At 71.2% G+C, this 228,181-nt stretch carries 195 protein-coding genes, 2 tRNA genes, 5 pseudogenes and 1 riboswitch (1 of these 203 only partly in view); of the genes and pseudogenes, 80 read left to right on the forward strand and 122 right to left on the reverse strand.

All coding sequences use genetic code 11. The features are described 5' to 3' along the window. From ACZ4SF_RS05530 to ACZ4SF_RS05545, 4 genes and pseudogenes are all read right to left on the reverse strand, one after another. Window positions 1-1,446: pseudogene (locus ACZ4SF_RS05530) on the reverse strand (hypothetical protein); the annotation flags it as partial. 361 nt (window positions 1,447-1,807) lie between these two features. Then, window positions 1,808-2,842, reverse strand: a complete 1,035-nt coding sequence (locus tag ACZ4SF_RS05535) for a serine/threonine-protein kinase (protein ID WP_468378630.1) — start codon at window positions 2,840-2,842, stop codon at window positions 1,808-1,810. A 286-nt stretch (window positions 2,843-3,128) separates the two neighbouring features. Next, window positions 3,129-5,558: an endopeptidase La gene (lon, locus tag ACZ4SF_RS05540; protein WP_468378632.1), complete on the reverse strand. Its 2,430-nt coding sequence runs from the start codon at window positions 5,556-5,558 to the stop codon at window positions 3,129-3,131. Window positions 5,559-5,731: 173 nt separating this feature from the next. Continuing rightward, window positions 5,732-6,574 (reverse strand): rhomboid-like protein, encoded by an 843-nt coding sequence (locus ACZ4SF_RS05545; RefSeq protein WP_468378634.1) that lies wholly within the window; start codon window positions 6,572-6,574, stop codon window positions 5,732-5,734. Window positions 6,575-6,769: 195 nt separating this feature from the next. On the opposite strand from ACZ4SF_RS05545, the gene ACZ4SF_RS05550 reads away from it, so the two are divergent. The 4 genes from ACZ4SF_RS05550 (at window position 6,770) to ACZ4SF_RS05565 (ending at window position 13,516) form a co-directional block, all read left to right on the forward strand. Continuing rightward, complete coding sequence (locus tag ACZ4SF_RS05550) at window positions 6,770-7,447, forward strand: spermidine synthase family protein (RefSeq protein ID WP_468378636.1); 678 nt, start codon at window positions 6,770-6,772, stop codon at window positions 7,445-7,447. Window positions 7,448-7,559: 112 nt separating this feature from the next. Next, window positions 7,560-8,300, forward strand: a complete 741-nt coding sequence (locus tag ACZ4SF_RS05555) for a response regulator transcription factor (RefSeq protein ID WP_201840467.1) — start codon at window positions 7,560-7,562, stop codon at window positions 8,298-8,300. Then, on the forward strand, window positions 8,297-9,421 hold the full coding sequence (locus ACZ4SF_RS05560) for a HAMP domain-containing sensor histidine kinase (RefSeq protein WP_468378639.1): 1,125 nt from the start codon (window positions 8,297-8,299) through the stop codon (window positions 9,419-9,421). The genes ACZ4SF_RS05555 and ACZ4SF_RS05560 overlap by 4 nt, the downstream gene beginning before the upstream one ends. 303 nt (window positions 9,422-9,724) lie before the next feature. Further along, the gene (locus tag ACZ4SF_RS05565; protein ID WP_468378642.1) at window positions 9,725-13,516 is read left to right on the forward strand and encodes a multifunctional oxoglutarate decarboxylase/oxoglutarate dehydrogenase thiamine pyrophosphate-binding subunit/dihydrolipoyllysine-residue succinyltransferase subunit; all 3,792 of its coding nucleotides are present in this window, start codon (window positions 9,725-9,727) and stop codon (window positions 13,514-13,516) included. Between the two features lie 417 nt (window positions 13,517-13,933). Here ACZ4SF_RS05565 and fxsT read toward each other — a convergent pair whose 3' ends face one another. The 8 genes from fxsT to ACZ4SF_RS05605 all read right to left on the reverse strand — a co-directional run bounded on the left by fxsT (window position 13,934) and on the right by ACZ4SF_RS05605 (window position 26,670). Beyond that, a complete protein-coding gene (fxsT, locus tag ACZ4SF_RS05570) occupies window positions 13,934-16,936 on the reverse strand; it encodes an FxSxx-COOH system tetratricopeptide repeat protein (protein WP_468378645.1) in 3,003 nt (1,000 codons plus the stop codon). A gap of 80 nt (window positions 16,937-17,016) precedes the next feature. Beyond that, window positions 17,017-18,288, reverse strand: coding sequence for an aKG-HExxH-type peptide beta-hydroxylase (locus ACZ4SF_RS05575; RefSeq protein WP_468378648.1), 1,272 nt, complete (start codon window positions 18,286-18,288; stop codon window positions 17,017-17,019). Beyond that, window positions 18,285-18,542, reverse strand: coding sequence for a hypothetical protein (locus ACZ4SF_RS05580; RefSeq protein ID WP_468378651.1), 258 nt, complete (start codon window positions 18,540-18,542; stop codon window positions 18,285-18,287). The genes ACZ4SF_RS05575 and ACZ4SF_RS05580 overlap by 4 nt, the downstream gene beginning before the upstream one ends. A 91-nt stretch (window positions 18,543-18,633) precedes the next feature. Then, window positions 18,634-22,113, reverse strand: coding sequence for an SAV_2336 N-terminal domain-related protein (locus tag ACZ4SF_RS05585; RefSeq protein ID WP_468380365.1), 3,480 nt, complete (start codon window positions 22,111-22,113; stop codon window positions 18,634-18,636). 16 nt (window positions 22,114-22,129) lie between these two features. After that, window positions 22,130-23,146, reverse strand: coding sequence for an AAA family ATPase (locus ACZ4SF_RS05590; protein ID WP_468378653.1), 1,017 nt, complete (start codon window positions 23,144-23,146; stop codon window positions 22,130-22,132). 183 nt (window positions 23,147-23,329) lie between these two features. Continuing rightward, window positions 23,330-25,741: a VMAP-C domain-containing protein gene (locus ACZ4SF_RS05595; RefSeq protein ID WP_468378656.1), complete on the reverse strand. Its 2,412-nt coding sequence runs from the start codon at window positions 25,739-25,741 to the stop codon at window positions 23,330-23,332. Next, the gene (locus tag ACZ4SF_RS05600) at window positions 25,738-26,127 is read right to left on the reverse strand and encodes a CU044_2847 family protein (RefSeq protein WP_468378659.1); all 390 of its coding nucleotides are present in this window, start codon (window positions 26,125-26,127) and stop codon (window positions 25,738-25,740) included. The genes ACZ4SF_RS05595 and ACZ4SF_RS05600 overlap by 4 nt, the downstream gene beginning before the upstream one ends. Before the next feature lie 363 nt (window positions 26,128-26,490). After that, complete coding sequence (locus tag ACZ4SF_RS05605) at window positions 26,491-26,670, reverse strand: DUF6104 family protein (RefSeq protein WP_003992906.1); 180 nt, start codon at window positions 26,668-26,670, stop codon at window positions 26,491-26,493. Between the two features lie 316 nt (window positions 26,671-26,986). Here ACZ4SF_RS05605 and ACZ4SF_RS05610 point away from each other — a divergent pair, with 316 nt between their 5' ends. Both ACZ4SF_RS05610 and ACZ4SF_RS05615 read left to right on the forward strand, forming a co-directional pair. Next, window positions 26,987-28,003 (forward strand): DUF4097 family beta strand repeat-containing protein, encoded by a 1,017-nt coding sequence (locus tag ACZ4SF_RS05610; RefSeq protein ID WP_468378661.1) that lies wholly within the window; start codon window positions 26,987-26,989, stop codon window positions 28,001-28,003. Window position 28,004: 1 nt separating this feature from the next. Continuing rightward, complete coding sequence (locus tag ACZ4SF_RS05615) at window positions 28,005-29,045, forward strand: PadR family transcriptional regulator (protein ID WP_468378664.1); 1,041 nt, start codon at window positions 28,005-28,007, stop codon at window positions 29,043-29,045. 210 nt (window positions 29,046-29,255) lie between these two features. On the opposite strand, the gene ACZ4SF_RS05620 is transcribed toward ACZ4SF_RS05615, so the two are convergent. From ACZ4SF_RS05620 to ACZ4SF_RS05635, 4 genes are all read right to left on the reverse strand, one after another. After that, complete coding sequence (locus ACZ4SF_RS05620) at window positions 29,256-29,819, reverse strand: Clp protease N-terminal domain-containing protein (RefSeq protein WP_468378666.1); 564 nt, start codon at window positions 29,817-29,819, stop codon at window positions 29,256-29,258. Next, window positions 29,819-30,028 (reverse strand): helix-turn-helix domain-containing protein, encoded by a 210-nt coding sequence (locus ACZ4SF_RS05625; protein WP_201840494.1) that lies wholly within the window; start codon window positions 30,026-30,028, stop codon window positions 29,819-29,821. The genes ACZ4SF_RS05620 and ACZ4SF_RS05625 overlap by 1 nt, the downstream gene beginning before the upstream one ends. Before the next feature lie 113 nt (window positions 30,029-30,141). Next, window positions 30,142-31,107 (reverse strand): zinc-binding dehydrogenase, encoded by a 966-nt coding sequence (locus ACZ4SF_RS05630; RefSeq protein ID WP_468378669.1) that lies wholly within the window; start codon window positions 31,105-31,107, stop codon window positions 30,142-30,144. 295 nt (window positions 31,108-31,402) lie between these two features. After that, a complete protein-coding gene (locus tag ACZ4SF_RS05635) occupies window positions 31,403-32,626 on the reverse strand; it encodes an NAD(P)-dependent malic enzyme (RefSeq protein ID WP_468378671.1) in 1,224 nt (407 codons plus the stop codon). Window positions 32,627-33,171: 545 nt separating this feature from the next. Between ACZ4SF_RS05635 and ACZ4SF_RS05640 the strand changes: the two genes are divergently transcribed. From ACZ4SF_RS05640 to ACZ4SF_RS05650, 3 genes are read left to right on the forward strand one after another with little or no spacing between them, the layout of a single operon-like run. Next, complete coding sequence (locus ACZ4SF_RS05640) at window positions 33,172-34,131, forward strand: ABC transporter substrate-binding protein (RefSeq protein ID WP_468378673.1); 960 nt, start codon at window positions 33,172-33,174, stop codon at window positions 34,129-34,131. A gap of 37 nt (window positions 34,132-34,168) precedes the next feature. Then, the gene (locus tag ACZ4SF_RS05645) at window positions 34,169-35,107 is read left to right on the forward strand and encodes an amino acid ABC transporter permease (protein WP_468378675.1); all 939 of its coding nucleotides are present in this window, start codon (window positions 34,169-34,171) and stop codon (window positions 35,105-35,107) included. Beyond that, on the forward strand, window positions 35,104-35,910 hold the full coding sequence (locus ACZ4SF_RS05650; RefSeq protein WP_468378677.1) for an amino acid ABC transporter ATP-binding protein: 807 nt from the start codon (window positions 35,104-35,106) through the stop codon (window positions 35,908-35,910). The genes ACZ4SF_RS05645 and ACZ4SF_RS05650 overlap by 4 nt, the downstream gene beginning before the upstream one ends. A 345-nt stretch (window positions 35,911-36,255) precedes the next feature. Here the strand turns inward: ACZ4SF_RS05650 and ACZ4SF_RS05655 are convergent. Further along, a pseudogene (locus ACZ4SF_RS05655) lies at window positions 36,256-36,615 on the reverse strand (class I SAM-dependent methyltransferase); the annotation flags it as partial. Window positions 36,616-36,715: 100 nt separating this feature from the next. Between ACZ4SF_RS05655 and ACZ4SF_RS05660 the strand changes: the two are divergent. Further along, a complete protein-coding gene (locus ACZ4SF_RS05660) occupies window positions 36,716-37,345 on the forward strand; it encodes a CGNR zinc finger domain-containing protein (RefSeq protein WP_468378679.1) in 630 nt (209 codons plus the stop codon). On the opposite strand, the gene sodX is transcribed toward ACZ4SF_RS05660, so the two are convergent. Continuing rightward, entirely contained in the window at window positions 37,249-37,683 is a 435-nt protein-coding gene (sodX, locus tag ACZ4SF_RS05665) for a nickel-type superoxide dismutase maturation protease (RefSeq protein WP_468378682.1), read from the reverse strand. The genes ACZ4SF_RS05660 and sodX overlap by 97 nt on opposite strands. A gap of 144 nt (window positions 37,684-37,827) precedes the next feature. On the opposite strand from sodX, the gene sodN reads away from it, so the two are divergent. Continuing rightward, window positions 37,828-38,223: a superoxide dismutase, Ni gene (sodN, locus tag ACZ4SF_RS05670; protein ID WP_004983535.1), complete on the forward strand. Its 396-nt coding sequence runs from the start codon at window positions 37,828-37,830 to the stop codon at window positions 38,221-38,223. A gap of 97 nt (window positions 38,224-38,320) precedes the next feature. Here sodN and ACZ4SF_RS05675 read toward each other — a convergent pair whose 3' ends face one another. Then, on the reverse strand, window positions 38,321-38,581 hold the full coding sequence (locus ACZ4SF_RS05675) for a hypothetical protein (protein ID WP_468378685.1): 261 nt from the start codon (window positions 38,579-38,581) through the stop codon (window positions 38,321-38,323). Window positions 38,582-38,685: 104 nt separating this feature from the next. Between ACZ4SF_RS05675 and ACZ4SF_RS05680 the strand changes: the two genes are divergently transcribed. The 3 genes from ACZ4SF_RS05680 to ACZ4SF_RS05690 all read left to right on the forward strand — a co-directional run bounded on the left by ACZ4SF_RS05680 (window position 38,686) and on the right by ACZ4SF_RS05690 (window position 40,520). Beyond that, a complete protein-coding gene (locus tag ACZ4SF_RS05680; RefSeq protein ID WP_468380368.1) occupies window positions 38,686-39,087 on the forward strand; it encodes a helix-turn-helix transcriptional regulator in 402 nt (133 codons plus the stop codon). A 34-nt stretch (window positions 39,088-39,121) separates the two neighbouring features. Next, complete coding sequence (locus ACZ4SF_RS05685) at window positions 39,122-39,538, forward strand: VOC family protein (RefSeq protein WP_468378687.1); 417 nt, start codon at window positions 39,122-39,124, stop codon at window positions 39,536-39,538. 220 nt (window positions 39,539-39,758) lie between these two features. Further along, window positions 39,759-40,520, forward strand: a complete 762-nt coding sequence (locus ACZ4SF_RS05690; protein WP_468378689.1) for a VOC family protein — start codon at window positions 39,759-39,761, stop codon at window positions 40,518-40,520. A gap of 125 nt (window positions 40,521-40,645) precedes the next feature. On the opposite strand, the gene ACZ4SF_RS05695 is transcribed toward ACZ4SF_RS05690, so the two are convergent. From ACZ4SF_RS05695 to ACZ4SF_RS05715, 5 genes are all read right to left on the reverse strand, one after another. Continuing rightward, entirely contained in the window at window positions 40,646-40,978 is a 333-nt protein-coding gene (locus tag ACZ4SF_RS05695; RefSeq protein WP_468378691.1) for a DUF952 domain-containing protein, read from the reverse strand. 38 nt (window positions 40,979-41,016) lie between these two features. Next, complete coding sequence (locus ACZ4SF_RS05700; protein WP_468378694.1) at window positions 41,017-41,334, reverse strand: hypothetical protein; 318 nt, start codon at window positions 41,332-41,334, stop codon at window positions 41,017-41,019. Between the two features lie 26 nt (window positions 41,335-41,360). Next, the gene (locus ACZ4SF_RS05705; RefSeq protein WP_468378696.1) at window positions 41,361-41,945 is read right to left on the reverse strand and encodes a dihydrofolate reductase family protein; all 585 of its coding nucleotides are present in this window, start codon (window positions 41,943-41,945) and stop codon (window positions 41,361-41,363) included. 261 nt (window positions 41,946-42,206) lie between these two features. Next, a complete protein-coding gene (locus ACZ4SF_RS05710) occupies window positions 42,207-43,346 on the reverse strand; it encodes a family 2 encapsulin nanocompartment cargo protein polyprenyl transferase (RefSeq protein ID WP_468378699.1) in 1,140 nt (379 codons plus the stop codon). Between the two features lie 112 nt (window positions 43,347-43,458). Then, window positions 43,459-44,865, reverse strand: coding sequence for a family 2B encapsulin nanocompartment shell protein (locus ACZ4SF_RS05715; RefSeq protein WP_468378702.1), 1,407 nt, complete (start codon window positions 44,863-44,865; stop codon window positions 43,459-43,461). A gap of 295 nt (window positions 44,866-45,160) precedes the next feature. Here ACZ4SF_RS05715 and ACZ4SF_RS05720 point away from each other — a divergent pair, with 295 nt between their 5' ends. Next, entirely contained in the window at window positions 45,161-45,754 is a 594-nt protein-coding gene (locus tag ACZ4SF_RS05720; RefSeq protein ID WP_468378705.1) for an N-acetylmuramoyl-L-alanine amidase, read from the forward strand. A gap of 296 nt (window positions 45,755-46,050) precedes the next feature. Next, window positions 46,051-46,971 (forward strand): 1-aminocyclopropane-1-carboxylate deaminase/D-cysteine desulfhydrase, encoded by a 921-nt coding sequence (locus ACZ4SF_RS05725; protein ID WP_468378707.1) that lies wholly within the window; start codon window positions 46,051-46,053, stop codon window positions 46,969-46,971. On the opposite strand, the gene ACZ4SF_RS05730 is transcribed toward ACZ4SF_RS05725, so the two are convergent. Further along, window positions 46,968-48,551, reverse strand: coding sequence for a Na+/H+ antiporter (locus ACZ4SF_RS05730; RefSeq protein ID WP_468378709.1), 1,584 nt, complete (start codon window positions 48,549-48,551; stop codon window positions 46,968-46,970). The two genes, ACZ4SF_RS05725 and ACZ4SF_RS05730, sit on opposite strands and share 4 nt — an antisense overlap. A 60-nt stretch (window positions 48,552-48,611) precedes the next feature. Between ACZ4SF_RS05730 and ACZ4SF_RS05735 the strand changes: the two genes are divergently transcribed. The 3 genes from ACZ4SF_RS05735 (at window position 48,612) to ACZ4SF_RS05745 (ending at window position 50,792) form a co-directional block, all read left to right on the forward strand. Beyond that, window positions 48,612-48,872, forward strand: coding sequence for a UBP-type zinc finger domain-containing protein (locus tag ACZ4SF_RS05735; RefSeq protein ID WP_468378711.1), 261 nt, complete (start codon window positions 48,612-48,614; stop codon window positions 48,870-48,872). Between the two features lie 376 nt (window positions 48,873-49,248). After that, window positions 49,249-49,665, forward strand: coding sequence for an ATP-binding protein (locus tag ACZ4SF_RS05740; protein ID WP_100828178.1), 417 nt, complete (start codon window positions 49,249-49,251; stop codon window positions 49,663-49,665). Window positions 49,666-49,682: 17 nt separating this feature from the next. Beyond that, window positions 49,683-50,792 carry an RNA polymerase sigma factor SigF gene (locus ACZ4SF_RS05745; protein ID WP_468378715.1) on the forward strand — a complete coding sequence of 370 codons (1,110 nt, stop codon included), beginning with the start codon at window positions 49,683-49,685 and terminating at the stop codon, window positions 50,790-50,792. 4 nt (window positions 50,793-50,796) lie between these two features. Here the strand turns inward: ACZ4SF_RS05745 and ACZ4SF_RS05750 are convergent, their stop codons facing one another. Then, complete coding sequence (locus tag ACZ4SF_RS05750) at window positions 50,797-51,246, reverse strand: hypothetical protein (protein ID WP_468378717.1); 450 nt, start codon at window positions 51,244-51,246, stop codon at window positions 50,797-50,799. Window positions 51,247-51,458: 212 nt separating this feature from the next. Between ACZ4SF_RS05750 and ACZ4SF_RS05755 the strand changes: the two genes are divergently transcribed. After that, on the forward strand, window positions 51,459-52,427 hold the full coding sequence (locus tag ACZ4SF_RS05755; protein ID WP_468378720.1) for a diacylglycerol/lipid kinase family protein: 969 nt from the start codon (window positions 51,459-51,461) through the stop codon (window positions 52,425-52,427). 321 nt (window positions 52,428-52,748) lie between these two features. Then, window positions 52,749-53,006 carry a WhiB family transcriptional regulator gene (locus ACZ4SF_RS05760; protein WP_003992873.1) on the forward strand — a complete coding sequence of 86 codons (258 nt, stop codon included), beginning with the start codon at window positions 52,749-52,751 and terminating at the stop codon, window positions 53,004-53,006. Between the two features lie 254 nt (window positions 53,007-53,260). On the opposite strand, the gene ACZ4SF_RS05765 is transcribed toward ACZ4SF_RS05760, so the two are convergent. Continuing rightward, window positions 53,261-54,736 carry a sensor histidine kinase gene (locus tag ACZ4SF_RS05765; protein WP_468378723.1) on the reverse strand — a complete coding sequence of 492 codons (1,476 nt, stop codon included), beginning with the start codon at window positions 54,734-54,736 and terminating at the stop codon, window positions 53,261-53,263. A 611-nt stretch (window positions 54,737-55,347) separates the two neighbouring features. Between ACZ4SF_RS05765 and nagB the strand changes: the two genes are divergently transcribed. From nagB to ACZ4SF_RS05805, 8 genes are all read left to right on the forward strand, one after another. After that, the gene (nagB, locus tag ACZ4SF_RS05770; protein ID WP_468378726.1) at window positions 55,348-56,133 is read left to right on the forward strand and encodes a glucosamine-6-phosphate deaminase; all 786 of its coding nucleotides are present in this window, start codon (window positions 55,348-55,350) and stop codon (window positions 56,131-56,133) included. A 233-nt stretch (window positions 56,134-56,366) separates the two neighbouring features. Further along, complete coding sequence (locus ACZ4SF_RS05775) at window positions 56,367-57,131, forward strand: GntR family transcriptional regulator (RefSeq protein WP_468378729.1); 765 nt, start codon at window positions 56,367-56,369, stop codon at window positions 57,129-57,131. Between the two features lie 138 nt (window positions 57,132-57,269). Then, a complete protein-coding gene (locus tag ACZ4SF_RS05780) occupies window positions 57,270-57,539 on the forward strand; it encodes a DUF3311 domain-containing protein (RefSeq protein WP_468378732.1) in 270 nt (89 codons plus the stop codon). Next, complete coding sequence (gene mctP, locus ACZ4SF_RS05785; protein ID WP_468378735.1) at window positions 57,536-59,161, forward strand: monocarboxylate uptake permease MctP; 1,626 nt, start codon at window positions 57,536-57,538, stop codon at window positions 59,159-59,161. The genes ACZ4SF_RS05780 and mctP overlap by 4 nt, the downstream gene beginning before the upstream one ends. Before the next feature lie 75 nt (window positions 59,162-59,236). Then, a complete protein-coding gene (locus ACZ4SF_RS05790; protein ID WP_468378738.1) occupies window positions 59,237-59,743 on the forward strand; it encodes a GNAT family N-acetyltransferase in 507 nt (168 codons plus the stop codon). Between the two features lie 52 nt (window positions 59,744-59,795). Further along, window positions 59,796-59,919, forward strand: a riboswitch (cobalamin riboswitch). A 127-nt stretch (window positions 59,920-60,046) separates the two neighbouring features. Next, window positions 60,047-62,410: a ribonucleoside-diphosphate reductase subunit alpha gene (locus ACZ4SF_RS05795; RefSeq protein WP_468378741.1), complete on the forward strand. Its 2,364-nt coding sequence runs from the start codon at window positions 60,047-60,049 to the stop codon at window positions 62,408-62,410. Then, window positions 62,410-63,423, forward strand: coding sequence for a ribonucleotide-diphosphate reductase subunit beta (locus ACZ4SF_RS05800; RefSeq protein ID WP_468378743.1), 1,014 nt, complete (start codon window positions 62,410-62,412; stop codon window positions 63,421-63,423). Before ACZ4SF_RS05795 ends, ACZ4SF_RS05800 begins: the two co-directional genes overlap by 1 nt. 248 nt (window positions 63,424-63,671) lie before the next feature. Further along, window positions 63,672-64,634, forward strand: coding sequence for a GlxA family transcriptional regulator (locus ACZ4SF_RS05805; RefSeq protein WP_468378747.1), 963 nt, complete (start codon window positions 63,672-63,674; stop codon window positions 64,632-64,634). A gap of 24 nt (window positions 64,635-64,658) precedes the next feature. Here the strand turns inward: ACZ4SF_RS05805 and ACZ4SF_RS05810 are convergent, their stop codons facing one another. The 10 genes from ACZ4SF_RS05810 to ACZ4SF_RS05855 all read right to left on the reverse strand — a co-directional run bounded on the left by ACZ4SF_RS05810 (window position 64,659) and on the right by ACZ4SF_RS05855 (window position 74,749). Continuing rightward, complete coding sequence (locus ACZ4SF_RS05810; RefSeq protein ID WP_468378749.1) at window positions 64,659-66,029, reverse strand: bifunctional albaflavenone monooxygenase/terpene synthase; 1,371 nt, start codon at window positions 66,027-66,029, stop codon at window positions 64,659-64,661. Beyond that, window positions 66,026-67,111, reverse strand: coding sequence for an epi-isozizaene synthase (cyc1, locus tag ACZ4SF_RS05815; RefSeq protein ID WP_468378751.1), 1,086 nt, complete (start codon window positions 67,109-67,111; stop codon window positions 66,026-66,028). Before cyc1 ends, ACZ4SF_RS05810 begins: the two co-directional genes overlap by 4 nt. 290 nt (window positions 67,112-67,401) lie before the next feature. Then, entirely contained in the window at window positions 67,402-68,052 is a 651-nt protein-coding gene (def, locus tag ACZ4SF_RS05820) for a peptide deformylase (RefSeq protein ID WP_468378753.1), read from the reverse strand. Between the two features lie 146 nt (window positions 68,053-68,198). Next, a complete protein-coding gene (locus ACZ4SF_RS05825) occupies window positions 68,199-69,179 on the reverse strand; it encodes a hypothetical protein (RefSeq protein WP_468378755.1) in 981 nt (326 codons plus the stop codon). Window positions 69,180-69,279: 100 nt separating this feature from the next. Beyond that, complete coding sequence (locus ACZ4SF_RS05830; protein ID WP_468378758.1) at window positions 69,280-70,560, reverse strand: HD-GYP domain-containing protein; 1,281 nt, start codon at window positions 70,558-70,560, stop codon at window positions 69,280-69,282. Next, entirely contained in the window at window positions 70,557-71,861 is a 1,305-nt protein-coding gene (locus ACZ4SF_RS05835) for an HD-GYP domain-containing protein (RefSeq protein ID WP_468378760.1), read from the reverse strand. Before ACZ4SF_RS05835 ends, ACZ4SF_RS05830 begins: the two co-directional genes overlap by 4 nt. A gap of 121 nt (window positions 71,862-71,982) precedes the next feature. Next, a complete protein-coding gene (gene rsrA / locus ACZ4SF_RS05840) occupies window positions 71,983-72,285 on the reverse strand; it encodes a mycothiol system anti-sigma-R factor (RefSeq protein ID WP_468378763.1) in 303 nt (100 codons plus the stop codon). Further along, on the reverse strand, window positions 72,282-72,977 hold the full coding sequence (sigR, locus tag ACZ4SF_RS05845; protein ID WP_468378765.1) for an RNA polymerase sigma factor SigR: 696 nt from the start codon (window positions 72,975-72,977) through the stop codon (window positions 72,282-72,284). The genes rsrA and sigR overlap by 4 nt, the downstream gene beginning before the upstream one ends. 256 nt (window positions 72,978-73,233) lie before the next feature. Beyond that, window positions 73,234-73,896, reverse strand: a complete 663-nt coding sequence (locus ACZ4SF_RS05850; protein ID WP_468380371.1) for an alpha/beta hydrolase family protein — start codon at window positions 73,894-73,896, stop codon at window positions 73,234-73,236. 37 nt (window positions 73,897-73,933) lie between these two features. Then, complete coding sequence (locus ACZ4SF_RS05855) at window positions 73,934-74,749, reverse strand: SOS response-associated peptidase (protein WP_468378768.1); 816 nt, start codon at window positions 74,747-74,749, stop codon at window positions 73,934-73,936. Window positions 74,750-74,799: 50 nt separating this feature from the next. Between ACZ4SF_RS05855 and ACZ4SF_RS05860 the strand changes: the two genes are divergently transcribed. From ACZ4SF_RS05860 to ACZ4SF_RS05880, 5 genes are all read left to right on the forward strand, one after another. Then, a complete protein-coding gene (locus ACZ4SF_RS05860) occupies window positions 74,800-75,522 on the forward strand; it encodes a M50 family metallopeptidase (RefSeq protein WP_468378770.1) in 723 nt (240 codons plus the stop codon). Between the two features lie 97 nt (window positions 75,523-75,619). Next, window positions 75,620-76,936, forward strand: a complete 1,317-nt coding sequence (gene aroA, locus ACZ4SF_RS05865) for a 3-phosphoshikimate 1-carboxyvinyltransferase (protein WP_468378771.1) — start codon at window positions 75,620-75,622, stop codon at window positions 76,934-76,936. An 11-nt stretch (window positions 76,937-76,947) separates the two neighbouring features. Next, window positions 76,948-77,958 (forward strand): ribosome small subunit-dependent GTPase A, encoded by a 1,011-nt coding sequence (gene rsgA / locus ACZ4SF_RS05870; protein ID WP_468378774.1) that lies wholly within the window; start codon window positions 76,948-76,950, stop codon window positions 77,956-77,958. Window positions 77,959-78,042: 84 nt separating this feature from the next. Further along, a complete protein-coding gene (locus tag ACZ4SF_RS05875; RefSeq protein ID WP_468378776.1) occupies window positions 78,043-78,366 on the forward strand; it encodes a DMT family transporter in 324 nt (107 codons plus the stop codon). A 150-nt stretch (window positions 78,367-78,516) separates the two neighbouring features. Further along, window positions 78,517-79,134, forward strand: coding sequence for a hypothetical protein (locus tag ACZ4SF_RS05880; RefSeq protein WP_468378778.1), 618 nt, complete (start codon window positions 78,517-78,519; stop codon window positions 79,132-79,134). Between the two features lie 30 nt (window positions 79,135-79,164). Here the strand turns inward: ACZ4SF_RS05880 and ACZ4SF_RS05885 are convergent, their stop codons facing one another. Further along, the gene (locus ACZ4SF_RS05885) at window positions 79,165-80,001 is read right to left on the reverse strand and encodes a TetR/AcrR family transcriptional regulator (RefSeq protein WP_468378780.1); all 837 of its coding nucleotides are present in this window, start codon (window positions 79,999-80,001) and stop codon (window positions 79,165-79,167) included. A gap of 167 nt (window positions 80,002-80,168) precedes the next feature. On the opposite strand from ACZ4SF_RS05885, the gene hisN reads away from it, so the two are divergent. Together hisN and ACZ4SF_RS05895 are read left to right on the forward strand one after the other, a co-directional pair. After that, window positions 80,169-81,005: a histidinol-phosphatase gene (hisN, locus tag ACZ4SF_RS05890; RefSeq protein ID WP_468378783.1), complete on the forward strand. Its 837-nt coding sequence runs from the start codon at window positions 80,169-80,171 to the stop codon at window positions 81,003-81,005. Window positions 81,006-81,151: 146 nt separating this feature from the next. Further along, window positions 81,152-81,547, forward strand: a complete 396-nt coding sequence (locus tag ACZ4SF_RS05895) for a CBS domain-containing protein (protein ID WP_468378786.1) — start codon at window positions 81,152-81,154, stop codon at window positions 81,545-81,547. A gap of 67 nt (window positions 81,548-81,614) precedes the next feature. Here the strand turns inward: ACZ4SF_RS05895 and ACZ4SF_RS05900 are convergent, their stop codons facing one another. After that, window positions 81,615-83,069: a catalase gene (locus ACZ4SF_RS05900; RefSeq protein WP_468378788.1), complete on the reverse strand. Its 1,455-nt coding sequence runs from the start codon at window positions 83,067-83,069 to the stop codon at window positions 81,615-81,617. Between the two features lie 166 nt (window positions 83,070-83,235). Between ACZ4SF_RS05900 and ACZ4SF_RS05905 the strand changes: the two genes are divergently transcribed. Beyond that, complete coding sequence (locus ACZ4SF_RS05905) at window positions 83,236-83,652, forward strand: Fur family transcriptional regulator (protein WP_468378790.1); 417 nt, start codon at window positions 83,236-83,238, stop codon at window positions 83,650-83,652. A 124-nt stretch (window positions 83,653-83,776) separates the two neighbouring features. Here ACZ4SF_RS05905 and ACZ4SF_RS05910 read toward each other — a convergent pair. The 4 genes from ACZ4SF_RS05910 to ACZ4SF_RS05925 all read right to left on the reverse strand — a co-directional run bounded on the left by ACZ4SF_RS05910 (window position 83,777) and on the right by ACZ4SF_RS05925 (window position 89,105). Beyond that, window positions 83,777-83,850, reverse strand: a tRNA-Met gene (locus tag ACZ4SF_RS05910). A gap of 156 nt (window positions 83,851-84,006) precedes the next feature. Further along, window positions 84,007-85,818, reverse strand: coding sequence for a tetratricopeptide repeat protein (locus tag ACZ4SF_RS05915; protein ID WP_468378792.1), 1,812 nt, complete (start codon window positions 85,816-85,818; stop codon window positions 84,007-84,009). Window positions 85,819-86,023: 205 nt separating this feature from the next. Beyond that, a tRNA-Met gene (locus ACZ4SF_RS05920) sits at window positions 86,024-86,097 on the reverse strand. 41 nt (window positions 86,098-86,138) lie between these two features. Next, window positions 86,139-89,105, reverse strand: a complete 2,967-nt coding sequence (locus tag ACZ4SF_RS05925; protein WP_468380374.1) for a UPF0182 family membrane protein — start codon at window positions 89,103-89,105, stop codon at window positions 86,139-86,141. A 164-nt stretch (window positions 89,106-89,269) separates the two neighbouring features. Here ACZ4SF_RS05925 and ACZ4SF_RS05930 point away from each other — a divergent pair, with 164 nt between their 5' ends. Continuing rightward, window positions 89,270-89,812: a PPA1309 family protein gene (locus ACZ4SF_RS05930; protein WP_468378795.1), complete on the forward strand. Its 543-nt coding sequence runs from the start codon at window positions 89,270-89,272 to the stop codon at window positions 89,810-89,812. 101 nt (window positions 89,813-89,913) lie between these two features. Here ACZ4SF_RS05930 and ACZ4SF_RS05935 read toward each other — a convergent pair whose 3' ends face one another. From ACZ4SF_RS05935 to ACZ4SF_RS05950, 4 genes are all read right to left on the reverse strand, one after another. Then, entirely contained in the window at window positions 89,914-91,011 is a 1,098-nt protein-coding gene (locus tag ACZ4SF_RS05935) for a YlbL family protein (protein WP_468378797.1), read from the reverse strand. 48 nt (window positions 91,012-91,059) lie between these two features. Further along, window positions 91,060-91,233, reverse strand: a complete 174-nt coding sequence (locus ACZ4SF_RS05940; RefSeq protein WP_468378800.1) for a hypothetical protein — start codon at window positions 91,231-91,233, stop codon at window positions 91,060-91,062. Window positions 91,234-91,408: 175 nt separating this feature from the next. After that, a complete protein-coding gene (locus ACZ4SF_RS05945) occupies window positions 91,409-91,870 on the reverse strand; it encodes a molybdenum cofactor biosynthesis protein MoaE (protein WP_468378802.1) in 462 nt (153 codons plus the stop codon). Window positions 91,871-92,000: 130 nt separating this feature from the next. Then, a complete protein-coding gene (locus ACZ4SF_RS05950; RefSeq protein WP_468378804.1) occupies window positions 92,001-93,113 on the reverse strand; it encodes an SDR family oxidoreductase in 1,113 nt (370 codons plus the stop codon). Window positions 93,114-93,303: 190 nt separating this feature from the next. On the opposite strand from ACZ4SF_RS05950, the gene ACZ4SF_RS05955 reads away from it, so the two are divergent. Beyond that, complete coding sequence (locus tag ACZ4SF_RS05955; protein ID WP_468378807.1) at window positions 93,304-94,749, forward strand: zinc-dependent metalloprotease; 1,446 nt, start codon at window positions 93,304-93,306, stop codon at window positions 94,747-94,749. Continuing rightward, window positions 94,746-95,267 (forward strand): NUDIX hydrolase, encoded by a 522-nt coding sequence (locus ACZ4SF_RS05960; protein ID WP_468378810.1) that lies wholly within the window; start codon window positions 94,746-94,748, stop codon window positions 95,265-95,267. Before ACZ4SF_RS05955 ends, ACZ4SF_RS05960 begins: the two co-directional genes overlap by 4 nt. A 55-nt stretch (window positions 95,268-95,322) precedes the next feature. Here ACZ4SF_RS05960 and ACZ4SF_RS05965 read toward each other — a convergent pair whose 3' ends face one another. From ACZ4SF_RS05965 to ACZ4SF_RS05980, 4 genes are all read right to left on the reverse strand, one after another. Next, window positions 95,323-96,078: an AIM24 family protein gene (locus ACZ4SF_RS05965; RefSeq protein WP_468378812.1), complete on the reverse strand. Its 756-nt coding sequence runs from the start codon at window positions 96,076-96,078 to the stop codon at window positions 95,323-95,325. Between the two features lie 17 nt (window positions 96,079-96,095). Beyond that, the gene (locus ACZ4SF_RS05970) at window positions 96,096-96,776 is read right to left on the reverse strand and encodes an AIM24 family protein (RefSeq protein WP_468378814.1); all 681 of its coding nucleotides are present in this window, start codon (window positions 96,774-96,776) and stop codon (window positions 96,096-96,098) included. Window positions 96,777-96,787: 11 nt separating this feature from the next. Beyond that, window positions 96,788-98,488, reverse strand: coding sequence for a TerD family protein (locus ACZ4SF_RS05975; protein ID WP_468378816.1), 1,701 nt, complete (start codon window positions 98,486-98,488; stop codon window positions 96,788-96,790). A gap of 134 nt (window positions 98,489-98,622) precedes the next feature. Then, window positions 98,623-99,228 carry a M48 metallopeptidase family protein gene (locus ACZ4SF_RS05980; RefSeq protein ID WP_468378819.1) on the reverse strand — a complete coding sequence of 202 codons (606 nt, stop codon included), beginning with the start codon at window positions 99,226-99,228 and terminating at the stop codon, window positions 98,623-98,625. Window positions 99,229-99,534: 306 nt separating this feature from the next. Here ACZ4SF_RS05980 and ACZ4SF_RS05985 point away from each other — a divergent pair, with 306 nt between their 5' ends. Together ACZ4SF_RS05985 and ACZ4SF_RS05990 are read left to right on the forward strand one after the other, a co-directional pair. Beyond that, the gene (locus tag ACZ4SF_RS05985; protein ID WP_468378821.1) at window positions 99,535-100,761 is read left to right on the forward strand and encodes a TOMM precursor leader peptide-binding protein; all 1,227 of its coding nucleotides are present in this window, start codon (window positions 99,535-99,537) and stop codon (window positions 100,759-100,761) included. After that, window positions 100,754-102,118: an ABC1 kinase family protein gene (locus ACZ4SF_RS05990; protein WP_468378823.1), complete on the forward strand. Its 1,365-nt coding sequence runs from the start codon at window positions 100,754-100,756 to the stop codon at window positions 102,116-102,118. The genes ACZ4SF_RS05985 and ACZ4SF_RS05990 overlap by 8 nt, the downstream gene beginning before the upstream one ends. A gap of 20 nt (window positions 102,119-102,138) precedes the next feature. On the opposite strand, the gene ACZ4SF_RS05995 is transcribed toward ACZ4SF_RS05990, so the two are convergent. The 5 genes from ACZ4SF_RS05995 to ACZ4SF_RS06015 all read right to left on the reverse strand — a co-directional run bounded on the left by ACZ4SF_RS05995 (window position 102,139) and on the right by ACZ4SF_RS06015 (window position 106,127). Beyond that, window positions 102,139-102,351 carry a hypothetical protein gene (locus tag ACZ4SF_RS05995; RefSeq protein WP_468378825.1) on the reverse strand — a complete coding sequence of 71 codons (213 nt, stop codon included), beginning with the start codon at window positions 102,349-102,351 and terminating at the stop codon, window positions 102,139-102,141. Window positions 102,352-102,488: 137 nt separating this feature from the next. Further along, window positions 102,489-102,812, reverse strand: a complete 324-nt coding sequence (locus tag ACZ4SF_RS06000; protein WP_468378826.1) for a hypothetical protein — start codon at window positions 102,810-102,812, stop codon at window positions 102,489-102,491. Continuing rightward, entirely contained in the window at window positions 102,809-103,177 is a 369-nt protein-coding gene (locus ACZ4SF_RS06005) for a WhiB family transcriptional regulator (RefSeq protein WP_103817702.1), read from the reverse strand. The genes ACZ4SF_RS06000 and ACZ4SF_RS06005 overlap by 4 nt, the downstream gene beginning before the upstream one ends. Before the next feature lie 170 nt (window positions 103,178-103,347). Next, window positions 103,348-103,656: a hypothetical protein gene (locus ACZ4SF_RS06010; protein WP_468380376.1), complete on the reverse strand. Its 309-nt coding sequence runs from the start codon at window positions 103,654-103,656 to the stop codon at window positions 103,348-103,350. Between the two features lie 173 nt (window positions 103,657-103,829). Then, complete coding sequence (locus ACZ4SF_RS06015) at window positions 103,830-106,127, reverse strand: ATP-dependent DNA helicase UvrD2 (RefSeq protein WP_468380379.1); 2,298 nt, start codon at window positions 106,125-106,127, stop codon at window positions 103,830-103,832. 79 nt (window positions 106,128-106,206) lie between these two features. Here ACZ4SF_RS06015 and ACZ4SF_RS06020 point away from each other — a divergent pair, with 79 nt between their 5' ends. Continuing rightward, entirely contained in the window at window positions 106,207-106,449 is a 243-nt protein-coding gene (locus tag ACZ4SF_RS06020; RefSeq protein ID WP_061924256.1) for a mycoredoxin, read from the forward strand. Between the two features lie 136 nt (window positions 106,450-106,585). On the opposite strand, the gene nudC is transcribed toward ACZ4SF_RS06020, so the two are convergent. The 5 genes from nudC to ACZ4SF_RS06045 all read right to left on the reverse strand — a co-directional run bounded on the left by nudC (window position 106,586) and on the right by ACZ4SF_RS06045 (window position 116,931). Further along, window positions 106,586-107,530: an NAD(+) diphosphatase gene (gene nudC / locus ACZ4SF_RS06025; RefSeq protein ID WP_468378830.1), complete on the reverse strand. Its 945-nt coding sequence runs from the start codon at window positions 107,528-107,530 to the stop codon at window positions 106,586-106,588. Window positions 107,531-107,679: 149 nt separating this feature from the next. Continuing rightward, window positions 107,680-109,083: a dipeptidase gene (locus ACZ4SF_RS06030; RefSeq protein WP_468378833.1), complete on the reverse strand. Its 1,404-nt coding sequence runs from the start codon at window positions 109,081-109,083 to the stop codon at window positions 107,680-107,682. A gap of 53 nt (window positions 109,084-109,136) precedes the next feature. After that, window positions 109,137-112,790, reverse strand: coding sequence for an ATP-dependent helicase (locus ACZ4SF_RS06035; RefSeq protein ID WP_468378835.1), 3,654 nt, complete (start codon window positions 112,788-112,790; stop codon window positions 109,137-109,139). Between the two features lie 194 nt (window positions 112,791-112,984). Further along, a complete protein-coding gene (locus ACZ4SF_RS06040) occupies window positions 112,985-116,287 on the reverse strand; it encodes an ATP-dependent helicase (RefSeq protein WP_468378837.1) in 3,303 nt (1,100 codons plus the stop codon). A 257-nt stretch (window positions 116,288-116,544) separates the two neighbouring features. After that, window positions 116,545-116,931, reverse strand: a complete 387-nt coding sequence (locus ACZ4SF_RS06045; RefSeq protein WP_468378838.1) for an MGMT family protein — start codon at window positions 116,929-116,931, stop codon at window positions 116,545-116,547. A 186-nt stretch (window positions 116,932-117,117) separates the two neighbouring features. Here ACZ4SF_RS06045 and ACZ4SF_RS06050 point away from each other — a divergent pair, with 186 nt between their 5' ends. The 4 genes from ACZ4SF_RS06050 to ACZ4SF_RS06065 all read left to right on the forward strand — a co-directional run bounded on the left by ACZ4SF_RS06050 (window position 117,118) and on the right by ACZ4SF_RS06065 (window position 124,230). After that, window positions 117,118-120,117: a lysylphosphatidylglycerol synthase domain-containing protein gene (locus tag ACZ4SF_RS06050; RefSeq protein ID WP_468378841.1), complete on the forward strand. Its 3,000-nt coding sequence runs from the start codon at window positions 117,118-117,120 to the stop codon at window positions 120,115-120,117. A gap of 297 nt (window positions 120,118-120,414) precedes the next feature. After that, on the forward strand, window positions 120,415-121,956 hold the full coding sequence (locus tag ACZ4SF_RS06055; RefSeq protein WP_468378843.1) for an alpha/beta hydrolase: 1,542 nt from the start codon (window positions 120,415-120,417) through the stop codon (window positions 121,954-121,956). 134 nt (window positions 121,957-122,090) lie between these two features. Further along, complete coding sequence (locus tag ACZ4SF_RS06060; protein WP_468378846.1) at window positions 122,091-123,650, forward strand: alpha/beta hydrolase; 1,560 nt, start codon at window positions 122,091-122,093, stop codon at window positions 123,648-123,650. A 259-nt stretch (window positions 123,651-123,909) separates the two neighbouring features. After that, window positions 123,910-124,230: a GYD domain-containing protein gene (locus ACZ4SF_RS06065; RefSeq protein ID WP_468378849.1), complete on the forward strand. Its 321-nt coding sequence runs from the start codon at window positions 123,910-123,912 to the stop codon at window positions 124,228-124,230. Window positions 124,231-124,423: 193 nt separating this feature from the next. Here the strand turns inward: ACZ4SF_RS06065 and ACZ4SF_RS06070 are convergent. From ACZ4SF_RS06070 to ACZ4SF_RS06090, 5 genes and pseudogenes are all read right to left on the reverse strand, one after another. After that, a pseudogene (locus ACZ4SF_RS06070) lies at window positions 124,424-125,592 on the reverse strand (site-specific integrase). Next, window positions 125,592-125,774 (reverse strand): helix-turn-helix domain-containing protein, encoded by a 183-nt coding sequence (locus tag ACZ4SF_RS06075; protein ID WP_468378851.1) that lies wholly within the window; start codon window positions 125,772-125,774, stop codon window positions 125,592-125,594. The pseudogene ACZ4SF_RS06070 and the gene ACZ4SF_RS06075 overlap by 1 nt, the downstream one beginning before the upstream one ends. Next, window positions 125,767-126,876: pseudogene (locus ACZ4SF_RS06080) on the reverse strand (replication initiator); the annotation flags it as partial. The gene ACZ4SF_RS06075 and the pseudogene ACZ4SF_RS06080, both read right to left, overlap by 8 nt. 39 nt (window positions 126,877-126,915) lie before the next feature. Then, a pseudogene (locus ACZ4SF_RS06085) lies at window positions 126,916-127,298 on the reverse strand (IS481 family transposase); the annotation flags it as partial. Between the two features lie 386 nt (window positions 127,299-127,684). Further along, a complete protein-coding gene (locus ACZ4SF_RS06090) occupies window positions 127,685-128,659 on the reverse strand; it encodes a hypothetical protein (protein ID WP_468378854.1) in 975 nt (324 codons plus the stop codon). 671 nt (window positions 128,660-129,330) lie between these two features. Here ACZ4SF_RS06090 and ACZ4SF_RS06095 point away from each other — a divergent pair. Beyond that, window positions 129,331-129,648 carry a hypothetical protein gene (locus tag ACZ4SF_RS06095; RefSeq protein ID WP_468378857.1) on the forward strand — a complete coding sequence of 106 codons (318 nt, stop codon included), beginning with the start codon at window positions 129,331-129,333 and terminating at the stop codon, window positions 129,646-129,648. Window positions 129,649-129,835: 187 nt separating this feature from the next. Here the strand turns inward: ACZ4SF_RS06095 and ACZ4SF_RS06100 are convergent, their stop codons facing one another. From ACZ4SF_RS06100 to ACZ4SF_RS06140, 9 genes are all read right to left on the reverse strand, one after another. Beyond that, entirely contained in the window at window positions 129,836-130,201 is a 366-nt protein-coding gene (locus ACZ4SF_RS06100) for a hypothetical protein (protein WP_468378860.1), read from the reverse strand. A 294-nt stretch (window positions 130,202-130,495) separates the two neighbouring features. Further along, window positions 130,496-131,674, reverse strand: a complete 1,179-nt coding sequence (moeZ, locus tag ACZ4SF_RS06105; RefSeq protein ID WP_468378863.1) for an adenylyltransferase/sulfurtransferase MoeZ — start codon at window positions 131,672-131,674, stop codon at window positions 130,496-130,498. 63 nt (window positions 131,675-131,737) lie between these two features. Continuing rightward, window positions 131,738-132,487, reverse strand: coding sequence for a spherulation-specific family 4 protein (locus ACZ4SF_RS06110; protein WP_468378866.1), 750 nt, complete (start codon window positions 132,485-132,487; stop codon window positions 131,738-131,740). Continuing rightward, a complete protein-coding gene (locus ACZ4SF_RS06115; RefSeq protein ID WP_468378869.1) occupies window positions 132,475-133,434 on the reverse strand; it encodes an NAD-dependent epimerase/dehydratase family protein in 960 nt (319 codons plus the stop codon). The genes ACZ4SF_RS06110 and ACZ4SF_RS06115 overlap by 13 nt, the downstream gene beginning before the upstream one ends. Further along, on the reverse strand, window positions 133,431-133,580 hold the full coding sequence (locus ACZ4SF_RS06120; RefSeq protein WP_468378872.1) for a hypothetical protein: 150 nt from the start codon (window positions 133,578-133,580) through the stop codon (window positions 133,431-133,433). Before ACZ4SF_RS06120 ends, ACZ4SF_RS06115 begins: the two co-directional genes overlap by 4 nt. A gap of 67 nt (window positions 133,581-133,647) precedes the next feature. After that, window positions 133,648-135,246 (reverse strand): hypothetical protein, encoded by a 1,599-nt coding sequence (locus ACZ4SF_RS06125; RefSeq protein ID WP_468378874.1) that lies wholly within the window; start codon window positions 135,244-135,246, stop codon window positions 133,648-133,650. Beyond that, window positions 135,243-137,141, reverse strand: coding sequence for a DUF3492 domain-containing protein (locus ACZ4SF_RS06130; RefSeq protein ID WP_468378877.1), 1,899 nt, complete (start codon window positions 137,139-137,141; stop codon window positions 135,243-135,245). Before ACZ4SF_RS06130 ends, ACZ4SF_RS06125 begins: the two co-directional genes overlap by 4 nt. A gap of 526 nt (window positions 137,142-137,667) precedes the next feature. Beyond that, complete coding sequence (locus tag ACZ4SF_RS06135; protein WP_468378879.1) at window positions 137,668-139,146, reverse strand: DUF3152 domain-containing protein; 1,479 nt, start codon at window positions 139,144-139,146, stop codon at window positions 137,668-137,670. A gap of 8 nt (window positions 139,147-139,154) precedes the next feature. After that, the gene (locus tag ACZ4SF_RS06140; protein WP_468378882.1) at window positions 139,155-140,165 is read right to left on the reverse strand and encodes an alpha/beta fold hydrolase; all 1,011 of its coding nucleotides are present in this window, start codon (window positions 140,163-140,165) and stop codon (window positions 139,155-139,157) included. A gap of 197 nt (window positions 140,166-140,362) precedes the next feature. On the opposite strand from ACZ4SF_RS06140, the gene ACZ4SF_RS06145 reads away from it, so the two are divergent. The 4 genes from ACZ4SF_RS06145 (at window position 140,363) to ACZ4SF_RS06160 (ending at window position 142,240) form a co-directional block, all read left to right on the forward strand. Next, window positions 140,363-140,623 carry a hypothetical protein gene (locus tag ACZ4SF_RS06145; protein WP_468378885.1) on the forward strand — a complete coding sequence of 87 codons (261 nt, stop codon included), beginning with the start codon at window positions 140,363-140,365 and terminating at the stop codon, window positions 140,621-140,623. A 174-nt stretch (window positions 140,624-140,797) separates the two neighbouring features. Then, complete coding sequence (locus ACZ4SF_RS06150) at window positions 140,798-141,439, forward strand: TetR/AcrR family transcriptional regulator (RefSeq protein WP_468378887.1); 642 nt, start codon at window positions 140,798-140,800, stop codon at window positions 141,437-141,439. A 133-nt stretch (window positions 141,440-141,572) separates the two neighbouring features. Beyond that, entirely contained in the window at window positions 141,573-141,800 is a 228-nt protein-coding gene (locus ACZ4SF_RS06155; protein WP_468378890.1) for a DUF3107 domain-containing protein, read from the forward strand. Window positions 141,801-141,970: 170 nt separating this feature from the next. Then, on the forward strand, window positions 141,971-142,240 hold the full coding sequence (locus tag ACZ4SF_RS06160) for a hypothetical protein (protein WP_468378894.1): 270 nt from the start codon (window positions 141,971-141,973) through the stop codon (window positions 142,238-142,240). Between the two features lie 207 nt (window positions 142,241-142,447). Here ACZ4SF_RS06160 and ACZ4SF_RS06165 read toward each other — a convergent pair whose 3' ends face one another. Then, the gene (locus tag ACZ4SF_RS06165) at window positions 142,448-143,194 is read right to left on the reverse strand and encodes a ferritin-like fold-containing protein (RefSeq protein WP_468378897.1); all 747 of its coding nucleotides are present in this window, start codon (window positions 143,192-143,194) and stop codon (window positions 142,448-142,450) included. A gap of 502 nt (window positions 143,195-143,696) precedes the next feature. Here ACZ4SF_RS06165 and ACZ4SF_RS06170 point away from each other — a divergent pair. Both ACZ4SF_RS06170 and ACZ4SF_RS06175 read left to right on the forward strand, forming a co-directional pair. After that, the gene (locus ACZ4SF_RS06170; protein WP_468380382.1) at window positions 143,697-146,390 is read left to right on the forward strand and encodes a DEAD/DEAH box helicase; all 2,694 of its coding nucleotides are present in this window, start codon (window positions 143,697-143,699) and stop codon (window positions 146,388-146,390) included. 296 nt (window positions 146,391-146,686) lie between these two features. Next, entirely contained in the window at window positions 146,687-147,568 is an 882-nt protein-coding gene (locus ACZ4SF_RS06175; protein WP_468378899.1) for an alpha/beta fold hydrolase, read from the forward strand. 11 nt (window positions 147,569-147,579) lie between these two features. Here the strand turns inward: ACZ4SF_RS06175 and ACZ4SF_RS06180 are convergent, their stop codons facing one another. Beyond that, entirely contained in the window at window positions 147,580-148,485 is a 906-nt protein-coding gene (locus ACZ4SF_RS06180) for an NYN domain-containing protein (RefSeq protein WP_468380384.1), read from the reverse strand. 209 nt (window positions 148,486-148,694) lie between these two features. Here ACZ4SF_RS06180 and ACZ4SF_RS06185 point away from each other — a divergent pair, with 209 nt between their 5' ends. Beyond that, window positions 148,695-148,847: a hypothetical protein gene (locus ACZ4SF_RS06185; protein WP_363294064.1), complete on the forward strand. Its 153-nt coding sequence runs from the start codon at window positions 148,695-148,697 to the stop codon at window positions 148,845-148,847. A gap of 56 nt (window positions 148,848-148,903) precedes the next feature. Here the strand turns inward: ACZ4SF_RS06185 and ACZ4SF_RS06190 are convergent, their stop codons facing one another. The 4 genes from ACZ4SF_RS06190 to ACZ4SF_RS06205 all read right to left on the reverse strand — a co-directional run bounded on the left by ACZ4SF_RS06190 (window position 148,904) and on the right by ACZ4SF_RS06205 (window position 152,190). After that, window positions 148,904-149,509, reverse strand: a complete 606-nt coding sequence (locus tag ACZ4SF_RS06190) for a MarC family protein (protein ID WP_468378902.1) — start codon at window positions 149,507-149,509, stop codon at window positions 148,904-148,906. An 84-nt stretch (window positions 149,510-149,593) separates the two neighbouring features. Continuing rightward, the gene (locus ACZ4SF_RS06195; RefSeq protein WP_468378905.1) at window positions 149,594-150,451 is read right to left on the reverse strand and encodes a PHP domain-containing protein; all 858 of its coding nucleotides are present in this window, start codon (window positions 150,449-150,451) and stop codon (window positions 149,594-149,596) included. A gap of 186 nt (window positions 150,452-150,637) precedes the next feature. Then, entirely contained in the window at window positions 150,638-151,279 is a 642-nt protein-coding gene (locus ACZ4SF_RS06200; RefSeq protein ID WP_468378907.1) for a DUF6758 family protein, read from the reverse strand. Window positions 151,280-151,605: 326 nt separating this feature from the next. After that, entirely contained in the window at window positions 151,606-152,190 is a 585-nt protein-coding gene (locus tag ACZ4SF_RS06205) for a suppressor of fused domain protein (protein WP_468378910.1), read from the reverse strand. A 475-nt stretch (window positions 152,191-152,665) separates the two neighbouring features. Here ACZ4SF_RS06205 and ACZ4SF_RS06210 point away from each other — a divergent pair, with 475 nt between their 5' ends. Beyond that, window positions 152,666-153,790, forward strand: coding sequence for a magnesium and cobalt transport protein CorA (locus ACZ4SF_RS06210; RefSeq protein ID WP_468378913.1), 1,125 nt, complete (start codon window positions 152,666-152,668; stop codon window positions 153,788-153,790). A 33-nt stretch (window positions 153,791-153,823) separates the two neighbouring features. Next, on the forward strand, window positions 153,824-154,339 hold the full coding sequence (locus ACZ4SF_RS06215) for a hypothetical protein (protein WP_468378916.1): 516 nt from the start codon (window positions 153,824-153,826) through the stop codon (window positions 154,337-154,339). A gap of 52 nt (window positions 154,340-154,391) precedes the next feature. Here the strand turns inward: ACZ4SF_RS06215 and ACZ4SF_RS06220 are convergent, their stop codons facing one another. Then, window positions 154,392-155,138 carry a hypothetical protein gene (locus tag ACZ4SF_RS06220; RefSeq protein WP_468378918.1) on the reverse strand — a complete coding sequence of 249 codons (747 nt, stop codon included), beginning with the start codon at window positions 155,136-155,138 and terminating at the stop codon, window positions 154,392-154,394. A 207-nt stretch (window positions 155,139-155,345) separates the two neighbouring features. Here ACZ4SF_RS06220 and ACZ4SF_RS06225 point away from each other — a divergent pair, with 207 nt between their 5' ends. Genes ACZ4SF_RS06225 through ACZ4SF_RS06235 form a run of 3 tightly spaced genes read left to right on the forward strand, consistent with a single transcriptional unit; the run spans window position 155,346 to window position 158,419 of the window. Further along, window positions 155,346-156,638: a magnesium transporter MgtE N-terminal domain-containing protein gene (locus tag ACZ4SF_RS06225; protein ID WP_468378921.1), complete on the forward strand. Its 1,293-nt coding sequence runs from the start codon at window positions 155,346-155,348 to the stop codon at window positions 156,636-156,638. Beyond that, window positions 156,628-157,242, forward strand: coding sequence for a DUF1003 domain-containing protein (locus ACZ4SF_RS06230; RefSeq protein WP_468378924.1), 615 nt, complete (start codon window positions 156,628-156,630; stop codon window positions 157,240-157,242). Before ACZ4SF_RS06225 ends, ACZ4SF_RS06230 begins: the two co-directional genes overlap by 11 nt. A gap of 43 nt (window positions 157,243-157,285) precedes the next feature. Further along, window positions 157,286-158,419, forward strand: coding sequence for an Mrp/NBP35 family ATP-binding protein (locus ACZ4SF_RS06235; RefSeq protein WP_201826746.1), 1,134 nt, complete (start codon window positions 157,286-157,288; stop codon window positions 158,417-158,419). A 127-nt stretch (window positions 158,420-158,546) separates the two neighbouring features. Here the strand turns inward: ACZ4SF_RS06235 and ACZ4SF_RS06240 are convergent, their stop codons facing one another. The 6 genes from ACZ4SF_RS06240 to sigE all read right to left on the reverse strand — a co-directional run bounded on the left by ACZ4SF_RS06240 (window position 158,547) and on the right by sigE (window position 165,212). Then, window positions 158,547-159,290, reverse strand: coding sequence for a hypothetical protein (locus tag ACZ4SF_RS06240; protein ID WP_468378927.1), 744 nt, complete (start codon window positions 159,288-159,290; stop codon window positions 158,547-158,549). Between the two features lie 238 nt (window positions 159,291-159,528). Further along, window positions 159,529-160,194 (reverse strand): hypothetical protein, encoded by a 666-nt coding sequence (locus ACZ4SF_RS06245; RefSeq protein ID WP_468378930.1) that lies wholly within the window; start codon window positions 160,192-160,194, stop codon window positions 159,529-159,531. Window positions 160,195-160,570: 376 nt separating this feature from the next. Continuing rightward, window positions 160,571-160,999, reverse strand: coding sequence for a sec-independent translocase (locus tag ACZ4SF_RS06250; RefSeq protein ID WP_468378933.1), 429 nt, complete (start codon window positions 160,997-160,999; stop codon window positions 160,571-160,573). An 84-nt stretch (window positions 161,000-161,083) separates the two neighbouring features. Further along, window positions 161,084-162,955 (reverse strand): S1C family serine protease, encoded by a 1,872-nt coding sequence (locus ACZ4SF_RS06255; protein WP_468380387.1) that lies wholly within the window; start codon window positions 162,953-162,955, stop codon window positions 161,084-161,086. Between the two features lie 476 nt (window positions 162,956-163,431). Then, complete coding sequence (locus ACZ4SF_RS06260; protein WP_468378936.1) at window positions 163,432-164,430, reverse strand: zf-HC2 domain-containing protein; 999 nt, start codon at window positions 164,428-164,430, stop codon at window positions 163,432-163,434. Next, window positions 164,427-165,212: an RNA polymerase sigma factor SigE gene (sigE, locus tag ACZ4SF_RS06265; protein ID WP_468378939.1), complete on the reverse strand. Its 786-nt coding sequence runs from the start codon at window positions 165,210-165,212 to the stop codon at window positions 164,427-164,429. Before sigE ends, ACZ4SF_RS06260 begins: the two co-directional genes overlap by 4 nt. Before the next feature lie 162 nt (window positions 165,213-165,374). On the opposite strand from sigE, the gene ACZ4SF_RS06270 reads away from it, so the two are divergent. Further along, entirely contained in the window at window positions 165,375-166,073 is a 699-nt protein-coding gene (locus tag ACZ4SF_RS06270; protein ID WP_468380390.1) for an O-methyltransferase, read from the forward strand. A 118-nt stretch (window positions 166,074-166,191) separates the two neighbouring features. On the opposite strand, the gene ACZ4SF_RS06275 is transcribed toward ACZ4SF_RS06270, so the two are convergent. Beyond that, the gene (locus tag ACZ4SF_RS06275; RefSeq protein WP_018544333.1) at window positions 166,192-166,359 is read right to left on the reverse strand and encodes a DUF3117 domain-containing protein; all 168 of its coding nucleotides are present in this window, start codon (window positions 166,357-166,359) and stop codon (window positions 166,192-166,194) included. Window positions 166,360-166,731: 372 nt separating this feature from the next. On the opposite strand from ACZ4SF_RS06275, the gene chcB reads away from it, so the two are divergent. Beyond that, entirely contained in the window at window positions 166,732-167,535 is an 804-nt protein-coding gene (gene chcB, locus ACZ4SF_RS06280) for a 2-cyclohexenylcarbonyl CoA isomerase (protein ID WP_468378942.1), read from the forward strand. Between the two features lie 109 nt (window positions 167,536-167,644). Here the strand turns inward: chcB and ACZ4SF_RS06285 are convergent, their stop codons facing one another. Together ACZ4SF_RS06285 and ACZ4SF_RS06290 are read right to left on the reverse strand one after the other, a co-directional pair. Further along, entirely contained in the window at window positions 167,645-168,232 is a 588-nt protein-coding gene (locus ACZ4SF_RS06285; protein ID WP_468378944.1) for a DNA-3-methyladenine glycosylase I, read from the reverse strand. Then, entirely contained in the window at window positions 168,229-168,582 is a 354-nt protein-coding gene (locus ACZ4SF_RS06290) for a DivIVA domain-containing protein (RefSeq protein WP_468378947.1), read from the reverse strand. The genes ACZ4SF_RS06285 and ACZ4SF_RS06290 overlap by 4 nt, the downstream gene beginning before the upstream one ends. A 137-nt stretch (window positions 168,583-168,719) precedes the next feature. On the opposite strand from ACZ4SF_RS06290, the gene folP reads away from it, so the two are divergent. Continuing rightward, entirely contained in the window at window positions 168,720-169,580 is an 861-nt protein-coding gene (gene folP / locus ACZ4SF_RS06295) for a dihydropteroate synthase (RefSeq protein ID WP_468378950.1), read from the forward strand. Window positions 169,581-169,870: 290 nt separating this feature from the next. On the opposite strand, the gene ACZ4SF_RS06300 is transcribed toward folP, so the two are convergent. Next, a complete protein-coding gene (locus ACZ4SF_RS06300; protein WP_468378952.1) occupies window positions 169,871-170,629 on the reverse strand; it encodes an LOG family protein in 759 nt (252 codons plus the stop codon). Window positions 170,630-170,736: 107 nt separating this feature from the next. Further along, window positions 170,737-171,816: a succinyl-diaminopimelate desuccinylase gene (gene dapE / locus ACZ4SF_RS06305; RefSeq protein ID WP_468378955.1), complete on the reverse strand. Its 1,080-nt coding sequence runs from the start codon at window positions 171,814-171,816 to the stop codon at window positions 170,737-170,739. Window positions 171,817-171,914: 98 nt separating this feature from the next. Between dapE and ACZ4SF_RS06310 the strand changes: the two genes are divergently transcribed. Together ACZ4SF_RS06310 and ACZ4SF_RS06315 are read left to right on the forward strand one after the other, a co-directional pair. Further along, complete coding sequence (locus ACZ4SF_RS06310; protein WP_468378958.1) at window positions 171,915-172,913, forward strand: VldE C-terminal domain-containing protein; 999 nt, start codon at window positions 171,915-171,917, stop codon at window positions 172,911-172,913. Between the two features lie 308 nt (window positions 172,914-173,221). Next, entirely contained in the window at window positions 173,222-173,716 is a 495-nt protein-coding gene (locus ACZ4SF_RS06315) for an ATP-binding protein (protein WP_468378961.1), read from the forward strand. A gap of 70 nt (window positions 173,717-173,786) precedes the next feature. On the opposite strand, the gene ACZ4SF_RS06320 is transcribed toward ACZ4SF_RS06315, so the two are convergent. Both ACZ4SF_RS06320 and fdxA read right to left on the reverse strand, forming a co-directional pair. After that, complete coding sequence (locus tag ACZ4SF_RS06320; protein ID WP_468380393.1) at window positions 173,787-174,911, reverse strand: bifunctional succinyldiaminopimelate transaminase/glutamate-prephenate aminotransferase; 1,125 nt, start codon at window positions 174,909-174,911, stop codon at window positions 173,787-173,789. Window positions 174,912-175,088: 177 nt separating this feature from the next. Continuing rightward, window positions 175,089-175,409 carry a ferredoxin gene (fdxA, locus tag ACZ4SF_RS06325; protein ID WP_014674796.1) on the reverse strand — a complete coding sequence of 107 codons (321 nt, stop codon included), beginning with the start codon at window positions 175,407-175,409 and terminating at the stop codon, window positions 175,089-175,091. Window positions 175,410-175,549: 140 nt separating this feature from the next. On the opposite strand from fdxA, the gene ACZ4SF_RS06330 reads away from it, so the two are divergent. Further along, window positions 175,550-176,665, forward strand: coding sequence for a GNAT family N-acetyltransferase (locus ACZ4SF_RS06330; protein WP_468378964.1), 1,116 nt, complete (start codon window positions 175,550-175,552; stop codon window positions 176,663-176,665). 28 nt (window positions 176,666-176,693) lie between these two features. Further along, complete coding sequence (locus ACZ4SF_RS06335) at window positions 176,694-177,560, forward strand: transglutaminase family protein (protein ID WP_468378967.1); 867 nt, start codon at window positions 176,694-176,696, stop codon at window positions 177,558-177,560. A 310-nt stretch (window positions 177,561-177,870) separates the two neighbouring features. Here the strand turns inward: ACZ4SF_RS06335 and ACZ4SF_RS06340 are convergent, their stop codons facing one another. The 8 genes from ACZ4SF_RS06340 to ACZ4SF_RS06375 form a co-directional block, all read right to left on the reverse strand. Next, window positions 177,871-178,485, reverse strand: coding sequence for a response regulator (locus tag ACZ4SF_RS06340; protein ID WP_468378970.1), 615 nt, complete (start codon window positions 178,483-178,485; stop codon window positions 177,871-177,873). After that, entirely contained in the window at window positions 178,482-179,672 is a 1,191-nt protein-coding gene (locus tag ACZ4SF_RS06345) for a sensor histidine kinase (protein ID WP_468378973.1), read from the reverse strand. The genes ACZ4SF_RS06340 and ACZ4SF_RS06345 overlap by 4 nt, the downstream gene beginning before the upstream one ends. After that, window positions 179,669-180,409, reverse strand: a complete 741-nt coding sequence (locus ACZ4SF_RS06350; protein ID WP_468378976.1) for an ABC transporter permease — start codon at window positions 180,407-180,409, stop codon at window positions 179,669-179,671. Before ACZ4SF_RS06350 ends, ACZ4SF_RS06345 begins: the two co-directional genes overlap by 4 nt. Continuing rightward, window positions 180,406-181,347, reverse strand: coding sequence for an ABC transporter ATP-binding protein (locus ACZ4SF_RS06355; protein WP_468378979.1), 942 nt, complete (start codon window positions 181,345-181,347; stop codon window positions 180,406-180,408). Before ACZ4SF_RS06355 ends, ACZ4SF_RS06350 begins: the two co-directional genes overlap by 4 nt. A 249-nt stretch (window positions 181,348-181,596) precedes the next feature. Continuing rightward, window positions 181,597-183,978 carry a hypothetical protein gene (locus ACZ4SF_RS06360; RefSeq protein ID WP_468378981.1) on the reverse strand — a complete coding sequence of 794 codons (2,382 nt, stop codon included), beginning with the start codon at window positions 183,976-183,978 and terminating at the stop codon, window positions 181,597-181,599. Window positions 183,979-184,175: 197 nt separating this feature from the next. After that, window positions 184,176-184,592 (reverse strand): DUF6113 family protein, encoded by a 417-nt coding sequence (locus tag ACZ4SF_RS06365; protein WP_468378984.1) that lies wholly within the window; start codon window positions 184,590-184,592, stop codon window positions 184,176-184,178. Continuing rightward, entirely contained in the window at window positions 184,589-185,443 is an 855-nt protein-coding gene (gene mshB, locus ACZ4SF_RS06370) for an N-acetyl-1-D-myo-inositol-2-amino-2-deoxy-alpha-D-glucopyranoside deacetylase (protein WP_468378987.1), read from the reverse strand. Before mshB ends, ACZ4SF_RS06365 begins: the two co-directional genes overlap by 4 nt. Before the next feature lie 46 nt (window positions 185,444-185,489). Next, window positions 185,490-185,684, reverse strand: a complete 195-nt coding sequence (locus tag ACZ4SF_RS06375) for a hypothetical protein (RefSeq protein WP_132853188.1) — start codon at window positions 185,682-185,684, stop codon at window positions 185,490-185,492. A 166-nt stretch (window positions 185,685-185,850) separates the two neighbouring features. On the opposite strand from ACZ4SF_RS06375, the gene ACZ4SF_RS06380 reads away from it, so the two are divergent. Next, the gene (locus tag ACZ4SF_RS06380; protein WP_468378991.1) at window positions 185,851-187,983 is read left to right on the forward strand and encodes a S9 family peptidase; all 2,133 of its coding nucleotides are present in this window, start codon (window positions 185,851-185,853) and stop codon (window positions 187,981-187,983) included. Between the two features lie 110 nt (window positions 187,984-188,093). On the opposite strand, the gene ACZ4SF_RS06385 is transcribed toward ACZ4SF_RS06380, so the two are convergent. Genes ACZ4SF_RS06385 through ACZ4SF_RS06405 form a run of 5 tightly spaced genes read right to left on the reverse strand, consistent with a single transcriptional unit; the run spans window position 188,094 to window position 193,718 of the window. Further along, the gene (locus ACZ4SF_RS06385; RefSeq protein ID WP_468380395.1) at window positions 188,094-189,209 is read right to left on the reverse strand and encodes an ABC transporter ATP-binding protein; all 1,116 of its coding nucleotides are present in this window, start codon (window positions 189,207-189,209) and stop codon (window positions 188,094-188,096) included. Next, window positions 189,202-190,185 carry an ABC transporter ATP-binding protein gene (locus ACZ4SF_RS06390; protein WP_468378994.1) on the reverse strand — a complete coding sequence of 328 codons (984 nt, stop codon included), beginning with the start codon at window positions 190,183-190,185 and terminating at the stop codon, window positions 189,202-189,204. Before ACZ4SF_RS06390 ends, ACZ4SF_RS06385 begins: the two co-directional genes overlap by 8 nt. Before the next feature lie 7 nt (window positions 190,186-190,192). Beyond that, complete coding sequence (locus ACZ4SF_RS06395; protein ID WP_468378997.1) at window positions 190,193-191,173, reverse strand: ABC transporter permease; 981 nt, start codon at window positions 191,171-191,173, stop codon at window positions 190,193-190,195. After that, complete coding sequence (locus ACZ4SF_RS06400; protein ID WP_468378999.1) at window positions 191,166-192,089, reverse strand: ABC transporter permease; 924 nt, start codon at window positions 192,087-192,089, stop codon at window positions 191,166-191,168. The genes ACZ4SF_RS06395 and ACZ4SF_RS06400 overlap by 8 nt, the downstream gene beginning before the upstream one ends. Before the next feature lie 6 nt (window positions 192,090-192,095). Further along, a complete protein-coding gene (locus ACZ4SF_RS06405) occupies window positions 192,096-193,718 on the reverse strand; it encodes a peptide ABC transporter substrate-binding protein (RefSeq protein WP_468379002.1) in 1,623 nt (540 codons plus the stop codon). Between the two features lie 511 nt (window positions 193,719-194,229). Between ACZ4SF_RS06405 and ACZ4SF_RS06410 the strand changes: the two genes are divergently transcribed. The 7 genes from ACZ4SF_RS06410 to ACZ4SF_RS06440 all read left to right on the forward strand — a co-directional run bounded on the left by ACZ4SF_RS06410 (window position 194,230) and on the right by ACZ4SF_RS06440 (window position 203,004). Next, on the forward strand, window positions 194,230-195,219 hold the full coding sequence (locus tag ACZ4SF_RS06410; RefSeq protein ID WP_468379005.1) for an ABC transporter permease: 990 nt from the start codon (window positions 194,230-194,232) through the stop codon (window positions 195,217-195,219). 78 nt (window positions 195,220-195,297) lie between these two features. Then, window positions 195,298-197,055, forward strand: a complete 1,758-nt coding sequence (locus ACZ4SF_RS06415; protein ID WP_468379008.1) for an ABC transporter substrate-binding protein — start codon at window positions 195,298-195,300, stop codon at window positions 197,053-197,055. Window positions 197,056-197,149: 94 nt separating this feature from the next. Continuing rightward, window positions 197,150-198,130 carry an ABC transporter permease gene (locus ACZ4SF_RS06420; protein WP_468379011.1) on the forward strand — a complete coding sequence of 327 codons (981 nt, stop codon included), beginning with the start codon at window positions 197,150-197,152 and terminating at the stop codon, window positions 198,128-198,130. Between the two features lie 72 nt (window positions 198,131-198,202). Then, complete coding sequence (locus tag ACZ4SF_RS06425; RefSeq protein ID WP_468379014.1) at window positions 198,203-199,240, forward strand: ABC transporter ATP-binding protein; 1,038 nt, start codon at window positions 198,203-198,205, stop codon at window positions 199,238-199,240. 26 nt (window positions 199,241-199,266) lie between these two features. Further along, window positions 199,267-200,310, forward strand: coding sequence for an ABC transporter ATP-binding protein (locus ACZ4SF_RS06430; protein ID WP_468379017.1), 1,044 nt, complete (start codon window positions 199,267-199,269; stop codon window positions 200,308-200,310). A 312-nt stretch (window positions 200,311-200,622) separates the two neighbouring features. Beyond that, entirely contained in the window at window positions 200,623-201,363 is a 741-nt protein-coding gene (locus ACZ4SF_RS06435) for a class I SAM-dependent DNA methyltransferase (RefSeq protein ID WP_468379020.1), read from the forward strand. Window positions 201,364-201,564: 201 nt separating this feature from the next. After that, window positions 201,565-203,004 carry a glycosyltransferase family 39 protein gene (locus tag ACZ4SF_RS06440; RefSeq protein ID WP_468379023.1) on the forward strand — a complete coding sequence of 480 codons (1,440 nt, stop codon included), beginning with the start codon at window positions 201,565-201,567 and terminating at the stop codon, window positions 203,002-203,004. A gap of 173 nt (window positions 203,005-203,177) precedes the next feature. Here the strand turns inward: ACZ4SF_RS06440 and ACZ4SF_RS06445 are convergent, their stop codons facing one another. The 7 genes from ACZ4SF_RS06445 to ACZ4SF_RS06475 form a co-directional block, all read right to left on the reverse strand. Further along, on the reverse strand, window positions 203,178-204,305 hold the full coding sequence (locus ACZ4SF_RS06445) for an ABC transporter ATP-binding protein (protein WP_468379026.1): 1,128 nt from the start codon (window positions 204,303-204,305) through the stop codon (window positions 203,178-203,180). Between the two features lie 19 nt (window positions 204,306-204,324). Continuing rightward, window positions 204,325-205,389, reverse strand: coding sequence for an ABC transporter ATP-binding protein (locus ACZ4SF_RS06450; protein WP_468379028.1), 1,065 nt, complete (start codon window positions 205,387-205,389; stop codon window positions 204,325-204,327). A 10-nt stretch (window positions 205,390-205,399) separates the two neighbouring features. Beyond that, window positions 205,400-206,380: an ABC transporter permease gene (locus ACZ4SF_RS06455; protein ID WP_468379031.1), complete on the reverse strand. Its 981-nt coding sequence runs from the start codon at window positions 206,378-206,380 to the stop codon at window positions 205,400-205,402. An 87-nt stretch (window positions 206,381-206,467) separates the two neighbouring features. Next, window positions 206,468-208,276, reverse strand: coding sequence for an ABC transporter substrate-binding protein (locus tag ACZ4SF_RS06460; RefSeq protein ID WP_468379034.1), 1,809 nt, complete (start codon window positions 208,274-208,276; stop codon window positions 206,468-206,470). A gap of 124 nt (window positions 208,277-208,400) precedes the next feature. Then, the gene (locus tag ACZ4SF_RS06465) at window positions 208,401-209,435 is read right to left on the reverse strand and encodes an ABC transporter permease (protein WP_468379037.1); all 1,035 of its coding nucleotides are present in this window, start codon (window positions 209,433-209,435) and stop codon (window positions 208,401-208,403) included. Window positions 209,436-210,000: 565 nt separating this feature from the next. Then, the gene (typA, locus tag ACZ4SF_RS06470; RefSeq protein ID WP_468379039.1) at window positions 210,001-211,908 is read right to left on the reverse strand and encodes a translational GTPase TypA; all 1,908 of its coding nucleotides are present in this window, start codon (window positions 211,906-211,908) and stop codon (window positions 210,001-210,003) included. A gap of 141 nt (window positions 211,909-212,049) precedes the next feature. Beyond that, a complete protein-coding gene (locus ACZ4SF_RS06475) occupies window positions 212,050-214,446 on the reverse strand; it encodes an ABC transporter family substrate-binding protein (RefSeq protein ID WP_468379042.1) in 2,397 nt (798 codons plus the stop codon). A 313-nt stretch (window positions 214,447-214,759) separates the two neighbouring features. Between ACZ4SF_RS06475 and ACZ4SF_RS06480 the strand changes: the two genes are divergently transcribed. From ACZ4SF_RS06480 to ACZ4SF_RS06495, 4 genes are read left to right on the forward strand one after another with little or no spacing between them, the layout of a single operon-like run. Continuing rightward, window positions 214,760-215,050: a hypothetical protein gene (locus ACZ4SF_RS06480; protein WP_468379045.1), complete on the forward strand. Its 291-nt coding sequence runs from the start codon at window positions 214,760-214,762 to the stop codon at window positions 215,048-215,050. 24 nt (window positions 215,051-215,074) lie between these two features. Further along, a complete protein-coding gene (locus ACZ4SF_RS06485; RefSeq protein WP_468379048.1) occupies window positions 215,075-215,896 on the forward strand; it encodes a hypothetical protein in 822 nt (273 codons plus the stop codon). A gap of 23 nt (window positions 215,897-215,919) precedes the next feature. After that, window positions 215,920-217,851, forward strand: a complete 1,932-nt coding sequence (locus ACZ4SF_RS06490; RefSeq protein ID WP_468379051.1) for a fumarate reductase/succinate dehydrogenase flavoprotein subunit — start codon at window positions 215,920-215,922, stop codon at window positions 217,849-217,851. Beyond that, complete coding sequence (locus ACZ4SF_RS06495; RefSeq protein WP_468379053.1) at window positions 217,848-218,618, forward strand: succinate dehydrogenase/fumarate reductase iron-sulfur subunit; 771 nt, start codon at window positions 217,848-217,850, stop codon at window positions 218,616-218,618. Before ACZ4SF_RS06490 ends, ACZ4SF_RS06495 begins: the two co-directional genes overlap by 4 nt. 164 nt (window positions 218,619-218,782) lie before the next feature. On the opposite strand, the gene ACZ4SF_RS06500 is transcribed toward ACZ4SF_RS06495, so the two are convergent. Continuing rightward, window positions 218,783-220,027: a glycoside hydrolase family 18 protein gene (locus ACZ4SF_RS06500; RefSeq protein ID WP_468380398.1), complete on the reverse strand. Its 1,245-nt coding sequence runs from the start codon at window positions 220,025-220,027 to the stop codon at window positions 218,783-218,785. Window positions 220,028-220,356: 329 nt separating this feature from the next. Between ACZ4SF_RS06500 and ACZ4SF_RS06505 the strand changes: the two genes are divergently transcribed. Further along, window positions 220,357-222,156: a hypothetical protein gene (locus ACZ4SF_RS06505; protein WP_468379056.1), complete on the forward strand. Its 1,800-nt coding sequence runs from the start codon at window positions 220,357-220,359 to the stop codon at window positions 222,154-222,156. 298 nt (window positions 222,157-222,454) lie between these two features. Here the strand turns inward: ACZ4SF_RS06505 and ACZ4SF_RS06510 are convergent, their stop codons facing one another. The 6 genes from ACZ4SF_RS06510 to ACZ4SF_RS06535 all read right to left on the reverse strand — a co-directional run. Continuing rightward, on the reverse strand, window positions 222,455-225,043 hold the full coding sequence (locus ACZ4SF_RS06510; RefSeq protein WP_468379059.1) for a SpoIIE family protein phosphatase: 2,589 nt from the start codon (window positions 225,041-225,043) through the stop codon (window positions 222,455-222,457). A 271-nt stretch (window positions 225,044-225,314) separates the two neighbouring features. Beyond that, window positions 225,315-225,722, reverse strand: coding sequence for an ATP-binding protein (locus tag ACZ4SF_RS06515; RefSeq protein WP_468379062.1), 408 nt, complete (start codon window positions 225,720-225,722; stop codon window positions 225,315-225,317). A 211-nt stretch (window positions 225,723-225,933) separates the two neighbouring features. Then, window positions 225,934-226,362 (reverse strand): (deoxy)nucleoside triphosphate pyrophosphohydrolase, encoded by a 429-nt coding sequence (locus ACZ4SF_RS06520; RefSeq protein ID WP_468379065.1) that lies wholly within the window; start codon window positions 226,360-226,362, stop codon window positions 225,934-225,936. Window positions 226,363-226,392: 30 nt separating this feature from the next. Continuing rightward, window positions 226,393-226,584 (reverse strand): SPOR domain-containing protein, encoded by a 192-nt coding sequence (locus tag ACZ4SF_RS06525; RefSeq protein ID WP_360743433.1) that lies wholly within the window; start codon window positions 226,582-226,584, stop codon window positions 226,393-226,395. 548 nt (window positions 226,585-227,132) lie between these two features. Further along, the gene (locus ACZ4SF_RS06530; RefSeq protein ID WP_468379068.1) at window positions 227,133-227,885 is read right to left on the reverse strand and encodes a GntR family transcriptional regulator; all 753 of its coding nucleotides are present in this window, start codon (window positions 227,883-227,885) and stop codon (window positions 227,133-227,135) included. Between the two features lie 163 nt (window positions 227,886-228,048). Next, a protein-coding gene (locus ACZ4SF_RS06535; protein ID WP_468379071.1) for a DUF4190 domain-containing protein crosses the window boundary here: on the reverse strand, window positions 228,049-228,181 show its 3' end. It continues 1,061 nt past the right edge of the window; only the last 133 of its 1,194 coding nucleotides appear in the window; the start codon falls outside the window, past its right edge; it ends in the stop codon at window positions 228,049-228,051.

A 228,181-nucleotide genomic window follows, 5' to 3' on the forward strand; every position in this document is an offset into this window, starting at 1 on the left:
CTCGTTGGACTGGTCCGTGGAGTTCTCGTTCGACTGGTCGGCACTGTCGTCGACCGCCTCGTTGGACTGGTCCGTGGAGTTCTCGTTCGACTGGTCGGCACTGTCGTCGACCGCCTCGTTGGACTGGTCCGTGGAGTTCTCGTTCGACTGGTCAGCGCTGTCGTCGACCGCCTCGTTGGACTGCTTGGTCTCGTTCTCGTTGGACTGGTCCTCACCGCCCTCGTTGGTCTGCTTGGTCTCGTTCTCGTTGGACTGAGCGCCGCTGCCCTCGTTGGTCTGCGTGGTCTCGTTCTTGTTGGACTGGTCCTCGCCGCCCTCGTTGGTCTGCGTGGTCTTGTTCTCGTTGGACTGGTCGTCACCGCCCTCGTTGGTCTGCGTGGTCTTGTTCTCGTTGGACTGCTTGTCGCCGCCCTCGTTCTTCTGGTCGGTCTCGTTCTTGTTCTTCTGGTCCTCGCCGCCCTCGTTCTTCTGGTCGGTCTCGTTCTTGTTCTTCTGGTCCTCGCCGCCCTTGTTCTCCTGGTCGGTCTTGTTCTTGTTCTCCTGGTCCTTACCGCCCTTGTTCTCCTGGTCGGTCTCGTTCTTGTTCTCCTGGTCCTCGCCGCCCTTGTTCTCCTGGTCGGTCTTGTTGTCGTTCTTCTGGTCCTTACCGCCCTTGTTCTCCTGGTCGGTCTTGTTCTTGTTCTCCTGGTCCTCGCCGCCCTTGTTCTTCTGGTCGGTCTCGTTCTTGTTCTTCTGGTCCTCGCCGCCCTTGTTCTCCTGGTCGGTCTTGTTGTCGTTCTTCTGGTCCTTGCCGCCCTTGTTCTCCTGGTCGGTCTTGTTCTTGTTCTCCTGGTCCTTGCCGCCCTTGTTCTCCTGGTCGGTCTTGTTCTTGTTCTCCTGGTCCTTACCGCCTTCGTTCTTCTGCTTCGTCTCGTTCTCGTTGTCCTGCTTGCCCACAGGCGGGTTGCCCTTGCCGTCGGGACCCTTACCGTCAGGACCCTTGCCGTCGGGGCCCTTACCGTCGGGACCCTTGCCGTCAGGACCCTTGCCGTCGGGACCCTTACCGTCAGGACCCTTACCGTCGGGACCCTTACCGTCAGGACCCTTACCGTCAGGACCGGGCTTGCCGTCAGGGCCCGGCTTGCCGTCGGGACCCGGCTTGCCGTCGGGACCCGGCTTGCCGTCAGTGCCCGGCTTCGGAGCACCGTTGTTGGTCTGGGTGACCACCACGTTGGTGTTCTGGATCACGGTGGTGTGGCTGCCACCACCGCCGCCCCCGCCGCCGCCATGGCCGCCGCTGCCATGGCCGCCGCCGCCACCGTGGCCGCCGCTGCCGCCACCGCCGCCGTGGTGGCCGGAGCCGCCGTGATGCCCGTGGCGGTGCTTCTTGCACCACTTCTTGTTCTTGTTCTTGGACTTCTTGCACTTGTGGTGGTGACTGTGGCCGCCATGCTCAGCGACACTCACGGCCGTCTGCTCGTGCTGCGGAGCCGCTACGGCCGAGGTGGCCGGCAGAACGAGGCCACCTGCAATCACGGTCGAGGCGAACAGCGTGGTCAGGCGGATACGCCGACGCTTAGCACGGGTGGCTTCGGTGTTTTCTACAGTGCGGTTCATGGCTTTTCCTAACTGAGAGGAGCGGTTTGCCGGGGATCGGCACTTCCAGGAAAGGGAGAATCCCTGGTGAGGGTTTTCCGCTTGCCTGCGGCCCATTTCGTTGCCGCACCTCAAGTAAGCCAAAACCCCATGGCGAGGACACGTTCCGAGGACTCGGGACTTGTCAGCGCTGGATCGGTCTGGTAAACGGGCCACCGGTGGGCGGTGTCCGCTATCCGGCAGGCCCTCGCAGCACGGGTCCGGCCCAGGCCGGAGGCTCGGGCAGCTCCGCCCGGCCCGCTCCCGCATCCGCCCCGGGATCCGGGCAGGCGGCGCCCACCCGCATGTCGACCAGCGTGGGCGTACGTCCGCGCGGGCCCACCTCGCCCACGGCGGTGCGCAGGGCCGACACGAAGTCCATGCAGGTGTCGTAGCGGTCGTCCGGCACCTTCGCGAGGGCCCGGAACATGACCTCGTCGGCCTCGGCCGGGATGTCCGGCCGCTCCTCGCTCAGGGCGGGCGGCGCATCGCACTGGTGGGCCCACAGCAGCTCGACGTGGTCCTCGCGGTGGAAGGGCGGGTGGCCGACGAGGATCTCGTGGACGACGCAGGCGAGGCTGTACTGGTCGGACCGGCCGTCCACCGGGCGGCCGGTGATCCGCTCGGGCGCCACATAGTCGAATGTGCCGATGAACTCGCCGGCCGAGGTGAATCCGGTGAGCGACAGCGACTTCTTCGCCAGCCCGAAATCGGTGAGGTAGACGTGCTCGGGGTGATCGCTGTCGACGCCCTTGGCGACCAGCACGTTGCCTGGCTTGACGTCCCGGTGGACCAGGTCCCGCGCGTGGGCCGCGTCGAGCGCGGAGGCCAGCTGGGCGGCGATGCGCAGCGCGGCCGGCACCGGCAGCCGGCCCTCGCGGTCGATCAGGGCGCGCAGGTCGAGGCCGGAGACGAAGCACATGGCGATGTAGAGGATGCCGTCCGCCTCACCGGCCTCGAAGACGGGCACGATGTTGGGGTGGTCGATGGCGGCGGCGACCCGGGATTCCTGGGCGAAGCGGCTGCGGAAGGCCTCGTTGCGGGTGTACTCGGGGGCGAGGAGCTTGAGGGCGACCGTGCGGCCGAGGCGCAGGTCCTTGGCGCAGTAGACGACGGCCATGCCGCCGCGTCCGAGTTCGCGCTCGACCCGGTAGCCCGCGATCTCGGCCCCGATCAGGCCGGAGGCGCTGCGGGGCGGCCAACTCGCCTGCCTGGACGCCGTGTTCATCGAGACACCACCCTCACCCCGGTCGGCTGCGGAGGGCTGGCTCCTACCTGAATCCTATCGATTGGTCCCTGTATGCGCCCCATCTTGTGGCACCTGCATGTGCCCCGTCCGGTGGCCCTTGTACGCGCTCCTGTCCGGTGGCCCTCGTACGCGCTCCTGTCCGGTGGCTTGGCTCCGCATGTGCCCCCGTCCGGCGGCTGCTGCATGCGCCCCGTCCGGGGCCGGGCACGGCGAAGGCCCGGGCCTCCCTCACGGGACCCGGGCCTCGCCTTTCCCGCAGCGTCCGTCACGCCGCCACGGGAACCTCCGGCGCCGCGCCGTTCACGGCGGGCGCGAGCGCCAGCTCCAGGACCTGGCGCACGTCGGTCACGGCGTGGACGTCGAGCTTGTCCAGCACCTCGGCCGGGACGTCGTCCAGGTCGGGCTCGTTGCGCTTGGGGATGATCACGGTGGTCACCCCGGCGCGGTGGGCGGCGAGCAGCTTCTGCTTGACGCCGCCGATGGGCAGCACGCGGCCGGTCAGCGAGACCTCGCCGGTCATGGCCACGTCCGTGCGGACGAGCCGGCCGGAAAGCAGCGAGGCGAGGGCCGTGGTCATCGTGATGCCGGCGCTCGGGCCGTCCTTCGGCACCGCTCCCGCCGGGAAGTGGATGTGCACGCCCCGGTCCTTCAGGTCGGCCACCGGCAGCTCCAGCTCGGCGCCGTGGCTGCGCAGGAAGCTCAGCGCGATCTGCGCCGACTCCTTCATCACGTCACCCAGCTGTCCGGTGAGGGTCAGGCCCGCCGCGCCGGTCTCCGGGTCGGCGAGGGACGCCTCCACGAAGAGCACGTCGCCGCCGGCGCCGGTGACCGCGAGACCGGTCGCCACCCCGGGCACGGCCGTACGGCGCTCGGCCGGGTCCTGGGCGGACTCGGGCACGTGGTGCGGGCGGCCGATCAGCCCGCGCAGGTCGCCGTCTGTCACGGTGAACGGCAAGTCCCGCTCGCCCAGTTCGTGCTGGGCTGCGATCTTCCGCAGCAGCCGGGCGACGGACCGCTCCAGGTTCCGGACGCCCGCCTCGCGGGTGTACTCGCCGGCCAGCTTGCGCAGCGCGCCCTCGTCCAGCGTGACCTCGTCCTCGCCCAGTCCGGCCCGTTCCAGCTGGCGCGGGAGCAGGTGGTCGCGGGCGATGACGACCTTCTCGTCCTCGGTGTAACCGTCCAGCCGGACGATCTCCATGCGGTCGGCGAGCGCCTCCGGGATGGCCTCCAGGACGTTGGCCGTGGCCAGGAAGACCACGTCCGACAGGTCCAGCTCGACCTCCAGGTAGTGGTCCCGGAAGGTGTGGTTCTGCGCCGGGTCGAGCACTTCGAGCAGGGCGGCGGCCGGGTCGCCCCGGAAGTCGGACCCCACCTTGTCGATCTCGTCCAGCAGGACCACCGGGTTCATGGATCCGGCCTCCTTGACGGCCCGCACGATCCGGCCGGGCAGCGCACCGACGTACGTACGGCGGTGACCGCGGATCTCGGCCTCGTCGCGGACGCCGCCCAGGGCGACCCGGACGAACTTGCGGCCCATCGCGTGGGCGACGCTCTCGCCCAGGCTGGTCTTTCCGACACCGGGCGGGCCCACCAGGGCGAGTACGGCGCCGCCGCGCCGGCCGCCGATGACCCCGAGCCCGCGGTCGGTGCGCCGCTTGCGCACGGCCAGGTACTCGGTGATGCGTTCCTTCACGTCCTCCAGGCCCGCGTGCTCGGCGTCGAGCACCGCCTTCGCGCCCTGGATGTCGTACGCCTCCTCGGTTCGCTCGTTCCAGGGCATCTCCAGGACGGTGTCCAGCCAGGTGCGGATCCACGAGCCCTCGGGCGACTGCTCGGAGGCGCGCTCCAGCTTGTCGACCTCCTTCAGGGCGGCTTCGCGCACGTTCTCGGGCAGGTCGGCGGCCTCGACGCGGGCGCGGTAGTCGTCGGACTCCTCGGCCGAATCCTTGGAGTTCTCGCCGTTCAGCTCGCGCAACTCCTTGCGGACGGCTTCCAGCTGACGGCGGAGCAGGAACTCGCGCTGCTGCTTGTCGACGCCCTCCTGGACGTCCTTGGCGATGGTCTCGGCCACCTCCTGCTCGGCGAGGTGGTCGCGGAGCGCCTGCGTGGCGAGCTTGAGGCGGGCCACCGGGTCGGCGGTCTCCAGCAGCTCGACCTTCTGCTCGGTGGTGAGGAACGGCGAGTAGCCGGAGTTGTCGGCGAGCGCCGAGACGTCGTCGATGGCCTGGACGCGGTCCACGACCTGCCATGCGCCGCGCTTCTTCAGCCAGGTGGTGGCGAGCGCCTTGTATTCCTTGACCAGTTCGGCGATGTGGCCGGGCAGCGGATCGGGCAGGTTCTCCTCGATGCGGGCGCCCTCGACCCAGAGCGCGGCGCCCGGACCGGTGGTGCCGGCGCCGATGCGCACCCGGCTGCGGCCGCGGATCAGAGCCCCCGGGTCGCCGTCGGCGAGCCGGCCGACCTGCTCGACCGTGCCGAGGACGCCGGTCTTGGCGTACGTGCCGTCGATGCGCGGCACCAGCAGCACCTTGGGCTTCCCCGGCTCCGACCGGGCGGCGGCCTGGGCGGCCTCCACCGCGGCCCGCACCTCGGCGTCGCTCAGGTCCAGCGGAACCACCATGCCGGGCAGCACGACCTCGTCGTCGAGCGGCAGCACGGGCAGCTTCAGCGTGAACGCCGGTGACTCAGCAGCCATGATCTCCCCTTAGGCAGTCAACTTGAGCTATGCCGACTCAACTGCGGGAGATGGGCTGGTGTTCCCCGGGCCTGTTCGCTCTGAGCGATCATGTGCGGCCGAGCGGGATGAGCTGCCGGAACGTGCGGGGGTGCGGGCCGTGGGGTGCGCCTCGCGTAGTCCCCCGTGCCCCTTCAGGCCGGCCGGTGCCGACGCCCGACCATGGGCCAGGCCGCCACGCCGACCCCCAGGGCGATGATGTGGCCCCAGTTGGTCACGGGGTCCGTGCGGGCGGCCAGACCGTCCAGGAGCACGCCGGCCGCAAGGGTCAGCAGCGGCCAGCGCACCCAGGGGCGGAGCAGACCCGCAAGGGCGGCCGTACTGGCGGCCACACCGAAGCTGATGCCGTAGTCGAGGCGGTGCAGCGAGGTCGCGGGCAGGTGACCGAGGAGGACGGCGAAGCCCACCGGGATCTCGGTGGCGAGGGTCGCCAGGACATGCCCGGCCAGGAAGACACAGGCGGCCCGCACCCCGCCCGTCCGCCGCTCCAGCGCGGTGAGCACCAGCACGCACACGGTCGCGTACGGCGAGAGGACCCCGCCCGCGATCCACAGCGCGCTCGCCAGCAGCACCGGTACGGGCGCGCGCACCAGATGGGCGACGTCCGTGCTGGAGGCCTGATGGAGGGCGTGCAGCAGGCTCGGGCCGGAGAGGGCCGCGATCACGGAGGTGAGGGCCAGGACGCAGACGTAGGCGAAGGTGAACGGGGTTCCGGCCGGCGTGGGCACCAGACGCCGCAACCGCGACAGCGACAGCGACAGCGACAGCGGGAGGTACGGCGGAGCGGCCTGGCCCGCCGGGGCCGGGTCGGGTGGTGCATCGGGGGCCGGCAGAGGGGCGGTACCGCGCCGGCGTGGCATGCCGTCCAGCAGGCCGGCGAGCGCCGGGGGCGGGACGACGGCGGCGCCGTCCGGAAGGGACGCGCCCGTCACGGGCGGGGAGGCATCCGTCGCAGGGCCCGTCGTGATCCGTTCCACGCTGAGGCGCTCCTTCCGTCGTGCCCCACACTTCGCGTTCGGCATGCCGCTGTCTATGGCCGGCGCCACGGGAGGGCGAATTCACAGCAACCTCTCAGCCGCCGCTCGCGTCCGGCCTCCTGCCGCGGCAACCCGTCCGTGGCCGTCATGCGCAATTCCCGTGAATGCCAGGCCCCGTTCAAGGAGGATGGGCTCATGACTGCCGCGTACGACTCACCCGTGGTCCTGGACCGGCACGACGGCCCGTACGGCGAGGTGGTACTGCGCAGGCACGGTGTGCTGCTGCAGATCATCGCCAACGGCTGCTTTCTGATGGACACCTCCGACGGCCGCTCGGAGCGGCTGCTGATCGACGCCGCACGCGACGCGCTGGACGGGCGCCCGGCGCCGGATGTGCTGGTCGGCGGGCTGGGAGTGGGGTTCTCGCTCGCACACGCCGCCGCCGACCCCCGGTGGGGGCGGATCACCGTGGTGGAGCGGGAGCCCGCCGTCATCGGCTGGCACCGGGACGGACCGCTGGCCGGGATGACCGCGGACGCGCTCGCCGACCCGCGCACCGCGCTGGTGGAAGCGGATCTCGTGACTTACGTCAATGAGACATCGGACACGTTCGACGCACTGTGCCTCGACATCGACAACGGTCCCGGCTGGACCGTCACGGAGGACAACGGCAGCCTCTACTCCCCCGCCGGAATCGCGGCCTGCGCACGGGTGTTGAGGCCCGGCGGCGTGCTGGCGGTGTGGTCGGCGCAGCCCTCTCCGGAATTTGAAGGAAGCTTGCGGAATGCCGGGTTCCGACTGGTGCGTACCGAAGAGGTGCCCGTTGCCCGGGGCGTTCCCGACGCCGTGCACCTTGCCGTCAGACCTGGATAGCGACAGCGCGGTGAGTCCCCGTAATGTGCTGCCCTGACGCAGATCATTCAAGCGTCAAACGCAGACATGGGATCACCCCACGGATTCCGGAAAGCAACAACAGGGGCGGGCGATGGAGCAGACACACACCTCCCAGAGCGGCGCGGCGACGACCACCCCGGGCGCACAGCGCCGGGTGCTGGTCGTCGAGGACGACCCGACGATCGTCGACGCCATCGCGGCCCGGCTGCGTGCCGAGGGATTTCTGGTGCAAACCGCGGCCGACGGTCCGGCCGCGGTCGACACGGCCGAGGCCTGGCAGCCCGACCTGCTGATCCTCGACATCATGCTGCCCGGCTTCGACGGGCTCGAGGTGTGCCGGCGGGTGCAGGCGCAGCGGCCGGTGCCGGTGCTCATGCTCACCGCGCGGGACGACGAGACGGACATGCTGGTCGGGCTCGGTGTCGGCGCCGACGACTACATGACCAAGCCGTTCTCGATGCGGGAGCTGGCCGCCCGCGTGCACGTGCTGCTGCGCCGGGTGGAGCGGGCCGCGCTGGCCGCCACCACGCCGCGCTCCGGCATCCTGCGGCTCGGCGAGCTGGAGATCGACCACGCCCAGCGCCGGGTGCGGGTGAAGGCCGAGGACGTCCACCTGACGCCGACCGAGTTCGACCTGCTGGTGTGCCTGGCGAACACCCCGCGCGCGGTGCTCTCCCGGGAGCAGCTGCTGGCCGAGGTGTGGGACTGGGCGGACGCCTCCGGCACCCGCACGGTCGACAGCCACATCAAGGCGCTGCGGCGGAAGATCGGCGCCGAGCGGATCCGTACCGTGCACGGTGTGGGCTACGCACTGGAGACACCGAACCCATGACCAGCGACGGGCGCCGGACCGCACGGAGGAGCCCCGGGAACCTCGGCGAGGAACCCTGGGCCGGCGTACGCCCGTTCTCGATCAAGACCAAGCTGGGTGCACTCGTCGTCATCGCGGTGCTGATCACCACCGGACTGTCGATCGTCGCGGTGCACACCAAGACGGAGCTGCGCTTCATCACGGTCTTCTCGATGATCGCCACACTGCTCATCACGCAGTTCGTGGCCCACTCGCTCACGATGCCGCTGGACGAGATGAACGCGGTGGCCCGCTCCATCTCGCACGGCGACTACACCCGCCGGGTGAAGGAGAGCCGCCGGGACGAACTCGGCAATCTGGCCCAGACGATCAACGTCATGGCCGACGAGCTGGAGGCCCAGGACCGCCAGCGCAAGGAGCTGGTCGCGAACGTCTCGCACGAGCTGCGCACCCCGATCGCGGGCCTGCGCGCGGTGCTGGAGAACATCGTCGACGGGGTCACCGAGGCCGACCCGGAGACCATGCGGACGGCCCTGAAACAGACCGAGCGGCTCGGCCGCCTGGTGGAGACCCTGCTGGACCTGTCCCGGCTCGACAACGGCGTCGTCCCGCTGAAGATGCGGCGGTTCGAGCTGTGGCCGTACCTCTCGGGCGTGCTGAAGGAGGCCAACATGGTCGCCTCCGCGCGCGCGGGCATCGCCTCCGGGTCGGGCAGCCACACTCGCACCGACGTCCATCTGCACCTGGACGTCTCGCCGCCGGAGCTGACCGCGCACGCGGACCCCGAGCGCATCCACCAGGTCGTGGCGAACCTGATCGACAACGCGGTCAAGCACAGTCCTCCGCACGGCCGGGTGACCGTGAAGGCGCGGCGCGGGCCGCAGCCGGAGTCGCTGGAGCTGGAGGTCCTGGACGAGGGACCCGGCATCCCGAGGTCGGAGTGGCACCGGGTGTTCGAGCGGTTCAACCGCGGGGCGGTGACCCGGCCGCACGGACCGGGCAGCGACGGCGGTACGGGGCTGGGGCTGGCCATCGCCCGCTGGGCGGTGGATCTGCACGGCGGCCGGATCGGTGTGGCCGAATCCGAGCGGGGCTGCCGGATCATCGTCACTCTCCCGGGACTGACTTCCGTCCCAAGTTGACGTAAAGTCCGAACCGGAGGCACAAGATCCACGAGCCTGCACGCCGTTGCCGTGCAGCTGGACACGTGTGATCAGGGGCCGGCCCGCGCCATCCGCCGTATCCAGGCGCCCCGGGCCCCGGCCGGTGCACCCTCTCACATGCGGAACCACGCTTGTTTCCCGCCATTTCAAGCCCTGAAACAAGATTTCTGATGTGACTTACGCGACGATGAACGGGCCCGACCTGACCTTCACGGTCTTGGAGGCGTAGCCTTTATTCCCGCTGTCCATCACCTTGTGAAGCGGAAGAGGGCGGTTGCCGCCGTGTCGCCACAGTCCCCCAGTAACTCGAGCATCTCCACCGACGACCAAGCCGGGAAGAACCCCGCTGCCGCGTTCGGTCCGAACGAGTGGCTCGTCGACGAGATCTATCAGCAGTACCTCCAGGACCCGAATTCGGTAGACCGCGCCTGGTGGGACTTCTTCGCCGATTACAAGCCGGGTGCTCCTGCCACCCCGGCTCCGGCGGGTACTGCGGCCGCGGGGGCCGCAGAGACCACCGCGGCCCCGCAGGCCCAGCCCGCGGCCCCGGCCCCCCGGGCCGCCGCCCCGGCTCCCGCGAAGCCCGCCGCGGCTCCGGCGCCCGCTCCCGCGGCGAAGGCCGCCCCCGCCCCGGCCAAGCCGGCGCAGCCCGCACAGGCGCCCGCTCAGCCCCAGGCGAAGGCCGCCCCCGCGAAGGAGGCGCCCGAGGGTCCCGAGTACGTGACGCTGCGTGGTCCGTCCGCGGCCGTCGCGAAGAACATGAACGCCTCGCTGGAGCTGCCGACCGCCACCTCGGTCCGCGCGGTCCCGGTGAAGCTGCTGTTCGACAACCGGATCGTCATCAACAACCACCTGAAGCGCGCCCGGGGCGGGAAGATCTCCTTCACGCACCTGATCGGCTTCGCGATGGTGCAGGCCATCAAGGCCATGCCGTCGATGAACCACTCGTTCGGCGAGAAGGACGGCAAGCCGACCCTCGTCAAGCCGCCGCACGTCAACCTCGGCCTGGCCATCGACCTGGTCAAGCCCAACGGTGACCGCCAGCTCGTCGTGGCCGCCATCAAGAAGGCCGAGACGCTGAACTTCTTCGAGTTCTGGCAGGCCTACGAGGACATCGTCCGCCGCGCCCGCGACGGCAAGCTGACGATGGACGACTTCACCGGTGTCACGGTCTCCCTGACCAACCCCGGCGGCCTCGGCACCGTCCACTCCGTGCCGCGTCTGATGCCCGGCCAGTCCGTGATCATGGGCGTCGGCTCCATGGACTACCCGGCGGAGTTCCAGGGCACCAGCCAGGACACCCTGAACAAGCTCGGCATCTCGAAGGTCATGACGCTCACGTCGACCTACGACCACCGGGTCATCCAGGGCGCCGCCTCCGGCGAGTTCCTGCGCCAGGTCGCGAACCTGCTGCTCGGCGAGAACGGCTTCTACGACGACATCTTCGAGGCCCTGCGCATCCCCTACGAGCCGGTCCGCTGGCTCAAGGACATCGACGCCAGCCACGACGACGACGTCACCAAGGCCGCCCGCGTCTTCGAGCTGATCCACTCCTACCGGGTCCGCGGCCACGTCATGGCCGACACCGACCCGCTGGAGTACAAGCAGCGCAAGCACCCCGACCTGGACATCGTCGAGCACGGCCTCACCCTGTGGGACCTGGAGCGCGAGTTCGCCGTCGGCGGCTTCGCCGGCAAGTCGATGATGAAGCTGCGCGACATCCTCGGCGTGCTGCGCGACTCGTACTGCCGCACCACCGGCATCGAGTTCATGCACATCCAGGACCCCAAGCAGCGCAAGTGGATCCAGGACCGCGTGGAGCGCCCGCACTCCAAGATGGAGCGCGAGGAGCAGCTGCGCATCCTGCGCCGGCTGAACGCGGCGGAGGCCTTCGAGACCTTCCTGCAGACCAAGTACGTCGGCCAGAAGCGCTTCTCGCTGGAGGGCGGCGAGTCCGTCATCCCGCTGCTCGACGCGGTGATCGACTCCGCGGCCGAGTCCCGCCTGGACGAGGTCGTCATCGGCATGGCCCACCGTGGCCGCCTGAACGTCCTCGCCAACATCGTCGGCAAGTCGTACGCGCAGATCTTCCGCGAGTTCGAGGGCAACCTCGACCCGAAGTCGATGCACGGCTCCGGCGACGTGAAGTACCACCTGGGCGCCGAGGGCACCTTCACGGGCCTCGACGGCGAGCAGATCAAGGTCTCCCTGGTCGCGAACCCCTCGCACCTGGAGGCGGTGGACCCGGTCCTGGAGGGCGTCTCGCGCGCCAAGCAGGACATCATCAACAAGGGCGGCACGGACTTCACGGTCCTGCCGGTGGCGATCCACGGCGACGCGGCCTTCGCGGGCCAGGGCGTGGTGGCCGAGACCCTGAACATGTCGCAGCTGCGCGGCTACCGCACCGGCGGCACGGTCCACATCGTCATCAACAACCAGGTCGGCTTCACCGCGGCCCCCGAGTCCTCGCGTTCCTCCATGTACGCGACGGACGTGGCCCGCATGATCGAGGCCCCGATCTTCCACGTGAACGGCGACGACCCCGAGGCCGTGGTCCGCGTCGCGCGGCTCGCCTTCGAGTTCCGCCAGGCGTTCAACAAGGACGTGGTGATCGACCTCATCTGCTACCGCCGCCGCGGTCACAACGAGTCGGACAACCCGGCCTTCACCCAGCCGCTGATGTACGACCTGATCGACAAGAAGCGCTCGGTGCGCAAGCTCTACACCGAGTCCCTGATCGGTCGCGGCGACATCACCCTGGAAGAGGCCGAGCAGGCGCTGCAGGACTACCAGGGCCAGCTGGAGAAGGTCTTCACCGAGGTCCGCGAGGCCACCTCGCAGCCGGCGTCCGACGACGTCCAGGCGCCGCAGGACGGCTTCCCGGTCACGGTCCCGACCGCGATCTCCGCCGAGGTCGTCAAGCGGATCGCCGAGTCCCAGGTCAACGTCCCCGACCACATCACCGTCCACCCGCGTCTGCAGCCGCAGCTGCAGCGCCGTGCGGCGATGGTCGAGGACGGCACCATCGACTGGGGCATGGGCGAGACCCTCGCCGTCGGCTCCCTGCTGCTGGAGGGCACCCCGGTCCGCCTGGCGGGCCAGGACTCCCAGCGCGGCACCTTCGGCCAGCGCCACGCGGTGCTGATCGACCGGGAGACCGGCGAGGAGTACACCCCGCTGCAGTACCTCTCCGAGGACCAGGCCCGCCTGAACGTCTACAACTCGCTGCTCTCCGAGTACGCGGCGATGGGCTTCGAGTACGGCTACTCGCTGGCCCGCCCCGACGCGCTCGTGATGTGGGAGGCGCAGTTCGGCGACTTCGTCAACGGCGCGCAGACGGTCGTGGACGAGTTCATCTCCTCGGCCGAGCAGAAGTGGGGCCAGACCTCCGGCGTCACCCTGCTGCTGCCGCACGGCTACGAGGGCCAGGGCCCGGACCACTCGTCCGCGCGCCCCGAGCGGTTCCTCCAGCTTTGCGCCCAGAACAACATGACGGTCGCCATGCCGACCTCGCCGTCGAACTACTTCCACCTCCTGCGGTGGCAGGTGCACAACCCGCACCACAAGCCGCTGGTCGTCTTCACCCCGAAGTCGATGCTGCGCCTGAAGGCCGCCGCGTCGAAGGCGGAGGAGTTCACGACGGGCCAGTTCCGCCCGGTCATCGGCGACAGCACGGTCGACCCGGCCGCGGTCCGCAAGGTCGTCTTCTGCGCCGGCAAGGTCTACTACGACCTGGAGGCCGAGCGGCAGAAGCGCGGTGTCACGGACACGGCGATCATCCGCATCGAGCGCCTGTACCCGCTGCCGGGTGAGGAGCTGCAGGCGGAGGTCAACAAGTACCCGAACGCCGAGAAGTACCTGTGGGCGCAGGAGGAGCCGGCGAACCAGGGTGCCTGGCCGTTCATCGCGCTCAACCTGATCGACCACCTGGACCTGGCGGTCGGCGCGGACATCCCGGCCGGCGAGCGGCTGCGGCGCATCTCGCGCCCGCACGGCTCGTCCCCGGCGGTGGGTTCGGCCAAGCGTCACCAGGCCGAGCAGGAGCAGCTGGTGCGTGAGGTGTTCGACGCGTAGCGCCTCCGGCGGTCAGCCGAATGGTTTAAGGGCCCGGTACCGAGTTGTTCCTCGGTACCGGGCCCTTCGCCTGCCCGGGGGGCAGTCCGGGACCGTGCGCGGCTGCGGGTGCGTAGGGGCTGATCGCGCAGTTCCCCGCGCCCCTTACGGGGCGCTCCTCACCGTCGCAGTCTGCCTGCAGACGAACCGCCTTGGCCGCGGGCAGTCACAGCACGCGCATAGCCGCGGGCAGTCGCAGTACACACGTAGCCGCGGGCAGTCGCTACGCACGTAGCCGCGGGCAGTCGTGCCGCTGGGGCGGTGGGGGTCCCCTGCTCGAGCGAAGCCGAGAGCTTGGGGGTGGGCGCAGCGGCACCCCGCGGGCGCGGGCAAACGATGCCCACCCCGGCCGGCCACAGCTCAGGGCACCCTGTCGGCTCAGCCCAGGTACGGCTCGAAGTCCCAGTACGGTCTCGTGCGCTGGCGGGCGGAGATGGTGTGGGGGTGTTGGGCTCCCAGGCTGCGGGTCAGGGCGAGCAGGCCGTCGTCCTCCAGCTTCCCCGCCTCCTCGTCCTCCCGCGCCGCCCGCAGGTCCGCGGCCAGAGCCACCTGCGCGGACAGCGTCAGCGGATGGTCGTGGCCCAGTGTGTGCCGGGCCCGGCGCAACGTGTCCCGGCTCAGTTCCACGGCCTCGGGGATCCGGCCGTTGAAGTTGCGCCCGCCGGCCGCGTTGAGAGCGCAGCCGAGCACCCACGGATGGTCGCCGCCCAGGGTCGCGGTGAGTCCGGCGAGCGCCGCCTCGAACATCGACAGTGCCTCGGCCCGCTCACCGGCGGCCTGCATGACCAGCCCGGTGTTGGAGAGCATGCCCGTGGCCACCGGATGGGCCGGCCCGAGCAGGCTGCGGTAGCCGGCCTCGGCCTTGTCGATCAGCTCCCGGGCCTGGTCCAGGTCGCCGTGTTCGCGCAGGAAGTTGCCGTAGTTGGTGACGAAGGCCAGGGTCCGGTAGTGGTCCGGCCCGTGCACCTGCTGCAACTGCTCCAGCAGGCTCGCCATGTACGGCCCCACGTCCTGCTGGTGGCTGCCTTCCCGGCGCCGGCACATGGCCAGGTGGGTGCGGGCGCCCAGGGTCTGCGGATGCTGCGGGCCGAGCACCTGCACATGCAGCCGGACCAGCGGTTCCTGCCGGGCGAGCGCGTCACGGTAGCGGCCCAGCAGGCGCAGGTCGTGGGTGACGGCGCTGCCGGAGTTGAGGGTGCTGATGTGCCGGGCGCGCAGCACGTTCTCCCGCCGTGCCAGGGTCTCCAGGTCGAAGTCGTACGCCTCCTGGTACCTGCCGAGGAGCCGCAGGCCGACGGCGACGTTGTGCCGGGACACGAGGGTCGGGACCTCGTCCGGGCCGAGCAGTGCGGTGTAGCCGTCGAGGACCTCCCGCTGCACCGCGTCCGCCTCCGTGTACCGCCCGAGGTGGCGCAGGCTGTTGGCCATGTTGCCCTGGACGGACAGCTCGGCGAGCGGGGCGGACCGCTCCGCGGTCAGCAGGCGCTGGTGGACGCCGTGGTCGAGGTCGTAGGCGTCGCGGAATCTGCCGCTGGCCCGGAGGATGTTGCTCTCCTGGTAGGTCAGGTCGAGCATCAGCTGGGACAGCGGGTCCATGGTGCGCGACCAGCGTTCGCGGATCCGCTGGGCCAGATCGAGGCCGCTCTTGTACTCCCCGCTGCGGAAGCAGTAGCGCAGGCAGTTCAGGACCATCTGCTGGACCCGGGGCTGGGTGCTCTCCAGCGCGCCGGACGGCTCCAGGTGCGGGAGGAGTTCGGCGTACCGGGGCCAGTTCCTGCTGTCCATCGGGTTGCCCGGGTCGGCCTCGGCGAGCAGGCTGCGCACGACCCGCTGGTGGGCGGCCCGGCCGGCCTCTCCGGTCAGCTTGGAGACGATGTCGTGGACGAGCCGGTGCATGTGCACGGACTCCTGGTGCGGGCCCATGTCGGCGCCGACCGGGCCGCGGGTCTCCCGGGTGAGGACCGAGTAGTTGACCAGCGTGTCCAGGGCCCTGGTCCAGGCGGGCAGGTCGGTCGTCATCCACCGCAGTTCCTCGGGGAGGTCGATCTGCGGGTAGGCGCGGATGAGGCCGATCGGGATGCGTCCGGGGGCGAACGAGGTGCACAGGCCGAGGACGTCGATGGCGTGCGGCTGCGACACCCGGAGCCGGTTGAGCAGTATCGACCAGGAAGTCATGGAGGACTGCGGGAAGCCGTCGCCGGTGGCGGGCTCGTCGACCGTGGAGAGCCGGCGCTCGCGCACCATGCGGAGATACTCGGGCACCTCCATCCCGGACTCGCCGAGCCAGGAGGCGGCCTGTACCAGCGGCAGCGGTACGTCCCCGAACTCGGCGGCGACCTCGTCCGCCTCCGCCGCCGTGATGTGCGGGGCGCGGCGCATGAGGTAGCCGGTGGACTCGGGCCGCAGGAAGGCCGGGATCTCCAGGATGTCGGTGTGCTCGCTCCAGCCGCGGTTGCGGGAGGTGATGAGGACGTGGCCCGGGCCCTGGGGCAGCAGGGTGTTCATGCCCGCCGTGTCGTCCCAGCCGTCGAAGACGATCAGCCAGTTGGCGTGCGGTTCGCCGCGTCGCAGGCACTCGCGCACCGCGCGGATGCGTTCGCCCGGCTCGCCGCCGATGCTGAGGCCGAGGTCGACGGCGAGTTCGCCGAAGCGGTCGCGCTGGATGTTGCGGTCGTCGGAGTTGACCCACCACACCAGGTCGTAGTCGGTGCTGAACCGGTGCGCGTACTCGGCGGCGAGCTGGGTCTTGCCGATGCCCGACATGCCGAGCAGGGTGCAGACGGCGTTGCCGCGCTCGGCGTCCGCGAGCCTCTGGTGGAGATCGGTGAGCAGGTCGTCGCGGCCGGTGAAGCGCGGGTTGCGGCGCGGGACCTCGCTCCAGATCTCGCAGCGCGTGTCGGGGTAGCGGACGCGGGCGGGCAGGGTGCGCGGGGTGCGGCGGCGGTCCACGCCGAGCCGGGCCAGCAGCCGTTCCTCGGCGGCCTCCTCGCTGAGCCCCCACAGGCTGGCGGGTTCCAGCACGGCGGTGGCCGGGAGCAGGGAGCGGTTGGTGAGGTTGACGGCGGCGAAGCGGTCGGCGTGGGCGGCGACGAAGCCGCGCAGCACGTCGTTCCACTCACCGGCGGGCCGGGGGCCGAGTTCGAAGAACCAGTCGTTGAGGACCAGCAGGATGCGGCCGGTGGACAGCAGCAGGTCGCCGAGCGAGTCCTCCAGCGGCACCTCGCGGGGCGGGTCCCAGCGTTGCAGGGTGGTGCGGTGGCCGTGGCGCTCCAGGGCCTGTGCGATCCATGCCGCCCACGAGCGGTGGTAGCCGGGGAAGACCACCAGGAAGTGCTCGGGTGCCGTCGCACCGTCCGTGTCCGACCGCCGCTGTCCCACCATCGTCACTCCCTGTTCCCGCGCCTGTCGCATGCCCGGAGAGCCGCCCGCATAACGTAACGCAACCGCACGCTCATGCTGCGTCACTCGCGGGTGTGCGCCATCGAGCCGAGGCCGGCGTGATGTCCGCTCATCGCCCGGACGAACTGCCTTCCCGCACAGGTCAGTTCATCGGATTCACGGAGCACGGACAAGGCGCCGCCGACCTCGTCGCGGTACCGGTCGAACTGCTGGGCCGCCCGGGTCCGCCACGCCGGGGGCAGCGTGCCCGTGGTCCGGGCCCGCCACCACAGGTCGGCCAGCGCCAGATGGGCGTACGCCCCCTGGAGCACGCCGGGCACGGGGCGCGGGTCGGGCCGCCAGCCCACGCGGTGCAGTGTCCCGGCGCCCGGGCGGCACAGCGGGACGAGTCCTTCGAGGACGGCGAGCTTGGTGTGGTGGGTCTCGTGCACCAGGCACTCCGCCAGTTCCTGCGCGTCGCCGGGCAGCTGGGCCAGTACGGCGCCGGGGGCGGCGCGCAGGGTGGCGGTCATCGGCTCGCCGCCGTCCCGGCCGGCCGGCGCCAGCGGGACCACGGCCCGGACCAGGGCGGCGATCTCGGCGAGCCGGCCCGGGTCGGTCGCGGCGAGCAGCTGCCGGGCCTCCTGCCAGCGCCACGCCCACGCTTGCGGAGCGGAGTGCGGCCGCTCGGCGCCCGGTACGCCCTGCGGCCCGATCCCGGCGGGCGGCACCCGGTAGGGGTCCAGGTCGTCGAGGACGGCGTCGCCGCCGGGCAGGGTGCGCAGCGCGGTCCAGTCGTGCGGCTCCCCGGCCACCGACACTCCCGCCCGGGGCTGCCGGCGCAGGGCGACCGCGCTGCCGCCCCCGGCGTCGTCGATCCGCAACAGCCCGGCGCCGCCGCTCAGCCGGACCCGGCCCGAGGGCACGCCGAGCACCCCGAGCCCGGGCAGGACCAGTGCGCCCGAGGGCACGGCCAGCGTGCCGCCGACGTGCGCCCCGGCGCGTACGGCGGCGGCGACGGCGAGCCCGCCGAGCCGGGCGAGGTGCTCCTCGAAGCGCGGCTCGTCGGCCGCGGTGAGCGTCTCGGCCAGCCAGGTGCCGGTCGTCGGGTAGTCGACGGTGTCGCGGACCGCGTCCGCGTCGATCCGCTCCAGCAGTCCCCAGTCGCGCTCGAACCGGCGCCGGGCCGCGGGGGTGGTCCGGGCCCGCCGGCGTTCCACCCGGACGAGGAGGGCCTTGAGATGGAGCATGCGACGCGCGTGGAGTGCGGCGCGCAGTGTGCCGGTGAGCGCGGGCAGGGGGCGGGTGCTGGCCACCTCGGTGAGGGTGCCGGAGGTGACGGCCGGCCCCGTCATCCCCCGCTGTCCTCGTCCGGGACGCGCGTGCCGAGTCCGGCCGGAAATGACCGTCGCAGGCCCTCGCCGGTGCCCGAGTACCACACCTCCTGGAACTCCCCGGTACCGCTCAGCACACGCTCCACGGCGGCGACGAGCACGGGATCGTCCATGGCACGCAAGGACGCCAGATCGACGCCGGTCAGGTCGGGCAGGAACTCGGTCCGTCCGGCGTCCTCACCAGGGCCAGCCGCCCATGTCCTGTGCTCCCCCACCCTCTGCTCCTCCCTGCCTGCGCCCGCCCCGTACGGCCACCGTGGCTGCCCAGTTCTTCCCGACAGACCGGAACCAGAAACCCTGCCCGGATCAACTCCGGTCAACCTCCGGCCAGTTGCTCCAGGTCTGCGACCACGGCCACCAGGGCGGGGCCAGTTCGGCCCACTCGCCCGGCACCGGCGCCCCGGCCTCGGCGGCCACCGGCTCCCGCTCGGCCCGCCGGGTCAGTTCCACGTCCGCCCAGTCCACCTCCCGCAGCGTTCCGACCAGCCGCCGCCACTGCTCCCCGGCCGCCCGGAACGCGCTCCGGGCCGCGCTGGGCCGCCCCAGCAGCGCCAGCACCGCGCCGCTGCCGTGCCGGGCGCGTGCGGACGTCACCGAGCCCGGGTCGCTGCCATGAGCGGACTCGGCCTCCCGTCCGGCGTTCTCGTACGCCTGCAGCGCGTCCATGAGCACCGGCGCGCCCGCCTGGTGCCAGCCCTCCAGCCGGACCCGTGCCAGCTGGAGCCATGCCTCGGCCCGTACGGCCGCGTCCCTGGTCGCGCGCACGGCCTGGCCGAGCAGATGCCGGCTCTCGAACAGGTCGGGCAGGAAGCCGAGATGGCGGAACCGCTGGGCGAGCGCGCTGCCGACCAGGCCCTGGAGCCGGCCCCGCTGCGCGGACCGGGCGGGCAGCGACTTCAGTGCCTCGCGCAGCACGTACTCGGCGCGGTCCACCACTCCCGCGCCGTCCGGTGCCGAGGCCCGCCTGAGCAGGGATTCACCCCAGGCGGTGAGGAGCGGTACGCGCCGGGCGCCGTCCGCCGGGGCGAGCAGCACGGCCCGCTCCCAAGCCGCGTCGGCCTCGCCGTACTCCGCTGCCGCGTCGTGGAAGGCGGCCAGCACGGCCAGGCACGGCAGCAGCAGCGCCGGGTCGTCCCCGGCGGCCTGGCGGGCGGCGCCCAGTGCCTGCCGGGTCTCGGCGTCCTCGGCCCCGGCCCCGCGCAGGGCCCGGGCCAGATCCAGCAGCGCGGGCGCCCGTACGGCATCGCAGGCGCCCTCCCGGCCCAGCAGCGTGCAGGCTTCCCGCAGTTCGGGCACGGCCGCGCCGGGCCGCCGCAGGTCGAGCAGGAGCCGGCCCCGCAGCAGAAGCCGCGAGCGGTGCGCGGCCGTCTCCCAGGGCACGGGCTCGCCGTACGCCCCGCCGGCTCCCCGGCCGGCGAGGCCGCCCCGGAGCGAAGCGTCCCGCGCCGGTACGACGGTCTCCTCGCCGCCCTGGTCCGCGTGTGCTGCGACGGCCTCCTCGCCACCCCGGTCGGCGTGTGCTGCGACGCCCCCCTCGCCGCCGCGGCCGACATGCGGTACGTCAGCCTCCTCGCCATCCCGGTCGGCGTGCGCTGCGACGGTCTCCTCGCCGCCCCTCTCGCCGTGTGGCCCGCCACCCTGCTCCTCCTGTGCCGGGCCGGTGTGCGGGGTGCGGGCTCGCACGCTGACGTGCGGCCAGGGCGGGGTGGCGGGGTCGAGGGTGCGCAGCGCCTCGGTGAGGTGGTCCGTCTCGGCCGTCAGCTGCCACAGCTCGCGTCGGCAGGCGGCCAGTTCCAGGGCGGCGTCGGCCCGCTCCCGGCCGTCGGCGGGGGCCGCCGCGTACGCCGCAGCCAGTTCGGTCGCGGCCTCCCGCAGCAGCCCGGGGCGCCGGCCCTCCGCCCGCGCGCCCGCCGTACCGGCCTCGGCGCGCAGCACGCGGCCGAGGACGAGGCGGGCCCGGACCGCGGGGGCGGGGCCGGGGACGCCGCCCGTGCCGTCCGTGGCGGCGCGGGCCTGTTCACGGGCCCGGCGCAGCATCTCCGGGTCGGCCAGTTGCTGCCACTGGGTGAGCAGCCGCTCGGCCTCGGCGAGCGGGTCCGGGGTGACCAGGTCCGGCAGGTAGAACCGCAGCACACGCGCGGGGATGCGGGCGAACAGCTCGGCCTCCACGCTGCCGCCGCCGTGCTGCGGGCCGGGGTCCTCGGTGAGGTGGCCGCTGCCGGCGGCCGGATCGTGGTCGGCGAGCCGGGCCGCGGCCAGCGCGGCGAAGTTGCGGGTGCCCTTGCCGAAGTGCCGTTCCACGTACGCCGAGCAGTGCTTGAGGACGAGGCCGGCGGTGTCCTGGTCGAGGGAGGCCAGGAGCAGGTCCTGCACCCGGGGCGAGTAGGTGAAGCAGGGCCGGCTCCCGGTGCCGGGCAGCTGCCGCAGCAGTCCGCCGAGGAGCACCTCGGCCAGTTCCATGGGGCCGGTGTCGGGCAGCATGGCGCGCTGCACCAGCTGCATCACGGGCAGGGTGAGGGGCGCGGCGGCGAGGTAGACGGCCAGCCGCAGGGCGCCGGTCGAGGCACCGGCGCGGAAGGCCCGCAGCAGTTCGTCGTCGCTGCGCGCCGGCGGGGCGGCGGCCGCGAACTCCGGTGCCGTGGCGGGGTGGGCGAAGGCGGCCCAGGCGTGCTCGCGGGTCGGTCCGGTGCCGGCGAGCAGCCGGGCGAAGGCCTCGAACGCCTCCGTGGTGGGCTGGAGCACCGGGACGGCCCGGGCACCGGGCGGCGGATCCTCCCAGGGTTCGTCCTCGGGCCGGAACTCCAGGCGCCCGCCGGTCTCGCCGGTACGGACGAGCAGCCCGGGTTCGGCGGGCAGCGCGGTACGGCCCCACAGCCGGGGCGGCAGCGGCTGGACCACGGCCAGCGGGGCGGTGCGCGGCCAGCCGTGCAGCAGGCGCTGGGCGGCGCCGTTCTGCCACAGGGGGCCGACGCAGTCGCTGATGACGAAGGTGAGCCGGCGCCCGCTGGGGTCGTGCAGTTCGTCGGCGGAGCGCAGCCGGGTGTGCCGGCCGGGACCGGCGGTCGTACCGACGAGGGGGCGGCCGGCGTCGTCGGCGTACAGCTGGTGGACGGCGACGGAGGCGAACGCGCCGGACTGCTGGCAGGCCTGGCGCAGTTCCTCGACCATCTGGCCCCAGACGGCCATGGCGGGCCCGGTGTCCATGAGCAGCTGGATGTGGCAGCGCCGGCGGCGGCCGGGCCGGGTGACGGGGAGCAGGATGCCGCTGGCGGCGGCCCGTTCGGCGGTGGCCGTCTCGTCGATCCGCTCGTCCTGGCCACGCGGGGAGGCGATGCGGTAGCGGCCGAGGGTGCGCAGGGCCTTCTGCAGGTCGAGCAGTCCGGGCAGGGCCGTCGCGGCGGGGGCGCGGACCGGGAAGGCCGCGGCCGTGCCGTCGGCGCGGGCGCGCGGGCCGGGGCTCGGGGTGTGCAGCGGGACGGCGGGGGCGGGGGTGTCCGCGCCGGGGGCCGGCGGGGTGGCCGGGTCGTCCGCCGCGGGGTCGCCGGGCGGTTCGGCGTCGGTCCCCGGGCCGGGCGGTGAGGCGGGGCCGGGGGCGGGCCTGCCGGAGTCGGGCGTGCCGGAGTCGGGCGTGCCGGGTCCGGGCGTGCCGGGTCCGGGCGTGCCGGTGCTGTCGTGGTGCGTGGCCGCGCCCAACCGGCGGGCCAGCCAGAGCGCGTCCGCCACGTCCTCGGCGGTCGGCTGGAGGCCGCCCTGGCGCAGTTTGCCGATCAGCTCCTCCAGGTGCATCCCCGGCACCCGCCTCTCACCTCGTGCGGTCGAGCGGTTGCATGAGCATCTCGGTGATCCGCTCCCGGGTGAGGCCCTGCGCATGCGGATCGTGCTGGGTGAGGAACAGGGCGTTGAGGAGCTGGTCGGCGGCGAGCACCTCGCCGGGCTCGCGGTCCAGGAACCGGCGGATCAGGTCGGCGCCCGCGGCGGCGCCGTCCGCGCCGAGGTGCGCCTCGACCATGGCGGTCAGCTGCTCCTCGCCCGGCGGGTCCAGCTCCAGCTGGATGCAGCGCCGCAACAGCGGGGCGGGGAAGTCCCGTTCGCCGTTGGAGGTCAGGACGATCACCGGGAAGGCGGTGCAGGCGATCCGTCCGCCGTGCACGGCCACCCGGTCGCCGTCGTGCGTGAGGACCTCGACCACGGGTTCCCGGTCGGCCAGCCGCTCCAGCTCGGGAATGGAGAACTCGCCCTCTTCCAGCGTGTTCAGCAGGTCGTTGGGCAGGTCGAGGTCGCTCTTGTCCAGCTCGTCGATGAGGAGGACGCGGGGCTTCCCGGCGGGCAGGAGGGCGGTGCCGAGCGGCCCGAGCCGGATGTAGGAGCCGATGCCCGAGGCGGCGCCACCGCCCCCGTCTTCTCCCCGGGCGCGCTCCAGCTGGACGTCCTGCAGCCGGGCTATGGCGTCGTACCGGTACAGGCCGTCCTGGAGCGTGGTGCGGCTGACGATGGGCCAGCGCAGCACCTTGCCCAGGCCGAGTTCGTGGGCGATCGCGTACGCCATGGTCGACTTGCCGGCCCCCGGGTTGCCGGTGACCAGGAGCGGCCGGCGCAGGTAGAGGGCCGCGTTGACGGCGTCCACCTCGTCGGGGCGGGGGGCGTAGTTCTCGACCAGCCGACGGCGCACGCCGAGCCGGCGGGCGCTGCTGGGGTCCTCCGGGCCGCTCTGCGCACCCTCCCGGGAGGCGGCGAAGTCGCGCCAGGGCGGCGGCGCCGGCAGCCGTTGCATGCCGTCGTGCGGCTGACCCACTCCGCGGTAGATCCGCCAGTCGTTCACCTTGGGCTCCTCCCGGCTCTGGTGATCGTGCAGCGGGCCCGGCCGTCCGACGTACGAGCGTACGCCTCCGCCGGCCGTCCCCGCCGAAATTCAAGGCGTCCGGTGACTCCCTTTCTCCCGCAGAACACTCGTGCGACTCAAGGGAGTTGACGGAGTGTCCGCTGCGGTGACGGGACCACCGGATCAGCCGCCGGGGGCGGCCAGCGGCGGCGGCCGCATGGTCTCCGTCCCGTACGGTGGCCGGTCCGGCGGATCGAACAGGACGGCGATCTTGCCGCGCAGGCCGAGCGCCCGTGCGGTGTCCGGGTCGGCCAGGCGGATGCGCAGGTCCCGGACCGGGCCGTGCAGCCCGTCCGCGTGCCCGGCGAGGCCCAGCAGCGCGGCGGCCTGGTCATGGAAGCCGGCGCATTCCGCGTGGTCGTGCCCGTCGCGGCGCCACAGCACCACCGGGTGCCCGGACCGCAGCGCGTCCCGCATCGCCGCGAACCCCTCGCCGCTGCCGACCGGACCGCAGTAGACGGGCACGGTCTCGTCGCTCATCGCCGACAGGGCCCCGTAGTAGGGATACTTCCCGCCGGCCCGGGGACCCGCCGGATGACACTCGCCAGGGGCCCGCCCGTGCAGCGCGCCGGGTGCCAGCGGTCCGTGCTGGACGCCCTTCCAGCGCCGGCGCCACTCCGGTGAGGGCGGCAGGCCGCCTCGCCGGACGTCCCGGACGACAACGGTGCGCCGTATCCCGAGCGGCAGCGCCCGTTCGTCCACGAAGTCGTCGTCCTCGTCGTCCTCGTCGTTCTCGTCGTTCTCGTCGTCCCCATCGGCCGCCTCGTTCCCCGCGTTCCCCGCGTCCTCGCCGTCGTGGTCCAGGGCACCGGGCGGCGGGCCCAGCGCGTCCGCGCCCGGGGCGGGCAGCAACTGCCACTCGTCCACCGGCAGATCGAACAGCTTGCGGGGCAGGAAGACCTCGATCGCGGCGAGGTGCTCCCCGTGGTCCCCCTGGCTGAGCGCCCGGGCCACCGGCTCCCGCAGCACCCGGGCCAGTTCCTCGGGCCGCGCGCCCCGGTCGTCACCGTCGACCGGCGTGACGTCCTGCCCGTCGTAGATCAGCTGCACACTCCAGGGATGCCGGCCGTAGGTGGCCGGGCCGACCTTGACCAGGACGTCGGTGCGGGTGTCGGAGGAATCGGAGGAACCAGAGGAAGGGGCGACGACGTGCGGTGCGACGCGGCCCCACTCGGGCGACTGGCCGAGGCCCCGTCCGAAGGCGGAGTCGCCGGGCGCGGGCGCGGCACCCGTGCAGCCGGCCCCGGCCGGGAGCGTCGTCCCGGCGCGCTCCGTGGCCAACGGCGTACCGACGCGCTCGACGGAAGCCGTCCGCTCCGCGGCCTCGCCCTGCGGGGGCACTTGGGCCGGGCCGCCGTCGACCCCGTCCAGCAGCGCGCGTATGGCGTCGCCGACCGCCCAGTGCCGGTGGCCCGCGGCCTGCCCGGCTATCCACTCGGTGAACGCCCGCAGCCGCCCCTCGTCCGGCTCCCCGGGGCGCGCCCGGCCGGCCCGGCGGGCGACCCGCGCCGCGTACAGCAGGACGGCGTCCAGGTCGACCAGCGTTCCGCCGCCGCCCGCTTCCAGGGTGCGCAGCCCGTACAGCAGACCGGCGCCCTCGCGCCAGGTCCGTACGTTCCGCAGCACCAGCGAGCGCAGGCGTTCGCCGCGCACCTGCTCCTTCACGTCCTCCACGAGGTGGACGACCTCACCCGCGCCGGCCGGCGGCGGCAGCTGGGCGAGATGGCCGTAGAGCCGGGTCCGCAGCTCGGCGGTGATGCCGGCGATCTCGGGCGCATGGCCGGGCAGGGCGGCCTGGAACGCGGTCCAGTGCGGGTACGGCGAGGGCGCGCCGAGGAGACTCGCATGGTGCAGGTCGTGCGCACGCAGCACCTCGCGCACCACCCGCCCGGCCTCCCGCGAGTCCAGCAGTTCGTACAGCGCGGTGACCGGAACGGCGACGCCCTCATCGCGCCGACGGCCCTTGATCACACCGATGACGGAACCGTGCCGCAGGTCGAGCACCGGTCCACCGGACAGCCCGCCGATCGGCAGGCTCCCGGCGAGCAGCAGGGCCCGGGCGTCGGACCCAGCGAGTTCGCCGGTGGCCTCGCGGATGCCCAGCTCGCCTGTCTGCACCGACCAGCCGTAGAGCCCGAGCGGGGTGCGCGGGCCGGCCTCCCGGTCGGCGAGCCACAGGCAGCGCACGTCGTCGGCGCCGCTCACACGGACCAGGGCCAGGTCGGGGAACGGCCAGGGGTCGCGCGCCGGTCCGGCTCCGTCGGGCCGCGGCACCACGACGACGGCCGTCCCGGTGCCGCTGCGCGGCTCCCAGGCGCCGACGGCGGTGCGCTCCTGCCAGGTCACGCTCAGGGGGCTCTCCCCTCGGCACACCGCGGCTCCCCCCTTCCCCACGACGTGGGCGCAGGTCAACAGCCAGCCCGGGGCGACGAAGAACCCCGACCCCCAGTACGAGTCACGGTCCGTTGCATACCCGTCACCCGGTGCGCCGATGCGTGCGAGCGAGGGGCGCACCATCTCGTCGAAGGCGCTCATACGACGCCGGGGGCCGGGGACTGGGGCGGTACGACAGCGCTGCCCGGCACCGCGGGGTCCGCGGCGTCCGCCGCCGAGGCGGGTTCGGTCCAGGTCAGGGACACGGTGAGGGAGGAGGTGCCGCCACCCTCCGCGATGGCGCTCACGATCTTGCCCGACTGCGCCGTCAGTTCGATTCCGAAACCGACCGACACCTCGACCGGAGCCGGTGTGTCCAGACCGGCGCGCAGGGAGCGCACGACACCACCGACCGTGCCGGCCAGTCCCCCTGCCATGTCGAGGATCCGGTCGCCGAGTCCGGTGTCCCGGAAGCCGTCCTCCTCCAGCGCGTCCTCGTCCGCCGCGCTGATCCTGGCCCAGACGACGGTCCCGTCGTCCAGACGCACACGTTCGACTCCTCCAGCCATGACGCCCCCGTTCGCCGATGGGAGAAGAAGGCTAACTCCCGGGAAGGGAGAGGGGGAGGGGGAGGGGAAGGGGAAGACGGCAGCCGACGACCGATACGGCGGATACCGCGGACACCGCGGACACCACGGCCACAGCGGAGACGGCGGAGACGGCGGAGACGGCGGGTATGGCCGATGATCGCCGGGATTCGGCCGACCGTCGCCCCTCGGGCCACGTCACGATCGCCGGGCTCCGCAGGGCCTGGTCGCCGGCTGCAGCTCGCCCACGCGCCCAGTGCCCACCCGCCTGTGCGCCTGTGCGCCTATGCGCCTATGCGCCTATGCGCCTATGCGCCTATGCGCCTACTCATCATCCTCGTCGTCGAGACGCGCGAGCCAGGTGGCCAGCCGCTCCACGGGCACCTCGAAGTCCGGGTTCAGATCCACAAACGTGCGCAGCTGCTCGGCGAGCCACTCGAAGGTGACCTCTTCCTCGCCACGCCGCTTCTCCAACTCCTCGATACCGCGGTCGGTGAAGTACATGGGCTCGCATCTCCTGCGTTCACATCCGGCTTGCTGAAACTCCCCACCAGCCTAGACGGCGCCGACACGCCCGGACGCACCCGCACCCGCACCGGCGCCCGCACCCACTTCGCACCCGCTCCCGTGCCGGACACGCCTGACGTACCCGACGCATCTGCGCACACCCGGTCCACGCCCGTCTCCATACCCGGCACCGCCGTCCCGGCTGCGGGTGGTCACACCAAAGAGCGCCTTGACTTGGCGCATGCGCGATATATCGTGTTTTCCAGAGGACGCGATATGGCGTGTCCGTACCGTGCCCCCCCGAGGAGGCCCCATGCCCGAGTGGTCCGTCCCCGAGCCGCAGAAGCTGACCTTCGACACGCCCGTGCACGACCTCCAGGTCCGCATCGTCAACGGCACCGTGAACGTCGTGGGCACGGACGATCGTTCCGCCCGCCTGGAGGTCTCGAAGATCGAAGGGCCTCCCCTGGTGGTCACCCAGAAGGGCACCACCCTGACCGTGGCGTACGAGGACCTGCCCTGGAAGGGCTTCCTCAAGTGGCTCGACCAGAAGGGCTGGCGCCGCACCGCCGTCGTCTCCCTCGCGGTCCCCGCCGACACCCGGGTCGAGGTGGGTGTGGTCGGCGCCGGCGCCGTCGTCTCGGGCATCCGGGCCGCGGCGGTGATCAAAGGCGTGAGCGGCGACACCACCCTGGTCGGCGTCTCGGGCCCGGTCCGCGCGGAGACCGTGTCGGGCAACCTGGAGGCCCAGGCGGTCACCGGCGACCTGCGCTACCACTCGGTCTCCGGGGACCTGACGGTGGTCGAAGGCTCCGGGCCCGCCGTCCGTGCGGACTCGGTCAGCGGCTCCATGATCGTCGACCTCGACCCGGACGGCCCCACGCAAGTCGGCCTGACCAGCGTCTCCGGCGAGATCGCCATCCGCCTGCCGCATCCGGCGGACGCCGAGGTGGAGGCGAACACGGCGAGCGGCACGATCTCCAACGCCTTCGAGGGACTGCGGGTGCACGGCCAGTGGGGCGCCCACAAGATCACCGGCAGGCTCGGCGCGGGCACCGCGCGACTCCGTGCCACCACGGTCTCCGGCTCGATCGCCCTGCTGCGCCGCCCGCCCCGGGAGGAAGCGGAGAACACCCCGCGGGAGACGGAACCACCGCAGACCCCGGGCCCCGGCAACGGCACCGGCCCCGACACCGGTCCCGGCGCGGGTCCCGCACCCCACCCGGCCGACGACGCCCCCGCCGTCCCGGGGGACAATTCCGTCTCCGGCCAGGACGCCGGCGCCAGCGGCGCCCCGGCCGACGGCACGACCGACAAGAAGGTGCTCTGACATGCCTCCCGTCTTCGCCCACGGACGCCTCCGCCTGTACCTGCTCAAGCTGCTCGACGAGGCCCCGCGCCACGGCTACGAGGTGATCAGGCTCCTGGAGGAACGCTTCCAGGGGCTGTACGCCCCGTCGGCGGGCACGGTCTACCCCCGCCTGGCGAAGCTCGAGGCGGAGGGCCTGGTCCGGCACACCACCGAGGGCGGCCGCAAGGTGTACGCCATCACGGACGCCGGCCGCGCCGAACTCGCCGAGCGCAGCGGTGAACTGGCCGACCTGGAGCTGGAGATCCGTGAGTCGGTCGCGGAGCTGGCCGCCGAGATCAGGGCCGATGTGCGCGGCGCGGCCGGCGACCTGCGCCGCGAGATGCGTGCGGCGGCCTCCGAGGCCCGCCGGGGCACCGGGGCGGCCGGCAGCGGCCCCTTCGGGGAGCAGGGGGAGCCGGGCGACAAGGAGGCCTGGAAGGCCGCCAAGGAGGAGATGCGCCGGATCAAGCAGGAGTGGAAGGAGCAGGCCCGCCGCGCCAAGGACGAGAGCCGCCGGGCCCGTGAGGAGGCCCAGCGGGCTCGCCGCCAGGCCCAGGAGGCACAGGCCCGGGCGCAGGCTCAGGCGCAGGAGGAGATGCAGCGCATCGCCCGCCGGGTCCAGGACCGCGTCCAGGACCACTTCACACGTGGCGACTGGCCGACCGGCGTCCGCGAGGGCCTTACGGAACTGGCCAAGGAATTCGGCGAGTTCGGCAAGGGGTTCGGCAAGGACCGGGGCTTCGGTCGCACCGCCGAGGACCCCGGCAAGGGCACGGCGGCACCGGAGTACTCCACCACCGCGCAGGACTTCCCCGCCGAGTACGCACCGTCCTGGGCTCACGAGGCCTCCACCGGCGACCCGGCCCGCGACCTGGACCGCCTCCTCGACCGTTTCCGCGACGACATCCGCGACGCGGCCCGCGACCACGGCGTGACCGAGAACCAGTTGCACGACGCCCGCCGCCACCTGTCGGCGGCGGCGAACCACATCGGGGCGATACTGCGCGGTCCCAAGGCCTGAGCCGCCCGCCCCCGGCGGCGCACCCCGCCGTGCACCGCCGGCCGTCCCGTGCGGACACCCGCCGCGGCCGGTCCACCCGAACACCCTCGGCCCGAACGGTCACCGCCTCACACGGGCGCCCTCGGCCCGAACGGTCACCGCCCCATCCTGGCACCCTCGGCCCAAGCGATCGCCGCCTCATCCGGGCGCCCTCGGCCCGAGTGGGCAGCGTCAGCCGGCCTGGGCCGTTCCCTGGCCGTAGAGGACCCGCCGGACCGACTCGTAGGTCACCCCGTGGTCGGCGAGGACTTCGGCGGGAACGCCGGGCCGCACGGTGAGGGCGAGCAGGATGTGCTCGTCGCCGATGTGCCGGTCACGGTGGTCGAGGGCGGTGCGCAGCGCGCCCTCCAGGACGCCCTTCGCGTCACGGCCGAAGGAGCGGCGCCCCGACCACCAGCCCCGGTCCCGGCGGTCGCCGGACATCGCCCCGGCACCGTGCACCTCCTCGACCCGGGCGACGATCTCGCCGACATCGATCCCGAGTCCGGCCAGCGCGTCCGCCTCGGCCCGGGACAGGCCGGCCCGCCGCCGCGCCTCGCCCAGCGCCTCCCGTACGGACTCCTTGCGCTCCGCGAGCCCGAGCGCGGCCAGCGCGAAGGAGGCGCGGCTCGCCTCGCGGTCGAGGAGGGCGAGCAGCAGATGCTCGGCACCGACGGACTGCGTCCCTTCGCGCTCCCCGTGCTCGACCGCGCCCCGTACGACCTCCCGGGCGTCCCTGGTGAAGCGTTCGAACATCACTGCCTCCCGTACTTCTTGTGCACGGCCTGCCTGCTGACACCCAGCTCCGCGGCGATCTCCTGCCACGACCAGCCTTGATTGCGCGCGCTGCGCACCTGTACCGCCTCCAGCTGTTCCAGCACCCTGCGGAGCGCGGCCACGGCACGCAGCCCCACCCGCGGATCGCGGTCACCGGCACGCTGGGCGAGATCCGTCGCCTCGGTCATGATGTCAACCTACGTTGACACCCGGGCCACGTCAACCAAAGTTGACAGCAGAGTCGGGAAAAAGGGCGGGCCCGGCACTCCGGACCCGCCCGGCCGTCCCCCGCGAGAGGGGTTCAGGAGTTGGTGAGCACGATCTTCCCGAACTGCTCCCCGGAGGCGAGCCGTTCGAAGCCCTCTCGGGCCCGGTCCAGCGGCAGCTCCTCGTCGATGACGGGCCGTACGCCGGTCGCGGCGCAGAAGGAGAGCAGGTCCTCCAGCTCGTCCTTGGTGCCCATGGTCGAGCCGACCACCTTCAGCTCCAGGAAGAAGATCCGGGTCAGCTCGGCGTGCGAGGGCCGGTCCCCGCTGGTGGCACCGGAGATGACGATCGTGCCGCCGGGCCGCAGGGACTTCACCGAGTGGGACCAGGTGGCCGCGCCCACGGTCTCGATGACGGCGTCGACGCGCTGCGGCAGCCGGGCCCCCGACTCCACCGCCTCGACCGCACCCAGTTCCAGGGCCCGCTTCCGCTTCGCCTCGTCCCGGCTCGTGGCGAAGACGCGCAGACCCGCCGCCTTGCCCAGCACGATCGCGGCCGTGGCGACACCGCCGCCCGCGCCCTGCACGAGGACCGAGTCGCCGGGTCGTACGCCGGCGTTGGTGAACAGCATGCGGTACGCGGTCAGCCAGGCGGTCGGCAGACAGGCGGCCTCCGCGAAGGACAGCTCCTTCGGCTTGGGCAGGACGTTCCAGGTCGGCACGGCGACCTGTTCGGCGAAGGTGCCCTGATAGCGCTCGGTGAGGATGGAGCGCGGCTCGTCGGGGCCGACGCCATGGCCGCTCTGGCCGATGACGGAGTGCAGGACGACCTCGTTGCCGTCCGCGTCGACGCCGGCCGCGTCACAGCCGAGGATCATCGGCAGCCGGCCCTCCGGGAGGCCGACGCCGCGCAGGGACCAGAGGTCGTGGTGGTTCAGGGATGCGGCCCGCACATTGATGGTGCTCCAGCCGGGACGGTCCTCGGGAGCCGGGCGCTCCCCCAACTCGAGGCCGGTGAGCGGCTGGTCGCGGTCGATTCGGGCGGCGTAGACAGCGAACATGCAGCAGACGATAGGGGCACTGATCAGCGGACGGAACTGCGCGGGTCTGTGACACATGCCCTCTTGCGCAGGGGCACCCGTCCAGCGCAGCCGAGTCACCGGAGCACCTCACCACACCCGGGACCGCAACGCCCCCCAGGGCACCGCACCGACACCAGGGACTTCAGCGCCCCTCAGGGCACCGCACCGACACCCGGGACCGCAACGCCCCTCAGGGCGCTTCATCAACGCCCGAGACGGGCGGGCGGGAAAAGAAATGGTCCCGCCCAAACGGACGGGACCATTCAGTGCAACGTCAGCGACGTGCGACGCCCTCGGCACGAGCAGCCGCAGCCACCGCAGCCGTGACGGCCGGAGCGACCCGCTCATCGAACGGCGACGGAATCACGTAGTCGGCGGCGAGATCGTCACCCACCACCGCGGCCAGGGCCTCGGCAGCGGCGATCTTCATGCCCTCGGTGATCCGCGAGGCCCGCACCTGCAGCGCGCCCGCGAAGATCCCGGGGAAGGCCAGCACGTTGTTGATCTGGTTCGGGAAGTCCGAGCGCCCGGTGGCGACGACCGCCGCGTACTTGTGCGCGACGTCCGGGTGCACCTCCGGGTTCGGGTTGGCCATCGCGAACACGAAGGCACCCTCGGCCATGGAGGCCACGGCTTCCTCGGGGACCGTACCGCCGGAGACGCCGATGAAGACGTCGGCGCCCGAGAGGGCGTCCTCCAGCGAACCGGTGAGGCCGGCCTTGTTCGTGAACCCGGCCAGCTCGCGCTTCACCGAGGTCAGGTCCTCCCTGTCCGCCGACACGACGCCCTTGCGGTCCGCCACGGCCACGTCCCCGATGCCGGCCTCGACCAGCATCTTGGCGATGGCGACACCGGCCGCGCCGGCGCCCGAGATCACGGCGCGCAGCTGGCCGATCTCACGCCGGCTGAGCCGCGCCGCGTTGCGCAGCGCCGCGAGCGTCACGACGGCCGTACCGTGCTGGTCGTCGTGGAAGACCGGGATGTCCAGGCGCTCCTGCAGCCGGCGCTCGATCTCGAAGCACCGGGGCGCAGAAATGTCCTCGAGGTTCACTCCGCCGAACGAGGGAGCGAGCCGGACGACGGTCTCGACGATGTCGTCCACGTCGGTGCAGTCGAGCGCGATGGGCACCGCGTCGACGCCGCCGAACTGCTTGAAGAGGATCGCCTTGCCCTCCATCACGGGGAGGGAGGCCTGGGGACCGATGTCCCCGAGTCCGAGCACGGCGGTACCGTCGGTCACGACGGCGACCACCGACGACTTCCACGTGTAGTCGTTGACCAGCTCCGGCTGTTCCGCGATCGCGGTGCACACGCGCGCGACGCCGGGCGTGTACGCGAGGGAAAGGTCGTCCTTGTCGCGGACCGGCACGGTGGCCTGCACGGCCATCTTGCCGCCACGGTGCAGCGCGAACACCGGATCGAAGGAATCGAGGGGCTCGGCCCCGCCGTCCTGGTCCGTTTTGCCGTCGCTGCGAGGATTGACGATCTCCGCTGCCACTTTGTCTTACCCCTTAGGTATGCATGGTTTGAGGGTCGACCACTCCTGGTGAGGGGTGGGCGGGCACCACGTACAGCTCGATTGCGGATACGTACGAGCCGTACGCGACGGGCGCGCCGCACACGCGCCCTGAGCCCCGGATGAGGGGTGTAAAGAACCTTCTTACCGGACGGACGGTGCCGCGACGAGTCCATTAGGTGCAAGGTCACATCCAGGAACCGGAAAGCGACGCCGCGGTGACGCGCGGCCGACGGGCCGGTTCGGCGTGAAAACGCCCAGGACCGGACTGACCGCATCGTGAGACATGCTGAAGATTTTCCGGCCGGAGCGCTGGATTCCCGCAGATGGTTCGGCGGCTATGGACCGGTGTTGTACCGACCTGATGCGATTCGGGGGCCACCCGTTATCCGATTTTGACATAGCAACGCCCCTGAATGGCCGAGTCCGAATGGCAAGATGCCGTAAACCCACGAGGTCGCGACACCCGAAGGTGTGTGTTTCCGTCGACCCATCGGCAACTCTTCCCATCCGCCGGAGGAACCACGATGACCGCAAGCTCCACCCGTCGTACCAGCGCCGTGCGCTCCCGTCTGGCCGCGGTCGGTGCGATCGCGGTCGCAGGCGCCCTGCTGCTCACCGGCTGCGGTGACCAGACCCAGAACAAGGACAAGGACTCCGGCAGCGCGTCCGCCAACAGCGCCCCGCTCGCCGACAAGCTCCCGCAGGACATCCGCAACAAGGGTGTCATCCGGGTCGGATCCGACATCGCGTACGCGCCGGTGGAGTACAAGGACGACTCCGGCAAGGTCGTCGGCCTCGACCCCGACCTGGCGGCGGCCCTGGGCAAGCAGCTCGGCGTGAAGCTCGAGTTCCAGAACGGCACGTTCGACGCCCTGCTCACCGGTCTGCGCTCGGATCGCTACGACATCGCGATGTCGGCCATGACGGACAACAAGAACCGTCAGGAGGGCATCGACCCGGACACCAACAAGAAGGTCGGTGAGGGCGTCGACTTCGTCGACTACCTGACCGCCGGCGTCTCGATCTACACCCGCAAGGGCGACACCAAGGGCATCACGACCTGGGACGACCTGTGCGGCAAGAAGCTCGCCGTGCAGCGCGGCACCACCTCGGAGGACATGGCCAAGGCGCAGGCCAAGAAGTGTCCTGGCGGCAAGAAGCTCGCCATCGAGGCCTTCGACGACAACCAGCAGGCCCAGACCCGGCTGCGCTCGGGCGGCGCGGACGCCGTGTCCGCCGACTTCCCGGTGGCCGCGTGGGCGGTGAAGACCTCCGGCGGCGGCAAGGACTTCGAGATCGTCGGTGACCAGGTCGAGGCGGCCCCGTACGGCATCGCCGTCGCCAAGAAGGAGACCCAGCTGCGGGACGCCCTCCAGGCCGCGATGGACGCGATCATCAAGAACGGCGAGTACAAGCAGATCCTCGAGAAGTGGGGCGCCCAGGACGGCGCCGTCACCAAGTCCGTGATCAACGGCGGCAAGTGACCGCGTAAGCCCGAGCGGCCACTGAGAGGCAACACCCGTGACTGACATCGACAAGACGGCGGGACCGGCGCACACGCCCCCGGCCGGCGCGGAGGCCATCAAGGCCATCCCGGTCCGGCACTACGGGCGGTACGTCGCCGCCGTCATCGCGATCGCGCTCTTCGCCGCGATCATCTACGCCTTCAGCCAGGGCCAGATCAACTGGCAGGCGGTTCCCGACTACTTCTTCGACGACCGGATCATGACCGGCGTTTACAAGACGCTGCTGCTGACGGTCATCTCGATGCTGATCGGCATCGTCGGCGGCATCCTCCTTGCGGTGATGCGGCTGTCCAAGAACCCGGTGACCTCGTCGATCGCCTGGTTCTACATCTGGTTCTTCCGCGGCACCCCGGTCCTGGTGCAGTTGTTCCTCTGGTTCAACCTGGGCCTGGTCTTCCAGTACATCAACCTGATGCCGCTCTACAAGGACGAGTGGTCGAACTTCATGACGCCGCTGCTGACGGCGTTGCTCGGCCTGGGTCTGAACGAAGCGGCGTACATGGCCGAGATCTGCCGGGCCGGCCTGCTCGCGGTGGACGAGGGCCAGACCGAGGCGGCCCATGCTCTCGGCATGAGCCACGGCAAGACCCTGCTCCGGATCGTCATCCCGCAGGCGATGCGCGTGATCGTGCCCCCCACGGGCAACGAAGTGATCAACATGCTGAAGACGACCTCGCTCGTGGCGGCCGTCCAGTATCCCGAGCTGTTCCGCTACGCGCAGGACATCGGCCAGAACTCCGGCGCACCGGTGGAGATGTACTTCCTCGCCGCGGCCTGGTACCTGATCATGACCTCGGTCCTGAGCGTGGGCCAGTACTACATCGAGCGGTACTACGCCCGTGGCTCCAGCCGCCAGCTGCCGGCGACGCCGTGGCAGAAGGTGAAGGCGAACATGCTGTCGCTGGGTCGCCCGAAGGGAGCGGTGGGCGCATGACCGACAAGCTGAGCAAGACGCAGGACACCCCGCCGAAGAGCACCGTCCCGATGGTCAAGGCGGAGGGCGTCCACAAGTCCTTCGGCCACGTCGAGGTGCTCAAGGGCATCGACCTGGAGGTGAAGCCGGGCGAGGTGTTCTGCCTCATCGGCCCCTCCGGCTCCGGCAAGTCGACCTTCCTGCGGTGCATCAACCACCTGGAGAAGATCAACGCCGGCCGGCTGTACGTCGACGGCGAGCTGGTCGGCTACCGCCAGCAGGGCGAGAAGCTGTACGAGCTGCGTGACCGCGAGGTCGCCATGAAGCGCCGGGACATCGGCATGGTCTTCCAGCGCTTCAACCTGTTCCCGCACATGACCGCGCTGGAGAACGTCATGGAGGCGCCGGTGCAGGTCAAGGGCGTGAACCGGACGCAGGCCAGGGAGCGCGCCATGCAGCTGCTGGACCGCGTAGGCCTGGCCGACCGGGCGGGGCACTACCCCTCGCAGCTCTCCGGCGGCCAGCAGCAGCGGGTGGCGATCGCCCGGGCCCTGGCGATGGACCCGAAGCTGATGCTGTTCGACGAGCCGACCTCGGCCCTGGACCCGGAGCTGGTCGGTGACGTCCTGGACGTCATGCGGGACCTCGCCGAGTCCGGTATGACCATGGTCGTCGTCACCCACGAGATGGGCTTCGCCCGCGAGGTGGGCGACAGCCTGGTGTTCATGGACGGCGGTGTGGTGGTGGAATCCGGCCACCCTCGGGACGTCCTGACGAACCCGCAGCACGAGCGGACGCAGTCGTTCCTGTCGAAGGTGCTGTGACGTTCCGCCGGTAGCGCCGGCGTCCGACTGCGGGCCGGCTGTGGCTGGTCGCGCAGTTCCCCACGCCCCTTCGGGGCCGCGGGGGGACTGCGGGAGGGCGGTACGAGACCACTCGTACCGCCCTCCCGCATGTCCGGGGCCGGGCTCTGCTTCACGGCGAGCAGCAGGGTGTCCGACGGCGCCGCCCACACCGCCCGGGCTTCCGCGAACCCCTTCTCCTGTATGGACGCCCCGTCCGGCTCTTGCCGGGCGGGGCGGACTCATGCATCCAGGGTGATCAATGACGCGAAACAACCGCACGTCAGAAGGGTGAAGATCGATACAGTGTGGTTGACGCGCGCACCCGGTCAGGACGGCGTCGCAGGAGTCGTACGGCAGCTTCGCCGGCCACTCGCGGTCCTTGAGGCCGGCGGTGACGAAGGAGACGCGGTCGTCACCCTCGAAGGTGCCGCGCGCGAGGGCGAGCAGGGCCGGGTCGAGGTCGACGCCGGTGCTGGTGGCCTCGGGGAAGCGCTGGAGCAGCCGGGCGGTGAGGGTGCCGGTGCCGCACGCGAGGTCGAGTACGCGCCGGACCGTGCCGACGAGCGCCTCGACCATGTCGAGCATGATCCGGAAGCACTCCTCGCGGTCCGGCATGTACCACTCCTGCTGCCGGTCTCAGCTCTCCTGCCATGCGGCCCAGTCGGTTCCGGTACTGGTGGTCATGGAAACCCGGTCTCGTCCCACTCGCGTAATACCCTGGAAGCACGACCGTCTCTTACCCGCCCGCAGACACGACCATAGAGCGCCACCGTAAGGACTACAAGTGGAACTGGCCTATTACTCGGACTACGCGGTACGTCTCGTGAACAGCGAGGAACCGGCCCGGGGCAAGGACTCTCTGACCTCGGTCGAGGCCGTCCGCGACCTGTTCGGCGTCAACGCGTCGGCGGCCCGCCGCGCCACCGACGCCGATGTCACGCGCTTCCGCTCGGTCCGGGGCCGGCTGCGCGCGGTCTTCGAGGCCGCCGACAAGGACGACGAGACCCTCGCCGTCGACCTGCTGAACTCGCTGCTGCTGGAGTTCCCGGTCAGCCCGCAGATCTCCGGGCACGACCACCGCGACGACGACGGCCGCCCCCTGTGGCACATGCACCTGGCCGACCACCCGTCCAACGCCACCGCGGGCTACGCGGCGATCGCGGCGATGGGCCTGGCCTTCCATCTGACCGAGTACGGCGTCGACCGCCTCGGCCTGTGCGAAGCCGCACCCTGCCGCAACGCCTACCTCGACACCTCCACGAACCGCTCCCGGCGCTACTGCTCGGACCGCTGCGCGACCCGCGCCAACGTGGCCGCCTACCGGGCCCGCAAGCGCCTGGAGGCCGACCGGTCGGGCAGCAGCGGCCTGGCGGCGGACAGCGTCCAGCGCAGCAGCGCGAGCGGCGAGCGCTGACCGGCCTTGCGCGGCCGGAACCGCAGCCACGCCTTCCCCAGGATCAGCTCCTCGGGCACGACCCCGTAGTCGGTACTGTCCCCACCCGCGTACGGGTTGTCCCCGAGCACCCACCAGCCGCCCTCGCGCCGCTCCACGGCCCGCTTCACGACCAGCAGGTCCTGCTGGAACGGATGACGAAGGACCACCACGTCCCCGGGCCTGACCGCACCCCCGTACCGCACCAGCAGCCGATCCCCGTGGTGCAGCGTCGGCACCATGGACGGGCCGGTCACCTCGGCCAGCCCCAAGAGCGCCCCGGCCCTCCCCCGATCGGTCTCCTGCGACAGCTCCGGCATCCCGGCACCTCCCCGGTCCGTTCCTCCACCAGTCTCAGTCTCACCCTGGACTTTTGTCCTAAGCCCTAGGGGGCACCCGAGAAATCGCCTTCCTCAGGGAGTAATGTCGCACCTGAGAAGACGATCACGAGGAAGGAATGCTCCATGCTTTCCCGCCTGTTTGCCCCCAAGGTCAAGGTCAGCGCCCACTGCGACCTGCCCTGCGGCGTGTACGACCCGGCCCAGGCCCGCATCGAGGCGGAGTCGGTGAAGGCCGTCCAGGAGAAGATGGCCGGCAACGACGACCCCCACTTCCAGGCGCGCGCCACCGTCATCAAGGAGCAGCGCGCGGAGCTCGCGAAGCACCACGTCTCCGTGCTCTGGAGCGACTACTTCAAGCCGCCGCACTTCGAGAAGTACCCGGAGCTGCACCAGCTGGTCAACGACACCCTGAAGGCCCTCTCGGCCGCCAAGGCGTCCACCGACCCGGCGACGGGCCAGAAGGCTCTGGACTACATCGCCCAGATCGACAAGATCTTCTGGGAGACCAAGAAGGCCTGACCCAGGGCGATGGAGAGCTGCCCATCCGGGAATTCCGGGTGGGCAGCTCTCGCTTTCCCGGGGCGGCCGAGGGGGACGGGATCCCTCTTCGTCCGGCTCAGTGGAACTGCGGCACGATCAAGTAGATCCCGTACGCCACCACCGCCGCGCAGGCGAGGAAGCACAGGGCCGCCTGTGCCCGGCCGACGGCGGAGCCTCCGGTACCGGGTCCCTCGGCGCGGGACAGGCCCAGGACACCGACGGTGAAGACGACGACCACGGCGATGGCCGTGGCGGCGGTGTCGTGGAACCCGTTCGTGAAGTCGAACGCCAGTGCCGTGACGATGACGACCGCCACGAGGAACGTGATGTGGTCCATTCCTCACGGCAAACAAGGGCAGGTCAATGACCGGACAACTGGAGGGAAAACGCTCCGTCGAGCGCGGGGAACTGTGCTGTGTGGTCCTGTGCGAAGCTGAGGGAATGACCGCCCTGGAGGACCTGAGACGGCTGCGCCGTGTGCGCGACCGCATGGACCGCGAGTATGCCGAGCCGCTCGACATGACCGAGCTGGCCCGCGACGCCCTGATGTCCCCGGGTCACTTCCAGCGCAGCTTCCGCAAGGCGTTCGGGGAGACGCCGTACACCTATCTGATGACCCGCCGTATCGAGCGGGCCAAGGCGTTGCTGCGGCAGGGGGACCTCACGGTGACCGAGGTGTGCCTGGCGGTCGGCTGTACCTCGCTCGGTTCCTTCAGTTCCCGTTTCACCGAGCTGGTCGGCGAGACCCCTAGCGCCTACCGCGCCCGCGACCACGAGGAGAGCGCGGTCGTCCCGTCCTGCGTGGCCCGTCGGCTGACCCGCCCGCGCCGCCGCCCGTACTGAGGCACGGGCAGCCCGCCGGTTCTAGGGTGAGGCCATGGACGTGAAACTCGCGCAGTGTTTCATCGCGGTGGACGACCACGACAAGGCCATCGCCTTCTACCGCGATGTGCTCGGTCTGGAGATCCGCAACGACGTGGGCTTCGAGGGAATGCGCTGGGTGACCCTGGGCTCCCCGCTCCAGCCGGACGTGGAGATCGTCCTGGAGCCGCCGGACGCGAGCCCGGACGCCTCGCCCGCGGACAAGCAGGCGCTCAACGAACTCCTCGCCAAGGGCCTGCTGCGCGGGGTCATCTTCACCACGCCCGACTGCGACGCGCTGTACGAGCGGGTGCGGGAGTCCGGCGCCGACGTGCTGCAGGAGCCGGCGGACCAGCCGTACGGGGTGCGCGACTGCGCCTTCCGGGACCCGGCGGGCAACCAGCTCCGCTTCATCGAGCGCCCCACGGGCTGAGGTCCCGCACGGGCGCCCCACAGGGGGAATCCCCCGGTTCGGGCGCCTCACGGCCTGGGTTCCCGTACGCGCGCGCCCACGGGGTGAATCCCTCGATTCGGGCGCCCCACGGCCGCCTGAGTTCCCGTACGCGGGCGCCCCACGGGCCGAGACACCGCACTCGGGCGGCCCGCCGAATCCTCTTCCCCGGCTGCCGGCACGCCCCGCCTACACTCCGGCCATGGTCATTCGCTGGACGTATGCATTCGCCGACCGCCCCGCCGCGCGCTTCGCCGGCGCGTGCGCGTTCTGGACGTCCGTCACGGGGACGCGGCTGTCCGACTTCCGGGGCGAGGAAGGGGAGTTCGTGACACTGCTGCCCGAGGGCACGGACCCGGGCGTGAAGCTCCAGGGCATCCGCGAGGGGGACGGCGGTACCCACATCGACCTGTGCGCCGAGAACGTACGGGAGCTGATCGCGCTCGCCCGCCGGCTCGGTGCCGCTCTCGTGGCGGACCACGACGACTGGGCCGTACTGCGTTCTCCCGGAGGCCAGTTGTTCTGCGCCGTGCCCTGGCACGGGGAGACCGTACGGCCGCCGGTGGCGTCCGGCAGCCGCCTGGACCAGGTGTGCCTGGACATCCCGCCGTCCTGGTACGACACCGAGACCGCGTTCTGGGCCAGGCTGACCGGATGGGAGCAACGGGCGGGCTCACGGCCGGAGTTCTCGGTGCTGCTGCCGCCGGCAGGCTTCCCGGTCCGGCTGCTGCTCCAGCGGCTCGACGAGGAGCGCCCGGCCTCCGCCCACCTCGACCTCGCCTGCACGGACATCGCCGCGGTCCGTACCCGGCACGAGAAGCTGGGTGCCGTCCTCGTCCGCGAGGGCGCCCACTGGACCGTGATGCGCGATCCGGCGGGCAGCACGTACTGCCTGACCGGCCGCGACCCGGAGACGGGCGGCCTGCCCGACGGCGACACCCGGGCAGGCACCGTCGCGGTGTAGGGCGTCAGCCCGCCACCGGCGGTCACGGCCACCGCCCGCAGCCCGCAGCCCGCACCACCAGCGGAAACGCACACCCACCGGCGGAAGCGCACACCCACCAGCGGAAGCGCACCTCGCCTACGCCGTCATCCCCAGGGCTCCACGTCCACCACGGCCGCGACCGGCACCGGCCCGTACACGTGCGGGAACTCTTCCCCGCCCGGCTCGACGGACTCGTACTTCACCGGCACCCCGGTCAGAGCCGGGTCGACGACCAGGACGACCAGCTCGTCCGGGCCGTCGTAGTCGCCGTAGAGGAACTCCGCGATGCGCGGGAGCTGTTCCCGGGTGGAGAAGTGGATGAAGCCCTCCTGCTGGAGGGTGCGACCCCGGGTCGACACCTCGTAGGTGCCGTGCTCGCGCGCCGCGTCCCACAGGGAGCGCTCGGTGACGTGCACGATGTACGGAAGTTTCGGCATGCGCCCACGCTACGGTGTCTCCCGGGCCGTCGACGCGCTCAGACCGCGCGGTTCTCCGCGCCCGCCGCCGAAGGCTTCTCGCTGCTGCCCGTGGGTCGCTCCGGGGCACCGGCGGTCCGACCCTCCTCGGCGGTCCGGCCTGTCCCGGCGGTCCGACCCTCCTCGGCGGTCCGGCCTGTCCCGGCGGTGCGGCCGGTCCCTGCGGGCCGGCCGTCGTCGGCGTGGGACGGGCAGTCGGGGTTGCGGCACGGGCCGGGGCCCCAGACCGGCACCCACGCGCCCAGGGTCTTGTGCCGCTTGACGACCGTGTCGACGGGCTGTCCGCAGTCGGGACAGACACGTTGCTCGCTGTCCATGACCTCAGGGTAGAACCGCGGCAGGCTCAGCGCTTCCTGCCGTACGTCCGCACCAGCACGCCGTTGCCGAAGGTGCGCACGGAGTCCAGCGTGAACTCCTTCAGGTCCAGGCCGGTGCCGAACATCGGCATGCCCTTGCCGTAGACGAGCGGGTAGGTCTTGATGACGAGTTCGTCGATCTCGTCGAGCAGGGATCCGGCGAGCTGCGAACCGCCGCACAGATAGATGCCGAGCCCGCCCTCCTCGGCCTTCAGCGCTCGGACCCGGCCGGTCACGTCGTCCGCCACCACCTCGACGTTCGGGTCGGGCGACGCACCGAGGGTGCGGGAGGCGACGATCTCGCGCAGGTGGGAGTACGGGCTGGTGATGCCCTCCTTCAGGGCCAGCTCGTAGCTGCCCCGGCCCTGGATGACGGTGTCGAACCGCCGGTTCTCCAGGTGGTCGATGCCGAGCTGCTTGCGGATCTGGGTGGGTACGTGCTCCGGGAACTCCTCGCGGAGGAAACCGAGGTACTCCTCGTCGAGGAAGCGGTACATCGCGGTGGCGTCGCCCTGCTCGTCCCCGATGAAGCCGTCGAGCGAGCAGGCGATGAGGTACGTGAGCTTGCGCAAGCTGTTCTCTTTTCGTGGGGGTGGGGAACGGCCATGACAGCCACTTCGCTTGTAGTGGTTCATTTGTAGTACTCCATCCGTCGTGGTGCAAGGGGATTGCGGGCCGAAGGAGATCACGGCTCTCGGACACGACAGCGGGCCCCGCACACTGTGGGTGTGTGCGAGGCCCGCCTGGCCGGAGCACCACCGGTGACCGTGCGGGGTCAGGAGCCGCACGGTCCCGGGTCTCCGGGTCCTCACAGCCGCCGGGGACGGCGGCGTTCAGCTGTGGCGCCGGGTCACGAACTCGGCGAGCGCGAGCAGACCGCCCGCCGCCTCCGGATCGGGCACCGCCCGGGACAGTTCCTGCATCGCGCCGGCCATCCGGTCGGCCGCCTCCGCCTGCGCCCAGTCCCGGCCGCCGGCCCGCTCGACGGCCAGCGCCGTACGCGCGATCTCGCCGGCCTCCGCCTCCTCCGCGAGGTGCGGCTTCCCGTACAGCACGGCGAGTTCGGCCGCCGCCGGGGTGCCGGAGGTGAGCGCCGCCACCACCGGCAGGGACTTCTTGCGGGCGGCCAGATCCGCTCCGGCCGGCTTGCCGGTGCGCTGCGGGTCCCCCCATATGCCGATGACGTCGTCGATCAGCTGGAAGGCGAGCCCCGCCTGGCGGCCGAAGCCGTCCAGTGCGGCCACCTCCTCCTCCCCGGCGCCCGCGTACAGCGCACCCACGGCACAGGCACAGCCCAGCAGCGCGCCGGTCTTGGCCTCGGCCATGGCGAGCACCTCGTCCAGGGTGACCGCGTCCGGCGCACGCTGTTCCATCTCGGTGTCGGCGTGCTGGCCGGCGCACAGTTCCACGACACAGTCCGCGAGCCGGGCCGCGGCCGGGACGGCGGCCGGGTGCGGGTCCTCGGCGAGCAGCCGGAGGGCCAGCGCCTGGAGGGCGTCACCGGCGAGGATCGCGCCGGCGTCGCCGAACACGGTCCAGGCCGTGGGCCGGTGCCGGCGGGAGCTGTCCCGGTCCATCACGTCGTCGTGCAGCAACGTGAAGTTGTGGACCACTTCGACCGCTGCCGCCGCCCGGACGGCCGCCATCCGGGCTGCCGTGCCGCCGAGCGCCGCTGCAGCCGCCAGGACCAGCGCGGGCCTTATCGCCTTGCCCGCGTTGCCCCCCGCCGGGCTGCCGTCCACGTGTTCCCAGCCGAAGTGGTAGAGCGCGACCCGGCGCATGGAACCGGGCAGTGACTCGACGGCCGCCCTCAGCTCCGGGTCGACCAGGGCGCGGGTGCGCTCCAGCAGCGCGGCCACCTCCTGCCCGTCGAGCGGACCGGCGCCACCGGCCTTCTCCCCCTGATCATCCGCTGTGCCGGGCCGCGGCACACCGGGGGGAGGCTGTTCGGTCTCCGTCATGGACTCGGCCATGCATCCCCCTCGCCAGGTCCGCGAAGGCCGGCGGCGCCGGCCCAGCCGGACGTGTGTTCCCGGGGACTACCCGCCTCGGCGGGCGAAGACACGGCCGCGAAGTGCGGAAACGTCACCTCCACCGGCCGATCTCGACGTTCTCCAGCACACCGAGCGCGTCCGGCACCAGGACGGCGGCCGAGTAGTACGCCGTCACGAGGTACTTGATGATGGCCTGTTCGTTGATGCCCATGAACCGCACGGACAGGCTGGGCTCGATCTCGTCCGGGATGCCGGACTGCCGCAGACCGATGACGCCCTGCTCCGACTCGCCGGTACGCATGGCGATGACGGAGGTCGTCCGGGCCTCGCTGATCGGGATCTTGTTGCACGGGTAGATCGGCACACCACGCCAGGTGGGGATGCGGTTGCCGGCGATGTCGACGGTCTCCGGCACCAGGCCCCGCTTGTTCAGCTCACGTCCGATCGCCGCGATCGCGCGCGGGTGGGCGAGGAGCAGCTTGGTGCCCCGGCGGCGGCTGAGCAGTTCGTCCAGGTCGTCCGGCCCGGGCACGCCGTCGTGCGGCTGGATCCGCTGGTCGTACTCGCAGTTGCTGAGCAGGCCGAACTCCGGGTTGTTGACCAGCTCGTGCTCCTGGCGCTCCTTCAACGCCTCGACCGTGAGCCGCAACTGCTGCTCGGTCTGGTTCATCGGCTGGTTGTAGAGGTCGGCCACGCGGGAGTGGATGCGCAGCACGGTCTGGGCGATGCTCAGCTCGTACTCGCGGGGCCGCGGCTCGTAGTCCACGAAGGTGTGCGGGATGTCGGGCTCGCCGGAGTGACCGGCCGCCAGCTCGACCTCCTTCTCGCCGTACTTGTTGGTCCGCTGATCAGGGATCGAGCGGACCTGCTCCAGGTGGGCGCGCAGGGTGTCGGAGCGCTCGGCGACCTGCTCGAAGTCCTGGCGGCTGAGGATGAGCACCGTGCACGCGGTGTCGGCGCGGGCGGTGTACTCCCAGATGGCGTCGGGGTCGAGCAGCGCCTGGTCGCCGAAGTAGGCGCCGTCGGCGAGGACGCCGAGGACGGCGTCGTCGCCGTAGGGACCCGTGCCGACCTTCTCCACCCGGCCGTGGGCCAGCAGGTAGACGTCGTCGGTCTGGTTTCCGAAGTCGGCGATCACGTCCCCCGGCGCGAACTCACGCTGCCGGCAGCGTCGGGCCAGCTCGGCCAGGACCTCCTCGTCCTCGTACGACCGCAGGGCCGGCAACTCCCCCAGCTCGGCCGGGATGACCTCCACCTGGTCCCCGGTCTTCACGAAGGTGATGCGGCCGTCGCCGACGGCGTAGGTCAGCCGCCGGTTCACCCGGTAGGTGCCGCCCTGGACATCCACCCAGGGAAGTGTGCTCAGCAGCCAGCGGGAGCTGATCTCCTGCATCTGTGGAACGGACTTGGTGGTGGTGGCCAGGTTCCGCGCTGCCGCCGTCCCGAGGGACTGCTGCGGCTTGCCCTGATCCGTGCGGACCTCTTCGCCTACCGACATAGAGAAATGCCCTCCCGAGTATTCCGGTGCCGTATCGCACCCGCACCGGTTTCGGGACCGAGCCTTCCAGCACGCTGCGTGGTCGCGCCATTACCCGAAAGAGCGGGAATGGATCATCTGCTCGCTGGGCACGAAGAGGGACCTCACGCCGGTAGGTGCCGGATGTGCCCTCTGTCCGGATCGGCTCGCACGGCGTGCGAACGATGTGTTCCAGGACGTCCGGTTTCGGTAGAAGTCCGCTGGACAAAACGGCCGCGACCGGCGGCCGGACGGGCACGGCACGAAGGAGTCGGGCATGGCCCCACCCATGTCGGCGAGCGGGTTTCTGAACGCGTTGCGGGCGGAGGGCGTCACGGTCGTCGAGGTCGGCGACTGGCAGCACCACAACCGCAACCACAAGGGCCCGTGGGGCCCGGTCCACGGCGTGATGATCCACCACACGGTGACGCAGGGCAGCGCACGCACGGTGGAGCTGTGCCGGGACGGCCATGCCGACCTGCCGGGGCCGCTGTGCCACGGTGTGATCACCAAGGACGGCACGGTCCATCTGGTCGGCTACGGACGCGCCAACCACGCCGGGCTCGGTGACGACGAGGTGCTCCGCGCGGTCATCGCCGAGAAGGGGCTGCCCCCGGACAACGAGGCGAACACCGACGGCAACCGGCACTTCTACGGCTTCGAGTGCGAGAACCTCGGCGACGGGAAGGATCCGTGGCCGGAGGAACAGCTGGACGCGATCGAGCGGGTCGCCGCGGCGGTGTGCCGCCGTCACGGGTGGACGGAACGGTCGGTCATCGGGCACCGGGAGTGGCAGCCGGGGAAGGTGGATCCGCGGGGGTTCACGATGGCGTGGCTGAGGGAGCGGGTGCGGGAACGGCTGAAGGGGTAGCGGCGCCGGGGTCCCGGCCGGAGGCCGGGGCGGCTGCAGACGAGCACCGTCGGGGACTCGGCCGGAGGCCGGGCGCGGCTGCAGACGAGCACCGTCGGAGACTCGGCCGGAGGCCGGGTGCGGCTGCAGACGATGGACGGAAGCCGGGCGCGGCTGTGGACGAGCGCCGTCAGGGACTCGGTCGGGGGGCCGGTGGGGGTGGGTCGTGGCTGGTCGCGCAGTTCCCCGTGCGCCTTCGGGGCGCGGGGCGGCGGCCCGTCTCTCGCCCAGCCCCTTCCCCGGGCGACAATGAAGCCGTGACCAGCCCGGACCCGCTCGCCCCCCGCCTCCCTTCCCCTCTCCAGGAGATACGGGACGACCGTTTCGGCCGGCACGGGGTTCGGCTGGTGCTCAAGCGCGACGACCTGATCCACCCCGACATCGTCGGCAACAAGTGGCGCAAGCTCGTACCGAACATCACCGCGGCCCAGGGGCGTCCACTGGTCACCTTCGGCGGGGCGTACTCCAACCACCTGCGGGCCACCGCCGCGGCCGGCCGTCTGCTGGGGCTGCCGACCGTCGGCGTGGTCCGTGGCCAGGAGCTGGCCGACCGGCCGCTCAACCCGTCCCTGGCCCGGTGCGCGGCCGACGGCATGCGGCTGCACTTCACCGACAGGTCCACGTACCGGCGCAAGAGCGAGCCGGAGACGCTGGCCGCGATCCTGCGCGCGGCCGGCGCCGAGGCGGCGTACGTCGTCCCCGAGGGCGGCAGCAACGCCGAGGCGGTGCACGGCTGCCGTGCCCTCGGCGAGGAACTGCGCGGCCGGGCGGACGTCGTCGCGGTCGCCTGCGGCACCGGCGGCACCCTCGCCGGCCTCGCCGCCGGCCTGTCGGCCGCACAGCGCGCGCTCGGCGTGCCGGTCCTGAAGGGAGGCTTTCTGGAAGCCGACGTACAGGCCTTGCAGGAACGTGCCTTCGGCACCCGCACCGGCACCTGGTCCCTGGACGACCGTTTCCACTGCGGTGGTTACGCCCGTACCACGCCGGAGCTCATGGCATTCGCACTGGACTTCGAGGAGCGGCACGGACTGTCCGTGGAACGTCTCTATGTCGCCAAGTTGCTGTACGGACTTGTCACCCTGGCGGGCGAGGGCGCCTTCGCGCGCGGGACGACGATCGCCGCCGTCGTCACCGGGCGGCCGTTCCCGGCGGGCGGGCCGGACTCCCGGGAACGCTAACCGGCCTCGCGGTAAGCGGCCGCCTCCTCCAGGTCCAGCCGTCGCAGCAGAGCGCGCAGCATCTCGTCGTCGATGTAGCGGTGGTCGCGGAGTCTGACGAAGACCTCGCGTTCGGCACTGATCATCTCGCGGGACAGCCGGCGGTAGGTGTCGTCCACGGACTCGCCGGTGACCGGGTTGACCTGGCCGAGTCGCTCCCAGACGGCGTTGCGGCGGCGCTCCAGGACACTGCGCAGCCGGTCGGCGAGCGGCGGCGGCAGGGCGTTGCGCTCGTCGGAGAGGAGTTCGTCGAGCCGGTTCTCGGCGGCGCGGGAGGCCTGCGCCTGGGCGTTGGCCTCGGCGAGCGTCTCGGCCTGCTGATCGCGGCCGGGGAACTTCAGCAGCCTGATCAGCGGGGGCAGGGTGACGCCCTGCACGACGAGCGTGCCGATGACGGTGGTGAAGGTCAGGAAGAGGATCATGTTGCGCGGGCCGTCCGGCATGGACGAGGGGATCGCGAAGGCGATGGCCAGGGAGACGACGCCGCGCATGCCGGCCCACGAGGTGACCATCGCGCCCCGCCAGGTGGGGTTGGCCTCGCGCTCCCTGATGCGCGCCGACAGCAGCCGGGGCAGGAAGGTGGCCGGGTAGACCCAGACGAACCGGGCCACGACGACGACCAGGAAGACGGCGATCGCGTACCAGACGGCGGTGCCGCCCGCGTACTCCCCGAGCCGCTTGAGGACGATGGGCAGCTGGAGTCCGATCAGCGCGAACACCGCGGACTCCAGTACGAAGGCGACCATCTTCCACACGGCCTCCTCCTGCAGGCGGGTGGCGAAGTCGACCTCCCACGCGCGGTGGCCGAGATAGAGGGCGACGACCACGACCGCGAGCACTCCGGAGGCGCCGACCTGCTCGGCGACCCCGTACGCGACGAACGGGATCAGCAGGGAGAGGGTGTTCTGCAGGAGGGGTTCGGTCAGGTGGGTGCGCAGCCAGTGCAGCGGTGCCATGAGGACGAGGCCGACGCCCACGCCGCCGACCGCGGCGAACAGGAACTTTCCGATCCCGCCCGCCCAGGTGGCCCCGGTGCCGATGGCCGCACCGAGCGCCACCTTGTAGGCGGTGATCGCGGTGGCGTCGTTCAGCAGCGACTCGCCCTGGAGGATGGTGGTGATCCGGGAGGGCAGGCCGACCCGGCGCGCGACCGCCGTGGCGGCCACCGCGTCCGGCGGGGCCACCACCGCACCCAGCACCAGCGCGGCCGGCAGCGACAGCCCGGGGACGATCACGTAGGCGGCCCAGCCGACGACGAACGTCGCGAAGAGCACGTAGCCCACCGAGAGCAGAGCCACCGGCCGCAGCTGGGCGCGCAGGTCGAGGTAGGAGCTGTCGGTCGCCGACGTGTACAGCAGCGGGGGCAGCAACAGCGGCAGGACGACGTGCGGATCGAGGGTGTAGGGCGGAACGCCGGGGACGTAGGAGACCGCCAGCCCCACCGCGACCAGCAGCAGGGGCGCCGGCACAGGGGTGCGCCGGGCCGCCGCGGCCACCGCCGCACTGCCCGCCACCAGCAACAGCAGGGGCATCACGTCCATCGGCCTCGCCCACCCTTTTTTCCGCGCGGTCACCCGCACACCCGTCGTAATCTGGCAATCATGAAACAGTGCACGCACGCCGACGCGCTGCCGCACCCGGAACCGGAGCCGCTGGACGAGACCTGCCCGGAGTGCCGGCGGGACGGCACGCATCCGGTGCAGCTGCGGCTGTGCCTCAGCTGTGGTCACGTGGGCTGCTGCGACTCCTCGCCGGGGCGGCACGCGACGGAGCACCACGCGCAGTCCGGCCACCCGGTGATGCGCACGTTCGAGCCCGGCGAGGACTGGCGGTGGTGTTTCGTGGACCACGTGCTCGTCTGAGCGTCCGCTCCCGGCGTTCGTGCGGTGTCCGCGGGTCCCGCGCACGGCTCGGCAGGGGCCCCTCAGGGGGGTTCTCGCCGAGAGCGTTCTCATCCGACGGCGTTCTCGTGTGACACTGCATTCGGCGGCGGCCTCACGACGGTTCGAGCGTCTGACGTCTGGGTACGTCAACCCGGCGCGCGCTCTTCCCATTTGGGCCCGCAGACCCTCTAGACACGGAGCGTATCCACAGCTTTACTGTGAGTGACGCCAGGGGGTTGGGGTCCCGGGGACAGAAACGTTCGGAGCGCGATAGCGTCACCGCTTGAACCACGTACGCGTTACCCCGAGGGGCGACCCTCGGCCCCGTAAAGCTTGTACCACCATGGAGGTGAGGGTGTCCCAGATCGCAGGCGAGCCCGCGGCGAACCAGGACTTCGTGGAAGTCCGGCTTCCGGCTGCGGGTGCCTACCTGTCGGTGCTGCGGACGGCCACGGCCGGTCTGGCGGCCCGCTTGGACTTCACCCTGGACGAGATCGAGGACCTGCGCATCGCCGTCGACGAGGCCTGCGCGATCCTGCTCCAGCAGGCCGTGTCCGGCTCGGTGCTCAGCTGTGTCTTCCGACTCGTCGACGACTCGCTGGAGGTCACCGTGTCGGCGCCGACGACGGACGGCCACGCCCCCTCGCGGGACACCTTCGCCTGGACCGTGCTGTCGGCCCTGGCGGGCAAGGTGTCGTCCGCCGTGGACGAGGACAAGACGGTGTCGATCAGCCTCTACAAACAGCGCGGCGCGGGTCCCGGGCCGGCGTGAGGAACGGGGACGGGCCGGTGCGGGACGAAGAGCGCGGCACACGGGAGCTGCCGACCGGGGACGGGGGTGCCCCCTGGTCCGGAGCCGAGACGCCCGGGGAGGCCCCCCGGGACGGTTCCCGGCGCATGGCGGACGGCATCGACGGCATCCCCGAGCAGGCCAGGCCACACCCGGAGGACGATTCGGCGCGGAGCGGCGGTGACGACGCCGGACAGGCCGCACCGCCGGCGGCACACGGCGGCGCCGGGTCCGCGGTCCGCACGGGGGCGAGGGCTCGGGGAAGGGCTACGGGCGGGACGATGAGCGAGCACGAGCGACACGCCGACGACGACGCGCTGGGCGCGGAGGCCGTGCAGGCTGCACAGCACGGCCCCCAGGACCGCAGCGGGGCGCGGGCGAAGTTCGTGGAGCTGCGCAAGCTGAACGCGGGCAGCTCGGAGTACGCGGAGCTGCGCAACCAGCTGGTCCGTATGCACCTGCCGCTCGTGGAGCACCTGGCACGCCGCTTCCGCAACCGCGGCGAGCCGCTGGACGACCTCACCCAGGTCGCCACGATCGGCCTGATCAAGTCCGTCGACCGGTTCGATCCGGAGCGCGGCGTGGAGTTCTCCACGTACGCCACCCCGACCGTCGTCGGCGAGATCAAGCGGCACTTCCGTGACAAGGGCTGGGCGGTCCGGGTGCCGCGCCGGCTCCAGGAGCTGCGGCTCGCGCTGACCACGGCGACGGCCGAGCTGTCCCAGCTGCACGGCCGCTCCCCCACGGTTCACGAGCTGGCCGAGAAGCTCGCCATCTCCGAGGAAGAGGTCCTGGAAGGCCTGGAGTCCGCCAACGCGTACTCCACGCTGTCCCTGGACGTCCCCGACACGGACGACGAGTCGCCGGCGGTCGCCGACACCCTGGGCGCCGAGGACGAGGCGCTGGAGGGCGTGGAGTACCGCGAGTCCCTCAAGCCGCTGCTGGAGGACCTGCCGCCGCGTGAGAAGCGGATCCTGCTGCTGCGCTTCTTCGGCAACATGACCCAGTCGCAGATCGCGCAGGAGGTCGGCATCTCCCAGATGCACGTCTCCCGGCTGCTGGCCCGCACGCTGGCCCAGCTGCGGGAGAAGCTCCTCGTCGAGGAGTGAGCCCCTATGCGTCCCGGCCCGGTCCCTTGATCCCGAGGGCCCGGGTCGTCTCGCCGTTTACCAGGAGCACCAGGGCCGCCACGGCGACCACCGCGAGGGCGATCCCTGCCGGGATCGCCATGCTGTCGGCCTGGAGCAGGGTGTAGGCCACCGGCAGCGCCATCACCTGGGTGATCAGGGCCGGGCCCCGGCTCCAGCTGCGCTGCAGCAGCAGACCGCGGGCGGCGATCAGGGGCAGCAGCGCGAGGACGGCCAGGGTGATTCCGAGGGTCACGGCCTGCTGCCGGTCGTCCGGGTCGCCGGTGAGTCCGCGGACCAGCACCCACAGACCGCCGGCCACCAGGGCGGCACCCTCCAGCGCCGCCAGCGCGGCCGCGTACGTCAGCCGGCGCGGGCGCGGCTCGGCGGGTCCGGCTTCGGCGGGGTCCTGGACGGGGTTCTGCTGACTGCTCACCCCAGCAGGGTAGCCGGGGCCCCGCAATCGCCCTGCAGGGGCGTCCGCGCGGCCGGCCTGGAGCCGCCCGCGGTCGGCGCGCCGACGACGCGCCCCGGCCCCGGGGAGCGGCACGACCGGCCGCATCACGTGTCCAGGCTCACGCCCTGCTCTCTTACCGGATCCCTACCTCGGTCTGGGCCGGGTACCCCCCAGTAGGTACGCTGCCATGCATGCGTGCACTTCTCGTGGTCAATCCAGCGGCAACCACCACAAGCGCCCGCAGACGCGATGTCCTGATCCACGCGCTGGCGAGCGAGGTGAAGCTGGAGGCGGTCACCACCGAGTACCGCGGCCATGCGCGGGATCTCGCCCGGCAGGCGGCGGAGAGCGACGACATCGACATGGTGGTGGCTCTCGGCGGTGACGGCACGGTCAACGAGGTCGTCAACGGCCTCCTGCACGCCGGCCCCGCGCCGGACCGGCTGCCGGGTCTCGCCGTCGTCCCCGGCGGGTCCACGAACGTCTTCGCCCGTGCCCTGGGCCTGCCCAACGACCCGGTCGAGGCCACCGGCGCGCTGCTGGACGCGCTGCGCGAGGGCAGCGAGCGGGTCGTCGGGCTCGGACTGACCTCGGGCACCCCGGGCACCGAGGACGAGGCGGTGCCGCCCCGCTGGTTCACCTTCAACGCCGGGCTCGGTTTCGACGCGGGCGTGGTCGGGCGGGTGGAGCAGCAGCGCGAGCGCGGGAAGAAGTCGACGCATGCGCTGTACGTCCGCCAGGTGGTCCGACAGTTCCTCGGCGAACCGCACCGCCGGCACGGCACCATCACGCTCGAGCAGCCGGGCGCCGACCCGGTCGGCGACCTCGTCGTCGCCATAGTCTCGAACACGTCCCCTTGGACGTATCTCGGCAATCGCCCGATGTACACGTCACCTAAGGCCTCGTTCGACGCGGGCATCGACGTACTCGGTCTCAGCCGTCTGTCGACGGCCGCTGTTGCCCGGTATGGCACCCAGTTGCTCACTTCGTCCCCCGAGCGCGGACCCCATGGCAAGCACGCCGTCTCACTGCATGATCTGGACGGGTTCACCTTGCATTCGAAGGTGCCTCTGCCCCTTCAGATGGACGGTGACCACCTGGGACTGCGTACCAGCGTGACGTTCACAGGCGTACGCCGCGCACTGCGTGTGATTGTGTGAGCGGAACGGGCGAAAGTCCTTTCACTCGAACGTTTAGGCCAGGATCCACCCCATGGAAGTACGGCTGTGACCCAGTCGACACCGAGGAATCAAAAAAAACTTTCCGGAAGGGGTTGTATCCGCCGCTGAGGTTTGCGAGTCTCTACGTGGCGATCGGGACGGCCCGCAACACCGGCCTCCACTGATCACCGGAACCCCTCTTCAAACCAAGGACCCACGCCGGGGAAGACCCGGCGGTCGGCCCTTCACTTGTCGGGGGATTCGTGAAAGCGTTCACATTCACAAGCAACGAGCACGTAACACCAAGGAGAGGTAGCAGCCATGGACTGGCGTCACAACGCCGTTTGCCGCGAGGAAGACCCCGAGCTCTTCTTCCCCATCGGCAACACCGGTCCTGCGCTGCTGCAGATCGAGGAAGCCAAGGCCGTCTGCCGTCGCTGCCCGGTGATCGAGCAGTGTCTGCAGTGGGCGCTCGAGTCCGGTCAGGACTCCGGCGTCTGGGGTGGTCTCAGCGAGGACGAGCGCCGCGCCATGAAGCGCCGCGCCGCCCGCAACCGGGCCCGTCAGGCCTCCGCCTGACACACCCACCCCTGCTGACAGCCTGAGCTTGGCGGCGCGCACAGCACGTGCGCATCTCCCGCCCCCGAGCCGCAGCGCGCAGTAACCCCGATGCCTCCCCCAAGCGCTCGACCCAGTTCGAGCGGGGGGTGCCCCATCGCGATTTAGCACAGCAGCATCGAGCACGAGCCTCGGACCAAAGGCGGTCCGGGGCTTTTTGCTGTGCCCGCCTCCCTGCGACGGCGACGCCGACGCCTTGCGCGACAACCGATCGTTCACTTCTGCGCGCGCACCGGAATGTCCAGGATCACCCGGGTCCCCCGCTCCGGCGCCGGCACCATGTCGAAGGTGCCGCCCAACTCACCCTCCACCAGGGTCCGTACGATCTGCAGGCCGAGGTTGCCCGAGCGGTGGGGGTCGAAGTCCGCGGGCAGGCCCACGCCGTCGTCCTGGACGGTGACCAGGAGGCGGGCCTCCTTCGTGGTGCCGCCGCGCACCGCCGACACCTCGACCGTGCCGGTGTCGCCCTCGCGGAAGCCGTGCTCCAGGGCGTTCTGCAGGATCTCGGTGAGGACCATGGACAGCGGCGTGGCGACCTCGGCGTCGAGTATGCCGAAGCGTCCGCTGCGCCGGCCGGTCACCTTGCCCGGCGAGATCTCGGCGACCATCGCCAGCACCCGGTCGGCGATGTCGTCGAACTCCACCCGCTCGTCCAGGTTCTGAGACAGCGTCTCATGCACGATGGCGATCGAGCCGACCCGCCGGACGGCCTCCTCCAGAGCCTCCCGGCCGCGCTCGGAGTCGATGCGCCGGGCCTGGAGCCGCAGCAGCGCGGCGACCGTCTGGAGGTTGTTCTTCACCCGGTGGTGGATCTCCCGGATGGTGGCGTCCTTGGTGATCAACTCGCGTTCGCGGCGCCGCAGTTCGGTGACGTCCCGGCACAGCACCAGCGAACCGATGCGGGTGCCCTTGGGCTTGAGGGGGATGGCCCGGAACTGGATGACGCCGTCGTTGGCCTCGATCTCGAACTCGCGCGGCGCCCAGCCGCTGGCCGCCTTGGCGAGCGCCTCGTCCACCGGACCCCGGGTCGGGGCGAGTTCGGCGGTGGTCTGCCCGAGGTGGTGGCCGACCAGGTCGGCGGCGAGGCCGAGACGGTGGTAGGCGGACAGGGCGTTCGGGGAGGCGTACTGGACGGTGCCGTCCGCGTCCAGCCGGATCAGTCCGTCGCCGACGCGCGGGGAGGCGTCCATGTCGACCTGCTGGTCGGGGAACGGGAAGGCGCCGGCCGCGATCATCTGGGCGAGGTCGGAGGCGCTCTGGAGGTAGGTCAGCTCCAGGCGGCTCGGGGTGCGGACGGTGAGCAGGTTGGTGTTGCGGGCGATCACGCCGAGGACGCGGCCCTCACGCCGTACGGGGATGGACTCGACCCTCACGGGGACCTCTTCGCGCCACTCCGGGTCACCCTCGCGGACGATCCGGCCCTCGTCCAGTGCGGCGTCCAGCATGGGCCGCCGGCCGCGCGGGACCAGGTGGCCGACCATGTCGTCCTGGTAGGAGGTCGGGCCGGTGTTGGGGCGCATCTGCGCGACCGAGACGTACCGGGTGCCGTCCCGGGTGGGAACCCAGAGGACCAGGTCGGCGAAGGAGAGGTCGGAGAGCAGCTGCCACTCCGAGACCAGCAGGTGGAGCCACTCGAGATCGGAGTCGTCGAGGGCGGTGTGCTGGCGGACCAGTTCGTTCATGGAGGGCACGTCTGCGAGCGTACCCGGGGCGTCGCAAGGGGCCGAAAAACACCCGCGGGCCGCGGCGCCTGGAAGGGACCCTCAACCCTCCCGGCACCGCAGCCCGGAGCATCATCGGCCGTGGGGTGTGCGGTCCCGGTCGGCCGAAGGTCGAGGAGCCGGGGCAGTCAGGGCAGAGAGCTCCGGTTCCTCGGTCCGCCTTCCTGTGCGGGGAAGACGGAGGCTGTGTTCTATTGGATTGTGGAGTAGACCACGTGGGCGTGTCCATGGTGGGGAAGGTCCCGCCACCGGCCACTGGCACGCGATGCCACGCAGCCTAGCCCGCCCGCGACACTCCTGGGGCCAGATGGCCATGGCAATTTCCGCGAGTGCTTCCCCTTGCTCCCGGTTTCTCCCGGCTCGCGCCGTCCCGCCTGCCGGGACAAGCCCTCAAGCGGGTCCCTTCCGCCTCGTCGGGCTCGGCGCGGCGACTGCGGACGGCAGTGCGGGCGGGCACCGGCCGGAAGCGACGGCAGGCTCTCAGCCGCCCCCGGAGACTGGGTTCGCGGACACCGATTCTGTTAGATTGGTCTAAACCACATAGAGACGCACAGAGCCCTCTCCAGAACGGCAGGCCCAGCGTGGAAGTTGTCATCGTTCCGGACGCCGCGGCGGGCGGCGAGCTGATCGCCGAGGCCATGGCGCAGCTGCTGCGACGCAAGCCCGGCGCCCTGCTCGGCGTGGCCACCGGCTCCACCCCGCTGCCCGTCTACCAGGCCCTGACCGCCAAGGTGCGCTCCGGCGCCGTGGACGCCTCGCGGGCCCGGATCGCCCAGCTCGACGAGTACGTGGGGCTGCCCGCCGACCACCCCGAGTCCTACCGCTCGGTACTGCGCCGTGAGGTGCTGGAGCCGCTCGGCATAGGCATGGACGCGTTCATGGGCCCGGACGGCACGGCCGAGGACGTCCAGGCGGCGTGCGAGGCGTACGACCGGACGCTCGCCGAGGCCGGCGGGGTGGACCTGCAGCTGCTCGGCATCGGCACCGACGGGCACATCGGGTTCAACGAACCGTGCTCCTCGCTCGCGTCGCGCACCCGGATCAAGACCCTCACCGAGCAGACGCGGATCGACAACGCCCGCTTCTTCGACGGCGACATCCAGCAGGTTCCGCACCACGTCATCACGCAGGGCATCGGGACGATCCTGGAGGCGCGGCACCTGGTGCTGCTGGCGACCGGCGAGGGCAAGGCGGACGCGGTCGCCGCGACCGTCGAGGGCCCGGTCGCGGCGGTGTGCCCGGCCTCCGCGCTCCAGCTGCACCCGCACGCCACGGTGGTCGCCGACGAGGCCGCCGCGTCCAAGCTGAAGCTGGCCGACTACTTCCGGCACACCTACGCCGACAAGCCGGAGTGGCAGGGGATCTAGGGGGTACGGGAGCGCAGGCGCCCTGCGGGAGGTGCGGGCCGGGGTGCCGCCGGTTCCGCGCGCCCCCGCGCTCGCCCGCTCGATGGACTAGACCAACAGCGGGTGCAACGGTATACAGAGGAGATCACGGAGCGTGCAGGGGGAGTCCTGACCCGGCAACCCGTGCCACGATGTGTGCCGTGGCCGATGGGATGTCGGTCCGCTTTCGGCATTCGGAGCCGGGAAGGCAGAGCATGAGCACCGACGTCAGCAGTGCGGAGAACGAGGCCGGCGCGACCGTCCGTGCCGCGCGCGTCCCCAAGTACTACCGCTTGAAGAAGCACCTGCTCGACATGACGGAGACGCAGGCGCCCGGCACGCCGGTCCCGCCCGAACGCACGCTGGCGGCCGAGTTCGACACCTCCCGCACCACGGTCCGCCAGGCCCTGCAGGAGCTGGTCGTGGAGGGCCGGCTCGAGCGCATCCAGGGCAAGGGCACCTTCGTGGCCAAGCCCAAGGTCTCCCAGGCGCTGCAGCTCACCTCCTACACCGAGGACATGCGGGCCCAGGGCCTGGAGCCGACCTCGCAGCTGCTGGACGTCGGGTACATCACCGCCGACGACCGGCTCGCCGAACTGCTGGACATCGCCGCCGGCGGGCGCGTGCTGCGCATCGAGCGGCTGCGCATGGCCAACGGCGAGCCGATGGCGATCGAGACCACCCATCTGTCGGCCAAGCGCTTCCCGGCGCTCAGGCGCTCGCTGGTGAAGTACACCTCGCTGTACACCGCGCTTGCCGAGGTCTACGACGTCCACCTCGCCGAGGCCGAGGAAACCATCGAGACCTCCCTGGCCACCCCGCGCGAGGCGGGTCTGCTCGGCACGGACGTCGGCCTGCCCATGCTGATGCTCTCCCGGCACTCGCTGGACCGCGAGGGCAAGCCGGTGGAGTGGGTGCGGTCCGTGTACCGCGGTGACCGGTACAAGTTCGTGGCACGGCTGAAGCGGCCCGCGGAGTAGCAGCCGGGCTCCTGGAAGCCGGGCTCGTTCGCCGAATCGGTAGACCGATATGCGGACGAGGTCTTCCTCTGGCGCGACACCGTCACCTAGATTGCCTGCGCATTACACAGGTGATCAGCGAGGGGACGGAGCCGTGGCATGTCCGAAACGCCTGAAGTGAGGCCACCGGTGGTGACACCGGTCCGGGTGATCATCGCCCTGTGTCTCGTCGCGCCCTTCGTGGCGATGCTGTGGGTCGGCTCGTACGCCAAGACGGACCCCGCGTTCATCGGGATCCCGTTCTTCTACTGGTACCAGATGCTCTGGGTGCTGATCTCGACCGCGCTCACGGTTTTCGCGTACCAGCTGTGGCAGCGTGACCAGCGCGCCCGCAGGGCCGCCGGCCGGGACGAGGAGGCGGCGAAGTGAAGGACGTCAACGGCGTCGCGCTCGGCGTCTTCATCTTCTTCTTCCTGGCCGTCACGGTCATGGGTTTCCTGGCCGCGCGCTGGCGCAGGGCCGAGAACGACCAGTCCCTGGACGAATGGGGCCTGGGCGGACGGTCGTTCGGCACCTGGATCACCTGGTTCCTGCTCGGCGGTGACCTGTACACGGCCTACACGTTCGTCGCCGTACCGGCGGCGATCTACGCGGCGGGCGCGGCGGGCTTCTTCGCGGTGCCGTACACGATCCTGGTGTACCCGCTGATCTTCACCTTCCTGCCCCGCCTGTGGTCGGTCTCGCACCGCCACGGGTACGTGACCACCTCCGACTTCGTGCGCGGACGGTTCGGCTCGAAGGGCCTGTCGCTCGCCGTCGCGGTGACCGGCATCCTGGCGACGATGCCGTACATCGCGCTGCAGCTGGTGGGCATCCAGGCGGTGCTGGACGTGATGGGCGTCGGCGGCGGCGAGAACACCAACTGGTTCGTGAAGGACCTGCCGCTGCTCATCGCCTTCGGTGTGCTGGCCGCCTACACCTACTCCTCCGGCCTGCGGGCGCCCGCGCTGATCGCGTTCGTCAAGGACACGCTGATCTACATCGTCATCGCGGTGGCGATCATCTACATCCCGATCAAGCTGGGCGGGTTCGACGACATCTTCGCCAAGGCGGGCGAGGCGTTCAGCCAGATCAACCCGGTCACCGAGGCTCCGCGCGGTGCGCTGGCCCCGGCGGACAAGGGCCAGTGGACGTACGCAACGCTGGCACTGGGCTCCGCGCTGGCCCTGTTCATGTACCCGCACTCGATCACCGCGACGCTGTCGTCCAAGAGCCGTGACGTGATCCGCCGCAACACCACGATCCTGCCGCTGTACTCGCTGATGCTGGGCCTGCTGGCCCTGCTGGGCTTCATGGCGATCGCGGCCGGGGTGAAGGTCACCAACGGACAGCTGGCGATCCCGCAGCTGTTCGAGGACATGTTCCCGGACTGGTTCGCGGGCGTCGCCTTCGCGGCGATCGGCATCGGCGCGCTCGTCCCGGCGGCGATCATGTCCATCGCGGCGGCGAACCTCTTCACCCGCAACATCTACAAGGACTTCATCAAGCCGGACGCCACGCCCGAGCAGGAGACCAAGGTCTCCAAGCTCGTGTCGCTGCTGGTGAAGGTCGGCGCCCTGGTCTTCGTCCTGACCATGGACAAGACGGTCGCCATCAACTTCCAGCTGCTGGGCGGCATCTGGATCCTGCAGACCTTCCCGGCCCTGGTCGGCGGCCTGTTCACCCGCTGGTTCCACCGCTGGGCACTGCTGGCCGGCTGGGCGGTCGGCATGGTGTACGGGACGGTGGCCGCGTACGGGATCGCCTCGCCGACGCAGAAGCACTTCGGCGGCAACGCCAAGGAGATCCCGGGCATCGGCGAGATCGGCTACATCGGCCTGACGGCGTTCGTGCTGAACGTCCTGGTGACCGTGGTCCTGACCTTCGTCCTGAAGGCCGTGAAGGCCCCCGAGGGCATCGACGAGACGCGGCCCGAGGACTACACGGCGGACGCGGGCGACCCGGGCGTCCAGGTGGAGCTGCCGCCGGCCACGGCGGGCGCCGGCCACTAGGAGCGCACCCAGAACCCGCAGCGGGCCGCCGTGAAGCACGTGCTACGGCGGCCCGCTCGCTTGCACACTCACAGCATGGACATCCTCATCCGCGCCGCCGAGCCCGCCGAGTACGACGCCCTGGGAGAGATCACCGCCCAGGCCTACCTCCAGGACGGTCTCCTCGACTTCGGCGAGAGCGACCGCTACCTGGGCGAGCTGCGGGACGTGGCCAAGCGGGCGTCCGCGGCCGACGTGCTCGTGGCCACGCGCGACGGCAGCCTGCTCGGCGGTGTCACCTTCGTCCCCTCCGGCGGCCCCATGGCCGACATCGCCCGCCCCTCGGAGGCCGAGATCCGTATGCTCGCGGTCGCCCGTGCGGGCCGCGGCCAGGGCGCCGGCGAGGCGCTCGTGCGGGCCTGCATCGAGCGGGCACGGGCCACGCAGGGCTGTACGGCCGTCGTCCTGTCGACCCAGCGCACCATGCGCGCCGCCCACCGCATCTACGAACGCCTGGGCTTCGTGCGCGTCCCGGAACGGGACTGGAACCCGATCCCGGACATCGACGACATCACTCTCCTCACCTACGAGTTGACGCTCTGAGACCGGCACGACACAACATCTGGGGGTGCCACGGCAGCCCGGCACTAGATGTATGCTCGTCCTCGCTGTCGCCGCAGGGGAATCCGGTGCGAATCCGGAACTGTCCCGCAACGGTGTACTTGCGTGTATCCGCACGCCTGTTCAGTCCGAGGACCTGCCCACAGCGTGCGCCCGGCCGTCCGGTCCGGGTGCCTTGAGACGTCCGGGCCTCGTGGAGTGGGCCGGTGGACGCGACGCCGTGCGCGCTCGTGGCTGCCCCCTGCCCTCCGCCAGGCCCAAGTGCCGAGCGAGGGAGAGCCCCACGTGACCATCGCGCCAGCCGACCCGGCTTCAGTCCGCGAGCCGGAGACCGACGGTCCCGGTGCCGCGCTGCTGCGGACCCTGACCGAGCTGACCGCCGACCTGCCCGATGCCGACTCCGGCCGGGTCGCCGCCGCCGCACTGCGCGGCCGGTCCGCCCGGGCCGACGAGGCGGAGCTGCGGGAGCTGGCGACGGAGGCCGCCGCCGGCCTCATCTCCGAGGACCCCGCCTACTCGAAGCTGGCCGCCCGGCTGCTGACCCTCACGATCCGGGACGAGGCCGCCTCGCAGGGCGTGACGTCCTTCACCGAGTCCGTCGCGGTCGGGCACCGCGAGGGCCTCGTCGCCGACCGCACCGCGGAGTTCGTGCGGCTGCACGCCGAGCGGCTCGACGCGCTGATCGACCGCACGGCCGACGACCGGTTCGGCTATTTCGGCCTGCGCACGCTGCACAGCCGCTACCTGCTGCGTCACCCGATCACCCGCAAGGTCGTCGAGACGCCCCAGCACTTCATGCTGCGCGTGGCGAGCGGTCTGGCCGAGGACGACTCGACCCGCTCCGTGGACGAAGTCGCGTCCCTGTACGGCCTGATGAGCCGCCTGGACTACCTGCCCTCCTCCCCCACCCTGTTCAACTCGGGTACGCGCCACCCCCAGATGTCGTCCTGCTACCTGCTGGACTCCCCGCTGGACGAGCTGGACTCCATCTACGACCGCTACCACCAGGTGGCCCGGCTGTCGAAGCACGCCGGCGGCATCGGTCTGTCGTACTCCCGCATCCGCAGCCGCGGTTCGCTGATCCGCGGCACCAACGGGCACTCCAACGGCATCGTGCCGTTCCTGAAGACGCTCGACGCCTCGGTGGCCGCGGTGAATCAGGGCGGCCGGCGCAAGGGCGCGGCCGCCGTCTACCTGGAGACCTGGCACTCGGACATCGAGGAGTTCCTGGAGCTGCGGGACAACACCGGTGAGGACGCCCGCCGCACGCACAACCTGAACCTCGCGCACTGGATCCCGGACGAGTTCATGCGCCGGGTCGACGCCGACGGGCAGTGGTCGCTGTTCTCGCCGGCGGACGTGCCCGAGCTGGTGGACCTGTACGGCGAGGAGTTCGACGCCGCGTACCGCAAGGCGGAGGCGGCGGGCCTGGCGAAGAAGACGCTTGCGGCGCGTGAGCTGTACGGCCGCATGATGCGCACCCTCGCGCAGACCGGCAACGGCTGGATGACCTTCAAGGACGCCGCCAACCGCACGTCCAACCAGACGGCGCTCCCGGGCCGTGTCGTGCACTCCTCCAACCTGTGCACGGAGATCCTTGAGGTCACCGACGACGGCGAGACCGCGGTCTGCAACCTGGGCTCGGTGAACCTGGGCGCGTTCGTGGACACCGCGACCGGGGATCTCGACTGGGCGCGGCTGGACCGGACCGTGCGTACGGCCGTCGTCTTCCTCGACCGCGTGGTCGACATCAACTTCTACCCGACCGAGCAGGCGGCCCGGTCGAACGCCAAGTGGCGCCCCGTGGGCCTCGGCGCGATGGGCCTGCAGGACGTCTTCTTCAAACTGCGGCTGCCCTTCGACTCCGCGGAGGCGAAGCAGCTGTCCACCCGGATCGCCGAGCGCATCATGCTCGCCGCGTACGAGGCGTCCGTCGACCTCGCCGAGGCCAAGGGCCCGCTGCCGGCCTACGGGGAGACCCGTACCGCCCAGGGCATGCTGCACCCGGACCACTACGACGTCGAGCTGACCTGGCCGGAGCGCTGGGCCGCCCTGCGCGAGCGGATCGCGGCGACCGGCATGCGCAACTCGCTGCTGCTGGCGATCGCGCCGACGGCCACGATCGCCTCGATCGCGGGCGTGTACGAGTGCATCGAGCCGCAGGTCTCCAACCTGTTCAAGCGCGAGACCCTGTCCGGTGAGTTCCTGCAGGTCAACTCGTACCTGGTGCAGGAGCTCAAGGACATGGGCGTGTGGGACGCCCGCACCCGCGAGGCGCTGCGTGACTCGAACGGCTCGGTGCAGGACTTCGTCTGGATCCCCGAGGACGTCCGGCAGCTGTACCGCACGGCCTGGGAGATCCCGCAGCGCGGCCTGATCGACATGGCCGCCGCCCGCACCGCGTTCCTGGACCAGTCCCAGTCCCTGAACCTCTTCCTGGAGACGCCGACCATCGGCAAGCTCTCCTCGATGTACGCGTACGCCTGGAAGTCCGGGCTGAAGACGACGTACTACCTGCGCTCCCGCCCGGCGACGCGCATCGCCCGCGCCGCCCAGGCGCAGGCCACCATCCCCGTGCAGCAGGTCGCCGACCCCGACGCGGTCGCCTGCTCCCTTGAGAACCCCGAGTCCTGCGAGGCCTGCCAGTAATGTCCACCCGTCACGCCAACCTCCTCGACCCGGGCTTCGAGCTGACCCTGCGCCCGATGCGCTACCCCGACTTCTACGAGCGCTACCGGGACGCCATCAAGAACACCTGGACCGTCGAGGAGGTCGACCTCCACTCGGACGTCGCCGACCTCGCCAAGCTGACGCCCGAGGAGCAGCACCTCATCGGCCGGCTCGTGGCCTTCTTCGCGACGGGTGACTCGATCGTCGCGAACAACCTCGTGCTGACGCTGTACAAGCACATCAACTCGCCCGAGGCGCGGCTCTACCTGAGCCGGCAGCTGTTCGAGGAGGCCGTGCACGTCCAGTTCTATCTGACGCTGCTGGACACCTACCTGCCCGACCCGGAGGACCGCGCCGCCGCCTTCGACGCCGTGGAGAACATCCCCTCCATCCGGGAGAAGGCCGGGTTCTGCTTCAAGTGGATCAACGAGGTCGAGAAGATCGACCGGCTGGAATCGCGGGCCGACCGCCGCCGCTTCCTGCTCAACCTCATCTGCTTCGCGGCCTGCATCGAGGGGCTGTTCTTCTACGGCGCCTTCGCCTACGTGTACTGGTTCCGCAGCCGCGGTCTGCTGCACGGTCTCGCCACCGGCACCAACTGGGTCTTCCGTGACGAGACCATGCACATGTCCTTCGCCTTCGAGGTGGTCGACACCGTCCGCAAGGAGGAGCCGGACCTGTTCGACGACGAACTGCAGCAGCAGGTCACCGACATGCTCCGGGAGGCCGTCGAGGCCGAGCTGCAGTTCGCGCGCGACCTGTGCGGTGACGGCCTGCCCGGCATGAACACCGACTCGATGCGGCAGTACCTCGAGTGCGTCGCCGACCAGCGCCTCACGCGCCTCGGCTTCGCGCCGGTGTACGGCTCGGAGAATCCCTTCTCCTTCATGGAGCTGCAGGGCGTTCAGGAGCTGACGAACTTCTTCGAGCGCCGCCCGTCGGCGTACCAGGTCGCGGTGGAGGGCACCGTCGACCTGGACGAGGACTTCTGATCCCGCTTTCCTCCCCGGGCCTCCTGGGCCTCCCTGAGCTGTCGGTCGATGCGCCTGTCGCGCAGGACGCCGAGCGCGGACGGGAGGACCAGGAGGACCAGGATCCCCAGGGTGATGGTCATTCCGATCAGGCCTTCGAGCTGGTTTCCGTTCATGGACACCACTGTCGCGCCGGATGCTCCTTACCGGGAGTGGCAGGACTGCCGTAGACCCTCGAATTACTGCCAGCTCTGAGGCACACTGGCCACATGCTGAAGAACGTGGCCGCCGTGCTGCTGGACGGGGTGCATCCCTTCGAGCTGGGTGTCGTGTGCGAGGTGTTCGGCATCGACCGCAGCGACGAGGGGCTGCCCGCCTACGACTTCGCCGTGGTCTCGGCGGAAGGTCCCACCCTGCGCACCCACTGCGGGTTCACGGTGTCCACTCCGTACGGCCTGGAGCGGCTGGAGGAGGCCGATCTGATCGCCGTGCCGGCCGGTGAGACGTATGCCGAGCGCGCCTATCCGCCCGAGCTGCTGGCGGCGCTGCGGCGAGCCGTCGACCGGGGCACGCGGGTGCTCAGCGTCTGCTCCGGAGTGTTCGTGCTGGCCGCGGCGGGACTGCTGGACGGCCGGCGGTGCGCGGTGCACTGGCACCATGCCGAGCAGCTCGCCCGGCGCCATCCCCGGCTCAGCGTCGAGCCGGACGTGCTCTACGTGGACGAGGATCCCGTCATCACCTCCGCCGGCACCGCCGCCGGCATCGACGCCTGCCTGCACCTCGTGCGCAAGGAGCAGGGCCCGGAGGTGGCCAACAAGATCGCCCGCCGGATGGTGGTGCCGCCGCACCGGGACGGCGGGCAGGCACAGTTCATAGAACGTCCGCTGCCGAAGGCTCCCTGCGACACGGTCGGCGAGGTGCTGGCGTGGATGGAGGCGCACCTCGACCGGGAGGTGACGGTCGAGCAGCTCGCCGCCCGCGCCCACATGGCGCCGCGCACGTTCGCCCGGCGCTTCCAGCAGGAGACGGGGACCACTCCCTACCGCTGGATCCTTCGCCAACGGGTACTGCTGGCACAGGAGTTGCTGGAAGGCACGGACGAGACCATGGACGCCATCGCGGGGCGCACCGGGTTCGGTACGGCCGCCGCGCTGCGCCACCAGTTCGTCCAGGCGCTGGGTACGACCCCCAACGCGTACCGGCGCGCGTTCCGGGGCCCCAGGGCCGCCTGAGCGCGCGCCGGTACCAGGTGTGTCCTACCAAGGCATCGCCCGCAGCAGCAGGTTGTGCGGGCGGAGCGTGATGCCCACACGGGTGGTGTCGTCGGACCCGCCGACCTGCTCGAAGCGGTACTTCGCCGAGACCGCGGCGGTGATCAGGGTCAGCTGGGCCATGGAGAAGTGGTCGCTGGGGCACTTGCGGTTGCCCGCGCTGAACGGGCTCATGGCGTGCTTGGGGACCTCCTTGGCCCGCCCGGGCAGCCAGCGGTCGGGGTCGAAGTCGAGGTGGTGGTCGTAGGAGCGGCCGTCGCGCTGGATGGCGTAGGGGCTGTAGACGATGTCCGCCCCGGCCGGAATGCGATAACCGCCGAGAGCGGTGTCGGTCACCGCGCGGCGCGTCAATATCCATACGGCGGGCCTGAGCCGCATGGCCTCGACGACGACATTGTTGGTGTGCCTGAGCGAGCGGACGTGCTCGAATCCGACGGGTCGACCAGCGGTCACGGATTCGACCTCGGTCCGTACCTTCTCGGCGTGTTCGGGATGTTCGGCGAGGACCTGCAGCAGCCACATGATCGTGGACGCGACAGTTTCGCTGCCCGGGGTGACTATCGCCACCACCTGGTCGTGGATCTCCTGTTCCCCGATGGGGTCACCATTGTCGTCCTTCGCCTCCAGCAATGCCGTCAGCAAATCGTCCGGCTTTTGACCAGACGCCCTCCGCTCGGCCACGATCTCGTCCACCAGCAGATGCAAATCGGCCAGCGCCCGGTTGAATTCGCGGTAGGCCGGGAGCGGCAGCCGGTAGAGCGGCCCGAGCGGGATCACCATCCTGCGGTACATGCCGCGGAAGACGGTGGCGAGGTCGATGCTGAGCCGCTCGGCGCGCTCGTCCATGAAGTCGCCGCGCAGCAGGCAGCGGGCGGCGATGCGGACGGCGACCCGGAAGGACTCCGAGGTGCAGTCGATGGTCTCGCCGGGCTTCCAGCGGCTGGTGAGACCGTGCGCCTCCTCCTCCATGACCGGCCCGTAGCCCGGTATCGCGTCGAGCCGGAACGCGGGCTGGATGGTGCGCCGCTGGCGCCGGTGCCGGGGGCCGTTGGCGGTGGCCACGCCCTCCTTGCCGAGCAGGCCTTCCAGGGACTCCCAGAGGGGGCCGTCGATCTTGAAGTCGGGGCTGAGGGCCAGTGCGCCGGTCAGCTCCGGCGTGGTGACGGCGTACACCGTCTTGGGGCCGAGCTTCAGCCGCACGATGTCGCCGTGGTCGCGCAGCGCGGCCATGAAGGACAGCGGGTCGCGGACCATTTTCAGGCCGTGCCCGAGGAACGGCACGGCTCCTGCGGCCAGGGGTGGTTCGCGCAGTTCGCGCGTCTCGGGGATCTCGGGCTTCACCGACTCGACGGTCATTTCTCACCTGCCGCTTCGTTCGTGACGTACGGGGGCGTGGACCGGTCGTCCCAGCTGTCGACCATGTACCGGCCGGACTCGTGGTGGAACCAGTAGACGGAGCTGAACCAGTTGCGCATGTTGCCGACGCAGGCCCGGACGGCGGCGCTCAGTTCCTTGCCGCGGACCGTTCCGTCGTCGATGTCGCGGGCGAACCCCAGGCATTTCCGCTCGGCTTCGAGGAATTCATCGATGCATTCCTCGATCCGGCGCCTGACTTCGTCCACGGCTTCTTCGAGAGTCAGCCCCTGATGGGTGATGAGGCTGAGTCCGAGATTGTGGACCTCGTCGCCCGCTATTTCCTTGGGCAGCGAGCAGAGGTCGTTGTACCAGGCGGCGAATTCCTGACTGAGGAGGGCGGCCCGGTAGAACGCCGGGTGTTTCCTTATGCCGACCGGGAGTTCGTAGCCGGCACTGGGTTCGAGTAGGTCCGTCCATATCCAGTGCGCGAAGGTGTGGCGGCGCAGCGCCAGGTATTCCTCGACGCCGGGCACATATCCTTCGGTGCGGTTGCGGAATTCACGGTCGTAGGCCTCGATCACGGCGTGGAAGTGCCCGGCGAACCGCAGGTTCCAGGTGCGCGACAGGAACCCGTACAGTCTCAGCACGCTGTCCGCGAAGCCCGCGACCAGCGGGTCGGGGTGGTGCAGATGGTGCCGGGGGGCGTCGACGGCGGCGTGCAGCCGGTGGCGCAGCCGCCTCCAGTCGCCGGACCGGCCGTGCACGACGAAGCGGTCGTGGCGGTCGTCCCAGACGAAGAACCACGCGCTGTAGTCGGCTATGGCCTGCAGGACCTCGTCGGAGGCGCTCATGTAGTAGCCCGCCATGAGGTCCGTGTAGCAAAGTCCGTCGGCATATTCCTGCACCTTGTCCGCCGGCATGAGCCGTTTTTCCCGGAGCCAGAGGCGTGTCTCCAGCTGAAGCCTTGGCCAATACGGGTGCCGTTGCCGTGGAAAGGCCGACTCGATCACCGGGAGTGCCAGGGAGGGCGGCACCACGACCGCCGCCGGTGTCGCTGTGGTGCTGTGTGGGAAAGCTTGCACAGAACAAACCCCTCTCAGCCGCCAGGAGCGCACACCCCTCCCGTTGTGCCGGGCGTGCGCCGTTGCGTATCCCCGCTCTTCCATTCAGCACCACAACTGTCCGCTGTGGGAACGGATTTGCTCCACTCACTACCCCAAGGTGCCGAGAATCCCCCCATCTGTGACTGATTAAGGATCACTAGATGCATGTAAGGGATCGGTTGTACGACGCACGCATGAGCGAACAATGGCAACACGAAGGCGCCCGGCCAGGATGGATCCCGGCCGGGCGCCCAACTGTGCGGTGCCGCTCAGTCGTTGGCGACCACGGGGTAGCGTGGCTCGTTCTCGGCCATCTGCCGCAGCGCATCCTTGCGGTCCCGCTTCGACAGCCGGTCGATGTACAGGTAGCCGTAGAGGTGGTCGGTCTCGTGCTGCAAACAGCGTGCGAAGTAGCCGGTGCCGCGCACCTTGACCGGGTTGCCCTGTTCGTCCTGGCCGGTCACCTCGGCGTAGTCGGGACGGGCCAGCGGCGCGTACGCCGTGGGGACGGACAGGCAGCCCTCGTTGCTGTCGTCCAGCCGGCGCCTGTCGGCCGGCAGCTCGACCAGCTTCGGGTTGCACACCACGCCGACGTGCCGGACGCCCGTGTCGTCCTGGCAGTCGTAGACGAAGAGCTTCAGATCGACACCGATCTGGTTGGCGGCCAGGCCCACGCCCTCGGCGGTGCGCTGGCTGGCGAACATGTCGGCGACCAGCTGCTGCAGCTCCTCGCCGAACTCGGTGACGTCCTTGCACTCCTTGTGCAGCACCGGATTGCCGACGACCGTGATCGGCCGCGAGGTGCCACGCTCACGCCACGCGGTCTCGCGCTCCTCGCAGTCCTCCGTGTCGACGACGTACCCCTCGTCGTCGACGGGGAGCACGCCCGCGTGCTGCTGATCGGTGTCCTGCTGCGCCATGACCGACGTACGCCTTCCTCACATGAACAGGGTGCTGTTGCTGATACAGGGTACGTGGACGCGCCCTGGAGGGGTGCGGGACCGTGTCCGGTTCTGCCGCTTGGCCGCGTGGGCGCGACCGGCCACGCCCGTAGCCGGACCGGTCCTCAGCACACCTCTTCGAGGTCCCGCCAGTCGCGCGAGTCCGGACTGTCGGCGACCCACCCGTCCAGCAGCCCCCGCACCAGCGAAGCCGGCGCGGCCACCCCGCACTCCCGCTCGGGCACCCACAGCTGCCCGTCGGTGCGGTGCCCCAGCGGGCCCGGGTGACCGGGTTCACTGTGGTCGTGCGGGTCCAGGTGCACCCCTTCGCCCTCGTCGGACGGCATCCGCGACTCGGAGCACATCCGGCACAGCAGCCGTACGGACGACGACCAGTCCTCCGCGGCGAAGCCGGCGTCGGCGGCCAGCTGCTCCAGCGCGTCCCGGTCCGCCTCCGTGGCCGCCTCCAGCAGGACCACCCAGGTGGGGACGGGGGACGGCGCCCACAGCTCGATCTCGTCGAAGACCGGGAAGCTGTGCCCGGTGGAGGTCGTGCGCTCGCCGTGCGGGACGCCGTCGTGCAGCACGACCTCGCCCCAGCGTCGCCCGGACGAGGGAAGCGGAATCGACAGGACCTCCATCCGTGCCGGGTCCAGCCTGCGGCCCCACACGACTTCGGCCTCTCCCTCCGGGGAGAGCCGTACGGCCGCGCTGCCCAGCTCCATGCCGAGCGGCTCCCCGGACACGGCGGCGCCACCGGGCACCTTCAGTCCGTACGCCTGCCAGGCGCGGCGGGCCAGCGGCCAGTCCTGCAGGGCGGTGGCGGCGATGCCGACGTTCCACCAGTCGGGCGCCCCGGTCTCCCGGTCGAGCAGGGCGACGGCGCGCAGTCCGGCGGCGCGGGCCTGCTCCCAGTCGTGCCGGAACTTGTGCAGCAGCGCGAGGTTGAACCAGGACTCCGACAGCCAGGGTTCGAGATCGGCGGCGCGTGTCAGAAGCTCGCCCGCGTCCTCGTACCGGCCGTCGCCGATCAGCGTGAACGCCCGGTCGGTGGCCTGCCGCCAGGAGGCGGAGGGCCGGTGCCGTCCCTTGCCGAAGATCCTCACGATTCCCGCCTGCCAGTTCCATTTCCGCACAGTGGGCTGGCTTGTGCCCCCGGACACCCTCTCCCTCGCATCCAACCACGTACGGCGGGAAAGGCGCTCATTACCCATGGGTTACCCAGCCGGGAGCGGGGTCAGACAGTCCCGTTCGCCGCGCCGGCTCCCGCTCGCGCAGCCCACGGGGCCGGGCCAGGACCCGGGCGAGCGACTCCACGACCTCGGGAGCGTAGTCCCCGGCGGTGCCGAGCCGCAGCTCCGCCAGCGCACGCAGGGGGCCTTCGGGTCCGGCCTCCCGGGTCTTCTCCTCGTAGGCGTTCACGGCCCGGACGATACGGGCGGCGACCGGCTGCTCCGGGTAGGGGTCGGCCTGCCGCTCCACGACGACGGCGACGGCCGCGTCGACGCCGGTCTGGCGCACGACGGCACCGCCGAGCAGCGCGATGCGGCGCTGTTCCGCGGCGGGCAGGGCCGCGGTGGCACCGGCCGGCACCGGGTCGACCAGGCTGAGCTGGCCGATGTCGTGCATGAGGGCCGCGTACTCCAGAACGGTCAGTTCGGGTCCGGTCAGACCGAGGTCACGGCCGACGGCGAGACTGAGCGCGGCGACCCGGTGGGCGTGCCCGGCGGGGGTGCAGCCGGCGATCTCGGTGGCGCGGGCGAGGGAGGCGATGGTCTGCCGGTAGGTGGCGCGGACTGCCGCGTACCGGCGCACGGACAGCTGGACCAGCAGCAGGGGCAGACAGAACACGGGCAGCGCCCACAGGCCGACCACGGCGACCGCGAGCGCCATCACCGCGCCGGTCGCACAGACGGCGGAGCCGATGCCGAGCAGTCCGCGCAGCTCCTCGCGCAGCAGCGGGCCGAACGGCCAGCGGGTCCGGCAGTGGGCCAGCGCGGCGGCCAGCACGGCACCGCACAGGGAGGTGGCGCCGAGCAGGGTGAGCAGCAGCAGGGCGTAGGCGGAGCCGTCCCAGGAGCCGAAGACGCCCCTGTTGTACAGGGGTTGGAAACAGACGGCGGCGAAGCCGACGGTGAGGACGCGGCGGGCCAGGTGGTCGAGGGTGGGGCCGCGGCCGGACCAGAGGTGCGGTACGGCACCGAGCAGGGCGGCGACGAGTACGACGGTGACGACCTGGGCGGCGTCGTGCTGGCTGGGCCGCCCGGCGTCGGCGCCCAGCAGGGCGTACGACAGGGAGCCGGCGGCGCCCAGGGGGGCGGCCTGCCGTGCCTGGGCGTCGCTCCACCGGGTCAGTTCGCCGACGGTTATGAGCACCCCGAAGGCGAGCGCGTCGCCCCGGTCGGCCAGGCCGCCCCACAGGGTGAGGGCGAGGGAGCCGGCCGCGACGAGCGCCGCGGCGCCGTGGATGAGCCGCAGCGGGGTCATCGGGGCGCCCCGGTGCTGGGGGCCCGCTGCGCGGGTGCGCTGCCGTAGGACGGCTCCTCGGCGGTGACCGCGGGATGCCAGCCCGAGCGGCGCAGGGCGCGGACGAGCGCGCCGACCATGCGGGGATCGAACTGGGTGCCGGCGCAGCGCTCCAGCTCGGCGACGGCGGCCTCGACCGGCCGGGCCCTGCTGTAGGTGCGGGTGGAGGTCATGGCGTCGAAGGCGTCCGCGACGGCGACGATCCGGGCGCACTCGGGAATCCGGGTGCCGGCCAGACCGTACGGGTAGCCGCTGCCGTCGAGGCGTTCGTGGTGGTGGAGGATGGCCGCGCGGGCCTCGCCGAGGAAGGAGATCCCGCGGACCATCTCGTGGCCGTACTCGGGGTGCAGCTCGATGATCCGCCGCTCCTCGGGGGTGAGCGGTCCGTCCTTGCGCAGCAGCCGGGTGGGGACACCCAGCTTGCCGACGTCGTGCAGGATGCCGGCGAAGCGCAGCACCTCGACGCGGTCGTCGTCCATGCCGAGTTCGCGGGCGATCAGCACGGAGGCCTGTCCGACGCGTTCGCTGTGGCCGCGGGTGTAGCCGTCCTTGATGTCGACGGCCTGCACGAGGGCACGGATGGTGGCCTGGTGGGCCGCGCGCTCGCGGTGGTACTGGGCGAACACCCACCAGGAGACGCACATCGGCAGCAGCACGAGCAGGGCGGCGACGGGGCCGTACGGACTGTGCCACAGCACGGCCATCATGAGCCCGGCGAGTCCGTGCACCGCGACGGGCGCGAGGGTGCGGGTCAGCAGCCCGCGCCAGGCGCGCCGCACCGGCACCAGCCCGGCGGCCGCACGCAGGCCGCCGTCGAGCACGGTGAGCACCAGACAGAAGGCGAGGACGGCGGCACCGGCGGGCAGCAGGACGTAGGGGAAGTCGCAGCCGAGGACGGCGCCTGGGCCGCCGAGCACCCCGTGCACCTGGGCGGCGGCCCACACGGCGAGCGCGGGCTGTGCGGCCCGCCAGCCGCGCCGCAGCAGGGCGGGCGGGTGCTCGACCGGGGAGAGCAGGGCGGCGGGCAGCGGGACGAGCGCGGCGGCCGCCGGGGACAGCAGGAACGCTCCGGCGAGCAGGACCGGGTAGAAGGTGCCGCCTAGGCTGCGCCGTACGCCGTGCTCGCAGGCCGCGTAGAGGGCCGCGAGCAGGCCGATCGCAAACCAGGGGGCGTGGGTCGCGGACAGCGGCAGGAGGCATGACACGGCCAGCAGGGTGACGCAGGCCACATAGCCCCGTGCCCTCGGCGGTACCGCCTCCATCGCATCCCTCCCCGACCATGCCTGTCCGGGCTCGGAGCCTAGGGCGGGTGGTCGGGGGTGCGGCGCCTATGACCTGAGGATTAGCACATTCGGGTGATGGTCCGGGGCAGCCGCCCGCGGGTCAGTTCTCCGGGGCGGTGACGGTGACGTCGTGATCCGGCACCGTGTGCCCGGAGCGGATCAGTTCGATCCGCCCCATGACCTTGGCGCGCAGGTCGGCGGGCACGTCGTCATGTCCGCAGCACCGCTTGACCAGCTTCTTCACGGCCTGCTCCAGGCCGTACTTCTCCAGGCACGGCGAGCATTCCTCGAAGTGGTGCTGGAACTTGTCGCGATCGATGTCCGGCATCTCGCTGTCGAGGAACTCGTACAGGTGGTCGAGGACCTCACTGCAGTCCGTCTCGTGCGGCTCTCCGCAGCTCATGAGCCCGAGCCTTTCGCTTCGTTCGACTCTCCGGCGCCGGCCGGGACCAGTCCGCGTTCACGGGCGTAGTCCTCCAGCATGCCGCGCAGTTGACGGCGGCCCCGGTGCAGCCGGGACATCACCGTTCCGATGGGTGTCCCCATGATGTCCGCGATCTCCTTGTACGCAAAGCCCTCTACATCCGCGAGGTAGACGGCGATGCGGAACTCCTCGGGGATCGCCTGCAGGGCTTCCTTCACGTCCGAGTCGGGCAGGTGGTCGAGCGCCTGCGACTCGGCGGAGCGCAGACCGGTCGACATGTGCGACTCGGCGCGGGCCAGCTGCCAGTCCTCGATCTCCTCCGCGGCGGAGCGCTGCGGCTCACGCTGCTTCTTGCGGTAGGAGTTGATGAAGGTGTTGGTGAGGATCCGGTACAGCCACGCCTTGAGGTTGGTGCCCTCACGGAACTGGTGGAAGGACGCGTAGGCCTTGGCGTACGTCTCCTGCACCAGGTCCTCGGCGTCGGCCGGGTTGCGCGTCATGCGCAGGGCCGCCGAGTACATCTGGTCGAGGAATTCGAGCGCGTCCCGCTCGAAGCGCGCGCTGCGCTCCGCGCTGGACTCGGAGGAAGCCTCCGCGCTCACGCCCTGGCCCTCGGGCAGCTCCGCCTGGCCGTTGTCGGTCCCTGCGTCGGTCCCAGTGACCGGACCCACCTCCTCAAGATCCTGGGCAGGACCGAGACCGGTCCCACTCGTTTCGGAGGATAGAACACGACCCGTGCCTGCCGCGCCTCGAATAGGCGCGGTCTTGGCCGCGTGCAGCACCGTCCAGTCCAGGTCAGTGCTGCGCTGACGGCTCGGGCATACGGTCGAACCCATGCGGCGGACTTCCTCTCCTGCGACGTCGGTGCCGAGGCCTCAGCACTTCTGTCCGCCACAACAGCGGGCCCCCACCCGGCATTCCCGCCCGTCACCCGAGTGACGCGATCCACTCCACCACGGCGCCGGTGATGATCCCCAGGGCCTGCTCCTGCGTGGTGCCGGCGCGCTTGGGCACGGCGAAGCCGTGATCGCCGAAGGGCACCTCGACCAGTTCGTAGGACCCCTCGGGGAACTCCGCCGGCTTCCCGAAGGGGTCGTTGCCGCCCTGCACGACCAGCGTGGGCACCCCGGCGCCCAGCAGCTCCTGCGCGCGGGACTTCTCCGGCTTGCCCGGCGGGTGCAGCGGGAAGCTCAGGGCGAGCACGGCGTGCGCGCCCAGCTCGGTCGCCGTACGGCAGGCGACCCGGGCGCCCGCGCTGCGGCCGGCGGAGATCACCGGCAGGCCGGGCCCGGTGAGCTGGGGCCACACTCCGCGCCACCCGGTGTCCAGGGTCTTCGGCGCGGGCGCGACCTTCTTGCCGGCGACCCGCCAGGGCTGCTCGACGAGCGCGACGGTCACGCCCTGCGCGGGCAGCGTCCGCGCGAGGGCCTGCAGGTCCCGGGCCTCGATACCGCCGCCGGCGCCGTGGCCGACGGCGAGGACCAGCCGGGGCCGCCGTGCCGTGTGCCAGGTGATGCGGGCGTCCCCGGCGTCGGTCCGGACCGTTTCGGTCACGGCGGCGGTCACGCCTGCGCTCACGTCTGCGCTCACGTCTTCGGTCACATCTGCGGTCACGTCTTCGGTCACGTCAGAAAAGTGTGCCCTCTTCCGGTGCCTCCAGCTCCTTCAGCAGCTCCGGGCCGTTGTTGCGGACGTTGCTGACGGCGGTGGAGACCGGGTAGGCGCGCATCAGGCCGGCCGGCGGCGGGGCCAGCAGGTCACGCAGGTCGTCGGGGTCGGTGCGGCCCGGGTCCAGCCAGGCGTCCCAGCGGTCCGGGGTGAGCATCAGGGGCATCCGGGGGTGGATCTCGGCGAGCGCGTGCGGGCCCTCTGCCGGGGCCACGGCCAGCGGGGTCTTCTCCGCCTCGGTGGTGATCACCGAGCACGTGACCCACCAGGCCCCCGGGTGGTCGTCGGGCAGGGTGCGGTCGCGCCAGAACTCGTACAGGCCCGCCATCGCGAACACCGAGCCGTCGGCGGGCAGTACGAAGTACGGCTGCTTGCGCGGCCGCTTCTTCCTGCCCTCGACCTCCAGCTCGCGCTCCTGCTTGCCGGTGACCCACTCGTAGTAGCCGTCGGCGGGGATGATGCAGCGGCGGGCTGCGAAGGCACGGCGGTAGGAGGGCTTCTCGTGCACGGTCTCCGCGCGGGCGTTGATCATCCGGGCACCGCCCTCGGGGGTCTTGGACCAGGACGGGACCAGTCCCCACTTCAGCTTCCGCAGCTGCCGAACCGGGCGCGGGGAGTCCGCGTCCTTCAGGGGACGGTCGAGAACGGCGTAGACCTCCTTGGTCGGCGCCACGTTGTAGTCGGGCTCCAAGGTCTCCTCGGGCTCCCACTTCTCGATCTCGAAGACCCCTGCGAGATCCTCGGGCCTACGACTCGATGCATACCGTCCGCACATACGTGCCACACTGCCAGACTCCGTACCGGAACAGGGGGCCACTCAGACATATGGCAAGCCTCGCCGCCACCGCGCTGCCCGACATCTGGGACCGGCTCACCGGCACCCAGCCCGACCCCGATCTGTGGGTGGTGCTGGCCACCCTGGCCGCCGCGCTCGCCGTCGTCGTCCCGCACCCGCTGTGGCGGACGTCCCGCAACGCGATCACTATCGCGCACGAGGGCGGGCACGGCCTCGTCGCCCTGCTCACCGGCCGGCAGCTCACCGGCATCCGGCTGCACTCCGACACCAGCGGGCTCACCCTGAGCCGGGGCAAGCCGTACGGGCTCGGCATGATCCTGACTGCCGCCGCCGGGTACACCGCCCCCTCGCTGCTCGGTCTCGGCGGGGCCGCGCTGCTGGCCGCCGGCCGCATCACGGTCCTGCTGTGGGTGGCCACGGCGCTGCTGGTGTCGATGCTGGTGATGATCCGCAACGCGTACGGCGTCCTGACCGTGGTCCTCGCGGGCGGGGCCTTCCTGCTGGTGTCCTGGCTGGCAGGGCCGCAGGTGCAGGCGGCGTTCGCGTACGCGGTGGTGTGGTTCCTGCTGTTCGGCGGGGTACGGCCGCCGTTCGAGCTGCAGGCCAAGCGGTCGCGGGAGGGCGCCGGGGACTCGGACGCGGACCAGCTGTCCCGGCTGACGCACGTACCGGCGGGCCTGTGGCTGTTCCTGTTCCATGCGGTGTCGCTGTGCTCGCTGATAGGCGGGGGCCGCTGGCTGCTGGAGGTCTGACAAGCGTCACGGGCGCGGGTACGGCGCGACCGGCCCTCACGGCGCCGCACCCGAACAGCGACCGGCCGCCCCCTCGCCCTCCTTATACAGTGGCCCCATGGCCCCGAACACCGCCCCCACCGCCCTCTGGCCCGCCCCGCACGCGAGCGGGGCCGTCGACGCGACGGTCCACGTGCCCGGGTCCAAGTCGGTCACCAACCGCGCCCTGGTGCTGGCCGCCCTGGCCTCCGAGCCCGGCTGGCTGCGCCGCCCGCTGCGTTCCCGCGACACCCTGCTGATGGCCGGTGCGCTGCGTGCGATGGGCGTGGAGATCGAGGAGGGGGTGGGCCCGGACGGCACCGGCGAGGCGTGGCGGGTGCTGCCCACGGGCCTGCGCGGCCCGGCCACCGTGGATGTCGGCAACGCCGGCACCGTGATGCGCTTCCTGCCCCCGGTGGCTGCGCTGGCCGACGGTCCGATCCGGTTCGACGGTGACCCGCGGTCGTACGAGCGTCCCCTGAACGGTGTGATCGACGCACTGCGCGCGCTGGGCGCCCGGATCGACGACGACGGCCGTGGCGCGCTGCCGCTGACCGTGCACGGCGGCGGTGCCCTGGAAGGCGGCCCGGTGTCGATCGACGCCTCCTCGTCCTCCCAGTTCGTGTCGGCCCTGCTGCTCTCCGGACCGCGTTTCAACCAGGGCGTCGAGGTACGGCACACCGGCACCTCCCTGCCCTCGATGCCGCACATCCGGATGACCGTCGACATGCTGCGCGCGGTCGGCGCCCAGGTGGACACCCCGGAGTCGGGCGGTGAGCCGAACGTGTGGCGGGTGACGCCGGGCGCGCTGCTCGGCCGGGACCTGACGATCGAACCGGACCTGTCCAACGCCCAGCCGTTCCTGGCGGCGGCCCTGGTCACCGGCGGCAAGGTGCTGATCCCGGACTGGCCGGCCCGCACCACTCAGCCGGGTGACCGGCTGCGGGAGATCTTCACCGAGATGGGCGGTTCCTGCGAACTCACCGAGTACGGGCTGGAGTTCGCCGGTTCGGGAGCGGTCCACGGCATCGACGTGGACCTGGGCGACGTGGGTGAGCTGACCCCGGGCATCGCCGCGGTCGCCGCGCTCGCCGACTCGCCGTCCACCCTGCGGGGCGTGGCCCATCTGCGGCTGCACGAGACGGACCGGCTGGCCGCGCTCACCAAGGAGATCAACGAGCTGGGCGGTGACGTCACCGAGACGGCCGACGGCCTCCACATCCGCCCGCGCAAGCTGCACGGCGGCATCTTCCACACCTACGAGGACCACCGCATGGCGACCGCCGGTGCGATCATCGGCCTGGCGGTCGAGGGCGTGCAGATCGAGAACGTGGCGACGACCGCGAAGACTCTGCCGGACTTCCCCGAACTGTGGACCGGGATGCTCGGGCAGTAGGGACGTACGCCATGCGCCGCTACGGCAAGCACACCGACGAGGACGACATCCGCAGCCGCCCCAACCGCAAGGGCAACCGGCCACGGACGAACATCCGGCCCAAGCACGAGGACGCTGCGGAGGGCATGGTCCTGACCGTCGACCGGGGGCGGCTGACCTGCCTGGTGGAGGACCGGGCCATCGTCGCGATGAAGGCCCGCGAGCTGGGCCGCAAGGCCGCCGTGGTGGGCGACCGGGTGGCCCTGGTCGGTGACCTGTCCGGCAAGAAGGACACGCTCGCGCGGATCGTCCGCATCGAGGAGCGGTCCTCGGTGCTGCGCCGTACGGCCGACGACGACGATCCGTACGAGCGCGTGGTCGTCGCCAACGCCGACCAGCTGGCGATCGTCACGGCCCTGGCCGACCCGGAACCCCGCCCCCGCCTGATCGACCGCTGTCTGGTCGCGGCCTTCGACGGCGGCCTGGAGCCGTTGCTGGTGATGACCAAGTCGGACCTGGCCTCGCCGGACAAGCTGCTGGAACTGTACGGCGCCCTGGACATCCCGTACGTCGTGACCAGCCGCGAGGAGCTGGAGAACGGGGACGCGGCGGACCGGGTGCGCACCCTCCTGGACGGCAGGGTCACCGCTTTCGTGGGCCACTCGGGCGTCGGCAAGACGACGCTGGTCAACGCGCTCGTCCCGGAGGAGCGCCGGCGTACGACGGGACATGTGAACGCGGTGACCGGCCGCGGCCGCCACACCACCACCTCGGCGCTGGCCCTGCCGTTGAGCAGCGCGGGCGGCTGGGTCGTGGACACCCCGGGCATCCGTTCGTTCGGCCTCGCGCACATCGATCCCTCCCGGGTGATCCACGCCTTCCCGGACCTCGAGTCCGGCACGGAGGGCTGCCCGCGCGCGTGCAGCCACGACGAGCCGGACTGCGCGCTGGACGCGTGGGTCGAGGAGGGTCATGCGGACCCGGCCCGGCTGTACTCGCTGCGCCGGCTGCTGGCCACGCGGGAGCGCCGGGAAGGCGACTGACCACCGCGTTGTTTGCCCGGGCGGCAGGCCGGTAAGTGCATAATCGCACCGAGCCGGAGAGCCGGATCAACGGGAGGACCGCACATGGCGTGGCTGCTGGTCATAGTGGCCGGGATTCTGGAGACCGGTTTCGCCGTGTGCCTGAAGCTCTCGCACGGGTTCACCCGCCTGTGGCCGACGATCGCCTTCGCGACGTTCGCACTCGGCAGCTTCGGTCTGCTGACCCTCTCGCTGCGGAAACTCGACGTCGGCCCCGCCTACGCCGTGTGGACCGGCATCGGTGCCGCCGGCACCGCGATCTACGGCATGGTCTTCCTGGGCGACCTGGTGTCCACCCTGAAGATCGTCTCCATCAGCCTGGTCATCGTCGGGGTGATCGGCCTGCAGCTGTCGGGGTCGGCCCACTAGGGGGCGGGCGGCGACAGGCGCGACAGGCGCGACAGGCGCGACAGGCGCGACAGGCGCGACAGGCGCGACAGGCGCGACAGGCGCGACAGGCGCGACAGGCGCGACAGCGGGGGGATACGCGTGGGACCGGACGGAGCGGAAGCGGACGGCGTGGGTTCTCAGGGCCGGGGACGGGACGGGCACGGCCGTCCGTCCCGGCACCACGATGCGGGACGTTGGCTGGCCGAGTTCGCGGGGCGCATGCTGGTGGTCTGCCCTCGCTGCTCCGGCCGCGCCCACATCGTTCCCCGGCCCGGGCTCCCCGCCCCCAAATCCTTTGCGGAGCTGCTGTTCCGGCCGCGCCGGCTGACCTGTCCGGCGTGCGGCGCCGTGGCCGACTGGGCGGCGGACATGCGCGGCGGCGGGCTCGTCGCGGCTCAACTGGGCGGCACCGAAGACCCCTTCTTCGGACAGCCGCTGTGGCTCCAGACACGGTGTGCCGGGCGCATCCTGTGGGCGTACGACGAGGAACACATCGAGGCGCTGGCGGCGTATGTCGGCGCCGCGCTGCGCGAGCGCGGCGGCACGCGTCCGACGAGGGCGATGTTCGCTCGGCTTCCCCGCTGGATGAAGGAGTCCCGCCATCGCGCCGAGGTGCTGGCCGGCTTGGAGAGGCTGCGCACGCTGTCCCGGCGTTCGGCGCCGGCCGACCGGTCCGACGCCGCCCATGTACACGGCTACCGCCCCCGGCTGTACGGAGGCCTGTACTTCCGGGGCGGGCCGTACTAGGGGGCGACGGCCGACGTGGCCGCCGGCCGGCTAGACCAGCTGCCGGGGCAGTACCGCACGGACCATCTCCGCCATGCCGCCCTCCGGGGGTGGCGCCGCCACGCAGGACAGGGCGAGGCGTACGACCAGTTCACAGGAGCGGAGCAGTTCGGCGGTGTCGGCCGCGCCGATGCGGCCGGCGCCGGGACCCGTTCCGGTACCGGGACCCGTTCCGGTGTTGGTGCCGGTGACGCTGTGGGTGGCCGTGCCGGTATTGGTGCCGGTGCCGGTCTTGGTGCCCGTGCCGGAGTTGATGCCGGTGACGCTGTGTGGGCCCGTGCCGGAGTTGGTGCCGGTGACGCTGTGTGGGCCCGTGCCGGAGTTGGTGCCGGTGACGCTGCGGGTACCGGCGCTGTTGCCGGTGTTGGTGCCGGCCAGCGCGGTCACCGCGCGGTCCCGGACGATCCGGACGAAGTCGCGGGGCGCCGGCAGCGGCCCGTCCGCCCGGCGCTGCGCAGGCACCACGGACGTGGAGGGTACGGCGGTGAGCACCGGGGTGGGCAGCCGCTCACTCCAGCAGCCGGTGAGCATGGCCCGGACCAGCGCGTTCTCCCGGGCGGCCGCGGCCGTCCACTCGACGGTGGCGGTGAGCCGCTCCCCCGGTTCGGCGGAGCTGCCGAGCGCCCGCTCCACCCCGGCGAGGTAGCCGTCGGCCTCCCGCCGGACCAGGGCACGGGCCAGCCCGTCTTTGCTGCCGAACTCGTTGTACAGGGTCTGCCGGGACACACCGGCCGACGCGGCGACGTCGACCATCCGCACCGCGGACCACGGCCGGCGCGCGAGCGCCGTATAGGCGGCGTCCAGCAGGGACTCCCGGGCAGCAGGCATCCTCGCCTCCTCGGGGCACAGCGACTCTGCGCCCAGATTTGACGCGCTCGTATGCACTGTCAAGGGTTCGCGCTGTACGCCGGTTGCGTATCGGCCGTCCGCCACGCCACCCTGCCCCGCCTCACCCCTGTGGCCCCGCGCCCGTCAGGACCGATACCGTTCCTCACATGCCGGACTATCTCGACGACCTCCGCCTCGCCCACGTCCTCGCGGACGCGGCCGACGCCGCCACCATGGCCCGCTTCAAGGCACTCGACCTCAAGGTGGAGACGAAGCCGGACATGACCCCGGTGAGCGAAGCGGACAAGGCGGCGGAAGAACTGATCCGCGGCCAGCTGCAGCGCGCCCGCCCGCGGGACGCGGTCCTCGGCGAGGAGTACGGCGTCGAGGGCACCGGCCCCCGCCGCTGGGTGATCGACCCGATCGACGGCACCAAGAACTACGTCCGCGGCGTCCCGGTCTGGGCCACGCTCATCTCCCTGATGGAGGCCGGCGGCGCCGGCTCCTCCCGCTCGGGCGCGGCCGAGAGCGGGGGCGGCTTCCAGCCCGTCGTCGGCGTCGTCTCCGCCCCCGCTCTCGGCCGCCGCTGGTGGGCCGCGAAGGGCCACGGCGCCTTCACCGGCCGCAACCTCACTTCCGCGACCCGTATCCACGCCTCCCGCGTCGGCAAGCTCGCGGACGCCTCGTTCGCGTACTCCTCGCTCTCCGGCTGGGAGGAGCGGGGCCGGCTCGACGGCTTCCTGGACCTCACCCGCCAGGTGTGGCGCACGCGCGCGTACGGCGACTTCTGGCCGTACATGATGGTCGCCGAGGGTTCCGTCGACATCTGCGCGGAGCCGGAGCTGTCCCTGTGGGACATGGCCGCGAACGCGATCATCGTCACCGAGGCGGGCGGCACCTTCACCGGTCTCGACGGCCGCCCGGGTCCGCACAGCGGCGACGCGGCGGCGTCCAACGGCCTGCTGCACGACGAGTTGCTGGACCGTCTCAACCAGCGCGGCTGAGGACGGCAGCACTCTCCCGGTACGCCCTCAACTGGCGCCGCGCGCCCCCTTGTTGACCCGTCCTTTACCTGGCACTCTGAGTCCACCCCCACTTGTGAACTTGTGAATCGCTGCACAACGCGCGATTCCTAGGAGGTGGCCCATCCATGCTCGTCCGTGACGCCATGAGCACGGTGATACTCACCCTCGGCCCCGCACACACCCTTCGCCAGGCAGCCGCCCTGATGTCCGCCCGCCGCGTCGGCGCCGCAGTGGTCCTCGACCCGGACGCCGGCGGCATAGGCATCCTCACCGAACGCGACATCCTCAACTCCGTCGGCCTCGGCCAGAACCCGGACACGGAACCCACCCACGCCCACACCACCACCGACGTCGTCTTCGCCACACCGGCCTGGACCCTCCAGGACGCGGCGCGCGCCATGGCGCACGGAGGCTTCAGGCACCTGGTCGTCCTGGATCGCGGCGAGGTGGCCGGGATCGTCTCGGTCCGCGACATCATCCGTTGCTGGGTCCCGGCCCGCGAACCCACACCGGCGCTCTGAACCTGCGAAGCGGGCCGGACCCCGAGCACCGTGGGGTCCGGCCCGCCCAGCCGCGAAGGCGGCCGGCTCAGCCGCGCAGCGCCCGCACCGCCGCCTCCAGCCGCTTGCCGAAGTCGGCGTCGGCGCCGGCGAAGTTACCGATCGCCCGCTCGACGATGTCCGCGCGCGTGACCGGCGCCATGGCGCCCGCCAGGTTGGCGACCAGCCGCTCCTTCTCCTCCTCCGACATCAGCCGGTAGAGGTTGCCCGCCTGCACGAAGTCGTCGTCCTCCGCGTGCACCGGGGTCGGGTGGTTGCCAGTGCCGCCCGCGAATCCGTCGAACGGCTGCCACAGCGGGCGGCCGGTCTGCCGCGGCCCGCCGAAGCTGTTCGGCTCGTAGTTCTTCGCCCCGCCGTGCCGGCCGTCGTAGAGGTGGCCGTCCCGGGAGTTGGTGCGCGCCTCGGTGGCGTGCGGGCGGTTCACCGGCAGATGGTCGGCGTTGATGCCGACGCGGTAGCGGTGCGCGTCGCCGTAGGCGAAGAGCCGGCCCTGGAGCATCTTGTCGGGCGACGGGCCGATGCCGGGCACGAAGTGCGCCGGGGAGAAGACCGACTGCTCGACCTCGGCGAAGACGTTCTGCGGGTTGCGGTTCAGCTCCAGCGTGCCGATCTCGATGACCGGGTAGTCCGCGTGCGGCCAGACCTTGGTCAGGTCGAACGGGTTGAAGCGGTACGTCGCCGCGTCCGCCGCAGGCATGATCTGTACGCCCACGGTCCAGCTCGGGAACTCGCCGCGCTCGATCGCCTCGCGCAGGTCGCGCTGGTGCGAGTCGGGGTCCTTGCCCGCGAGGACCTCGGCCTCCTCGGCCGTGAGGTTCTTGATCCCCTGGTCGGTCTTGAAGTGGTACTTGACCCAGAAGACCTCTCCGGCCTCGTTGCTCCACTGGAAGGTGTGCGAGCCGAAGCCGTCCATGTGGCGGTACGACGCCGGGATGCCGCGGTCACCGAAGAGCCAGGTCACCTGGTGGGTCGACTCCGGCGACAGCGACCAGAAGTCCCAGACGTTGTCGGCTTCCGTGCTGCCGGTGTACGGGTCGCGCTTCTGGGTGTGGATGAAGTCCGGGAACTTGATCGCGTCCCGGATGAAGAAGACCGGGGTGTTGTTCCCGACGAGGTCGTAGTTGCCCTCTTCGGTGTAGAACTTCAGCGCGAAACCACGCGGGTCGCGGACGGCGTCCGCGGCGCCCAGGTTGCCGGCCACGGTCGAGAAGCGCAGGAAGACCTCGGTCTCCTTGCCGACCTGGGAGAGGAACGCGGCGCGCGTGTACGGCGTGACGTCGGCGGTCACGGTGAAGGTGCCGTAGGCGCCGGCGCCGCGGGCGTGCACCACGCGCTCCGGGATGCGCTCCCGGTTGAAGTGGGCCAGCTTCTCCAGCAGCAACTGGTCCTGGACCAGGACCGGCCCACCGACGCCCGCCGTCTCGCTGTTCTGGTTGTCGGCGACCGGAGCCCCGGCCTCCGTGGTGAGCGGTCCCTGCGACACGTGCGCCTCCTGTGTCATCGCCGGTCAGTTCTCTGTGATCACTGACCAGTCCTGTCCTGTAACCAAATCCGGTCCCGATCCTACAATGGACTTTGTCTAAGTCAAACGTCGATCCAAAGTCACACCTATTCCCGACCTGGTCCCCCTTCCTGTTACGCTGGTGGCCATGAGCGACCTTCTGGAACGGCTGCGTGGACGCGGATGGCGGATGACCGCGCAGCGACGCGTGGTGGCCGAGGTCCTGAACGGCGAGCACGTCCATCTGACGGCCGACGAGGTCCATGCGAGGGCCGTCGCGAAGCTGCCGGAGATCTCCCGGGCGACCGTCTACAACACGCTGGGCGAGCTGGTCTCCCTCGGCGAAGTACTGGAAGTCACGACGGACAAGCGCGCCAAGCGGTACGACCCGAACGCACACCAGCCGCACCACCACCTGGTCTGCGCCCGGTGCGGCGCGATCCGCGACGTCCACCCGACGGGCAACCCGCTCGCCGACCTCCCCGCCACCGAGCGCTTCGGCTTCACGGTGTCGGACGTCGAGGTGACGTACCGGGGGCTGTGCCCGGACTGCGCGGGCGCGTAGCCCACTCGCTTCCCTGGAGCCCCGGCATCCGCCGGGGCTCTTCGCGTATCCGCGGGCGCCTCGTGTGCGTACACAAACACCGAGGGCCGGAACCCATCTCTGGATTCCGGCCCTCGGCCTTCAGTAGCGGGGACAGGATTTGAACCTGCGACCTCTGGGTTATGAGCCCAGCGAGCTACCGAGCTGCTCCACCCCGCGTCGGTGAACACGACATTACGTGAGGCGGGTGCCCGGATGCAAATCGCTTGGCGACGTGCTCCTGCGAGCGGGGGCGGACGGCCGGACCCCGGCCGTCCGCAGTGGAGCGCCTCGCGACCACGCTCCGCAGCGGAGCGCCTCGCGACCACGCTCACCTCACGCCGACAGTTCCTCTCGCAGCGCGTCCCGCAACCGCCCCGCCCGCTCGGCCACCTCCGCCGGCCCCAGTGCCACCGCCCGGTCGGCCCACCTCTGCCCCTCCGCCAGCTCGCCGCGACGCGCGTAGACAAGGGCCAGCCGCAGTGCCGCCCGGCCATGCCCGGCGTCGGCGGCCCGGGCCCACCACACCGCCGCCTCCGGCTCGCTCCCCTCGCGGGCGAGCAGCAGTCCCAGATTGAAGGCGCCGTTGCGCGACCCGGCCTCGGCCGCCGCCCGGTACCACCGCGCCGCCTCGACGACATCACCCCGCGCCGCCGCGAGCATGCCGACCCGCACCTGCGCCCGGCGGTGCCCCTGCGAGGCGGCCCGCTCGTACCACTCCTCGCACTCGGCCTTCTCGTGCACGACCTCCCCCAGCTCATGGGCCGGCTCCGGCGGCCGGCGCGCATCCAGCAGGGCGGCCAGCCGGTACGCGCCCTCCGCGCTGCCGCCGCCCGCCGCCCAGCGCAGGTGCCGTTCGGCCTCCGGCTCGTCGCCCTCACGCAGCCGGGCGATCCCGACCTGCAGCGCGGCCTCGGTGTGCCCGGCGGCAGCCGCCTGCTCGTACCAGCGCAGGGCCGTCGTCTCCTCGTCGCGTCCCGCGTAGAGGATGCCGAGGTTGAACGCCGCGTCCACGCTCCCGGCTTCCGCGGCCTTGGAGAACCACGGCTCCGCACCGGTCGTGTCGCCGCCCTGCAGCAACAGGATGGCGAGCGCGTTCGCGGCCTCCCGGTGCCCGGCGTAGGCGGCCCGCCGGTACCACTGCTCGGCCTGTGCGGTCCGCCCCTGCTCGGCGCTGAGCAGCCCGAGGTTGTACGCCCCGTTGTCGTCACCGGCGTCCAGCGCGGCCCGGTACCAGCGCTCGGCGGTCTGGGTCTCCCCCCGCTCGGCGTGCAGCGCGCCCAGCGCGTTGGCGGCGTTGCCGTCGCCCTCCTGGGCAGCCCGCAGCCACCACACGGCCGCGCTCTCGGTGTCGCCGGCGTCGCGCAGCAGGAAGCCGAGGGCACAGGCGGCCCGCGGCTCGCCGTCCTTGGCGGAGGTCAGATACCAGCGCCCGGCCTCCTTCAGTTCCCCGCGCTTCTCCAGGATCGCCCCGAGGTGCAGCGCGGCCCGCCGGTGTCCGCGCGCGGCGGCCTGCCGGTACCACTGCTCGGCCTCCGCGACAGCGTTGTCAGCGGCGGTCTCCTCCCCCTGCCCTGACTTGCCGTCGAGAGCGCGCGCCAGCCGGTAGGCGGCCTCCCGGTGCCCCCGCTCGGCGGCGGCCCGCATCCAGTGCTCGGCACCGACGTCCCCGCGGTGCTCCAGCAGGTCGGCAAGCGCGTAGGCACCGAGGGCATGACCCTGCTCGGCGGACTGGCGCAGCCAGTACTCGGCGGCCGGCTCGTCACCGCGCTCGCGGTGGTGGCGGCCCAGTGCGTGCGCGGCGGCAGCGGAACCGGCGACGGCGGCGATCCGCCACCAGCCGGCCGCTTCCTCGGGGTAGCCGCGCTGGTGCAGCAGGACGCCCAGGTTGTTGGCGGCGGCCCGGTCACCGGCCGCGGTGGCGGCGCGCAGGTGGGGTTCGGCTCCGTCGAGGTCACCGCGGCGCAGCAGCATGGCCCCGAGGACGCTCGCCGCTTCGGCGTCACCGCTCTGCGCGGCGACCGCGAGACGCGTCTCCTCGGCGGCTTCCCCCATGTCCACCATTTCGTCGCGGGCCGGCTCTGTACCGGAAGGCTGCACAAATCGCCCTGTCTCGAACAGAGTTGCCTTGTCCCCCATAACGTCCATCGTCGCACCACCTGCAACCTGGGTACACCCGGTATACCGCAGCCCGTGAGGTCACTTCAGCGTTTTGTCGACATGCCCACAGGGAGACAAGTCAAACACACACCGCCCAACTACCCACGCCGGCGCGGCCGTCCCTCCCCTCAGCACATGAGTTCGCACACCACGAAGGCCCGGATCCTTGTCGGATCCGGGCCTTCGACTTCAGTAGCGGGGACAGGATTTGAACCTGCGACCTCTGGGTTATGAGCCCAGCGAGCTACCGAGCTGCTCCACCCCGCGCCGTTGCACGTCAACCGTACCACGCCACGGAGGGCCCTTGATCAACTCCCGTTCTTGTCGCTCGTCTTGTCGCCGTTCTCGTCGCTCGTCTTGTCGCCGTTCTCGTCGCTCGCCTTGTCGCCGTTCTTGTCGGCACCATCGGCCTTGCCGGCCTTGTCGGCGTCGGACTGTGCCGCCTCGGCGCGCTTCAGCGCGTCCTGCAGATCCTTCTGCGCCTTGGCGTACGCGTCCCAGTCCGGTCCGTCCTTCAGCGCCTGCTGCCCGGCGTCGAACGCCTTCTGGGCCTCTTGCAGTGCCTGCTTGACCGTCGGATTGCCGGTGTCGGGAGGGTTGGTGGCGCCGGTGTCCGGCGGCCTGGTCGAACTCTGCACCCCGAACACCTCGTTGAGCGCCTCGTCCAGGGTGTTCTTGAAGGCGGTCTTGCCCTCGTAGGTGACCAGGACCTTCCTCAGCAACGGGTACTTGAGGGAACCACCGCGGACGTAGACGGGCTCCGCGTACAGCAGTCCCCCGTCGAGCGGCACGGTCAGCAGATTGCCGTACTCGACCTTCGAATGCCCTCGGCTGAGCAGGCTGATGGTCTCGGCGATGTCCGATTCGGAGTTGAACTGGCTCTGGACCTGCTTGGGGCCGTCGACGGTCGTGCTCGTCGGCAGCTTCAGGACTCTGATCTTGCCGTAGTCGCCGGTGCGCGGGTCGGAGTCGACGGCCATGAAGGCGCTGAGGTTGTCCCGTCCGTTGGGCGTGAGCGTGGTCGTCAGCGAGAACGCCTTGATGTTCTGGCCCGGCATCTTCATGCTCAGGTAGTACGGCGGCACCGCACTGCCCGAGTCGTTGGTCGGGTCGTCCGGGACCTCCCAGACCTCGCTGCCGCTGAGGAACGTCTGCGCGTCCGGCACGTGGTAGCGGGTGAGCAGCTCGCGCTGGACCTTGAACAGGTCCTGCGGGTAGCGGAGGTGGGCCATCAGCTCCGCGGAGATGTCCGAGCGGGGCTCGACGGTGCCGGGGAAGGCCTTCATCCAGGTCTTCAGCACCGGGTCCTTGGTGTCCCACTGGTAGAGCTTGACGTCGCCGGTGTACGCGTCGACGGTCGCCTTCACCGAGTTGCGGATGTAGTTGACCTGGTTCTGCTGCGCCACGACGGCACGGGAGTCGTTGTTCGCGGTCAGCGAGTCGGCCGTCGTGTCACCGAGGGTCGTCCGGGAGGCGTACGGGTAGCCGTTCGTGGTCGTGTACGCGTCCACGATCCACTGGATCCGGTGGTTCACCACGGCCGGGTAGGCGTCGCCGTCGATGGTCAGCCAGGGGGCGACCGCCTCCACGCGCTCCTTGGGCGTGCGGTTGTACAGGATCCGCGAGCCCTTGCCGATCGCGCCCGAGTAGAGGATCTGCGGTTCGTTGAACGCCACCGCGTATGCGGCCCGGTTGAGCGGGTTGTCGAGGTTGACCCCGCTCTTGCCCTTGTAGCTGGTGGTCTCCTCGCGCTCGTTGTCGGAGTAGTCGACCTCCTTCTGGGGTCCTCCGACGATCGAGTACGTGGAGGTCTTCTCGCCGTAGTAGACCCGCTGCTCGTAGGACCCGAGGTCGCCCTGGGACGGCAGGTTCTTCTCGGTGAAGACCGGCCGGCCCTTGGCGTCGGCCTCGGTGCCCTTGGCGGCGACCACGCCGAAGCCGTGCGTGTAGCGGAAGTGGTCGTTGATCCAGTTGTTCTTCGGGATGCCGTCCAGATTCAGCTCACGCAGACCGAGGACGGTGTCCTGCTCGTCGCCGTCCTTCGGGTACCGGTCGACGTCGAGGTTGGTCGGGAACCCGTAGTAGCCCTTCATCTGCTGGAGCTGCTGGAACGTCGGCGAGACGACGTTCGGGTCCATGATGCGGATGCTGGCCGTGTCGTCGACCTTGTCGCGCAGTGCGGTCTTGTCCGGGGTCGCGGACTTGCCCGAGTACTCGGTGATCTCGGCGTCGTCGATGCCGTACGCCTCACGGGTCGCCTTGAGGTTCTTCTGGACGTACGGCGCTTCCTTGGCCTGCTCGTTCGGCTCGACCTGGAACTTCTGCACGATGGCCGGGTACAGGCCGCCGATCAGGATCGCCGACAGGACCATCAGGCCGAAGCCGATGACCGGCAGCTGCCAGGTACGCCGCCAGAGGGTGGCGAAGAACAGCAGCGCGCAGATGAGGGCGATGCAGAACAGGATCGTCTTCGCCTGCAGGTAGGCGTTGGCGTCGACGTAGCGCAGGCCGGTCCAGTTGTCGGTCGCCTTGAAGTCGCTGGACTTCACGGCGAGCCCGTACCGGTCGAGCCAGTAGGCGACCGCCTTCAGGGCCACGAAGAGGCCGAGCAGCACCGACAGGTGGCCGGTCGCGGCGGCGGTGGCCCGCGCGCCGGGGCTCGTGACGCGCAGTCCGCCGTACAGGTAGTGGGTGAGCGCGGCGGCGATCAGGCACAGGATGGCCGTGGCGAAGCCGAAGCCCAGCAGGAACCGGTACCAGGGCAGATCGAAGGCGTAGAACGAGACGTCGAGGTGGAACTGCGGGTCCTGCTGGTGGAAGGGCACGCCGTTGACCCACATCAGCCAGGTCCGCCACTGGCCCGACGCCGAGGCACCGGCGATGAGCCCGACGAGGGAGGTCAACGCGAGCAGCAGCCACTTCTTGTACGGCGCGATGCCCATCCGGTACCGGTCGAGGCTCTGCTGCTCCATGGACATGGCGCTCAGCGGGGGCCGCAGCCGGTGCGCGAGCCAGATGTTGAAGCCGACCGCGAGCGCCATCAGCAGGCCGAAGACGAAGAACAGCCCGATCTTGGTGGACAGGGTGGTGGTGAACACGGACGAGTAGTGCACCGACCGGTACCACAGCCAGTCCGTCCAGAACCCCGCGAACATGGTGAACGCCATGCCGAGAACGGCAAGGACGCCCAGTGTCACGAGCAGGGTCCGAACGCGCCGGGACGGGCGGCCCGCTCTGATCCGCGGCCCTGTCGGGCCTCCACCGCGGTCCGGCATCTGGAAAGCCAAGGTGCGCACCTCGAAGTTCGCTGTCGATCCGTCAGACCCTCGGGTTCGCGGGCCCGCCGTGGCCCCCCGTGATCGCGGGCCCACACCTATGCAACTTACTCACGGTTTACTCGGTTCCCGATTCCGGCCGGGAACGAGGCAGGATTGTGACCATGTCCAACACTCCCATGGCAGCGAGCCCGCTCACCCGGGCCGTACTCGAGATCGACGAGTACGTCTCCGGCCTCGGCTGGGACCGGCCCGCTCGCCTCTTCGCCCTCGTAGACACCGCACGGCTGCGGGCTCAGGAACCTTCGCTCGCGGCCCAGCTGGGCCTGCAGGACGAGTCCGAGACCGCCGGTCTCACCCCGATCGAGCAGGAGGAGATCTCGTCCGCCAAGCCGCTGGACGAGTTCCTCGGCACCATCGCCTGGCCCGACGCGGTCGTCGGCTGCGCGCTCACCGTGGAGCGCCTGATGCTGCCGCCGTCCGCCGAGGCGCAGGTCCCCTCCGGGCTGGACGACACCAGGCTCGCCAAGTGGGTGGCCCAGCACCCCGAGCGCCAGGAGGTCCGCATGACGGTGGCGGTGCTGCGCGACGGCAGCCGCGAGTCGGCGCTGCGGCTGCGTGAGAAGGACTCCCCGACGGAGGTCCTGACCGGCCCCGACCTGGTGCCGGGCCTCGCGGAGGCGCTGGCGGCGACGTTCGCGGACTGATCCCGCCCGCCGCGGTACGGCGACGGGGGCGCCCCTGACACCCGGGGAGCGCCCCCGGCCGGCATGCCCGGGGAGCGTCCCCGGCCGTTGTCCCGGACCGCTCAGCCCTTGGTGGTGCATTTCGGCAGGTCGGCGGTGTTCCCGCTGCGGATGTCCTTCAGCGCGTCGAGCGCGTCCCCGATCTTCTTGACCTTGACCAGGGTGAGCCCGCCCGGGGTGTCCTTGGCGGCGGCCGCGCAGTTGTCGGCGGGCGTCAGGAAGTAGCGCGCGCCCTTCTCGCGGGCGCCGACGGTCTTCATCTCGATGCCGCCGATCGGGCCGACCGTGCCGTTGTCGTCGATGGTGCCGGTGCCGGCGACGAACTTGCCGCCGGTGAGGCTGCCCGGGGTGAGCTTGTCGTAGATGCCGAGCGCGAACATCAGACCGGCGCTGGGGCCGCCGACGTCGGCGAGCTTGATGTCGATGGTGAACGGGAAGGTGTGGTCGGTCCCGGCGGAGATGCCGACGATGGCCCGCTTGACGCCGCTGTCGTCCGAGGTCGCCGTGGGGATGGTGATGTTCTGCGTCTTGGTCGCCGTCCGGTTCGCCTTCTCCGCGGCTGCCTGTTCCTTGACCGGGACGACGGTGAAGACGACGTTCTGCCCGGGCTTGTGCTTGGTGACGAACTTGGCGACGTCGGAGGGCTGCTTCACGGCCGCGCCGTCGACCGCCTTGATCACGTCACCGGCGTGCAGCTTGCCCTCGGCCGGGGAGTCCTTCACGACCGTGGAGACGATCACCCAGGACTTCACCGGGATGCCCAGTTCCTTCAGGGCGGCGACCTTGGCGCTCTCCTGGGACTGGCTGAACTCCTCCGCGTTCTCCTGGGTGGACTGCTCCTCGGTCTTGCCGTCGGGGTACAGCGTGTCGTGCGGGACGATCTTGCTGTCGTGCGCCAGCCAGCCGTAGACCGCCTCGACCAGGTTCATCCGGTAGTCCGCGCTGGTGACCCGGACGGTGGTCATGTTCAGGTGGCCGTCCGTCGGATAGGTCTTGTGCCCCGAGATCTGCAGCACCGGCTCGCCGCCGTGCTCCGCCAGCGTGTTCACGGTCGGGCCGGGAGACATCTCCGAGTACGGCACGGGGATGAGCACTCCCGCGCACAGGAGCGCGATCAGCATCAGGGTGGAGGCGAGCATCGTCGCGGTGCGGCGTGGCATGCATCGACAGTACGGGACGCCGCTGTCAGCGCACCGTCAGGGCTGCCGTCAGGCTCCGCCCGCTCCCGGGTGGGGCTTCTCCATGGCTTCGCGGAACCGGGCGTATCCGTCCAGCTCAGGGCCGTCACCGCGCGCCTTGCGCGTCCGGTTGGCCCAACTGCCCCAGAGTCCGCCGCCGATCGCAGCCACAAGCGGAATCAGCAGCCAGACAAGCACCGCCATGCCGACCTCCATACGCCATGAGCGTCCGCAACTGACTGATCAGCAGATTAACCATCCGCACGGACAACGCTCACGCTAGGGTGCCGGTTACGCAACCGGAGGGGACCGTGCGCCCCGTGTGACGCAAACGGAGGACCGGGGGGCGCCGATCGGGGCAGGGGCCGCTTCTCGGGGATCAGCAGGCGCCGACCCACTCCTCGGTGCCGTCCGAGAACTTCTGGTGCTTCCAGATGGGCACCTCGTGCTTGAGGTCGTCGATCAGCTTGCGGCAGGCCTCGAACGCCTCCCCGCGGTGCGCGCAGGCCACGGCGACGACCACGGCGAGATCCCCGACCCCGAGGTCCCCCACCCGGTGGACGGCGGCCAGCGCCCGCACGGGGTAGTCCGCGACGACCTTTTCGGCGATCCGCCGCATCTCGGCCTCGGCACTGGGATGGCACGAATACCCGAGCGCGTCCACATCGGCACCCTCGTCGTGGTTCCGCACGGTCCCCACGAACAGGGCGATGCCGCCGGCCGCGTGGTCCCCGACGGCCTGGAACACCTCGTCCACGGAGAGCGCGCTCTCCCGGATGGCGATCAGCTTGATGGGCTCCTGCGCCGCCTGCTCACCGGGGTGGTCGTTCGTGAGTGCCATGCGTCCATCGTGCCGCACGCCCCCGACCGGAGGGAATGCGAGATTCACCAGTCACGCGCGCGGGGGCGTTTGGAGTGTCCTACAGAGAACGCGGCTGCTGAGCGATCCCACCGCCCGGGCGCCCGGCACCTCACACCCGCCGGCGGGCCTTCCGGGCCCGCCGGACCACAGCGGCAGCGCCGAGCAGCGCCACCGTCGCGCCCGCCGCACCCGCGGCCGTCGCGTCCTTGCGTCCCAGCCGCCGCCCGGCCACCGTGTGCCGCCCGGACACCTCCTCCAGCAGCTCCGCGAGCACCTCCTCGTTGGTCCACTTCGGCCGCCACCCGGCATCGTGCAGCCGGCTCCCGCTGACCACCCAGGGGTACATCGTGTACGCCAGGTCCCCGGCCGGGGACGGAGTGAGCCCGATCCGGTGCAGCCGCGCCGCTGCGCCCAGGGCGACCGCGGACGGCAGCTCCATCCGCCGGATCCCGCTCAGCTCCTCGACCTCCTCCTGCTCCAGCCACCCGTCGCAGCCGACGGCCAGTTCCCCGTCGACCTTCTCCAGTACGGCGTACTCCAGGGCGCTGCACAGATCCTCCACGTGGCAGAACTGCCACGCGGGCCGCGACCCGGCGACGACGAGCAGCCGCGGCGACTCGAAGTAGCGGGTCAGGGCGGTGTCGGTGCCGCCCACCAGCACCGCGGGCCGCACCACGGTGACGTTCAGCCCGGGGTGGGCCCGGGGCGCGCGCCGCGCCAGCCGCTCGATCTCCAGCAGGTCGCCGACGCCGGTGGCCTCGGCGGTCGCGCGCAGCTCGGCGTCCTCCGACAGCGGCAGCTCGTTGTCCGGCAGCGCCCCGTAGACCATCGTCGAGGTGCACAGCACCACCCGGTGCACGCCGGCCGCCGCGGCGGCCGTCAGGACGGTCTGTGTCCCCCGGACGTTGTAAGCGGTGCGCGCCGCCGGATCGGTCTCCAGATCGAGGTCGAGCGCGAGGTGGACGACCACGTCGGCGCCCCGCAGCTTGTCCGCGATCGCGGGGTCGCGGACGTCGAGGATGTGCCACTGCGCGTCGGCGCACTCGCCGCGCCGCTCGTCGATGGCGAGGACCTGTCTGATCTCCTCCGACGCGGCGAGCCGCTCGGTGAGCAGGGCGCCGACCCCGGTCGCTGCGCCGGTCACCGCGACGACGGGCCCGCGCACGGCGGGAGGGGTTGAAGGGTTTCGCGCTGCGCGAACCTGCGGATCTGGGGAACTCACCGGGCGTCTCCAGCGGTTGTCTTCAATACGGGCGCGAGTGACGCGTACGTACCAGGTGCATCCATCCTGCCGCAGGCCTTCCGTGGGCGAAGCACCGAGGCCCGATCGGGTTCAGGTGTCTACGCTGGGTGGTGTTGTCGGGCAGCCGCGCCGCCGGAGCAACCGGTGGCCTTACCAGCCGAGGAATCCCGTGAGTGACACCCCATTCGGTTTCGGCCTTCCGCCGGAGGAGCCGGAAGACGGCGACGAGGGCAAGAAGAAGGACCAGCAGAGCGGTGGTGGGCAGGGACCGGCCAATCCGTTCGGTTTCGGCGGCCTGCCCGGAGCCGGAGGCTTTGGCGGCCCCGGTGCCGACAACCCGCTCGCAGCCATGTTCGGTTCCCTGAACCCCACCGACCTGGGCGCGGCGTTCCAGCAACTGGGCCAGATGCTTTCGTACGAGGGCGGGCCGGTGAACTGGGACATGGCCAAGCAGATCGCCCGCCAGACGGTCTCCCAGGGCACCGCGGACGGCACGAAGGACGCCAGCGTCGGCCCCGCCGAGCGCAGGGCGGTCGAGGAGGCCGTCCGCCTGGCCGACCTGTGGCTGGACGACGCGACGTCCCTGCCGTCGGGCTCCGGCTCGGCGGTGGCCTGGTCGCGCGCGGAGTGGGTCGAGGCGACCCTGCCGGCCTGGCAGGAGCTGGTCGACCCGGTCGCCGAGCGGGTCGGCGCGGCCATGGGCGACGTGCTGCCGGAGGAGATGCAGGCCATGGCGGGCCCGCTGATCGGCATGATGCGCTCGATGGGCGGCGCCATGTTCGGCACGCAGATCGGGCAGGCCGTCGGCGTGCTCGCGGGCGAGGTCGTCGGTTCGACCGACATCGGCCTGCCGCTGGGCCCGGCCGGCAAGGCCGCCCTGCTCCCGGCCAACGTGGAGGCGTTCGGCAAGGACCTGGGCGTGCCGCAGGAGGAGGTGCGGCTGTACCTGGCCCTGCGCGAGGCCGCCCACCAGCGCCTGTTCGCGCACGTGCCGTGGCTGCGCTCGCACCTGTTCGGCGCGGTCGACGGCTATGCGCGCGGGATCAAGGTCGACACGGCCAAGCTGGAGGACGTGGTCGGCCAGTTCGACCCGCAGAACCCCGAGCAGCTGCAGGACGCGCTCCAGCAGGGCATGTTCCAGCCGGAGGACACGCCCGAGCAGAAGGCCGCCCTGGCCCGGCTGGAAACCGCTCTGGCGCTCGTGGAGGGCTGGGTGGACGCGGTGGTCCACGCCGCCGCGAAGCCCCGCCTGTCGTCCGCCGACGCCCTGCGCGAGACGCTGCGCCGCCGCCGTGCCACCGGCGGCCCCGCGGAGCAGACGTTCGCCACGCTGATCGGCCTGGAGCTGCGCCCCCGCCGTCTGCGCGACGCCTCCCGCCTGTGGGCCTCGCTGACGGACGCCCGCGGGGTGGAGGGCCGGGACGGCCTGTGGGCCCACCCGGACATGCTGCCGACCGCGACCGACCTGGACGACCCGGACGGCTTCGTCCACCGCGAGCACATGGACTTCTCCGAACTGGACAAGATGCTCGGGGAGGCGGCGTCCGGCTCGCACGGCAAGCCGGACCTGCACAAGAAGGACGAGGACGACAGCAAGGGCGACGACGCCGAGTGAGCCTGTACGACGACGTGGTCCTCGCCCTGAAGGCGTACGAGGGCCAGGAAGAGCTGCGCCAGGCCTACCTGGACCATCTGACGGCCCACCCGGACGGTGTGTGGAAGGCCTGCGGTGCCGGACATGTCACGGCGAGCGCGATGGTGATCGACACCGAGGGCGGCCGGGTCCTGCTCACCCTGCACCGGAAGCTGCAGATGTGGCTCCAGATGGGCGGCCACTGCGAGCCGGGCGACCCCTCGCTGGAGGCGGCGGCCCTGCGCGAGGCGACCGAGGAGTCCGGCATCGCCGGGCTGACGCTGCTGCCCGGCGGCCCGGTCCGTCTGGACCGGCATGCCATCCCGGCCCCCTGCCACTGGCACTTCGACGTCCAGTACGCCGTCCTGGCCCCGCCCGGCGCGGTGCAGGCGATCAGCGACGAGTCGCTCGACCTGCGCTGGTACGGCTACGACGAGGTGGCGGACGTGGCGGACGAGTCGGTCGTACGTCTGCTGGAGGCCACGCGCGCCAGGCTCTGAACGTGTGAGGGGCGACCGCCCGAGCGGTCGCCCCTCACGTCCGTCCTCGGATCGGTCAGCTCCAGACGTTGCCCTGGTTCTGCCCGCGCGCCCCCTGCTGCCCCATGCCGAACTGGGCGGCGACCCCCTGCCCGATCACCGCGTTCTGCGGCGGCAGCAGCTCGCTGGGCTGCACCAGCGCGAAACCGGAGCCCATGAAGCTCAGCTCCCAGCCCTCACCGGTGTTGCCGCGCCGGCGCCACACGCCGGAGGAATGCGTCTGAGCCTGCATCTGCACACGCAGCCCGGTCGACCAGGCCACGATCGCGTCGGCGTCGCAGTTGACGTACTTGTCGGGGGTGACCTGCATCAGCAGCGGCGCGCCCGAGGTCATCAGGGCGACCTTGCCGCGGCCGGTGATGTTGAGCTGGTACTTCCCGGAGCCGGAGATGCCGTAGAGGCTGTCGACGGCGATGACCTCGTGATGCAGCGACGAGTCCATGGCGAGGACGTAGGAGCTGTCGACGGTCAGCCCGTCCTGCTCGACGTCCATGACGTGCACGTGCTGGGCGAGGTTGGCGAGGTAGACGGTGCCCTGTCCGTGGCAGCGCATCAGGTCCAGGCCCTCGCCGGTGCGTGCACGCGCGCGTGCCTGGTTGTTGTTGCGGTACTCGGCGTCGAACTCGACCAGGCCCTGATAGGCCACCATGGTGCCCTTGCGGGCGAGGATGTCGTCGTGGCCCTCCAGGGTGACACGGAGCATCTGCTTGTTCTGCAGGCTCCAGCGCTCCTGGGTCTGCTGGTCGTTGTGGGCGAAAAGCGGGCTCTGCATGGTGTTCTGGCTCCCCCTCAGCCCCGGAACCGGAGACGGTCGGTGCTGTCCTCGCTGGGCTGGACGACGACGATGCCCTGGCCGGAGAAGGCCATCTGGTAGGCCTCTCCGCTGCCACGGCCGATCAGCGACTGCGCCTTGAAGCTGCGCTTGCCCTTGACCTTCAGGTTCGGCGACCAGGCGACGAGCGCGTCCGGGTCGACGTACGTCTCGTCCTCGCCGCCGCCGCAGTCGACGACGATCGGCTTGCCCCGGGAGGTCAGCGCGACCCAGCCCTGTCCGGAGATCTTCGTGTTCCACAGGCCCTGCCCGGCGAACTTCGCAAGCCCCTTGACGCGCTCCACGCCCCAGGTGAGATGGGCGTCGAAGGCGAGCAGATTGGTGGCGTTGACGGAGATGCCGTCGCCGTTGAGGTTGATGACGACGACGTTCGCGCCGTAGTCGGCGAGGTAGAGCAGGCCGTCGCCGGAGCACTTCATCAGCGGGGCGCCCTCGCCGGTGATCCAGTCGCGGGCGATCTGGCGGACGGCCGGCGGGTTGGGCTCGTACTGGATGAAACCCTCGTAGGCGACCATCGAGCCCACGCGCGCAAGGAGGTCGTTCCCGGTCTGCAGGGCGACCTTCAGCATGTGGTTGCCGTGGTTCTCCATGCGGGCGGTGACGGGTGCGGGGGCGTAGCCCGCGAGCGGCTGGTTCATGACGGGCTCCCTCAGACCTCGTACGGCTGGACGACGATGAAGTTGCCGGGAGCGCCCCGGAACTGGAGGTTGACGCTCTCGCCGGTGTCCCCGGGGTAGGCGTTGCGGCGCATCCGGACCTGGCTGGAGACGATCACCTGCGAGGCGGCCGACCAGGCGACGACGGCGTTGCAGTCGGCGAAGGTGGTCGGCGTGACCGGCAGCACCACGGGCGTGCCGTGCGTCTTGACGACGATCGTGCCGGTGCCCTGGAACTGCATGGTGAACAGCGCGCCGCCGGGGATGCCGTGGCCTTCGATGCGGCGGACCTCGTACTGCAGGCTCTCGTCGAAGGCGAGGACGTTCTCGGCGGACACGCAGATGGCGTCGCCCTGCAGTTCGACCGGGTGCAGGTGGGTGGAGTTCTCGGCGAGGAACACCTGGCCCTGGCCGGTGCAGCGCATCAGCTGCATCTCCTGGCCGGTGGCGTTGCCGACGATGCGCCCGGCGAACCCGGCGCCCTTGTAGCTGAAGTCGACCTTGCCCTGGTAGAGCACCATGCTGCCCTGCCGGGCCAGCACCGGCTGGCCGCCGATGCCGAGGTCGACGCGGACCAGCTTCTTGTTCTGCTGCGTCCAGCGCTGCCCGGTCGGCGTCTCCTTGAACGCCTGGAGCGCGGCCGTCACCCCGGCACCGCCCTGGGGCGCACCCTGCGGCACTCCGTAGGGGGCGGCCTGCTGACCGGGGACCTGGCCGTAGCCCGGCGGCATGGGCGGGGTCGGCTGACCGCCGTGGGGGGCCGGCTGCTGGCCGTAGCCCGGGGGCATCGGCGCGCCGGGCTGGCCACCGTACGACGGCTGCTGGGGCGGCTGGCCGTAGGGGGGCTGCTGAGGCTGCTGGCCGTAGGGCGCGGGTGCGGGGGCCGGGGGCGCGGCCGGCGGCGGGACGGTGCCGCCGGCGGGCGGCGCCATGGGCGCGATGACCGTGGGGGCGCCGTGCACGTTGGGCGCGGGCGCCGGGGGCGGGGTGTGGCCGGGCGGCGGGGCGAAGCCCTGCGGGGCCGGGGCGGGCTGCGGGGCCGGGGCGGGCGCGGGCGCGGGCGGAGCACCGAACGCGGGCGGTGCCGTGGCCTGGGCGGGCGGGGCGAAGCCGGGGGCCGCGCCGGTCTGCGGCTGGGGCTGCTGGGGTGCGGCGGGCGTCTCCTCCTCGGCCACCTCGCCGCCGAAGTTCTTCAGCAGCGCCTCCAGACCGCCGTCGAAGCCCTGGCCGACCGCGGCGAACCGCCACACGTCCTTGAAGTAGAAGTCACCGAGCATCACGGCCCGCTCGGTGGAGAACTCCGCGCCGTGGAACGAGTACCGGGCGACCTCTTCGCCGCCCGCGACGATCCGCAGGTAGCCGGGGGCGATCTGCGACATCTGCCCGGCCCCGTCGAGGGTCGCCGTGAAGGAGAGCTTCCGGATGTGCGCGGGGATCCGGTCGAGCGTGATCCGGAACGACTCCGTGTCACCCGCCTGGGCACCCAGCAGCTGGATGGACTCCTCCGGCGACTTCGGCTGGTTGAAGAAGACGAAGTACCGGTCGTCCGAGAGACGCTCGTCGGCGTCCAGACCGAAGCAGCTGATGTCGAAGGTCAGTCCGGGGGCGGAGATCTGCACGCCTACGTACAGATCCGTGCCCGCCGTGAGGTCACTGATCCTGGCCTTGTGGCCGCGTTGGAATTCCCTGGCCATGCGTTACGACCGTCCCCCATCCCGAATGTGAGTGCGTCGCGCCAGGCTAACGGCTGAGACCGGCATCGGCCCCAGCCGGTCGTCGTCGGTACAGACCCGGTACACAACCGCACCCGGCCGCTCACACGGCATGCTCAGGCGTCGCGCTCACCGCGCGCGCCGGGCACATGCGGCAACCGCTCGGCCGCGACGACCCCTTCGAGGTAGCCACGGGCCCGCTCGGTGCGCGGATAGGCCTCCAGCAGCCGCCAGAAGCCGGGCCCGTGCCCGGGGACCAGCAGATGCGCCAGCTCGTGGCAGAGCACGTAGTCGACGACGTACTCCGGCATCCCCTGCAGGCGGTGCGAGAGCCGGATGCTGCCCTCGGCCGGGGTGCACGAGCCCCAGCGGGTGTTCTGGTTGGTCACCCAGCGCACGGAGACGGGCCGGGCCCGGCCGTCGAAGTACTGGGCCGACAGCCGCTCGGCGCGCTCGGCCAGCTCGGCGTCGCCCAGCACCCGCTTGCTCTCCTGCGCAGCGAGTTTGTCGAGCATGAGGGTCACCCAGCGCTGCTCCTCCGCCTTCGACATCCGGGCGGGGATCAGAACGACGGTGCGATCGCCCTCGCGGTACGCGGAGACCGTCCGGCGGCGCCGGGCACTCCTGCGGACCTCGATCGCGCTCGCCCCCGAGCCGCTGGGCGGCTGGCTCGTCGTACTGCGCTGTGGCGTTCCGGCGCGGTGCAGTGGGTCGGCGGGCACGCCCCGACGTTACCCGGTGAGCGTGGGCAAAGTCCCGGCTCCTGGACGGTTCGCTGCCGAACCCCCGCCAAGTGTTTGATTCGTAGGACCGCTGCCCGGGTGCGCTTTGTACGGGTTCACCCGACTGACGAATGTTTGACATGTGCCCGATTTGTACGACGAATTCCTGTGCCTGTGGACAACTTTCTGCGCCCGGACGGCCGGGGCGGGCATGCTGGCAGGCATCGGCGGAGCACCACCGCTTGCGCCGGGAGGACGGACCGGCCCGGACGATCCGGGCGGTCGCAACCGATACGGGGGCCAGGCATGCATCCGGTGGTGAAACCCGCGCTGCGGCGCGGCTGGCGTGATCTCAACACGGTGCAGTTCGGGATGACCCCGGCGCACGCGCTGACACTGGGCCCGGTGGACACCGCGACAGGCAGCTTCCTGGAGCTGCTCGACGGCACCCGGGGGCTGCCGCTGCTGCGTGAGGAGGGCAGCCGCATGGACGTGCCGGCCGGCCAGGTCGACGCGCTGGTGGAGCGGCTGGCCGGTGCCGGGCTCGTCGACGACACGCGCGGTGGCGGGCCGGCCGCGGACGCGCTGCGGGACAAGACGGACGTCCTCGAACGGCTGCGCCCCGACCTCGCCGCCCTGTCCCTGACCACGCACGAACCGGGCGGCGCGCTGGCCCGCCTCGCCGCCCGGCGCGCCCTGCGCGTGCAGGTACGGGGCGCGGGCCGGGTCGGCGCCCTGCTGGCGTCGGTGCTGTCGGGTGCGGGTGTCGGCGAGGTCGACGTGCGCGACGTGGGGCGCGTGGAGCCGTGGGACGTGGCGCCGGGCGGACTGCCCGCCGACGCGCTCGGCACCCGCCGGGACGCGGCGGCGCGTGCCGCCGTCCGCCGCGCCGCGCCGGACCGCCCGCCGCGCCGCGCCCATACCCCGGGCTCCGGTGCCGAGGACCCCGGCCTCTCCCTCGTGATCCTCGCGCCCCGGGACGACGTCGCCGTACACGCCCCGGATCCGTTCACCGCCGAACCGCTCATGACCGCCGGCACACCCCATCTGTACGCCGGTGTGGTGGAGGGCACGGGCGTCGTGGGTCCCCTCGTGCTGCCCGGCGAGTCCGGCTGCGCCCGCTGTCTGCACGAGGACCGCACGGACCGGGACCCGGCCTGGCCGCGGCTGGTCGCCCAGTGGCGGTCCGGCCGGGCCCGCCGGGTCGGGGCCTGCGACCTCACCCTGGCCACGGCGGTCGCCGGCCTCGCCGCGGCACACGCCCTGGCCTTCCTCGACGGCGAGTCCCCGTCCAGCGCCGGAGCGCGCTGGGAGGTCTCCGTACCCGGCCTGAACTGGCGCGCCCGGCCGGTCTGGCCGCATCCCGCGTGCGGCTGCGGTGCGGCACAGCGAGCCGCGGAGAAGGCCGATGGGGAGGACTCGGCAACGGACGGGGAGCCACGCGAGACAATGGCGGTGCAACGGCCGTCGACGAAGCAAGGTCGCGAGCCAGGCGCGGCACGGCCGACTGGGACTTGGAGGGCGCATGTCTGATCTTCCCCGGAAGGCGGTCACCCGGACCGCCAAGCTCGCCGCGCTCCCGCTCGGCTTCGCCGGCCGGGCGACCTGGGGGCTGGGCAAGAGGATCGTGGGCGAGTCCGCGGAGATCGTCGGCCGCGAGCTGCAACAGCGCACGGCCGAGCAGTTGTTCAAGGTGCTCGGCGAGCTGAAGGGCGGTGCGATGAAGTTCGGGCAGGCCATGTCCGTCTTCGAATCGGCCCTGCCCGAGGAGATCGCCGGCCCCTACCGCGCGGCCCTGACCAAACTCCAGGACGCCGCCCCGCCGATGCCGACCCGCACCGTGCACGCGGTGCTGGAGCAGCGGCTGGGTTCGGACTGGCACGATCTGTTCGAGGAGTTCGAGGACAAGCCTGCCGCCGCGGCCTCGATCGGCCAGGTGCACCGGGCGGTGTGGCACGACGGCCGCGAGGTGGCGGTCAAGGTGCAGTACCCGGGCGCCGGCGAGGCCCTGCTGTCCGACCTGAGCCAACTGAGCCGATTCGCCCGGCTGTTGGGACCGCTCATCCCGGGCATGGACATCAAGCCGCTGATCGCGGAGCTGAAGGACCGCGTCTCCGAGGAACTGGACTACGGCCTGGAGGCCCAGGCCCAGACCGCGCACTCGCAGGAGTTCGCTCACGACCCGGACGTGGTCGTCCCGGCGGTGGTGCACCAGTGCGAGCAGGTGCTGGTGACCGAGTGGATCGACGGCATCCCGCTGTCCGAGATCATCTCGGACGGCACCCAGGAGCAGCGCGACCGGGCCGGCCAGCTCCTGGCCCGCTTCCTGTTCTCGGGCCCGGCCCGCACCGGCCTGCTGCACGCCGACCCGCACCCCGGCAACTTCCGTCTGCTGCCCGGCGGCCCGGCCGGGGAGGACGACTGGCGCCTCGGTGTCCTGGACTTCGGCACGGTCGACCGGCTCCCGGGGGGCCTGCCGGCCCCGATCGGCCTCTCCCTGCGGATGACGCTGGACGGCGACGCCGAGACGGTCTACGAGCTGTTGTGCGCCGAAGGGTTCGTGAAGGAGACCATAGAGCTGGACCCGGACGCGGTCCTGGACTACCTGCTGCCGATCATCGAGCCGGCCCGGGCGGATGCCTTCACCTTCACCCGCTCCTGGATGCGCAGCCAGGCCGCACGCATCGCCGACCCGCGCTCCCCCGCCTACCAGCTGGGCAAGCAGCTCAACCTGCCGCCGGCCTACCTGCTGATACACCGGGTGACATTGAGCACGATCGGAGTGCTGTGCCAGCTGGGCGCCACGGTGCGGCTGCGGGAGGAACTCGAGGAGTGGCTGCCGGGCTTCGTGACTGGACCGGCCGAGGAGGAGCCGGCAGCGGGAGCGTGATCACGGGCCCGGGGGGGGTCTCACCACCAGGCCGAGTCCAGCCGTCCCTCGATCGCCCGCAGGTTCTCCCGGGAGCAGGCGTCGCAGAAGTACTGACGGATGCCGTTCTCCACGGAGCAGGTCCAGGTGGCCGGCGGGGGGCCGTCGGCGGGAACGCCGCAGCGTGCGCACACGAGGGGGCGGCGCTCCGCGGTGGAGCCGCCTTGATCACATCCTCCGGGAAGACTCGTCACCCGGCGACGATAACCCTGCGCACCGCGGATCATGGTGCACAACGCACCGCGGGGACCGGTCCGTTCGGCCGGACCGGCCCCCGCGAGGATGCTTCGCCTCCCTGGGCCGGGAGGCCACCGCTTCTCAGGTGTGATCGTTACTGCATGACGGCCATGGCGAGCGCCCGGCGGGCGCGCAGCGAGGCACGCTCGGCCCGGCGCTGCATCCGCCGGGCGGTGGCCAGGCGCACGGCCCGCCGTTCTCGCGCGGCGTCATGGAGCCGCTCGTGCATATGCGCACGAGCCAGGGCTTCTTGCATGAGTTGCATTTCTCGGTTCCTGTTCTGACGCGCTTCGGTCGCGCCGGTGGTGGTGAAGTCTTGGGTCGCGGAGCCAGTGGGCTCGCTGGTGGACGGCTTCATCGGGGCCTGCTTCATGGGGTCGTGCGTGAGGGGGCGGTCGATCGTTCCTGCGGTGTTCATGCCGTGACCGGGTTCTTCCGCGGACGGCCACGCGGCCGCTTCCGGGCGACGACGACACCCTGGACGAACAGCTCGCCACCCCAGACACCCCAGGGCTCACGCCGCTCCTTGGCGCCGGCGAGGCAGGCCTCCATCAGCGGGCAGGTGCGGCAGAGGGACTTGGCGTACTCCACGTCCGCGGGCGACTCGGCGAAGAAGACCTCCGGGTCGTACGAGCGGCAGGGGACGGGTACGCCGAGGTTCTCGATGGCGTCGTCGAGCGCGGTGAGCGCAGTGAGGGGGGTCAAGGTGGAGTCCTCCGTGAGGCCGGGCGGGGGGATCGTTTGCGAAGGCGGTACGGACGGGGCGTGCGCTTCGAGTTGCACGGTTGGTCTTCCTCGTCTGGTCGTTCCGGCCTGTTGACCGGGTGTCGGCTGGTACCGGGTTCTTTTCTTGTCCCGAGGCCCCTTCGCTCCGTCGTCCCCGTTGGGGGCAAACAGAAGGGCCGCGGATCCCGGATGGGGTTCCGCGGCCCTGAAGGCGCCGGCCTGATTGATCAGGCTGGATCACTCCAGGGTTCTGGCCCACGGAAGGCCCACATCAGGTGGTGCTGCGTCGTCTGCTTCCGGAATCCGGCACCGGCCGCCGCAAGGGCATAGGCGTGTGCCTGTGCCTCTACCGCTTCCAGTGCCTTGGTCGGTCGCTCATTGCGCTCGCTGACAAGGCCCGCGAGGGCAACGGAGGACGCCGGACGGGCGGCACGAATGCCGGACAGACCGGTGCCCTGGTTCGAGGCGCCGAGCATGCACGTGGAGACGGTCGAGCGATCGGTCAGTTTGGCCGTGCTGATGGTGCTGATGTTCATGCTGATCACTGGACTCGCCTCCTCTCGGCGTCTTGGGGACTGGGGTGAGCCAGTCCGTTCGGTTGTGTAAGTACATCACGGAGCCGCAGCCTTCGAGAAGGCCGCTGCTTCCGTGCCTAGAACCTATGGGGATTGCCTGGGCATGCGCAAACTATTTTTTCGACGAGTTCGCATCAGTCGCTCACATCGCCCTCCGCAGGCTCCTGACCTGCACAGATGGCCAGAACATCGGCGCCGTAACTGCGGAGCTTCCGGTTGAGGACGCCAGGGATGCGGGAGAGTTCGGCGGAGTTCTCCGGGCGGGCTTCCGCGATGGCCATCAGCGTCCGGTCGGTGAAGACGCAGAAGTCCGGCTGCCCGCTGCGACCGGCCTGGACCGCCCGCCACTCGCGCAGCCGCTCGTAGAGCCCTTCGTCCATGTCGGAGGGGCAGTCCTCGCAGCGCATCAGCTTCATATCGCCCGCGTCGGTGAGCGTCCGGCCGCAGACCCGGCAGCGGGCCGGGGTGCGCTGAGTGCGACGGGGAACGGCGACGGTGCTCCCGACGGTCCCGCGCTCGACCCCTCCGACGGCACCCGCGCCGCTGTGGCCGACGGTCGGGGTGGTGCCGGGGCGCAGGCCGTCGAGGAAACGGCTCGGCCTGCGCCCCGGGCGTCCGCCGGGCGACCGGGACAGGGCCCAGGAGACATGGAGCCGTTCCCGCGCGCGGGTGACTCCGACGTAGAGGAGGCGGCGTTCCTCCTCGATCTGCTCGTCGGTCCTGGCGTAGGTGATGGGCAGCATGCCCTCGGCGACACCGACGAGGAAGACGACGTCCCACTCCAGGCCCTTGGCGGCGTGCAGGGAGGCGAGGGTTACGCCCTGGACCGTGGGGGCGTGCTGGGCGTTCGCCCGCTCGTCGAGCTCCGCCACGAAGTCGGCGAGCGTGGCCCCCGGTCTGGCGGCGGCGAGGTCGTGGGCGAGGTTCACCAGGGCGGCCAGGGACTCCCAGCGCTCTCTGACCGCTCCGGAGCCCGCCGGGGGCTCACTGGTCCAGCCCTCGCCGGAGAGGACGGCGCGCACCTGGGAGGGCAGATCCACGACGTCGTCCAGGAGGGAGTCGTTGCCGCCGAAGCGGGCCGCGCCACGCAGGGCGATGCCGGCCTTGCGGATCTCGGGCCGGTCGAAGAAGCGCTCTGCGCCGCGCAGCTGGTACGGGACACCGGCGTCGGCGAGGGCCTGCTCGTAGGTCTCCGACTGGGAGTTCGTGCGGAACAGGACGGCGATCTCGGCGGCCGGGACGCCCGCGTCGATCAGCTCGCGGATCCGGCGGGCGGCGCCCTCGGCCTCGGCGGGCTCGTCGGTGTACTCGGTGTAGACGGGTTCGGGCCCCGAGGAACGCTGGGAGACGAGTTCCAGCCGGTGGCCGGCGGCGCGGCCCTGAGCCTGAGCGAGCAGACCGTTGGCGAGGCGCACGACCTGGGGCGTGGAGCGGTAGTCACGGACCAGCTTCACGACGGTGGCGCTGGGATGCCGGGCGCGGAAATCGAGAAGGTGATCGGGCGTTGCTCCCGTGAACGAATAGATCGTCTGGCTGGCGTCGCCGACGACACACAGGTTGTCGCGCTCGCCGAGCCACAGGTCCAGCAGCCGCTGCTGCAGCGGGCTGACGTCCTGGTATTCGTCCACGACGAAGTGCTGGTACTGCGCACGGACCTGGTCGGCGATGTCGTGACGGTCCTGCAGGATGGCGACGGTCAGCAGCAGGACGTCCTCGAAGTCGATGACCGAGCGGTCGCGCTTGAGGTCCTCGTAGGCCGCGTAGAGGTGGGCGATCTCGGCCGGGTCGCGGGGAACCTCCCGGCCGGCCTTAGCAGCCGCATACGCATAGTCGGCGGGAATGGTCTGGGTGACCTTGGACCATTCGATCTCGGCCGTCACGTCCCGCAGCTCGTTCCGGTCGAGCCGGGTGCCCAGGGCGGCGGCCGCGTCGGCGACGAGCTGGATCTTGCGGTCGACGAGCCGGGGCATGGACCCACCGATCGCTTTCGGCCAGAAGTACTGGAGCTGGCGCAGGGCGGCGGAGTGGAAGGTGCGGGCCTGGACGCCCTGGGCCCCGAGCTGGCGCAGCCGGCCGCGCATCTCTCCGGCGGCTCGGTTGGTGAAGGTGACGGCGAGCACGCTGGACGACTGCAGGATGCCGGCACGCACCCCGTAGGCGATGCGATGGGTGATCGCCCGGGTCTTGCCCGTGCCCGCTCCGGCCAGGACGCACACCGGACCCTGCAGCGCGGTGGCCACCTCGCGCTGCTCGGGGTCGAGCCCTTCGAGCACCGCGTCGGCCGAGACCGGTACCTGCGGGAAGAGGGTGGAGTGCGTTGCTGCTGTCACACCGCCATGCTGCCAGGTCGCCCGGGACGGCTGCGCCGGTTGTCCACAGGGGGGTACTGATAGTCGTACCAATGCGGCAGGTGTCACACCGGGCGTGCACATCCCGGGGGGAATGGCGGGCCGGTGGCTTACGTTCTCTCCCTGGACGACCTTTCCGAGCTGCCTGAGGAGCGCGAGAGACATGCAGGGCACTGTGACGATGTACAGCACGACTTGGTGCGGCTACTGCCGGCGGCTGAAGAGCCAGCTGGACCGGGAAGGCATCGCCTACACCGAGATCAACATCGAGCAGGACCCGGAGTCGGCCGCCTTCGTGGAGAAGGCGAACGGCGGAAACCAGACCGTGCCGACCGTGCGCTTCGCCGACGGTTCCACACTGACGAACCCGTCGCTGGCCCAGGTCAAGCAGAAGCTCGCGGCGTAACGCTCCGAACTGCCGGACGGCGGCTCCCGGGCCCGCAGGGGACCCGGGAGCCGCCGTTCCGTGTCTGGTGCCGCGGCCGTCCGTGTCTGGTGCCGCGGCCGCGCCCGGGCCGATGTCCGCCCGGGCGCCGCACGGCTCAGACGAAGCTGCGCGTCGGCAGGGGCTTGCCGTACCACATCTCGATCAGCCGGGCCGCGATGGAGATGCCGTACGGCGGCAGCACCTCGCCGGACTCGAAGGCGGTGTGCAGCTCCTCGCGGGAGAACCAGCGGGCCTCGTGGATCTCGTCCCCGTCGACGTCGATGCCGGTGGACGTGGCACGGGCCATGAAGCCCAGCATCAGGCTGGACGGGAAGGGCCAGGGCTGGCTGGCGACGTACTCCACCGGTCCGACGGTGACGCCGACCTCCTCGCACACCTCGCGGCGCACCGCCTGCTCGATGGACTCGCCCGGCTCGACGAATCCCGCGAGCGTGGAGAAGCGGCCCTCGGGCCAGTGGACCTGCCGGCCGAGCAGGATGCGGTCGTCCTCGTCGGTCACGGCCATGATCACGGCCGGGTCCGTCCGCGGGTAGTGCTCGGCGCCGCATGCCTGGCAGCGCCGGATGTGGCCGGCGGCGGCGATGACCGTGCGCTCACCACAGCGGGAGCAGAAACGGTGGGTGCGCTGCCAGTTCTCCAGGCCGACCGCGTGCACCATGAGCCCGGCGTCGCGCGGCGACAGCAGCAGGCCGGCCTCGCGCAGGCCCGCCGGGCGCGCGGACTGGTCGATACGGCCGGGCAGCGCGTCCTTCTGGAGCGCGAAGTAGCTGACGCCGTCCTCGTCGATGCCCAGGAAGTAGCGGTGCGCCTCGGTGAGCGGGGCCTCGAACGAGGGGGTCATGACCAGTTCGGTCCGCCCGTCCGGGGTCTCGTCGATGAGTACCTGGCCGCCGGAGACCACGAAACACCGGGTCGTGGGGTGGCTCCACGCCGCCGCGAGCCAGGCCTCGTCCAGCCGGTGGTGGGCGGCGCGGTCGATGCCGCTCGGGGCGGTCAGCGAGATGGGTCGGTCGGCTGTGTGGTCGGTCCAGGTGGTCACGGGTGCTTCCAACTCCCCCAGTGCAGCGGATCTCTCGGCGGGTGGTTCGGCGGGACGTAGGGCGGGAGGGCACCGGTCCGGGCTCTGGCGGGGCGGGCGGTTCTCCAGTGTGCCCTGCATGCGGTGCCCTTCCGTGCGGCTCCGGCCGGTCAGGGCGCGGGACGCCAGTTCTCGGCCAGGTCCCCCCACAGGTAGGCGCTGGTCTCGACGCCCTTGAGGAGGAGGTCCAGCTCGACCTTCTCGTTGGGGGCGTGCCAGCCGTCGGAAGGGACGGAGATGCCCAGGAAGAGCACGGGGGCACCGAGGACTTCCTGGAGGTCGGCGGCGGGTCCGGAACCGCCCTCGCGGGTGAAGCGGACCGGGCCCTGGAAGGCGCGGCCCATGGCGCGGGCCACGGACTGCAGCGCGGGGTGGTCGAGCGGGGTGAGGCAGGGACGCGTGGCCGAGCCGAAGTCGATCTCGTACCGGATTCCGGCGGGCACCTGCTCGGCGACCCAGGTGCGAACGGCCTTCTCGATGTGGTCCGGGTCCTGGCCGGCGACCAGCCGGAATGACAGCTTCACCATGGCCGCGGAGGGGATGATCGTCTTGCTGCCGGGGCCCTGGTAGCCGCCGCCCATGCCGTTCACCTCGGCGGTCGGGCGGGCCCAGATGCGCTCCAGGGTCGAGTAGCCGGCCTCGCCGTGGAGGGCGTGCGACTTGGCGGTGTGCAGCCAGCGTTCCTCGTCGAAGGGCAGCTCGGCGAAGAGTTCGCGCTCGCGGTCGGTCAGCTCGACGATGCCGTCGTAGAAGCCGGGGACCGCCACGCGCGCGTGCTCGTCGTGGAGGGCGGCGACCAGGCGGGCGGCGGCGGTGGCCGGGTTGGGTACGGCGCCACCGAAGGAGCCGGAGTGGATGTCCTGGCCGGGGCCGTACAGCCGGATCTCGCACTCGGCGAGGCCGCGCATGCCCGTGCACACCGTCGGGGTGTCCTCGGACCACATGCCGGTGTCGGAGACGATCACGGCATCGGCGGCGAGCCGCCCGGCCCGTTCCTCGACCAGGGACCGGAAGTGCGGGGAGCCGGATTCCTCCTCGCCTTCGATGAGCAGCTTGAGGTTGACGGCCGGGGCGGTGCGGCCGGTGGCGGCGAGGTGGGCGCGGACGCCGAGTGTGTGGAAGAACACCTGGCCCTTGTCGTCGGCCGCCCCGCGCGCGTAGAGACGGTTCTCCCGGACGACCGGCTCGAAGGGGTCGCTGTCCCAGCCGTCCTCGCGGGCGGCGGGCTGTACGTCGTGGTGGCCGTACACGAGGACCGTGGGCGCCTGCGGGTCGCCCGAGGGCCATTCGGCGAAGACGGCCGGGGCGCCCGGGGTCTGCCAGACCTCGGCGGTCGGGAAGCCGGTCTCCTTGAGCTTGGCGGCGAGCCAGTCGGCGCTGCGCCGTACGTCGGGCCCGTGATCGGGCTGGGCCGACACGGAGGGGATGCGCAGCCATGCGGCGAGGTCGCCGAGGAAGGCGGCGCGGTGCTGCTCGATGTACGTGCGGACGGCGCTGTCCGGGGTCTGGCTCATGCTCCCGAGCCTATCCGTCCGCACCGGCATCCTCGGCGGGCGGTTCGTCACACTCAGCTCTCCTGGTGTGCCGTTTCGGAGTCTTCCGTGAGGAGCCGTTCCAGGGCGGCCCGGTCCGGCAGGTCCCGCGGTCGTACGACCTCACCGCTGCGCACGTACAGGAAGGCGGCCGTGACCGACTCCGGTGGTACGCCCTGCTGCTCGGCCCAGGCCAGCCGGTACACGGCGAGCTGGAGCGGGTCGGCGGTGCGGGTGCGGCTGGTCTTCCAGTCGACGATCTCGTACGTCGTCCCGTCGCCGTCGCCGTGCCGGTAGACGGCGTCGATGCGGCCCCGGACGACGCGGCCGGCGAGGGTGAGCTGGAAGGGGGCCTCGACCCGGTAGGGGGTGCGCCGGGCGTATTCGGTTCGCTCGAAGGCCTCCTTCAGGGCTTCCAGGTCGCGTTCGTCGGCGATCTCGGCGTCGCTGCCGGGCAGCTCGTCGGGTTCCAGCAGTGGCAGGGTCAGTTCTTCGAAGCGGGTTTCCACCCAGGCGTGGAAACGGGTGCCCCGGCGCGCGGCCGGTTGCGGGGGGCGCGGCATGGGGCGCGCGAGTTCCTGCGCGAGCCCGTCCGGGTCCTCTGCGAGACGCAGCAGCTGGGACGCGGTGAGCGTGGCGGGCAGCGGGACGTCCGTGACGGTCTGCCGGGCGCGCAGCAGCTCCCCGGTGAGCGCGTCGAGATCGCGGTCCCAGGAGGCGATGGTGCGGGCCTCCTCGGGGGTGAGCGGGCCGGAGGGCGGGGGCTCTGCGGGGCGGGGGCGGGCCTGCGGGGCCGGCGCCTGGTGGGGCACCTTCGGCCGCTCGGCGCTCCAGGCATCCCAGCCGGCAGGGTCATCGGCGGGCCCGGCGGCGGGGCCGGCGGGGTCGTCCTCAGCGGGGGCGGGGGCGGTCCAGGCCGCGTCGTCCGGGGGCACGTCGTCGAAGGCGGTGCCGTCGTACGGGAAGGCCGTCTCGTGAGGGAAGGGCTGCCCGGGGGGCGGGTCCCCCATGTGAGGGAAGTCCTCGTACGGCACGTCGTCGGGAAGGTCGTCGTCCTGTGGCGCCGGCCAGTCCGGGTCCTCGGCGTCGGTGGGGTCGTGGGGGGCCGGGGCGTGGCCGCCGGGCCGGGCGGCGAGGGTGTCCAGGTGGGCGAGGACGGTCTCGGCGGCGGCGCGCCGGCGGGCCAGGGCGGCGGGGTCCAGCGGGAGCGGCCACACCTGGTCGGCGCCGGCCGTGTGCAGGGCCGGGTTCTCCTCGTCCTCGGCGGGCTCGTCCGCCCAGGCCTCGATCTCGCCGTACCCGGCGGCGCAGTGGTCGTGCAGGGCCTGGAGGAAGTCGGACGGGCCGCGGGGCTTCTTCTGGCTGGGCCCCCACCAGTGGCCGGAGCCGAGCAGGAGCGAGCGGGGGCGGGTGAAGGTGACGTAACCGAGGCGGAGTTCCTCGGTGTGCTGGTGGTCCTTCATGGCCTCGTGGAAGGCCTTCATGCCCCGGGAGTCCCACGAGCCGAGGTCGGGCAGGGTGTCGCTGTCGCCGCGCAGGGCGTGCGGCAGCACCTTGGCCTGGGCGGTCCACTTCTCGCGGCCCTGGGCGCTGGGGAAGGTGCCGTTCACCAGTCCGGGGACGGCCACGACGTCCCATTCGAGGCCCTTGGACTTGTGCGCGGTGAGCACCTTGACCGTGTTCTCGCCGCCGGGCAGGGCGTTGTCGAGGCCCTTCTCGTACTGGGCGGCGGTGCGCAGGAAGCCGAGGAAGGCGAGCAGGGTGGCCTCGGCGTCGCTCGCGGCGAAGGAGGCGGCGACGTCCAGGAAGTTGGACAGGGTCTCCCGGCGGCGGGCGGCGAGCGCGTGCGGGGACGCCGACAGCTCCACCTCCAGGCCGGTGACGGCGAGGACGCGGTGCAGGACGTCCATCAGCGGGTCGGACAGCGAGCGGCGCAGGTCGCGCAGCTCTGCGGCGAGCCGGGCGAACCGCACGCGCGCGTCCGGGGAGAACGGCAGCCCGTCGTCGTACCCGTCGCCCTCCGTCGGAGTCTCGAGGAACGTGTCCAGGGCGTCCGCGAGGGATATCACCTCGGACGGGTCGACCCCCTCCACGGCCGCGGCGAGCCGGCGGTCGGGGTCGTCGGTGCCGTCCACGCGCGCGTGAGCGACCAGCAGGCGGGCGCGCCGGCCGAGCAGGGCGAGGTCGCGGGGGCCGATGCGCCAGCGCGGTCCGGTGAGCAGGCGCACCAGGGCGGCGTTGGCGCCGGGGTCCTGCAGAACCTCGCACACGGCCACGAGGTCGGCGATCTCGGGCAGGTGCAGCAGCCCGGACAGGCCGACCACCTCGACGGGGATGTCTCGGGCGACGAGCGCGCCCTGGATCTCGGCGAAGTCGGTGGCGGTCCGGCACAGCACGGCGATCTCGCCCGGCGCGGTGCCGGTGCGCACGAGGTGGGCGAGGGAGTCGGCGATCCAGTCGATCTCCTCGGCGTGGGTGGGCAGCAGTGCGCAGCGGACCGTGCCGTCGTACTCGGCGCCGGGGGCCGGGCGGAGGGCCTCCACGCCCGCGTGCATGGCGCGCAGTGGCTCGGCGAGGCCGTTGGCGAGGTCGAGGAGGCGACCGCCGCTGCGGCGGTTCTCGCTGAGCGCCTGCCGGGTGGCGGGCCGGCCGTCGGAGTGGGCGAAGTGTTCGGGGAAGTCGTCCAGGTTGGCGACGGAGGCGCCGCGCCAGCCGTAGATGGCCTGGCAGGGGTCGCCGACGGCGGTGACCGGGTGGCCCGTGCCGTTGCCGAACAGGCCCGCGAGCAGGACGCGCTGGGCCACGGAGGTGTCCTGGTACTCGTCCAGGAGCACCACGCGGAACTCCTCCCGCAGCAGACGGCCCACCTCGGGGTTGTGGGCGAGGCGGGCGGACAGGGCGATCTGGTCGCCGAAGTCGAGCAGGTCCCGCTCGCGCTTGGCGGCCCGGTAGCGCCGGACCAGATCGGCGAGTTCCCGGCGGGCCGCGGCCGCCTCGGGGACCTTGCGCAGGTCGGCGTTGGTGAGCTTGGCCCGTTCGAGGGTGCCCAGCAGGTCGGCGTCCCAGGCGCGCAGCTCCTGCGGCTCGACCAGGTGTTCGGCGAGTTCGGAGTCGAGGGCGAGCAGGTCGCTGACCAGGTCGGCGAAGGAGCGGGTCAGCGCGGGGTAGGGGCCGGGGGCCTCGCGGAGCACGCGGGCGGCGAGCTGGTAGCGGGTGGCGTCGGCGAGCAGCCGTGAGGTGGGTTCCAGGCCGATGCGCAGACCGTGGTCGGTGAGCAGCCGGCCGGCGAAGGCGTGGTACGTCGAGATGACCGGCTCGCCGGGCGGGTTCTCGGGGTCCGGCCAGGAGGGGTTGGTGCGAGGGGGCGTCGTCGCGGGGTGGTGGTCGGGTGACGGGAGGGCGTCGGGGTCGGTGACGCCGGCCTTGATCAGTGCCTTGCGCACGCGCTCGGCCAGCTCACCGGCGGCCTTGTTGGTGAAGGTCAGGCCGAGGACCTGCTCGGGGGCGACCTGCCCGGTGCCGACCAGCCAGACGACGCGGGCCGCCATCACGGTGGTCTTGCCCGACCCGGCGCCGGCCACGATCACCTGCGGAGCGGGCGGCGCGGTGATGCAGGCCGTCTGCTCCGGGGTGAACGGGATCCCGAGAAGCTCCTTGAGCTGCTCGGGGTCGGTGATACGGGCGGGCATGTCGAAAGAGGCTAGCGGCGGGCACTGACAACCGAGGACGCAGCAGCCTTCCGGGACCGAAGACGCGCAGGTCAGCACGGGCGGCGCCGGACCGGGTGGTGCCGTACGTCACTTCAGCCGCACGCCACCGGCCGTACGTCACTTCGGCTGTACGGCTTGTCGGCACTTCGGCTGTACGGCTCGCCGGCGCCGTCTCACTCGACCACGTGCCGCCCCTCCGGCCGGGCGCTGCACGAGGCGCGGAAGGCGCAGTGCGTGCAGTGCTGGCCGGTGCTCGGCGTGAACCGCTCGTCCAGGACCTTTCCGGCGGCGGTGGCCAGCAGCTCGCCGACCCACTCCCCCGTCAGCGGCTCCTGGCTCTGCGCCTTGGGCAGACTGTCGCCCCCGTCGCGCTTGGCGGCGCCCTGCCTGAGGTGGACCAGTTCGGCGCCGCCCGGTTCGGGGCGTACGCCGTCGAAGGCCGCGTCGACGACGCCTTCGCGGACGGCGAGCTGGTAGACGGCGAGCTGCGGGTGCCGCTCCACCTCGCGCGCGGTGGGCGCCTGCTTGCCGGTCTTGAAGTCGACCACGTAGGCCCGGCCCTCGGCGTCCACCTCCACACGGTCCATCTGGCCGCGGATGCGGACCTGGTAGTCGCCCGCTTCGAGGGTGACGTCGAAGTCCTGCTCGCTCGCCACGGGCATGCGGCCGGCGCGGTCCAGCACGTGCCAGTTCAGGAAACGCTCGAGTGCCACGCGCGCGTTGTCCTTCTCCTGCTGCGACTTCCAGGGGGCGTCGAAGGCGAGTGCGTTCCACACGGAGTCCAGGCGCTCCATGAGCACCTCGAGGTCGGCGGCGGTGCGGCCGGAGGCGACCTCGTCGGCGAGGGCGTGGACGACGTTGCCGAAGCCCTGCGCGGCGGTGGCGGGGGCGTCGGCCTTGACCTCGCGGCCGAGGAACCACTGCAGCGCGCATGTGTTGGCCAGCTGGTCGAGCGCGCTGCCGGAGAGCACGACGGGCTGGTCGCGGTGGCGCAGCGGCACCTTGCTCTCGGTCGGCTCGAACATGCCCCACCAGCGGTAGGGGTGTGCGGACGGCACCAGGGGGCGGCCGTCCTCGTCGGCGAGTGCGGCGAGCCGGGCCAGGCGGTGGGCGGCGGCCTCCCGCAGTGCGGCGGACGCGCGCGGGTCGACGGTGGTGGCGCGCAGTTCGGCGACGAGCGCGGCGACGGCAAGCGGGCGCCGGGGGCGGCCGGTGACGTCCCTGGGCTCGACGCCCAGCTCGGTCAGGAACCGGGAGGGCTGGTCGCCGTCGTCGGCCGGTGCCTTCACCGCGGTGACGACGAGCCGGTCCCGCGCGCGGGTGGCGGCGACGTAGAACAGGCGGCGCTCCTCGGCGAGCAGCGCGCCCGGGGTGAGCGGCTCGGCGAGTCCGTCGCGGCCGATGCGGTCGGCCTCCAGCAGCGAGCCGCGGCGGCGCAGGTCGGGCCACAGACCGTCCTGGACGCCGGCGACGACGACCAGGCGCCACTCCAGGCCCTTGGAGCGGTGCGCGGTCATCAGGCGGACGGCGTCGGGACGTACCGCGCGGCGCGTGAGCGTGTCGGCGGCGATGTCCTCGGCCTCGACCTCCTCCAGGAAGTTCAGGGCGCCGCGGCCTCCGGTGCGCTCCTCCGCGCGCGCGGCGGTGGCGAACAGCGCGCACACCGCGTCCAGGTCACGGTCGGCGTTACGGCCGGCCGCTCCGCCACGCCGGGCGGCGCGCTCCAGGCGCCCGGGCCATGGAGTGCCGTCCCACAGGTCCCACAACGCCTCCTCGGCCGTACCACCGCCTGCCAGGCGCTCGCGCGCCTTGCGGAGCAGCGCGCCCAGGCGCTGCGCACCGCGCGCGTACGCCGGGTCGTGCACGGCCAGGCGCTCGGGCTCGGCGAGTGCCCGTGCGAGCAGTTCGTCGGACGGCGGCGGCAGCGGGTTGCCGGCGGCCCGCTCTTCCTCACGCAGGGCACGCCCGAGGCGGCGCAGGTCGGCGGTGTCCATGCCGGCGAGGGGGGAGGCGAGCAGGGTGAGGGCGTTCTCGGTGTCGAGCCAGGTGGCCTCTTGCGCGGCGGAGTCCTCGCCGGGCTGCCGCGCCTCCGCCGTGGCCACCGCGCGGAGGGCCGTCAGCAGCGGTGCCACCGCCGGCTCGTGCCGCAGGGGCAGGTCGTCGCCGTCGACGTCCAGGGGGACGCCGGCGGCGGTGAGGGCGCGACGGAGGGTCGGTATGCGGGATCCGGCACGCACCAGGACGGCCATCTCGCTCCAGGGGACACCGTCCTCCAGGTGCGCGCGGCGCAGGATGTCGGCGACGTTGTCCAGTTCGGTGCCGGGCGTCGGGTACGTGTAGACCTCGGCCCGGCCGCCGTCGCGTACGGGGGCCGGCTCGCGGTGGGCCCGGACCTTGTCGGCGGGCAGCCGGACCAGCGGCATGCGCTGGGTGATCAGCCGGGTCGCGGCCAACAGGGCGGCGCCGGAGCGGCGGGAGGTGCGCAGCACCCGGACGGGAGCGGGTCGGCCGTCCGCGCGCGGGAAGGCTTCCGGGAAGCCGAGGATCCCGTTCACGTCGGCGCCCCGGAAGGCGTAGATCGACTGGTCCGGGTCGCCGAACGCGACGAGGGTGCGGCCGCGCCCGGCCAGTGCGTGCAGGAGCCGTACCTGAGCGGGGTCGGTGTCCTGGTACTCGTCGACGTAGACGGCGTCGTACTGGGCGGCGAGCCGCGCGGCGGTCCCCGGGCGGCGGGCGAGCAGGACCGCGCGGTGGACCAGTTCCGCGTAGTCGATCACGCCTTGGAGGTCGAGGACGTCGAGGTACTCGGCGAGGAAGGCGGCTGCCGCTCGCCAGTCGGGGCGGCCGATACGGCGTGCGAAGGCGTCCAGGGCGTCCGGGCCGAGGCCCAGCTCGCGGGTGCGCGCGAGGACGGCACGGACCTCGTCGGCGAAGCCGCGTGTGGTCAGGCAGGCGCGCAGTTCGGCCGGCCAGCGCACATGGGTCAGCCCGAGCCGTTCCAGCTCGGCCTGCCCGGCGAGCAGCTCGCGGACGGTGACGTCCTGCTCGGGTCCGGAGAGCAGGCGCAGCGGCTCGGTGACCCGGCCGCTGTCCTGGTGGGCGCGGACCAGGGCGTAGCTGTAGGAGTGGAACGTGGTCGCCCTGGGCGCGCGGGCCGCGCCCATGCGCAGGGCCATGCGGTCGCGCAGGTCGACGGCGGCCTTGCGGCTGAACGTCAGCACCAGGATCCGCTCGGGGTCGCCGCCTTGGGCGATCCGTGCGGCGACGGACTCGATCAGGGTGGTGGTCTTGCCGGTGCCGGGTCCGGCCAGGACGAGCAGTGGTCCGCTGCGGTGGTCAACCACGGCACGCTGCGCAGCGTCCAGAGGAGGGGGATCCACGGTGGCCGGCGGCGTTCGGACCAGCCGGTGAGCGCCACGGCTCCCCTGCCGCACCGAGCGGTGCGGCAGCTGGCTGGTGGAGGAAGAGGAGCTCACGTGGTTGGCCGGTCCTGGTGGTTGTGCTGGTGGGCGGGCGGTCACGCGTGCGAGGCGGTGGCCGCGGGGTGAGGGGGTCACGTGCTGGCGACGCTACGCCGCCGCTCCAGGCGGAAGCAGGGCTTCCGGTTCTTCCCTTGCGACGCTCGCACCACGCGAGTCCCACACCCCACGAACGTACGGCATGCCACGGACGTCCCCCCAGTCACCCGTACGGGCCACAGGTTGTCCCCGAGGGCATCCGATGGCGGAAGCTGTCAGATGTGAGCCTCCGCGTCCGCGCCGCCGTCCCACCGGGCACGCCGCATGTCGAGCCGGGGCAGATGACCCTCCGCGCTCCTGCCTGCCTGCTTCAGCGGCGTGCCCTCCGCGCGATAGTGGGCGAGCGCACGCAGTTCGTGCCCGGGAAGCAGCGTGCCGTCGGCGCGTACGACCCGCCACCACGGGACGGCGCCCCCGTAGAGGGACATCACCCGGCCGACCTGGCGCGGGCCGCCCTCCTCGAGCCACTCGGCGACATCGCCGTAGGTCATGACCCGGCCCGGCGGAATCCGCTCGGCGACGTCGAGGACCCGCTCGGCGTATTCCGGCAGCGTATCGGCGTACCCCTCGCGCGCGTCCTCGGCACGGTTCAGCTCGCTCATCCACACCATCCTGCCGCACCGCGCCGGCCTCCCGGCGGGGACCGTGGGGAACGGTCCTCTCGCCCCCGGGCGGTCCTTCCGGCAGACTGTGCGCCCGCGCATCCACACCCTGATGCCCGTGTGTGTCGGTGGGGCATGCCACCATCGTGCGGGCGGTGACTGGTGATACGAGACCAAGAAGAGACCATGAAGGAGCAGGGCGTGCACCCCGAAGGAGCGGCGGGCACCCCTGACGCCTCGGCGCGCCCCGGCGCCCGCCCGGCCGGCGCCGGCACCGACGCACACAAGGACGACACCGGTCCGAGCGGCGCCCCCAGCCCGCGCGACGCCGACAGTCGGCAAAGTGACACCGGTCAGCTGGAGGCCCCCGGCTTGCAGGAGGCACCCGGTCCGCAGGGCGACACCGGCCCGCGGGGTGACACCGGTCCTCGGGACGCCACTGGTCCGCAGGATGACACCGGTCCGCGTGGGGACGGCGGCACGCGCGCGCGGGAGAGCGGCACCGAGGCCCGCGGCGACGGTGCCGGGAGGACGCCGGCGGTGACGGCTCGGGCCACCGGGAAAGCGCCCCGGGATCCCGCCTCATGCGTCGACGACGACCTGCACGCCGAGCAGGTGGAGGGCGACGAACCGCTGCTCCCCGCCCGTGTGCACCGCCCCTCGGACCTCATGCGGCTCCTGGTGGGCGTCCTGGCCATCGTGGTGCTGCTCGCCATCGCCGCGTTCGCCCACGGCACCACCTCGGGCCTCGAACAGGACATCAACAAGGGCACCGGACAGGCTCCGGACCTGCTCATCAAGATCGCGGGCCTGGCGTCCAGCATCGCGATCCTGCTGGTACCGGTCGCCTTCGCGATCGAACGGCTGATCAAACGGGACGGGCTGCGCATCGCCGACGGCGTCCTCGCGGCCGTCCTCGCCCACGGAGTGACCCTCGCCACCGACCTGTGGGTCGCCCGGGCCGCCCCGGACTCGATCCAGGAGGCCCTGACCCAGCCCTCGCCCGGCGACATCCATGCCCTGACCGATCCCGTGCACGGTTATCTGGCGCCCGTCATCGCCTACATGACGGCCGTCGGCATGTCCCGCAGACCCAGATGGCGCGCCGTGCTGTGGATGGTGCTGCTGCTCGACGCCTTCTCGATGCTGGTCACCGGATACACGACCCCCTTCTCGATCATCCTGACGGTCCTGATCGGCTGGACCATCGCCTACGGGACCCTGTACACGGTCGGCTCCCCCAACGTCCGGCCCACCGGCCGGACACTGATGGCGGGCCTCCGGCACGTCGGCTTCCGCCCCGTCAGCGCGGCCCGCGAGGAGGCCGTGGAGACGGAGAACGGCGACCGGGGCCGGCGCTACTTCGTCAGCCTGGAGGACGGCCCGCCGCTGGATGTCACGGTCGTCGACCGGGAACAGCAGGCACAAGGCTTCTTCTACCGCGCGTGGCGCAATCTGACCCTGCGCGGCTTCGCCACCCGCTCCAGCCTCCAGTCACTGCGTCAGGCGCTGGAGCAGGAGGCGCTGCTGGCCTACGCGGCGATCGCGGCCGGCGCCAACGCGCCCAAGCTGATCGCCACCGCCGAGCTCGGCCCCGACGCGGTCATGCTCGTCTACGAGCACACCGGCGGGCGCACGCTGGACTCGCTGGCCGACGAGGAGATCACCGACGAGCTGCTGCGCAACACCTGGTACCAGGTGCAGGCACTGCAGTCGCGGCGCATCGCGCACCGCAGGCTGGCCGGTGACGCGATTCTGGTGGATCGTTCCGGCAGGGTGATCCTCACCGAACTCCGCGGCGGCGAGATCGCGGCCGGTGAGCTGCTTCTGCGCATGGACGTCGCCCAGCTGGTCACCACGCTCGGCCTGCGGGTCGGTGCCGAGCGTGCGGTGGCGTCGGCGGTCGGGGTGCTCGGCCCGGACGCGGTCGCCGACTGTCTGCCCATGCTCCAGCCGATCGCGCTGACGCGCTCCACGCGCGCGACGCTGCGTCGGCTGGCCCGGGAACGGGCCCAGCGCGAACGTGACGCGGTGCTCGAAGCCTCCCGGCAGGCCAAGCTGGCCCGCGCGGAGGAGGCTGCCGAGACGACCCAGCCCGTTCCCGGCAAGAAAGCCGTGCGCGCCGAGCAGCGCGCGGAGAGACGGGCCATAGACGAAGCCCTGGATGAGGCCCGCGAAGAGGACCTGCTCACCCAGATCCGGCACGAGGTGCTGCGGATCAGGCCGCAGGCCCCCGTGGAGCCGGCCCGCCTGGAGCGGGTGCGCCCGCGGACGCTGATCAGCTTCATCGCCGGCGCCATCGGCGCGTACTACCTGCTGACGCAGCTCACCCACATCGAGTTCGGCACGCTCTTCGCGCAAGCCCAGTGGGGCTGGGTGGCCGCCGCGGTGCTGTTCTCCGCGCTGAGCTACGTGGCCGCCGCGATGGCCCTGCTGGGCTTCGTACCGGAACGGGTGCCGTTCCTGAGGACGGTGGCGGCCCAGGTCGCCGGATCCTTCGTGAAGATCGTGGCGCCGGCCGCGGTCGGCGGTGTGGCCCTCAACACGCGCTTCCTGCAGCGCACCGGCGTGCGCCCGGGGCTCGCGGTGGCGAGTGTCGGCGCGTCGCAGCTGTTCGGGCTGGGCTGTCACATCCTGATGCTGCTGTCCTTCGGCTATCTGACCGGTACGGAGAAGACACCGTCGCTGTCGCCGTCCCGCACAGTCATCGCGGGTCTGCTGACCGTGGCGGTGCTCGTCCTCGTGGTGACGTCCGTGCCGTTCCTGCGGAAATTCGTCGTCACGCGCGTGAGGTCGCTGTTCGCCGGTGTCGTACCGCGCATGCTGGACGTGCTTCAGCGTCCGCAGAAGCTCATCACCGGTATCGGCGGCATGCTTCTGCTGACCGCCTGCTTCGTGATGTGCCTGGACGCCTCCGTCCGGGCGTTCGGCGACGGCACGGCCTCACTGAGCATCGCCAGTGTCGCCGTCGTCTTCCTCGCCGGCAACGCGCTCGGTTCCGCGGCACCCACCCCGGGTGGCGTCGGCGCGGTGGAGGCGAGCCTCACTCTCGGTCTCATCGCCTTCGGCCTGCCCAAAGAGGTGGCCGCCCCGGCCGTCCTGCTCTTCCGGCTGCTGACCCTGTGGCTTCCGGTGCTGCCAGGCTGGCTGGCGTTCAACCACCTCACCCGCAAGGGAGCCCTGTGACGGCAGCCGCCGACGGCGGGGCGGCCCTGTGACGGCGGGGCGGCCCTGTGACGGCGGGCAGCCCTGTGACGGCGAGGCGGCCCTGTGCCAAGGGGCGCGGCGGCTGAGGGGGCCCTGTGCCACGGGGAGCCCGGCGACGCAAGGATGCGCGGTGACATGAGGGTGCGCGGTGAGGTGAGGGAGCCGTGTGCAACCCGGGGACGCCGTGACGTGAGGGAACCTGGTAGGCGTCCGTGCCGGTACCTCGGACGGCCCGCGTCCCGCGCGCCCCGGCGAACCCGCCCGCACGATGGGATTATGGCGAACTCCTCCCGGCTGCGCGCCGCCGTCCTGACCACCGCCGCCGTGCTGTTCTCCACCGCACTGGCCGGATGCGGCGACAACGCCGAGCACGGGGACCTCACGGCGCAGAAGCTGGACTGGAAGGACTGCCCGGCGCCCTCCGAGGCCGAGGGCGGCGGCAGCGCTCCCTCACCGCTGCCGGGCGGCGCCGAGTGGCAGTGCGCCACCATGGAGGCGCCCCTGGACTGGGACAGGCCCCAGGGCGACACGATCGGCATCGCCCTGATCCGCGCCAAGGCCAGCGGCCCGGCGAACAAACGGATCGGCTCGCTCGTGTTCAACTTCGGCGGCCCCGGCGGCAGCGGCGTCACCTCGCTGCCCGCGTTCGCCGGGGACTACAGCGCCCTGCGCACCCGTTACGACCTGGTCAGCTTCGACCCGCGCGGAGTCGGCCGCAGCCGGCCGGTGGAGTGCGAGAGCGACGCCCAGCTGGATGTCTTCTTCCAGCAGGACGCGACCCCGGACGACAGCGCCGAACGCGCCCAGCTCCTGAAGCGCACCAAGCAGTTCAACGCCGCCTGCGACAAGAACTCCAGCAAGATCCTGCCCCACGTGCGCACCACGGACGCGGCCCGCGACATGGACCTGATGCGCCAGGTACTCGGCGACGACAAGCTGTACTACTTCGGCATCTCCTACGGCACCGAACTCGGCGGTGTCTACGCCCACCTGTTCCCGAAGAACGTCGGCCGGGCCGTCCTCGACGCCGTCGTGGACCCCACACAGACCCCCGAACAGGGAGCGCTCGGCCAGGCCAAGGGCTTCCAGCTCGCTCTCGACAACTTCGCGGAGGACTGCACGTCGAAGGAGGACTGCCCGCTCGGCGACACCCCGCAGGAGGTGAAGGACCGTATCGCGAAACTGCTCGCCGACCTGGAGAAGAAGCCGATCCCGGGCATCTTCCCGCGGCAGCTGACCCAGACCGCCGCCACCAACGGCATCGCACAGTCGCTGTACTCCAAGGATTTCTGGGAGATCCTCACCGAGGGGCTGGAGCAGGCGTACGACGGCGACGGCAAGATCCTCATGCTGCTGTCCGACTCGATGAACGGCCGCAACGAGAACGGCGAGTACAGCAACATCACCGCCGCCAACATCGCCATCAACTGCGCAGACGAGAAACCTCGGTACACCCCCGACTTCGTCCAGCAGAGGCTGCCCGAGTTCCACGCCGCCTCACCCCTGTTCGGGGCCTACCTGGCCTGGGGCATGGTCAGCTGCACCGACTGGGTGGTGCCGGGCGCGGCCGACCATCCCGACGTCAGCGCGCCAGGATCGGCGCCCATCCTCGTCGTCGGCAACACCGGTGACCCGGCCACCCCGTACGAGGGCGCGAGGAAGATGGTGGAGGCCCTCGGCAAGGGCGTCGCGGTCGAGCTGACGTACAAGGGCCAGGGGCACGGCGCGTACGACAGCAAGAACAAGTGCGTGCAGAGCGCGGTGAACGGCTACCTGCTGGACGGAAAAGTACCGAAGGCCGGCATCGTCTGCTCCTGACCGGCGCCAGAGAACCGCAGGAAACCGCAGGCCAGAGGGTTATCCACAGGCTGTCACGGGCCGGGCGCGGGCCGCCTACCATGGCCTGAACGCCCGGCGCGGCACGGCGCGGGGCCTGTGAGGGGGGTGCACACATGAGGCGATTGCTGCGATGGACGGCCGCGGTGGCCGCAGCACTGCTGATGGCCGGCTGCGGCAGCTCGTCCGACGGGAGCGGCAGCGAGGACGATGGCAAGGGAACCGGTTCGGCTCCCCCGTCGACGCCGCAGTCCACAGCTTCGCCGGCCACGGCCGGCCTTCCCTCCTCGCTCACCGGACAGCGCCTGGACTGGCGCCGTTGCAAGGCCACCGGTGGCGGCTCCGCACCGGGCGACGACTGGCGGTGCGCGACGCTGAAGGTGCCGCTGGACTGGTCCAGGCCGGACGGGGAGACGATCGGCCTCGCTCTCATCCGCGCACAGGCTAGCGGCGGCGACCGCATCGGCTCGCTGCTGTTCAATTTCGGCGGCCCCGGCGGCTCCGGTGTCTCGACGATCCCGTACTTCTCGGCCACCGTCTCCGCACTCCACGAGCGCTACGACCTGGTGAGCTGGGACCCGCGCGGGGTCGGCGCGAGCGAGGGCGTCCGCTGCCGCGGTGACCGGGAGATCCAGGCCGCCGAGGCCGTGGACGCCACACCGGACACCCCGGCCGAGGAGAAGGCGTACTTCCAGGACGCCACCGACTTCGGCAAGGGCTGCCAGAAGGCAGCCGGCCGGCTGCTGGCACACGTGTCGACCACCGACACCGCCCGCGACATGGACCTGATGCGCCAAGTCCTCGGCGACGACAAGCTGCACTACTTCGGCATGTCCTACGGCACCGAACTCGGCGGTGTCTACGCCCATCTGTTCCCGAAGCGGGTGGGACGGCTGGTGCTCGACGGGGTGGTCGACCCGGCCGCGGACACGGCGGGGCACGCGCAGAACCAGGCCCGCGGTTTCCAGCGGGCACTGGACGACTACCTCAAGTCCACCGGCCAGGACCCCGAGCGGGGCTCGCGGCAGATCGCGGACCTCCTCGAGCGGATCGACGCCAAACCGCTGCCGACAGCGTCCGGGCGGAAGCTGACCCAGACGCTGGCCACCATCGGGATCATCCTGCCGCTCTACAGCGAGACCGGTTGGCCCAGGCTGACCAGCGCCCTCAAGTCGGCGCAGAACGGCGACGGTTCGCAGCTGCTCGCGCTCGCCGACGAGTACAACGACCGGGACGCCTCGGGCCGCTACGGCACGATGTCCCACTCCCAGCGGGTCATATCGTGCCTGGACGAACGGCAGCGGCCGACGCTCGCCGAGGCGAAGCGGCGGCTGGCGGACTTCGAGCGGACCTCACCCGTGTTCGGAGACTTCCTCGGCTGGGACACGGCCGGCTGGTGCCACGACTGGCCCGTGCCGGGCCAGTTCGACACCCCGGAGGTCAGTGCACCCGGTGCGGCACCGATCCTGCTGGTCGGCAACACCGGCGACCCGGCGACCCCCTACGAGGGCACCCGCAGGATGGCCGACGAGCTGGGCAAGGGCGTCGGCATCGAACTCACCTGGAAGGGCGAGGGGCACACGGCTTACGGCAACGGCAGCGACTGCGTCGACTCGACGGTGAACGCCTACCTGCTGAACGGCACGCCGCCGAAGGACGGCAAGGTCTGCTCCTGAGAGGCCCGCGCTCAGTGCTCCTTGCGGATCTCCTGCCCCACCGCTCCGCATCGACCAGAAACCAGCGGGGTGGCTCGATGAGACCGCCCACTGAGTCACCTCGGGACGGACACAGCCTCTCTTCGCCGCTCCAGGTGCCGTCCCACAGGCACATGCAGAGGTCCCTTACGGGTGAATCCAGCCGCTCGTCGATCGGTGGCCGACGTGACAGCGGGAAGGCCATTTGGCACACCGGCGCATCGCGGGCAGGGAGTCTCCTATGCCGAAGTTCCTCATCCAGGCCACTTACACGCCCGAAGGGACGAAGGGCTTGCTCGAGGAAGGCGCGAGCGGCCGCCGTTCCGCCGTCGATCAAGTGGTCACCGGCCTCGGCGGGACAGTCGAAGCCATGTACTTCGCCTTCGGAGCGGACGACCTCGTGTGCATCATCGACTTCCCCGACCCGGTCTCCATGGCCGCCGTCAGCCTCAGCGTCAAGGCGAGCGGCGCCCTCCAGACCCGGGCCACTCCCCTCCTCACACTCGCCGAGATCGACGAGGCCGCCCGCCGCCAGGTCACCTTCCGCCCTCCCGGCGCATGACCGGCACGGCACCGACGACGGCCCGGGAGGTGGCTCAACCCAAGGCGGAGGCCTCATCCCAGTTGCTTCGGGACGAAGAGGTCGTGGGTTCAAATCCCGCCACCCCGACAGCCGAAACACCAGGTGAGGCACCTACAAACGTTTGTAGGTGCCTCACCTGTTTCTGTGTGCGTGACTATCGCTCTCCGCGTGTCTACGACCGCCGCTCCTGCGCCCCGAAGATGCCGTCCATGACCACGGCACCGGTCTGGATCACGGGCCGGATCTGCTTCCGGTAGACCTCCTCGGTGACGGCAGTCCCAGAGTGGCCGACGAGCCGCGAGATTTCCTCCAGCGGCACGCCCCGGTCGGACAGCAAGGACACGAAGCTGTGCCGCAGTTCCCTCGGGGTCCACTCGTCGGCGTTGATCCCGTCGATGCCCTTGAGCGCCTGGCGGAAGGCACGGCGGACGTTGGCGGCATCGAGCGGCTTGCCCACGGCCGAGGAGAAGACGAGGCCGTGTTCCTCCCACTCCTCATCAGCGGCGAGCCGATCCCACCCCTGATCCTCGAACTGCTGCCAGAGAGCGTCCACGCAGCGCACCGGCAGGGCGAGCGTGCGCCGGGACTTCCGGGTCTTCGTGTCCCCACTCCTCCGGACCGACCGCCAAACGGCGATGTGCGGAGGCTGCGGCGGGTCGAGGCCCGGCCGGCCCTTCAGGAAGACGTGGTCCCAGGTGAGGGCCCGCAGCTCCTCGGTGCGGGCCCCGGTCAGCAGGGCGACGACGATGTACGCGTACATCAAGGTCCCCTCGGCGCCCTTGAGCACGGCCTCGGCCTGGGCGAAGGTGAGCGCCTTGGACGGGCGCCCCGCCTGGCCCTGAGGCACCGAGCACAGCTCGACGACATTGCGCTTCACCTTGTCCCGCGCCATGGCCCGCTTGACCGCGCGGTTGAGGCAGGAGTGGATTCCCTGGAGCGTGCGCGTGCTGAGCGTCTTCCCTTGGTGGCCAGCCAGCGGTCTACGTCTTCAGCACTCAGCTCCCGCAGCTTGCGTGCGCCGAGCGATGAGATCACGTGCTTCTGACTGAGGAGCCTCACGGTCTCGACAGTGCTGGGGTCGAGACCGGCCAAGCCGTACGCCAGCCAGTCCGTCACAGCGTCCTTGACCGTGTAGTTGGTGGGTGCGATGGCTAGTCCGTCTTCGTGGTCCCGCAGCACCTCCTTGAGCTTGTTCTTCGCCTCTGTCTTGGTCTTGCCACTCCCCCGCTTCACGATCCGCTTGCCGCTCGGGTCGAAGCCGAGGTTGGCCGTGGCGATCCACCGTTGTCTCTTCTCGTCCGAGTGCAGACCGCCGTCACCGCGGCTCCGGCGCTCGGTCATCAGGCAGCACGCTCCATCTGCCCGGCAATGAACTCTCCGAGTGCAGAGGCGGGGATGCGCCGACACCGCCCGATGGGCACGGAGGGCAGACGCCGGGTCCGGATCAGGTCGTAGACCGTCGAACGCCCGACCTTCAGTCGAGCCATGACCTCGGCCACGGTCAGCAGCTCGTCGTCACCCATGCGTAGGTTCTCCTTCTGTTCCGGGGGCGGGTTCGAGTGAGGCGGTTCAGCCAGGTCTCGGCGGCGCTGAGGCCGGTGCCGGCGAACACCCAGTGGGCGAGGACGAGTGTGGTCTCACCGTCCTGCGCGACAACCGGAGCGGTTTGGGCTCGGCGCCATTCGGCGCGCGCATCCCGGAGGGCGCCGAGGGTGGTGGAGTAGCGGCGGGACTTGGTGGAGAAGTGGCCGCGGCAGCCGAGCATGTGCGCCCAGGCACGGAGCCGGAGGTCTGCCAGCTCGGGGCGTGCGCCGAGGGTCCAGGCGGTACGGATCATGCGCCGGGCGTGGTCGGTGATCCTGGCTTGGGCCAGTTCGGCGAGGAACCTGACCGGCCGGTCGAGGGTGCCGGTCGCGGTCTCGGCTCCCTTGGTGGCGTACTTGGCGATGTATGCCGCCACGGCTCGCTCGGTCAGCTCCTGGCCGCCGTGGAAGTCGGCGGAGCGGATCGGGCGGACGTCGAGCTGGCGGCCGAAGACGAACGCGTGGGACCGGCCGTCGACCTCCGGGCCGTCGACGCGTGCGGCAGCGGCAGCCGAACCGATGGCGTCCGTCAGCAGCTCGGTCGTGGCTCAAGCCGGTGGAGGCGTGTCACCGCCTTCCGGGCCGTCGAGGCGGATGACCGCATGGAAGTGGACGGCGCCCCGCTTCTGGTACTCGGCGACCTTCGCGAACGAGATCCGGGCGTGATCGCGGAAGTCGCGTCGGGTGAGGCCGGCGCGCTTGGCGACCTCTCGGCGGAGGTAGATCGAGAAGCGCCGCCACAGGGCCCCGGCGTGCGCGTTCCAGAGCACGGCCGCTTCGTAGTCGTAGGTGTCCGGGTCGAGGGGCGCGCCCAGGACGGGATCCACTCCCTCATGCCGGATGCCGCAGCGGCAGTCACGTCCGCCGGAGGGGCGGTTGTGAACCGGGCCGACGCCGGGGGCGGTGAAGGTGGCAAAGACACGCGGATGTGTGCCGACCTGTTCCGGTGTGCCCCTGCCGCCCCGGAGACCGGCGGTGATCAGGTGGAAGGTGTCGCGGCGGTAGGTCTGCAGCGGACCAGGAGCTGGCCAGCGGGCAGGGCGATACAACCGCCGCGCCACCCGCTGTGCGGCCTGCGCCGGCGCTGTCCGGCGACCATGAAGCCGCCGACGCTGCTGACCGTCCGCTCGGCGATCTGCTCGGCGGGCGGAGGCAGCAGCGGTGGCGGCCCGGCCGGACGAGCACCTTGCAGGCGCCCGCAGGCCGAGGGCGGCAGAGGGCTGAGCAGGGTGGCCTGCAGAACACACTGCTCGTCCAGGACCTACAGCACTTTGCCGTCGAGCCGGAGGGTGACCCGCTATCCGGCGAACGACCAGCGGACCAGGACCTTGTCACCGCCCAGGCCGACGTAGCCGACCGCGTTCACGGTCCGGTCCACCTCCACCGCCCCCTTCGTGTCCTTCGCCAGGCCGGGTCGTCCGCCCAGGGGCCGGCAGGGCGGGCGCCCCCGCCTGCCGGCACGGCCCCGGCCCTCCCTGCACGCGGATAAGACGCGCACAGCCAAGCCGAGGCAAGCGGTGTCAAGCATCAGGTGAAGCCACAACGTCAAGCATCAACCTAGGACAAGACACAAGCGCCTCATCCCGGCGGGATAAAACCTTCTCTCCTTCATCAAGGCCCGCGCACGGCGCGGGCGCGCGCCGCCTCTGCAGCGCGGCCTGCCTCCTGTCTTCGCCCCGGCTGGCCGCGCCCGGCGGCTGCGGGCAGGTCGTGGGGAAAAACCCGCTGCGGCTGGGGCGGTCGGCTCCACGGCTTTAGGGAGCCAATTTGGCGCGAGCCCAGCCGCTCCACCGACCTTGACGCATGCGCACCCCTACACGACACCTCACCGTGATTCACTCATGCAAAAGTTACTTTGAGGGCGTGGCCTTACCAAGCACATCCAGAATCCTCGTCGAGGATTCACTTCGGGGAGCCACCAAAGCCAGAACCGCTGCAACGATGAACGTCAGTCGGAGACTGTCGGCCACTTTGCTTTGATCCGAGATCGGCGGCACCATTGGAAGGATGACGGCCGCAGCAATAAATAGGACGACAGGAATGATGTGGCGAATTATTTGCCTTACACGATCCTTAAGTACCGCGTCTGGGGCATTTTCTAGAAGCTTTTTCCGGTCGTTGACAAGAAGCGCCGCAACTCCGTTACTCAAGGATACCGCTACGTCATCGAAATCATCCGGACCCGAGGCGCATGCGATCAACTTTTTGTGCTCCCTTACAACATGGGCAATCCTTAGAGACTCAACGGCCGTCTGAGAAAATACATCGGCGTGCCATCGGCCGATTCGAGATCGGAGAGATAGCGTTTCTTGACATACCCTCGCCAGGTCCTCCAGTGCTGCGACGACCCGTCGTGAAACCCTACTCGATTGCCACTCTAGTCGGCTACGGGAAACCAGCGCAGCAGTCTCCAGCATTGCTAGCGCCGTACGGTCATAGACGGTGTCGGGTGGCATTGAGCGTCTAGCCACTCTGCTCACGGCAAACGCGAAGACAAACGCGGCAGCAAAGATGGAAATTGGAGCGATTGTCGCCCCTACGGTATAAGCGACCCAAGACTCATCAACTACGGAATAAGTTACACTGAAGGAGGGGTAGACGGCCAAAGAGAGAAATACAAATCTCCTCAGAAATCGACTTCTTCTATATCTCCCTCTAACTCCCTTCAAGGTGAGTGTAGCCATGAAAAGCAGAGCTAGGCCGACTGCTAGCCCGCCGAATACTTCAGTCGTCCGTGCCGCATCACTCCAAAATCGGAGGAATGCTGACGTCGCAAGAGCAAGCCCCAACATCAGCAGGGTCCAACCCAGCTGAATTGCTGGCATCCACAAGGCGGTGTAGTACCGAGTTTTAGCGCGCGACCGACTGATGGAACGGCGCACTTTCCTGCGCAATAGTTGACGTTGAGCCTCATCAACGCCGGACAGATCATTCACCCACGACAGCCCCTCCCGAACAGTTCTACGAAAAGCTGAACGCGCATCCCGTCGGAAAGGATCCATCAAACTACGCATTGCTTCCTTTCGGAATTACCCAATCCTCGTAAGAACCGGGGCTTTGAGAAGGAGCCATCAAGGGGCAGTAGCCTAGCCGTCAGCGAGTGGGAAGTTACAGATTAATGAACTGAACGACTGCAACGACGACCGCCGAGGACACATCTTGCCCAACGCGCGAGCGCCCTCCCGGGCCGTCTTCGGGCCGTGGAAGGGCGCTCAACGATGACCAACGCCGACAACTGCCGACAGCTCAGCAGCAGGTCAGGACGCTGATCAATGAGACGGCCGCAGGTCACGGCCCGTTGATCAGTTGTGGCTGAACTGTGTGCGGTCGGACGGCGCCGAAGCACTGCTCGACGGCAGCGACGGCAACCGTGACGGCAACGAGGATGGACGGCAGCGGTGCCCGGCAGCCCTGGGCGGCACGGCAAGGCCGCGTCAGGGCCGCCCACCACGGCATGCCCGCATCTTCTAAGCGCTTGCTGCGTCATGCTCTAGCAATGGATGAGTATGGGTGGGCCGCGAGCCCCAAAATGCCGGCCGCGGAGGCGGTTCGGGCTAGCTGGGTGGCGACCGTCGCGGCCCTGCCTGCACGGAGCCAGATCACCGGAGCGGTTATCGGCCGCCAGCCCTTTGGGGTCTTCCTACGTATAGACGGCGTGCCGGACGCCATAGCGCTGGCGGAGATCACGCGCATGCCGCTGGGGATGGACCTTCCGGCCCTCGGGGCTTCGGTCAGTGGTGAGGTCTACTGGCACGACGACCGCCACCACCAGGTCAGGGTCCGGCTCGACGAGTGGCAGGGAGCCGACGCGTGATCGAACCTGGGCCGTCTCTGGGCCATGCGAGAGTGCTCAGTCCCGCGCACCGGGTGAGTGTCTGACTGCGTGACAACGCCAGCGAACAACAGCAGACGCCCGCGAACGCCAGCGGACCACCGCCGCAGGTGAGAGGCGCCGCGGCCAAAGGTCGAGTGCCCAGCCAAGTTGCTTCGGGACGAAGTGGTCAGTCATCCGCGTCTTCTGGACCGACGTCGCGGAAGACGCTTCTGTAGTCACCACTCCGGACGAGTTCATCGACCACCTCGACCATCCGGGGAATGCCTCGGTCCCGGACGATCAGCCCGTCCCAGACGTAGAAGTACCTGCCGCCAAGGCATTCACCGGTCTGTCGCCAACGGTCCATGGTGCGGTGGACATCGTCCAGGGTGTAGATCGTCCCTGACCAGCGTTCCCCATTGTCGAAGACCACCCACATGTCGACGTCATCGATCTCGTCGAGGGGTACCCCGAAATCGGGCACGAAGCAGATCTCGTAGCCGTCACGCCGAACGCGGTAGAACGCCCCGTCCCACACCAGGTTGGCTCCCAACGACTCAGCCGCTCACAGCAGATGTCAGCCCACCTGGCGCGGCTCGAACGGGCTGGCCCCTCCATAACGGGCCGGTGCTGTGGACCTACAACTACCGGCCGAACAGGCGGGGAGATCGTAGAGCGGCGTCGAGTGCTACCGCACCACAATTTCCCGCCCGGCCAGCCGGAGACCGGGCCGTCCCCGGGCCGTGCGAGGGCGCCTGACGCCGATCGACAACGACCGAAGCCCACGGCATCCGACCAGGTCAGAGCCGTGGGCTTCGTCAGTCCCGCTGGCCGGCGGGACCGGTGATCAGTAGACCGGCTTGTGCGGTTCGATCTGGTTGACCCAGCCGATGACGCCGCCGCCGACGTGGACCGCGTCGGCGAAGCCCGCGGACTTCAGAACCGCGAGGACTTCCGCACTGCGGACACCCGTCTTGCAATGCAGGACGATCTTCTTGTCCTGCGGGAGGCCCTCGAGGGCGCTGCCCATGAGGAACTCGTTCTTCGGGACCAGCCTGGCGCCCGGGATCGAGACGATCTCGTACTCGTTCGGCTCGCGGACATCGATGATGTCGATGTTCTCGCCGTCGTCGATCCACTCCTTGAGCTGCTTCGGAGTGATCGTGGAGCCGGCCGCCGCCGCCTGGGCCTCCTCGGAGACGACGCCGCAGAAGGCCTCGTAGTCGATCAGCTCGGTGACGGTCGGGTTCTCGCCGCAGACCGCGCAGCCCGGGTCCTTGCGGACCTTGACCTGGCGGTACTGCATCTCCAGGGCGTCGTAGATCATCAGGCGGCCGACCAGCGGCTCACCGATACCGGCGAGGAGCTTGATGGCCTCGTTGACCTGGATGGAGCCGATGGACGCGCACAGCACGCCCAGGACGCCGCCCTCGGCGCAGGAGGGGACCATGCCGGGGGGCGGGGGCTCCGGGTAGAGGCAGCGGTAGCAAGGGCCATGCTCGGACCAGAAGACCGAGGCCTGGCCGTCGAAGCGGTAGATCGAACCCCACACGTACGGCTTGTTCAGCAGCACGCACGCGTCGTTGACCAGGTAGCGGGTCGCGAAGTTGTCGGTGCCGTCGACGATCAGGTCGTACTGGCTGAAGATCTCCATCACGTTGTCGGCCTCGAGCCGCTCCTCGTGAAGGATCACGTTCACGTACGGGTTGATGCCCTTGACGCTGTCGCGGGCGGACTCGGCCTTGGAGCGGCCGATGTCCGCCTGGCTGTGGATGATCTGGCGCTGCAGGTTCGACTCGTCGACCTCGTCGAACTCCACGATGCCGAGGGTGCCCACGCCGGCGGCGGCCAGGTACATCAGCGCCGGCGAGCCCAGGCCGCCGGCGCCCACACAGAGCACCTTCGCGTTCTTCAGCCGCTTCTGCCCGTCCATGCCCACGTCGGGGATGATCAGGTGGCGGGAGTACCTGCGAACCTCGTCTACGGTGAGCTCGGCAGCCGGCTCGACCAGGGGTGGCAACGACACGGGGACTCCGTTGGTCGGTCAATCACTACAGTTGTTCTCCTGGTAACACTGCCACGGCCTTCTTCATTCCGAGACACCTGTTCCGATACGCGAGACGATTTCGTCCCAGTAGCCGGGCATCGTCTCCCAGGGGTCGGCACGGCCGCCCTCGTCGGTGCGGTCCGTGAAGTAGATCGTCGCCGCTCCTTGCCAGCGGGCGATGCGCAACGCCTCGTCCAGATGCCCGCGGGGCACGCCGTGCACGAAATGGCAGAACCGGTCGGGCGAGTGGTCGGCGGTCCACTCGGCCACCTGCGACCAGCGGTAGCGGGACCAGGGGCCGGAGAAGGTCACGAGCTGGTCCGCGTTCTCGGCGTAGCCGGGGTGCGGATGGCTGCCGTGGCCGAGGACGATGTGGGCGGGGTCCCGGATCGCCCGGAGCGTGCTGACCGCGCGCCGGACCTCGGGGAGCGCGGCGCGATCCGTGGGGCAGCGGTCCAGCAGGAAGCCGTCGACGCGGTACCAGTCGACGTGTCGGTGCGCGTCGGAGAGCAGGTCGCCGAAGGGCCGGCCACCGTAGGTGAGGTCCAGGTGGCCGAGGACGCGGACGCCCGCGTCGTGCAGCCGGGCCACGGCGGCCAGGCAGTGCGGGTCGGGGCGGGTGCCGGGGCCGGCGGCCACGTTCAGGACCACCCAGTCCAGCGGGGTGCCCGGGCGGGCGAGTTCCGCCCACTGCGCCGGGGAGAGGAGCGGGTGGGCGTACCCGGGGACGCCCAGCGCGGTGCGGACGCCGGTGCCGGTGGCGCTCGCGGTGGTGCTGGTCAGATGCGGCATGCCGCCTCCATCCAGATGTCGGCCAGGGACTCTTCGAGGTTGATGCGGGGCCGCCAGCCGAGCCGGTCCCGCGCGGTGCGCACATCGGCCTGCTGCCAGCTGCCGCAGCCGTCCGGGTACGGGTACGCCATCGGGGCCGGGTGGTCGGAGTCCGCGCGGGGATGGCCGATGGCACTGCGCAGCGGCGCGGGCGGGGCGTCGAGTTCGTGGAGGGCCCCGCCGTACCCGGCCACGCGCGCGAGGACGGCGGCGGCGTCCCGGAGGCGGACGGAGCGGCCGGAGCCGATGTTGATCACGCCCTGGGCGGCGGACAGCGAGGCGGCGTGCACGGCCCGCGCGACGTCCCGTACGTCGATGAAGTCACGCTGGACGCCGAGCCCGCCGAGCTTGAGTTCGCCGTCGCCGGACTGCATCGCCCGGCGCATGGCCTCCGCGAGCCGGCCCAGCGGGGAGCCGGCCGGGGTGCCGGGGCCGGCCGGCGAGAAGACCCGCAGGACGACGGCGTCCAGGCCGGAGCCGAGGACCAGCTCGGTCGCGGCGAGTTTGCTGACGCCGTAGGGGCCGCCGGGGCGCGGTACGGCGTCCTCGGCCGTGGAGGAGCCGGGCTGGCTGGGGCCGTACTCGGAGCCGCACCCGATCTGCACCAGACGGGCGCCGCAGCCGCTGCGTCGCAGAGCCTCGCAGACGGTGGCCACGGCGACGGTGTTGTGCCGGGTGAGTTCGCGGGCGCCGCCGCGGGTGGCGCCCGCGCAGTTGACGACGACCCCGGGGTGGACCGCGTCGAGGAAGCGGGTGAGCGCGCCCGGGCTGCCGGTGGCGAGGTCGAAGCGGACGTCGGCATCGTCCCCGCGGCCGAGCGCGGTGAGCTGGACGGCCGGGTCGGCGAGCAGGCGGTCGGCGACGAAACGGCCGATGAATCCGTTGGCTCCGATCAGCAGGACCCTCATCGTGCGGCTCCCGGGGTGTGCGCGCCGGCGGCACCGGCCGTGTCGAAGGCTCCGGCGGCTGCTCCGGACGCTCCGGCGGTTCCGGTGATGCCGGGCGCTCCGGCGGTTCCGGTCGTGCCGGACGCTCCGGATCGGGAGGTGGTCATCTGGTCTTCTCCTTCACAAGGGTGGTGCGGGTGCCTCCGGCGGCGGGTCGGGCCGGGGGCGGAAGCTTCACTCGGGTGCTCCGGTGGGCGCGTGGGCCGAGGCCCGGGTGAGGGCGCGGCCGGCGTGCAGCAGCAGGGCGAGGGCCGCGGCGCCGCAGGCGAGGGCCGGTACGGCGGCCTCGCCCCCGGCGTTGACGAGGGTCTCGACGGGGGTGGCCAGGGCGGCGCAGCCGGGCAGCCGGCCGGCCAGTGGCAGCGCCAGTGCCGCCGCCTCCGTCGCCGTCGCGGTGCCGAGCAGCAGGGCCGGCGCGCGCGGGTGCCGGTGCACGGTGAGCAGGCGGGCGAGCAGCAGCAGGGCGCCCAGGGTGAGGGCCTGCGGGTAGGCCGCGGGTTCGTGCAGGACGGTGCCGCACAGCGCGAGCAGGACGGCGAGTGCGCCCAGGAACAGGGCGAACGCGCCGAACAGCAGTGGCTTCGCGGCGGCTGCGAAGTCCTCCAGGCCCCGGCTGCCGGCGAGCCTGCGGCGGGCACCGGCGGTGAGGAGGTGAGCGCACCAGGCTGCGGGAGCGCAGGCCAGCAGGAGGGCCAGGACGGGCGCGGTGGCCGTGGGCCAGGGGCCGTCCGGGGTACCGGTGGGCGGGGCGTCGGGGCCGCCGGTCACGACGGCGCGCAGGAGGCCGTCGCCGGTGAGGGCGTATCCGAGCAGCCAGAGGGTCCACACGTGCGTACCGTCTGCCGTCGGCCACGCGCGCGTGCGTGCCGGACCGGCGAGCGGACCGTGGCGCAGGCATGCGCGTGTGGCGAGCGCGACGGTGAGCAGGCCGGCGAGGGCCACCAGCAGGCGGGCCTGTCCGTGGGTGAGACGCAGTCCGGCCACGGTTACCGCGCCGAGCGCCCCCGGCAGGAGGGCGAGCAGGACCCAGCCGGCGCGGATGCGGGGCGCGGGCAGGGGCCGGCGGCCCGGGGGCTGGTCATTGTTGCGAGGCACGCGCGCGTACAGCTCCTCGGCGAGCGAGAAGACATCGCGGTGACGGAAGCGGGCGGCGGTCCGGTCGGTGACCCCGTGTGCTTCCAGCCCGGCCGCGATCTCCAACGGGTCCACGGCCCGCTCGCACAGTTCACGGTGCCGGTGCAGCAGGGCTTTCACCGGGTCGACGGAACCGCGGCGCGGTCCGGGAGCACGCCTGCGGTCCGGCACCTCGTCCGCTACGCGGGTGCCGGGCACGGCGGGGGTGCGGAGGGGGCCGGCCGCGCGGAGGGCGGTGGTGCGGTCGGCCTCCGCAACGGAGTCGTGCCGAGGCCCGGCGCCGAGGTCGGGCCGGGACTCACCGGTGAGGTCGGCCGGTGACCCGCATGCCTGTGCGGAGGCCCGGAAATCGTCCGGCCCGGCTGCCGCCCACTCCTCCGACCGCGCGCTCCAGGGGGCGGCGGCGCTGGGCATCCCCGGCCGGTCCGCCGCCGAAGGCTCGCTGTCACTCCGGCCACCGCCCACGGCGGAACCGCTCACGACAGCGGCCGCCGACGGGCCCGTCGTGACGGCACCCAGCCCGTCCGGCACGCGTACGGCACTCACGCCCGGACCACCCTGCTGACCGGCCGGGCCGGGCTCACCCACGATCGCCGGACCGATCCCGCTCGCATCCGTCCGGTTGCCCAAGTCGCTCATCTGGCCCCCTCGGCGGCCGCCAGCGGCGTGGCCCGTACCGGTGTGCTCGTGGCCCAGCCGGGGATGCCGCGGGGCAGGGCACGGATCGTGGGGCCGGTCCAGCGGCCGGGCACGTGGGACTCGGCAGGAGTGGCGAACGGCAGGGGTTCGCCGGTCTCGTCCAGGACGACCCGGCGGACCGGGCAGTGCGCGACGATCTCCAGGTAAATGCCGTGAAATGCCGCGATGTTCTGCTCGACGGTGAACAGTTCGAGCGCCCGGGCGCGCGCGGCGGCACCGAGCCGTTCACGGCGCTCGGGGTCGCGCAGCAACGCCACGCAGGCCTCGGCGAGCGCCCTGGGGTTGCGCGGGGGCACGACGAGTCCCGTGCCGCCGATGACCTCCACGACCGCGCCGACGTCCGTGGACACCGTGGCACGCCCGCAGAACATGGCCTCGACAAGGCTGACCGGGAAGCCCTCCACGACGCTGGAGAGGACGACGGCAGCGCCGGCGGCGTACGCGTCGGGCAGCGTGGGGGCCTCCGGGCCGCCGATCTCCTCGAAGGAGACGGGGTTGTCCCCGACGGCGTGCACGCCCTCCGCCTCGTCCGGGAAGAGCTGCGCGGCGAGCGCCCGGCAGTGACCGAGGTAGGCGGCACCCTCGGCGCCGGAAGGCGCGCCGACGATGCGCAGGCGGGCCCGCGGCTCCTCCCTGCGGACCTCGGCGAAGGCGTGCAGCAGCGAGACCAGGTCCTTGGCGGGCTCGACCCGGCCGACCCAGACCAGGGTGTGCGGGTCGGCGTGGTCGGGGGACTCGCCGACCTCCGTGAAACGGGCGGCCTCCATGCCCGGGTACACCGTGCGGATCCGGGCGCGGTCGGCGCCGCACCGTTCCTGCCAGCGGCGCACGTGCGTGTTGCCCGGGGTGAGGATCTCCGCCCTGCGGTACACCTCGGCGGCGAGCCGGCCGTGGAAGGCGCCGAGCAGGGAGCGTACGGCGGGGGCGGCGTCGGGACCGAGGGTCAGGTAGTGCGAGCGGAGCTGGACGCCGTACTCGGTGACGAGCAGCGGTACGTCGCAGAAGTGCCGGGCGAGCAGTCCGGCGAGGGCGGCGGGACCTCCGGCGGTGGCGTGGCAGAGGTCGGCCGCGCCGAGTTCCTGGTCGTCGTACCAGTCGAGGGAGAGGGGGCGCAGGGCGCGTTCGAGCTGCGCGGCGACGGCGAGCAGGTCGGGCACGCGCGCCTCGCGCGCCGTGCGCAGCGCGTGAGGTGCGTGGCAGGCGCGTTCCAGGGTGCGTACGGCGGTGTCGGAACGCAGTGCGCCGACGAGTCCGCCCTCGGTGCGGGCGAGTTCTGCGAGCCCGTAGAGCGCGTTGCCGAAACGGTCCGCCTGTTCATTGGACGCACCGTCGGCCGCGGAGCCACCGGTTAGGGCCGCTCCGGTCCGGACGGCCTCGGTCGGGAGGGCCTCTGCCGGGAGCGCCTCGACTGGGACGGCCCCTGTCCTGGCGGCCTCGTTTCGGAGGGCCCCGGTTTTGACGGCCTCGTCGCGGACGGCCCCGGTCCGGGTGGTTCCGGTCCCGGCGGCCGTGGTACGCGCGGCTTCTGTTCCGGCCGCCTCGCTTCCGGCGCAGACCGCGCTCACCAGTTCTCCGTAGTACTCGGTGAAGCGCCGGCGCGCGCGCCGTCCGAGGGCGGCCCCCTCGTCCGGGGTGGTCCACAGCGGCGCCGTACGCACCCGGTTGACCTGCGGCGGGAGCGGGACCCAGCCCTCGTCCTCCTGGCGTCGGCTGCGACTGAGCGCGTAGATGTCGAACTCGTGCTGCCCGAGCCCGCGCACGAGCCGGTCGCACCAGAGCCCGGCGTCACCGCTCACATATGGATACCCACCCTCGGTAAGCAGTCCTATGCGCACGTGTGCACCCCCGATCTCCCGTCTGGGGAGCCGCCGTTGTCCCGACGGCTCGCAGCGGGATGAACGTAAGCGGACAAGGCGGTGGTACGACGGACGGTTGTCCGTCGCACCACCAAAAGGGGTGAACGGTCGTAACTTTCGCGTGCGGGTCGCGTTCCGTCGCGCTAGGGGGCCGTGAGGTGATTACCCGAGCGCGAAACGTTACGCCTCATGCAGGGGCCCGGGGCTCCGCCCTGGGCGTCCCTGCGCGCTGAACCGCTCCGGTTCGGGCGAGGCGGCCGGCGACCTCACCCCGATGCGGCTCGACAAGACGTGATGCGACTCGGTGCGACTCGGTGCGACTCGGTGCGACTCCGTGCGACTCGGTGCGACTGACTCGATTCGATCCGGCTCGATGTGGCTCGATGCGACTCGGCTCGACTCGTTGCGGCTCGATGTGGCTCGATGTGGCTCGATGTGGCTCGATGCGACTCGGCTCGACTCGATGGGAACCGGCGCGAACCGCTGCGATACGCAGTGGAGCCCGTCAACGCCCCGGGTATGGCCAAGGATTGGGCTTGCAGTGGATTCCGTCATGGTCGAGGAACTTGGTCTGCTGCTGCATGACGGGCGCCAGTTCCCCGTCTTTCTGGCAGCTGACGTGCCCGTTGCCGAGCCGGTGGCCGACCTCGTGATTGATGAGCATCTGCCGGTAGGCATGGATGATCTTGTCGCCGTACGTCTTGCTGCCTTGAGCCCACCGGTACGCATTGATCATGACGCGCTCGGTGGCGGCCGAGTCGCAGGAGACGTTGTCCTCGGTCGTGTCCAGGCCCGACTTGGCACACCACTTGGCGGTGGTGCCGGGGCTGGCCAGCGTGATCACGAAGTCGGGCTTGCCGGAGGAGATGCGTTCGAAGGTACGGTCGCCCCCGTGGGCCCAGCTCCGCTTGTCGTTCAGGGTCTTCTGCACGGCCTCGGCGAACAGCGCGCCGTCCAGCCCCATCTGCTGTTCGATGTCGACGCGGTACCGGTACTTCTGGCCGGTGCCGGGCGCCTTGTCGAAGCCGGGCACGGCGTCGAATTTGCCCGAGCCCTTGAGCGTGGCGCTGAGCGGATAGGTCGTGCCCATCTTCTGGTCGTACGTCAGCGGCACCACGCTGGGCCCGGCGGAGGGCGTCGCCTCGGCGGAGGCATGTGCGCCGGGGGCCTGGCCGGTGGTGGACCGCGACTGCACGGCGCCGTCGTCGTCCCCCTCGGTCACCTGCCCGGCGACGACCACCGCGAGCACGGTGGTGACGGCGGCCGCCGCGATGCCGGTGAAGGCGCGCCCCTTGTTCGTCGTGCGCTGGGCGGGTACGGCGACGACGCCGTCGGCCGCGGATGCGAGCGTCTGCGGCTCCTGGGCCGGCTGCCGCCCGGCACGACGGGCCCTGCCGGCGCGAGCCGCGAAGGCGTCGATGTCCTCGACGTCCCCCATGCCGTCGTCGACGCCCTCGAACGCGTCCAGGTACTCCTGCCGGGGCCCCTTGGCGCGCCGCCGACCGTCCGGCCCCGCCTGTCGCTGCCGCGGCAGCACCACACCGGGCCCACCCGCACCGGGCCCACCGGCCGCGACCCCACTGCCACCGGGCCCACCGCCACCGGGCCGCCCCTCGAACTCCCCCCAGGCGCCGCCGGCTTCCCGCTGCTCGGGGTGTCCACTGCGCACGGGGGCGCCTTCACGCGAACGGGTCCCACCGCGCGCGGGAGTGCCATCGGGGAACGCCGGCACACCATGAGCAGGCGTTCCGTCCGGAAGTCGGGGCATGCCGTGCGCCGGCGTGCCGTCGGGGAACCTCGGTGCGTTCTGTACCGGCTGTAGCGGCTGTACCGGTGTGCCCCCGGCCGTCCCCGGCCCGCTCCCCTGCGCCCGCGCGTCCCGGCGGTTGTCCTCGGAGCGTGCGCCGCGCTGGTCCCTGCGCCCTGCGGCTGTGTCCGCGGAGTCACCCTTGGGTGCTGGTCCGCGGCGACTGTGGCGTCCCACCCCGGCCCTCAGCTCCCCGCGCCCGTGACGGTGACGCCGTCCCCTGACGAGGCGGCCTCGCCCGGGGCGCCCGTCTCGGCCAGGAGTTCCCGGAAAGCGCCGGCGACCATGTCCGGGTACTCCATCATCGCCACGTGCCCGGCCTCCGGCAGGGTCAGCAGACGGGAGTCGCGGAAGGCGCGGGCCGCCTTGCGTGCCATGCGGAAGCCGACCAGCTGGTCCCGGCCGCCGTAGATCAGCAGCGTGGGGGCGAACACCCGCTCGGCCTGGCGCCACAGCCCGTGCTGGCCACCGAGCGTGTAAGCGTTGACGACCCCGCGGGCGGAACGGGCCATCGCGTCCCAGAAGTACGGCAGCTGCAGCCGCCGTTCCAGCTCCTCGACGGCATGCCGGAAGGCCTCCGGCGAGACCCGCCCGGGATCGCCGTAGCAGAGCGCCATGACGCCGCGCACCCGCTGCTCGGCCGTCCATTGCCGGGTGATCCGGGTGAAGAGGCCGGCGACACCGGGCACGCCGAGCAGCGCCGTCGGCACGGCGGTGCGCTGCACCCGCAGCTCGGGCAGGGCCGGCGAGACGAGCGTGAGCGTACGGACCAGGTCGGGGCGTACGGCCGCCACGCGCGTGGTGACCGCGCCGCCGAGCGAGTTGCCGAAGAGATGGACCGGGCCGCGCGCGGCCGCGTCGAGATAACGGATCACCGCGCGCGCGTGCCCCGTGACGGAGTAGTCGCCGTCGTCCGGGGGCGGGGAGTCGCCGAAGCCCGGCAGGTCGACCGCCTCGCCGGCGACCACACCGTCCAGCTCGGCCATGAGCGACGACCAGTTCTGCGAGGAACCGCCGAGACCGTGGACGAACAGCGCGGGCGGAAGCCCTTCACGCGCGGGGGGCCGGGAACGGATCGACAGGGTGACGCCGGGCAGGCCCACGGACCGCAGCCGCTCGCCCTCGCCGACCCGGACGGGCGCCACCTTCGGAAGCACACTGGCGGCCGACACGGACGGCGACTCGGTCGAAGACATGCGGCAATGTTACGAGGTGATCACGCCGAGATTTGTGTGTCGGCCGTCACAGCGTGAACCGGACGAGGCCGGAGAACCGGTCGGCGAACAGGCCGGACGGCATGGCGTCCGGATCAGCAGTCTCCTAGGCTCATACAGAGGGCACCCGCATGTGGCCCCTGCTGTTTCCAGGGACGTTCGTAGGAAGGGAGCCCACCATGGCCTATGACCCCACCGAGCCCGGCGCGATCGAGGATCTCGAGAACCTGGAGGACCGCGAGGACCTGGAGGACCTGGAGGACGGCGCGAACGCGGACATCGACGTCGAGGCGCCCGAGGTGGACGCTGCCGAGCAGCACGCCGACATCACGCCGCAGCGCGACGACCCGCTGACGGGCGTGGACCCGGACCGGGGGAACGAAGCCGATCTGCTCGAACAGGCGCGCGTGGTCGCACTCGACGAGGACGACTACCGCTGACCTCGTCATACCTCGCAGCACTCGCGGGTCGCGGCAGACCGCAAACGCGGGCTGCACGGCTTTCGCAGCCGTCCGGTACGTGAAATTCTGCGCTCGCACCGCGCACACCACTGTTACCGAAAAGTACGATGGCCGCGCGGCCGACACCGCATGTGGACGACATTGGGAGGCGGCGTGACAGCCATCGAGCAAACTGAGGCGGCACGCCCGCGTGGCACCCGTCTGCCGCGCCGAGCCCGACGGAACCAGCTGCTGGGCGCCGCCCAGGAGGTTTTCGTCGCGCAGGGCTATCACGCTGCGGCGATGGACGACATCGCCGAGCGGGCCGGCGTGAGCAAGCCGGTGCTCTACCAGCACTTCCCGGGCAAGCTCGACCTCTACCTCGCCCTGCTCGACCAGCACTGCGAGTCGCTGATCCAGGCCGTGCGGGGCGCGCTGGCATCGACGACGGACAACAAGCAGCGCGTACGGGCGACGATGGACGCCTACTTCGCGTACGTGGAGGACGACGGCGGCGCGTTCCGGCTGGTCTTCGAGTCGGACCTGACGAACGAGCCCGCGGTGCGCGAGCGCGTCGACAAGGTGACGAACGAGTGCGCCGAGGCCATCTGCGACGTCATCGCCGAGGACACGGGCCTCTCGCGCGCGGAGTCGATGCTGCTGGCCTCCGGTCTCGGCGGGCTGGCCCAGGTGGTCGCCCGTTCCTGGCTGCACAGCGACCGCAGCGTCCCGCGCGAGGAGGCGGTGCAGCTGCTGACCTCGCTGGCCTGGCGGGGCATCGCCGGTTTCCCGCTGCACGGCACCGATCATCACTGACGGGCATTTGTTCCCGCCGGGTGTTCGCTCCTGGCGTTCCGCCGCGCAGCGTGTACGTCCCCTCACCGGGCTAATGTGTGCTGGGTACGGCGCGGATGATCGCGCACACACTGACCGTCGGAGGGACATAGTCGTGGAGGTCAAGATCGGCGTGCAGTACGCGCCCCGCGAGATCGTTCTGGAGAGCGGTCAGAGCGTCGAGGAGGTGGAGCGTCTCGTGAACGACGCGCTGTCCGGGAAGACGCATCTGCTGAGCCTTCAGGACGAGAAGGGCCGCAAGGTCCTGGTGCCGACCGACCGTCTGGCGTACGTGGAGATCGGCGAGCCCACCGTGCGCAAGGTGGGGTTCGGCACGCTGTAGGCCGAAGCCGTGAGAAGGGCCCGGCGGCCGTGTGCCGCCGGGCCCTTCCGTATGCGGTGTGCACACAGACAGAGCACAACGCCTCCACAGCGCAGGATTGCAATCCGCAGGTCACGGGTAGGACGGGCTACGACCGTCGAGCCAGACCGGCCGTGGGAGGGACCCCCGACATGATCCTGGAAGCACTCGGCTCCGCCGTGCTCGGCCTGATCCTCGCCTGGGCGGCGGCACACCGCCTCGGGCACCGCCTGCCGGCCCGCCCGCTGGTGTACTCCACGGGCATCGCCGGCGCCCTCTTCGGTGACTTCGTCACCCACACCGCCCTGGGCCCCGGCATGGCCCTGCTGAGCCTCCTGGGCTCCGCGATCATCGCCGCGGCGTCCCTGTCCCTGCTCCTCCGCCCCACGGGCCACCTCCGCCGACGATCAGCGACGGCGTAACACCACCCGCAGCCGGGGCACGAGGCGGCAGAGCCGCCAGTGGCCAGGGCCGCGAGGAATCGCACAACCAACCCCGACGCACCCCAACCCTGACGCGAGACGGCGCAGCCGCCGGTGGTCAGGGGCGCGGGGAACTGCGCGAGCGACCACGACGCATCCGCAGCCGCGCAACTCCCCGCATCCACCCCCCACAAGCCGCGCCGGCGCTCAGGCCGCCAGGCCCAGCGCAGCCATCCGCTTCGTGTGCGCCTCCGTGATCCGCGAGAACATCTTGCCGACCTCCGCGAGATCGAACCCGTCGGCAACGCCCCCCACGAGCATCGTGGACAACGCATCCCGGTCGGCGACGACCCGCTGGGACTGCGACAGCGCCTCGCCCATCAGCCGCCGCGCCCACAACGCGAGCCGCCCGCCCACGCGCGGGTCGGCGTCGATGGCGGCCCGCACCTTCTCCACCGCGAACCCGGCGTGCCCCGTGTCGTCGAGCACGGCGAGCACCAGCTCGCGCGTGTCGGAGTCGAGACGGGCGGCGACCTCCCGGTAGAAGTCGCTCGCGATCGAGTCGCCGACGTACGCCTTGACCAGGCCCTCCAGCCAGTCCGACGGCGCGGTCTGCTTGTGGAAGCCGTCGAGCGCGGCGACGAACGGGTCCATGGCGGCCGTCGGCTCCTCGCCGATCTCGGTCAGCCGGTCCCGCAGCCGTTCGAAGTGGTGGAACTCGGCCGAGGCCATCTTCGCCAGCTCCGCCTTGTCCGCGAGGGTCGGCGCCAGCTTGGCGTCCTCCGCGAGCCGCTCGAACGCTGCCAGCTCTCCGTACGCGAGCGCGCCGAGCAGGTCCACTACCGCGGCCCGGTACTGCGGGTCGGCGGACGCCTGCGCCCAGTCCTGGGCGGCGACACCGGTGGGTTCGGCGGATTCGGCGGGCGCGTTCTCAGGCTTGTCAGAGCTAGTCATGAGCCGCACAATAGCCCGCTCGGCACCCCTCTCAAGGCCCTGGCCAACCACTGTGACGGCGACTACGTGACCAATTCGGCCATCACATGTGCGCGATTCCGGGGTATGGTGGTAATGCGCCTGCTGAGTGCGTCGACGATGTTCGACGTGTCCCGACAGGCTGCATGCATGAGGATGCCCGGTCGGTGGCCCGATCGGCTCCGACCCGACAGCCCTCCCCGGCCGTACGACTCAGTACGTACGACGACCGGAGGGACACCTCAGCGGTACGAGCGCTAGAGCGTCGGCAGAGGTCCCGTGTCTTACGGCTTGCCCGAGTGGTTCGCCCGTACGGCAGCCGACGTCCCCGGCACGGTCAGACATGACCCCCGCGCTCGCCTCGCACCGCGCACACAGAAGAGGCAGCACCCTGACTACGACGTTCCGAGACCTCGGGATCCTCCCCGAGACCGCCGAAGCGCTGGAAGCCGTCGGCATCATCACTCCCTTCCCCATCCAGGAGATGACCCTCCCCGTCGCCCTTTCCGGCACGGATGTCATCGGCCAGGCCAAGACCGGCACCGGCAAGACGCTGGGCTTCGGCCTCCCGCTCCTCGAGCGCGTCACCGTCCCCGCCGACGTCGAGGCCGGACGCGCCGCCCCCGAGGCCCTCACCGACGCCCCTCAGGCCCTCGTGGTCGTCCCCACGCGCGAGCTGTGCACCCAGGTCACCAACGACCTGCTGACGGCGGGCAAGGTCCGTAACGTGCGCGTGGCCGCGATCTACGGCGGTCGGGCCTACGAGCCGCAGGTCGAGGCCCTCAAGAAGGGCGTCGACGTGGTCGTCGGCACCCCGGGCCGCCTGCTCGACCTCGCGGGTCAGAAGAAGCTCAACCTGAAGCACGTCAAGTGCCTGGTCCTCGACGAGGCCGACGAGATGCTCGACCTGGGCTTCCTGCCCGACGTCGAGAAGATCATCGACATGCTGCCGGCCAAGCGCCAGACCATGCTGTTCTCGGCGACCATGCCGGGCGCGGTCATCGGCCTCGCGCGCCGCTACATGTCCCGGCCCACGCACATCCGCGCCACCGCGCCGGACGACGAGGGCGCGACGGTCGCGAACATCAAGCAGTTCGTCTACCGCGCGCACAACATGGACAAGCCGGAGATGGTCGCCCGCATCCTGCAGGCCGACGGCCGCGGGCTCGCGATGATCTTCTGCCGGACCAAGCGCACGGCCGCCGACATCGCCGAGCAGCTCCAGCGCCGCGGGTTCGCCTCCGGCGCGGTCCACGGCGACCTCGGCCAGGGCGCCCGCGAGCAGGCGCTGCGCGCCTTCCGCAACGGCAAGGTCGACGTCCTGGTCTGCACCGACGTCGCCGCGCGCGGCATCGACGTCGAGGGCGTGACCCACGTCATCAACTACCAGTCCCCCGAGGACGAGAAGACGTACCTGCACCGCGTCGGGCGTACCGGCCGCGCGGGCGCCAAGGGTACGGCGATCACGTTCGTCGACTGGGACGACATCCCGCGCTGGCAGCTGATCAACAAGGCGCTGGAGCTGGGCTTCAACGACCCGGTGGAGACGTACTCCAGCTCCCCGCACCTGTTCTCCGACCTCGGCATCCCCGAGGGCACGAAGGGCATCCTGCCGCGCTCGGAGCGGACCCGTGCCGGTCTGGACGCGGAGGAGCTGGAGGACCTGGGCGAGACCGGCGGGCGTGGCGCGCGCGGCCGTGGTGGCCGTGGTGGCCGAGCCGAGTCGGCGCCGCCCGAGCGTGAGCGCCCGGCCGGTACGCCGCGCCGTCGCCGCCGCACGCGCGGCGGAGCGCCGCTGGACGCCTCCCCCGCCGCGTCGGCTCCTGCCGCCGAGATCGCCGGCACGGAGGACGCCCCGGCTGCGACCCGCACCCCGCGCCGCCGTCGCCGTACGCGCGGCGGAGCGTCGACGGAGCCGGTGACGGCCGTCGCGGCGCCCGCGTCGACCGACGAGACCGCCGCCGTCGAGACGGTGACCACGGTGGAAGGCCCCGCCGTCGTGGAGACCCCGGACAAGCCGCGCCGCCGCCGCACGCGCAAGCCTGCGGCGACGCAGACCACGGTGACGTCCGCGCCGGCGAGCGAGCCGGTGGTGGCCCCGGCCCCCGTGGCCGAGCCCGTGAGCGCGGACAGCCCGGTGGCGGAGCCTGCGGTCGAGGCCGCTCCGGCCGCGGAGACCAAGCCGCGCCGCCGCACCCGCAAGACGGCCGAGCCGGCCGCCCAGGCGGAAGCGGTACTGGACACGGCGGAGGCCGCCGAGACGAAGCCGCGCCGTACCCGCAAGGCCACGGCGACGGTCACGGAGGCCCCCGAGGCCGAGGCCAAGCCCCGCCGGACCCGCAAGAGCGCCGCTGCCGCGGAAGCCGCCGTGGACACCGCCGGAGCATCGGTGGACACCGCCGAAGCCCCCGAGGCCGAGGCCAAGCCGCGCCGCACGCGGAAGACCGCGGCCGCCGCCGAAACCGCCGTGGACACCGCGGAAGCGACCGAGGCCAAGCCCCGCCGCACCCGCAAGACCGCGGCCGCCGCCGAAACCGCCGTGGACACCACCGAGGCGACCGAAGCAAAGCCCCGCCGCACGCGGAAGACCGCGGCCGCCGCCGAAGCCCCCGAGGCCGAAGCAAAGCCCCGCCGCACCCGCAAGACCGCGGCCGCCGCCGAAACCGCCGTGGACACCGCGGAAGCGACCGAGGCCAAGCCCCGCCGCACCCGCAAGACCGCGGCCGCTGCCGAAACCGCTGCGGACACCACCGAGGCGACCGAAGCAAAGCCCCGCCGCACGCGGAAGACCGCGGCCGCCGCCGAAGCCCCCGAGGCCGAAGCAAAGCCGCGCCGCACGCGGAAGACCGCGGCCGCCGCCGAAACCGCGGCGGACACCGCGGAAGCGACCGAGGCCAAGCCCCGCCGCACCCGCAAGACCGCGGCCACCGCCGTGGATGCGGTCGACGGGGAAGTGGTGGCCGCTCCGAAGGCGCGGCGCACCCGTAAGGCCGTTGCCGAGGCGGCGGTTGCGGAGATTCCGGCGCAGGCGACCGAGGAGCCCGAGGTCAAGCCGCGGCGCCGGACCCGCAAGACCGCGGCATCCGCTGCCGAGGCGGCCGGTGAGGGCACCGAGTCGGCGCCGAAGCCGCGCCGCGCCCGCAAGGCGACGGCTGCTGTGGAGGCCCCTGAGGGCTGATCCGGCGCCGCGGGCGCCGCGGTAGAGCAGGCCGGTCCGATGGCCGGGTTCACGACAGTGGGCCCGGCCATCGGCGTCTCCACCACCCGTCACCCGCCTCCCCCCAGTCCCGACGTCCAAGCGCCCAGCACCCCACATCCACCCGCACCCACCCCCGACACCCGAGCGCGCTCACCTCCACCCACCCCCGACACCCGAGCGCGCCCAGCGCCCGACACCCCCACGCCCCCACCCCCGACACCCGAGCGCCCACCACCCGACACCCGCCCGCACCCCCGCCCGATAGCCTCTTCCCCATGAGCAGGCCCTCCACCTTTGTGCCGCCGTCCGGTGCCCGTGCGTACTCCCTTGCCACGGCTCGCGGGGACTTCGCCGTGGTCGACGCCCCCGTCGCGGCCGGGGTCGAACCGAAGGGTGTTGCGCTGCTGCTGCCCGGGTTCACCGGGAGCAAGGAGGACTTCAATCCGCTGCACGTGCCGCTGGCCCGGCGCGGGTACCGGACCGTGGCCGTGGACGGACGCGGCCAGTTCGAGTCGGACGGGCCCGTGACCGACGAATCCGCTTATGCGCAGGAGGAGTTGGCGCGGGACGTACTGGCCCAGGCCGAGGCGATCGGCGGTCCGGTGCATCTGCTGGGGCATTCGTTCGGCGGGCAGATCTCGCGCGCGGCCGCACTGCTGGACCACTCGCCGTTCCGGTCGCTCACCCTGATGGCGTCCGGTCCGGCGCAGATCTCGCCGCCCCAGCAGGAGCGGGTGAAGCTGCTGCGGGACGCGCTCGCGGTGATGAGCATGGCGGAGGTCTGGGAGGCGATCCAGGCGATGGAACCGCCGGAGGAGACCGAGACTCCCTCGCTCGACGGCGGCCTCGACGACCGGGACGACCTGCGGCGCCGCTGGCTGGGCACCAAGCCTGCCCAACTCCTCGCCGCCGGACGTCAGTTGTGCACGGAGCCGGACCGGGTCGCCGAACTGGCGGTGCTGCCGCTGTCGTTCCACGTCCTGTCGGGTTCACAGGACGACACCTGGCCGCTGCCGTTGCTCGACGACATGGCGGTGCGGCTGAAGGCACGGCGGACGGTCGTCCACGGCGCCGAGCACTCCCCCAACACCGACCGGCCGCTGGAGACGGCCCGCGCGATCGCCGACTTCTGGGACGACACCGCGAGCGGCACCTGACGCTCGGCGTGCTAGTACTGCGCCTGCAGGTGCTGCCAGAAGCCGTCCCGCAGGGCGCGGCGGAGGTCGGCCTGGCCGCGCAGCGAGTACTGGAGCAGGTCCTCGGCCTCGACCAGCAGGTCCTGGTCGACGGAGCCGGGCAGGTAGGGATGTCCGGGGAAGAGTTCGACCAGTGCTTCGCGACCCCGGGAGGCGAGCCACTTCGCCGCGATCTGGGCGCCGACGAAGCGGACGTCCTCGCGGCTGGGCCGGGCACCGGCGGTGGCCTCGTAGGCGGCGGCCGTGCGCCGGGAGACGTACGGCTTGAAGAACTCCAGGTCGAACGTGCGCTGGCTGTCGACCTCCCAGAGCAGCGGCTCGGCCTGGTTGCGGCCCTCGGGGGCCTCGATGCCCCAGAGGTGCACGCGGGCGCCGTAGCCCTGGGCCGCCTCGACCGCCGAGACGAGGTCCTCGTCGCCGCCGAGGAGGGCCGCGTCGCTGATCGCGCGGTGCCGGGCGAGGGACTCCAGGTCCGTGCGGATCAGTGAGTCGACGCCCTTCTGCTGGTTGTTGGCGTTGAGGTTGCCGAGGCGGACCTTGACGTCGGGCAGTTCGGCGATGGACTGCTGCTCGGCGGTGTGGATGCGGCGCCGGGCGCCGTCGTACCAGTACACGCGCAGCAGTCGGCTGTCCGCGAAGATGGTGCGGGCCCGGTCGATCAGCGCGTCGATGAGGCCCTCGGCGTCGAGGTCGAAGGCCCTGCGGTCCTCGGTTCCGGCGACCAGCCGGCCGGCGGCTGCGTACAGGTAACCCGCGTCGACGAAGATCGCGTGGGTGGAGGGCGTCTTCGCCACCTCGGCGAGCATGCGTTCCAGCAGCTCGTTCGTGCGGTCGATGCGGGCGCCCAGGGCAGCCAGGTCGTCGTTCATCGCCTCCATTGTCCCGGTGGTCACGCAGCGAACACAACCGGTCCCGGTCGGTCGGGCGGGCACCGCTTACCGGTCAGTAGTTAGTCGTTCGAAAAATTTCTTTAGCGTAGGGAATGTTTGTAACAAGCAGCACGTTGACTCTCCATGTCACGGGATACCCATCCGGTGCACCTCGAGTAGTTCTCCGCAGGAGGATGACCAGACGAAGGGAGAAGCCCATGCGCTTCGAAATCATGCGACTCGACGAGGTCGACGGCACCACCGTGGACAGCACCGTCGTGGACGCCGCCTCCGTCAACCGGATCGTTCAGCAGGCCGCCGCCATCGGACAGCGCCTGTGGATCCGCCCGGCCGAGACCACGGTCTCGTAACCCGCACACGGGCGTTCGCCACTCAAGCTTTCCGGGGGAGCCGAGCCGACCAGGGCTCAGCTCCCCCGGATCACCTGAGTGACTCCGTTGATGATCTGCTGCACGGCGATCGCGGAGAGCATCATGCCCGCGAGCCGCGTCACCAGGACGACACCGCCGTCCTTGATGACCCGGATGATCAGCAGCGAGTAGCGCATCACCAGCCACAGCACGACGTGGATCGCGAGGATCGCGGACCACACCGAGACCTGCGTGGCCACGCTGTCGGCCTTCTGCACGGCAAGGATCACGGACACGATGGCACCGGGCCCCGCCAGCAGCGGCATGCCCAGCGGCACGAGGGCGACGTTCACGTCCTTGGTCTGCTTGGGCTCGTCGGTCTTGCCGGTGAGCAGGTCCAGCGCGATCAGCAGAAGCAGCAGCCCGCCCGCGATCATCAGCGCGGGCACGGACACGTGCAGGTAGTTCAGGATCTGATGGCCCAGGACGCCGAACGTGGCGATGACACCGCCCGCCACGCACACGGCCTGGAAGGCCATGCGCTTCTGCACCTTGGCCGGCCGTCCGGCGGTCAGGGCGAGGAAGATCGGGGTGATCCCGGGGGGATCCATGATGACAAAGAGGGTCAGAAACAGAGAGCCGAAGATGGCGACATCGAACATGGTGGTGCTACAGGCCTTGCTGGGAGAAGAAGTGATTCGGGCGTGAGGGCGGCGTGAGCCGACGCGGAACGGCCCCGGGGGGCCTCAGGCTCCGCCGGTACCGGGGACCGGGAACGCCCCGGTGGCCCGCCGCGTGATCTCCCCGTACACCTCGGGGTCGGTCGTGTACGCGCCCAGCGCCACGGTCTTGCGGCTGCCGTGGTAGTCCGAGGAGCCCGTGACCAGCAGTCCCAGTTCCTTCGCGAGGCCACGCAACCGGGCCCGGGCGTCGGGGTCGTGGTCCATGTGGTCGACCTCCAGACCGTCGAGGCCGGCGTCGGCCAGTTCGGCGATGCGGGACTCCGGCACCGTACGGCCGCGCTTGGCGGCGGCCGGGTGCGCGAACACGCAGACCCCGCCCGCGGCCTTCACCAGCCGGATCGCCTCGAAGGGGTCGGTCTCGTGCTTCTCCACGAAGGCCCGCCCGCCGTCGGCCAGCCAGTCCTCGGTGAACGCATCGCTCACGGTGCCTACGACACCCAGCTCGACCAGCGCGGTCGCGACATGCGGACGCCCGACGGAGCCGCCGGCGGCGATCCGCTCGACCTGTTCCCAGGTGACCGGCACGCCCAGCGCGTTCAGCTTGGCGATCATGCCCTTGGCCCGCGGCACCCGGTCGTCCCGGACCAGCTCCCGCTCGGCGAGCAGGGCAGGCTCCTCGGGGTCGAAGAGGTAGGCCAGCATGTGCATCGAGACGCCGTCGACACGGCACGACAGCTCGGCACCGGTGACCAGGGTGACCCCCGCGGGCAGCGCGGCGATCGCCTCGCCGTGGCCCCGGGTGGTGTCGTGGTCGGTCAGCGCCACGACGTCGAGCCCCGCCGCAGCGGCATTGCGCACCAGTTCGGCCGGGGTGTCCGTGCCGTCGGAGGCCGTGGAGTGACAGTGCAGGTCGATGCGCACAGCAACTCCAGACGGGTGGCACGGGAAGGGACACTCAAGGATAGCCGGGTTTTCCACCCCGGCTGTCACACCCGCTCCCGGGGAGCGCCCCCTACGACAGCCGGTCCTCGGGGCACGGGAAACCGCGCGGGCAGGCACGGAGCATCGGCAGTCGCCCGCGTACAGCACCCGGCACCCCGGCAGGCGTCACGGCCGGAGCAGGCGCGGCGACAGCGCCCCGCAGGGCACCAGGTCTATCTCCGCCCCCGCGTCCCGCAGGTCGGTCAGCACCAGCTCGTCGTACATCAGCAGCCCGGCCTGCTCGGGCCACATCACTGCCCACAGCCACATCCCGAGCGCCTCGCCGGCGAAGACGGCCCGGTCGTCGGGGGTGCGGAAGACGTGCCAGAGCGGGGTCGGCCGGCCCGCGGCCAGCACCTTGGCCTGCGGCGGCTTCTCGACGTTCATGTAAGACCCCGGATCGGGGCCGTCGATGCCCGCGTAGTGCGCACCGAGGCCGACACCCAGTTCCTCGGCGATCAGGATCAGCTCACCGGGACCGCCGAGCGGCCCCGGGCCCGAGCAGGCCACGGCGGTCGCACGGCCGCCGCTGCGGTCGTCCCCGGCGTACGCCACACCCGTGAACAGCCATCCGACCGGCAGCGGCCACGGCATCCACACCGGCACCTGGGTGCGGTGCACCACCACGTTGAGCGCCTCGACGCTGGGCGGGATCACAGGCTGCAGCGGATAGACGGTGCCGTGCACATCGCACTGCCACGAATCGGCGAAGAGACCGGGAGCCCTGACCCGGCCACCGCACCTCGGGCAACTGGGTTCGCCCCTCATAGGGCTCCACGGTCCTACCCCTGCCCGCCCACGTCAAGGACGATCACCCGTCCGGACGGAACACCTGACCGGACACAACTAGATGTACGCCACAGCAATCAGGCCGGTCAGGCGTGTGGGACAGCCGTGTCCCGGCTCCTGCGACCGCACGTCGCCCACCGCGCCGGTCTTCACGCCGTGCGCGCCGAACACGGCCCCGCCCCACACGGGTGCGGTGTTCTTCGCCCGGAGCGTGCCGCTCGCCGTCTTCTCCGTGATCGCCGCCCCGCGCTCTTCACCAACTGGCCCAGTCCCGCCTTGCGTTGGTGAGATCGGTCACGTGGGCGTCAGTCCAGCGGAACGGCCGTGCGGGCGGGATCCCTCAGGTCCGTTCCGTTCGCGAGCCAGCGCTCCTGGAGGGCCTGGGCGCCGTGCACCCGCTTCCAGGCGGCCTCGTTCGGGGTCATCGGCAGCAGCGGCAGGAACCGTACGGGGTCCATCGGCGCGTCCAGCTCCAGATCCTCGACGAGACCACCGGGCTCGCCCACCAGGACCGAGGTGAAGGGGGCACCGGGCCACAGCGGATCGCCGACGTCCAGAGAGGCGCCTGGGGTCACCACCAGACCCTCGACCTGCGGGGAGGCGGCCAGGACGGCGAGCGGGCGGAGCACCTTGTCCGTGTCGGCGAGGCCTGCCCGGACCGACAGGACCAGCTCCGCGCGAGGACCCTTGACCGGGTCGGCGAGCATCGCGGTGGGGTCCGTCATGGGGTGCGCGGACATGCCGAGGGAGGCGTAGCGGACGACGTCCCCCTCGCTGAAGCGCAGCACCTCGATGCGGTCCGTGCCGAGAAAGGTGACCGCGGCGCGCGCGTCCGGTTCGCCCAGCGCAGTGGTCAACCGAGCCTCGACCAGAGGAAGAACATCAACCATGCGGTGAGCATAGAACTCGTCAGCAGCGGGCAAAGCGGCACCTTGACACAACAGGCGGCTGCTACGCTGAGCCGGTGGTTCGGGGCAGCACGCTGAAGCGTCGCTATCGAGTCCCGACGCCGATGAGACTCCCTTACGAGGGACCGGCCGGAGGAGGTGGGGCTGTCATGGATCGAAGTCGACCGTGCAGTACCACTCGCTCTTCCTGCCGCTGATGTAGTTACTGGCTGGCTGCCGCCTTCCCGTGCGCGTCGCCGTTCGGAAGAGCACTTCGTTTCGCTTTGCCTGATCCGTCTGATCGTCTGATCCGCCCGATCTGAATCAGTTCTGCATCAGTAGCGAAGTCGCCACCGCAACGGTGCGGTGCTCCCCGCTTTGTGGACGTGCCAAACATGCACGGGCAGACGTCCCCATTCCGGGTAGTTCCACCCGATGCCGGCGCACTTTCGCTGCCCGCCCGCGAAGGAGCCTGCCCATGTCGATGATCCGCGACCTGCGCGCCGTGGTCCGCCCGTCGTCCCGTGTGTCACTGCGCAAGGACACCGGCGCCTCGTACGACACCACCCGCGACCCGGCCACGCCCTCGGCCGTCGTGGACTGCGCCGTCTACCGTGACGGCGCCCGCGTCGCGAGCGAGAAGCCGCTGAGTCCGCACGAGGCGATGCGGCTCGTACGCCGCGACGGCGGCTTCGTGTGGATCGGGCTGCACGAGCCCACCGAGGCGGAATTCTCCGGAATCGCACGCGAGTTCGGGCTGCACCCGCTGGCCGTCGAGGACGCGGTGCAGGCCCACCAGCGCCCGAAGCTGGAGCGCTACGACGACTCCCTCTTCACGGTCTTCAAGACCATCCACTACGTCGAGCACGACCAGCTCACCGCCAACAGCGAGGTCGTGGAGACCGGCGAGGTCATGTGCTTCACCGGCCGGGACTTCTTCATCACCGTCCGGCACGGCGGCCAGGGCTCGCTGCGGGCGCTGCGGCACCGGCTCCAGGACGACCCCGAGCTGCTCGCCAAGGGTCCCTCGGCCGTGCTGCACGCCATCGCCGACCACGTCGTCGACGGCTACATCGCGGTCGCCGACGCGGTGCAGGACGACATCGACGAGGTGGAGACCGAGGTCTTCTCGCCCGGCCGCAAGGGCGGGGTCTCGCGCGGTGTGGACTCGGCCCGGATCTACCAACTCAAGCGTGAGGTGATGGAGTTCAAGCGGGCCGTGGCGCCGCTGCTGCGGCCCATGCAGCTGCTGAGCGAGCGGCCGATGCGGCTGATCGACCCGGACATCCAGAAGTACTTCCGGGACGTCGCCGACCACCTCGCCAGGGTCCAGGAGCAGGTGCTGGGCTTCGACGAACTCCTCAACTCCATCCTCCAGGCCAACCTCGCGCAGGCGTCCGTGGCGCAGAACGAGGACATGCGCAAGATCACGTCCTGGGCCGCGATCATCGCCGTGCCGACGATGGTGTGCGGGGTGTACGGCATGAACTTCGACCACATGCCGGAGACGCACTGGCGGTTCGGCTACCCGGTCATCATGGCCATCACCGGGGTCATCTGCCTCGGCATCCACCGCACGCTGAAGCGCAACGGCTGGCTGTGAGCGGGTCCGGACCGCCTGGATAGGCTGGGGGCCATGACAAGTGAGCTGCTCGACCGGGCCCTCATCGAGGAGGCCTCGAAGAAGTCCGGCCTGATCTGGGTCAGGGGCGCGGGTGCCCCGGCCGCGCGTGCGCTGTGGCACGTGTGGCACGAGGGCGCCGTGTGCGTGGTCGGCGACGGGCCCGGTGAGCAGCCGCTGGAGGGGCTCACCGCGGGTGGCTCGGCCGAGGTGAGCGTGCGCAGCAAGGACAAGGGCGGCCGACTGGTGACGTTCCCGGTGTCCGTGGCCGAGCCGGCGCCCGGCTCGCAGGAGTGGGAGGCGATTGTCGCCGAGCTGAAGGGGAAGCGGCTGAACGCTCCCGACGGCGAGGAGATGCCGGCCCGCTGGGCCCGCGAGTGCCGGGTGCTCCGCCTGGTGCCGACGGGCTCCGTGACACCGGTACCGTCCGACAGCCTGGCCGAGCGCCCCGTCCCCACACCGGCCACGACCCGCCGCCCGGTCCCGGCGAGCCTGCCGAAGCTGCTGCTCAAGCGCCGGAAGAGGAAATGAACGGCGGACGCCGAGCGGGTTCGGCACCGCCCATGCCGTCCCGGCCCCGCTGCTACGACGCCGGCAGTTGTCTGCCGTAGTCGACCGTGTCCGTCCTGGCCGGTGGGGTGACGGCGAAGTCCTTGCCCCAGTCCGAGAAGCGGAGCGTCCCCGCGCCGCCCGCGCGGACCAGACGGAGCGGGTACGGCTTGCCCTCCAGGGAGACGTCCAGCGTGCCGCCGGAACCCTTGTCGCCGGTGATGCGGATCGTGCGGGTACCCGACTGATCGGCATGGTGGCCGTCCGTGGCCAGGGTGCCGTGCAGCGTCAGCAGCCCCTCGAGGAGGACGTCCTTGTCCGTGAAGCCGCTGAACTTCTTGTACGCGGGGTCCCCCTGCGGCACTTTCACGTACTTGCCGTCCAGCTTGCCGGTGGCTCCGTCGTCGCCGTCGGCGTGGTTCCAGAAGTCCGCGTCGGCCTTGAGATACAGCTGCTCCCCGATCCGCAGCAGCTTGAAGGTGGCCCCCTGCGAGGCCACGGACCCGGTCCCGCCGTCGTCCTTCAGCTGCATGTCCAGCCGGTACGTACGGCCACTGGTGACCACGGTCCCGGACAGCCGTACGGCGGGCGCCGCGTCCGCCGCGGACCGCGTCTTCGCCTGGATCTTCGCGGCGGACAGCTTGCCGACCCCGTTCGTCCCCGCGTCCGGATCGTCGTCACCAGCGCATCCCGACAGCACCATCACCCCCGTCACGGCCAGTGCGCAGCTCGCGGTCACCAGCGCGGACCGGCGGGTACGGCCCTGGGGAATCGCAGTCACAGGTGGGGTCGCCTTTCTGACGGTTCCTGAGCGGCGTACCGCAGCGTACCGGTGCCCCGGCCACCCGGCGGAGCCAGTCCGTCCGGACCGCCCACCAGGGCGTATCCGACCGGTACGGGCTAGCCTGAAGCGCACCTGAGCGGGCACGTCCGAGCAGATCCCACGCAACAGCAGTTCCAGCGATTCCCAGGCAAAGGAAGCAGAGCCATGGCAGCCGGCGCCCCCCGGATCTTCGTCTCGCACATCGCCGGGGTTCCCGTCTTCGATCCGACCGGTGACCAGGTCGGCCGCGTACGCGACCTGGTCGTGATGCTGCGCGTGGGCCGCAGACCTCCCCGTGTCCTCGGTCTGGTCGTCGAGCTGTCCAACCGGCGGCGCATCTTCCTGCCCATGACCCGGGTCACCGGCATCGAGTCCGGGCAGGTCATCACCACCGGGGTGGTGAACGTCCGGCGCTTCGAGCAGCGGCCCACCGAGCGGCTGGTCTTCGGCGAGCTGCTGGACCGGCGCGTGACGCTGGTGGAGACCGGCGAGGAGGTCACCGTCCTCGACGTGTCCGTGCAGCAGCTGCCCGCCCGCCGCGACTGGGAGGTCGACCGGGTCTTCCTGCGCAAGGGCAAGAAGGGCGGCGCCTTCCGGCGGGCCAAGGGCGAGACGCTGACCGCCGAGTGGTCGGCCGTCACCGGGTTCTCGCTGGAGGAGCACGGACAGGGCGCCGAGAGCCTGCTCGCCACCTTCGAGCAGCTGCGCCCCGCCGACCTCGCCAACGTCCTGCACCACCTGTCCCCGAAGCGGCGCGCCGAGGTCGCCGCCGCGCTGGACGACGACCGGCTCGCCGACGTGCTGGAGGAGCTGCCGGAGGACGACCAGATCGAGATCCTCGGCAAGCTCAAGGAGGAGCGAGCGGCGGACGTGCTGGAGGCGATGGACCCGGACGACGCGGCCGACCTGCTCTCCGAACTGCCCGAGGAGGACAAGGAACGGCTGCTGAGCCTGATGCAGCCCGCCGACGCGGCCGACATGCGGCGCCTGATGTCGTACGAGGAGCACACGGCCGGCGGTCTGATGACGACGGAGCCGATCGTGCTGCGGCCGGACGCCACCGTCGCCGACGCGCTCGCCCGGGTCCGCAACCAGGACCTCTCCCCCGCCCTCGCCGCCCAGGTCTACGTCTGCCGCCCGCCGGACGAGACCCCGACCGGCAAGTACCTGGGCACGGTCCACTTCCAGCGGCTGCTGCGCGACCCCCCGTACACCCTGGTCAGCTCGCTGGTCGACGACGATCTGCAGCCCTTGGACCCGGACGCCACCCTGCCGCTCATCGCCGGGTTCTTCGCCACCTATGACATGGTGGCCGCACCCGTGGTGGACGAGTCCGGCTCGCTGCTCGGCGCGGTGACCGTGGACGACGTACTGGACCACATGCTGCCCGACGACTGGCGGGAGACCGAGTTCCATCTGGACGAGTCGGGGGAGGAGGCGCCCACGCATGGCTCCTGAGCGCGAGTCCGCGACCCGTGAACGTCATCCGGCGGGCGCCACGGCCACCACCCGGCCCCGGGCGCCCCGGCTGGACCAGCCGCGCCCGCCGCGCCGGCGGTTCCTGCCCGAGTGGGACCCGGAGGCCTTCGGCCGGCTCTCGGAGCGCATCGCCCGGTTCCTGGGCACCGGACGCTTCATCGTCTGGATGACGGTCGTCATCATCCTGTGGGTGCTGTGGAACGTCGCCGCGCCGGTGGCGTTGCGCTTCGACCAGTACCCGTTCATCTTCCTGACCCTGATGCTGTCCCTGCAGGCCTCCTACGCGGCCCCGCTGATCCTGCTCGCGCAGAACAGGCAGGACGACCGCGACCGGGTCAACCTGGAGCAGGACCGCAAGCAGAACGAGCGCTCCATCGCCGACACCGAGTACCTGACCCGGGAGGTCGCCGCGCTGCGCATGGGCCTGGGCGAGGTGGCCACCCGCGACTGGATCCGGTCCGAGCTGCAGGACCTGGTCAAGGAGTTGGAGGAGCGCCGCCGCCACGAGGGGCACGCCGGTCACGTCGTATTCCCGGCGGAACGGGCAGAACGCCCGCCAGGACGTGACACAGACGACCGTTGAGGGGCATCCCGGACGCCCGGTGCAGCGCCGTACCATCGTCCTTATGGCTACGGAAGACGCGGTGCGCGAGGCACTGGCGACGGTGAACGACCCCGAGATCAACCGACCCATCACCGAGCTGGGGATGGTCAAGTCGGTGGAGATCGGCGCGGACGGAGCGGTCGCGGTCACCGTGTATCTGACGGTGTCCGGCTGTCCGATGCGTGACACGATCACGCAGCGCGTCACCGAGGCGGTCTCCCGGGTCGAGGGCGTCACCCGCGTCGACGTCACGCTGGACGTGATGAGCGACGAGCAGCGCAAGGAGCTGGCGGCGGCCCTGCGCGGCGGCCAGGCCGAGCGCGAGGTGCCCTTCGCCAAGCCGGGCAACCTCACCCGGGTCTACGCGGTCGCCTCCGGCAAGGGCGGCGTCGGCAAGTCCTCGGTGACGGTGAACCTCGCCGCGGCGATGGCCGCCGACGGCCTGAAGGTCGGTGTCGTGGACGCCGACATCTACGGCCACAGCGTGCCGCGCATGCTGGGCGCCGACGGCCGCCCCACCCAGGTCGAGAACATGATCATGCCGCCGTCCGCGAACGGCGTGAAGGTCATCTCCATCGGCATGTTCACCCCGGGGAACGCCCCGGTCGTCTGGCGCGGCCCGATGCTGCACCGCGCCCTCCAGCAGTTCCTCGCCGACGTGTACTGGGGCGACCTCGACGTCCTTCTGCTGGACCTCCCGCCCGGCACCGGTGACATCGCGATCTCCGTGGCCCAGCTGGTCCCGAACGCCGAGATCCTGGTCGTGACGACCCCGCAGCAGGCGGCGGCCGAGGTGGCCGAGCGCGCCGGCTCCATCGCCGTACAGACCCACCAGAAGATCGTCGGCGTGGTCGAGAACATGTCCGGCCTGCCCTGCCCGCACTGCGGCGAGATGGTCGACGTCTTCGGCACGGGCGGCGGCCAGCTGGTCGCCGACGGTCTGACGCGCACCACGGGCACGACCGTCCCGGTCCTCGGCAACATCCCCATCGACGTCCGCCTCCGCGAGGGCGGCGACGAGGGCAAGCCGGTCGTCCTGACCGACCCGGACTCCCCGGCAGGCTCGGCCCTCCGCGCCATCGCCGGCAAGCTGGGCGGCCGCCAGCGTGGCCTGTCGGGCCTGTCCCTGGGCATCACCCCGAAGAACAAGTTCTGACATCGGGCGCCTGTGAGCCTGCGGCTCCGCCATCGGTCATGCCTGACCGGCGGCGGAGCCGTCGACGTTCGCTCTCATCGGCTGTCCCCTGCCGCTTGCCCTCTCGTCGGGCACGCCGGGGGCAGGACTACGAAGTGGTGCGAACGGCGGCGTCGAGCACTTCCGACTGGGCGTCGACGAGATCGCCCGGGATGCTCGCCCGCGCCCGGGGAGCAGTGGAGACGGCCTTGTAGACCGCGAGCGTGGACCCGTGACGGATGACGGCCACGCTGACGGGGGACTTCAGGCCGTCCGCACCGGGCTCGACAACCCACTTGAGGCGGAAGGCGACCCCTTCATCGCCCCGCGGGGGAGCCTCGGTGACTTCGACGTCGTCGTACGCCATCCGCATGGCACCCGTGCCCACCGTGTATTCCTTGCAGGACTTCAAGCCCGCACGGAGCGCCTTCATGACGCGAGAGGCGTCCGCTGAGCGATACGACACCAGGGTGAGGATCGCAAAGTGGCCCGTCGTGCCTGCAACACGCCGCACGCTCCCCACAGGAGGGTAGCCGCTGGCTCCCTCCACTGCGGCGCTGACCGGGGCGCACCCGGAAGGGGCGGTGTCGGTACGGCGTGCGGCACGGACGACGCCGTTGCCCACACCTCTCGTTCCCGCTCCGATCTCTGCCACGTGGACTCCGGGAAGATCATGCGCGTCCACCACGGCGTCTTCGAGCTGCCGCTGAGACAGCACAGGCGCATTCCGGTCCGCGCCTCGGCCGACCGTCTCCCTCGGGGCGCCCGCGTCCTGCCTGCTGCCGCACGCCGTCACGCCGATGACCGTCAAAGCCACGAGCGCCATGTGTCTTCGCCCGATGACCCTGCTCATGATCCCTCCCCTTGTCCGCACGGTGACGAGGAACGATACGACAGGTCACCGGGTGTGATGTGTGGGCGGGAGCGATACGACAGGTCATCGGGTGTGGCGGGGGAGCCTTTGCCGTAAGAGGTGCGGACGCGTGGCCAGGGGCGCGGGAACTGCGCGACCGGCCACGACGAATCCGCACCCGCCGGGCTTCACCGGGCGTTGGGCCGAAGGGGCGCCGAACCATGCCGGCGCCCCTCCGTCACGCGTATGCGGAAACGTCCTTCACCACGGCGAACCCCAGGCCGTACGCGCTCATGCCCCGCCCGTACGCCCCCAGGTGAACCCCCGCCTCGGTCGTACCGGCCAGCACCCACCCGAACTCCGACTCCCGGTAGTGGAACGACGCCGCCACGCCGTCCACCGGAAGAGAGAGCTTGGACCACTCCGGCCCCTCGAGATCGTCGGCCAGCGCCCACGCCGTCTCCGTCTGCTGCTCCAGCCAGTCGTCCCGCAGGCTGTGATCCATCTGCCCGGGCCAGGTGAACGACAGCAGCCCGACCCCGGCCAGCCACGCGGCGGAGGACACGGAGGTGGCCTCCAGCAGTCCCGTACCGTCGGCGCTCCTGCGGGACGGCTGCGCGGCGACGGTGACGACGACCGCGAACTTCTCCCGCGGCTCACCGGCGGAGCCCGCCTCTGCCCGTACGGAGGGCTCGTCCCCGTGCCCGATCGATCCGTGCTCGACGGCACCGTCGGCCGCCGTGCCGACCTGCATCAGCCAGCGCGGCCCCGTGAAGGCCTCGTCGAGGCCGTACCACGGGAAGGGCGCCTGCAGGTAACCGTCGACCGTTCGCCGGGCGGAGGGGAGCTGCTGCCCGCCCTCCGCGGCCGGCGTCTGCGCGCCCACCCGACTCGTCGTCTCCATCTGCCCGGACGCCTCCTCGCTCTCGTCGGACCGGGGCGGCCCGCCCCCCTTCGGGCGTACTCGTCCGGTCCGCACAACAACTCGGCAGCATATCCACACCGGTGAGACCGGCAGGGCAGGCGCTGGATGCGTGGGTCGTGCGAACGGCCTGTTCGGGCCGCGTGCGACGGGTGTGCGCTATGAAACGCGTCACGTGCGCGGCGTACACCGGCGTGCGTGTCGGAGGAGCGGTCCGAGAACGAGTCGACGGAGCGGGCCGCGATCCTGCCGCCGCGGAAGGCCCTGCGTGGTGACGCCCGAGCGCAGCGGCGTCAGGTGGCGTCCGCGTCGTGGGGCGGCGGCGTCAGGGTGGCGTCCGCGTCGTGAGGCGGCGGCGTCAGGTGGCGTCCGCGTCGTAGGGCGGCCGCTCGTCTCCGGGCGTCTCCGGCTTCTTGGTCATGTCGATGCGGCCGCCGGAGGAAGCCGCGGAGGACGCCCCGCCCTCACGGCTGTTGACCGCGTCCGTGACCTCGGCCATCTCCTTCTTCAGGTCGAAGCCGTTGCGGATCTCCTTCAGCCCCAGTTCCTCGTTGTCCAGCTGCTTGCGGAGGAATGCCTTGGGGTTGAGGTCCTCGAACTCGAAGTCCTTGAACTCCGGGCCGAGTTCGCTGCGGATGTCCTGCTTGGCACTCTCGGAGAACTCGCGGATCTTCCGGACCGTGCGCATCACGTCCTGGATGACCTTCGGGAGCTTGTCCGGACCGAAGACGAGCACGGCGAGCACGATGATCGTCACCAGCTCCAGTGGTCCTATGTCATTGAACACCTGACGCTCCTTGCGATGTCCTCGGTCGCTCAACGGTACCCGGCGTTCCTGTCCGACCGGTACCGTCCCCAGGTGAGACTTCTGTCAGTTCTGTTCCGAGGCGCCCAGCACGAGTGAGATCTCCCGCTCGGTCCCGTCGCGCTCGACCGTGAGGTGCAGCCGGTCGCCGGGCCGGTGGGCACGGATCTTGACGATCAGCTCCGCGCCGGTGTGGACGCGCTCCCCGTCGATCTCGGTGATGACGTCCCCCTCCGCCATGCCGGCCCGGTCAGCGGGGCCGTCCTCGGCGAGCGCGGGGCGGCTGTCCCCCTCCTTGGTGTCGATCCGGGCGCCGTCGCCGGTGTAGCCCATGTCGAGCCGGACTCCGATCACGGGGTGGGTCGCCCGGCCCTTGTCGATCAGTTCCTCGGCGACACGCTTGGCCTGGTTTACCGGAATCGCGAAGCCGAGGCCGATGGAACCGGCCTGTCCGCGCCCGGAGCCGGAGCCGCTTTCGGCCGAGCGGATGGCGGAGTTGATCCCGATGACCCGCGCCCGGGCGTCGAGCAGGGGGCCACCGGAGTTGCCCGGGTTTATGGGGGCGTCGGTCTGGAGCGCGTCGACGTACGACATGTCGCTCCCGTCGCTCTTCTCGCCGCCCGCCGTGATGGGCCGTTCCTTGGCGCTGATGATGCCGGAGGTGACCGTGTTGGCCAGGTCGAAGGGGGCGCCGATGGCGACGACGGGGTCGCCGACCCGGACGTCGTCGGAGTCGCCGAGGGGCAGCGGGGTGAGGCCGTGGACGCCGTGCACCTGGACGACGGCGAGGTCGTACCCGCTGTCCCGGCCGACGACCTCGGCCTTGACGGTGTCACCGCTGCTGAACGTCACGGTTATCTCGCCGCCCGACCCGGCGGGCTGGACGACGTGGTTGTTGGTGAGGATGTGCCCCTGGGCGTCGAGCACGAAGCCGGTGCCGGTGCCCGCCCCGTCGGCCCCTCGGACGTGCAGCGTGACGACGCTGGGCAGGGCGCGGGCCGCGATCCCGGCCACGCTGTCCGGCGCCCGGCCGGCCGGCACACCCCCGGCCTGCGGCAGCCGTACGTCGTCGCCGATGCCCTCGCGCTCGATGTAGGCGCCGACGGCTCCGCCGATGCCCGCGCAGACGACGGCGACGACGAGGGTCCAGGCGAGCATGAAGCGCGTCGCCCGGCGCTTGCGCTGCTCCTGCGTCAGCACCCCGGCACCCGTCTGCTGCAACGGCCCCCGGGCCAGCGCCTGCTCCGTGACGGAGCCGGCGGCCCACGGGTCGTAGCGGCCCCAGGGGTCGGCGGGCGGCACAACGGAGTCGGCGGCCGGAGCGCCGGGCGCGGCCACGGAAGGCTGCACGGCCACCGGTGCCGGCACCGACGCGGGGGCCTGCGGAGCCGCGGACGCGGGGAGGGGCGCGGCGGGGGCGGGCCCGGGCGCTGTGGGGGCGGGCGCCGGTGCGTGTGCGGCGGGCGCGGGCAGGGGTGCCGCGGGAACGGCGGGGGCGGGCACCGGTGCCGTGGGAGCGGGCCCGGGTGCTGTGGGGGCGGGCGCCGGGACGTGTGCCGCGGGCTGGGGTGCCGTGGGAACGGCGGGGGCGGGCGCCGGTACGTGCGCGGCGGGCGTGGGCAGGGGTGCCGTTGGCATGGCTGCTGTGGGCATGGTCGCCGCAGGGGCCGACGGTGCGGGCACGGCTGTGGTGTGTGCCGGTGTGGCCGCCGGGTGCTGCACCGGCGGGGCGGGTGCCCAGGGGCCGGGTTCGCCGTACGGCGGGGTGCTGTACGGGTCGGGGTCGTGCAGGGGCTTCGGCCGCTCGGCAGGAGCCGCCCAGGCAGCGCCCTCTGCCTCCACGGGGTCAGCCGCCACGGAGTCCGCCGCTACGGGAGCCGCCGCCGGTACGGAAGCCGCCGGCGCCACGGAGTCCGCCGGAACGGGATCCGCCACCATGACCTCCGCCGCAGCAGAATCCGTCGGCCCGGCGGACGCCGCCGCAGAATCCGTCGGCCCGGCGGACGCCGCCGCAGAATCCGTCGGCCCGGCGGACGTCGTCGCAGAATCCGTCGGCCCGGCGGACGTCGTCGCAGGATCCGTCGGTTCGGCGGACGTCGTCGGCTTGGCCAGCTGGAAGTCGCCGTCGGTGCCTTCCTGGGGCTCTGGTGCGGTCACCGGGGTCCCCGGGGCCTGCTCGGTCCGGGTGGCTTCCGGTACGGCGCTCTCAGGGCGGTCGGCCGGCGGCACCCCCGCCGCTCCCTCCGGTCCTTCCACCGGCGGGACACGGTTCGCCTCGTTCATGCTCTCCCCACGGCCGGCCGCGACAGCGCGCTGCCGCGGCCACGGAACATCGTCTGCGCGCCCGGGGTATCGCCGCGGGCACGGCTCTCACAGGATTCAACCAGGTTCGCCGGCCGGGGCGCAGTGGCCGGTCAGGGCGACTGCGGAGGCGCGGCGGATGAGGCGGAGGGAGCGGGAGTGGTGTCGGGGACGGGGGCGGACAGCAAGCCTGAGCCGGTGACTCCGGGCGTGGTGGACCGGTCGGCGAGCGGAAGGGCCACGGTCTCGTCCAGCGGGCGTATCAGCGGGGACACGGCTGCCGCACCGGCCAGCACCGGCGCCGTGACGCCCCGCACGGTGTCGGTCCGGACCTGTCCGCTGAGCGGGGACGGTATCCCCGGCACCAGCGGCGCGGACAGGGAGGTCGGCGCGCCCGGCGCCTGACCGAGCAACGCTCCGCCCTGGGCGAGCAGCGGGCCCACCGGCCGACGGCGCTGGCCGTCGGACGCGGCCGAGCCCGCACCGCTGCCCGTGGGGGTGACGTTGCTGCCCGTGCCGGAGCCGGCGCGGGCCTCCGCGGTCGGGTCGCCGGGGATGACACTGGTCACGCCGCCGAGGGCGACCGCGGCCAGCGACACCGCCCCGGCGGCGACGAACGCGAAGCGCAGCCCGCGCGAGGCGGAGCGGCCGTCGTCCGGGCGGCCGACGGGATGGATCCGGAAGCCGCGGTCCTCGGGTGCGGCACTCTGCGGGCGGGCGGCGGCGTAGCCGTGCGGACCGGCCGGCACGTACCCGAACGGGAGGCGCTCGTCGCGCCGCACACCGAAGGCTCCGGCGCCGGGGTCGCGGCCGAAGAGCCCGCTGCCCGGCGACGGCGTGCCACTGCCCAGGTCTCCTCCCCCGGGGAGGCCCTGCAGGCGGGCCAGGAAGCCGGCCGAGGGCGGGGGCGGGGCCGCCTCCGCGAACACGCTCTTCAGCGCACGCTGGGCGTCCGCCTCGGCCTTGCACCGGGCACAGGTGGCCAGGTGCGCGAGGACCCGCTCCCGCGTCTCATGACCCAGCTCTCCGTCGACCAGGGCGGAGAGCCGGTCTCCCAGGTGCTGTTCCGCGAGGTGCGGCTCCTGGACAGGTTTCGGTCGTGATCCGGTCACGCGGTCGCGCCCCCTCCCCCCAGAGCGGGGACACGGGCCAGGAAGGAGCGCCGCTCGGCGGCGCGGGCTTCCGGGGAGCGGTGCGCGAGCGCCTTGCGGAGCTGGGACCGGCCGCGGTGGATACGGGAGCGGACGGTGCCGAGCTTCACGCCGAGGGTCGCGGCGATCTCTTCGTACGACAGACCTTCGATGTCGCACAGGACGACGGCGGCGCGGAACTCGGGCGCGAGGGTGTCCAGGGCCTGCTGGACGTCGGCGTCGAAGTGGGCGTCGTTGAAGAGCTGCTGCGGCGTGGGCTCGCGGCTGGCCAGGCGGTCGGCCGCGTCCTCGCCGAGGGCGTCGAAGCGGATGCGCTGCTTGCGCCGGACCATGTCGAGGAAGAGGTTCGTCGTGATGCGGTGCAGCCAGCCCTCGAAGGTGCCCGGCGAGTACGTCGACAGGGAGCGGAAGACACGGACGAAGACTTCCTGCGTGAGGTCCTCGGCGTCGTGCTGGTTGCCCGTCAGGCGGTACGCAAGGCGGTAGACGCGGCCGCTGTGCATGCTGACGATCTCGTCCCACGTGGGCGGAGTCCACGCCTGCCCGTCCGCGTCGGTGGCAAAGGTCGCGGTCTGGGTCTCGCCTGCGGCGGAGCCCGCGGCGTGGCTGTCAGCTGCTGTGTCGGTCACGGATTTCGGCCTGCCCGCCGACCCGAGGAAGCGCCGCAGCGCTCCGCCCCGGTCCCCGGGTGCAGCCGCACCTCCCCTGTCGGCTCTGGTGGTGTCCAGTGGAGCCCCTACCATAGCCACCTCGCCCGTTAGCTCCGGATAAGCGGTTTTACGAGAATTTGATACGCGCTGATACGGCTCATGCGGCTGCGTCAGCAGTTGCTCGGCGCCCTGGTCCACCTCTCGCCCCCCGTCGCGTCTCCGGCCACCGCTACATCCCTATAAACGCCCGGGCTCATCTGCGGGTTCCCGGCGCCAACGGATACAGTCACGCCCAGGCAACCACGGGGACAGGAGAGGGTCATTACCGGCAACCGGCAGACGAGCTGGGCGTTCGCCGACGCCTTTGTCGCCGAGGACGAAGCGCTGCGCTGGGCCCGTGACCGGGCCCGGGAGGCAGGGCTGCGCTCGGTGTCGCCCGGCACGGGCGCCGCGCTGCGACTGCTCGCCGCCTCCGTGGACGCGAAGGCGGTCGCGGAGATCGGCACGGGCTGCGGGGTGTCCGGACTCCATCTGCTGCACGGGATGCGGCCGGACGGCGTGCTCACCACGGTGGACCAGGAGCCGGAGCACCAGCAGTTCGCCCGGCAGGCCTTCCGGATCTGCGGCTTCGCCAGCAACCGGGCCCGCTTCATCCCCGGCCGGGCCCTGGACGTCCTGCCGCGTCTCGCGGATGCCGGCTACGACCTCGTCTTCTGCGACGGGGACCGGCTGGAGTACCTGGACTACCTCGCTGAATCGTTGCGCCTGCTGCGACCGGGCGGTCTGGTGGTGTTCGAGGGCGTCTTCGCCAACGGCCGCACCGTCGACTCGGGGCCGCAGCCGACCGAGGTGCTGCGGCTGCGGGAACTGCTGCGCACCGTGCGCGAGAGTCCGGAGCTGGTCGCCTCGCTGCTGCCGGTCGGCGACGGGCTGCTGTGCGCCGTCAAGCGCTGAACCCCCGGTACCCGGCCGCGCCCGAGCGGGCGGTAGTCACCGCGGGAGGTCCCGGAACGCGGCTGCCCCGGCACCGCATACGATGCCGGGGCAGCCGGAAGGACTGATCGCTGGGACGTCAGACGACGACCTTCTTGAGGGCGTCGCCGAGCGCCTCGGCCTCGTCAGGGGTCAGCTCGACGACGAGTCGACCGCCGCCTTCGAGCGGAACGCGCATGACGATGCCCCGCCCCTCCTTGGTCACCTCGAGCGGGCCATCACCCGTCCGCGGCTTCATGGCCGCCATGCTCGTTCCCCTTCCTGAAACCAGCTCATCGTCTGCCGACGGCCCCGGGAGGGCACCCGCCGTCCGCAACGGACACGCGACACCGGCATCGAACACATTGCTTCCAAGCCATTATCCCGCATCAACGGACCCGATGACCAACATCGGTCGGCATCGCTTGGGCAACGCGCGCGAGCAAAACCACTCAATTCGGCGATGTGGCTGCGATACTGCGCCACCGCACCGATCCCCGCCGAGCTGCCGCGCCCCGAATTTCTTTGACGCAGGTCACACGTCCGGTCCGGCCGCGGGACCCCGATCTCCGCCATGCTGTGCGTAGACATGGACGTACTGAGCGGTACGTCACCAGCCGCGAACCGGAGGGGATGCGCCATGGCCGACACCGTGCTCTACGAGGTGAGCGACGGACTCGCGACGATCACGCTGAACCGCCCCGAGGCGATGAACGCGCTGAACGTCGCCACCAAGGCAGCCCTCCGCGAGGCGGCGGAATCCGCGGCCTCGGACACGGCCGTCCGGGCGATCCTGCTCACCGCCGCCGGGGACCGGGCGTTCTGCGTGGGCCAGGACCTCAAGGAACACATCGGGCTGCTGGCCGCCGACCGGGAGACCGGGTCCGGGCAGACGATGAGCACGGTCAAGGAGCACTACAACCCGATCGTGCGGGCCCTCGCCGGGGCGCCGAAGCCGGTGGTGGCTGCCGTGAACGGCGTCGCGGCCGGGGCCGGGTTCGGGTTCGCGCTCGCCGCGGACTACCGCATCGTGGCCGACACCGCGGGCTTCAACACCTCGTTCGCGGGCGTGGCGCTGACCGCCGACTCCGGCATCTCCTGGACCCTGCCCCGGGTGATCGGCCCGAGCCGCGCCGCCGATCTGCTGCTCTTCCCACGCAGCATCAGCGCCCAGGACGCGCTGGAGCTGGGCATCGCCAACCGGGTGGTGCCCTCCGCCGAGCTGCGCGCCGAGGCCGAGAAGGTGGCGCGGGCACTGGCCGAGGGGCCGACGGTGGCGTACGCGGCCCTCAAGGAAGCCGTGGCGTACGGGCTCACGCACTCCCTCTCCGAGACCCTGGAGAAGGAGGACGAGCTGCAGACGCGGGCGGGTCAGTCCGAGGACCACGCGATCGCGGTGCAGGCCTTCGTGAACAAGGAGAAGCCGAAGTACCTGGGCCGCTAGCCCACCGGCGGGCACCGCGGACTCGCCGGGGCTGTGCCGGCGTTCCCCGACGACACGTGCGACGGAGCCGCACGGCACAGCCTCCGCGTCCCTGGCGTCCCAGGCGTCCCTAGTGGGCGCTGCGCGCCACGCAGGCCTCCAGGTGGTCGTTCACCAGGCCGCACGCCTGCATGAGCGCGTACGCCGTCGTCGGGCCGACGAATCTGAGGCCCCGCTTCTTCAGTGCCTTGGACAGGGCCGTGGACTGCGGGGTCACGGCCGGGACGTCGGCGAGGGTCTGCGGGACCGGGCGGGTCGCCGGGTCGGGGGCGTGGGACCAGACCAGGTCGTCCAGGTCACCCTCGGCCCAGTCGGCGAGCACACGCGCGTTGGCGAGTGTCGCGTCGATCTTGGCCCGGTTGCGGATGATGCCCGCGTCGGCCAGCAGGCGCTCGCGGTCGGTGTCGGTGAAGGCGGCGACCTTCTCGATGCGGAAGCCGGCGAAGGCGGCGCGGAAGCCCGGGCGGCGGCGCAGGATCGTGATCCAGGACAGGCCCGACTGGAAGGCCTCCAGGCTGATCCGCTCGAAGAGGGCGTCGTCGCCGTGGACGGGGCGGCCCCATTCCTCGTCGTGGTACGACACGTAGTCGTCGGTGGACAGCGCCCAGGGGCAGCGCAGGGCGCCGTCGGGCCCCGCGACGGCGGTGCCGGCGGTCATCGCTGGTCCTCCGGCTCGGGCTTGTCCAGGCGGGCGTGCGCGGCGGCGGTTCTCGCGCCGGCCAGCGCGGACTCCAGATCCGCGATACGAGAGTCACGCTCGGCCAGTTCCGCGGCGAGCCGGCCGAGGGCGTCGTCGACGTCGGCCATGCGGTAGCCGCGCGGTGCCACCGGGAAGCGCAGGCTCTCCACGTCCGCGCGGTCCACCGGGCGGTCCGCGGGCAGCGGGTCCTGCAGCCGCTCGGGCGCCGCCTCGGGCAGCGGGCCGCTCTCGCCGCCGCCCACCACGGCCAGCGTCACCGCGGCGACCACGACGGCCAGCGCGACGACCAGGAACAAGAACATCACCATCGCCGTAAGGTCCCCACGCTCGTTACCGACGCTGTGCCGGATGCTGAATGTGTCAGGGTCCGATCGTGCCATGCGCGTCCGACGGTTAGGGTCACAGGCGGCGGTACTGCGGGACGTACGAGGAGAGGTCACAGGGGATGCTCAGGCTGGGCAAGCGGGAATTCGGGCCGCACGAACCGGTGATCATGGCGATCGTCAACCGGACGCCGGACTCCTTCTACGACCGGGGAGCCACCTTCCGCGACGAGCCGGCCCTGGCGCGGGTGGAGCAGGCCGTGGCCGAGGGCGCCGCGATCATCGACGTGGGCGGGGTGAAGGCGGGGCCCGGCGAGGAGGTCACGGCGGAGGAGGAGGCCCGGCGGACGGTCGGCTTCGTGGCCGAGGTACGGCGGCGCTTCCCGGACGTGATCATCAGCGTGGACACCTGGCGGGCCGAGGTCGGCGAGGCGGTGTGCGAGGCCGGCGCGGATCTGCTCAACGACGCGTGGGGCGGGGTCGACCCGGGGCTCGCGGAGGTCGCGGCGCGGTACCGGGTGGGGCTGGTGTGCACGCACGCCGGGGGCGCGCAGCCGCGGACGCGACCGCACCGGGTGACGTACGACGACGTCATGGACGACATCCTGGACGTGACCGTGGGGCTGGCCGAGCGGGCGGTGGCGCTGGGGGTGCCACGGGAGTCCGTGATGATCGATCCCGGGCACGACTTCGGGAAGAACACGCGGCACAGTCTGGAGGCGACGCGGCGGCTGGACGAGATGGTGGCGACGGGGTGGCCGGTGCTGGTGTCCCTGTCCAACAAGGACTTCGTGGGCGAGACGTTGGACCGGCCGGTGAAGGAACGGCTGATCGGTACGTTGGCGACGACCGCGGTCTCTGCGTGGCTCGGGGCGCAGGTGTACCGGGTGCATGAGGTGGCCGAGACCCGGCAGGTGCTGGAGATGGTGGCGTCGATCGCCGGGCACCGGGTCCCTGCGGTGGCTCGCCGGGGTCTGGCCTGAGGTACCAGGGGGCTCCGCCCCCTGGCCCCCCGCTCGCCCACCCGTCCACCCGACTCGGTTCGGCCGAGAAGCGAGCGACAAGGCCACTGCGCGCCCCCGCCTCCCAGCACACCGCCCCGAAGCCCCCACTTCCCGGCACCTGAGCCGAGGCCCTGACGGCACGCCCCGCCCTCCAGCCCAGCCAGTCAGCACGCCCCCCGCCCTCCAGCCCAGCCAGTCAGCACGACCCTCACCCTCCAGCCGAGCGAGTCAGCACGGGTGGGTAGGAAAGCGGGGGGCTCGGTCCTGCGTCAGCGGCCCGCCTCCTTCGAGACCAGGGCCACCGCTTCGTCCACCTCGTCCGTGACGTGGAAGAGCATCAGGTCCTTCTCCGCCGCCTTGCCCTGGGCCACCAGCGTGTTCTGCAGCCAGGACAACAGGCCGCCCCAGTACTCGGTGCCGAAGAGGACGATCGGGAAGCGGGTGACCTTCTGGGTCTGGACGAGGGTGAGGGCCTCGAAGAGTTCGTCCAGCGTGCCGAGGCCACCGGGCAGGACGACGAAGCCCTGCGCGTACTTCACGAACATCATCTTGCGGACGAAGAAGTAGCGGAAGTTCAGGCCGATGTCGACGTACGGGTTCAGCCCCTGCTCGAAGGGCAGTTCGATGCCGAGGCCGACCGAGATGCCGCCCGCCTCCAGCGCACCCTTGTTGGCCGCCTCCATCGCGCCCGGGCCACCACCGGTGATCACCGCCCAGCCGGCATCGACCAGCCCCCGGCCGAGCCGCACGCCCGCGTCGTACTCCGGCGAATCGGCTCGCGTACGGGCCGAGCCGAACACACTGATGGCGGGCGGGAGTTCGGCAAGGGTGCCGAAGCCCTCGATGAATTCCGACTGGATGCGGAGCACCCGCCAGGGGTCCGTGTGGACCCAGTCCGAGGGGGCGCGCTCGTCCAGCAGCCGCTGGTCGGTCGTACTGGACGTCACCTGGGACCGCCGCCGGAGGACCGGTCCGAGTCGCTGCTCGTCCGGCGGCTGCTTCTTCCCCTCGGGGTTGCCGGTAGCCATGTGCGCTCCCTCCGCTTGCCGGTAGTTCGATCTCAGACTAGATCTACGCGGGTTACGGAGGGGGGACATAAGCATGTCCGGCGTGAAGCGGCGCCCCGCCGCGCGGTCTAGGCGGTGAGCCAGGCCCGCAGGCGCTCCTCGCCCGCGAGGATCTTCGCCGTCTCCACGCGCTCGTCCCGCTTGTGGGCCAAGTGCGGGTTGCCGGGGCCGTAGTTCACCGCGGGGACGCCCAGCGCGGAGAAGCGGGACACGTCCGTCCAGCCGTACTTGGGCTGCGGGGTACCGCCCACCGCCTCGATGAACGCCGCGGCGGCCGGGTGGGAGAGGCCGGGGAGCGCGCCGGGGCTGTGGTCGTCGACCACGAACTCCTCGACGCCGCAGTCCGCGAACACCTCGCGGACGTGCGCGATCGCCTCCTCCTCGGTGCGGTCGGGGGCGTAGCGGAAGTTGACCGTCACCACGCACTCGTCCGGGATGACGTTCCCGGCCACTCCCCCGCTGATGCCCACCGCGTTCAGGCCCTCGCGGTACTCCAGGCCGTCGATCACCGGCCAGCGGGGCTCGTACGAGGCCAGGCGGGCCAGGATGGGGGCGGCGGCGTGGATGGCGTTGGAGCCCATCCAGCCGCGCGCCGAATGGGCCCGCTCGCCCTTGGTCCTCAGCAGCACCCGCAGGGTGCCCTGGCAGCCGCCCTCGACCTGGCCGTCGGAGGGCTCCAGCAGGACCGCGAAGTCGCCCGCCAGCCACTCGGGACGGGCCTCGGCGACGTGCTTGAGCCCGTTCAGCTCGGCGGCGACCTCCTCGTTGTCGTAGAAGACGAAGGTCAGGTCGCGGTTGGGGGCCGGGACCGTGGCCGCGATGCGCAGCTGGACCGCGACGCCCGACTTCATGTCACAGGTGCCGCAGCCCCAGAGCACGCCGTGCTCGTCCAGGCGCGAGGGTACGTTGTCCGCGATCGGGACGGTGTCGATGTGGCCGGCCAGGATCACGCGCTCGGCGCGGCCCAGGTGGGTACGGGCGATCACGTTGTTGCCGTAGCGGTCCACCTCCAGGTGCGGCAGCGCGCGCAGGGCGGCCTCGACCGCGTCCGCGAGCGGCTTCTCGGTGCCGCTCTCGGAGGGGAAGTCCACGAGCTGCGCGGTGAGCGCGGCGGCGTCGAGAGTGAGGTCAAGCGAGGTGTCGGCCATGGCCCCGACCCTATCGCGCCGGTCGCGGGGGGCCGTTTGCGGCCGCGCGGTGCGGAACCCCCCGTGAGGGTCCGGCGGGGCTCCAGTACCTTGTACGCGTGTCAGAGCCGTCCCCCACCCGTCCCAAGCGCCGCGGCCGCCTCTTCCGTTTCGCCGCGGCCCTGTTGGTCCTGTGCGGCGTCGCCGCCTACCTCGTGGTGCAGTACGTCACCGGAGGCGGCGGAGCGCGCGGCTGCACGGTGGTCTCGGCCTCGGGCGACGGGGCGTCGTACGAGTTCACGCCGGAGCAGGCGGTGAACGCGGCGACGATCGCCGCCGTCGGCACCGGGCGTGGAATGCCCGAGCGTGCCGTGACGATCGCGATAGCGACTGCGCTGCAGGAGTCGGGGCTGCGGAACATCGAGCACGGCGACCGGGACTCGCTGGGCCTGTTCCAGCAGCGGCCCTCGCAGGGCTGGGGCACCGAGCGGCAGATCATGGACCCGGCATACGCGGCGGGCATGTTCTACGCGCACCTCGACAGGGTGCCGGACTACACCGGCCTGCCGTTGACGGTGGCGGCGCAGCGGGTGCAGCGCAGCGGCTATCCCGAGGCGTACGCCAAGCACGAGCCGGACGCCACGCTGCTGGCCGCGGCCCTGACCGGGCGGGCGGCGGCCACGCTGACCTGCGACGGGCGCCCGGAGCGCACGGCTTCGGCCACGGGTCCGGGCGCGGTGCGTACGGCGCTGGTGCGGGACTTCGGGCGGGACGCGCTGCAGGAGACCGGTGCGGAGGTGGGCGGGACGCCCGTGCCGACGCCGTCCCCGTCGCCGAGCGTGACCGCGACCGCGCACGGGCGGACGGTGACCGTTCCGGTGACCGAGGGCACGAAGGCGGGCGCGGCCGGGCGCGGCGAACGCGAGCGTGAGCGGGGCTGGCAGGTGGCGCAGTGGGCGGTCGCCAACTCCTCGGCGCTGCACATCCAGCGGGTGTCGTACGCCGGGCGGGAGTGGGCCGCGGGGAGAGACGGCAGCGAGTGGCGGACGACCGGGTCGCGCGGGACCGCCGGGTCGGAGAGGTCTGCGGGCACGGTCCGGATCGTGACCGGACAGTAGTACGGCTGATCACTCCGGCGGGTTGTGCGGCGCGCGGTCGGCGGGCCGTCCGTGCGGGGGGTGTGCCGGGCTCGGGAGCCCTTGGAAATCAAGGAGTGGAAGGATTCTGCAGGCTTCCGCGCGGACACTGTTTGCCCGTTTTTATCCACACCTGATAATGCGATGCGTTATCCATTCTTTACCTGGAGTGTCCGCAACCTTCGCGGCCTTCGAGCGGTAGTCACGGCGTCCGAGCCCGGACACGAACAGTCCGGACGACGACACGTCCAGTCCGGACGACACCGTTCTCTCCCGTCGAATGGAGCATCATGTCCCTCCCTCTGACCCGCCGGATCGCCCGTGCCGCGCTGCTCGTCGCAGCGGGAGCGGCTGCCGGGGTCGGTGCGGCCGGCTCCGCCGGTGCGGCCACGAATCTGCCGGCGACCAACCCGAACGTGGGTGGCGTGACCGCCCTGGACGGGGCACACGTCGCCAACTCGGTCGACGGTGCCGCGCAGAACGTCACCTCGCTCGCGGGTGACGCCGGCAGCAAGGCGGTCAAGCAGGCACTGCCGGCCGCGGGCAAGACCGGCGGCACTGCCCTGAAGACGGCGGCACCCGCCGCGCAGAAGACCGCGGGTGAGGCGGCCGGGACCGCGGCCGGTGTCCTCGGGGACGCCGCGGCCGGAGCGGCGAAGGGCGGCCTGCCGACGGACTCCATCGCCAAGGGCGGTCTGCCGGCGGCGTCCCTGCCGACCAAGGGGCTGCCGACGGCGTCCCTGCCGACCAAGGGGCTGCCGACGGCGTCCCTGCCGATCGGCTGAGCGCCTCGGCTCTGACCGCCGACGGGGCCCAGGGAGTTTTCCTGGGCCCCGTTCGCCGTGTGTGCGCGGGTTACTTCGTCAGTCGGGTCACCGCGGCCCGTACACGCTCGTCCGTCGCCGTGAAGGCCACGCGTACGAAGTTCTCGCCCGCCTCGCCGTAGAAGTCGCCGGGGGCCACCAGGATGCCCAGCTCGGCCAGGTGGGCGACCGTGGTCCAGCAGGACTCGTCGCGGGTGGCCCAGAGGTAGAGGCTGGCCTCGCTGTGCTCGATGCGGAAGCCGTGGGACAGCAGGGCGGCCCGGAGGGCCTCGCGGCGGGCCGCGTAGCGCTCGCGCTGCTCGTGGACGTGGGCGTCGTCGCCGAGGGCGGCCACGACCGCCGCCTGCGTCGGCGCGGACGTCATCATGCCGCCGTGCTTGCGGATCTCCAGCAGCGGGCCGAGGACGGCCGGGTCGCCGGCGATGAAGGCCGCCCGGTAGCCCGCCAGGTTGGAGCGCTTGGAGAGGGAGTGGACGGCGACGATGCCGTCGTAGGAGCCGCCGTTGACGTCGGGGTGCAGGACCGAGACCGGGTCGGCCTCCCAGCCCAGCTCCAGGTAGCACTCGTCGGAGAAGACCAGGACGTCGTGGGCGCGGGCCCAGGCGACGATGTCGGTCAGCTCCTGCCGGGACAGGACCTTGCCCGTCGGGTTGGACGGGGAGTTCAGCCAGAGGAGCTTCAGGTTCGACGGGTCCAGCTCGCGCGGGTCGTCGTAGACCTCGTGGTCGGCGCGGGCGAGGCGGGCGCCGACCTCGTAGGTGGGGTAGGCCAGCCGGGGGTAGGCGACCTTGTCGCCGGGGCCGAGGCCGAGCTGGGTGGGCAGCCAGGCGACCAGTTCCTTGGAGCCGACGACGGGCAGGACGTGGCGGTCGGTGATGTCACGGGCGCCGAGTCGGCGCTCCAGCCAGCCGGTGATCGCGTCGCGCAGCGCGGGGGTGCCCCAGACCGTCGGGTAGCCCGGGGAGTCGGCCGCGTCGATGAGGGCCTTCTGGATCAGCTCGGGGACCGGGTCGACGGGCGTGCCGACGGACAGGTCGACGATGCCGTCCGGGTGGGCCGCGGCGGTCTTCTTGTACGGGGCCAGCTTGTCCCACGGGAACACGGGGAGGCGGTCGCGCGGCGACTCGCCGGAAGAGTGGTGACGGGCGCCAGGCAGGGGGCCGGAGACTGCGGACACGATCAGTGGCTCACTTTCGTACGGGTGCGGCAAACGCCTCGGTCCCGTACGGCGCCGATCGGGGTGATCCGGCCGTACGGGACCGAGGCGGCGCTGGAGTCCCCCGGTTCGGGCGAAGCCGGGAACCGGGGTGCGGGCCGCTTGGCGCTTAGACGGTCACTCGCCCTGCGGCGGCAGCGCGGCGACGAAGGGGTGGTCGCGCTCGATCAGCCCCAGCTTGCTGGCGCCGCCGGGAGAGCCCAGCTCGTCGAAGAACTCGACGTTCGCCTTGTAGTAGTCCTTCCACTCCTCCGGGACGTCGTCCTCGTAGAAGATCGCCTCGACCGGGCAGACCGGCTCACAGGCACCACAGTCGACGCATTCGTCCGGGTGGATGTACAAGGACCGCTGGCCCTCGTAGATGCAGTCGACCGGGCACTCCTCGATGCACGCCTTGTCCTTGACGTCGACACAAGGCTGCGCGATGACGTAGGTCACGCTGTCGTTCCTCCTCGATAGGGCGCTGGCGGGCCTCCTCAGGCTCCGCCGCCTGGCGCGCGGGAGCGCGGCGTCGTCGATGCCCGCCCCTAGTATCTCCGTTCCGGAGCATGATCCGAACAGGAGGGGTGAACTGACCAGTGGAAATCTCGGCAACAGGACGCTCGGAAGTCCGTATCACCCCTGCTGACGTGGGAAAACGGGTCTCTGTACGGCGCTTGGGCGAAACTGGTGCCGGGCTGGAGAAGTTCACTGACACGGTGGGTGTTCTCACATCATGGGACGACGGCGTGCTCATGATCACACGTCGCGACGGCGAAAGTGTCAGGATTCCGGAATCCGCGCTGGTGGCGGGGAAGGTCGTGCCGGCCGCCCCGGCACGGCGCAGGGGGCCCGCCGCCACGTACCCGGAACTGGCGCGCGTCGCCGCGCGCGCGTGGCGGCCGGTGGAGAGCGAGCGGCTCGGCGAGTGGGAGCTGCGGGCCGCCGTCGAGGAGGTGCCGCGCGAGGGGGGTGCTCCCGGGCTTTCGGCACCGGGTGAGCGTCCGGCCGGGGTGGTGACCGCGCGGCGGGAGGGCTTCACCCGGCGGGCCAACAGCGTGCTGCCGCTCGGCGATCCCGGTCTTCCGCTCGACGCGGCCCTGGAGGCCGTACGACGCTGGTACGGCGAGCGTGGCCTGCCCGCCTATGTGCAGACCGCGACCGGCGCCGAGGGCACGCAGGAGCTGCTGTGCGCGGAGCTGGAGCGGCGCGGCTGGGTGCGGGAGGTGACCGCCGAGGTGTGGATCGGGGCGCTGGCACCGGTCGCGGACCGGGCAGAGGGTGCGGGGGTGGTCCTCTCCCGGTCGGCGGACGAGGCCTGGCTCGCGCGGTACCAGCGCAAGGGGGTGAGCGAGGTGGCCCTGAGGGTGCTTTCCGGCGGCCCGTCGGTGTGGTTCGCGTCCGTGCCCGGCGCCGGGCACGGCGAGCCGCCGGCGGCGATCGGGCGATGTGCGGTGGACGGACGGTGGGCCGGGTTCGCCGCGGTCGAGGTGGATCCCGGCCGGCGCCGGCAGGGGCTGGCCACCGAGGTGATGGCCGCGCTGGCCCGGCGCGCGCTGGACGAGGGCGCGTCGGCGGCGTGGCTCCAGGTGGAGACGGACAACGAGGCGGGCCGGGCGCTGTACGCGGCGCTCGGTTTCAGCCCGCACCACGCGTACCACCATTACCGGGCACCGGAGGAGCCGGAGGCGTCCTCGGGTGCCGAGCGGCTCTAGAACTGCCGTGGAAGGGCATGAGCCTGCCATGAGTCACCCGTACCTGCCGCCCCCGTACCCGCCCTCGCCGGAGCGCTCCGCCGAGCTGCGGCAGCGGTTCGCCGAGGAGGCCCGGTCCGAGCGGCCCGATCTGTCCGCGCTGTGTCTGCTGATCGGCGCGGAGGCGGACGGGGCGCTGGACGAGGCCGGCATCGACGCCGCGCAACTGGAGCTGGACCGGCTGGCGGGCGAGCTGCCGTACCGGCCGGGCGGCCCGCGCGCGTGGGCGGAGGCCGTACAGCGGCTGCTCGGCGCCCGCCTCGAGTTCCACGGGACGCCGGGCGACTATCAGCGGCTGGAGTCCTCGCTGCTGCACGAGGTGCTGCGGCGGCGGCGCGGCCTGCCGATCCTGCTGTCGGTGGTGTGGCTGGAGGTGGCGCGCAGGGCGGGGGCTCCGGTGTACGGGGTCGCGCTGCCGGGGCATTTCGTGGTCGGGTTCGGGGCGGCGCAGGAGCAGGTGCTGGCGGATCCGTTCGACGGGGGCCGGGTGCTGACCGGGACGGACGCCGAGCTGCTGGTGGTGGGCGCCACGGGTGCGCCGCTGCAGCCGTCCATGCTGGAGCCTGCGGCGCCCTTGGAGGTCGTGCAGCGCATCCTCAACAACATCCGGGCGTGGGCCGCGGCCCGGCCGGAGCGGTCGGACGTGGCCCTGCGGGCGGTGGACCTGGCGCTGCTCATCCCTTCGCACCCGGCGCGGCTGCGCTACGAGCGCGGACAACTGCTGGTGCAGCGGGGTCAGTTCGTCGCGGGTGCCGAGGAGCTGGACACGTATGCCGACCTGATCGAGGTGGTCGACGAGTCGGTGGCCCGGAAGGTGCGGGAGGAGGCCCGGACGGCACGGGCCAAGCTCAACTGAACCAGCACCCACCGAGCCAGTCCGGACGCGAAACCTCGTGCCATCGCCCTGCTGTCATGCGCGTGCCCGCCCCCGGCACACCTGAAGAGGACGCCCGCCTCCTGAACCGGCGCCCACCGAGGCAGCCCGGACGCGAAACCTCGTGCCATCGCCTCGCTGTCATGCGCGTGCCCGCTCCCCGGCACACCTGGAGTGGGCGCCCGCCTCCTGAACCGGTACCCACCGAGGCAGTCCGGACACGAAGCCTCGTGCCATCACCCTGCTGTCATGCGCGTGCCCGCTCCCCGGCACACCTGGAGTGGGCGCCCGCCTACAGCCACCCCTTCTCCCGCGCGATCCGTACCGCCTCCGCCCGGTTCCGCACCGCCAGTTTCTGGATGGCCGTGGACAGGTAGTTGCGGACCGTGCCCTGGGAGAGGTGGAGGACGCGGGCGAGTTCGGCGTTGGTGGAGCCGTCGGCCGCCGCGCGGAGCACCTCCCGTTCCCGCTCGGTGAGCGGGTTGGCGCCCTCGGCGAGCGCGGCGGCGGCCAGCGTGGGGTCGATGACCCGCTCACCGGCCAGCACCTTGCGGATCGCCTCGGCGAGCTGGGCGGCCGGGGCGTCCTTGACGAGGAAGGCGTCGGCGCCCGCCTCCATGGCGCTGCGCAGATAGCCGGGCCGCCCGAAGGTGGTGAGGACGACCAGCTTGACCTGCGGAAACTCCCGGTGCACCTGCGCGGCCGCCTCGATGCCGGTGCAGCCGGGCATCTCGATGTCGAGCAGCGCGACGTCCACGCCGTGCGCGCCGACGGCCGCGAGTACCTCGTCGCCGCGCGCGACCTGGGTGACGACCTCGATGTCGTCCTCCAGGCCGAGCAGCGCGGCCAGCGCCTCGCGGACCATCGACTGGTCCTCGGCCAGCAGGACCTTGATCATGCTCGTCATGCCCGGGATCCTACGTCCGCCGGGGGATCCGTGGGCGCGCGGGCGACGAGCCGGAACCCGTGCTTGACCCGGCCCGCCTCCAGGGTGCCTCCGGCCTTCTCCAGACGTTCGGTCAGACCGGTCAGGCCGTTGCCCGGCCCCTTGCCCGAGCCGCCGGAGCCGTTGTCCTCGACGGAGAGTTCGAGCACCGGTCCGTCCAGGGTCTGGCGGCGCAGCAGCCGGACGGCACAGCGGTCCGCGCCGCTGTGCCGGACCACGTTGGTGACCGCCTCGCGCAGCGCCCAGGCGAGGGCGGACTCGGACTCCTCGGGCACGTCCGTGAGGTCGGGCTCGGCGGGCACCTCGGCGACGACCCCGGCGGCGGTCAGGGCGACCTGGGTGCCGGCGAGTTCGGCGGCGAGCCGGGGCCGCCGGTAGCCGGTGACGGCCTCCCGGACGTCGACCAGGGCCTGCCGGCTGACCTGTTCGATGTCGGCGACCTGCTGGGCCGCCTTGTCGGGGTGGCCGGGCAGCATCCGGCCGGCCAGCTCGCTCTTCAGCGTGATCAGCGACAGCGAGTGGCCGAGCAGGTCGTGCAGGTCGCGGGCGAGGCGGAGGCGCTCCTCGTTGGCGGCGAGCTGGGCCACGGTGGCCCGGGCCTTGCGCAACTCGATGGTGGTGCGGACGAGTTGGCCGACGCCGGTCATCGCGAAGCCGATGAGGAGGACCAGCAGGAACAGGCCCCGCGCCTGCTCCTCGTCGGAGTGCAGACCGATCAGGTACATCACCACGGCGGAGGCGGGGATGGCCCAGTAGGCCGCCCGCAGCGGCAGGGTGGCCCCGAAGGCGACCGACAGGTAGACGAACAGGCCCAGCCAGGCGCTGCCGAGGGTGTAGGCCAGTACCGGGGCGAGCACACCGAGGATCCCGCCCAGACCGAGCACCACGGGCGGGGAGAACGGCCGGCCCATGTTGCGGAACACCAGCGTCAGATAGACCCCGACGAAGACGGCGAGGCCGAGTGCGCCGGCCACGGTCGCGCCGGTGCTGTGTCCGCCGTTGACCAGGTCCTCGACCGGCGAGCTGAGAAAGACCAGCCAGACCCCGATCCACAGCGTCTTCACCAGCAGCTCACGCCGGTTCCGGGGCGGCCAGCCGACGGGCGTGTGCTTCGGCATTCCGTGCCGGTCCTCCGTCATCGCGCTCACGCCTTCAGCGTGTCCTTCCGGTACAGCCAGGCCGCGCCGCCCGCGAACACCACGAACGAGACGGCGAGGACGACGATGTCCTGGGCGTGCGGGGTCCGGCTCTCTTCGATCGCCCGCCCCAGGGAAGCGTACGCGTGGGTGGGCAGCCACTTCGCGACGTCCTGCAGCCACTGCGGGAAGGTGGTCGTGGGCATCCACAGGCCGCCGAGCATGGACAGGCCGAAGTAGATGATCATGGTGATCGGGCGCACCGCGTCCCCGTTGGCGAGGTAGCCGAGGGCGACGCCGAGCGCGGCGAAGACCAGGCTGCCGGCCCAGATCGCGCCGCTCAGGGCGAGCCACTGCCAGGCGTCGAGGCGTACGTCCTTCACCGCGGCGGCGACCAGGAACACGATCACGATGGACGGCAGGCTGACCACGGCCGCGCCGGCGGTCTTGGCGAGGACGTACCCGCGCCCGGGCAGGGTGGTCAGCCGCAGCTGCCGTACCCACCCGCTCTCGCGCTCCTTGGCGATGCGCTCGCTGTTGCCCATGAGGACGGCGGTCAGGGCGCCGAACGAGGCCATGGAGACCATCATGTACGCCGGCAGGGTCAGGCCCGTGCCGTCGATCTCGGTGTGGCTGTCGGCGCCGCCCGCGATCAGCAGGAACAGCCCCGCCGGGTAGATCACGGAGAAGAACAGGAACTTGCGGTTGCGCAGGGCGCGGGTGATCTCCAGCTTGATCAGGCTGTTCACGACTGCCTGGCCTCCTCGGCCTCCGTGATGGCGACGAAGGCCTGCTCGAGTCCGAGCCCGGCGACTTCGAGATTGCGGGGGTAGACGCCGAGGCCGTACAGCGCGTGCACGGTGGCGTCGGCGTCGGTCGACTGGATGCGGACCGTCTTCCGGCCCGAGCCCGCGGCGGAGCCGCTGCGGGACACCGTGAGCGCGGTGAGGAACGGCAGGCCGCGCAGGGCGCTCTCGTCGATCTCGCCCTCCAGGTCGAAGGCGACCCGGCGGGCGCCCGCCTTGGCCTTGATCTCGGCGGCGGTGCCGTCGGCGAGGAGCCGGCCGCGGTGCAGCACCAGGACCCGGTCGGCGACGGCGTCGGCCTCTTCCAGGTAATGGGTGGCGAAGAGGACCGTGCGGCCCTGGTCGGCCTGTTCGCGCATGGTGGCCCAGAAGGCCTGGCGGGCGGAGACGTCCATGCCGGTGGTGGGCTCGTCCAGGATGATCAGGTCGCTGTCGCCGGCGGTGGCGAGCGCGAACCGGACGCGCTGGGCCTGGCCGCCGGAGAGCTTGTCGACCTTGCGGTCGGCGATCTGCGCGATGCCGGCGCGGGCCAGCACGTCCGCCGCCTGGTACGGCCGCGGGTGCAGGGAGCAGGCCAGCTTCACCAGCTCGGCCACGGTGACCCCGTCCATCAGGCCGCCGCTCTGCAGCATGGCTCCGACCCGGCCGGCGACGATCGCCTCGCGCGGGCTGCTGCCGAACAGGCTCACCGTGCCGCTGTCGGCCGGCTTGAGCCCGAGGAGCAGGTCCAGCGTGGTGGACTTGCCGGCCCCGTTGGGCCCGAGCAGGGCCACGGTCTCCCCCGGGTGCAGGGCGAGGGTCAGTCCGTCGACGGCCCGTACGTCCCCGTAGGCCTTGCTCACCTGGTCGAAGCCGACCGCGGGTGCTGTCTTCGTCGTCATGACACCGATCGTCGGCCCCGAGGCCCGATCGGCGGCAGTGCCGGGCGTCGTCAGAACCGCATGACAGATGTCATCCCGCTGCTCAGCGGCCCCTCTGTCGCGCCCTTCGAGCTGCGCACACAGCTGAGGTCCAGCTCGTCGCCCCGGCCAGGACGCGGACGCGGTCACGCCCCGCTGATCACACAGGAATGCGGCTGAAACGGGTCCGCGCACCGACTCGTTTCAGCCGCCTCCTTGCATGCCCCTGTGTCAGCTCGGGTTCGTCTCGATGATCCCGACCCGGGTCGTCCTGCTCACCAGTGCCTGGCGCAGGGCGACGTAGACGTCCTGGGGAGTGACGGCCGTCTTCTTGCCGGTGCCCCGGGTGATCAGGACGTTCTCGAAGGTTGCGCCGTAGAGCCCCTTGAGGGCGTTCAGGTCCGGGCTGTCGGTGAGCTTGCCGTCGACGGCCTTGACCCTGAGGAACTTCCAGAGGGAGTTCTGCGGGCTGAACTCGAGGCCCTTCCCGGTGTCCGTCTTCACGGTGACGTTCGCCGACATCGCCGGCTTCGCGAACTCCTTCATCATCCGGTCCACCTCGGCGTCGGAGACCGTCGGCTGCTTGGTGGTGGTGGGCACGGCGACCGGGGCCGCGCTGTCCGTCTCCACCAGCGTGCGGTAGGCCTGCTCGACCGCCTTGGTGGACCCGCCCGCGTCGATGGCCTTGCCCGCCTTGCCGTAGACGGCCACGGCCTTGCCGGACTTGAACTCGATGGTGCCGTCGGTGACCGAGCCGGAGCCCGAGCCACCGCCCGCCTGCTGGAGGGCGGCCTGCAGCTTCTCCTCGTCCACCGGCATGACCGGCTCGACCACGCGCTTCTGCCCGAACAGGGAACCGATGACGTGGACCGGGTTGTAGTCGCTCTTCGCGGCCTCGCTGACGGTGGCCTGGTAGTCGAACTGGAGGCCCGCGTTCTCCGGCGTGAGGCTGACCGTCTTGCCGCCGACGTCGAGCTTCAGCGGCTTGTTCACCCGGCTGCCGAAGGCGTCGTCCAGCTTCTTGACGGCGTCGTCGCGGGTGCCGCCGCCGATGTCGACCCCGAGCACGGTGGTGCCCTTGGGCACGTCGGTGTGGTTCATCAGCAGGCCTGCGCCGTAGGCACCGCCTGCGACGACGAACACGCCGACGCCGAGCAGCATCAGCTTGCTGCGGCCCTTCTTCTTCGGCTTGGCCGCCGCCTTGGGCGCGGCGGCCGGCTCGGGCTTGGGCGCCGCGGGCGCCGTCGGCCCGTCGGGGTGGGTGCCGAACGGGGCGTTCCCACCGCTCGGTACGACCGGGATGCCGCTGGTGACGGTGTGTCCGGAGACGTTGTCGGCGGCCGGGGAGCGGTAGCCGGACGTACCCGGTTCGGGGGCCGGCTTCTGCGGGGTGAGGATCGCGGTGTCGTCGCCGAAGCCCGCGCCGGGACCGCCTGCCGGGCCGCCGGGTGCGGTGCCGGGGCGCGGGGTGCCGAAGCCGGAGCCCGCGGGGCCGTCGAAGGGCTCGCCCGCGTCCATGCCGAGTCCGCCCGCCGACGGCACGAGGGTGCCGTCGCCGGTGACCGGGCCGCCGGTGGGACCGGCCGGGCCCTGCGGGCCGCCGGGGCCGCCGTGCCCGCCCGGGCCGTTGAAGCCGCTGGGGCCGCCGGGGCCGCCGTGTCCGCCCGCACCCGTGCCGGTGCCGAACGGGTCCTGGCCGGCCGCGCCGGTACCGGTGCCGAAAGGGTGCCGGCCGTTCGCGCCCGTGCCGGTGCCGAACGGGTCCTGGTCGCCCGCGCCCGTGTCCGGGCCGAACGGGTCCTGGCCGTTCGTGGTGCTGTCGCCGTAGCCGTCCTTGCCGCCGTTCTCCGAGAAGTACGGCAGTTCGTCCCGGCGGGGCTCGCCGGTGCCGGCGGAGCCGGGGCGGGAGCCGCCGCCCAGCGGACCCGCGGTCAGCGCCTCGGTCACGTCGAAGGAGCCGGTGCCGCCACCGTGCCCGGGGGCGACGGGGCCACCGGTGGCGCCGGGCAGGCCCTTGCCGTTCGTGCCGCCGGGCCGTGAGCCGCCCGGCACGCTCATGGAGCCGACCACACCGCCGGGCCGTCCTGCGCCCGGGCGGGCGCCGGTGCCACCGGCCGTGCCGGCACCCGGCGCGCCCGTGCGGGGGCCCGACACGCCGGAGGATGCGCCGGCGGCTGCGGAACCGCCGGGGATGCCCGCGCCGTTCGTGCCGCCGCCGCCCGGACCGCTCTTGGGGGCGGAGGACTTGCGGGGCGCGAACCAGTCGCTGGTCTTCTCCTCCTCCGGGGCCACGGGCTCGGCCGGGGCCTCGGCGGCTGCGCCGGCCGGCGGAGCGGCCGCGGGCTTCGGCTCGGCTGCGGGCTGCTCGTCCGCGGTGCCCTCGGCGTCCCCGACGGGCTTGCGCACGACGACCGGCGGGATGGGCCGGGACCCGGGGATGTTGATCCGGATCCGGGTCGTCAGCGTGGTCTCGGTCTTCTTCTCGCCCGAACGGCTCGCGTCCGCACCGTCATCGGAAGCCATGGGGGTCCCGTACGGCGGCGTGCCGGAGGGGTATGCGGCTCCGCCGCGCCCATGGGGCCCGGTGGACGGAGTGTCAGTTTCACGACTCAAGGCATGTTCTCCCAGTTGGCTCCGCCGCCCGTTACAACCTCACTGCGAGTGGGGGTCCCCCTGCCCGAGCTGTGTCGAGCGCTTGGGGGAGGCTCGGCGGCGCGCACCACCATACTGGCCGCCTCTGCCGCGTATCCCATGACCGCTGAGGAAACCCACACCGGACTCCCACGAGCGCCGCGTGGAGAAGTGGTACGTCACTTGCCAAGTCGGGCGGAGCCTCCTCCGGGTTGCCGCCCGGCGCCGACGGTGGCACAGATCACAGCCAGGGCCATGCCTCCGAGCAGGAAAAGGTAGGAACCGCCGCCGGCGCCGAACAGGAAGTCGCCCTCGGGACGCGCGGTGGTGAGCAGGATGACGGCGACGATCCAGCCGGCCGCCGGGGCGACCGCCCCGCTCCGGGTCGTGGTGGCGTAGGAACCGCCGAGGAACAGCGCGGCGGCGCCCGCGAGGGCGAGCAGCAGCCCACCCGGGAACCATGCGGCCTGCACCAGGGTCCCGGCCAGGCCCACGACCACGCCGAGCACGAACAGGCCGATGTGCGCGGCGGCCCGTCCGGCGGAGGGCGGGCGCAACGGCTGCGCGAGCATCGAGCCGTGTCCACCGTTGCTCATGACGCCTCCTCGGTGCCGGCGAACAGGTCGGTCTCCCCGCGCCGGCCCTGCCCGCGCACCAACTCGTAGTACTCGGTGGTGAACAGCGGCTGGGCGAGTTCGTTGGAGAGCGCGAAGTACGGCTCGGCGACCTCGATCTGGGTGGCGTGGGCGCGCATCGCGGCGGCCTTGGCGGCGGCGTACGCGGCGCCGTCGACGGTGGTGGTGATCCGCTCGTCGTCCACCACGCCGGGCACGTCGTCCACGACCGCACCCTTGTCGAACGGCAGTGCGGACAGCTCGTCCTGGAGGCGGGCGAAGGCAGCCTCGGCGACGGAGCGCGGGACGCGGTTCCAGTACACCTTGTCGATGCGGTGGCCCCGGTCGGCCGCCAGTTCGACGGCGCGCATGGCGACGCGGTGCGCCTGGATGTGGTCCGGGTGGCCGTAGCCGCCGTTGTCGTCGTACGTGACGAGGACCTGCGGACGGATCTCCAGGATCACCTCGGCGAGATGGCCGGCGGCGTCGTCCGGGTCGGCCTGCCAGAAGCAGGCGGGGTCGTCGTTGTCCGCGATGCCCATCATGCCGGAGTCGCCGTACCGGCCGGCACCGCCCAGCAGCCGGACGTCCGTGACGCCCAGTGCGCGCGCGGCTTCGACCAGCTCGCCGCGCCGGTGGGCGCCCAGCGCGGGGCCCGTCAGATGCCGCAGCTCCGGCGGGATGACCTCGCCGCGCTCCCCGAGGGTGCAGGTGACCAGGGTCACGTGGGCACCCTCGGCCGCGTACCTGGCCATGGTCGCGCCGTTGTTGATCGACTCGTCGTCCGGGTGCGCGTGCACCAGCAGCAGACGCCGGGCTGGCAGTTCCGTCATGGGACCACCCTACGAGGCCCCGCGCCGGTCCCCGCGACGGCGGCCGTCAGAACTTGATGCTGCCGATCATGCTGGCGACGTTGGTGGTCAGCTCGCTGATCGTGGGAGCGACGGTCGAGGAGGCGAGATAGAAGCCGAGCAGGATGCAGACGACCGCGTGGCCGCCCTTCAGCCCTGACTTCTTGACCAACAGGAAGACGATGATCGCCAGCAGCACCACCGCCGAAATCGAGAGTGCCACGGCGGCTCACCTCCAAAGATCCCAGGGACGCGGCGGGTGTAGAGCAACTCCATGCGGACGCCAGCAGGTTCATACCCACACAGCGGTAGTGATCATAACTATCCGTACTCGCGCATCGCTCGGCGCACGGCCGCACAAGGGGGCGCATGGCCAATATGGTCAGGGCATGAAGACCGAGGCTGACTCCTTCCCCCGTCGGCACGCCCGGACCCAGCGGTTCTCGCTCGGCGCGCCGCGTGCGTTCACCGTGGCACCCGACGGTTCGCGTGTCGCGTTCCTGCGTTCCGGCTCCGGCACCGACCGGGCCAACTCCCTGTGGGTCCTGGATCTCCCGGAGGGCACGGAGCGGCTCGCGGCCGATCCGCGGGCCCTTCTCCAGGGCGCCTCCGAAGAGCTGTCGGCTGAGGAGCGGGCGCGCCGGGAGCGCAGCCGCGAGGGGGGTGCCGGCGTCGTCGGATACGCCACCGACGGCGCCCTGGAGTTGGCGGCTTTCGCCTTGTCAGGGCGGCTTTTCACGGCCGAGCTGCAGGCCGGCACGGCGCGTGAACTCCCGGTCCCGGGCCCGGTGATCGACCCGCGGCCGTCCCCGGACGGCCGGCACGTCGCCTATGTCGCCCGGGGTGCGCTGCGGGTGGTGGGCGCCGAGGGCGAGGACGACCGGGCGCTGGCCGAGCCGGAGGCGGAGGACGTCTCCTACGGGCTCGCGGAGTTCGTCGCGGCCGAGGAGATGTCCCGTTCGCGGGGGTTCTGGTGGGCCCCGGAGTCGGACCGGCTGCTCGTGGCACGGGTGGACGACACGCCGGTACGGCGGTGGTGGATCGCGGATCCGGCCCACCCGGAGCGTGAGCCACTCAACATCCGGTACCCGGCGGCGGGTACGCCGAACGCGGACGTACGGCTGTTCGTGTGCGGCCTGGACGGGACGCGCACGGAGGTCGCCTGGGACCGCTCGCGCTATCCGTACCTGGCGCGTGTGCACTGGTCAGCGGGGGGCGCGCCGCTGCTCCTGGCGCAGGCGCGCGACCAGCGCAGCCAGCTGTTCCTGGCGGTGGATCCGGACACGGGTGCGACCCGGATGGTGCACGCCGATGAAGATCCAACTTGGCTTGAACTGTTCGCTGGAGTGCCCTGCTGGAGCCCGTCCGGGCATCTTGTCCGGATTGCGGACGAGGGCGGGGCGCGGGTGCTCGCGGTCGGTGAACGGCCCTTGACCAGCGGCCAGTTGCACATCCGTGCGGTTCTGGACGTGGGTGCGGAGGACGTACTCGTTTCCGCCTCCGCCGGCACGGAGGCGGAGGCGCCGGAAATCGGCGAAGTCCATGTGTACCGAGTGAACGAGCTGGGCGTGGAGCGCGTGTCGCAGGAGCCCGGTGTGCATACGGCGGTGCGGGCGGGGAACGTGACCGTTCTCGTGTCCGCCGCGCTGGACCGGCCGGGCGCCCGGGTCCAGGTGCTGTGTGACGGAAAACCGGCGGCGACTGTCCGGTCGTACGCTGAAGATCCCGGTATGTCCCCACGGGTGACCCTCACCGAGGGGGGCGCACGGCGAATCCCGTGCGCCGTGCTTATGCCACGGGACTACCACGACGACACCCCCTTGCCGGTTCTCCTGGACCCCTACGGCGGCCCGCACGGCCAGCGGGTGGCCGCCGCGCACAACGCCCACCTCACCTCGCAGTGGTTCGCGGACCAGGGCTTCGCGGTCGTCGTCGCCGACGGCCGGGGCACTCCGGGACGCTCGCCGGCCTGGGAGAAGGCGGTCCGGGACGACCTGGCCGCCGTCGTGCTCCAGGACCAGGTCGACGCGCTGCACGCGCTCGCCGAACGATTCCCGCTGGACCTGGGCCGGGTGGCGATCCGGGGCTGGTCCTTCGGCGGCTACCTCGCGGCACTGGCGGTGCTGCGCCGGCCGGACGTCTTCCACGCGGCGGTGGTCGGCGCCCCCGTCACCGACCTGCGGCTGTACGACACCCACTACCAGGAGCGCTACCTCGGCGACCCGAACGAGCAGCCGGACGTCTACCGCCGGAATTCACTGATCGACGACGCCGGTGTGGTCGACGCGGCCGAGCCGCACCGCCCCATGATGATCATCCACGGTCTGGCGGACGACAACGTGGTCGTGGCCCACTCCCTGCGCCTGTCCTCCGCCCTGCTGGCCGCGGGCCGCCCGCACGAGGTGCTGCCCCTGTCCGGCGTGACGCACATGACCCCGCAGGAGACGGTCGCGGAGAACCTGCTCCGCCTCCAGCTGGACTTCCTCCGGCGCTCCCTGCCCCGGCCCGACGACCGGGCGTGAAGTGCGTTAACACGCGGGCAACCGCATGGAAGCGGCACCGATATACGGACACGGGAGTCTGAACACCGTACGGCCGTGCGGGTGCCGTGAGCGGGCCGGGGTGCGCCATGTCACCCCGGCCCGTTGCCCTTCTCCGGCGGTACGGCACCCGGCCCGCCGCCCTCGGCGCCCGGCTGCGCCGGCCGTTCGGTCCCCGGCCCCGAGGGCCCGGCCACCACGGCCTCCTCCGCGAAGTGGCACGCCGAGGCGTGGGCCGCGGGCCCGGACGTGCCCCGGAAGACCTCGGGGACGGCGAGCGCAGGCACCTCCCGGGCGCAGCGTTCCTGTGCCTTCCAGCAGCGGGTGCGGAACCGGCAGCCGGACGGGATGTTCGTCGGCGAGGGCACGTCACCCGTGAGGATGATCCGCCGGCGTCGTTCGCGGGCCTCGGGGTCGGGCACGGGCACGGCGGACAGCAGGGCCTGGGTGTAGGGATGGGTCGGGTGGTCGTAGATCTCGGTGTCCCGCCCGGTCTCCACGATCCGGCCCAGGTACATCACCCCGACCCGGTCCGAGATGTGCCGCACGATCGAGAGATCGTGCGCGATGAAGACGTAGGAGAGGTCGAACGCCGACTGGAGCCGGTCCAGGAGGTTGAGCACCTGGGCCTGGACCGAGACGTCCAGTGCGGACACCGGCTCGTCGGCTACGACGATTTCGGGGCGCAGCGCCAACGCGCGGGCGATGCCGATGCGTTGGCGCTGGCCGCCGGAGAACTGGTGCGGATAACGGTTGATGTACTCGGGGTTGAGTCCGACGACGTCCAGCAGTTCCCGGACCCTGCGCCGCCGGTCGCCCTTCGGGGCGGCCTCGGGGTGGATCTCGTAGGGCTCGCCGATGATGTCGCCGACCGTCATCCGGGGGTTGAGCGAGGTGTACGGGTCCTGGAAGACCATCTGGACGTTGCGGCGGACCGCCTTCAGCGCACGGCCGCTCAGGCTGGTGACGTCCTCACCCTTGTACGCGATCGAACCGGCCGTCGGCCGCTCGAGATGGACCAGCATCCTGGCGACCGTGGACTTGCCGCAACCGGACTCCCCGACGATGCCGAGGGTCTCTCCTTTGCCGAGCGTGAAGTCGACACCGTCAACAGCCTTGACCGCACCGACCTGCTTCCTGATCAAGATGCCCTGGGTCAGCGGATAGTGCTTGACCAGTCCACTCACTTCCAGGATCGGATCAATCATTGCGGCCATGGAGGCACTCCCTCCAGAAGTGGCAGGCACTGCTCCGACGTTGATCAACCTCGTACAGCGGTGGTTCGTCCGTGCGGCACACGTCGCGGGCCATCGGGCAGCGCGGGTTGAAGGAGCACCCCGGCGGGACGGCCAAGAGGCTGGGCGGCAGTCCCTCGATGGCGTAGAGCTCCCGGCCCTTCTGGTCCAGACGCGGGATGGAGTCGAGCAGGCCGCGTGTGTAGGGGTGCGCGGGCGCCTTGTAGATGTCGTGGACCGGGGCCGACTCGACGATCCGCCCCGCGTACATCACGGCGATCTTGTCGGCCACGTCCGCGACGACACCGAGGTCGTGCGTGATCAGGATCAGCCCCATGCGGTACTCGCGCTGCAACTCCGCGAGCAGGTCCATGACCTGTGCCTGCACGGTGACGTCCAGGGCGGTGGTCGGCTCGTCGGCGATGACGAGCGCCGGCTCCAGGGCCAGCGCCATGGCGATCATGATGCGCTGGCGCATGCCGCCGGAGAACTGGTGGGGATAGTCCCGCACCCGCTGCGCCGCGCCCGGGATGCGCACCCGGTCCATCAGCTCGACGGCCCTGGCCCGCGCGTCCTTCCTGGACATCCCGCGGTGCACGACGAACATCTCGCCGAGCTGGTCGCCCACGGACAGCACCGGGTTGAGGGCCGACAGTGCGTCCTGGAAGATCATCGCCATCCCGGCGCCCCGGATCCGCCTGCGCTCCTCCCCCTTCAGCTTCAGCAGGTCCTGCCCACGGAACAGGACCTGCCCGCCGGTGATCCGCCCCGGCGGCACGTCCAGGATGCCCATCACGGCCTGCGCGGTGACGGACTTGCCCGACCCTGACTCGCCGAGCACGGCCAGGGTCTCCCCCGCCTCCACGCCGTAGCTGACGCCGTTGACGGCGTGGGCGATCCCGTCCCGGGTCCGGAACTCCACGTGCAGGTCGCGCACTTCGAGCAGCACGGCGCCCTCACCTCAGCTTCGGATCGAGGGCGTCGCGCACCGCGTCGCCGAGCATGATGAAGGCCAGCACGGTGACCGCCAGCGCGCCCGAGGGCCACAGCAGGGCGTGCGGGGCGTTGCGGATGTAGGGGGAGGCGGCGGAGATGTCGATGCCCCAGGAGATGCTCGGCGGTTTGAGGCCGACGCCCAGGTAGGAGAGCGTCGCTTCCAGGGCGATGTAGGTGCCGAGGGCGATGGTCGCGACGACGATGACCGGGGCCACGGCGTTGGGCGCGATGTGCCGCAGCAGGATCCGGGTGTCGGAGGCGCCCAGGGCGCGGGCCGCCTGGACGTAGTCGTTCTGCTTGACGGTGATGACCGAGCCGCGCGCGATCCGGGAGATCTGCGGCCAGCCGAGCAGGACGATGAACCCGACGACCGGCCAGACCGTATTGCTGGTCACGACGGAGAGGAGGACGAGACCGCCGAGGAGGACCGGGATGGCGAAGAAGACGTCGGTGAGCCGGGACAGCACCGAGTCCCAGAGGCCACCGAAGTAGCCGGCGAGCCCGCCGAGCACCGACCCGGTCAGGGCCACCCCGAGCGTGGCGCACAGGCCGACCGTGACGGACGTACGGGCGCCGTAGACGGTGCGCGTGTAGACGTCGCAGCCCTGTCCGTCGTAGCCGAAGGGATGGCCGGGCCGCGCACCGTCCTGGGCCTTGGCGAGGTCGCAGCTCAGGGGGTCGCCGGAGGCGATCATCGAGGGCCACAGGGAGATGAGGACCAGGAAGACGATGACCAGGGCCGAGACGAGGAAGACCGGGTTGCGGCGCAGGTCCCGCCAGGCGTCGGACCGGAGAGAGCGCGGTCTGCCGGCCGGGCCGGGTCCGGCGGGGCCGCCCGGCGTCCGGTCCAGCGTGGCCGCCTCGCTCGTGCCGAGGTCCATGGTGGCGCCCATGCCCGTGCCGGCGATCGCGCGCTCGGGCTCGTACGGCTGGTCAGGCATAGCGGATCCTCGGGTCGAGTACGGCGTACAGAAGGTCGACGAGGAGGTTGGCGGCCAGGAAGACGAGGACGAGCACGGTCACGAAGCCGACGACCGTCTGGCTGTTCTGCCGCAGGATGCCCTGGTAGAGCTGGTAGCCGACGCCGTGGATGTTGAAGATCCGCTCGGTGACGATGGCGCCGCCCATCAGCGCGCCGATGTCGAAGCCGATGAACGTGACCACGGGGATCAGGGAGTTGCGCAGCAGGTGCCGGGTGATGACCCGGTGCCGGGGCAGGCCCTTGGCGATGGCCGTGCGGACGTAGTCGGACCGCTTGTTCTCGGCGATGGAGGTGCGGGTCAGCCGGGTGACGTAGGCGAGCGAGACGGCAGCGAGCACCAGTCCCGGCACGATCAGCTCGCCGAAGCCGGCGGCCGGGGAGACGGAGGGTCTGATCCAGGCCCATTCGACGCCGAGGAGCAGTTGCAGCACCAGGCCGCTGACGAAGGTGGGGACGGAGATCACCATCAGGGTCAGCAGCAGCACGGTGGTGTCGACGGGCCGGCCGCGGTGCAGGCCGGTGAGCACGCCCAGGGTGATGCCGACGACGATCTCGAACAGGATGGCCACGACGGTCAGCCGGATGGTGACGGGGAACGCCGCGGCCATCAGTTCGGTGACCGGCTGGCCGTTGAACGCCGTACCGAAGTCCCCGGTGAAGACGTTCCGCATGTACGTGAGGTACTGCTGCCACAGCGGCCGGTCCAGGCCGAACTCCCGCCTCAGCTGGGCGGCGGTCGCCGGGTCGCACTGCCGGTCGCCGCACAGGCCCGCGACGGGGTCGCCCATCACGTTCACCATGAGGAAGATCAGCAGGGTGGAGCCGATGAACACCGGCACCATCTGCAGCAGTCGCCGGACGACGTAGCGCCCCATGCCGGCTCAGCTGACCTTGATCTCGTTGTAGACCGGGACGCTGAAGGGGTTGAGCGCCACGTCGGAGAGCCGCTGGGAGTAGCCGGCGCTGCCGTTCTGGTACCAGAGCGGGATGGCCGCCATGTTGTCCCGGACCACCTCCTCGGCCTGCTGGAAGGTGGCGACCGCCTTGGCGGTGCCGGGCTCCGCGTTGGCCTGGTCGACGAGCCTGTCGAAGGCCCGGTTCGACCACTTGCCGTCGTTGGAGGAGGCGTCGGTGTAGTAGAGCGGCTGCAGGAAGTTCTGGATCAGCGGGTAGTCCATCTGCCAGCCGGCCCGGAACGGCCCGTTCATCTTGTGCCGCCCGATCCGGTTCCGGAAGTCGGCGAAGGTGCCGACGGGGTTGCCGACGCAGGCCTTGCTGTTGTCCAGGGCGTTGTTGATGGAGTTGCACACGGCGTCCACCCACTCCTTGTGCGAGCCCGAGTCCGCGTTGTACGAGATCGTGAACCGGCCGCCGGGGATCCCGCCGCCCTCCTCGATCAGCTGCTTCGCCCGGGCGGGGTCGTAGTCGCAGGCCGCGCCGCACAGACCCGCCCGGAAGCCGCCGGCGGTGCCGAGGACGGGCGAGGTCCAGTCGGTGGCGGGGGTGCGGGTCCGGCGGAAGATCTTGTCGGTGATCTGCTTCCGGTCGATCGCCATGGACAGCCCGGTGCGGACCTTCTGCGAACCCGGTCCGTTCCAGGCCTTGTCGTAGTAGGGGAACGCGAGGGTCTGGATGATGCCGGCCGGAGTGTTGATGTAACGGTCCTCCAGGTCGGTCCTGACGTTCTTCAGCTGGGCGGCGGGCACGTCGTCGAGGAGGTCGAGGTTGCCGGCCATCAGATCGGTGTAGGCGGTGTTGAAGTCGGTGTAGACCACGAGCATCACGCCGCCGTTGCGGGCCTTGTCAGGTCCGGGGTAGCCGTCCCACTTCTTCAGGGACATCTGTGAGCCCACCGTGTAGGACCCGATGGTGTAGGGCCCGTTGCCGACCGGCCTCTTCAGCCAGGCCGCGTGGTCGGTGAAGAAGGCGCGGGGCAGCGGGACGAAGGCGTTGTACCCGAGGGTGGCGGGGAAGCTCGAGAAGCTCTGGTTCAGCCGGACGGTGAAGGTGCGGGCGTCGATCACCTCGAGTCCCGAGAGCGTGTCGGCGCTCTGCCGGCCGCTGCTGGGGTGGATCTTGTCGAAGCCGTCGATGTAGCCGAAGAAGTAGGCGTTCTTCTGGTTGTTCCTGAGGCTCGCCCCGTAGTTCCAGGCGTCCACGAAGGAGCGGGCGGTCACCTTCTCGCCGTTGGAGAAGGTCCAGCCGGACTTGAGGCGGACGGTGAAGTTCCGCGAGTCCCGGGTGGTGATGGACTCGGCCAGCATGTTCTCGGCCCTGCCGGTCTTCGCGTTGTACCTCTTCAGGCCCCGGAAGACCATGTCGAGCACCTTGCCGCCCTGGACCTCGTTGGTGTCGGCCGGCTCCAGCGGGTTCTGCGGGTCGGTCCAGGAGGCGCTGAACACCGCGCCGCTGTACCCGCCACCCGGTCCGCCGCCGCATCCGGTGGCGGCGAGCGCCACCGCCACCGCGCAGGCGGCCCCTCGGGCGTGCGCGATGCGACGCATGGGCGGGCCTCCTCATGACCGCGACACCGATACCGGTCAATATCGGCTCATAAGACATGTATCGCATGACCTCTGTCCGATTGACCGACCTTTAGGCGGACACGTCATCCGAATGCAGGCACGCTCCGCCCACCGTCCTGATGATCTTGGATGTGGAGCGCAATAGATCTTCATGCAACGATGCTGAAACGTTGGATTGCGACGTTCCGATGTACGCATTTCGACACTCCACCGTCCGCATATCGAACTCCTTGCCCGTTTAGTCCGTTTGGCCCGATGTGAAGCACGGATTGATTACGGCGTGCTACCCGCGTAGCTACGGAATGATCAAGTACGGGCAAAGAAGGTAAAGAGAAACCCAAGCCGACCGAGAATTTATTGACCTTGAATGAATTGCGTTGAAAAAGTCCGGCGTAGCCCGTAGGGGAGCGCCCTGCGGAGTCATCAGACCCTCCCTTGGGCCAGGAGCACCATGACCCCCCCAACTCCATCTGCGGCTGCCCCGCTTGAGGTGACCGACGAGACCGTCACGAAGTCGATCACTTCGGACGGTTCGAAGGGCAGCGAAGGCCGCTCTCCGGGACGGCTTGCCTGGAAGCGCTTCAAGCGCGACAAGACGGGCGTCATATCCGCGTACGTCGTGATCTTCTTCTTCGTGATAGCGATCGCGGCGCCACTGATAGCGAAGCTGTACGGCAAGGACCCGTACACCACCTACGCGAGCGCGCGACCCGAGTTGCTCAACGCCTTCTCGTACCCGGCCGGCCCCAACGGCGGCATGAGTTCGGAGTTCTGGTTCGGCATCGAGCCGCAGCTGGGTCGGGACGTCTTCACGTTCCTGCTGTACGGCATCCGCAACTCGCTGGGCATCGCCCTCGCCGCCACCGTGCTCACGGTGATCCTCGGTGTGGTGATCGGAGTCACGGCGGGCTACCTCGGCGGCAAGACGGACTACCTCGTAGGCCGGGTCATCGACATCCTGCTGTCGTTCCCGTCCACGCTGTTCTTCATCGCCTTCATGCCGGTCGTCTACGCCCTCTTCATCGCCGACGACGAGAACATCCCGGCATCACTGCGAGCCGTCGCGCTGATCGTGGTCCTCTCCTTCTTCGGCTGGGCGTCCATCGCCCGTCTGCTCCGCGGACAGGTACTGGCCCTGCGAGAGCGGGAGTTCGTCGAGGCGGCGAAGGTGACCGGTGCCTCTCCGATGCGCATCGTGTTCAAAGAACTGCTGCCCAACCTGTGGACGCCGATCATCATCCAGTCCACCCTGATGCTGCCCGCTTATGTCACGGCCGAGGCGGGGCTGGCCTTCCTGGGCGTCGGCATGATCGACCCCACCCCGGACTGGGGCGTCATGATCGGCCGCGGCGCCCAGTTCTACACCGAGGACCTCACCTTCATGCTCTTCCCGGGCCTGTCCATGGTGATCTTCGTCCTCGCCTTCAACCTCCTCGGTGACTCGGTGCGCGACGCGCTCGACCCGAAGTCCAAGCGCTAGTCCACGTTCCACCCCCGGCCCGGTTCGACGTCGACCGGCTGGTCCCGTCTGTTCCGATCGACACAAGGCAGGCTCAGCATGTCCTTTTCCCGTAGAAACTTCCTGATCGCCACCGGTGTGGCGGCGGCCTCGACCTCCGTGCTGAGCGCCTGCAGCAGCGGCAGCGGCAGCGGCACGAAGGACAACGTCCCCTCGGTCAGCGGCAGCAAGAAGACCAAGATCGACGTCGGCACCAAGGCCGACTCGACCGGTCCGGCGGCCGAGGTTCCGGGCGCCACCAAGGGCGGGACCATCTACTCGCTCGACCAGTTCGACATGGACCACCTGGACCCGGCCCAGATCTACTCCTCGACCGAGGGCGCGATCACGGTCCCGATCCTGCGCGGTCTGACCGGCTACAAGCTCGACGACAAGGGCGGCGCCGTCCTCGTCGGTGACCTCGCCACCGACGCCGGCACCATGAAGGACGGCGGCAAGACCTGGTCCTTCACCCTGAAGGACGGTCTGAAGTGGGAGGACGGCAAGGACGTCTCCATGGACGACGTCCGCCACACCTTCGAGCGCCTCTTCGCCGACTTCGTCACCGAGGGTCCGCGCCACGTCCAGAACTTCCTGGAGGGCACGAAGGGCTACAAGGGCCCCTACGGCGGCAAGCACCTCGACTCCGTCGAGATCTCCGGCAAGACCGTCACCTTCCGCCTGAACCAGCCGCGCGGTGACTTCAACTACACGCTCGCCATGCGTGGCTACGCCCTGGTGTCGAAGAAGCACGACACCAAGGAGAAGTACGACAAGCGTCCGTTCTCCTGCGCCCCGTACAAGATCGACAGCCGTCAGCCGGGCAAGTCGATGACCTACGTGCGCAACGAGCACTGGGACCCGAAGACGGACTCGATCCGCAACGCCTACCCGGACAAGTACGTCTTCCAGTTCGGCTTCCAGAACCTGGCGTCCACCGACCGTTACATCTCGGACCGTGGCAACGACCAGTACACGATGTCGATCTTCAACGAGGTCGCCCCCGAGCGCGTCGCCCAGGTGCTCACCAACCCGAAGCTGAAGGCGCGCGTCCTCACCGAGGTCGACACGGTCACCTACTACTGGCCGATCAACACCAGCCGGATCAAGGACGTCAAGGTCCGCCAGGCCATCAACTACGCCTGGCCGCAGCAGCAGCTGCAGACCATCCGCGGTGGCAAGTCCACCAGCGAGACGGCCACCACCATCCTCAGCCCGGTGACCCCCGGCTACCAGAAGTTCGACCTGTACGGCAAGACCACCAAGCCGAACGGCGACCCGCAGAAGGCCAAGGCCCTGCTGAAGGAGGCCGGCAAGGTCGGCCAGAAGCTGGTCATCGCCTACCAGCAGTCGGACAACTCGGTGAAGCAGGCCGTCGCGATCAAGAACGCGCTGGAGGCCGCCGGCTTCGAGGTCGTCAACAAGCAGGTCGACAAGTCGACCTTCTACACCCAGATCAGCAAGCTCGACAACGGTTACGACATGTTCGCCGCCGGCTGGAGCCCGGACTGGCCCGCCGGTTACTCGGTGTTCTACCCGTGCTGGCACGGCAGCCAGATCATCGACGGCGGTCAGAACTGGTCGCAGCTCAACGACACCAGCGTCAACAAGGCCATCGACGCGGCCTCGAAGATCACCGACCAGGAGCAGGCCAACAAGGCCTGGGGCGACATCGACCGCCAGATCATGGAGCTGGGCGCCTGCGTCCCGGACTACCACTCCATCCGCAACTGGATGTACGGATCCAAGGTCGGCAACGTCATCTACGACGCCGGCAACACCTGCGTCGCGCTCTGCAAGCTGTACGCCAAGAAGTAAGCGTTCGACCCACCGGGGGCGGCCATGACCTGGCCGCCCCCTCCGGCCCACCCCTCACCCCGGCGACGGCGCCCCGTCCGGAAAGTCACGCCCCATGTTCCGCTTCCTTGTCCGCCGAACCCTCGGCGCGCTGGTCATCATGCTGATCATCAGCGCTGTCACATTCTGGCTCTTCTATGCCATCCCGCGTGACCCCGCCATGATGTCCTGCGGCAAGAACTGCACCAAGCCCATGCTCGAACAGGTGCGGCACAACCTGGGCATCGACCACCCGCTCCCGGTCCAGTACTGGGAGTGGCTCAAGGGCATCTTCGTCGGGCGGGACTACCCGGGCTTCGGGCACTGCAACGCGCCGTGCCTCGGCTACTCCTTCGCCAACCGCGAGCCCGTCCTCGGCACCATCCTCGACCGGCTCCCGCTCACCCTGTCGCTCGCCTTCGGCTCCGCCGTCGTCTTCATCACCGGTGGTGTCGGCGCGGGCATGATCGCCGCCGTCAAGCAGGGCAAGTGGCAGGACAAGGCGGCTAGTTCCGCCTCGCTCATCGCCTCCTCGATGCAGATCTACTTCGTCGGCTACATCGCGATGTACTTCCTGGTCGGGAAGTTCGACATCCTCGACAACCCGTCGTACACCCCGATCAGCGAAAACCCGGGCGCCTGGTTCTCCGGCCTGTTGCTGCCCTGGCTGGTGCTTGCCCTGATCTGGACCGCGAACTACACCCGTATGACGCGCTCTCAGTTGGTCGAGACGCTCAACGAGGACTACGTCCGCACCGCCCGCGCCAAGGGTCTGTCCCGCCGCAACGTCTTCTTCCGGTTCGCCTGGCGCGGCGCCATGGGACCGATCGTCACCATCTTCGGCATCGACCTCGCCACCCTCATCGGCGGCGCGATCATCACCGAGACCGTCTTCAGCCTCCAGGGCGTGGGCCGGCTCGCCGTCGACTCCGTGGACAAGAGTGATCTGCCCATGCTGCTCGGCGTGACCGTGCTGTCGGCCGGCGCGATCGTGATCATCAACATCGTCGTCGACGCCATCTACGCCGCCATCGACCCGCGGATCCGGCTCGCCTGACCTCCGCCCCCGCCGCCCCCTTCCCACCCGCCCCACCCGGCGACCCTCGCATCACCCCCCAGGAGCGTCCCCGTGACGAGCACCGATCAGCAGCCGTTCCTCTCCATCAGGGACCTCAAGGTCCACTTCTCCACCGAGGACGGCATCGTCAAGGCCGTCGACGGACTCAGCTTCGACCTCGCCAAGGGCCAGACCCTCGGCATCGTCGGCGAGTCGGGCTCCGGCAAGTCCGTCACCAACCTGACGATCCTGGGCCTCCACGACCGCGACCGCACCGCGATCGAGGGTGAGATCCTGCTGGACGGTCAGGAGCTGCTCACCGCCTCCGAGAGGCAGCTGGAGCAGCTGCGCGGCAACAAGATGTCCATGATCTTCCAGGACGCGCTGGCCTCGCTCTCGCCGTACCACAGCATCGGCACCCAGATCGGTGAGACCTACCGCAAGCACACGGGCTGCTCCAAGTCCGAGGCGCGCAAGCGGGCGATCGAGATGCTGCGCCGGGTCGGCATCCCGCAGCCGGACATGCGGGTGGACGACTACCCGCACCAGTTCTCGGGCGGTATGCGCCAGCGCGCGATGATCGCCATGGCGCTGGTCTGCGACCCCGAGCTGCTGATCGCCGACGAGCCGACCACCGCGCTCGACGTGACGGTCCAGGCCCAGATCATGGACCTGCTCAAGGACCTCCAGCAGGAGTTCGGCACCGCGATCATCTTCATCACCCACGACCTCGGCGTCATCGCCGACATCGCCGACGACGTGCTGGTGATGTACGGCGGCCGGTGCGTGGAGCGCGGTACCAAGCAGGAGGTGCTGCGCGACCCGCAGCACCCCTACACCCTGGGCCTGATGAGTTCGATGCCGAGCCTGCACGGGCCGGTGGACGTGCCGCTGACGCCGATCCCCGGTTCGCCGCCCTCGCTGCTCAACCCGCCGTCGGGCTGCCGCTTCCACCCGCGCTGCACCTTCGCCGAGAAGGTCGCCGGCGGGCTGTGCTCCGGTGAGCGCCCGGCGCTCGAGGTGGTCGGCGGCCGCGGCTCGGCCTGCCACCTCACCGAGGAGCAGAAGCAGGAACTCTTCCCCGACTTCGCCGGATCCCGGCACAACTGACGGACACGAGACGGGACTTCACGACCATGAGCAACACGAACCCCCTCCTGGACGTCTCCGGACTGACGAAGCACTTCCCGATCAAGGGCGGCTTCCCGATCCGCCGTACGGTCGGCGCGGTACAGGCCGTGGACGGACTGGACTTCCAGGTGGCCGAGGGCGAGAGCCTGGGCCTGGTCGGCGAGTCGGGCTGCGGCAAGTCGACCACGGGCCGGCTGATCACGCGTCTGATGGAGCCGACCAGCGGAAGGATCACCTACCGCGGGCAGGACATCACGCACGCGGGCCGCAAGGCGCTCGCGCCGATCCGGTCCGAGATCCAGATGATCTTCCAGGACCCGTACGCCTCGCTGAACCCGCGGCAGACGGTCGGCAAGATCATCTCGGGCCCGATGGAGATCAACGACATCAACCCGGCCGGGGGCCGCGAGAAGCGCGTCCGCGAGCTGCTGGAGATCGTCGGCCTGAACCCCGAGCACTACAACCGCTTCCCGCACGAGTTCTCCGGCGGCCAGCGTCAGCGCATCGGTGTCGCCCGCGCGCTTGCCCTGGAACCGAAGCTGATCGTCGCCGACGAGCCGGTCTCGGCCCTGGACGTCTCCATCCAGGCCCAGGTGGTCAACCTGCTGCAGAAGGTGCAGCGGGAACTCGGCATCGCCTTCGTCTTCATCGCCCACGACCTGGCCGTCGTGCGGCACTTCTCACAGCGCGTCGCGGTCATGTACCTGGGTAAGATCGTCGAGATCGCCGACCGCGAGGACCTGTACGGCAACCCGCGCCACCCGTACACGAGGGCCCTGCTGTCCGCCGTGCCCGAGGCAACGGTGGACGAGGAGCCCCGGGAGCGCATCCGCCTGACCGGGGACGTGCCGTCGCCGATCAACCCGCCGTCCGGCTGCCGGTTCCGCACCCGGTGCTGGAAGGCGACCGAGAAGTGCGCGACGGAGGCACCGCCGCTGGTCCAGGTGGAGGGCAACAAGCCCGGCCACCTGACGGCCTGCCACTACCCGGAGACGGCCGACACCGTCCCCGCGCCGCGCCTCTCCAAGGACCCCGAGGCGGCGGCCTGACACACCCCTTTCCGTCAGCCGCCCCCTTGCGGAACGGACCTTCACCGGCCCATTGACCCGAGCCCATGAATGTTCCGTTCCAGGGGAAGAGGGCCCGCGCCTCCCCAGGTACGGGCCCTCTTCGGCATACCGGAGCCGGCCAGGCGGCCGTGCCGGCCCGAGGACTCGGCTCGGCCCGAGGACTCGGCTCGGCCCGAGGACTCGGCTCGGCCCGAGGACTCGGCTCGGCCCGAGGACTCGGCTCGGCCCGAGGATGTCGACAAGTGCCCTGTTCCTGACGCGTCGTTCAGCATCGTGTGACACACTGCCGCGGTGGTGGATCACGTCTTTGCCGATCTCTCGCTCGCCGGGCTGTACGACAGCCTCAATCCCTGGGGACCGGGTGACGACTTCTACCTCGGTCTGGTGCAGGAGGCCCCGGCCGTGCTGGACGTCGGCTGCGGTACTGGGCAGTTGCTGCGACGGGCCCGGGCCGGGGGGCATCCGGGCCGGCTGACGGGACTCGATCCGGCCGCCGCGATGCTCGTACAGGCCCGGCGGAACCGTCCGGACGTCGAGTGGGTGCTCGGGGACACCCGGGTGCGGTTGTGGGACGGCGAGTTCGACCTCGTCGTCATGACGGGGCACGCCTTCCAGGCACTGGTGACCGACGAGGAGATCCGCAGCTGTCTGCGAGGAGTCCGCGCGGCCCTCGCCGACGGCGGGCGGTTCGTGTTCGAGACGCGTAATCCGGGCGCCCGCGCCTGGGAGCGGTGGACCCCGGACCGGGTCCGCGAGGTCACCGCCGCCGACGGCACCCCCGTACAGGTCCGGCACGAGGTTCAGGGCGGCGGACTGCGCCGGGGCCGGGTGCACTTCACCGAGACCTACGCCGGCCCCCACTGGCCCACCCCGCGGGTCGGCCGCAGCGTCCTCCGCTTCCTGGACGCGGGCCCTCTGCGGGACTTCCTCACGGAGGCGGGCCTGACGGTGATCGAGCAGTACGGGGACTGGGACCGGGGACCGCTCACCGCGACCGCCCCGGAGATCATCACCGTGGCCCGCCGGTCCTAGGTCGTCTCCGGCGGTTCAAGGCTTCGTACTCCGGCAAATCGGGCTTGTCGCGAGCCGGAGGTTCATCGCGCCGGCCGTGATTGTGATCATGAACGTGATCACTGGTTGCCGTGTGCCCTCTGCCAGTAGGTTTCCGGGAGACCCACCCGGTCGGCTGACCACCGACGGCGGGTGCGGCTCAGGGGGGCAGGGGACCGACACGTGAAGACGACCGTTTCGCGCTGCCGCCTGCCCGTGTGGCTGCTCCCCGTGCCCTGGACGCTCGCTCTCGGGCTCTGGGGACTGACCCGGGAGCACAGTCTGTGGCGGGACGAGGCCGCGACCTGGATGGCGGCCGGGCGGTCCGTACCCGACATGTGCCGTCTGCTGGAGCAGATGGACGTCGTGCACGGGCTCTACTACCTGCTGATGCACGGGCTGTTCACCTGTTTCGGGCCGGGCATCATCACGCTGCGGCTGCCTTCCGTCCTGGCCATGACGGTGGCCGCGTGCTGTGTGACGGCCGTCGGCGCCCGGCTGACCGGGGCCCGGGCGGGCGTGGCGGGAGGGCTGGCGTTCGGACTGCTTCCCTCCGTGCAGTTCCATCTCCAGGACGGCCGCCCGTACGCGCTGGTGACCGCGGGATGCGCGATCTCGACACTGCTGCTGGTGGACCTGCTCCAGGGCCGCGGTCGCGCCCCCCGCTGGGTGGCGTACGGCAGCACGGTCCTGGTGTGCGCGCTGCTGAACTGGCTGTCACTGCTGATCCTCCCCGCCCACCTGGTGACTTTGGTGTGGACGAAGGCCGGACGGCGCACCTGGGGGTGCTGGGCGGCGGCCGCGACGGCGGCGGTCACCGCGGCACTTCCGCTGATTCTGTTCAGCCGGACTCAGCGCGCCCAGGTGGCGTGGATACCGCCGCTGACCTGGCACACGGTGATCGGCCCCGCGGTTCTGCTGGCGCTCGGCGGTCTCGGTGCGCTGCTGGACCGGCCGCGGGCGGGCCGGCTGTCGGCGGCAGCGGTCGGGCTGCCCCTGCTGGCGGTGCCGCAACTCGGCCTCATCGGGGTCTCCCTGAGCACATCCCTCTACCAGGACCGCTACATCCTGTTCAGCATGCTGGGCCTGGCCCTGCTGATCGGCGCGGTGCTCGACGCCGGAGTGCGGGCGGCCGCCCCCCGGTTCCCGCGGGCGGCGCCGTGGCTCGTTCCGGTGGCGACCGCCGTGGCGGTGGCGGCCCTGCTGCCGCAGACTCTGGAGAAGCGGTCCCCGGCCAGTCGCGTGGACGACGTCCTCGCGGTGGCCGATGACGTGCGGAAACTGAAGAGGACCGGGGACGCGGTGGTCTTCATACCGGCGGACCGGCGTGACACCGCGCTGGTCTCCCCCGACGCCTTCGCCGGCCTGCGCGACGTCGCTCTCGTGCAGAGCGCCGTGGAGTCCGGGAACCTGAAGGGCGTGGAGTCGGGCCCGCGGCGGATACGGGCCGAGATGCTGACGCACCGGCGCATCCTGCTGGTCACCGACGCGCCGGAGGTGGCCCCGGCGGTGTCGGCGGAGCGGGACAGGACGAAGGCGGCGGTACTGCGGAGACACTTCGCGGTGGTGGCGGACGAGCAGGTCCGCGGCCGGCGGGTGACGGTGTACGAGCGGCGCCGGTGACCACGACTCGCCCGGCAACACCGGGCAGCAGCCGGGCCACGACTCGCCCGACAACACCGGGCAGCAGCCGGGCCACGACTCGCCCGACAGCACCAGGCGCCGGCCGCGCCACGCATCCCCCGGCAACACCGGGCAGCGGCCGGGCCACGTCGACCGTGGCCCGGCCGGCCGGGTCACGGCTGGTCCGTCGTGCCCTCCTCCAGCGCCGCGAGCGCCGGGTCCAGGACGATGTCCTCGGCGCGGGCCTCGGTGGTCGGGTCCTCCGGGAAGTGGCAGGCCGTCAGGTGGCCCTCGCTGTTGCCGGTGAGCCGGCTCAGCGGGGGTTCCTCGGCCGCACACTTGTCCTGCGCCTTCCAGCAGCGGGTACGGAAACGGCAGCCGGAGGGCGGAGAGATGGGGGACGGTACGTCACCCGCGAGGCGGATGCGCTCACGTGCGGGCACGTCGTCGGCCGCGAGGTTCACCTCGGGTACGGCGGACAGCAGGGCGTGGGTGTAGGGGTGCCGCGGGCGGGTGTAGATGGAGACGCGGTCGCCCACCTCGATGATCTTGCCGAGGTACATGACCGCGACCCGCTGCGAGAAGTGCCGTACGACGGCCAGGTCGTGGGCGATGAAGACGAAGGCGATGCCCAGTTCCCGCTGCACCTGCTGGAGCAGGTTGACCACCTGCGCCTGGATGGAGACGTCCAGTGCGGAGACCGGCTCGTCGGCGACGATCAGCTTCGGTTCCAGGGCGAGCGCCCGGGCCACGCCGATGCGCTGGCGCTGGCCGCCGGAGAACTCGTGCGGGAAGCGGTTGTAGTGCTCGGGGTTGAGGCCGACGATCTCCAGCAGCTCGCGGACGCGCTTCTCGCGACCGCCCTGCGGCTGGATCCCGTTGATCTCCATCGGACCAGAGATGATCTTGCCGACCGTCTGCCGCGGGTTCAGCGACGAGTACGGATCTTGGAAAATCATCTGGATCTCGGAGCGGATCGGCGCGAGCGCCTTGCGCGTCGCGCGGCTGATGTCCCTGCCCCGGTAGGTGATCGTGCCGCTCGTGGGCTCCATCAGACGCGTGATGAGCCGGCCCGTGGTCGACTTGCCGCAGCCCGACTCGCCGACCAGGCCGAAGCTCTCGCCGGCGTGGACGGTCAGGTCGATGCCGTCCACGGCCTGCACCGCGCCGACCGTACGGCGGATCGGAAAGCCGCCCTTGACCGGGAAGTGCTTGGTCAGCCCCGAGACCTCCAGCAGCGGCTCCCCGTCCGCACCGGCGCTCTTCTCCCGCGGGACCGGGAGGACCAGGTCCTCTTTCATGACGGTGTCCTCCTATGACCTAGCCCAGTCGGGGCTTGATCTCCTCGACGAAGATGGTCCGCTTCTGGTCGGCGGTCAGATGGCAGGCCGACGCCCGGTCCGGGGCCAGCATCGGGCGTTCGTTCACACAGCGGCCCGCCCCCTCCACCCGGTCCTGGAAGGTGCAGCGCGGGTGGAAGCGGCAGCCGGACGGCGGGTGCAGCAGCGAGGGCGGGGTGCCGGGGATCGGGGAGAGCTGGGCGCCGAGGTCGGAGTCGAGGCGCGGCATCGAGTTCAGCAGGCCCCAGGTGTACGGGTGCTGGGGTGCGCGCAGCACCTCCTCGGTCGTGCCCCGCTCCACCGCGCCGCCCGCGTACATCACCATGATGTCGTCGGCCATGTCGGCGATCACGCCCAGGTCGTGGGTGATGAAGACGATGCCGGAACCGAACTCCTGCTGGAGGTCCTTGAGCAGGTCCAGGATCTGGGCCTGGACCGTGACGTCCAGGGCCGTCGTCGGCTCGTCGGCGATCAGCAGGTCGGGGTCGCAGACCAGGGCCATGGCGATCATTGCGCGCTGGCGCATGCCGCCGGAGAACTGGTGCGGGTAGTCCGCCGCCCGTGCCCGGGGGTTGGGGATGCCGACCTTGCCGAGCATCTCCACGGCTCGTTCCCAGCCCTCCTTCTTGGAGGCGCCGTTGTGCTTCATGTACGGCTCGGCGATCTGCCGGCCGACGGTGTAGTACGGGGAGAGCGCGGTGAGGGGGTCCTGGAAGATCATGGCGGCCTTGTTGCCGCGCAGCCTCTCCAGCTCCGACTCCCGGGCCGTGGTCAGCTCCTGCCCGTCCAGCAGGATCTCGCCCTCGACCGTGGTGAACATGGGGTTGTGCAGGCCGAGGATGGTCAGGTTCGTCACCGACTTGCCCGAGCCGGACTCCCCCACGATGCCCAGCGTCCTGCCGCGCTCCAGGTCGAAGGAGAGGCCGTCCACGGCCCGGACGATGCCGTCCTCGGTCTTGAAGCTGACGTGCAGGTCCCGCACCGAGAGCAGAGGACCGGTGCCGGCCGGGTTCGGAGCACCGGCTTCCTTGGTCAGAGTGGTCACGACAGTGCTCCTAGGACAGCCGTACGCGCGGGTCGATGAAGGCGTAGGCGGCGTCGACGATGATGTTGAAGAGCAGGATCATGGTGGCGGAGAACAGCATCACGCCGAGCAGCAGCGGCAGATCGCTGAAGAACACGGACTGCACGGCGAGCTGTCCGAGGCCGGGCAGGCTGAAGGTGGTCTCGGTGATGATGGCGCCGCCGAGCAGCGAGCCGAGGTCGATGCCGAAGATGGTGACGATGGGGATCAGCGAGCCGCGCCAGGCGTAGCGGAAGAAGACGTACTGCCGCGACATGCCCTTGGCGCGGGCGGTGCGGACGTGTTCCTCCTGCAGCTGTTCGATCATCGAGGACCGGGCCATACGGGTGTACTGCGCGGCGAAGATCGTGGAGAGGACGACCCAGGGGATGATCAGGCCGGAGAACCAGGAGGCCGGGTCCTGGGTGAACTCGTTGTAGGCGGGTTTGTCGAACCAGTGGGTCTGGTAGACGAGGACGGCCAGCGCCAGCGGGCCGAGGAAGTAGATCTGCATCGAGCTGAGCACCATCGCGCCGCCGGTCGCCGCCTTGTCGATCAGCGTGCCGCGCCGCCAGGCGGCGAGCAGGCCCGTGCCGAGGCCGACGATCAGGAAGCAGACGGCCCCGCCGAGGGTGAGCGAGAAGGTGATGGGCAGGCGGTCCATCAGGGTGGCCCACACCTGCTCGTTGGTGTGGTACGAGTAGCCGAAGCACGGGGCCGGGCAGGGGCCCTGGGCGAACTGGTCGCTGCCCAGGACGAGATTGTGCAGGAAGATCCAGTACTGCTCGGGGACGGACTTGTCCAGTCCGAGCACATGGTGGATGTTCGCGATGCTGTCCGGGTTGCAGGTCTTGCCGCACATCAGCAGTGCCGGGTCGCGGGGCACTCCGAAGAACAGCAGGAACGCGACGATGCTCAGCAGGAAGAGGATGACGACGGCACCGAGGGTCCGGCGCACGAGGAAGCGCAGCATGGCAGAGGCAGCTCTCTGACGTCGGCGGTCCGGGCGGTACCCGGCGCCCCGCGACTGTGCGGGCGCGCCGGGTACCGCAGGGGACGGTTACTTGATGTAGAGGCGACGCGGGTCGACCCCGCCGAGCACGTCGTCGTAGACGAGGCCGCCGACCTTGGAACCGGCGATCTGCGTCTGCTTGTAGTACGCCGTCGGGACGACGTTGACGACGTCCTTGACGATGTACTGGTCGAGCTTCTCCCACTCGGCCGCGGACTTGACCGGGTCGGTGATCTGGTTGATCCGGTCGATCTCGCTGTTGATCTTCTGGTCGTTGATCTGCGAGTAGTTCTGCGCGCCGTCGGCGATCACGCGGCCGTCGTACAGCGGCGGGATCACGGTCGAGGCGGACGGCCAGTCGGCACCCCACGCGGTGTGGAAGATGTCGTAGTTGTTGTTGAGCTTGGAGACCTGGTCGTAGAAGGTCTCGGCCGGGATCTCCTGGCGCTGGACGTTGAAACCGGCCTTCTTCAGGCCTGCCGCCATGGCGGTGGAGTACTGCTGGCCCTCGGGGGTGTTGATGTAGCCGAAGGTCAGCTTCATGTTGAGCTTGCCGGCCTTCTTCAGCAGTTCCTTGGCCTTGGCCGGGTCACCGGCGGGCTTCTTCTTCTTGCCCCACGGGTCGAACGCCGCGTCGTAGCCGGAGACGGTCGGGGAGATCAGGCCGCCCGCGACCTCCATGGCGTCGGTGCCGCCGTAGGCGCGCACGAACGGGGTGACCGGCAGGGCGTAGGCGATGGCCTCGCGGATCGTCTTGTCCTTCATGGCCGGGTGGCTCATGTTGATGTTCATCTGGCCCACGTACGGCTGGTAGCCGGAGACCGTGCGCGCCTTCATCTTCGGGTCGCGCAGCACCTGGGACAGGTTGCCCGCGTCGACCTGGTTGTTGAAGCTGAGGCCGGCCTGGTCCGCGCCGCTGTCGGCGAGCAGGGCCTTGGTGGACGTCTCGTACTGCTGGTTGAACGTGATGTTGAACTGGTCCACGTACTGGTGGCGGATCGGGTCCGTCTTCGGGTCCCAGTTGGTGTTCTTGACCAGCACCATCGACTTGCCGGACTTGAACGACTGGATCTTGTACGGGCCGGTCACGACCGGCGCCTTGTCGTACCTCTCCTTGGTGTCGCCCTTCTCCGAGACCAGCGCGTAGCCCGCCATCGCCAGGGCGTAGGGCAGGTCGGGGTGCGGGGTCTTGAAGTGGAAGACGATCGTCTTGTCGTCCGGGGTCTCCAGGACCGAGTCCGGCAGGTGCTTGCCCTTGTAGGGGCCGTCCTTGAGGAGCTTGCGGTACTCCGTGCCCGGCTTGTCGGCCAGCCACTGCTGGAGGTAGGTGGGGCCCTGGTTGATGAACGGCGCGAAGAGCCGCTCGACACTGTGCCGGACGTCCTTGGACGTGATCGGGGAGCCGTCCTGGAACTTGACGCCGTCCTTGAGCGTGTACTTCCAGGTCTTGCCGCCGTCGGTGGTGGTGCCGGAGTCGGTGGCGAGGTCGCCGACCACCTCGTGCTTGCTGCCGTCGTTGCTCGTGGCCTTGTAACCGGTCAGGCCGCGGTGGAGCAGCGAGGCGAGCGAGCCCTCGTCGGAGACGTAGATCTGCGCCGGGTCGAGGTGGGCGTAGCTGTCGCGCTGCAGCACCTCCATCGTGCCGCCGGGCTTGGCGCCGGGTACCTCGGCGGCCGGGCCGGTGGAGGCCGCCGCGTCACCGAACTTGATGGACGCCTGCTGCCGCTTGGCGTTCTGCTGGTCCTTCTTGCCGTCGCTGCTGCCGTCGCTGCCGCCCTTGCTGCAACCGGTGAGCACAAGAGCCCCGGCCGCGAGCACGGAGAGTGCGCCGTATGCGTGGCGTCCGCCCCTACTCATCACGAAGATTCCCACCCATCTGTGTGTCACCAGTGCGATCTGTGTGTCACCAGTGCGAAAGAGAACTGCTGGAAGTGCAGTGAGGTGCAGCGGAACTGACGTCCCGTGCGGTTCGGTGCTTGGGTCAGCGCGCGGTCTTGGGATCGAATGCGTCTCTGACCGAGTCCCCGAGCAGGTTGAACGCGACGACAAAAATGATCATCGAGATGCCGGGGAAGAACATGTAGGTGATGTCGTTCTGCATCACCAGTTCGGTGGACGCCTTGGAGAACATCTGTCCCCAGTCCGGCGTCGGTTCGACGATGCCCACGCCGAGGAAGGACAGACCGGCCTCGGCGGTCACGAAACCGGGCAGCAGATACGTCGACTGCACCAGCAACGGGGTGACGATGTTCGGCAGGATCTCCTTGCGGATGATCCGCCACGGCGAGGCGCCGCTGACCTTGGCCGCCTCGATGAACTCCCGTTCCCGCAGGGCGAGTGCGGTACCGCGCAGGATGCGCCCGAGACCCATCCAGCCCAGGAACCACTGGACGAGGATCAGCGCCACCACCCGGACGTACGTGGGTGTCTCGTCGCGCGGGCTGACGAACAGGGAGACGACGACGGGCATGCTCGCGATGAAGAACAGCTGGGCCGGGAAGGCGAGCAGGAAGTCGATGATCCGGCCGATGAAGTAGTCGGCCTTGCCGCCGAGGTAGCCGGCGGTGACGCCGAGCAGGATGCCGGTCACGACGACCGCCACGGTGACGGCGACCGAGATCATCAGCGAGGTGCGGATACCGAAGATCAGCTTGGTGAAGACGTCGTAGCCGTTGCCCGGTTCGAGGCCGAACCAGAACTCGCTGCTGATACCGCCGTTGGGCTGCACCGGAACGCCGGCGCTGTCGAAGAGTTCGGGGCGCTCGTCCGCGTACACGGTGTACGGGTCCTTGCCGTACAGCTTGGAGATCAGCGGGGCGAGCAGTCCGATCAGGAAGAAGAAGCCCACGACGTAGGCCGAGATCACGCCCGTGCGGTCGCGCTTGAAGCGCATCCACATCAGCTGGCCGGGTGACCGGCCTTCGAGCTTGACGGCTTCGTCCTTCGTCTCCGGCCCTGGTTCGCCGTCGACGACGACCGAAGCTCCGCCGCCCTCAATGTCGATAGGACTTGTCACGGTTCGTCCGTTCCACAGGTATAAGTGTGAGTGGTACCCGGGTACTCCGATGACGCGCGAAACCACACTCGGACGCGCGTAGTTCTACAGCCGGATCACACCGATGGACGTGACGGACCGACCCGCTTGGTGTTCGTGACACCGCGCATGGGGGTTCCTCCTCATGACTTCACGTGTTCACCAACAGGAGGGGGTTACCGTCTTCCCTCCGACACCCCTGACGGAGGGTCAGACACCCCTTGGTGCTCGCGAGTCGGCGCTGTCCCCACAGCGCGAGACCCATTGACCCGAGCGCTACGCGGCTAACTATCTGCCATGAGGCAGGTGGCGACCACTGTCTTTAAATCTCAATTCAGTCACAGCTGACGCGAACAACTTCCAAAAACTGGACAAACTGTTCGCCGGGAGAAGGCCGCGAAACGGACGTGTTACATGGGTATCGGTCGGGGATCTCCGCAATCCGGACACCCATGGCCCCGTAGGCGACCACCGGCCGCCGGAAAACGGGTTGCAAAAAGCCCGGGTGCCCCCATCATGGGGCCACCCGGGCTCAACAGCCTGTGGGTCAGCTGTGCTTGGCGCGGCTCGCGGCGCGGGCCCGGTCGCGCTGGTCGAGCACGACCTTGCGGATGCGAACGGCCTCCGGGGTCACCTCGACGCACTCGTCGTCGCGGCAGAACTCCAGCGACTGCTCCAGGGAGAGCTTGCGCGGCGGGACGATGGCCTCGAACGAGTCGGCCGACGAGGACCGCATGTTCGTGAGCTTCTTCTCCTTGGTGATGTTCACGTCCATGTCGTCGGAGCGCGAGTTCTCACCGACGATCATGCCCTCGTACACCTCGGTGCCCGGCTCCGTGAAGAGCACGCCGCGCTCCTGAAGGTTCGTCATGGCGAACGCGGTGACGGCACCGGAGCGGTCGGCGACGAGCGAACCGTTGTTACGGGTCTGCAGGGTCCCGAACCACGGCTCGAAACCCTCGTGGATGGAGTGGCCGATGCCCGTGCCGCGGGTCTGGGTCAGGAACTCGGTCCGGAAGCCGATCAGACCGCGGGAGGGCACCACGAACTCCATGCGCACCCAGCCGGAGCCGTGGTTGGACATGTTGTCCATCCGGCCCTTGCGGACGCCCATGAGCTGGGTGACGGCACCCATGTGCTCCTCGGGCACGTCGATCGTCATGCGCTCGACGGGCTCGTAGGTCTTGCCGTCGACGTCCTTGGTGACGACCTGCGGCTTGCCGATGGTCAGCTCGAAGCCCTCGCGGCGCATCTGCTCGACCAGGATGGCGAGCGCCAGCTCACCACGGCCCTGGACCTCCCAGGCGTCCGGACGCTCGGTGTCCAGGACGCGCAGCGAGACGTTACCGATCAGCTCGCGGTCCAGGCGGTCCTTGACCTGGCGGGCGGTGACCTTGCGGTCCTTGACCGCCGCCTTCGCGTCGGCGCCCTTGCCGGTGCCGCCGCGGCCGACCAACGGGGAGGTGTTGGTGCCGATGACCATGGAGATGGCCGGCTCGTCCACCGTGATCAGCGGGAGCGGGACCGGGTTCTCGGTGTCGGCGAGGGTCTCGCCGATCATGATCTCCGGGATGCCGGCGACGGCACAGATGTCACCCGGTCCGGCCTTCTCGGCGGGCTTGCGGGTGAGCGCCTCGGTCATCATCAGCTCGGTGATGCGGACGTTGCTGATGGACCCGTCACGCTTGATCCAGGCGACCGTCTGGCCCTTGCGCAGCTCGCCCTGCTCGACGCGGAGCAGCGCGATACGGCCGAGGAAGTTGTCGGCGTCGAGGTTGGTGACGTGGGCCTGGAGCGGGGCCTCCTCGTCGTAGGTCGGGGCCGGGATGTGCTCCAGGATCGTGGAGAAGAACGGCTCCAGGCTGTCGCTGTCGGCCGGGACCGTGCCGTCGGCCGGCTTGGTCAGCGAGGCGACGCCGTCGCGGCCGCACGCGTAGACGATCGGGAACTCGATCTGGTCCTCGTCCGCGTCCAGGTCCAGGAACAGGTCGTAGGTCTCGTTGACGACCTCGTCGATCCGGGAGTCGGGGCGGTCCGTCTTGTTGATGCACAGGATGACGGGCAGGCGCTGCTGGAGGGCCTTGCGCAGCACGAAGCGGGTCTGCGGCAGCGGGCCCTCGGAGGCGTCGACCAGCAGCACGACACCGTCCACCATCGACAGACCGCGCTCGACCTCGCCGCCGAAGTCGGCGTGGCCGGGCGTGTCGATGATGTTGATGGTGATCGGTTCCCCGCCGTCCTTCGGGTGGTACTTGACCGCCGTGTTCTTGGCGAGGATCGTGATGCCCTTCTCACGCTCCAGGTCGTTCGAGTCCATGACCCGGTCGTCGACCTGGTCGAGCTGGTGGGCGGCGAACGCGCCGGCCTGCTTCAGCATGCCGTCGACGATGGTGGTCTTGCCGTGGTCGACGTGGGCGACGATGGCGACGTTGCGGATGTCGTGGCGCGTGGCCATATTGCGACGTACTCCCAGAGTGTGAGGAAGGCCCTCTGCGTACGTCCGTGTGACGCGGGCCCTGCCGGGCTTGACATGCCACGGCCTCACCCCATGTTACGTGGCCCCGGGAGGGTCGGCCTCCTCAGGGCCACGGAGGTCTCACCTGCCGGACGGGCTCGGCGAGATCTTCGCCCCCTTCTTCAGGTAGCCCATGTCCTCGAAGACCGGTGTCTGGAACCCGAAGGCCCCCGCGTTGACCAGGTTCTTCCTCGTCCCGACGAGCTGTGGGCGCTGGTACAGCGGGATGGATCCGGCCGCGGCCCAGATCCTGGCGTCGGCCTTGCGGATCAGATTCTCCGCCTCGTCCTCGTCCAGTGTGGTCACGGCCTGGTCGAAGAGCTGGTCGACCTGGTCCGTACCGACCCGCGTGTAGTTCTGCTCGACGTTCACCGAGCCGTCCGCCGCCGGCACCGGCTTGGCGTAGACCGGCCGGGCGTCCGTCGCGGGGAAGGCGGAGGACGGCCAGGAGTAGAGGGCGAGGTCGAAGTCGCCGGCGGCGATGTGGTCCTTGAAGTAGCTCTCGTCCGAGACCTTGGTGATCGTCGTGCGGATGCCGACCTGGTCCAGCATCGTGACGATCCGCTCGGCGACCGTGTTCAGCGTGTCCGAGCCGGGGCCGGAGGGCAGGACGAAGCGGAGCGCGAGCGCCTTGCCGTTCTTGGCGAACGGCCCGGCCGGCGCGGCGGCGGGAGCGGCCGTGCCCTGAGGGGCGTACGCGCCGGGCGCGCTGCCGTGCCGGCCCTCGCGGGCGAGGTGGTCGCCGTGCTCGCGCTTGTCGTCGGCGGACTCGTGGTGCTTGCCCTTGCCGTCGCCGTGCCGGTCGTCCTGCCCCTCGTCCTGCCCCTCGTTCTGTCCCTCGTCGTGCCGGTCCTCGTGTGCCGCGTCCTGCCCGTCGTCCTGGTCCTCGTCCTGTCCGTCGTCCTCCCCGTCGCCCCGCCGGCCGTCCCGTCCCTCGTCCTGCCGGTCGTCCCGCCCCTCGTCCTGAGCCTCGTTCCGCCCCTCGTCCTGCCGGTCGTCCTGAGCCTCGTCCTGCCCGTCGTCGTGGTTCTTGTCGTCCTCGCCGACGATGTACTCACCGTCGCTGCCGCCGTCCGACACGTCCTCGGTCCTGCGCTCGGGGCCGGCCGCCTTCCCGGTCTTCTTCGGCTCCTTGACCGGACCGCCGCGCACCCAGCCGGCGTCGGCGATCAGCGCCTGCGCCTCCTTTGCGTCCTGGTCGCCGATCGCGCCGCTGGAGTCGGCGTAGGCGGCCTGCCCGGACAGCGCGAGGTGGCTGCCGACCGGGACGGCGGGCAGGCCCAGCGGGGTGAGCACCAGCCGGGCCAGTTCCTCGCGGTCCAGGGCGCGGGCGACGGCCCGGCGGACCCGCTCGTCGGCGAGGGGACCGGTGGAACCGTTGAGGGCGAGCTGGGTGTAGGCGGGCTCCAGGGACTTGCGGACCTCGAAGTCGCGCAGCGCCTGCTGCTGCTCCAGGTACCGGGTGATGGCCTTGCGGAGCTTCTTCTTGTCCGCGTGTACCTGGTCGGAGTCGAAGCCGTGGGCGAGCGCCCAGGAGCGCAGCTTCTTCACGGAGGTCTTCCCGGAGCCCTGCAGCGGGGTGCCGGTGCCCTTCTCGCGCGTGGCGAGGCCGATCCGCTGCGCCTCGGCCGTGTCGACCTCGGCGAGGTCCACGCTGCCGTCGGCGAGCGCGGCGGCGCGCTTGTCACGGTCGACGGCGTGCAGCACGATCTGGTTCAGCTTCGCGGGCTTGCCCCACCAGCGCGGGTTGCGGGTGAGGACGACGTCTTTCTTGGCGGTGTCGACCTTCTCGACCTTGAAGGGGCCGGCGGTGACCTCGAGCTTGCGGCGGGCGCCGTCGTTGAAGGCGTCCGGGGTGCCCATGACGTTCTTCGGGTACAGCGGCGAGAACAGCGACCGCCAGTCGGCGTACGGGCGGTCGAAGGTGACCCGGACCTGGAGGTCGTTGGCGCCGCGCTCGATCTTCGCGATCCGGTCGTAGCCGGCGTTGCGCGCGGTCCAGTAGGCGCTGTTCTTGCCGGACAGGGCGCGCCACTGGGCGACGAAGTCGGCGGCGCCGATCTCCCGGCCGTCGCTCCAGACGGCCTGCTGGTTCAGCTTGTAGAGCACGACCTGGCGTGGCTCGGTCTCGATGACCTTGGCCGATTCCAGGTAGGCGGGGTTGGCCACCGGGCGGCCGGACGCGTCCAGGCGGAACATCGACGGCAGCACGGCCTGGGCCACCCGGCCGGTGCCGGCGTCGGCATCGGCCTGGAAGGTGTTGAAGGTCTCGGGCACCGCGTCGACCGCCCACTTGAGGGTGCCGCCGTCGGCGACCACTTCCCGGGCGGCCAGTGCGATGTCCTGCCCGGCGAGGGGCTTGCCGGCCTCGTCCTCGTCGGAGCCGCAGCCTGCGAGGAGCGGCACCGCGAGCGCCCCCGCGGTGAGGAAGGCGACCGAGCGCATGACCGCGCGCGGGCCGACGCCGTCGTGGGACATCCTGCTACCTCCGTGAAGCCGCGGGCTTTATGCTCACATTTGTCGGTATATGGAGCTGATCACTTTTGGCGGTATATGGAGCTGATCAGATCTATGCGGCCACTGAAGAGGAAAGGGTCCGGCCACCGTGGGCGACACGGCGACAGCGGGCGGTAACCCCACCCGTGCGGCGCAACACCCCCCTAGATGCATCCACGCGCCTCCGCCAATCGCTGCACACGCCTTCACATCGGCATGTGTGGCGCGCAACACTCCAAGGCGCATGAACGTTGCCGCCCAGGGCCCGCCGGACCCACGAAAGTGAGGGCAAGCCATGTCCGTGCACGACGACATCACATCGGTCCAGCGTTCCCTGGACGACCTGTACCGGTCGCTGGGGCGCCTGGAACACCAGCTCGGCAGCGGCGGCCTGGACATGCGCCGGGTCCGGCTGGACGCCGACCATCTGCGGGAGAGCGTGGCCCTGCTGCGGGAAGCTGCCGCCGCCCCCGACACGTCCCGCCGCCCCGACCTCGTCACCATCTCCGACGCGCCCTACGACATCAGCCTGTGGACGGACTCGGACGACGAGGGCCTGGGCGCCCGCGACCGCCGCGCCCCCTGAACCCGCTACCGACCGGAGTCCCCGTTGGCCACTGGTACGGAACCCCAACAGAACAGCGGCGGCGTACGCACCCGTACGCGCGCCGCGATCGCCGCCCCGCACCTGCGGACCGACCGCTGGTGGCTGGCGCCCGCCACCACCGCGGCCGGTCTGCTGGCCTTCGTGGTCTACTCGACCTGGCGGGCCTTCGCAGGCGCCCACTACTACGCGGCGCCGTACGTATCGCCGTTCTACTCGCCCTGCCTGGCGGAGAACTGCCGGACCATGCGCTCCGGGCCGAACGCCGACCTGTTCGGGGCCTGGTGGGGCATCTCGCCCGCGATCATCATCCTGGTCTTCCCGCTCGGCTTCCGCCTGACCTGCTACTACTACCGCAAGGCGTACTACCGCGCCTTCTGGGCGTCCCCGCCCGCCTGCGCGGTGGCCGAGCCGCACACGAAGTACACCGGGGAGACCCGCTTCCCGCTGGTCCTGCAGAACCTCCACCGGTACTTCTTCTACGCCGCCCTCCTGGTCGCGGCCGTGCTCACCTACGACACGGTGCTGGCCTTCCGGGACCCGCACTACCGCTGGGGCCACATGGGCCTCGGCACCCTCGTCCTCCTGGTCAACATCGTGCTGATCTGGGCGTACACGCTGTCCTGCCACTCCTGCCGGCACATCGTCGGCGGCAAGCTCAAGCACTTCTCCAGACACCCCGTGCGCTACAAGGCGTGGCAGTTCGTCGGAAAGCTCAACGCCCGCCACATGCAGCTGGCCTGGGCCTCGCTGCTGAGCGTCGCGCTCGCCGACTTCTACGTCTATCTCGTCGCGTCCGGGGTCTTCGACGACCCGCGCTTCTTCTAGAGATTCCAGTGAGGGACTGACTGATGTCCGTGGTGGACCGGCAGGAGTGGGACGTCGTCGTGGTCGGTGCCGGCGGCGCCGGGCTGCGGGCCGCGATCGAGGCGCGCGAGCGGGGCGCCCGTACGGCGGTGATCTGCAAGTCACTGTTCGGCAAGGCGCACACGGTGATGGCCGAGGGCGGCATCGCGGCGGCGATGGCCAACGCCAACGAGCACGACAACTGGCAGGTCCACTTCCGCGACACCATGCGCGGCGGCAAGTTCCTCAACCAGTGGCGGATGGCCGAGCTGCACGCGCAGGAGGCACCGGAGCGGGTGTGGGAGCTGGAGACCTGGGGTGCGCTGTTCGACCGTACGAAGGACGGCCGGATCTCGCAGCGCAACTTCGGCGGCCACGAGTACCCGCGCCTGGCCCACGTCGGCGACCGTACGGGGCTGGAGCTGATCCGCACGCTCCAGCAGAAGATCGTGGCTCTGCAGCAGGAGGACTTCAAGGAGACCGGGGACTACGAGTCCCGGCTCAAGGTCTTCCAGGAGTGCACGGTCACCAGGGTCCTCAAGGACGGACCGCGCGTCTCGGGGGTCTTCGCCTACGAGCGCGAGTCCGGCCGTTTCTTCGTCCTGGAAGCACCTGCCGTGGTCGTCGCGACCGGCGGCATCGGCAAGTCCTTCAAGGTCACCTCGAACTCCTGGGAGTACACGGGTGACGGTCACGCGCTGGCACTGCTGGCCGGTGCCCCGCTGCTGAACATGGAGTTCGTGCAGTTCCACCCGACCGGCATGGTCTGGCCGCCGTCCGTGAAGGGCATCCTCGTCACCGAGTCGGTGCGCGGGGACGGCGGGGTGCTGCGGAACTCCGACGGCAAGCGGTTCATGTTCGACTACATCCCGGACGTCTTCAAGGAGAAGTACGCCGAGTCGGAGGACGAGGGCGACCGGTGGTACGAGGACCCGGACAACAACCGGCGCCCTCCCGAACTGCTCCCCCGCGACGAGGTGGCGCGGGCCATCAACGCCGAGGTGAAGGCGGGCCGCGGCTCACCGCACGGCGGGGTCTTCCTCGACGTCTCCACCCGTATGCCCGCCGAGGTGATCCGCCGCCGGCTGCCGTCCATGTACCACCAGTTCAAGGAGCTGGCGGACGTCGACATCACGGCCGAGGCGATGGAGGTCGGCCCGACCTGCCACTACGTCATGGGCGGCATCGCGGTCGACTCCGACACCGCGGCGGCCCGCGGGGTGCCGGGGCTGTACGCGGCCGGCGAGGTGGCCGGCGGCATGCACGGCTCCAACCGGCTCGGCGGCAACTCGCTCTCGGACCTGCTGGTCTTCGGCCGACGGGCGGGCTGGCACGCGGCCGAGTACGCACAGGGGCCGGCACACCAGCGCCCGCCGGTCGACGACGCCCAGGTCAACACGGCCGCGGCCGAGGCCCTGCGGCCCTTCTCGGCGGAGACGGAGGGCGAAGCGGGGCCGCCGGAGAACGCGTACACCCTGCACCAGGAACTCCAGCAGACCATGAACGACCTGGTCGGCATCATCCGCCGCGAGGGCGAGATGGAACAGGCCCTGCACAAGCTGGCCGAGCTGCGAGCACGTGCCCGGCGGGCCGGGGTCGAGGGCCACCGGCAGTTCAACCCCGGCTGGCACCTCGCCCTGGACCTCAGGAACATGCTGCTGGTCAGCGAGTGCGTGGCCCGGGCCGCACTGGAGCGCACCGAGTCGCGCGGCGGCCACACCCGCGAGGACCACCCGACGATGGACCGCGCCTGGCGCAACGTGAACCTGCTCTGCACCCTGGCCGACCCCACCGGCGGGCTCGCGGCGACCGACCCCGCCCGGGGCCAGATCCGCCTAGCCCGTGAGACCACCGATCCCATCCGCCCGGACCTGCTCGCCCTCTTCGAGAAGGAGGAGCTGGTCAAGTACCTCGCCGAAGAGGAGCTGTACGAGTGAGCAGCTACGAGGCCCGTTTCAAGGTGTGGCGGGGCGACGAACAGGGTGGCGGCCTGCAGGACTACACGGTCGAGGTGAACGACGGCGAGGTGGTCCTGGACATCGTCCACCGCCTCCAGGCCACCCAGGCGCCCGACCTGGCCGTGCGCTGGAACTGCAAGGCCGGCAAGTGCGGTTCGTGCTCGGCGGAGATCAACGGCCGGCCGCGGTTGCTGTGCATGACCCGCATGTCGGTCTTCGACCGCACGGAGACGATCACGATCACTCCCCTCCGCGCGTTCCCGGTGGTCCGTGACCTGGTGACGAACGTCGGCTTCAACTACCAGAAGGCGAGGGAGGTCCCGGCCTTCGTGCCGCCCGCCGGGGTGGGACCCGGCGAGTACCGCATGATGCAGGAGGACGTCGACCGCTCGCAGGAGTTCCGCAAGTGCATCGAGTGCTTCCTGTGCCAGGACACCTGCCATGTGGTCCGCGATCACGAGGAGAACAAGACGGCGTTCGCCGGCCCGCGCTTCCTGATGCGGGTGGCCGAACTCGACATGCACCCACTGGACGCGGCCGCCGAGACCGGCCTGGACCGCAAGCGCACGGCCCAGGACGAACACGGCCTCGGCTACTGCAACATCACCAAGTGCTGCACGGAGGTCTGCCCCGAGGGCATCAAGATCACGGACAACGCCCTGATCCCGTTGAAGGAACGGGCGGTGGACCGCAAGTACCGCCCGCTGGTGTGGCTGGGCTCCAAGATCGGAAGACGGACGCCGTAAGGGACAGCGCCCGGGCCGGGCCGTGCTCCGCGAGACCGCGCACGACGTCGACGCGCAGGAAGGGGACGCACACCCGGGCGTCCCCTGTCACCTGTCCCCTGTGACCTGTCACCTGTCACCTGTCACCTGTCACCTGTCACCTGTCACCTGTCACCTGTCACCTGTCACCTGTCACCGACCCAGTTTTCCTCGTAGTCCCGCCAGTCCGTCTCGGTCGCCGCGAAGTCGACGTACAGGGCCACGCCGAAACGGGCGCGGTCGGCGTCGGTGCGGGACAGTCCCAGGCGGACACCGCGTACGGCGGCCGGGACCGTCTCCGCATGCGCCCAGTGGCCGAACCGGTTCTCGTGGTAGAAGGGCAGGCCCATGAGGAGGTCGGTGGAGTCCGGGGTGACCTCCAGGGCGAGGCTGGTCTGCTGGGCCACATAGCCGCCGTACAGGCTCTGCATCGGCTGCAAGGTGTCGTACGACATCACGGCGATCTGGTCCACCCGGCGGGCCACCTGCCCGAAGTAGGCCTGCGACCACCACTTGGGGTGCCCGGTGGTCGTGCCCCAGAAGGAGTGGAACGCGGGCAACGGGTCGATCTGGTGGGCGGCGACGGACAGGACGGCGTGGCGGCCGCGGGTGAGGTTGCGCAGGTCGTCGAGGAGGGAGAGGTAGTCACGGTCGCCGGAGTGCAGGGGCTCCAGGTCGAAGTGGGTGCCCTCGAAGCCGGCGTCGAGGATCTGACGGGCGGAGGTCACGACCGCCGCACGGGTGTCCGCGCGCTCCAGACGCAGCCCCTGCGGGCCCTCACTGGCCAGCTTGTCGCCGAGCCACGCCTGCACCCGCACCCCGGGCAGCTCCCGGTGCACGGCACCGATCAGCCAACGGGCCCGTGGGTAGGCCGAGCGGGGCAGCGTCCCGTCGTGCTCCAGCGGCCCCGCGTGGACGTAGAGATCCCGGATCCCGGTCTTCCGCAGCCGCACGGCCAGCGCCTCGACGTCCTTGTCGGTCTTACGCCCGTCCACCCAGGCATGGCCCAGCCAGAGGGCGTCCTGGTGCCGGGTGCGGGTGCCGGGGGCTGGATCGCCGGTGTAGTTGATGCGCAGCGCCGTCTCGGCGGTGAGGAGGGGGAGCGTGAGGAGGGCGAGGGCGAGAAGGAGGACCCGCACGATGCGCCGCCGACGGCGCCGGGGGCGAGGGTGGGGTTGATCGTCCGAACGGGCGCCCGGCGGCCCCGGTGCCCGGCCTTCACCACCGCCTTCACTGCCGCCTTCACCGCCGCCTTCACCGCCGCCTTCCGGCTCCGCTCGCTGGTCGCGCCCGTCCGTCCGCGTTTCGTCCGCGCGCGTGCCGTCCTTCGGGTTCTCGTGCGCGCGGGAGACACGGGAGACGTCGTCCTTCCGGTTCTCGTCCCCGCGGATGCCGTCCGTCTGGGGCTCGTCCGGGCGGGGTTCGGCCGTCCGGGGCTCGTCCGTCCGGGGTTCGGCCGTCCGGGGTTCGGCCGTCCGGGGTTCGGCCGTCCGGGGCTCGGCCGTCCAGGGCTCGTCCGTCCGGGACTCGTCCGTGCGGGGCTCCTCCCTCGGGTGCTCGTCCGTCCGGGGCTCGTCCGGGCGGGGGGTCGTCCTCCGGTTCGTGTCCGTCCGGTTTTCGCCCGTCCCCATCTCGTCCATCCCGTCCCCCTGTCGATCTGGTCCCCCACCCGTATCCATCCCGCTCGCGAAGGCGCCTACCTGCCCATACGCTCCGAAATGTGACGTCCTCCTTGATCCGGGACCGGGCCCGGCCCCGGCGCGCCACCGCGCACATACGGGTGCGGGTGGCGCATGCCGTGCTGGGTGTCCTGGCCGGAGCCGGGTGGCTGGTGTTGCCGGTGATGACGGTGAGCGCCCATGATCCGGTTCCCGTGGCCCCCTCCGGCACGGTCGCGAGCGGTGCCGCACCGCAGCAGGACGAGACCTCCACGGCCGACTTGGTGCTGCCCCTCGTCGCAGGCACCGCGGCTGTGGCCCTGGCCGGATACGGCTACCTGCGCCGCGCGCGGCGGGCCCGCACCCGGACGACTCCGGGGATCGTCTCGGCCCGGCCGCCCGCTCCCACCCCGGCCGACTCCGAACGCCAGGCCCGGGCGGCGCTGCGCCTGGCCGACGACTGCGTGCGCACCAGCCGGGAGGAACTGTCCTTCGTACGGGAGGGGTTCGGGGAGAAGCCGGCGGAACCGTTCACTCATGCGCTGCGGGCGGCCGAGACCGAACTGTCGGCGGCGTTCGCGATCTGGCGGCGGTACGAGGAGGGCCTCCCGCAGGACACGAGCGCCCGGCGCCAGGCTCTGGTGGGCGTGATCGGCCGCTGCGCGGAGGCGGGACGCCGGCTGGACGCGGAGGCGGGGGCGCTGGACCGGTTGCGGGGGTTGGGCGAGTGGGGCGCTGGGCCGGGCGTGGGAGAGCGCGGGCTCGACCAGCGCCGGGCGGACGAGGGGGATGAGCGGGACGAGGGCGAGGCCGGCGGACCAAGGGTGGTCGAGCAGGAGACGGTGGAGGCGGAGGGGGCCGAGGCGGAGCCGGGCGGGGCCGGTGGGTCGCCGGGTGCGGGGGCTGCGCTGGAGGTGGCCGAGGCGGGGTCGGGCGGGGCCGGGGACGGGACGCCGGGTGTCGGGGCTGCGCTGGAGGTGGCCGAGAGGCGGTTCCGGGACGTGGCGGCGCGGACGGTGACCGCGCAGGAGACCGTGGCGTCGCTCCGGAGGCGGTACGCGCACTCGGCGTCCGAATCCGTCACCGGGTACGTCGAACAGGCGAAGGACCGGCTGCTGTTCGCCACCGCGCGGCTCAACGAGGCCCGGCAGGCCGCCGATGCGGGGGGCCACGGGCGGGCGGCCCGGCACCTGCGGGCGGGCGAGGGAGCGGTGGCTCAGGCCGAGATCCTCGTGGACGGGGTGGCACGGCTGGCGGCGCGGCTGCGGGAGGCGGCAGGACTCGTACCCGCCGCGCTGACCGGCGCGGCGGCGGAGCTTGCGGCGGTCCGGGGCGAGGGGGCGCAGACCTCGCTGACCACGGGTGAGCTGCATGCCCGCCTGGCGTACGCGGACGGAGTGCTGGCGGCGGTCCGCGAGGAGTTGACCGGCGGACCGTACGACCCGCTGGACGCGCTGCGCCGGATGGCACGGGCCGTCGAGCGGGTGGAGGGAGCACGGCCGGGCGTGCTGGACACCGCGGCGCTGCTCGTGGCGCGGAGCACGGTCGCCGGGGCGGAGGAGTTCGTCGCGGTGCACCGGGGCGCGGTGGGTGCGCAGGCCCGCGCCCGGCTGGCGGAGGCGATACGGGAGCTGGCCGAGGGAAACGCCGGGCGTGCGGACACGGCGGCCGGGGAGGCGAGGGAACTGGCCGGGCGGGACGTACGGGCGCACGGCACCCCGTACGTCGGTGCGGAAGCGGACACGGCAGGTCTGGCGGGTGCGGTACTGGGCGGAATCCTCCTGGCCGAGGACCCGGACGGCGGCCCCCCGGCCGGCTTCGGCGGCCCCCGCACCCGAACCCGCCACCACCTGCCGCCCTGACCGAGCCGGACCAGCCGACCAAGGTGAAGTCCCGGCCTCCCGTCCCGCTCCGGCGGCCCCGCACCCGAACCCGCCGCCTGTCGCCCTGACCGAGCCGGACCAGCCGACCAAGGTGAAGTCCCGGCCCGCCGGCCCCGCTTCCGCGACCCCGCTCCCGCTCCCGCCACCTACCGCCCTCGGCAAGCCCGATCAGCCGACCAAGGCAAAGCCCCCGGCCTCCCGTCCCGCTCCGGCGGCCCCGCACCCGAACCCGCCGCCTGTCGCTCCGCGGGAGTCGGGTGGGCCGGCCAGGGTCGGGTCAGAAGAGGCTCAGCAGGGCCTCGGCCGGGTCTGTGAGGCCTCCTTCTCCGCCCGGGAGCGGCAGTTCGAACCACACCGTCTTGCCGCGAGGGGTCCGGCGGGAGCCCCAGGCCGCGCTGAGCAGTCCGACCAACTGCAGCCCGCGTCCCCCCTCGTCGGTGTCGCGGGCCCGCCGGCGCCGCGGCTGGACCAGTCCGGAGTCCCAGACCTCGCAGACCAGCGTGCGGTCCAGCAGCAGCCGTAGCCGGATGTCTCCCTCGCCGTACCGCAGCGCGTTCGTCACCAGCTCGCTGACCAGGAGTTCCGTTGTGTCGACCAGCGGTTCCAGGTCCCAGGACAGCAGCTGGCCGCGGGCGTACTCGCGGGCCCGGCCCACGCTGCGCGGCTCGCGGGGCAGCGTCCAGTCCCCCACGGAGTCGGCGGGCAGACCCTGCACGCGGGCCATCAGCAGGGCGATGTCGTCCTCGCCATGGTGGGTGTCGAGGGTGTTGAGGACGTGGTCACAGACGTCCTCCAGGGGCCGGGTGGGGTCCGTCAGCGCACCCACGAAGGCCTGGAGACCCTCGTCCAGAGGGTGGTCGCGGGACTCGACCAGGCCGTCGGTGTAGAGCGCCAGCAGCGCGCCTTCGGGGAGTTCGACCTCGACCTCCTCGAACGGCTCGCCTCCCACGCCGAGCGGCATGCCGGGCGGCACGTCGAGCATCAGCGCCGGCTCGCCGGGCTCGACCAGCACCGGCGGCAGATGGCCGGCGTTGGCGAACGTACAGCGTCTGGTCACGGAGTCGTACACGGCGTACACGCAGGTCGCGAGGTACACCTCGGAGAGGTCGGCGTCCCGGGGCTGCCGGGCGGTGCGGGTGGCCTGCTGGACCCCGCCGGGCGTGCCGAGCCCGCGTGCGATCTCGTCCAGCGCCGACAGCACCTCGGCCGGTTCGAGGTCGAGCAGAGCCAAGGTGCGTACGGCCGTGCGGAGTTCACCCATGGCCACGGCGGCCCGCAGGCCGCGGCCCATGACGTCCCCGACCACCAACGCCGTACGGTGTCCCGGCAGTTCGATGACGTCGAACCAGTCGCCGCCGACCTCGGTCGCCGCGTTGCCCGGCAGGTAGCGGCAGGCGATGTCCAGGCCGGACGCCTCGGGGTCGCCGGGCGGGAGCAGGGACCGTTGCAGTATCAACGCCCTTTCGTGCTCGCGGCGGTAGAGGCGGGCGTTGTCGATGCAGACCGCGGCACGTGCGGCCAGCTCCACCGCGAGGTCCCGGTCGCGCTCGCCGAACGGCTCGCTGCCCTTCGTCCGGGCGAACTGCGCGAGCCCTACGACCGTGTCGTGGGCGACCATCGGCACGGCCAGCGTGGACTGCACGAGGCCGCCCTCCTCGGCGGGCACGCGTTGCGGGCGGGCGGTCCGCAGGGCGTCCGCGCAGGGCGAGTTGAACGGGAAGTGGTGGACCGCGCCGACCTCGACGGGTTGCCCGGACCCGCTGAACGGGGCGCCGGAGACGGCGCTGGCGAAGGCCACGCGGCGCAGTTCGGCGCTGCCGTCGGCGAGGCCGGGCGGGGTCTCGTCGCCAGCCAGCAGGCCCTGGTAGAGGTCGACGGTGGCGAGGTCGCAGAAGCCGGGGACGACCACGTCGAGGAGTTCGCGGGCCGTGGTCTCCAGGTCCAGGGAGTTTCCTATGCGCGCGCCGGCCTCGTTGAGCAGGGCGAGATTGCGCCGGGCCGCGGCGGCCTCGCGGGCGGCGGCGCGCCGGGCGGTGATGTCGGTGCCGAGCCAGGCGATGCCGATGGGCCGGCCGGTGCCGCTGTGCACGCGGTAGAGGTTGACCGACCAGTGCCGGCGTTCCTCGGAGCCCGGGACGAAGCCGGTGACGTGCATGTCGGTGATGGACTCGCCGGACTCCAGCACCCGCCGCAGGGTGGCCGAAACCCGCTCGGCCTCGGGGCGCGGCAGATAGTCGTGAACTCCCCTGCCCCGGTGGTCGTCCGGGGATCCGCCGAAGATGGAGGCGAATCGCATGTTGGCGCGGCGGATCCGCAGATCGGTGTCGATCAGCAGGAACCCGAAAGGGGATTGACCGAATATCGACTGCGAGGCGGCGAGATCGGTCTCGATGCTGCGCAGCGTGCGGACGTCCACGACGATGCAGACGGCGGCCTTCTCGCCCTCGGCCGTGCGGGTGGGCATGACGTAGACCTCGGCCAGGCCCTCTTCGCCGCGGATGCCGTCCGGCCGGTCCGGCATCCGGAAGGGCACCACGCCGGTCCACTCGCGCCCGTCGAGGATTTCGGCCATCTTCCGCTGGCCGCGCGTGCGGAGGTCGGGGTCGATGAAGGCCTGTATGGGGTCCATGCCGACGGCGCGTTCGGCCGGGACGCCGAAGAGCTGCTCCGCGCGCAGACTCCACTGGTCGACCAGCCCGCCGGGGCTGATGGAGAAGGAAGCGGCCCTGATGTAGTCGTAGATCGAACCGGGCGGACTGCTCTGCCACATGGCGTCGCCGGGTGCCGCGGCATCCTCCGCGGCCTGACTCCTCGCGCCGTCCGACGGGTCCTCGGACTCCGTGGCCTTCGCTGGTATCTCGCTCACGCGAACCGTCCCCTCCAGCTCACCGCGCCCGGCACCGGTCACCGGGGGCGGCTGCCCGCAGTATCCAGCACTACGGTGCCGCACGACACGGTGTTCACGATCACAGCTCGGTCCAGGTGTTTTTCGGACCGGTCGGTGACAACACTTCCACTCTTCTAACCAAGGAACACACCGTCGAATCACCGACCTCCGGACCGCGTGCGCCCCCGGCGCGCACGGTGAACGGCGCACCGGCGGCTGTACACCCCCCGCTCCGGCGGATGCTCCGGCCTCATTCGGGCACCGTCAGCTCGAACCAGACGGTCTTACCGGCCGGTCCGGGCCGGGTGCCCCAGCGACGCGAGGACCCGGCGACCAGCTGGAGGCCGCGTCCGCTCTCGTCCTCGGGATGCGCGGCTCGCTCGCGCGGCGGATCCGGGAGCGGGTCGGAGACCTCTACCCGCAGCGCGCCGTCGAGCCCGGCGGGGCGGACCAGCCGTACGCCGATGGGTCCGGTGGCGTGCCGCAGGGAGTTGGTGACCAGCTCGCTGACGAGCAGTGCGGCGAGGTCGGCGAGGCAGTCGAGGTGCCAGCCTTGCAACTGGCGGCGGACCGCAGCGCGGGCGGCACGCACGGCGCCCGGTTCCGCGGGAAAGGTCCACTCGGCGCAGTCACCATCGGTGTCGATCACGCCGATCACTTCCCGGGCCAGCGAGCCTACCCATGTCCGGTTTCATGGGGTTAATGGGCACATACCCGATATCCAGCAGGCAGTACCGTGCGAGAGGGCGCACTGTGGCACGAACGGCGTACGAGTCGCTTCCGTGGGGTCCGTGAGCGCCGGGCCGAGAGCGCCGGGCCGAGTTGGACACCGGTGGGAGCCGTGTCACGCCTCCGGCCCGGCCCGCGGTCTACTCCGAAGTGAGCGGCGGCAGCTTGGCCAGCTCCTCCACCGCCGGAACATCCTGGTCGAGCCAGGGAACGTCCCAGAGTTCCGCGGCGCCGAGCCAGCGCAGCGCGTCGTGGTCCTCCAGGGGCCGGGGCGCGGGCGAGCCAGGGCACAGGCGGGCGGTCCACACCTGCAGCACGTACGGCGTGCGCAGCTGCCACTCGCCCGGTACGCGTGCGATCACTTCGGCGTCGACGCCCAGTTCCTCGCGCAGTTCGCGCGCCAGCGCGTCCTCGGGCCGCTCGTCCGCCTCGACCTTGCCGCCGGGCAGCTCCCAGCGGCCGGCCAGGTCGGCGGGCGCACTGCGGCGCGCGGCGAGCAGGCGGCCTCCGTCGAACAGGGCGGCCCCCACCACCACGATGCGTTCCGCTTCGGGCGTCGTACGCGTCATGGAGGGGAGCCTACGGGAGTGCGCGGCCGGTCAGTTCCGCGTACCGTCCCCGTTCTGGCCGATGCGCTCGACCCAGTACAGCTGCTTGTGTCCGCGGTCGTCGAGGCTGTCGGCGATCTTCTGCGCCTCGGCGCGGGTCGCGTACCGGCCGACGCGGTAGCGATTGCCGTTGTCGTCCTGCCGTATCACGATCCAGGGCAGGGAGACCGTGCCCTCACTCATGTCCCCCACCGCCCGCGGTCCTTCTCGCACCACCCCACCCTTATCCCTTCCCGGGCCCCCGTCGCGCCCCGCCTGAGGAAACCGCAGTCCGCATATGCCCGAGCGTACGCCCAACCTTTACGCAGCGAATACGCCTTTTCACAAAGAGGTACGCAACCAGCCAGAACGCCGGGGGCGCACGGGACCGAATGCGCCGTCGCGAACTCCGCTGCCTCGGGTCGAGGACATGGCGGCAATACCGGGACCACCTGGGAGAACGGCCTGATTGCTGCGGCCCGCCGGGCGCCGGCGACCGGCGGAGGACCACGTCGTCCGCCCCTGCGGGCGCGCGGGGTGTGCGCTACCTCACCCGGAGGGCGCACGAACGCGTGTCCGACGGCCGGCCGCACCGCCCGTCCGGCACCGGGCAGGCGCCGCGGTCACTTCACGGGCAGGCGGCAGGCGGCAGGCGGCAGGCGTGAAGTCCTCCGAGGCGGCGACCTTGAAGGAGACAGGCGGCAGGCGGCAGGCGAGGCGGTAGCGGCCGGCCGGGATCACCACGTGGGCGGTCACTTCACGGGCAGGTGGTAGGCGACGCGGTAGCGGTCGGCCGGGATCACCACGTCGGCGGTCTCCACCGGGCGGCCGGAGGCGAAGTACGTGCGCTGGACGACCAGGACCACATGGCCGGGGACACCGCCGAGCAGGTGCAGTTCCTCGGCGAGGCCGGGGCGGGCGCCGACCTCCTCCGTGACGTTGTCGACGACGACCTCGATGGCCCCCATGCGCTCGACCACGCCCATCCCGCCGAGCGGCCCCTCCTCGGGCAGCATCACCGGGCTGCGGCCGGTGACGGCGAGGGGCTCCCAGGAGGTGGAGAGCATCATGGGCTCGCCGGCCTCCCGGAACAGGTACTTGGTGCGCATGACCCGGTCGCCGGTCTGGATGGCGAGCCGCTCGGCGATGGCCGCGCCGGCCTCGGTCTGCTCGCTGCTGGACTCCCAGGTGCCGCGCACCGAGGCGTCGGCCTGCTCCTGCCGGAACGGGGTCGCGCCGCCGGCCGGACGGAATCCGGAGCGGGCCACCCGCCGGGGCACCGGCCGCTCGCGCACGTACGTCCCGGATCCCGAGCGGCCCTCGACCAGCCCCTCGGCCATCAGCACCTTGCGGGCCTCCAGCGCGACCGTGTCCGAGACCCCGTACTCCTCGCGAATACGGGCCTGGGAAGGGAGACGGGTGTGGGGCGGGAGTGAACCGTCGACGATCTTCTTGCGGAGATCACCCGCGACGCGCAGGTACGCCGGCTGCTCACCGAAAGTCACTGGCCGCTCCCATCAGTTTGTACAGACAGCAACAGCCTGGCAACCGTGGGTTGTGCCATGCAAGCAAAGGCCAGAGAATCACTCGATGTGATGACAAATGGCCGGGGAGGGCTTTACCCAGGCACTTCTTCCCCTTATTGGAGGTGCTCATCCCGGGGCGTGCTCACACCTGGAGGGAGGCGTCGGCGCCGTCATCGGTCAGCGGCGGGGTGGTGGCCAGCCCCAGGGAGCCCCGTGCGGTGACCGCCCGGCTCGGGCCGATCAATCGGAAGCCGTCCTCGTAGTGCTCGTAGAAG

This window comes from Streptomyces sp. NPDC027663, assembly GCF_055566415.1.

Coding starts and splice junctions, on each gene's coding strand:
- ACZ4SF_RS06020 (WP_061924256.1), top strand. CDS start 106,207: ATGCAGGGCACTGTGACGATGTACAGCACGACTTGGTGCGGCTACTGC.
- rsgA (WP_468378774.1), top strand. CDS start 76,948: ATGCGCCGCTACGGCAAGCACACCGACGAGGACGACATCCGCAGCCGC.
- ACZ4SF_RS06205 (WP_468378910.1), bottom strand. CDS start 152,190: ATGGTTGATGTTCTTCCTCTGGTCGAGGCTCGGTTGACCACTGCGCTG.
- ACZ4SF_RS06075 (WP_468378851.1), bottom strand. CDS start 125,774: ATGGGTGACGACGAGCTGCTGACCGTGGCCGAGGTCATGGCTCGACTG.
- ACZ4SF_RS06255 (WP_468380387.1), bottom strand. CDS start 162,955: ATGGTGGCGGATCCCGTTCCGGCGGACTCCGTGGCGCCGGCGGCTTCC.
- ACZ4SF_RS06050 (WP_468378841.1), top strand. CDS start 117,118: ATGAAGGAGCAGGGCGTGCACCCCGAAGGAGCGGCGGGCACCCCTGAC.
- ACZ4SF_RS06230 (WP_468378924.1), top strand. CDS start 156,628: ATGGCTCCTGAGCGCGAGTCCGCGACCCGTGAACGTCATCCGGCGGGC.
- ACZ4SF_RS05805 (WP_468378747.1), top strand. CDS start 63,672: ATGCTGAAGAACGTGGCCGCCGTGCTGCTGGACGGGGTGCATCCCTTC.
- ACZ4SF_RS06000 (WP_468378826.1), bottom strand. CDS start 102,812: ATGAACACCGCAGGAACGATCGACCGCCCCCTCACGCACGACCCCATG.
- ACZ4SF_RS05605 (WP_003992906.1), bottom strand. CDS start 26,670: ATGTACTTCACCGACCGCGGTATCGAGGAGTTGGAGAAGCGGCGTGGC.
- ACZ4SF_RS05985 (WP_468378821.1), top strand. CDS start 99,535: ATGCATCCGGTGGTGAAACCCGCGCTGCGGCGCGGCTGGCGTGATCTC.
- ACZ4SF_RS06200 (WP_468378907.1), bottom strand. CDS start 151,279: ATGAGGGGCGAACCCAGTTGCCCGAGGTGCGGTGGCCGGGTCAGGGCT.
- ACZ4SF_RS06240 (WP_468378927.1), bottom strand. CDS start 159,290: ATGAGCAGGGTCATCGGGCGAAGACACATGGCGCTCGTGGCTTTGACG.
- ACZ4SF_RS05760 (WP_003992873.1), top strand. CDS start 52,749: ATGGACTGGCGTCACAACGCCGTTTGCCGCGAGGAAGACCCCGAGCTC.
- typA (WP_468379039.1), bottom strand. CDS start 211,908: ATGGCCACGCGCCACGACATCCGCAACGTCGCCATCGTCGCCCACGTC.
- ACZ4SF_RS06415 (WP_468379008.1), top strand. CDS start 195,298: ATGTCCTTTTCCCGTAGAAACTTCCTGATCGCCACCGGTGTGGCGGCG.
- ACZ4SF_RS06380 (WP_468378991.1), top strand. CDS start 185,851: ATGAAGACCGAGGCTGACTCCTTCCCCCGTCGGCACGCCCGGACCCAG.
- ACZ4SF_RS06525 (WP_360743433.1), bottom strand. CDS start 226,584: ATGAGTGAGGGCACGGTCTCCCTGCCCTGGATCGTGATACGGCAGGAC.
- ACZ4SF_RS06170 (WP_468380382.1), top strand. CDS start 143,697: ATGACCCTCCCCGTCGCCCTTTCCGGCACGGATGTCATCGGCCAGGCC.
- ACZ4SF_RS05630 (WP_468378669.1), bottom strand. CDS start 31,107: ATGTTCGCTGTCTACGCCGCCCGAATCGACCGCGACCAGCCGCTCACC.
- ACZ4SF_RS05830 (WP_468378758.1), bottom strand. CDS start 70,560: ATGACCCCGCTGCGGCTCATCCACGGCGCCGCGGCGCTCGTCGCGGCC.
- ACZ4SF_RS05575 (WP_468378648.1), bottom strand. CDS start 18,288: ATGACGGGGCCGGCCGTCACCTCCGGCACCCTCACCGAGGTGGCCAGC.
- aroA (WP_468378771.1), top strand. CDS start 75,620: ATGGCCCCGAACACCGCCCCCACCGCCCTCTGGCCCGCCCCGCACGCG.
- sodN (WP_004983535.1), top strand. CDS start 37,828: ATGCTTTCCCGCCTGTTTGCCCCCAAGGTCAAGGTCAGCGCCCACTGC.
- ACZ4SF_RS05650 (WP_468378677.1), top strand. CDS start 35,104: ATGACCGACAAGCTGAGCAAGACGCAGGACACCCCGCCGAAGAGCACC.
- ACZ4SF_RS06190 (WP_468378902.1), bottom strand. CDS start 149,509: ATGTTCGATGTCGCCATCTTCGGCTCTCTGTTTCTGACCCTCTTTGTC.
- ACZ4SF_RS05810 (WP_468378749.1), bottom strand. CDS start 66,029: ATGACCGTCGAGTCGGTGAAGCCCGAGATCCCCGAGACGCGCGAACTG.
- ACZ4SF_RS06300 (WP_468378952.1), bottom strand. CDS start 170,629: ATGGCTACCGGCAACCCCGAGGGGAAGAAGCAGCCGCCGGACGAGCAG.
- ACZ4SF_RS06185 (WP_363294064.1), top strand. CDS start 148,695: ATGCGCTTCGAAATCATGCGACTCGACGAGGTCGACGGCACCACCGTG.
- sigE (WP_468378939.1), bottom strand. CDS start 165,212: ATGGTAGGGGCTCCACTGGACACCACCAGAGCCGACAGGGGAGGTGCG.
- ACZ4SF_RS06455 (WP_468379031.1), bottom strand. CDS start 206,380: ATGCTGCGCTTCCTCGTGCGCCGGACCCTCGGTGCCGTCGTCATCCTC.
- ACZ4SF_RS06290 (WP_468378947.1), bottom strand. CDS start 168,582: ATGGTGATGTTCTTGTTCCTGGTCGTCGCGCTGGCCGTCGTGGTCGCC.
- ACZ4SF_RS06180 (WP_468380384.1), bottom strand. CDS start 148,485: ATGGAGGCGATGAACGACGACCTGGCTGCCCTGGGCGCCCGCATCGAC.
- ACZ4SF_RS05875 (WP_468378776.1), top strand. CDS start 78,043: ATGGCGTGGCTGCTGGTCATAGTGGCCGGGATTCTGGAGACCGGTTTC.
- ACZ4SF_RS06015 (WP_468380379.1), bottom strand. CDS start 106,127: ATGTGCACGCCCGGTGTGACACCTGCCGCATTGGTACGACTATCAGTA.
- ACZ4SF_RS06165 (WP_468378897.1), bottom strand. CDS start 143,194: ATGACTAGCTCTGACAAGCCTGAGAACGCGCCCGCCGAATCCGCCGAA.
- ACZ4SF_RS05620 (WP_468378666.1), bottom strand. CDS start 29,819: ATGTTCGAACGCTTCACCAGGGACGCCCGGGAGGTCGTACGGGGCGCG.
- ACZ4SF_RS05780 (WP_468378732.1), top strand. CDS start 57,270: ATGTCCGAAACGCCTGAAGTGAGGCCACCGGTGGTGACACCGGTCCGG.
- ACZ4SF_RS05975 (WP_468378816.1), bottom strand. CDS start 98,488: ATGGCCAGGGAATTCCAACGCGGCCACAAGGCCAGGATCAGTGACCTC.
- ACZ4SF_RS06045 (WP_468378838.1), bottom strand. CDS start 116,931: ATGAGCGAGCTGAACCGTGCCGAGGACGCGCGCGAGGGGTACGCCGAT.
- ACZ4SF_RS06160 (WP_468378894.1), top strand. CDS start 141,971: ATGATCCTGGAAGCACTCGGCTCCGCCGTGCTCGGCCTGATCCTCGCC.
- ACZ4SF_RS06395 (WP_468378997.1), bottom strand. CDS start 191,173: ATGCCTGACCAGCCGTACGAGCCCGAGCGCGCGATCGCCGGCACGGGC.
- ACZ4SF_RS05755 (WP_468378720.1), top strand. CDS start 51,459: ATGCGTGCACTTCTCGTGGTCAATCCAGCGGCAACCACCACAAGCGCC.
- ACZ4SF_RS05695 (WP_468378691.1), bottom strand. CDS start 40,978: ATGCCGAAACTTCCGTACATCGTGCACGTCACCGAGCGCTCCCTGTGG.
- ACZ4SF_RS05685 (WP_468378687.1), top strand. CDS start 39,122: ATGGACGTGAAACTCGCGCAGTGTTTCATCGCGGTGGACGACCACGAC.
- ACZ4SF_RS06215 (WP_468378916.1), top strand. CDS start 153,824: ATGACAAGTGAGCTGCTCGACCGGGCCCTCATCGAGGAGGCCTCGAAG.
- ACZ4SF_RS05930 (WP_468378795.1), top strand. CDS start 89,270: ATGTCCAACACTCCCATGGCAGCGAGCCCGCTCACCCGGGCCGTACTC.
- ACZ4SF_RS06065 (WP_468378849.1), top strand. CDS start 123,910: ATGCCGAAGTTCCTCATCCAGGCCACTTACACGCCCGAAGGGACGAAG.
- ACZ4SF_RS06275 (WP_018544333.1), bottom strand. CDS start 166,359: ATGGCGGCCATGAAGCCGCGGACGGGTGATGGCCCGCTCGAGGTGACC.
- ACZ4SF_RS05730 (WP_468378709.1), bottom strand. CDS start 48,551: ATGGACGTGATGCCCCTGCTGTTGCTGGTGGCGGGCAGTGCGGCGGTG.
- mshB (WP_468378987.1), bottom strand. CDS start 185,443: ATGACGGAACTGCCAGCCCGGCGTCTGCTGCTGGTGCACGCGCACCCG.
- ACZ4SF_RS05905 (WP_468378790.1), top strand. CDS start 83,236: ATGAGCGACCTTCTGGAACGGCTGCGTGGACGCGGATGGCGGATGACC.
- ACZ4SF_RS05550 (WP_468378636.1), top strand. CDS start 6,770: ATGACTGCCGCGTACGACTCACCCGTGGTCCTGGACCGGCACGACGGC.
- ACZ4SF_RS05915 (WP_468378792.1), bottom strand. CDS start 85,818: ATGGACGTTATGGGGGACAAGGCAACTCTGTTCGAGACAGGGCGATTT.
- fxsT (WP_468378645.1), bottom strand. CDS start 16,936: ATGGTGGGACAGCGGCGGTCGGACACGGACGGTGCGACGGCACCCGAG.
- ACZ4SF_RS06175 (WP_468378899.1), top strand. CDS start 146,687: ATGAGCAGGCCCTCCACCTTTGTGCCGCCGTCCGGTGCCCGTGCGTAC.
- ACZ4SF_RS06355 (WP_468378979.1), bottom strand. CDS start 181,347: ATGACGACGAAGACAGCACCCGCGGTCGGCTTCGACCAGGTGAGCAAG.
- ACZ4SF_RS05945 (WP_468378802.1), bottom strand. CDS start 91,870: ATGGCACTCACGAACGACCACCCCGGTGAGCAGGCGGCGCAGGAGCCC.
- ACZ4SF_RS06285 (WP_468378944.1), bottom strand. CDS start 168,232: ATGACCGCCGGCACCGCCGTCGCGGGGCCCGACGGCGCCCTGCGCTGC.
- ACZ4SF_RS05965 (WP_468378812.1), bottom strand. CDS start 96,078: ATGCAGAGCCCGCTTTTCGCCCACAACGACCAGCAGACCCAGGAGCGC.
- ACZ4SF_RS06030 (WP_468378833.1), bottom strand. CDS start 109,083: ATGAGCCAGACCCCGGACAGCGCCGTCCGCACGTACATCGAGCAGCAC.
- ACZ4SF_RS05935 (WP_468378797.1), bottom strand. CDS start 91,011: ATGCCACGCCGCACCGCGACGATGCTCGCCTCCACCCTGATGCTGATC.
- chcB (WP_468378942.1), top strand. CDS start 166,732: ATGGCCGACACCGTGCTCTACGAGGTGAGCGACGGACTCGCGACGATC.
- ACZ4SF_RS06095 (WP_468378857.1), top strand. CDS start 129,331: ATGGATGAGTATGGGTGGGCCGCGAGCCCCAAAATGCCGGCCGCGGAG.
- ACZ4SF_RS05835 (WP_468378760.1), bottom strand. CDS start 71,861: ATGGAGGCGGTACCGCCGAGGGCACGGGGCTATGTGGCCTGCGTCACC.
- ACZ4SF_RS05885 (WP_468378780.1), bottom strand. CDS start 80,001: ATGCCTGCTGCCCGGGAGTCCCTGCTGGACGCCGCCTATACGGCGCTC.
- ACZ4SF_RS05615 (WP_468378664.1), top strand. CDS start 28,005: ATGCCTCCCGTCTTCGCCCACGGACGCCTCCGCCTGTACCTGCTCAAG.
- ACZ4SF_RS06420 (WP_468379011.1), top strand. CDS start 197,150: ATGTTCCGCTTCCTTGTCCGCCGAACCCTCGGCGCGCTGGTCATCATG.
- ACZ4SF_RS06140 (WP_468378882.1), bottom strand. CDS start 140,165: ATGTCTTCGACCGAGTCGCCGTCCGTGTCGGCCGCCAGTGTGCTTCCG.
- ACZ4SF_RS06335 (WP_468378967.1), top strand. CDS start 176,694: ATGAGTCACCCGTACCTGCCGCCCCCGTACCCGCCCTCGCCGGAGCGC.
- ACZ4SF_RS05700 (WP_468378694.1), bottom strand. CDS start 41,334: ATGGACAGCGAGCAACGTGTCTGTCCCGACTGCGGACAGCCCGTCGAC.
- ACZ4SF_RS05675 (WP_468378685.1), bottom strand. CDS start 38,581: ATGGACCACATCACGTTCCTCGTGGCGGTCGTCATCGTCACGGCACTG.
- ACZ4SF_RS05625 (WP_201840494.1), bottom strand. CDS start 30,028: ATGACCGAGGCGACGGATCTCGCCCAGCGTGCCGGTGACCGCGATCCG.
- sodX (WP_468378682.1), bottom strand. CDS start 37,683: ATGCCGGAGCTGTCGCAGGAGACCGATCGGGGGAGGGCCGGGGCGCTC.
- ACZ4SF_RS06245 (WP_468378930.1), bottom strand. CDS start 160,194: ATGGAGACGACGAGTCGGGTGGGCGCGCAGACGCCGGCCGCGGAGGGC.
- ACZ4SF_RS06365 (WP_468378984.1), bottom strand. CDS start 184,592: ATGAGCAACGGTGGACACGGCTCGATGCTCGCGCAGCCGTTGCGCCCG.
- ACZ4SF_RS05610 (WP_468378661.1), top strand. CDS start 26,987: ATGCCCGAGTGGTCCGTCCCCGAGCCGCAGAAGCTGACCTTCGACACG.
- ACZ4SF_RS06490 (WP_468379051.1), top strand. CDS start 215,920: ATGTCCGTGGTGGACCGGCAGGAGTGGGACGTCGTCGTGGTCGGTGCC.
- ACZ4SF_RS06460 (WP_468379034.1), bottom strand. CDS start 208,276: ATGAGTAGGGGCGGACGCCACGCATACGGCGCACTCTCCGTGCTCGCG.
- ACZ4SF_RS05860 (WP_468378770.1), top strand. CDS start 74,800: ATGGCAAGCCTCGCCGCCACCGCGCTGCCCGACATCTGGGACCGGCTC.
- ACZ4SF_RS06235 (WP_201826746.1), top strand. CDS start 157,286: ATGGCTACGGAAGACGCGGTGCGCGAGGCACTGGCGACGGTGAACGAC.
- ACZ4SF_RS05735 (WP_468378711.1), top strand. CDS start 48,612: ATGAAACAGTGCACGCACGCCGACGCGCTGCCGCACCCGGAACCGGAG.
- ACZ4SF_RS06055 (WP_468378843.1), top strand. CDS start 120,415: ATGGCGAACTCCTCCCGGCTGCGCGCCGCCGTCCTGACCACCGCCGCC.
- ACZ4SF_RS06385 (WP_468380395.1), bottom strand. CDS start 189,209: ATGATTGATCCGATCCTGGAAGTGAGTGGACTGGTCAAGCACTATCCG.
- ACZ4SF_RS05990 (WP_468378823.1), top strand. CDS start 100,754: ATGTCTGATCTTCCCCGGAAGGCGGTCACCCGGACCGCCAAGCTCGCC.
- ACZ4SF_RS05790 (WP_468378738.1), top strand. CDS start 59,237: ATGGACATCCTCATCCGCGCCGCCGAGCCCGCCGAGTACGACGCCCTG.
- ACZ4SF_RS06145 (WP_468378885.1), top strand. CDS start 140,363: ATGGCCTATGACCCCACCGAGCCCGGCGCGATCGAGGATCTCGAGAAC.
- ACZ4SF_RS06225 (WP_468378921.1), top strand. CDS start 155,346: ATGGCAGCCGGCGCCCCCCGGATCTTCGTCTCGCACATCGCCGGGGTT.
- ACZ4SF_RS05595 (WP_468378656.1), bottom strand. CDS start 25,741: ATGAGCGCCTTCGACGAGATGGTGCGCCCCTCGCTCGCACGCATCGGC.
- ACZ4SF_RS06315 (WP_468378961.1), top strand. CDS start 173,222: ATGTCCCTCCCTCTGACCCGCCGGATCGCCCGTGCCGCGCTGCTCGTC.
- lon (WP_468378632.1), bottom strand. CDS start 5,558: ATGGCTGCTGAGTCACCGGCGTTCACGCTGAAGCTGCCCGTGCTGCCG.
- rsrA (WP_468378763.1), bottom strand. CDS start 72,285: ATGAGCTGCGGAGAGCCGCACGAGACGGACTGCAGTGAGGTCCTCGAC.
- ACZ4SF_RS06405 (WP_468379002.1), bottom strand. CDS start 193,718: ATGCGTCGCATCGCGCACGCCCGAGGGGCCGCCTGCGCGGTGGCGGTG.
- ACZ4SF_RS06090 (WP_468378854.1), bottom strand. CDS start 128,659: ATGCCAGCAATTCAGCTGGGTTGGACCCTGCTGATGTTGGGGCTTGCT.
- folP (WP_468378950.1), top strand. CDS start 168,720: ATGCTCAGGCTGGGCAAGCGGGAATTCGGGCCGCACGAACCGGTGATC.
- dapE (WP_468378955.1), bottom strand. CDS start 171,816: ATGGCCGACACCTCGCTTGACCTCACTCTCGACGCCGCCGCGCTCACC.
- ACZ4SF_RS06340 (WP_468378970.1), bottom strand. CDS start 178,485: ATGACGAGCATGATCAAGGTCCTGCTGGCCGAGGACCAGTCGATGGTC.
- ACZ4SF_RS05940 (WP_468378800.1), bottom strand. CDS start 91,233: ATGGCGGTGCTTGTCTGGCTGCTGATTCCGCTTGTGGCTGCGATCGGC.
- ACZ4SF_RS05925 (WP_468380374.1), bottom strand. CDS start 89,105: ATGCCGGACCGCGGTGGAGGCCCGACAGGGCCGCGGATCAGAGCGGGC.
- hisN (WP_468378783.1), top strand. CDS start 80,169: ATGCCGGACTATCTCGACGACCTCCGCCTCGCCCACGTCCTCGCGGAC.
- ACZ4SF_RS06475 (WP_468379042.1), bottom strand. CDS start 214,446: ATGTCCCACGACGGCGTCGGCCCGCGCGCGGTCATGCGCTCGGTCGCC.
- ACZ4SF_RS06480 (WP_468379045.1), top strand. CDS start 214,760: ATGTCCGTGCACGACGACATCACATCGGTCCAGCGTTCCCTGGACGAC.
- ACZ4SF_RS05710 (WP_468378699.1), bottom strand. CDS start 43,346: ATGGCCGAGTCCATGACGGAGACCGAACAGCCTCCCCCCGGTGTGCCG.
- ACZ4SF_RS05555 (WP_201840467.1), top strand. CDS start 7,560: ATGGAGCAGACACACACCTCCCAGAGCGGCGCGGCGACGACCACCCCG.
- ACZ4SF_RS06445 (WP_468379026.1), bottom strand. CDS start 204,305: ATGAAAGAGGACCTGGTCCTCCCGGTCCCGCGGGAGAAGAGCGCCGGT.
- ACZ4SF_RS06400 (WP_468378999.1), bottom strand. CDS start 192,089: ATGGGGCGCTACGTCGTCCGGCGACTGCTGCAGATGGTGCCGGTGTTC.
- ACZ4SF_RS06010 (WP_468380376.1), bottom strand. CDS start 103,656: ATGAACATCAGCACCATCAGCACGGCCAAACTGACCGATCGCTCGACC.
- ACZ4SF_RS05775 (WP_468378729.1), top strand. CDS start 56,367: ATGAGCACCGACGTCAGCAGTGCGGAGAACGAGGCCGGCGCGACCGTC.
- def (WP_468378753.1), bottom strand. CDS start 68,052: ATGGCGCAGCAGGACACCGATCAGCAGCACGCGGGCGTGCTCCCCGTC.
- ACZ4SF_RS06430 (WP_468379017.1), top strand. CDS start 199,267: ATGAGCAACACGAACCCCCTCCTGGACGTCTCCGGACTGACGAAGCAC.
- ACZ4SF_RS05800 (WP_468378743.1), top strand. CDS start 62,410: ATGTCCACCCGTCACGCCAACCTCCTCGACCCGGGCTTCGAGCTGACC.
- ACZ4SF_RS06060 (WP_468378846.1), top strand. CDS start 122,091: ATGAGGCGATTGCTGCGATGGACGGCCGCGGTGGCCGCAGCACTGCTG.
- ACZ4SF_RS05720 (WP_468378705.1), top strand. CDS start 45,161: ATGGCCCCACCCATGTCGGCGAGCGGGTTTCTGAACGCGTTGCGGGCG.
- ACZ4SF_RS05690 (WP_468378689.1), top strand. CDS start 39,759: ATGGTCATTCGCTGGACGTATGCATTCGCCGACCGCCCCGCCGCGCGC.
- ACZ4SF_RS06110 (WP_468378866.1), bottom strand. CDS start 132,487: ATGCCGCATCTGACCAGCACCACCGCGAGCGCCACCGGCACCGGCGTC.
- ACZ4SF_RS05535 (WP_468378630.1), bottom strand. CDS start 2,842: ATGAACACGGCGTCCAGGCAGGCGAGTTGGCCGCCCCGCAGCGCCTCC.
- ACZ4SF_RS05715 (WP_468378702.1), bottom strand. CDS start 44,865: ATGTCGGTAGGCGAAGAGGTCCGCACGGATCAGGGCAAGCCGCAGCAG.
- ACZ4SF_RS06125 (WP_468378874.1), bottom strand. CDS start 135,246: ATGAGCGACTTGGGCAACCGGACGGATGCGAGCGGGATCGGTCCGGCG.
- ACZ4SF_RS05640 (WP_468378673.1), top strand. CDS start 33,172: ATGACCGCAAGCTCCACCCGTCGTACCAGCGCCGTGCGCTCCCGTCTG.
- ACZ4SF_RS05895 (WP_468378786.1), top strand. CDS start 81,152: ATGCTCGTCCGTGACGCCATGAGCACGGTGATACTCACCCTCGGCCCC.
- ACZ4SF_RS05560 (WP_468378639.1), top strand. CDS start 8,297: ATGACCAGCGACGGGCGCCGGACCGCACGGAGGAGCCCCGGGAACCTC.
- ACZ4SF_RS05585 (WP_468380365.1), bottom strand. CDS start 22,113: ATGCACCTGGAGGAGCTGATCGGCAAACTGCGCCAGGGCGGCCTCCAG.
- ACZ4SF_RS05855 (WP_468378768.1), bottom strand. CDS start 74,749: ATGTGCGGACGGTATGCATCGAGTCGTAGGCCCGAGGATCTCGCAGGG.
- ACZ4SF_RS06210 (WP_468378913.1), top strand. CDS start 152,666: ATGTCGATGATCCGCGACCTGCGCGCCGTGGTCCGCCCGTCGTCCCGT.
- ACZ4SF_RS06520 (WP_468379065.1), bottom strand. CDS start 226,362: ATGACGCGTACGACGCCCGAAGCGGAACGCATCGTGGTGGTGGGGGCC.
- ACZ4SF_RS06115 (WP_468378869.1), bottom strand. CDS start 133,434: ATGAGGGTCCTGCTGATCGGAGCCAACGGATTCATCGGCCGTTTCGTC.
- ACZ4SF_RS06035 (WP_468378835.1), bottom strand. CDS start 112,790: ATGCCCGCCCGTATCACCGACCCCGAGCAGCTCAAGGAGCTTCTCGGG.
- ACZ4SF_RS06120 (WP_468378872.1), bottom strand. CDS start 133,580: ATGACCACCTCCCGATCCGGAGCGTCCGGCACGACCGGAACCGCCGGA.
- ACZ4SF_RS05970 (WP_468378814.1), bottom strand. CDS start 96,776: ATGAACCAGCCGCTCGCGGGCTACGCCCCCGCACCCGTCACCGCCCGC.
- ACZ4SF_RS05680 (WP_468380368.1), top strand. CDS start 38,686: ATGACCGCCCTGGAGGACCTGAGACGGCTGCGCCGTGTGCGCGACCGC.